A 226,430-nucleotide genomic window follows, 5' to 3' on the forward strand; every position below is an offset into this window, starting at 1 on the left:
GCCCAGTTCCTCCGGCGGCCGCTGCACCGGCGACGCGCTCGGCACCGGCCGTACGGTCGGCGTGGCGGGCGCGATCGGCTCCGGCCCGTCGGCGGGGCGCAGGGCCAGCGCCGTACCACCGGAGAGCATGACCACCGCCACCGCGGCGGCGCCGGCGGCCCGGCGGTTGCGCCGGACGCGGCGGGCCCGCTCCCAGCCGGCGGAGGCGGAATGCGCCGGCCGGACGTCCTCGGCGGCCCGGGTCAGCAGCCGGGTCAGCTCCTCTTCCCTCACGGTTTCACCTCCATCCCGCTCGGCAGGCCGTCGTCGCGGCCCAGCTCGGGTGCCACCTCGCGGAGCCGGCGCAGGGCCGCGTGGCACTGGCTCTTCACCGTGCCGACGGTGACGCCGAGCGCCTCGGCGGTGGCCGTCTCGGTCAGGTCCTCGAAGTAGCGCAGCACCAGCACCGCGCGCTGCCGGGGCGGCAGTTGACCGAGGGCGTCGTGCAGCGCGAGCCGCAGCTCCCCGTCCCGGTCCCGGGCCGCCTGCTCGGGCGGGTACGCCGCCAGCCACTCCCGCCGGCGCCGCCGCCACCAGGAGACCGCGTCCCGGTAGAGGATCGCCCGCACGTACGCGGCCGGGTCGCCGTCGCGCACCGCCGGCCAGCGCAGGGCGAGCTTGAGCAGCGCGTCCTGGAGCAGGTCCTCGGCCTGGTGCCGGTTGCCGCAGATCAGGTACGCGGCGCGCAGCAGCCGGTGCTGGTGCGCCTCGACGAAGCGGACGTAGCCGTCCCGTCCGTCGTCGGTCGTCGCCGGTGCCATCCACCCTCCCTCCGGCCGGCCGCCGCGTTCGGCGTCACCAGCCAGACGCACCGGAACCCGGAAAAGGTTGGGCGGTCAGGCGCCGGGTGTGCCCAGCAGGTAGCGCTGGACGGTCGGCGCGACCCAGGCGACCAGGTCGGCCCGGTCCATCTCGACCATGGGCGGCAGCCGCAGCACGTAGCGGGTGAGCGCCAGCCCGAGCATCTGGCTGGCGAACAGCCCGGCCCGCCGGGGCAGGTCCTCGGACGCGGCCCGGGCCACCGCCGGAGCGACCTGCTCGGCGAAGATCGCCCGGATCCGTTCGGCCGCGCCCGGGTTGGTGGCCGCCGTACGCAGCAGCGCGGCCATCGTCTCGTCGCTCTCCCAGCGGTCGAGGAAGTGCCGGACCAGCACCTCGCCGAGCTGGCTGGGCGGCACGTCGGCCAGGTCGGGCAGCCGCAGGTCGAACTCGGCGGCGGCGGCGAACAGCCCCTCCTTGCTGCCGTAGTAGCGCATCACCATCGACGGGTCGATCCGCGCGTCGGCAGCGATGGCCCGGATGGTGGCCCGGTCGTAGCCCTCCGCGGCGAAGCGCTCCCGGGCGGCACGGAGGATCGCGGCCCTCGTGGCGTCGGAGCGGCGGGGACGGGTCGCGGTCGGCTCGGTCATGCCTACGACCGTATGCCAACAACTGTTGACACTCCAGCGAGGGCGGGTCTAACGTTGCCAACAAGCGTTGGCCAACATTTGTTGGCATAGACGAGGAGGTGCGGTCATGCTGCCCACGAGCACGGACGTCCTGGTGGTGGGGGCCGGTCCGACCGGGCTGACCACCGCGCTCACGCTGGCCCGGCGCGGGGCCGAGGTGACCGTCGTCGACCGGCTGGAACGCCCGCCGGTCACCTCCCGGGCGGCCGTCGTGCACGCGTACACCCTGGAGGAGTTGGACCGGATCGGCGCCGCCGCTCCGCTGATCGCGCGCGGGCTGCGGTCGCCGGGGTTCACCGTGCGCGACCGCGACCGGGTGCTGCTCACCGTGCCGTTCCGCACCCTGCCGTCGCGGCACGCCTACGCGCTGATGGTCTCCCAGTCGGTCACCGAGGAGGTGCTCACCGGGCAACTCGCCGCGCTCGGCGTGCCGGTGCTGCGGCCCTACCAGGTAACCGGGCTGGCGGTCGACGCGGACGGCGCGACGGTCGCCTTCGCGGGCGGGCCGACCGTGCGGGCCCGGTACCTGGTCGGCGCGGACGGCATGCGCAGCCTCGTGCGGGAACAGGCCGGCATCGGCTTCTCCGGGCCGGACACCGGCGCGGAGTCGTTCGCCCTCGCCGACGTCCGGGTGACCAGCGCGCTGCCGCGCGACCAGGTGGCCCTCTTCCTCGCCAGCTCCGGCCCGCTGGTCTGGGCGCCGCTGCCCGACGGGGTGGTCCGGCTGGTCGCCGCGGTCGACGAGGCGCCCGCCGACCCGGACGCCGGGTACTTCCAGGCGCTGCTCGACGAGCGGGGGCCGGCCCGGCGCCCCGACCGGGTGACCGAGGTGCTCTGGAGTTCCCGGTTCCGGCTGCACCACCGGATCGCCGACACCTTCCGGGCCGGGCCGGTGCTGCTCGCCGGCGACGCCGGGCACGTGCACAGCCCGGCCGGTGGGCAGGGGATGAACCTCGGCATCGTGGACGCGGTCGACCTCGGCAGCACCCTCGCCGACGTGCTGGCGGGCGGACCCGAGACGCTGCTCGACGGGTACGCGGCCCGGCGCCGGCCGATGGCCGAGGAGGTCGTCGGCTTCGCCGACCGGCTGACCCGGCTGGCCACCCTGCCGCCGTCCCGCCGGCCGGCCCGGAACCTGCTGTTCCGGCTGATCTCCGTGCTGCCGCCGGCCCGGCACCGGGTCGCGCTGCGCCTCTCCGGGCTCGACCAGCGCCCGCGGGGTGCCCGGCCGGCGGCTCAGTCGTAGCTCCCGGCCGCCGGCGTGCCTGCCCGCGCCGGGCCGGCCTGCCGGTGCGCGGTCGGCTTGTCGGCGCCGGGCCGCGCGGCCTGCTTAGCAACCGTGGCCGGGACGTGGCACGATTTCCCAGGTGACCAGCAAGGCCGACCCGGAGCAGCACCTGCGCGACCTGGCGCGGCTGCGCCGCGTCCGCGACCGGATCGACCGGGAGTACGCGCAGCCGCTGGACGTCGAGGCGCTCGGCCGCGGGGTGAACATGTCCGCCGGGCACCTCAGCCGCCAGTTCCGGCTCGCCTACGGCGAGTCGCCGTACAGCTATCTGATGACCCGGCGCATCGAGCGCGCGATGGCGCTGCTGCGTCGCGGTGACCTCAGTGTCACCGAGGTCTGTTTCGCGGTCGGCTGCGCGTCGCTGGGCACCTTCAGCACCCGGTTCACCGAACTGGTCGGTGTGCCGCCCAGCGTCTACCGGCGGCGGGCGGCGCACGGGACCGCGGGCATGCCGGCGTGCGTGGCGAAACAGGTGACCAGACCGGTCAGGAATCGAGAAGCGCCGGCCAGCGAGCCGCAACTAGCGTGACCGGCATGGACATCAAAATTCACGCCAGCTTCCTTCCGCACACCGACCCGGACGCCTCCCTGACCTTCTACCGCGACGTCCTCGGCTTCGAGGTCCGCGGCGACGTCGGGCACGCGGGGATGCGGTGGATCACGGTCGGGCCGGCCGGCCAGCCCGACACGGCCATCGTCCTGCACCCGCCGACCGCGACCCCCGGCCTCACCGACGAGGAGCGCCGGACCATCCTCGAACTGATGGCCAAGGGCAGCTACTTCGGCGTCAACCTGGCCACCACCGACCTCGACGGCACCTTCGCCAAGCTGGAATCCACCGGCACCGAGGTGGTCCAGGAGCCGACCGAGCAGCCGTACGGCGTCCGCGACTGCGCGTTCCGCGACCCGGCCGGCAACATGATTCGCATCCAGGAGCTGCGCTGAGCCCGGGCCGGCTACGCCGGCGAACACCGCGAAGGCGGCCACCCCGCTACAGATGGAGACACGATGAGCAGGGCCACGAGGACGGAGACGCAGTCGACGGCGCGGCAGGTCGCCGACAGCCACGACCTGATCCGGGTGCAGGGCGCGCGGGAGAACAACCTCAAGGACGTCAGCATCGAGATCCCGAAGCGCCGGCTGACGGTGTTCACCGGCGTCTCCGGCTCGGGCAAGAGCTCGCTGGTGTTCGGCACGATCGCCGCGGAGTCGCAGCGGATGATCAACGAGACCTACAGCGCGTTCGTGCAGGGCTTCATGCCGTCGCTGTCGCGGCCCGAGGTCGACGTGCTCGACGGCCTGACCACCGCGATCATCGTGGACCAGGAGCGGATGGGCGCGAATCCCCGCTCCACCGTCGGCACCGCCACCGACGCCAACGCGATGCTGCGCATCCTGTTCAGCCGGCTCGGCCAGCCGCACATCGGCTCGCCCAACGCGTACTCGTTCAACGTCCCGTCGGTGAAGGCGAGCGGTGCCATCACCGTCGAGCGCGGCGCGGGCAGGACGAAGACCGAGAAGGCGACCTTCCACCGCCTCGGCGGCATGTGTCCGCGCTGCGAGGGCATGGGCTCGGTCAACGACTTCGACCTGTCGGCGCTGTACGACGAGACCAAGTCGCTCAGCGAGGGCGCGCTGAAGGTCCCCGGCTACAGCATGGACGGCTGGTACGGCCGCATCTTCAGCGGCAGCGGCTACTTCGACATGGACAAGCCGATCGGCAAGTACGGCAAGAAGGAGCTGCACGACCTGCTCTACCGGGAGCCCACCAAGATCAAGGTCGAGGGCATCAACCTGACCTACGAGGGCATCATCCCCAAGATCCAGAAGTCGATGCTCGCCAAGGACGTCGAGTCGATGCAGCCGCACATCCGCGCCTTCGTGGAGCGGGCGGTGACCTTCACGACCTGTCCCGAGTGCGACGGCACCCGGCTGAGCAAGGAGGCGCGGTCGTCGAAGATCAACGGGAAGAGCATCGCCGACGTCTGCGCGATGCAGATCAGCGACCTGGCCGACTGGATCCGCAAGCTCGACGAGCCCTCGGTGGCCCCGCTGCTCGGCCGGCTCCAGCACCTGCTCGACTCGTTCACCGAGATCGGGCTGGGCTACCTCTCGCTCGACCGGCCGGCCGGCACCCTCTCCGGCGGGGAGGCCCAGCGCACCAAGATGATCCGGCACCTCGGCTCGTCGCTCACCGACGTCACGTACGTCTTCGACGAGCCCACCATCGGCCTGCACCCGCACGACATCCAGCGGATGAACGAACTGCTGCTGCGGCTGCGCGACAAGGGCAACACCGTGCTGGTCGTCGAGCACAAGCCGGAGACGATCGCGATCGCCGACCACGTCGTCGACCTCGGCCCCGGGGCCGGCACGGGCGGCGGCACCATCTGCTTCGAGGGCACGGTGGAGGGGCTGCGGGCGAGCGACACCATCACCGGCCGCCACCTCGACGACCGGGCGAGCCTGAAGAAGTCGGTGCGTACGCCCGCCGGCGCGCTGGAGGTCCGCGGCGCGTCGACGCACAACCTGCGCAACGTCGACGTCGACATCCCGCTCGGCGTGCTCTGCGTGCTCACCGGCGTCGCCGGCTCCGGCAAGAGCTCGCTGATCCACGGCTCGGTCGCCGGCCGCGACGGCGTGGTGGTGGTCGACCAGGGCGCGATCCGCGGGTCGCGGCGCAGCAACCCGGCGACGTACACCGGGCTGCTCGACCCGATCCGCAAGGCGTTCGCGAAGGCCAACGGGGTGAAGCCGGCGCTGTTCAGCGCCAACTCCGAGGGCGCCTGCCCGGCCTGCAACGGCGCCGGGGTCATCTACACCGACCTGGGCGTCATGGCCACCGTCGAGTCCGTCTGCGAGGAGTGCGAGGGGAGGCGGTTCCAGGCGGCGGTGCTGGAGTACACGCTGGGCGGCCGCAACATCGCCGAGGTGCTCGCGATGTCAGTGACCGAGGCCGAGGAGTTCTTCGGCGCCGGCGAGGCTCGTACGCCCGCCGCGCACGCCATCCTCGACCGACTCGCCGACGTCGGGCTCGGCTACCTCAGCCTCGGCCAGCCGCTGACCACGCTGTCCGGCGGTGAGCGGCAGCGGCTCAAGCTGGCCACCCACATGGCCGAGAAGGGCGGCGTCTACATCCTCGACGAGCCGACCACCGGTCTGCACCTCGCCGACGTCGAGCAACTGCTCGGCCTGCTCGACCGGCTCGTCGACGGCGGCAAGTCGGTGATCGTCATCGAGCACCACCAGGCGGTCATGGCGCACGCCGACTGGATCATCGACCTCGGTCCCGGCGCCGGTCACGACGGCGGCCGGATCGTCTTCGAGGGCACCCCCGCCGACCTCGTCGCGGCCCGCTCCACCCTCACCGGCGAGCACCTGGCGGCCTACGTCGGCGCCTGACCCGCCTTCGACCTCGTCGCGGCCGGGCCGTCGGAGCGATCCGGCGGCCCGGCGGCGGCCGGTCGCAGCACCCGCCACGCCGTGAGGGTGACCAGCGCGAAGATCACCGCCGCCGCCGCCGCCACCGGCACGGTGCCGTACGCCGCCCCGACCAGCCCGGCCAGCGCCGCGCCGACCGGTGCGGTGAGCAGCCCGACCACCCGCTGCGCCGCGCCCACCCGGCCGAGCAGGTCGGCCGGCACGTGGCGCTGCCCGTACGACGCCCAGAGGCTGTTCCACACGGTGCTGCCGGCGGCGAAGACGGCCAGCGTGAGCCCGCCGGTCACCGGGTGCCGGGCCAGCGCGAACGCGGTCAGGGCGACGGTCTGCGCGGCGAGCACCACCCGCAGGGCGGCCGTGGTGCCGAGCCGGTCGGCCAGCCGGCCTGCACCCAGCGCGCCCGCCACGCCGCCGAGGACCGCCGCCGCGGCGAACCCGCCGTACCCGGCCGGCGGCACCCGCAGCACGTCCAGCGCGTAGAGCACCAGCACCGCCAGCAGCCCGCTGATCGCCAGGTTGCTCGCCGCGGTGAGCACGGTGATCCGCCACATGGTGTGATCGCCGCGGAGCCACCGCACCCCGTCCGCCGCCTCCCGCCACACCGACCGCCGCCCCCGCCCCCGTCCCTCTTCCGCGATCTTGCACTTGTGGCCCTCGTCCTGCGGCATTACGTCCGTTTTGCCGGGGCGGAAAGTGCAAGATCGCGGGGAGGGTGGGGCTGGGAGGGCGAGGACGAGGAGGGCGGCGGTGACGAAGGTGAGGGCGTCGAGGGCGAACGGGAGGGGTGCGGCGACGGCGAAGAGGACGCCGGCGGCGGGAGCACCGAGGAAGCCGCCGGCCACCGCCGTACCGGCCTGCAACCGGCCGTTCGCCCGGGGCAGGGCGGCCGCCGGCACCACCGCCGGGAGCAGCGCGAACGCGGCGGCGTCGAAGAGCGCGCCGAGCGTGGCGAGCAGGAACGCGACCAGCAGCAGCGCGGCCACCCCGGCCCGGTCGACGGCGATCGCGACGGCGAGCCCGCCCACCACGGCGGCGCGCAGCCCGTCCGCCACCGCCATCGTCCGGCGCCGGTCCCAGCGGTCCGCGTAGACGCCGCCGAGCAGGCCGAACAGCAGCGGCGGCAGCTGGGCGGCGACGGTCACCGCGGCGATCACCCGCGGGTCCCGGGTCAGCGTGGCGGCCAGCAGGGCCAGGGCCGGCGTACGCAGGGCGTCGCCGAACCGGGACGAGACGGCGGCGGACCAGAGCAGGTGGTAGTCGCGGCCGAGCCGGGGTGCGGTCATGCCGGCGACCCTGCGGGCTCGACCGGGTCGAGGGTCAAGCCACCCGTGACCGAACCGACGGGTAACCGAGCCTCCACGTGGTGCGGCGCGCGGTCTACGCTTGCCCGGTGACGGTGGAGCAGCAGGCACGGGGCACGAACGGGGCCGCGGGGTCGGGTCGGCGCCGGTCCCGCCGGGACGAGATCCTGGAGATCGCGGTCGGTCTCTTCGCCGCGCGCGGCTACCACGGCGTCTCGATGGACGACATCGGCGCGGCCGCCGGGGTCACCGGCCCGGCGCTCTACCACCACTTCGCCGGCAAGGAGGCGATGCTGGTCGCCGCGCTGATCCCGGTCAGCGAGGGGCTGCTCGCCGGCGGTCGGGAGCGCTCCGCCGGCCACCCGGACGACCCGCGCGCCGCGCTCGAGTCGCTGATCGACTTCCACGTCGACTTCGCCCTGGCGAATCCGGCGGTGATCGCCCTGCACCTGCACGAGCTGGACCGCCTCCCGGACGAGCCGCGCCGCCGGATCCGCCGGCTCCAGCGGCTCTACGTCGAGGAGTGGGTGACCGTGCTGACCGCGCTGCACCCGGGCATGCCCGACGGCGAGGCGCGGGTGCTGGCCCACGCCGCGTTCGGCCTGATGAACTCCACTCCGTTCCTCGGCGGCGAGGTGGACCGCCGCCGCCGCGCCGAACTCCTCCGCGGCGCCACCCTGGCCGCCCTCCTCGCCCCCACCCCTCCCGCCTAACCACCCCCACCCCCCCCGGGGCCTCCCTCTGGTGATCAAGGGATTTGCGTCAGGGAACGGGCGTTCTTCTGACGGGAATCCCTTGATCAACGGACGGAACGTCGGGCTGGACGGTGGGTGGGGTGGGTGGGTGGGGTGGGGTTCGTGGGTGGTGGGGGCGGCGTGGTTCGCTGTCAGCGTCCCAATCCTTGGACGCTGGGAGGAAGAATGATCGAGTCGCTGTTGGTCGCCAACCGGGGCGAGATCGCCCGCCGGATCATCCGTACCGCCAGGCGGCTCGGCGTCCGCGCGATCGCTGTGCACTCGGAGGCCGACGCCGGCCTGCCGTTCGTGGCCGAGGCCGACGAGGCGGTCTGCGTGGGCCCGGCCAACCCGGCCCAGAGCTACCGCAACGTCGAGGCGATTCTCGCCGCCGCCAAGTCGACCGGCGCGCAGGCGATTCACCCCGGCTACGGCTTCCTGTCGGAGAACGCCGACTTCGCCCGTACCGTCGAGGCGAGCGGGCTGATCTGGGTCGGGCCCGGCGCGGACGCGATCGCCGCGATGGGCGACAAGATCAACGCCCGGAACCTGATGGCGGCGGCCGGTGTGCCGGTGGCACCCGGCACCACCGACCCGGCGGCCGACCTGGGCGCGGCGGTCGCGGCGGCGGCGGAGATCGGCTACCCGGTGATGGTCAAGGCCGCGGCCGGCGGGGGCGGGATGGGCATGGGGGTGGCGGACGACGAGGCCGCGCTGCGCACCGAGTACGACAAGGTGCGTTCGTTCGCCGAGCGGATGTTCGGCGACGGCTCGGTGCTGATCGAGCGGTACTTCCCCCGGGTGCGCCACGTCGAGGTGCAGATCCTCGGCCTGGCCGACGGCCGGGTGGTGGCGCTGGGCGAGCGGGAGTGCTCGGTGCAGCGGCGCAACCAGAAACTGGTCGAGGAGTCGCCGTCGCCGGCGGTCTCGCCGGAGCTGCGCGAGCGTTTCCTGGCGGCGGCCGTGCGGGCCGGCGAGGCGGTCGGCTACCGCAACGCGGGCACCGTGGAGTGCCTGCTCGACCCGGCCACGCAGGAGTTCTTCTTCCTGGAGATGAACACCCGGCTCCAGGTCGAGCACCCGGTCACCGAGCTGGTCTACGGCGTCGACCTGGTCGAGGAGCAACTGCGGGTCGCCGCCGGGCTGGCCCCGACCTTCGACCCGGACGCGCTCGCGCCGCGCGGGCACGCCATCGAGCTGCGGATCAACGCCGAGGACCCGAAGCGCTTCCTGCCCGGCCCAGGTGTTATCAGCACCTGGAACGAGCCGGCCGGGGAGGGCGTGCGGGTCGACTCCGGCTACGTCGCCGGCAACACGGTCACCCCGTTCTACGACAGCCTGATGGCGAAGCTGATCGTCAGCGGGGCCACCCGCGAGGAGGCGGTGCGGCGGGCCCGGGCCGCGGTTGCCCAGTTCGAGATCGCCGGCCCGAAGTGCAACCTCCCCTTCTTCGCCGAGCTGCTGGAGAACGACGAGTTCCTCTCCGGCGACTACGACACGGGCATCGTCTCCCGCATGCGCTGACCCCCACCCCCCCCACCCCGACCCCCACCCCGCCCGGCCTCGCTGATCATGAAGTTGTTGCCCGTCGCATCGGCGTGTCGCCGCAACAACTTCATGATCGACCCGACCCGGGGCGGGTGGGTGCGGGTTGGGGTGTCGGGGTGGGAGGGTGGAGGGTGAGGTACCAAGCACCCAGCATTGCGTCACAGTGAGGTGACCCCTTATGACGAGCCTGCCGAACTCCGTGTCGATCCGCGAGGTCGGGCCGCGCGACGGACTGCAGAACGAGGAGCCGATCCCGACCGACGCCAAGGTGCGGCTGCTCGACGCCCTCTCGGGCACCGGCGTGCGGCGGATCGAGGCGGTGTCGTTCGTGCACCCGAAGGCGATCCCGCAGATGGCAGACGCCGACGAGGTGTGGCAGCGGGCCACGAAGGCCGACGGGGTGCGCTACTCGGCGCTGGTGCCGAACACCCGGGGCGCGCAGCGCGCCCTGGCCGCCGGGTTCACCGAGATCGAGGTCGTGGTCTCGGCCAGCGACACGCACAACCGGCGGAACGTGAACCGGTCCACCGAGGAGTCGCTGGACGACATCGCCGAGCTGATCGACCTGTTGCACGGCGCCGGCGCGCAGGCCGAGGTGATCATCGCGACCAGCTTCGGCTGCCCGTACGAGGGGGACACCGATCCGGCCCGGGTGGCCGCCATCGTGGACCGGGTGGTCCGCGACGGCGCGGACCGGGTGGCGTTCGGCGACACCACCGGCATGGGCACTCCGCGCCGGGTCCGTGACCTGCTGACCGCGGTACGCGACCGCAACGCGCACATCCCCGTGCTGCTGCACTTCCACAACACCCGGGGCACCGCGCTGGCCAACCTGCTGACCGCGCTGAAGCTGGGGGTGACCGAGTTCGACGCCAGCGTCGGCGGCCTCGGCGGCTGCCCGTACGCGCCGGGGGCCAGCGGCAACCTGGCCACCGAGGAGGCGGTGCACATGCTGCACGACATGGGCATCGACACCGGCATCGACCTGGACGCCCTGATCGAGGTGGCGGAGCTGGCTGAGCGCCTGGTCGGCCGGCAGCTTCCCTCCGGTGTGCTGCGGGCCGGCCCGCGTACCCGAACAGTCGCCGTCTGAGCCCGTTCGAAGCGGAGGCGGGCCCCGTCCCGGTGATCGGGCCCGCCCTGCAAAATCAGCCGCGAACTGAGCGGTCAATAAGGGTGTTCTGCCGCAGACAGTCGAATATGCCGTATAAGGCCTGTTTAGGACGAGATGGCAGACCGGCGACTTCGAGGAGCACAACCAGGCAATGGGCGGCAGGCGGCTGGGGGACGGGGGCGAAGGCTCACGGCTGCTTCAGCGACCCGCCTTCCGCAACTGGCTACGCGCCTTGACCCTCGCCGGGGCCGCCGGAGCGGCCTGGTTGATCGGGTCGTCCGCCGCCAGTGCCGACGAGGGGGTCGGTTCGGTCGCCGGCGGACCGTTGGTGCCCGCAGCCGGAACCGAGCACGTCGGCGACCCCGGCCTGTCCGCGTCGCCGGTGCCGGGGATCGCCGACACCGCCGTGGTGGACCTCGGGTCGGACGCCGCCATCGAACCGGTCACCGCCGTGGTCACCGAACTCCCGGCCGTGGTGACCGCCGCCGTCTCGATCGACGTGTCGGCGGGTGTCGAGCTGGAACTTCCCGGCGTCCTCTCGATCGGAGTGTCAGCCTGGGTCGCGGACGAGGCCGTCGCAGACCTGCTCCCGCCGGTCCGGGATCCGGCGGACTCGCTGCCACCCGTGCCCGGCTCGGGGCCGGCGGCGGGTGAGCAGTCGATCAGCCCGGATCCACCGGTGGCGCGCGGCGTCGACCAGGCGGACCGGCCGCAGGTCGGCCCGTGCGGCGAGATGTGGCGCAGCACGGCCGGCCACGCCGGTGAGCAGGAGTTCGTACCGGCGGTGCCGCTGCCCGTGCCGGCCGCGCCGCCGGTGACTCCCGGGCCGGGCCTGAGTAACGGAACCGCGTGCGGCTCGCAGGTTTCGTCATCGGGAAACGGAGTCGTCGGGAACCTTTCCACCGACCCGTCCCACAGCATGCCGCCGTTGAGCGTGCTGCTGACTACGGCATCCGACGTCGCGGTGGGCATTCCCGCGGCCGAGCCGGCGGTGTCGCCCGACTGATCTGAGGACGCCGCCCGGCACGCTGCCGGCTGGCCGAACGTCGGTGCGACCGCACCGCCTGTCATCAGATCCTCTTCTCCGGCATTTCCCAGGGCAGTGGCCCTGTCCGGACAACATCGTTCAGTCATTTCAGAAAGGCGCGTAACCATGAAGTCTTTTTTCCGTATGGCCGTTGGTGCCCTGGTTCTCGGCGGCGGTCTTTTTCTCATGGCATCCCCGGCCCAGGCGGCGCCCGCCTCCGGCCTCGGCAGCGGTAACAGCGTGAGTGTTCCGATCTCGGTGGCGGCGAACTTCTGCGGCAACGGGATCGGGCTGCTGGGCTCGGGTGTCGGCATCTCGAAGGAGTGCGAGGCCGAGATCGTCAACAAGTCCGAGCAGAAGCACTTCTTCAAGGGTCACGGGCTGGGGCGGTAAACCCCGGCCTCCTCAGAAGATCCATCAGGCTGAGGGCCCCCGCGTCGGCGGGGGTCCTCGGTCTGTCTGGCGACTGGCTCCCGCGGCCGGTGACCGGCTAACCTAACGATCGTTTAGTCTTGCTCTGTGGCCGGAAACGGCGATGAGACGGGAGACACCAGGTGACGCTCGACGGTGAGGCTCTGGAGCAGCTGCGCAAGCGGGCCCGGGCCGGCGGTGCGGACAAGTACCACGCGGCGAACGCCGCCAAGGGCAAGCTCTTCGCGCGGGAGCGGGTGGCGCTTCTGGTCGACGAGGGCAGCTTCGTCGAGGACGGCCTCTACGCCAACGCGATGGCCGACGGGCTGCCCGCCGACGGCGTGGTCACCGGCACCGCGACCATCGACGGCCGCCCGGTCTGCCTGATGGCCAACGACTCCACGGTCAAGGCCGGCAGCTGGGGCGCGCGTACCGTCGAGAAGATCATCCGGATCATCGAGCGCGCCTACTCGACCGGCGTGCCGATGGTCTACCTGGTCGACTCGGCCGGCGCCCGGATCACCGACCAGGTCGAGCTCTTCCCGGGCCGCCGCGGCGCCGGCAAGATCTTCTGGAACCAGGTACGCGCCTCCGGCTCGATTCCGCAGGTCTGCGCCCTGTTCGGGCCGAGCGCGGCCGGCGGCGCGTACATCCCGGCGTTCTGCGACGTGGTGGCCATGGTCGACGGCAACGCAAGCATGTACCTCGGCTCCGACCGGATGGTCGAGATGGTCACCGGCGAGAAGACCACGCTGGAGGCGATGGGCGGGGCCAAGGTGCACTGCGCCGAGTCCGGCGTCGGGCACTTCCTCTGCAAGACCGAGGCCGACGCGCTCGACGTGGTCAAGCGCTACCTGTCGTACCTGCCGGCGAACTGGACGCAGGCCCCGCCGGCCGCCGAGGCCGTGCCCGCGCCGGAGAAGGCCGACCTGGCCGCGCTGGTGCCGGCGAGCGAGCGGCAGGCGTTCGACATGCGGCGGTACGTCAAGGGCCTGCTCGACGAGGGCAGCTTCTTCGAGATCCAGGCGCTCTGGGCCAAGGAGCTGACCATCGGCTTCGGCCGGTTGGACGGCGAGGTCGTCGGCGTGGTCGGCAACAACTCGATGTTCAAGGGCGGCGTGCTCTTCGTCGACTCGGCCGACAAGGCGACCCGGTTCGTGCAGCTCTGCGACGCGTTCAACGTGCCGCTGCTCTTCCTGAGCGACGTGCCCGGCTTCATGGTCGGCAGTGCGGTGGAGAAGCAGGGCATCATCCGGCACGGCGCCAAGATGATCACCGCGATCTCCGAGGCCACCGTGCCGAAGATCTGCGTGGTGGTCCGCAAGGCGTACGGCGCCGGCCTCTATGCGATGGCCGGCCCCGGCTTCGAGCCGGACGCCACGATCGCGCTGCCCACCGCCAAGATCGCGGTGATGGGCGCCGAGGCGGCGGTGAACGCGGTCTACGCCAACAAGATCGCGGCGATCGAGGACGAGGCCGAGCGGGCCGCCTTCGTCACCGCCAAGCGCGAGGAGTACGAGCGCGACATCGACATCGTCCGGCTCGCCAGCGAACTGGTGGTGGACGCCATCGTCGAGCCGCACGAGCTGCGCGCCGAGCTGGTCCGCCGGTTCGCCGCGGCACGACACAAGGAACGGCACTTCTCCCGGCGCCGGCACGGCGTCACCCCGGTCTGACCCCGTCACCGGCCCCACCCGGCCGGCTCGGGCCCGCCCGCACCAGCGACCCGCCCCCCGGCGTCACGAGCGCCCGGTGGCCCGTCACACAGGAGGATTCCATGGACTTCCGGCTCACCGACGAGCAAGAGGCGCTGCGGGAGAGCGTGCGGGAATTCGCCCGCGAGGTGGTCGCCCCGGTCATCGCCGAGCACTACGAGAAGCACACCTTCCCGTACGAGGTGATCCGGCAGATGGGCAAGATGGGGCTCTTCGGGCTCCCCTTCCCCGAGGAGCGCGGTGGGATGGGCGGCGACTACTTCGCCCTCTGCCTGGCGCTGGAGGAGTTGGCCCGGGTCGACTCCAGCGTGGCGATCACGCTGGAGGCGGCGGTCTCGCTGGGCGCGATGCCGATCTACCGGTTCGGCACCGACGAACAGCAGGCGCGGTGGCTGCCGAAGCTGCTCAGCGGCGAGGCGCTGGCCGGCTTCGGGCTGACCGAGCCGGGCTTCGGGTCGGACGCGGGCGGCACCCAGACCCGGGCCGTGCTGGACGAGTCGACCGACGAGTGGGTGATCAACGGCTCGAAGGCCTTCATCACCAACTCGGGCACCGACATCACCGCCCTGGTCACGGTCACCGCGGTCACCGGCACCCGGCCGGACGGCAGCAAGGAACTCTCCACCATCATCGTCCCCTCCGGCACGCCGGGCTTCACCGTCGCGCCGGGCTACTCCAAGGTCGGCTGGACCGCCTCGGACACCCACGAGCTGACCTTCGACGACTGCCGGGTGCCGGCGGCCAACCTGCTCGGTGAGCGGGGCCGGGGCTTCGCCCAGTTCCTGCGCATCCTCGACGAGGGGCGGATCGCGATCGCCGCGCTCGCCGTCGGCCTCGCCCAGGGCTGTGTCGACGAGTCGATCAAGTACGCGAAGGAGCGGCACGCCTTCGGCCAGCCGATCGGGAACTACCAGGCGATCCAGTTCAAGATCGCCGACATGGAGATGAAGGCGCACACGGCCCGGCTGGCGTACTACGACGCCGCCGCCCGGATGCTTGCCGGTGAGCCGTTCAAGCGGCAGGCGGCCATCGCCAAGCTGCACGCCAGCACGGTCGCGGTGGACAACGCGCGGGAGGCCACCCAGATCCACGGCGGCTACGGCTTCATGAACGAGTACCCGGTGGCCCGGTTCTGGCGCGACTCGAAGATCCTGGAGATCGGCGAGGGCACCTCCGAGGTGCAGCGCATGGTCATCTCCCGCGACCTCGGTCTCTGACCCGGTCGGGAGAGCCAGGCCGGCCGGGACTCCCCTCGCTCGCCGCAGGGCTTCCCGGGCAGTCGCCGACCGGGCCGGAAGGCGCCGCCGCCACGCTCCTGGCGGCAGCGGCGCGGACCGGCCCGGCACGCGGGCGCACCATGAGTCCGGGCTGTCGGATTTCGGCGCGGCTCCGTCGGCAGCCCGACGCTCCGCTGCCGACGGTCGCACCCCATCCGTACGCTTCCAGCCGATGAACGCGGACCGTGATCCTGCGCCGAGCTCCGGTCGCCCCACCCTGGCGGAACTGCTGCGCCGGCACCGGCTCGCCGCCGGCCTCACCCAGGCCGAGCTGGCGTCCCGGGCCGGCGTCGGCGTGCGTACCGTCCGCGACCTGGAGCGGGGCCGTTCGGCGCGGCCGCAGCGGACCACCGTGGAGCTGCTCGCCGGCGCGCTGGCCCTGGCCGGGCCGGCCCGCTCGGCGTTCCTCGCCGCCGCCCGGCCGGCGGCGCCGGCCAACCCGGCGTGGGCGGCCGGTGGCGCCGAGCCCGCCGACGCCGACGCCGGCCCGAACGCCCTGCCGCCACCGGCCGAGCTGATCGGGCGGGACCGCGACCTGGCCGAACTGGCCGGACTGCTCACCGACGAGCGGGGCCCCCGGCTGGTGAGCCTGGTCGGGCTGGCCGGCGTCGGCAAGACCGCGCTGGCCCTGGCGGCCGCCCACGCCGTCGCCGGCAACCATCCCGCCGGGGTCGCCGGGGTGCTGATCGGTGAGGGATCGGACGCGGCCGACGTGCTCGCCGCGTCGGTGGCGGTCTTCGGCGTCGCCCGGCTGCCCGAACTCGCCATCCGGCTCGACGGCCGGCCCGCCCTGCTGCTGATGGACGCGGTCGAGCGCGCCCCGGACGCGGTGGCCGAGGTGCTGCACCGGCTCGCCGCCACGGTTCCGTCGCTGCGGGTGCTGGTCACCGGCCGGCATCCGGTGGGCATCTCGGGCGAGCGGGTGCGCCCGGTGGCGCCGCTCGACGTACCCCCGCCGGGCAGTGAGCGGGCCGGGCCCGCCGCGCTCGCCGGTTACCCGGCGGTCGTGCTCTTCACCGCCCGACTGGCCCAGGTACGCCGGGAGCCGCCCGGCCCGATCGAGCTGCCGGCGCTGGCCGCGCTGGTACGGCGGCTCGGCGGGCTGCCGCTGGCGATCGAGCTGATGGCTGCCCGCGGCCGGATCCTCGACCTCAACGAGCTGCTCGACCGGTACGGCGACCGGGTCCTCGACCTGGCCACCGGTCCGGCCGGGCGATCGGGCTGGGAGGCGGAACCGGGCCGGCCGGAGGGCACCCGGGCGGCGGTGGCGACGACCCTGCGGGACGCGGTGGCCACCAGCTACCGCCTGCTCGCCGCGGACGAGCGGGCGGCGCTGCGCCGACTCGCCGTGTTCGGCAACCGGTGGTCGGTCGAGCTGGCCGAGGAGATGCTCGCCGACGACGCGGACCGGGACGGCACCGTCGTCGTCGACCCGGTGCCGCTGCTCGACCGGCTGGTCGAGATCGGGCTGCTGAGCGTACGGGGCACCGGCCCGTTCCGGTTCCGGCTGCTCGACGCGGTCCGGGACTTCGCCATCGAGCAGGCCACCGGCGCCGGCGAGCTGACCGCGATCCGGCGCCGGCACGCTCAGGTGATCGCCCGGCTGGTGGCGCGCACCGCCACCGACCTGGTCGGGGCGAACCTGCCCGCCGCCGTGCACCGCCTGGACGAGGTGAGCGGCGACATCAGCTCAGCGCTGGCGCACGCCGCCGTCGACGACCCGCTGACCGCGCTGCGCCTGGCCGCCGGGCTGACCCGCTGGTGGCGGTTCCGGGGGCGGGACGTCGCCGGGCGGCAGTGGCTGTGCCGGCTGCTCGCCGACCCGCGTACCGCCGACGCCGACCCGGTGCTGCGGGCGTGGGCGTTGCTCGGCGTGGCCCGGCTCGCCGCCGAGCACGGCGGTGGCGCCGAGGAGTTGCCGGCGGCCCGGGCCGCGCTGGCCGCGTTCCGCGAGGCCGGCGACGTGACCGGGGAGCTGGAGGCGCGGACCGTGCTCTGCGCGCTGCTGATCGCCACCGGCGGGCACGACGAGGGCCGGGCGCAGACCGAGGCGGTGCTGGAGCTGGCCGCGCGGAACGGGCGCACCCGGGACATGGCGGTCGCCCAGAACAACCTCGCCTGGCACGAGATCCGGGTGGGTGACCTGCCCGCGGCCCGGCGCCGGCTGGCCGCCGTCGACCGGCTCGCCGCGCAGGCCGGGGAGCAGCGGCTGCGGGTGCTCGCCCGGGCCAACCTGGCCGAGGTGGCCCGCCTCGCCGGCCGGTACGCGGACGCGGTCGACCAGGGCCGCCAGGTGGTGGCGGGGCTGACCGGGCTCGGTGACCCGGGACACCGGCGCCGGGTGCTCGGCACGGTGGGCCTGGCGCTCGCCCGGGACGGCCGGTCGGCGGAGGCGGGCGAGGTGCTCGCCGAGCTGCGCTCCGCTCCGGGGGCCGGTGGTGGCCCGGGGCCGCGGCCGGAGGATGGCATCTGCGCGTTGATCGAGGGGAACCTGGCCCTGCACCGGGGTGACCGGGAGCTGGCCGCGGAGTGGTTCGCCGCCGCGGCGGAGGCCGGCGTGGACGGGCAGGACCGGCGGGACGTGGTGGAGGCGCTGGTCGGGCTGGCCGCCAGCACGGCCGACCACGGCGTGCTCGACCGGCTCGACCGGGTCTGCCGGGAGAGCGGCATCCGACTGCTGCCGCAGGAGGAGAGGCTGCTGTACCCGCTGACCGAGGCACGCGGCGGGACGGCCGGGCCGGGCGACCTCGGGCCGGGGGCCGGGGACGAGCCCGGGGCTCGGGTGCCATGGCAACGCGGGACCGGGGTGGCGCGGGCGAGGAAGCCCCCTGTTACCCCTCGCTCTTCGCCCGCGCCGTCACCCCCCGGTGGGTCCCCGTGGCAGGAAGATTAGCCACCGGGCGAGGGGACGCCCGTCCGGTTTGATCGACTATCTCCCGCTGCCGGCGGCAGTTCTGCCGGTCTTTCTGCCGGTGTCCGGTTCGGGGTTGGTGCGGCGGTGCCGGTCCGGGCGGTGACGGCGTTCGGCGAGGGTGCGCCGCTCAGCAGCCCGTCGGGGCCGCCGCAGACTCCACGGGCACCGTGGTGCTGCCCGCGGTGGCGCCGGGGTGGACGGCGTCGCGCACCCGGCGCAGGCCGTCGAGCAGGGCGTGCAGCGCGTCCGGGTCGAGTTGGCCGGTGAACCACTGCTCGATGATGCGCAGGTGGCCGGGAAGCGTCTCGTCGAGCCGTTGCAGGCCGGCGGCGGTGACCACCGCGTACGAGCTGCGCCGGTCGGAGGGGCAGGCGCGCCGGGTCAACAGGCCGTCGCGCTCCATCCGGTCCACCACCCGGGTGACCCCGCTGGTGGAGAGGGAGGTCTGTGCGGCCAGGTCGGTCATCCGCAGCTGGTTGCCGGGTGAGCGGGCGAGCCGGGTCAGCACCTCGAACTCGACCGAGGACAGGCCGTGTTCCTCGAACTGTGCGGAGAACCGGGCCGACAGCCCGGCGTGCGCCTCGAAGAGCAGGCCGACGGCGGTGATCCGAGGGTCGTCGAACACGTTCTGGTTCACCCGTACATCCTAACAGTCCTTGACACGAGGAATATTGCTGCCGCTATAGTTGCTGAGGCAGTCGTTGGGCTACTAAACGATATCTCTCGGAGGGCAGTTTCCATGACCAGCAGCGTCGAAGCGGTTACCCGCGACTGGGAGGGCCTCACCATCCCGACCGCCGGCACCTACGTGCTGGACGCGGCGCACAAGCGCGTCGGGTTCGTCGCCCGGCACATGATGGTGAGCAAGGTGCGCGGTGAGTTCGCCGACGCCGCCGCCACCATCACCGTCGCCGAGGACCCGATGCAGTCCTCGGTCACCGCCACCATCCAGGCGGCCAGCATCGACACCAAGCAGGCCGACCGGGACGCCCACCTGCGCAGCGCCGAGTTCCTCGAGGTGGAGAAGTTCCCCACCCTCGAGTTCCGGAGCACCGCCGTGAAGTCCCGCGACGGCAACGAGTTCGTCCTCGTCGGCGACCTGACCATCAAGGACGTCACCCGCCAGGTCGAGCTGGAGGTCGAGTTCGAGGGCGTCGGCCGCAGCCCGTTCGGCCAGGACATCTTCGGCTTCTCCGCGAGCACCGAGATCGACCGCGAGGAGTTCGGCCTGACCTGGAACGTCGCCCTGGAGACCGGCGGCGTGCTGGTCGGCAAGAAGGTCAAGATCGAGATCGAGGGCGAGGCCGTCCGCCAGGCCTGATCCCCGAGGATCTGACGTACGTCGGGCCCGTGCCGCACCGCCGGCACGGGCCCGACGCCGTCCCGCCCCGCCGCCGGCGGCTCGTTCACCGCCGGCGCTCCCGGCCGGTCGACGCCGGTCCCCGGACTCGGCCGCCCACCAGCGGGGCTCCGGCGGCCCGGCCCGCGGTGGGGTGCGATTTGTCACGGCTCGTTCCCCCGGCGGTGCGGTGGCCGGCGGCCCGGGCTGGGTAGAGATGCCGGCGGGAGCGCGTACGGACCGGTCGCGGTCGTCCCGGCCGGTGGGCCACGGGCCCGGCCTCTGGTCCGCTGCGATCAACGCTCTTAACGTGGATGGTTCACAATGCGTTCCGGGACGGTACGGTCCCGAGTGCGCCTCGCGCCGGGAGGACGACATGGGCAGGGACGTCGCGCAGGGCGCCTTCTCCCGGGAGGACCGGGTCCGCTACCGGCAGAAGGTCCGGCGCTGTCTGGACGTTTTCGCGCTGATGCTCGACGACTTCGGGTTCGACGCCGACCGCCCGATGACCGGTCTGGAGATCGAACTCAACCTGGTCGACTCGGCGGCCGAGCCGGCGATGCGCAACGAGGAGATCCTCGCCGACATCGCGGACCCGCTCTTCCAGACCGAGCTGGGGCAGTTCAACCTGGAACTCAACGCGCTGCCCCGGCTGATCGAGGGCGCCGGCTTCGCCGACTACGAGAACGAGCTGCGCGGCAGTCTCACCCGGGCCGACGAGCGGGCGGCCAAGTCGGACGCGAAGATCGTCCTGGTCGGCATCCTGCCCACGCTCACCGAGCGGCACCTGGTCGCGGACAACCTCTCCACCAACGAGCGCTACCGGGTGCTCAACGACCAGATCGTCGGCGCGCGAGGGGAGGACATCGAACTCGACATCCGGGGCGTCGAGCGGCTCCAGACGCACACCGACTCGATCGCTCCCGAGGCCGCCTGCACCAGTCTCCAGTTCCACCTCCAGGTCGCGCCGGACAGCTTCGCCGACTACTGGAACGCGTCCCAGGCGATCGCCGCCGCGCAGGTCGCCGTCGGCGCCAACTCGCCCTACCTCTACGGCCGGCAGCTCTGGGCGGAGACCCGGATCGCCCTGTTCCAGCAGGCCACCGACACCCGCCCGGACGAGCTGAAGGCGCAGGGCGTACGCCCCCGGGTCTGGTTCGGTGAACGGTGGATCACCTCGATCTTCGACCTGTTCGAGGAGAACGTCCGCTACTTCCCGCCGCTGCTGCCCATCTGCGAGGACGAGGACCCGGTCGAGGTGCTGCACGGCGGCGGCGTGCCGCAACTGGGTGAGCTGCGGCTGCACAACGGCACCGTCTACCGCTGGAACCGGCCGGTCTACGACATCATGGACGGCCGTCCGCACCTGCGGGTGGAGAACCGGGTGCTCCCGGCCGGGCCGACCGTGGTGGACATGCTGGCCAACGCCGCCTTCTACTTCGGACTGGCCCGGGGGCTGGCCGAGGCGGACCGTCCGATCTGGAGCCAGCTCACCTTCAGCTCGGCCGAGGAGAACTTCCACGCCGCCGCGCGGCGCGGGATGGACGCCGTGCTGCACTGGCCGCGGCTCGGCGAGGTGCCGGTGACCAAGCTGGTCCTCGACGTGCTGCTGCCCCGGGCCGCGGCCGGGCTGGACCGGTTCGGGGTCGTCCCGGCGGAACGGGACCGGCTGCTCGGCATCATCGAGCAGCGCTGCCGTACCGGCCGCAACGGCGCGGTCTGGCAGACCGAGGCGGTCTGGGCCGCCGAGCGGCACCGGGGGATGGACCGGAACGCCGCACTGCACCACATGGTCCAGCGCTACGCCGAACTGCAGCGCAGCAACGAGCCGGTGCACACCTGGCCGGTGGAGTGACGGACGCTGCCGGCGGCCGCCCGGCCGCCACCAGCAGGTGTGGTCAGCGGGAGCGCCGGGTCGACCGGAGGCGTCGACCGGCCGGACCCTCGTCGCCGGCAGGGTCGGCGGCGTCCCCAGATCCACCCGCCGGCGTCGCCGCGTCCGCCCCGGCAGTTCCCGCGCCACCGGGCTTCGAGGTGCCTCCACCCGCCGGCTTCGAGGTGCCGGCCTGCTTTGCGCCGCCGGTCGGCGCCCCGGCCGTGCCGCCGACGGTGGCCGGTTCGCTGCTGGTGGCCGATTCGCTGGCGGTGGCGGGCGGGCGGGAGGACTTGCCGGCGCGCTGCCGAGGCACCCGCGTCGTCCCGGAGCCGACCGCATCCGCCGACCCGGGGTCCGCCGGTGTGGCCGGTGCCGGCTCGACGGCGGTCGGGTCGACCCCGACCCCGGCGGTGGTCGCCGAGCGGCGGGCGGCGCGCTGGGCGAGCGCGGCGACCAGCGCCGAGCCGCCGACACCGACGATCACCGCGTACGGGGCGATCAGGTGGGCCGACACCTGCTCCGGGCTGATCGCGGTCACCCGGGGCACCGCCAGGAAGTACGCGACCGCGACGAGCAGCGGCCCGGCCGCGCCGGAGGCCACCGCGCCGACCCGGTGCTCGGGGTGCCGGGCGGCGCCCCGGGCGGCGAGCGCGCCGATGACCAGCGCGGAGCCGAGCGAGAGCAGCGCGCCGGGCCAGTAGAGGTAGTCCCGGATCCAGTACCGGCCGTCGTCGGCGCTGAGCTGCCAGATGCCGAGTTGCGCGCTGGTCAACCCGCGGCCGGCGAGCACGCCGTCGACCACGGCGACCACCGCGAGCAGCCAGAGCCAGGCGATGGTGGCGATGACGTTGGCGGCGGCGGCCCGGGACCGCAGCGCCCAGCCGGCGGCGAGTACGCCCACCAGCACCCCGACCGCCGCGTAGCCGGCGGCGACCTCCCGGGGCGAGGGGGTGTCGGCCACCTCCGCCATCCGGGCCGGTACGGCGACCAGTAGCACCGTGATCAGGGCGCCGAAGCCGGCGGCGAGCGCCAGGAGAAGGAGCCGGAGCGGGCCGACCTGCTCCGGTCCGGCGTCGGCGTCCGGCCGGTCGGCGACCTCGCCGTCGACGGTCGCCGGTGCGGCCTCAGCGGACGCCTCGCCGGGCGGCGGATAACCCGCCGGGCGGTTCGGCGCGCCCCGGTCGCGCAGCCGCTGCGCGCAGACCGCACCGAAGACGGTCGAGGTGGCGGCGATCCAGGTGGCCCAGACCAGACTGGCGACCCAGGCCGCCGGTCCGGCGCCGGGGTCGGCCGGCGCCCAGTTGATGATGCCCAGCCCGTAGCCGAAACCCAGTTGGGCGGCACCCGCGCCGGCAGCGACGCCGATCGCGGTGGCGATCGGTACTCCCCAGCCCCGTCTGGCCATGCGGGGCAGCGTAACGTCCCGGAGTCGGCGCGGCGAGTGGTGCCGGGACGACAGGTATCTCGACCCGGCAGAACGTACCGGCGGGTGGCCGCCCGGTGACGGGCGGCGACCACGGCTCGGCGCGGCGACCGCGCGGAGCGGGCTTGGCGGCGCCGGGTACGGTCGCCGGGGATGAGGCGGTGGGCGGTATGACGGACGGGAACACGGACCCGCGGACGGGCGGCGCGAGCGGCGACGCCGGGCCGGACCGGCTGACCCTGGCGCTCGGTGGCGGGCTGGCCGTCGCGCTGCTCGCCGCGATCGGCGCCACCGGTGGCTGGCTGCTCGCCGGGGAGGACGACGGGCCCACCGGCCGGCCCGTCGCGGGCGCCACCACCGGCGTGCCGACCGGCACCCCGAGCGCCGCTCCGACCCGGGCCGGCGTGACCCCGACGGCACCCCGGTCGACGTCGCCGACCCGGTCCACCGGGCTGACCGTGCCGCCGCTGATCGGCACCGATTTCGCCGAGGCCCGCGACGAACTGCGGGAGCGGCGGCTGGGCTGGCGGCTGATCTTCGGCACCGGCACCGGGCGCACCGTGACCCGTACCTCGCCGGCGGTCGGCGCGGAGGTGCGGCCCGGCACCACGGTGCACCTCTACGTGGATGGTCCGGCGCCGGCCAGCTCGGTGCCCGACGTGGTCGGCGAGGAGTGCGACGACGCGGCCGACGAACTCGTCGACGAGGGCTTCTACCCGCGGTACCGGTCGGGCCGGCGCGGCGTGGTCACCCGCCAGGAGCCGGCCGGCGACACCGCGGGCAACTGGAACGACCCGGTCGCCATCTGGTGCGGCGCGGCGGCTCCCGGCTCCCCCACCGCGTCCCCGGTGCCGTGACGGGCGGGTCGGCACGCTGATCCCGGCCGATGGGCGCCCGGACCGCTAGGTTGACGGTCGAGGGCCACGACGCCCGTCCCGGTCCGGGAAAGGACGTGCCATGAGCGAGCGGCAGCGAGCGAATCATCGGCACAGCGCGTGGGTGCCTCATGTCGGCACGCAGCGAAGCGGAGTGCCGGCATGAGCGACGAGCGGCAGGAGCCGCCCGTCGGGGACGACCAGACCCGACCGTTGCCGCCGTCGGACGACCGGGCCAGCGGGCCGGAGCCCGTCGACCGGACGCAGCGGCTGCCCGGCCCGGCGGACCGGACGGCGGCGCAGCCGCCCGAACCGGCCGCGCCGGACCAGACCGCTCCGCTGCCGCCGACCGGGCGTCCCGGCCCGGCGGCGTGGTCCGGGCGGGCCGAGGTGCCGCCGCCCAGACCGGCCGACTACCAGCCGGGCGGCGGCGAGTGGTACGCCGAGGACACCGGCCGGCGCTGGTGGCTGCCGATCCTCTGGGGCGTGGTCGTGCTGCTGCTGCTCGCCGTTCTGGGCGCCGGGCTGTGGCTGGCCCTCCAGTCGGCCGACGACGGGACGGAGCCGGGCCCGACCCCGTCGGTGTCGCCGACCCGTACCGCCCCGACCACGCCCGCGCCGGCCACCGCCGAGCCCACCACCCGGTCGCCCTCCGCGCCGCCGACCAGCGAACCGGTCGAGGTGCCGGTGCCGCCGCTGGTCGGTCTGCAGCAGGAGGCGGCGGAGGCGATCCTGGACCGGCTCGGGTTGGATCACCGGGTCGAGTACCGGGCGTCGGACCGGCCGGCCGGCACGGTGATCGACACGGAGCCGGCCGCGGGCGAAGCGGTGCCGGCCGGCGAGGAGGTCACGTTGACCGTGTCCCGGGCCCGGCCGACGCCGACCGCAAGCCCGAGCGAGCCGACCACCGAGCCGACCCCGGCGGACTGACCCGCGGCTGGCCCGCCCCAGACGGACTGGCCCGGTCCCGACCGAGGAGGCCAGCGGGCCGCGGTGGTCCGGCCGGCGGTCCGGTCACCACATTCGGCGTCTCGTGCCCACCAACCCCAGGCCGGCGAGCGAGATGGCCAGCCCGAGGACGCCCGACCAGAACAGCGAGCGGCGGATGTCCTCCGGCGTGTGCCCGCCGGCCGCCGCCGGTTCGGCGCCCGACGGCGGGGCGGCGACCGGCCCGCCGGAGTCGGGCGCCGGGTCGGTGGCCGGCGGGTCGGGCTGGTCGAACGCGAACGGGTCGTACTCGTCGTGCGGTTCGGCCGACGGGTCTTCGCCGATCACGGTGATCTCCGGTGCCGGGACCGGATCGGTCAGTCGGGTGGACGACAGGGCGGGGTCGCGGACCACGACCACGAGCGTGGTCGCGGCGCCGAACAGCGCCAGGATTCCGAAGGCGTAGGCGATACGGGAGCGGTGGGGCCGCCGCGCGGCGGACTGATTGACCATGACCATCCCAGGTTCGGGGTCCTGGACGCGCGGGGTGGAAACCTGCCGGGGTGGGCGTACCGATTCTATGGCGGCGGCACGCCCCCCGGCGGCCGTTCGGGGAGGTCAGCCCACCCGGACCGGGGTCCGGACGACCGGCCTGCGGGCGGCCGTACGCACGGTGTGCGGGCGGGGTTCCGGGGCGGCCCGCAGCTGGCGCAGCCCCTGCCGCTGTACGAAGATCGACCGCCGGTTGACCGCGTCCCCCGCCGCGTTCAACTCGTAGCCGTCGAGCCAGAGCCAACCGTCGTAGGTCGGCCAGTCGAGCACCCGGATCACCCGGAACATGATGGGCCTGAGGAACTGGACACTCGCCGCGCGAGTCACGTGCAGTACGTCACCGGAGCGGGGAAGCACATGGACTCCTGGGGAGGGTTGGCCGGCGGACGGGCCGGCGGAGCTGGTCGGGGGAAGGTTTCCGGCCGGGCGACGGGGTCGTGCCTGGTGGGCCGGCGGGTGCGGGTGGTGGTGGTCGGGCGGTGCCCGCTGGTGGCGTGCCGCCACCCGACCAACACCCGATCGCTCCCGGGCACCGCACCCGCCGCCGCAGCCTGCTGGCGTGCAGCGGCGGGGTCATCAGCCCGGGGCAGATCCTGTTGTCGCAGGTCGGGCACGATCACCGTCCGGTTTCCGGGCGCTGGTGGGGTCACCGCTCCGGACGAGCGATCTTGACGGTGAGTGACCCGTGCCATACGGACAGAGTGCATCACACACGTGCGACATGCAAGTTGCACGTCGACTTTTGCCGATACGCGAGCGGCTCGCGCGTCACGACGCTTGAAGCCGTCGGCGTCCAAACGGCACACTGAGGGCCGGTTTCGCCCGTCGCGGCCGGCCGACGACCGGCACCACCCCCTGCCGCGAACGCCTCGCCCGCTGCCCAGGGTCGCGCCCCGGCGGGCGGGCGACAGCGGCGCGTCCACGCGGAGGTGTACCGGTGAGGGGCAGCGAGCGGTCCGGAACGGCAGCCGAGGGTGCGATCCTGAGCGCGAGCGGTGCCCCGCTCCGGCGAACCCTGTGGCGAACCGAGGTGCGGTCGTGAGCGAGCGGCGCAGTCCGACCATCCGGCGCCGCCGGCTCGGTGCGGAGCTGCGCCGGCAACGGGAGTCGGCCGGGATCACCATCGAGGCCGTCGCCGAGCAGCTGGAGTGCTCGGCGTCGAAGATCTCCCGGATCGAGACCGGCCACACCACGGCGACCCCGCGGGACGTGCGGGACATGCTCCGGATCTACGGCGTGGTCGGCGCCGAGAGCGACGAGCTGGTGCAGATCGCCCGGGAGGCCCGGCAGAAGGGCTGGTGGCACCCGTACAGCACGGTGCTGGTCGGGGCGTACGTCGGGCTGGAGGCGGCGGCCAGCTCGATCCGGGCGTACGAGCAGCAGGTGGTCCCCGGTCTGTTGGAGACCGAGGAGTACGCGAGTGCCATGATCCGCGCCGCCCGGCCGGACTTCAGCGCCGACCAGGTCGCACAACGTGTCCGTGTCCGCCTGGGCCGCCAGTCGTTGCTGACTCAGGATGATCCGGTCGATCTGTGGGTGGTGCTCGATGAGGCGGTGGTGAGCCGGCCGGTGGGCGGGGACGAAGTGATGCGTGGCCAGCTGAAACGGCTGGTCGAGGTGGCCGAGTTGCCGAACGTGACGTTGCAGATCCTGCCGTTCGAGGTGGGGGCGCACGCCGGCATGGACGGCACCTTCACGATCCTCAGCTTCCCCGAGCCCGGTGATCCGGATGTCGTGTACGCGGAGAACGCCACGGGTGGGCTCTTCCTGGAGAAGAGTGACGAACTGCAGAAGTACAGCTTCATCTTCGATCACATCCGCGCGGCGGCCATCCGTCCGGAGGAGTCCATCGCACACATCGCGAAACTGGCAGAGGAGCCGTTGTGGAAATGGCGACCAAAGGGTTCCCCGTGGACCTGATGCAGGCAACCTGGTTCAAGAGCTCGAAGAGCGGGCCGAACTGTGACAACTGCGTCGAGGTGGCGTACGTGACCGGGGCGGTCGGGGTCCGGGACTCGAAGGACAAGACGGGTCCCGCCCTGGTCTTCGCCCCGGGCGACTGGCACGCCTTCGTCGACAGCGCCAAGCGCGGCGGCTTCGGCCGGGACTGACCACCGGCGTGACACCGACGGCGGGTTCCCGTCCGGTCCGCCGGACGGGGATCCGACCGTGCCCGGACCGGCGCGGGACGGCCGCGGCGTGCGGGCCGCCGAGGCCCATCGGCGCACCGAAGCGCCGGGTGGGTCGCCTCACCGTGCCGGCGGGCGCGGTGCCGCCCCGCCGCTCGGACGTGACCCCGCCTCCGGGATTCCCGTCGCCACATCGGTCCCGTCTCGTTGTACCCCTCGGTACGGCGCTGGTCGACAACCCGCCGCGGATCGACAACCGAGCTAGGCAGGCGAGACGGATGACGACGATCGGTTCAGAGAACCTCAGCAACGGTCCGGGCAAGCCGGAGCGGTTCGGTGGCAAGTACCGGGGAGCGCGCCGGGACACCGTGCTGACCGAGGTGGTGTCGACCGACACCGAGAACGCCGGCCGGGACGCCACGCCCGCCGCCCCCGAGCAGGCCGGCCCGCCGCTCTCCCTGCCGTCGCTGGATCCGAACCCGCTCACCGAGCCCTCGTTTCCGCCCGGCGGCTGGTCGATGGAGCCGAACGAGTCGCTGGCCGACCACCCGCTGCTGCGCGGCCTGCTGATGGAGTTGCCGCCGAAGGGCAGCGTGCCCCCGCCCGGCTGGCTGGACCGCTGGTTCGAGGCGACCCGGGCGATCCTGGAACTGCTATACGTGCAGGGGGCCGGCCGCTCCCGCTGACGACGGCTCCGCCGGCTCGGCGAGCGTCATCCGCTCGACCGGCACCGCCCAGCCCGCCGGCGCCAACGGTTCCGCCGGCAACGCCCGCTCGGCCAGGCGGTTGTGCCGCAGCGCGTGCCGCACCCCGAGCACGGCGACGCAGAGCGCGCCGACGGTGATCGCCGGACCGGTCACGCCCGGTTCCACGAGCAGGTCCGCGCCACCCGCGGTGAGCAGTGCCGGCACCGTGGCCAGGCCGGTGACGTGCAACGGCAGCCCGATCATCGGATGCGCCGCGGCGGCCCGCAGGCCGTGCGGGGCGGGCGTGTCCGGCGCGGCGGCGAAGGCGCCCGCGCCGGCCCACAACCGGCGCAGCCGGCGTACGGCGAAGAGCGCGACCAGCGCGGCCGGTCCGGCGGCGAGAGCGAGGTTGCCGGCGGCCCGGTCCGCCATGGTGGCCCCGCCGCTGGACAGCCCGGCGGTCAGCACCGCCGCGGTCAGCCCCAGCCCGGTCAGAGTGAGGACGAGCGACCAGCCGGCCCGCCGGCGCAGGGCGTGGGCGCGGTCGATCCGGGGCAGCCCGTCCGCGACGTACCCGGCGGCCAGCCAGACGGCGGCGACCGGCAGCAGCACGGCGAGATGGCTCTCCATGTCTGACAGCCTTGCCCGTTCGGGGGCCGGGCGAATCCGGGCCGGCCCCCCGTTCGGCCCGTAGTCGCATCCCGTAGGGGATCCATCCCTCCGATGTTATTGACGATTCGACATGTTTATCTGTCTCTCCGCGCCGATCTACCCTCAGACCGATTGGCATCCATCGATCAACCCGCCACGAACGGGTGGACGGTCGGTGCTGGTCGGAGGAGGGAGGTAGGAAGATGGCTCTTCCACACAGGTCCGTACTCGTCGGGGTGGCCGCGCTGGCGATGGTGGCGGCCGCCACGCCCGCGATGGCCGCCGAACCGGTCGGGGTGATCCGCAGTGCCGGCGGGGACACCGCCGTCGCGGACAGCTACATCGTGGTGTTCAAGGACAGCGCGGTCGGGCGGAGCGCCGTGGGCGACAACGCCCAGCGGCTCGTCGGCCGGCACGGCGGCACCGTGGCGCGCACCTACGGCGCGGCGCTGCGTGGCTTCGAGGTCCGGGTCGGCGCGAAGGCCGCCGCGCGGATCGCGGCCGACCCCGCGGTGGCGTACGTCGAGCAGAACCACACCGTGACGCTCTCCGGCACCCAGACCAACCCCCCGTCCTGGGGTCTGGACCGGATCGACCAGCGCAACCTGCCGCTGGACAACTCGTACACCTACCCGAACACGGCGTCCAACGTGCGCGCCTACGTCATCGACACCGGCGTGCTGTACGGGCACAACGACTTCGGGGGCCGGGCGGTCTCCGGCTTCGACGCGGTGGACGGCGGCTCCGCCGACGACTGCAACGGCCACGGCACGCATGTCGCGGGGACCGTCGGCGGCTCGTCGTACGGGGTGGCCAAGGGCGTCCAGATCGTCGGCGTACGGGTGCTGAACTGCCAGGGCTCGGGCACCATTGCCCAGGTCGTGGGCGGCATCGACTGGGTCACCGCGAACGCGGTCAAGCCGGCCGTGGCGAACATGAGCCTCGGCGGCGGGGCCAACAGCTCCATCGACACCGCGGTGACCAACTCCATCAACTCCGGCATCACGTACGCCGTCGCGGCCGGCAACGGCGACATCTTCGGCAACCGGCAGAACGCCTGCAACTACTCGCCGGCCCGGGTCGCCTCGGCGATCACCGTCGGCGCCACCCAGAACAACGACGCCGCGGCCAGCTTCTCCAACTACGGCACCTGCGTCGACATCCTGGCGCCGGGCGTCAACATCACGTCCGCCTGGTACACCGGCAACAGCGCCACGAACACGATCAGCGGCACCTCGATGGCGTCCCCGCACGTCGCCGGCGCCGCGGCGCTGGTGCTCTCGGCGAACCCGTCGTGGAGCCCGCAGCAGGTGCGCGACAGCCTGGTCAACAACGCCACCCCGAACGTGGTGACCAACCCGGGCACCGGCACCCCCAACCGGCTGCTCTACGTGGTGAACGACGGCACCCCGCCGGTGAACGACTTCTCCGTCTCGGTCTCGCCGACCTCCGGTTCCACCGCGCCCGGCGGCTCGGTGACCACCACGGTCAGCACCGCCACCACCAACGGCTCGGCCCAGTCGGTCAGCCTCTCCGCCAGCGGCCTGCCGTCCGGCGCGACCGCCTCGTTCAACCCGGCCACGGTGACCTCGGGTGGTTCGTCGACGCTGACCATCAGCACCTCGGCGAGCACGCCGCCCGGCACCTACCCGGTGACCGTCACCGGCAGCGCGGCCTCGGGCACCCGGACCGCGACGTACACGCTGACGGTGACCGGCTCCGGTGGCGGCGGCTGTTCCGGCAGCAACGGCACCGACGTGGCGATCCCGGACACCGGCGCCACGGTCTCCAGCCCGATCACCATCTCCGGCTGCGCCCGCAACGCCTCGTCCAGCTCGACGGTGGCGGTGAACATCGTGCACACCTGGCGCGGTGACCTGGTGATCGACCTGGTCGCCCCGGACGGCTCGTCCTACCGGCTGAAGAACAGCAGCTTCTGGGACAGCGCGGACAACGTCAACACCACCTACACGGTGAACCTGTCCAGCGAGGCGGCGAACGGTACCTGGCAGCTGCGGGTGCGGGACGTCTACGGCGGTGACACCGGCTACATCAACACCTGGACGCTGACCCTCTGACCAGCGGCCGTGCGGGGCCCCTCCCTACCGGGGAGGGGCCCTCGCGCGTACGTCGGCGGCGGCGTCAGACCGCGAAGCCGGCCGGACGCTCGGTGGCCGGCGGCGGCGGGGTGGCCTTCCACAGCCCGGTCTTCTGACCGAACAACCGGCTCAGGTAGGCCGGGTTGAGCACCAGGTAGCGGTGCCAGAGCCGCCTGGGCTCCAGGCCGAGCCGCCAGAACCACTCCAGGCCGGCCCGCTGCATCCACGGCGGTGGCTTGCGCAGCAGCCCGGCGTGGTAGTCGAAGGCCGCGCCGACCGCCATCAGTGGCATGTCCAGCAGCGGCCGCATGGCGTACGCGAAGACCTCCTGGCGCGGGCAGCCGAGCCCGACCAGGACGAGCCGGGCGCCGCTGGCCTTGATCCGGTCGGCGATCTCGACGTCCTCGCCGGGCCGCACGGCGCGGAACTTGGACGGCTCCACCCCGGCGATCTTGAGGGCCGGGAACATCCGCTCCAGCGCGGGGATCAGCCGGGACAGGGTCTCCTCGGTGGAGCCGTAGAGGTAGACCGGCAGGCCCTCGTCGGCGAACCGGGAGAGCACGTGCAGGGTCAGCGTCGGGCCGTAGACCCGGTCGGTGAGGCCGGCGCCGTGCAGCAGGTTGAGCGCCCAGCGCACCGGCTGGCCGTCCGGGGTGACCACGTCGAAGGAGTTCAGCCGCGCGTTGTGCGCCCGGTCGAGCACCCCGGTCATCACCCCGTGCACGGCGAGCGCGGTCAGCGCCAGCGGCCGGCGTTCCTGAGCCGCGGCCACCACCTGCTCGGTGGCGGCGGCGTAGTCGGTGGCATCGACCAGGACGCCGAGGACGTTCCGCTTGCGGCTCGCGGTCATGCTCCGGGCACCCACTTGTCCACGTTGGCCTCGTAGATCTCCTGCATGATCATGGGTACGTCGTAGACCTGCTTCCACTCCGGGTAGTCGGCCTGGAAGGCCTCGTTGGAGCCGATCCACCACTTGTGGTCGCCGATCCGGTTCGCCTCGACGTACTCGGAGATCATCTCGTGGCCGGTGATCTCCTGGGCCAGCGTGAAGGCCTCGCGCATCGAGGTGTTGGAGTGCCGGCCGCCGCCGAGGTTGTAGACCGCCGCCGAGCGCGGGTTGCGGAAGAACGCCTCGAACGCCGAGACCACGTCCGAGCTGTGGATCGCGTCCCGCACCTGCTTGCCCTGGTAGCCGAAGATCTTGTACGTCCGGCGCTCCATGTTGGCCCGCATCACGTAGCCGAGGAAGCCGTGCAGTTCGGTGGCCGAGTGGGCCGGGCCGGTCAGCGTGCCGCCGCGGAAGCAGGCGGTGCGCATGTCGAAGTAGCGGCCGTACTCCTGCACCATCACGTCCGCGGCCACCTTGGAGGCGCCGAAGATCGAGTGCAGGCAGGAGTCGATCGACATGTCCTCGCGGATGCCCTGCTCGTACGGGTGCCCGGGCTCGATCTCCCAGCGGGTCTCCAGCTCCACCAGCGGCAGGCTGTTCGGCCGGTCGCCGTAGACCTTGTTGGTGGAGCAGTGGATGACCGGCGCCTCGATGCAGTGCTCGCGGACGTTCTGCAGCACGTTGAGGGTGCCGCCGGCGTTCACGTCGAAGTCGGTGAACGGGTCGCGCACCGCCCAGTCGTGCGAGGGCTGCGCGGCGGTGTGCACCACCACGGCGATGTCGGTGCCGTACCGGCGGAAGAGCTTCGCCAGCGCGTCCCGGTCGCGGATGTCGATGCTGTGGTGCGAGTACGCGCTCCCCAGCTCGTCGGTGAGCCGCCGGACGTTCCAGGCGGTCGACGCCTCCTCGCCGAAGAACTCCTGCCGCATGTCGTTGTCAATGCCGACGACGTCGAGACCGAGGCCGGCGAAGTGCCGGACCGCCTCGGAGCCGATCAGCCCGCCCGACCCGGTCACGAACGCGACACTCACACGCCACTCCTGGTCCATCGGAGGCAGAAACCATCGGAGCATAGCGTGACGTACGGCACGCCCCGATACGGAGCGAGGGCTCCGCATCGCTGCGGAGCCCTCGTCGTCATCTGGTGGGGAAGGGGGGAGTTGAACCCCCACGCCCTTTCGGGCACACGGACCTGAACCGTGCGCGTCTGCCATTCCGCCACTTCCCCGTGGCTCGACCTCGAACACTGTAGTCTGTGCCGGTCCTGCTGTCTCCAGCGGGGCCCGGCCAGGTTACCCGGCTCCGGTCGTCTGCCGCGACCGGTTACCGTTCGTCGAGCGGTTACCGTTCGTGGCGGACGAAAGAGTAGCACGACAACATCGGCCCGTCCGAACGGGCGGGCGCCAGCCGGCCGAGCGGCGTGTGAGCTGCGCGCGCCCCGGCCGGATACCATCATGTCCTCGGGACCCGAGGAGGAGCCGGTGAGCGTGCTGCAACGCTTCGAGAAGCGTCTGGAAGGCCTGGTCGAAGGGGCCTTCGCCAAGGTCTTCAAAGGGGTGGTCCACCCCGTGGAGATCCTCAACGCCATGCAGCGGGAGGCCGAGGCGCACAAGGCCATCCTGGCTGGTGGGCGCACGTTGGTGCCCAACCGCTACGTGATCGATCTCTCGCCGTACGACCACAGTCGGCTGGCGCCGTACGCCGCCGCGCTGGCCCAGGAACTGGCCCAGTCGCAGGCGGAGTTCATCGGCGAGCAGGCCTGGACGGTCTACGGCGACGTGATCGTCGAGGTCGAGCGCGGCGAGGGGCTGGACACCGGCATGTTCCGGGTCACCGCCGAGGTCTACACCGGCGGCGAGGTCGCCCCGGTCTCCGCGCCCGGCTACGACGCCGGCCCGCCCGCGTACCCCGCCTACGACCAGGGCGGCGGCTACGGCCCCCCGCCGGGGCACGGCGGCGGCCACAACGTCCGGCTGGTCTCCGGCGACGGGCGCACCTACCCGCTCCAGATGGGCTCGACCGTGATCGGCCGCGGCGACCAGGCCAACCTGCGCCTGCCGGACGTCGGCATCTCGCGGCGACACGCCCGGCTGGACTTCGACGGCGGCCAGGTCGTGCTGACCGACCTCGGGTCGACCAACGGCACGATGGTCAACGGCCAGCGGGTCTCCGCCGTCGCGCTCAACCCCGGGGACATGATCCAGCTGGGCACCACGACGCTGACCTTCCGCGTGGACGGCTGACCCGCCTTGCCGGAACTCGTCATCACCGTCGCCCGGTTCGGGTTCCTCATCCTGCTGTGGATCTTCGTGTTCACGGTGGTCGGCGTCATCCGCCGCGATCTCTTCGCGGGCGCCCGGTCGGGCCGGCTGGTGGCCGCGCCCCGGGCGGTCGGGGCGTCGACCGGGCAGGCGGCGAAGCCGGCGAAGGTGAAGCGGGGCAGGGCGGCGCACCAGCTGGTGGTCACCGCCGGTCAGCTGGCCGGCACCCGGATCACTCTCGGTGAAGCGCAGATCACCATCGGTCGGGCTGAGGACTCCACCCTCGTCATCACCGACGACTACGCCTCCGCGCGACACGCCCGGCTGGTGCCGCGCGACGGGCAGTGGTTCGTCGAGGATCTCGGCTCGACTAACGGGACGTACCTGGATCGCGCTAAGGTCACCGGACCAACCCCCGTCCCCCTCGGCGTGCCGATCCGGATCGGCCGCACTTCCCTCGAATTACGGCCATGACTCTGACCCTGCGCTATGCGGCCCACAGCGACCGCGGTCTGATCCGAGACGGTAACCAGGATTCCGTCTACGCCGGGCCGCGGCTACTCGCCGTCGCCGACGGCATGGGCGGCATGGCCGCCGGTGACGTCGCCAGCAACATCGTCATCGGCGCCATGGCGCCACTGGATGAGGACGTCCCCGGGGACGCCCTCGTGGACGCGCTGCGGTCGGCGGTGGGCACCGCCAACCAGCAGCTCCGCGACACCGTGGACGCCAACCCGCAGCTGGAGGGGATGGGCACCACGCTCACCGCCACCCTCTTCTCCGGCAGCAAGCTGGGCATGGTCCACATCGGTGACTCGCGTGCCTATCTGCTGCGCAACGGCGAGTTCGCGCAGATCACCAAGGACGACACCTACGTCCAGATGCTGGTCGACGAGGGTCGGATCAGCGCCGAGGAGGCGAGCAGCCACCCCCAGCGCTCGCTGCTGACCCGGGCGCTCGACGGCCGCGACATCGACCCGGAATACTCCGTCCGCCAGGTGCTGCCCGGCGACCGCTACCTGATCTGCAGCGACGGGCTCTCCGGCGTGGTCAGCGCGGACACCATCGCGGAGACCATGCGCGAGTACGCCGACCCGCAGCAGTGCGTGGAGCGGCTGGTGCAGCTCGCGCTCCGCGGCGGCGGTCCGGACAACATCACCGTGATCATCGCCGACGCCACCGACCAGGACATCGTCGAGGCCACCCCGATCGTCGGCGGCGCCGCCGCCCGCGACCGCGGCATGGCCACCTCCGCCGATGTCTCCACCCCGGCGGCCCGGGCCTCGGCGCTGTCCGCTCCCCGGCCCGCCGCTCCCGAGGAGCCGGCGGCGGCCGCCGAGGACGAGCCGGAGCGCCGCCGGCACCGGCCGGTACGCGCCGCAGCGATGACGCTCGCGTTGCTGGTGATCGTCGGTGGTGGCCTGTTCGGCGGGTGGAGCTACACCCAGCGGCAGTACTACGTCGGAGCGACGGAGGACGGCCAGGTGGCGGTGTTCCGGGGCATCCAGGGCCAGATCGCCGGGATGGACCTCTCCACCGTGCACTCCACCAGCCCGGCCGAGCTGGACGATCTCACCCTGGCCGCGCAGGAGCAGGTCAAGCAGGGCATCCCGGCCAAGAGCGAGCCGGACGCCGAGCGCCGCCTGGCCGAGCTGACCAGCGACAGCCCGACGAACCCGAACCTGAAGCCGATCTGCCCGCCGAGCCCGACGGTGACGGCGGCGGCCACCGGCGCGACGCCGACCCCGGGCGCGTCGTCGCCGGGCGCGACGCCCGGTCCCGCCACCGGCAGCCCGACGCCCACCGGCGCGCCGAGCGGTAGCGCCGCGCCGGCCAGCACGCCCGACGCACCGCCCTCCGACACCATCGCGCCGGCACTGGATCCGGCCGCCTGCCGGTCGCCCGAATAGGCGCCGGCTCGAACCCGAGGACGATCGTGACCGCACCGGCCACTCCGGCATCCTCGCCCGCCACCACGGGCGAGCAGCCCGGCGTACGCCTGGCCCGGTCCCGGCGCAACGCCGAGCTGTCGCTGCTGCTGCTGGCGATGGGTCTGGTGGCCGCGTACGGGGCGATGGTCGAGGCGAAGGTGCTCGACACGGTCACCCCCGACTTCTGGATCCCGGCCGCCGCGCTCACCGCTGTCTTCCTCGGCCTGCACCTGGTGATCCGGTTCCTCGCGCCGTTCGCCGACCCGGCCCTGCTGCCGGCGGTCGCCCTGCTCAACGGCATCGGGGTGGGCTTCCTGCGCCGGCTCGACCTCGGGGAGGCGCTTCCCGCCGACCGGGAGAACCTGGCCATCTTCGCCGGCACGGGTGGCCGGCAACTGGCCTGGACGCTGCTCTCGGTCATCCTGGCCGCCGGGCTGCTCGCCCTGATGCGCGACCACCGGTCGGTCTCCCGGTACGCGTACACCCTGGGGCTGGCCGGCATCGTGCTGGTGATGATCCCGGCGGTGCTGCCCAGCCGATACTCGGAGATCAACGGCGCCAAGCTGTGGATCAAGTTCGGCGAGACGTTCTCGATCCAGCCCGGCGAGTTCGCCAAGCTGGCGCTGCTGGCCTTCTTCGCCTACTACCTGGTGCGCAAGCGCGAGGTGCTGTCGCTGGCCAGCCGCCGGTTCCTCGGCATCGACTTCCCCCGCGGGCGCGACCTCGGCCCGGTCGTGGTGGTCTGGCTGATCAGCCTCCTGGTCCTCATCTTCGAAAAGGACCTGGGTACCTCGCTGCTCTACTTCGGCATGTTCGTGGTGACGCTCTACATCGCCACCGAACGGGTCAGCTGGCTACTCATCGGCCTGGTGCTCTTCTTCGGCGGCGCCTACCTGGCGTACGTGCTGGGCGACCTCGTCGGCGGCCCCTTCGCCAACTTCTACCTGCGGGCGCAGATCTGGCTGGACCCGTTCGCCGACCCCCACGACGACGGCTACCAGCTGGTGCAGGGGCTGCTCGCGCTGGGCACCGGCGGGCTGTTCGGCGCCGGGCCGGGCGGCGGCCAGCCGGGCCTGCTGCCCGAGGTGCAGAACGACTTCATCTTCGCCGGCATCGGCGAGGAGATCGGCCTGTTCGGTCTCTCCGCGCTGCTCGTGGTCTACCTGCTGATCGTCGAGCGGGGGCTGCGCGCCGCGCTGGCGGTACGGGACTCGTTCGGCAAGCTGCTCGCCGGCGGCCTGGCCTTCACCCTCGGCCTGCAGGTCTTCGTGATCGTCGGCGGGATCAGCAAGCTCATCCCGCTGACCGGCCAGACCACCCCGTTCCTCTCCGCCGGTGGCTCGTCGCTGATGGCGAACTGGCTGCTGATCGCGGTGCTGCTGCGGGTCTCCGACGCGGCCCGCCGCCCGGTCACCGGCGGCGGCGGGCCGGTCCGACCCTCCGGCGGCCGGCCGGAGCAACTGCACGGTGCTCCCACGGAGGTGATCAGGCCGTGAACGCACCCCTGCGCCGGGTCGGCGTCGTCGTGATGATCCTCTTCGGGCTGCTCTTCGCGAACCTGAACTGGATCCAGGCCTACAAGGCGGACGAATACCGCACCAGCGACTACAACGGTCGGGTCCAGGTCGCCGAGTACGAGCGCAAGCGCGGCAACATCGAGGCCGGCGGCACCGCGTTCGCGGTCAGCAAGGAGACCGACGGCGAGCTGAAGTACCAGCGCACCTACCCGGGCGGCGCCAAGTACGCGCACGTGCTCGGCTACAAGCCGGTCAACCTCGCGGACACCGGCATCGAGCGGAGTGAGAACGACTTCCTCGCCGGCACCAGCGACCAGCTCTTCATCGACCGGTTCAAGGACATGTTCACCGGCGACCAGACCGCCGGCGGCAACGTGCTGCTGACCATCTCCAAGCGTGCCCAGGACGTCGCGTACGACCAGCTGCGCAACAACAAGGAGGGGGTCAGCAAGGGGGCGGCGATCGCCATCGACCCGCGTACCGGGGCGGTGCAGGCGCTCGTCTCCATGCCGAGCTTCGACCCGAACCCGCTGACCAGCCACGACACCAAGGCGGCGACCGCGGCGTACAACAAGCTGGAGCAGGACGCGGACCGCCCGCTGAGCAACCGGGCGCTCGGCGAGGTGCTGCCGCCCGGCTCCACCTTCAAGATCGTGGTAGCGGCCGCGGCGCTGGAGAACGGCGTCGGCAAGAACACCCAGATCCCGGCCGGCGCCAGCTTCACCCCGCCGACCTCCGGCACCCCGATCCGGAACGCCGACCCGTCGATCTGCCCGGAGGCGCAGGTCACCCTCCTCGAAGCGGTCACCGAGTCGTGCAACACCGGTTTCGCCCAGCTCGGCATCCGCCTCGGCGCCGACGCCATCAAGGAGAAGGCCCGCCAGTTCGGCTTCGAGCAGGACGACCTCACCGTCGGCCAGCTCGGCGAGGGCGGGCACCCGGTGGCGGCCAGCCGTACCGGCGACATGCAGAACGCCGACGGCGGGGACGACCCGGCGGCGCTCGCCCAGTCCTCCATCGGCCAGCGCGACGTCCGGATGACCCCGCTGGAAGGGGCGATGATTGCCGCGTCGGTCGCCAACGGCGGCAGCCAGATGCGGCCCTACCTGGTCCGCCAGCTGCTCGGCCCGGACCGCACCACCAGCTACTACACCGCCAACCCGCGGGAGCTGCGCCAGCCGGTCAGCGGCCAGGTCGCCGCCGACCTGCGGGAGATGATGGTCAGCGTGGTCGAGAAGGGCACCGGCCGCAACGCGCGGATCAACGGCTACACCGTCGGCGGCAAGACCGGCACCGCCCAGTCCGGCCCGCAGACCCGCGACCACGGCTGGTTCATCGGCTTCGCGCTCGACAAGAACGGCACCCCGGTCTCCGCGGTCTGCGTCCTGCTGGAGGAGGCGGGTGGCAGCGCCGAGGCCGCCCGGATCGGTGGCCAGATCATGCGAGCGGCGATCACCGACCCGGGGGGCCGCTGACATGCTCAGCCCCGGCGTGCTGCTCGGCAACCGATACCGCCTCGACGAGCGGATCGCCAGCGGCGGCATGGGCGACGTCTGGCGCGGCACCGACCAGGTGCTCGGTCGGACGGTCGCGGTGAAGAGCCTGCTCCCCGCGCTGCTGGACGAGCCCGGCTTCGCGGAGCGGTTCCGCGGCGAGGCCCGCACCATGGCCACCATCAACCACCCGGGCGTGGTCGACGTCTACGACTTCGGCAACGACCAGCAGATCGCCTTCCTGGTGATGGAGTACGTCGAGGGCGACGCGCTGTCGGCCACCCTGAACCGGGTCGGCCGGCTCACCCCGGCCCGGACGATGGCCCTGATGGCCCAGGCGGCCGACGCGCTGCACGCCGCGCACGAGAAGGGCATCGTGCACCGGGACGTCAAGCCCGGCAACCTGCTGGTCCGGCCGAACGGCACGCTGGTGCTGACCGACTTCGGCATCGCCCGCTCCGACCTGGTCGGGCAGCTCACCGCGGCCGGCTCGGTGCTCGGCACCGCCTCGTACATCTCACCGGAGCAGGCCACCGGCGGGGTCGCCACCCCCGCCTCGGACGTCTACGCCCTCGGCGTGGTCGCCTACCAGTGCCTCGCCGGACGGCGGCCGTTCGAGGGCGACAACCCCCTCGAGATCGCCATGCGGCACGTCCGGGAGGCCCCCCGGCCGCTGCCCGCCGACATCCCGCCGCAGGTCCGAGCCGTGGTCGAGCGGGCCCTGGCCAAGGACCCGGCCGCCCGCTGGCCCAGCGCCGCCGCGCTGGCCGGGGTGGCCCGGCAGCTGAAGGTCGCGCTCTCCCAGCAGGCCCGGGCCGCCGGCCAGGCCAGCCCGGTCTCCGCCGCCCCGTCCTCGCCGGCCGCCCCGGCCGCCCGCGCCCAGGTACGCCCGCCGACGGCGGTGGCCCGGCCGCCGGCCGCCGCGCCGCAGCAGCCCCGCCCGCCGGTCACGCCGCGCACGACGGCCGCGCCGCAGCGCCCCACCGCGGTCGCGCCGGCCGCGCCGCCCCGCGCGCCGGTGGCCCAGGCCGGCTACCCGCGCGGCGCCGCCCCGGTGCCCCCACCCGCCGCGGCACGCCCGATGGCGTACGCCCCGCAGCCGGCCCCCCGCCGGTCCCGACCCGGCATGGTGTTCGTCGCCATCCTCCTGGCCGTACTGGTACTGATCTGTTCCGGCGTGATTTCCTACAGTCTGCGGAAGGGCACGCAGTCGGGCGCGCTCGCCCCGCAGACGGTGACGTCCGGCGCGCTACGGTTCGACGGGCGCGACGATCCGGCCGAATGGTCGTACCGTCGACAGGTACGGCCCGGGCCGGGCAGCGGCGAGACGACGACGAGCGAAGGACGACAGACGCGATGACAGCGCAGGCCCGCCTGCTCGGTGGCAGGTACCAGGTCGGCGAGCTGCTCGGCTACGGCGGCATGGCCGAGGTGCACCGCGGTCGCGACCTCCGGCTCGGGCGGGATGTCGCGATCAAGATGCTTCGGGCGGATCTGGCCCGGGACGCCACCTTCCAGATGCGGTTCCGCCGCGAGGCGCAGAACGCCGCGTCGCTCAACCACCCGGCGATCGTGGCCGTCTACGACACCGGCGAGGAGACCGCGCCGACCGGCGAGACGCTGCCGTTCATCGTGATGGAGTTCGTCAACGGGCGGACCCTCAAGGAGGTACTCGGCGCCGAGGGGCGGCTCCAGCCGCGCCGGGCACTGGAGATCTGCGCCGACATGTGCGCGGCGCTGGAGTTCAGCCACCGGCACGGCATCATCCACCGGGACATCAAGCCCGGCAACGTGATGTTGACCCAGACCGGCCAGGTCAAGGTCATGGACTTCGGCATCGCCCGGGCGCTGGCCAGCGGCGCCACCACCATGACGCAGACCAGCGCGGTGATCGGCACGGCGCAGTACCTCTCCCCGGAGCAGGCTCGGGGCGAGGCGGTGGACGCCCGCTCGGACGTCTACGCCGCCGGCTGCGTGCTCTTCGAACTGCTCTGCGGCCACCCGCCGTTCGTCGGGGACAGCCCGGTCAGCGTCGCCTACCAGCACGTGCGGGAGGCGCCGCCGACGCCGAGCGACATCAACCCGGACGTCAACCCGGCGGTCGACGCGATCGTGCTCAAGGCGCTGTCGAAGAACCCACTCAACCGCTACCAGAGCGCCGGCGAGATGCGCGCCGACCTGCTCCGCGCGGCCGCCGGCCGGCCGGTGCTGGCCACCCCGGTGATGCGCGAGGACGAGACCATGCCGATGGCGCCGGCCGCCGGCGCGGCGGGCTACCCGCCGGCCCCTGGCGCGCCGCAGACCCGGCAGATCCCGGCCCGGGTCGGCGACCCGCGCCAGCGAAAGGCGTCGTCCTGGCTGATCGCCACCTTCTCCGCGGTCGGCGTGCTCGCGGTGATCGCCCTGGTCGCCGCGCTGCTCTGGAGCCAGCAGGCGGAGAAGCAGGTCACCGTGCCCACGGTGACCGGTCTGACCCAGGCCCAGGCGTTCGCCGAGATCCAGCAGGCCGGCCTGGTCCCCCAGGCCGGCGACCAGATCTTCAACGCCACCTGCCAGAAGGGCACGGTCGCCCAGCAGAACCCGCTTCCGAACGCCCGGATCGAGGCGAACCAGGTGGTCACGGTCCAGGTCTGCGGCGGCCCGGCGACGAAGGCCGTCCCGTCCGGGCTCGAGGGCGCGACGTACGAGAACGCGAAGGAGCGGCTGGAGAAGGAGGGCTTCGTGGTCGACCGGAAGGAGGCGGACAGCCCGGAGCGGAAGGAGACCGTGCTCAAGGTGTCGCCGACCGAGGGCACGGCGGTCGCGGAGGGCGCGACGGTCACGCTCACCGTCTCCAAGGGCAACGTCGTCCAGGTGCCGAACGTCCTCAACGCCACCGAGGAGGACGCCCGGGACGAGCTGGAGGACGCCGGCTACCGCGTGAACGTGGAGCAGGGCGACGAGGTACCGGCGGACCGCGCGGGTCGGGTGCAGTCGCAGAATCCGAAGGCCGGTGAACCCCTGGCGAAGGGCAAGACGGTGACCATCGTGGTCAGCGTGCCGGAGGTGGTCGACCCGACGCCGACCGGCACGGCGACCCCCACGCCGACGAACACGCCCGACGGCAGTGGTGGCGGCTTCCCGCTCTTCCCGACGAGCCCGCCGGCCCGCCTCTCCGACGACTGATGCGGCGTCCACCTCGGCGGGACAGGGCGGACCGGTGAGGTTTCGCCGGCTCAGCGGAAGCAGTCGGTGAGAGCCGTAGCCGGCCTGACGGGCTGGGCGGGCCGATGGCGGCGGCACCTGGTACGCGGGGTCGCGCTGGGCCTAACCGCGCTGCTGCTGACCAGCCTTCCGTGGCTGTGGACGACGATCGGCGCGTACGGGCACGTGTACGACGAGGCGGAGGCGCCCGTTGCCGACGTGGTGATCGTCCTGGGCACCGCGGTGGCGGCGGACGGGCGGCAACCGGGGGACCGGCTCGCCGGCCGCCTGGAGACGGCTGCCGAGCTGGTGCACAGCCAGCGCGCCCGGGTGGTGTTGGTCTCGGGCGACGGGGGCGGGACGTCCGGTGACGAGCCGGCGGCGATGACCTCGTACCTGACCGAGCGGCTCGGTGTCGATCCGGGCCGCGTCGTGGCCGACCCGTTCGGCCTGGACACGTACGACAGCTGTGCGCGAGCGCGGGAGGTGTACGGCGTCGAGCGGGCCCTGATCGTGACCCAGTCCTACCACCTGTCACGAGCGGTGACGCTGTGCCGACACCTCGGCCTCGATGTCGACGGAGTGGCCGCCCGCTGCTCCGGCTGCGGGTCCGCCGTGCTCGTCGGGAAAGCGGTCCGGGACTACTTCGCCAGTGGCAAGGCGGCGTGGGACGCGTTCCGACGCAGGCCGCCGGCGGTCCACTCGCCCGCGAACCCGGGCGTCCAGGACGCGCTGAAGGGCTGACCGCCCGACCGGTCAGGCGGTGGCGAAGGCGGCGCGGCGGCGGGCGTCCACCTCGGCGGCGAGTTCCGGGGCGCGCTCCAGCGCCTCCGGGTGACCGCAGCCGGCCAGCCAGTTCGCCAGCATCAGGTGGCCGCCCTCGGTGAGCACCGACTCCGGGTGGAACTGGACGCCCTCGATCGGCAGCGTGCGGTGGCGCATCGCCATCACCACGCCGGAGCCGGTCCAGCCGGTGACCTCCAGCTCGCTCGGCAGCGTCTCGGGCAGCACGGCCAGCGAGTGGTAGCGGGTCGCGGTGAACGGGTCGGGCAGGCCGGCGAGCACCCCGACCCCGTCGTGCCGCACCTCGGAGGTCTTGCCGTGCAGCAGCTCGGGGGCGCGGGCCACGGTGGCGCCGAACGCCTCGCCGATCGCCTGGTGGCCGAGGCAGACCCCGAAGATCGGCAGCTCGCCGGCGTAGGCGCGGATGACGTCGAGGCAGATGCCGGCCCGGTCGGGGCTGCCCGGCCCGGGCGAGAGCAGGACGCCGGCCGCGCCGACCCGCCCCACCTCGGCCACGTCGATCTCGTCGTTGCGGCGTACCTCGCATTGCACGCCGAGCTGGCCCAGGTACTGCACCAGGTTGAAGACGAACGAGTCGTAGTTGTCGATCACCAGGACGCGCATCGACTCACCTGTCCGGAGAGGGGGGCGGGGTGTTGTTCCGCTCGGTGTCGTACGGCAGGTCGTGCTCGTCGCCCGAGGGCGCGTCCCCCGGCACCACGTCGCCACCGGGGTCACCGGGTACGCCGGAGTCCTGGGTGACCTGCACGTCGTCGAAGGGCAGCAGGGGCTCGGCCCAGGGGAATACCACGTACCAGAGCAGGGCCACCATCGCGGCGGCGATCAGGACGCTGCCGGCGAGCTTGCCGGGCAGCCCGAACGGGAGCTTCCGCCAGATCCAGGCGTACACGGTCAGCCTCCCAGCTCCGCCGGGCGACCCGCCGACTTCGGCTGGGACCGGTCCAGCTCGGCGTGGATGATCAGCCGCTGGTAGTTGTCGAACTTCGGGTTGCAGGTGGTCAGCGTGAGCATCCGCTTGGTCGGCCTGTCGCCCGGCTTGCCCGGCACCGGCGCCACCACCTCGACCTGGGTCGGCTTCACGATGTGGTTGCGGGTCACCTTGTAGACGTACCAGGTGGTCCTGTCCTCGACCACGATGGTGTCGCCGTCGTGCAGTTCGTCCAGCCGCCAGAAGGTGGCCCGGTTGCGGTGCCCGGCCACCGAGAAGTTGCCCACCTGGCCGGGCATGGCGCTGGTCGGGTAGTGGCCCGGGGCGTACCGGATGTCCTTCTGGGTGACGCCCTCGACGACCACCCAGTTCTTGTCCAGCTTCGGGATGTAGAGGCCGGCGATCGGCTTGCCCTGCACCGGCGGCTTGGGCTTGGCGGTCGGGCTGGCGCTGGCCGACGGCGCCACGGTGGGGTCGCCGTCCGGCCCCCACGCCTGCGCCAACTGCTGGCTGAGGTCGTTCTGGTGGGCGTCCACGATCGCCGACTTGCCCCACACCTCGTAGCCGGCGAAGAGGAGCACCACCAGCCCGAACGTGATCAGCACCTCGCCGGTGACCCGGATGCCGGTGCGCAGCCGGGAGGCGAGCGACGGGCGGGTCAGCTCCGAGTACACGCTCCGGTAGCCCTCGCCGGTCTGCTCCGGCCGGAGCTGGACCACCCGCTCACCACGGCGCGGGCGGGCCGGCTCGTCGACGTTCTCCGAGTCGTCGCCCGACTCGGTGCGCGGCGGGCGCGGGACGGCGCCCATCAGCGCGGTCGAGTCGAGGGCGGGCGGGCCGCCCGGCGTACGCCCGGTGACGGCCGGGATCAGCGCGGTGGCCGCGGGGTCGGCGGTGCGGTCCGGGCTGGCCGGGGAGACCGGGGCGGCCGGTCCGGCGGGGCGGGCGACCTGCGGAAGGAACGCGGTCGGCGCGTCCGTGCCGGGCGTGGGTCGCCCGGCCGGGGTCTCGGCGCGGTCGGCGAGCGGGTTCGTGGTCGGGCCGGACCGGGCGGGCGAGACCGGCCGGTCGGTGTCGAGCGGCGCGCCGGGGAGGTCCGGTGCCGCCGGGCCGCGTGGCGTGAGCGGGGCCGCCGGCCGGAGCGTGCCCTTGCCGGGCCACGGCGGCGGCGCACCGGCGTGACCCGGCCCCGTGGCGGCCTGGGGGCCGGCGTGACTCGGCCCCACGGGCCGCGCGGCATCGCCCGACCACGCCGGACCGGTGGAGTCGGCCGGGTCGGTGACCGGTTCCGGGCCGGCCGGATCGGCGAACCAGCCCGCCCCCGCGGCGGGGGTCGGGTCGGCGGGCCGAGCCCGTTCCGTGGACGGCCCGGGCCGGACGCCCTCGGCGGGCCGGGCCGGATCGGTGCCGCGCCGTGCCGCAGCGGGACGGGACTCCCCGACGGGCCCGGCGGCCTGGGCGGGCCAGGCCGGATCGCTGGTGCGTGCCGTGGCAGCGGGATGGTTCGACCCGGCGGACTCGGCGGGCCAGGCCGGCTGGTTGGCGCGGCTGGGCTCGGCGGGACGCGGCAGGTCGACGGGGTCGCGCTCGGGGGCCTGGCGGCCGCCCGACCGCTCGGCCGCCACGCCGCGCGGCGGGACCGGATCCGGCCAGCCGCCCGTCGGGCGGGGCGTCGGAGCGGGCCGGTCGGTCTTGGGGATGAACGCGGTCGGCTCGTCGGCCGGATTGCGGTGCCGCCCGTCCCGGCCCTCCCACCAGTCCTCCGGCGCGCGACTCACCGCGGCACCGTCGCCGAACGCAGGGCGGTCGAGTCCTCGAACGCCGGGACGGTCACCGTGGAGACGGTCTCCTTGTAGCCGAGCTGGTAGTGGTCGACCGCGTCCTTGAACAACCGGACTCCCTCAGAGCCGGCGAGGGCCTGCTGGAGGGCAGCGGGATCGCCGATTGCTACGATCTTGAATGGTGGGGAGTACACCCGACCGTGCAGCAGCAGGGTGTTACCCACGCAGCGTACCGCGCTGGTGGCGAGCACGCGGACGTTCATGATTGACATGGCCTCCGCGCCGCCGGCCCAGAGCGCGTTCACCACCGCCTGGACGTCGCCCTGGTGGACGACCAGGTAGTCGTTGCTGACCCCTTCGGGCAGGTTCTGCTCGCTGCGCCGGGGCGCGTCGTTGAGTTCCACGGTGACGCCGGGCCCGGTGAGGGCGGTGAAGCCGGCGGCCTCCCGGGTGGCGGCGGCCCGCTGCTGCTGCTCCTTGATCGGCCCGTCGGTGTCGGCCAGCGCGTTGGTCTGCTGCTCCACCTCGTCGCGGAGCGTCGCGGCCCGGCGCTCGCTCGCCGCCACCTGCTCGCGGCGGTCCTCGATCAGCTGGTTGAGCTGGGGTCGCCGGTCCTCGCGCAGCGCGGTGCCGCCGGCCGTGGTGGCGGTGGTGGTGAAGAGCAGTCCGGCCGCGGCGGCGATCAGCGGCACGCCGATCGACCAGCCCGGTCGTCGCTGCCGGGGTCGCCGGGGCAGCAGCCCGGCGACGGCCCGCCGGAGCACCTTCTGCCAGGAGGCCGCGCCGGATGTGTACTCCACCGAGCGTTCCTTCCGCGTCGTCTGGTTTCCGCCCGGCACCGCGCGAGCTGGTGCGGTGACCGATCCGCCGCACATTTTTCGGTCACCCGGTGCACCGGCCTGACCCCATTCGTGGCCCGGACGGGTCTTCGGGACTACGCTAGCTGTCGAACATTATTGGCCATGGACCGTCGCCCCCGCGCCCGGTTGTCAGGCCGGACGAGGTCAGTCATCCCCTCTGGAGAGCGTCGTGCCCAAGTCTCAGGTCCGCAAGAAGAAGGTGTACACCCCGCCGACGGACGTGCGTCCGACGGCGACGGCGGCGACGCGTAAGCCTAGCCCGGTGTGGTTGCCGATCACCGCGGTCGCGCTCATCGTCGCCGGTATCGGTTGGCTGGTGGTCTACTACCTGTCCGAGCAGGAGTACCCGGTCATGTCGTGGGGTTACTGGAACCTCGCGGTCGGCTTCGGCGCGATGGTCGCCTCGCTCCTGCTGCTCTCCCGCTGGCGCTGACGCCCGACGGCCGCGCGGACCGCGCGCAGCGGCACCCAGGGGCAGCGTGGACCGCGCGCCGCAGCGCAGGGCCGCCGTGGCCCGGGCGACCGCACCCGAGCCGTCCGGCCTCCCTGTGCGGCAATCCACATCACTCGACGCGGCCCCTGCCCGGCGGTTCCGGGCGGGGGACCCTATGGTGTGCGCAGGGCGGCGTGGCCGGGTGCGAGGAGACTCACGTTACCGCTGGGTAACCTTGCGCGTAGGCTGCACTGCATGACCGAGCGGAGCGAGGTCATCGACCGGTCCGGTCGAGGGTGCGGCAGCGGCGACCCGCCGATCGCGCCCTGACCCGGCCCCCGGTCGCCGAGCCGCTCGCCAGGCAGCAGACCGGGAGGCCAATCTCGATGGGCAGCGTCCAGATCGTCACCACGATCCTCGCGTTCGCCATCACCGCCGTGGCGGTGGGGCTGGCGGTACGCGCGGTCATGAAGATGACGGCCGTCATCCGGCTGGGTCAGCCCGACCCGGAGCGGTTCGGGAACAAGGGCACCCGCACGAAGACCATGCTGGTCGAGACCGCCGGCCACACCCGGATGCTCCGGTGGAGCATGGTCGGCGCGGCGCACTGGTTCGTGATGATCGCGTTCATCGTGCTCTCGCTGCTGGTGCTCGAGGCGTACTTCGAGGTGGTCAGCACCACCGGCGAGCTGCCGGTGATCGGGCACTGGACGATCTTCGGCCTGGCCACCGAGGTCATCGGGGTGCTCGGCCTGGTCGGCATCGGAGTGCTGATGGCGATCCGGCTGCGCAACCGGCCCACCCGGCCGGGCGGCCGCTCCCGGTTCACCGGCTCCACCATGTGGCAGGGCTACTTCGTCGAGTGGGTCGTGCTGCTGGTCCTGATCTTCGGCTTCCTGATCCGGGGCTTCAAGGTCGCCACCGACCACTTCGTGTACCCGACCTGGGCCACCCCGGTCAGCCACGCCCTCGGCGCCGCCCTGCCGAACTGGGAGGCGGGCGTCAGCCTCGCCGCGCTCATCAAGATCGTCATTTCGATGACCTGGCTCATCGTCATCTCGCTGAACGTCACCATGGGCGTGGCCTGGCACCGCTTCCTGGCGTTCCCGAACATCTTCTTCAAGCGCAACCCGGACCGGGCCGGCTCCGGGCTCGGCGCGCTGCGGCCGATGATGAGCGCCGGCAAGCCGCTCGACTTCGAGGAGGCCGACCCGGAGAAGGACCAGTTCGGCGTCGCCCAGGTGGAGCAGTTCACCTGGAAGGGCCTGCTGGACTTCAGCACCTGCACCGAGTGCGGCCGCTGCCAGTCGCAGTGCCCGGCGTGGAACACCGGCAAGCCGCTGTCGCCGAAGCTGCTGGTGCTGAGCCTGCGCGACCACGCGTACGCCAAGGCGCCCTACCTGCTGGCCGGCGGCGGCAAGGACCTGACCGGCGAGGAGAAGGCCACCCAGGCCCAGCTCGCCCACGTCGACGTGCTCGCCCTCGCCGAGGCGGACAAGCCGCTGATCGGCACGGCCGAGGAGGGCGGCGTCATCGACCCGGACGTGCTCTGGTCCTGCACCACCTGCGGCGCCTGCGTCGAGCAGTGCCCGGTGGACATCGAGCACGTCGACCACATCGTCGACATGCGCCGCTACCAGGTGTTGATCGAGTCGAGCTTCCCGTCCGAGGCCGGCGTCATGCTGCGCAACCTGGAGAACAAGGGCAACCCGTGGGGCGCACCGCAGAACACCCGGGAGGACTGGACCAAGGGTCTGGACTTCGAGGTGCCGCGGGTCGGCGAGGTCGAGGACTTCGAGTACCTGTTCTGGGTCGGCTGCGCCGGCGCGTTCGAGGACCGGGCCAAGAAGACCACCCGGGCGGTCGCCACGCTGCTGAACGAGGCGGGCGTGAAGTTCGCGATCCTCGGCGAGGGCGAGACCTGCTCGGGCGACCCGGCCCGCCGGATCGGCAACGAGTTCGTCTTCCAGATGCTCGCCCAGCAGAACGTCGAGACGCTCAACGAGGCGTTCGAGGGCCGGGAGAAGAGCAAGCGCAAGATCGTCGCGACCTGCCCGCACTGCTTCAACACCCTGGGCAACGAGTACGGCCAGCTCGGCGGTGAGTTCGAGGTGGTGCACCACACCCAGCTGCTGGCCCACCTGGTCGCCACCGGCAAGCTCACCCCGGTGCAGCCGGTCGACGGCGGGGTCACCTACCACGACCCCTGCTACCTGGGCCGGCACAACCGGGTGTTCGCCCCGCCGCGCGAGGTGCTCGGCACCGCCATCTCCGGCGAGCTCACCGAGATGCCGCGGAACAGCGAGCGCTCCTTCTGCTGCGGCGCCGGCGGCGCCCGGATGTGGATGGAGGAGAAGATCGGCAAGCGGATCAACGTGGAGCGGGTCGAGGAGGCCATGTCCACCGGGGCGAAGACGGTCGCCGTCGGCTGCCCGTTCTGCTCGACGATGCTCAACGACGGCGTGAACGGCAAGGGCGCCGGCGAGCAGGTCGAGGTGGTCGACGTGGCCAGCGTGCTGCTCCGCTCGGTCAAGCCGGAGCAGGCGCAGGGCGACAAGGAGACCGCGCCGGTCGCCGGCTGAGGCGTACCACCGCGGGCGCGGTGCCACCGGGAGGTGGTGCCGCGCCCGCGCCGGTTCAGGAGGTGGCGGCGGTCATCGTCGCGGCGGTCGTGGCCGAGGTGATCACCATGAGCACGGCGGCCTCGGTCTCCTGGATGGCCTTGCGGGTCGCGGCGGACGCCCAGTCGCCCGCCGCGATCTCGGCCAGCCGGCGCTTCACCCGATCGCGGGGCAGGCCCTGGAAGAGGTGCCGGTCCAACCGGACCGCCCGGGCCAGGCCGATCAGCGCGGCGGTCCGCGGCTCCACCGGGCCGTCGGCGGCCACCGCGGCGGTCATCCGCTGCCGGGCCCGAGTCTCCGCCGCCGGCTCCGCCCCGGTCTCGGACGGATAGCGGGTACGCGGGAAGACCCACAGCACCCGGTCCGACTCCCGGCGCAGCACGCCGGCGGTGACCAGCCCGTCCAACACCTGCTCGGGCAGGTCCTTGGCGAGCCGGCCGACCCAGTCCTTAAGCCGGCGGCGTTTCCCGTCGGCGCCGATCCGGGCCAGTGCGTCGTCGAGTTGCCGCTGACCGAGCGGGGTCGGGTCGGCCACCACCAGCCGGTCGTCGACCACCTCGACCCGGCCGGCGAGCGCCAGTTCCAGCAGTAGCGCCCCGGCCAGCCCGTGGTCGAGGGCGGGCCGGTTGAGCTGGAGCTTCCCCTTGTCGTCGTAGGCCAGCAGGGCCAGTTCGTGCGCGAGGGTGAGTTCGGCCATGGCCTCGACGGTAACCCGGTCGGCCCGGCTCCACCCGCGACGCGCGGGTCAGCCCGCGACGACCTGCCCGTGCGAGAATCGCGCCGAGGTGAGGCGACCATCGACGGCCTGCTCCTGACCACGCTGCTACCCCTGGTCGGCTTCCTGCTGCTGACCGGCGGCAACGCGTTCTTCGTCGCGGCCGAGTTCGCCCTGGTCACCGTGGACCGCGCCGAGATCGACCGGCGGGCCGCCGGCGGTGACGGCCCGGCCGCGACCGTACGGCGGGCGCTGCGGGAGCTCTCCTTCCAGCTCTCCGGCGCGCAGCTCGGCATCACCATCACCGCGCTGCTCACCGGTTACCTCGCCGAACCCGCGCTGGCCCGGCTCTTCGCGCCGCTGCTGGACCCGCTCGCCGGGCCGGCCACCGACCGGATCACCCCGTTCCTGGCGCTCGCCCTGGCCACCCTGATCTCCATGCTCTTCGGCGAGCTGGTGCCGAAGAACCTCGCGCTGGCCCGGCCGATGCCCGCCGCGCTGGCCACCGCGGCGCCGATGCGGGCCTTCTCGCGCACCTTCGGCTGGCTGATCCGGGGCCTGAACGGCTCGGCCAACAGCCTGGTCCGCACGCTCGGCATCGAGCCGCAGGAGGAGCTGGCCAGCGCCCGGTCACCGGAGGAGCTGGGCCTGCTGGCGGCCATCTCGGCCCGGGCCGGGGCGCTGCCGCCGGACACCGCGATGCTGCTGCGCCGCACCATCCGCTTCGGTGAGAAGCGGGCGGCCGAGGCGATGACGCCCCGGGTGGACGTGGTCGCGCTGCGCGCCACGGCCACCGTGGCCGAGTTGCTCGATCTCGCCCGGCACACCGGCCGGACCCGGTTCCCGGTCTACGAGGAGACGCTCGACCTGGTCACCGGCGTCGCCGGGGTGCCGGACGCGCTCGGCGTGCCGCCGGACCGGCGCGCCTCGACCACCGTCGGCGCGGTGGCCCGCGAGCCGGTCTACGTGCCGGAGAGCCTCGACCTCGACGGGGTGCTCGCCGCGCTCCGGGCTGCCGACGCCGACCTCGCCATCGTGGTCGACGAGTACGGCGGCACGGACGGCGTGGTGACCGTCGAGGACCTGGTGGAGGAGCTGGTCGGCGAGATCGCCGACGAGTTCGACCCGGCCGCCGTGCCCGACGTCGGGCCGGTCGAGCTGACCGTGCCCGGCGGGGAACGCACCGTGCTGGTCGACGGCGTGCTGCGCTCGGACGAGCTGGTCGAGCAGACCGGGTTCCGCCTGCCCGAGGGCCCGTACGAGACGCTCGCCGGGTTTCTGATGGCCCGGCTGGGGCACATCCCGGTCGCCGGCGAGACGGTCGAGGAGTCCGGGTACGAGTTCACCGTCGTGGAGGTGGACCGGCACCGGATCGAGCAGGTCCGGGTGCTCCGTCCCGAGGACCCGGACGACGATGGCTGAGCTGCTGGTCACGGTGCTGCTGCTGCTCGGCAACGCGTTCTTCGTGGGCAGCGAGTTCGCCCTGATCGCCTCCCGGCGCACGGTGGTGGAACCGCTCGCGGCGACCTCCAAGCGGGCCCGCTGGGCGCTCTCCGCGATGAACCAGATCCCGCTGATGATCGCCGGCGCCCAGTTGGGCATCACCATCTGCTCGCTGGGTCTCGGCGCGATCGCCGAGCCGGCCCTGGCCCACCTGCTGGAGCCGGCGTTCCACGTGCTTGGGCTGCCCGCGCCGGCGGTGCATCCGATCGCCTTCGTGCTCGCCCTCGGGATCGTGGTCTTCCTGCACACGGTGGTCGGCGAGATGGTGCCGAAGAACATCACGCTGGCCGGGCCGGAGCCGTCCGCACTCTGGCTGGGCCCGGCCATGCTGGCGTTCTGCCTGGCGACCAAGCCGCTGCTGCTGGCCATGAAGGGGGCCTCCCGGCGGGTGCTGCGGCTGTGGCGGATCGAGGCCACCGAGGCGGTCAAGACGGTGTTCACCGCCGAGGAACTGGCCGCGCTGGTGTCGCAGGCGCGTACCGAGGGGCTGCTCGACGCGGAGGAGCACGCGCGGATCACCGGCGCCCTCGCCCTGCACGCCCGGACCGCGGCTGACGCCCTACGGCCCTGGTCGGCGGTGACCACCGTCGCCGAGGACGTCTCGCCCGCCTCGCTGGAGGTGCTGGCCACCCGGACCGGCCGGTCCCGGTTTCCGGTGGTGCAGCGCTCCACCCGGCGGGTGCTCGGCTTCGTGCACGTCAAGGACGTGCTCGGCTATGCCGGGGTGAGCCGGCGGGCGCCGGTGCCGGCGGAGGTGTACCGGCCGCTGGCGGTGGTGCCGCCGGAGCGTACGCTCGCCGACCTGCTGCTGGCGATGCGCCGCGAGCGGCGGCACATGGTGCTGGTGAGCGACGGCCGCCGGCCGCTCGGTGTGGTGACGCTCGACGATGTATTGATGGCGATCGTTGGCTGACGGGCGCGCACCCTTGGTACACAAGCGGTTGCGCAGGCGTGATGTGGACGTTGGTCGCCTTGATTCCGCTGCGACCCTTCCCTAATGTGGGGCACCGGCCGCTGTGGGTCGTCTGCCTCGCCCCTTCCCCTCTGCGAGGCGCCCGGCGGTCGGACGCTAAGGAGTCGGTGCCGGTGGCAATCCTGCCCCCCCATCGTCACGCACCGGGACGGTCTGCTCGTCCGGGTGGCCTGCGCCGGGCCGCCCACCGTCTGCTCACCCTGGTCGCCGCCGCGGCCGTCGGTGCCGGCCTGCTCGCCGCACCGGCGTACGCCGCGCCCTCGGTCGACGAGATCGAGGCGCAGATCGACAAGCAGTGGGAGCAGTTGGAGCCCACCATCGAGCAGTACAACAAGGTGCGGGCGCAGCTGAAGAAGAACCGCAGCAAGGCGGCGGACCTGGAGAAGAAGATCCAGCCACTGGCGCTGGAGAGCGAGTTGGCGATGGACCGGGTGGGCGACCTCGCCTCCCGCTACTACATCACCGGCCCGTCCCAGGACGTCGCGGCCCTGCTGGTCAGTGCCAAGCCGAGCACGCTCACCGAGCAGCTCACCCTCCTCGACCGGCTGGCCGCGCAGGAGCGCAAGCAGATCGAGGGTGTGCTCGCGGTCCGCAAGAAGTACGACGACCAGAAGCAGCAGCTCGACACGCTGATCGCGGACCAGGTCAAACAGCAGAACGAACTGGCGGCGAAGAAGAAGCACATCGAGGCCGAGGTCAAGCGGCTCGAGAAGATGCTGCCGGTGACCACCGTCAAGACCGAGAAGTGCCCGACCATCAACGGGGTGGTCAGCGAGAAGGCCCGGATCGCGATCAAAACCGCCTGCGCCCAGGTCGGCGACCCGTACGTCTGGGGCGCCACCGGCCCGAACTCGTTCGACTGCTCCGGCCTGACCCAGTACGCCTACAAGGCGGCCGGGGTCTACCTGACCCACTTCACCGGGGCGCAGTGGAACGAGGGCAAGGCCATCTCGCGCTCCGACGCCCGCCCGGGTGACCTGGTCTTCTTCTTCAGCGACCTGCACCACGTCGGGCTCTACCTCGGCAACGACAAGATGGTGCACGCGGCGCGGGCCGGCAAGCCGGTCAACGTCTCCAGCATCAACACCATGCCGGTCGCCGGGTTCCGCCGACCCGGCTGATCCGTTCGCCGTACCGCACGAGGGCCCCCGGTCGACCGACCGGGGGCCCTCGGTGTTTCAGGGCTCGGCGACGAACCCCGTCTCAGGCCGGGCGGCTCACTGCGGAGCGCCGACCGGGGACGGCAGGATCAGCACGTCGTCCAGGTTCACGTAGCCGATCCGGTGACCGAACTGGACCTGCACGTAGCGCAGGTCGCCGCGGATCACGGTCCAGTCGCCCGGGGACGACCCGTCGAAGGTGACGGCCCGGTAGTACTCGCTCGGCAGGACACCGCCCACCGCGTACCGCTGGCCGGCGGCGAGCGTGTACTGCAGCGGCGTGATCGCCTGGTAGGGCACCCCGGTCGGGTAGGCGTCCCGCTCGGGGTAGCCCCGCCCGTAGACCGGGATGGTGGCCCTGCCGGGCTTCGGCGTCACCACGAAGCCGGTCGCCCACTTCGCGGTACGCGCCGACGCCGGGTTGTGGAACCAGGCCTTCTGGCCGAGGTACCAGATCGCCGTCCAGTCACCGCGCACCTCGGCCACGGCGTACGTCTGGCCGGCCGACGCCCGGGCGCTGTGGTCCGGGACGTACATGGTGCCCGGCGATCCGTCCGGGTGCTCGCCGAGGTCCACGGCGAGCGGCGCGTCGTGGCTCGGCGCGCTGCGCAGCAGCACCGCTGACGAGCCGCGCAGCGGGCAGGGGTCGGTGACCGGCGGCGGCGGGTTCGGCACCCCCGGGGGCTGCCGCGAGCAGCCGGTGAACGCCGGCTGGTTGTCGGCGAACTCCGGGTCGATGGTCACCAGCCCGGTGTGGGCCGTGCCGGTGGTCCGGAACGGCGCCTTGAGCAGGTCGAAGTAGTGCGACCAGTCCCAGTACGGCCCCGGGTCCCAGTGCATCCCGGCGACGGTCGACGGCACGGTGCCCGGGACGTTGTCGTGCCCGATGATGTGGTGCCGGTCGAGCGGGATGTTGAACCGCAGTGCCAGGTGCCGGACCAGCTTGGCCGAGGTGCGGTACATCGCCTCGGTGTACCAGGTGCCGTGGCCGGCGAAGCCCTCGTGCTCCAGGCCGATGGACTTGGCGTTGACGTACCAGTTGCCGGCGTGCCAGCCGACGTCCTTGGCCTTGATGTGCTGGGCGATGTGGCCGTCCACCGAGCGCAGCGTGTAGTGCCAGCCCACGTAGTTGGCCCGCTGCACGAGGCCGACGCTGGGCCAGAAGTAGCCCTCGGTGTCGTGGATGACGATGTACTCGATCTTCTGCTGGGCGGGCCGGTTGCCCAGGTCGTGGTTGCCGTAGTCGCCGGCGCCCGGGCCGTACTTCTCGTACGGGGCCGGGATCCACTCGCAGCCGAGGCCGACCGGGCACTCCAGCCCGTCGGGCCGCTCGCCGCGCCGCAGGCCGAGCTGGTGCAGCGTCGAGGTGTCCGGGTTGACCTGGCGGGCCGGCAGGGTCACCCGGTGCCCGTCGTCGGTCGTCCGGCTCGCGCCCTCGCGGAGCTGCCCGTACACCTCGTCGGCGAAGGCGGCCGCGGTGTCCTCGGCGCCGGCGCCGGAGTAGCGGGCCACCGCGCCGTACCAGGCCGCCGGGTCGCTGGCCGCGCCGACCGGGCCACCCAGTTCCCGCTGGTACGCTGCGAGCAGCGCCGCCCCGCCGCGGATGTTCGCGGTCGGGTCGGACCGGAGTGCCTCCTCGCTGGCGCCGGTGAGCGCGGCGGCCGCCTGGAGGGTCTGCAGCGCTGCGTCGCCGAGAGCGGCCGGTGCCGACGGGGCGGCGGTGGGCGCGGCGACGGTCAGCGACCGCGCCTCGTCACCGCGCGGGTCCTCGCCCTCGTCGATGTGGCCACCGGCGGGTTGCGCGGTGACGTGGGCGGCGTCGGTGAGGTGCATCGGACCGTAGCCGCCACTGGTGCTCGGGTTGCCGGGATGGGTGTCCCAGCGCGATTCGAGGTAGGACACGGCGAGCAGGACGCTCTCCGGCACGCCGAACTCGGCGGCCGCGGCGGCGTACTGCTGTTGCCGGTCGAGGGGCTCGGCGGCGGCCGGACCGGCGGTGAACGGGGTGACCGCCAGGGCGAGCGCCGCGGCGGCGGCGAGCAGGGTGCGCCTGCTCCTCGATCTCGTGGATCTCGTGGACCTTGTGGACAACTGCATCGGACCCCCTGGTCAGACGGGTGGACGATGCGGCCACCTTCACCCCGGGCCCGGCCTGTCGTCAATACCTTTCCATATATCAACCCATGAGGAAGAAAACCTTCGACGCGTCCCGCCGAGGGCCGTCGATCCCGCACGGCGTACGGAGTGTCACGGCGACACGGGTTGCGGATTGATAACGACCGTCTCTACTCTGGTCATTCGTCGGCCCGGCAACAGGTCCGTCCAACCCGGGCGGTAACGGTCCGACACCGCCGAATCGCTCGCGAGCGAACCGGGGAACCAGGTAACCCGGGGTGAATCCGCAGCCACTGCGGTAGGGCGTCCCCTTCCCGCCCGAACCCGTCAGCTAACCCGGTAGGCGGTCTGGGAAGAAGGAGTACGGAGCCCGGTGGCACACCATGCCCCGCGGCCACCGTCGGCACGGTCGGCGTACGCCGGCCCGGCGACGGCTGCGCCGCGTTCACGCTGGTCCCGCTTCACCACCGCACTCGCCGCCCTGGCCGGCTTCGCCGTCATCCTGACCGGCGGCGCCACGGCGGCCCACGCCGAACCCACCGTCGCCGAGATCGAGCGCCAGATCGACGAGGACTGGAACAAGCTCGAACCGATCATCGAACGGCACAACGCCACCCGCCAGGACCTGGCCGCCAAGCGGAAGCAGGCCGACGCCCTGGCCGCCCAGATCAAACCCCTCCAAGCCCAGGTCGACGCGGCGATGGAGAAGGTCAGCGCGCTGGCCGTCCGCGCCTACAAGGGCGAGAACGTGCTCACCATCAACGCCCTGCTGGGCAGCCGCTCGCCGGGCGAGGTGGTCGGGCAGCTCGAGATGCTCGACCGGTTCGCCGACCGCCAACAGCAGGACGTGCGGCAGGTCGCCGACCTGCGCGACCAACTGGCCGCCAAGAAGGCGCCACTGGACGAGATGGTCGCCCAGCTCGCCCAGGCCGAGGCGCAGCTGGCGGCCAAGAAGAAGCAGATCAACGCCGAGATCGACCGGCTGCAGAAGCTGCGGATCAAGGTGTACGGCAACGGCGGCGGCGGGCCGCTGCGTCCCGCCCCCTGCCCGGCCAGCTACCCGGGCGGCGCGGCCGGGGTGGCGGTCAAGTTCGCCTGCGCCCAGATCGGCAAGCCGTACGTCTGGGGCGCCGAGGGCCCGAACTCGTACGACTGCTCCGGGCTGATGCTGGCCGCCTGGGCCAAGGCCGGGGTCTCGCTGCCGCACAACGCCGCGCAGCAGCGCGGGGTCACCAGGACGGTCAGCCGGGGCGAGCTGCGCCCGGGTGACCTGGTCTTCTACTACTCCGATCTGCACCACGTCGGCATGTACGTCGGCGGCGGCTGGGTGGTGCACGCCTCCCGCGCCGGGGTGCCGGTCAAGATGAAGAAGGTCGACGACGGCCCGATCCACAGCTACGGCCGGCCGGGCTGACCGGGTACCACGGAAAGGCCCGCTCCGGCGTCGGAGCGGGCCTTTCTCCTGCCCGCGTCAGCGGGTCGGCCAGGTGCGCCACTGCTGCCAGGAGCGGCTCGGCGTCGGGCCGCGCTGCCCCTGGTAGCGGGAGCCGTAGACGGCCGAGCCGTACGGATGCTCGGCCGGCGACGAGAGCCGGAAGATGCAGAGCTGACCGATCTTCATGCCCGGCCAGAGGGTGATCGGCAGGTTCGCCACGTTGGAGAGCTCCAGCGTCACGTGGCCGGAGAAGCCGGGGTCGATGAAGCCGGCGGTGGAGTGGGTCAGCAGGCCGAGCCGACCGAGGCTCGACTTGCCCTCCAGCCGCCCGGCGAGCTGGTCGCCGAGCGAGATCACCTCGAGCGTCGAGGCGAGCACGAACTCGCCCGGGTGCAGCACGAACGGCTCGCCGTCGGGCACCTCGACCACCGAGGTCAACTCGTCCTGCTGCTGCGCCGGGTCGATGTGCGTGTAGAGGTGGTTGTTGAAGACCCGGAACAGCTTGTCCAGGCGTACGTCGATGCTGGACGGCTGCACCAGGGTGGGCTCGAACGGCTCCAGCGCCAGGGCGCCCGCCTTGATCTCGGAGACCAGGTCGCGGTCGGAGAGCAGCATCGGAACACCATAGCGAAGCGGCCCGGGTGGCCTGCGTGTCGGACTAGGTCTTCGTACACCTGTTCGATAGACTGTCCACATGGCTTCCTGGTCCGAATTCGCCGCTGACGAGCCCCGACTCGCCGACGGGATCCGCCTTCTCATGCAGCAGTACGGGCCGGGCTTCGGCTACCTGGCCACGGTCCGCGCCGACGGCGGGCCCCGGGTGCACCCGGTCTCCCCGGTAATCACCGACGAGGGGCTGTTCTGCTTCGTGGTCGACTCGCCGAAACGGCGCGACCTGGAACGCGACGGGCGCTACGCGCTGCACTCCTTCCCGCCGGAGGAGAGCGACGACGAGGCCTACGTCGCCGGGCACGCCCGCCCGGTCACCGATCCGGTCCGGGTCGCCCGGCTGGCCCGCAGCCACCGGGCCGCCCCACACGTCGACTGGCGGCTGTTCGAGTTCACCGTCGACGTGGCGATGCTGACCCGCCGCGACGCGGGCGCCGCGGGTGGCCCCGGCAACGGCCACGGCCGGCCCGCCGTTCAGGTCTGGCTCGATCCGGGCTCGGCCGCCGACTCCCCGACCGCCGAGCCCGCGTCGCGGCTGCGCCACCACGACGCCCGTCGCGAGGCCGCCTGAGGTCGCGCAGACATCGGTGCCGGCTCCGTTGTGCGGAGCCGGCACCGATGGGCGTACGTCAGATCAGGCCGCGCGGTACGCGTTCCACGCGGTCAGCATGCGGCTGGCCTGGCCGGCGGTGAACTGGTACATGCACGAGTCGTAGGTGTAGTCCATGAAGTTGGTGATCGGGTCCACGCCCGGGGCGGTGCAGGTGTCCCGCCCGGTCGGGCACTGGAAGGCCGGCGAGGCCTCGGCCGGGGTGTCGCTGACGCCGTCACCCTGACCCGAGCAGCCGCCCTGGAAGGTGTGGTAGAGGTTCAGCCAGTGGCCGACCTCGTGCGTGCCGGTGTCGCCCTGGTTGTAGTTGGCGGCGGTGCCGCCCGGCAGCGACTCGCTCAGCACGACCACGCCGTCCATGCTGCTCAGCTTCCGCTGCGGGAAGGTCGCCCAGCCGAGCAGGTTGTCGCTCAGCTCCCCGAGGTAGACGTTGAGGGTGTTCTTGCCGCCCTCCCGCAGCGAGGACTTCATCGACCGCTCCGCCGACGAGCCCTGCACGATCGGGTACCACGCCGGGTTGGTCACCCGGTTGATCTTCTGTAGCTGGAAGCTGAACGCGGTGGCCGCGCCGCCGGTCGCGCCGCTGTAGGACTGGTTCAGCACGTTGATCTGCGAGGTGATCATCGAGTCCGGGATGTTGCCGCCGGCCCGGGTGCTGTTCTCCTGGATCACGTGCACCACGACCGGGATCGTCACGGTGGCGGCGAGGGTGCTCGCCCCGGCGCCGGCGCGGAAGCGCGCCCGCTCGCGCAGCGCGGCGGCCAGGTCGGCCTCCCGCTCGCGGGTCTCCGCGAGAGTCAGCTCGTTGGGTTCGTGCCTGGCCGCGCCGCCCGCCTTGATCCGGGCGTCGGCGTGGACGTCGGCCGGCTCGACGCACGCCTCACCGGGTGCGGCGGAGAAGGCCGAAGCGGCCGGTACGACACCCACCGCGGCGGTGCTGAGCAGCAGCGCGAGGGTCGTCGACGCGACACCGGCGGCGCGCCGGGTCAGCAGGTCGGGACGAAGTCCCATGGGCCCACCTCTTTCTGGCGGCGCGACAGGGGGTATGTCACGCCGTGGCTGAGAACGTGGGCCAGACGTTACAACCGATCGACAGATTTGAGAACGCCCATATGTTGCCGGACTGAAACTCTTTCCTGGCAGTGGCTGGCCCCTCGGCCGGCGGGTCGTGCTTGGCAAGATCCGCGCGACATCCCGGAGGTAGTGGCTTCGCGCGGTGTGGGAGGCCACTACTTCCCGGATGCTGTGTGGATCTTCCCGGCCGGGCCGGTACGGGCCGGAGCGGGCCCGGCGGAGGGGGTACCTGGATGCACCGGCGTGGTGACTCAGGTACAGTGGTGCCGCTTGCGGGTGTAGTTCAATGGCAGAACATCAGCTTCCCAAGCTGACAGTGCGGGTTCGATTCCCGTCACCCGCTCCAACGTGAGGCCCCAGCACAGGGCAGGTTTCCTGGCTGGGGCCTCGTTCGTTGCTACCGCTCTTAAGCTGGCCGTGCCCGGTACGTGCCCGATCCCTGCTCTGTTTGATCTGCGAGCTGGGCGCGTCAGCGATGTGCCCGGCACGCTCCCGGGCGTTGTGCTGGTAGGTCATCGCGGCCCGGGGCCAAGGCGGCCCACATCGGGCCGCACGTGCTCCAGGGTGTTTCGAGCACCGCCGGCGAGTCACCGCTCCGTGGGTGGTTGCGGTAGGCCATCCCGCCTGCTATGCCGCGCCCATCTGCCGTTGCCTCCTGCACCTCCACCTCCCTTGCAATCTCCGGTATGAACACACCGCAGCGACCCCCTCGGTTACACCCACTGTCGGACCCAGTTGATCTGCCGCGCGGAGCATGAATACCGGGACCCCGCACAGTCTGTGTCACCAGCGTGCGGCTCCAATACGTGGTTCGCGGTAATCATTGGGCCGGAGGTGACACAAGCCAGGGTGGGAGTTCGTCAACCAGGCGGGAGTTTTGGGTGGGTCCACCGGGAAAACGCGACGAAGATTGGTTCACCAGGGTCTACACGGTCGATTACGGACACGTCCTGAAGTACGGCCAGCGCCGGCTTGCCGATCTGGACGCGGCGGCTGAACTCGCTCAGGAGGTGTTCGTCATCGCCTGGCGGCGCCGCCGCGAGGTCCCGAATCGCAGCCTGCCCTGGCTGTACGGGGTGGCTCGGCGCCTGCTCGCGAACGAATGGCGATCTCGGAGAGCTGCGCCGGATGTGCTACCGATTACCGACGCTGGCCTTCTGCAGAAGCCGGGCTCGTCCGGCGCCGACGCGACCGTCGGCGTCGCCGATCTCCAGGCCGCCCTGGCCACCCTCGCCGACCTTGATCAGGAAATCCTCCGGCTGGTCGGTTGGGAGGAGCTGACGGTTTCCGAGGCCGCTCAGGTCCTCGGCTGTACCCGGACCACCGCCGCAGTGCGCTTGCACCGCGCCCGTAGGCGCCTCAACGACGCGATGTCCCACCGATCTGGATCATCGGCGCAGCAGCCGGTGCTGGCTAGTCCTCGAAAGGTCATGTGATGTTCGGAGAACAGCGAACGCGCGCCCTCCTCAAGCCGATTGACCCGGCTCGGCACCACACCATCGCACCGCCCCGGCTGTCGGCACACGACCTGATCGTCCGCGCGGAGGCTGTCGCCGAGCCGGTCGGCCCTCGCCGTCAGGCACGCCCAACCCGCAGGCTGGTTCTGACTGCCGGGACGCTGGCCGTAGCGGTTGGTGCCGTAGCAATCGCCCAAACCATTGACCTGTCCAGCCCGGACACCTCGCAGATCGCCAGTCCGCCCGGGGCGGATCCGGGGGTGGTGCTCGTGCCGGTGGCGTACGGCTCGGACGCCCGTGACGCGGGAAGCCAGCTGCGCGCGTTGGCGAGCAGGCTCGTCGACGCGGAGTACGACAACCGCACCGGCCGCTACATGTACCACCACACGAAGACGTGGGGCGACCCGGTGATGACCTCCGCCGACGGTCGCTACCACGTCGCTTTCGCGGACGAAATCAAGGTCTGGCAGCCGGCCGACGGGACCGGTCAGCAGATCACGACCCAGCTTGAGCCGCAGTATCCGGACCAGGAGTCCCGAGACTACTGGCAGCGGAACCTCACGCCGAAGGCTGCCGCCTCCGCCACCCCCGCGCCTGACGTCATTCCCCTACCGCCGTCGGACCTCGCGCCGCTACCGTCAGATCGAGCACAGCTGACCGACCTGCTCAAGGCCAGGCTGGGCGGCGGCGCGGTCAGCAAGGAAGTCAGCATGGTGTACAGGCGGTATGTCGTTCCGCGTCAGACGCGAGCTGAGATCTTGCGGGTCCTCGCCGATGTGCCTGGGTTCCTGTGGCGGGGCCAGGTGACCGATCGGGTCGGCCGGAAGGGTGTAGCCATCACCTTCGACGACCGCGAGCACAACACGCAGTCCCTGCTGATCTTCGACCCGAACACGGGCGAACTGCTCGCTTACGAGCGGCTAACCCTCTCGCCGGTAAGGATCAGCGCGTACCAGGTGATCCTCGGCACTGCCTGGACCGATCGACTCAACTGAGTTGCCGGTGCCGGGGCTGCCTCTACGGGGTGGCCCCGGTTCGCGTTTCACCTTGACGGGTGGGGCAGGCTGGGCCATCCACGGGCCATAAGCCGGTGTCGACGGAGGGCATTCAAGGCTGACAGTGCGGGTTCGATTCCCGTTACCCGCTCCACGCGAATGGCCCTGGCCAGGACGACAGTCCCGCCAGGGCCTTCGATGTTGCTGGGTTCGGCGGCTCCGAACGGGCGGTTGGTGATCTCCCACCACCTTCGGGCATCACGACCCCTTGAGCAAGCTTTCCGAACTGGGGCTCGCAGGACAACGGTGCCGGGAAGCGCTGCCTGTCCTCTCGGCCATGGGAGCGATCAAGCCGTGGCACGTGAGTGGTTCCATCGCCCGATCATGACCACGACGGCACCCGTCGACCACCCGGCTCAGCGGACCCGGCAGGCCAGCCGATCTTGTCTGATCCCCAAGCTGACAGTGGCCGTCCGCGACCCGCAGGCTCGGAACTGCCGGCGATGATCTCAGTAGGATTTTCCCCATGTCCCGGCCCGTGATCTTCGACCTCTTCCACACCCTGGTTCACGGTGCCGACGACGAGCGCGACCGGGTGGTCGGTGAGATGGCGCTCATGGTCGGGGTGGATCCGGCCGCGCTGGTCGCCGCGTACCACGCCACCTGGCGTGACCGGCTCGTCCGGTGGGACGTGGCGGAGACCGTACGCATCCTCGCCGGACGGCTCGGCGGCACCCCGACCGACGAGCAGGTGACGCGCGCCGCCGCCCATCGACGATCCCTCGCGCGCCGGGTGCTGGGTTCGGTCTCGACCGCCACCCTGGACGTGCTCGACGCGCTGCGCGACGACGGTCACCCGCTGGCACTCGTCAGCAACGCGACCTCGGAGACCGCCGAGGCGTGGCCGCAGAGCCCACTCGCCCGCCGCTTCGACGTCGCGGTCTTCTCCTGCGAGGTCGGGCTGGCCAAACCGGACCCGGCGATCTACCGGACGGCCGCCGAGTTGCTGGGGGTCGCGCCGGCAGCGTGCGTCTTCGTCGGCGACGGCGCGGACGGTGAACTGGCCGGTGCGGCAGCGGTCGGTATGACCGTGCTCCGGACCACGGAGCACAACGACACCGACCCGAGCTGGGTAGGGCCGGCGTTCGCCACTCTTCGTGACCTGCCCACCCTGCTGCAGCAGCCGCCCGGCGCCTCAAGAGGTCGTCCCGGGCGCACGTCTGGCACAACCCACCGATGACCCGAGCCGATGCGGGACGTGACCAGCCTGCCGGGCAGATGGGGTGCTGTGGGTAGGGTGCTCGCCATGGTCGAGGACGCCGCATGCCATTGACGAATCCGTGGCTGTCCGGGCCGGTGCCGACCAAGCGGCTCGACCGCGAGCGGCTGGAAGAACGCATTCTCAACCTGCTGTCGTCGCAGAACATGTGTGTGCTCGCGACCACGGGCCCGGACGGCCCCCTGGCCACCCCGGTGCGCTACTACCCGCTCGGCTTCGCGGTGCTCTTCACCGCGGCGCCGCGTTCGCCGAAGATGCGCAACATCGCCGCCGACCCGCGCGTCTCGGTCGGCATCTTCGCGCCGCTGGTCGGGCTGGCCAGCAGCCGCGGCGCCCAACTGTTCGGGACCGCCAGGGTGTTGGAACCGCGGCATCCGGACCGCGCGCACTACTGGACGGCGTTCCGCTGGGAGAACGAGCACGCGGAGCGCGGGCGACCACTGTCCGAGCCGCCCGAGGACACACTCGTGGTCATCGAAGCGGAGCGGATCGTCTACACCGAGCACTGGCTGCGACGGGAGGGGTTCGCACCACGCCAGTTCTGGCGTCGCTGACGATGCCTCGTAGCGGATGGAGAGCCCTCGACCTCCGGTCAGGGCAGGTGGTCCGTTGCCGAACTGGCGGGCCTCTCCGCTGGCATGACGTACGCACCGGCCCGCGCGGCGGTTGCGGCGGCCTCGGCGGCGCGGTCCGCGGCGGTCTCGTCGAGTGGGTCGCCGCTGAGCAGCAGGCGATGGTAGAGCGGAGCGGACACGGCGCGGATCACCTCGCGGGCGTCGGTGCCAGCGGGCACCTCGCCGCGATCGAGGGCCCGCTGCACGCAGGGCGTCCACTCCCGTAGGCGCGTGTCATAGAACCGGCGGAGGGCCTCCGCGGTCCGCTCGTCGCAGCCGGCGGCCGCGATCACCGCCTTGAAGAGCGGTCCCTGACGTGGGTCGGTCAGGGTGCGTTGCACGAGTCGGGCGTTCGCCCGCAGGTCGCCGACGAGCGACCCGGTGTCGGTTCGGGGCAGTGATTCCTCGGCCATCTCCACCAGCAGCTCGGCCACCAGTCCGGCGGCCGAGCCCCAGCGGCGGTAGACGGTCGTCTTGCCGACGCCGGCACGTTCGGCGACCTCGGCCAGGTCGAGGTGACTGAAGCCCTTCTCCGCGAGTACGTCTCCGGTGGCCCGTAGCACCGCTTGCCGTACCCGCGCGGTCCGTCCGCCGGGCCGCAGTGTCCCGGCCGGCGCCTCGTCAGCACCCATAACGGGCCTCCAGTTTCGTTAAGGGTGGGTCGCTGCTATCGTAGCCAAGCATCTAACGGAACCATAGTTTCGTTAGACGCTGCTGCTGCGAATCCTGGGAAGGACCGGTCATGGAATTTCGACGCTTGGGAGCGTCCGGCCTCAAGGTGCCCGTGTTGAGCTTCGGCGCCGGCACCTTCGGCGGTCGGGGGCCGTTGTTCGGAGCCTGGGGCACCACGGACGTGCCGGAGGCCCGGCGGCTCGTGGACATCTGCCTGGATGCCGGCGTCACGATGTTCGACACCGCCGACGTCTACTCCGACGGAGCCTCCGAGGAGGTGCTGGGCGCGGCGATCAAGGGGCGCCGGGACGGCCTCATCCTCTCGACGAAGAGCGGCCTCCCGATGGGCGACGGACCCAACGACACCGGTTCCTCGCGGCTGCGGCTGATCAGAGCGTGTGAGGACGCACTGCGTCGCCTCGGCACCGACTACATCGATCTCTTTCAGCTGCACGCCTTCGACGCCGGCACCCGATCGAGGAGGTGCTCTCGACGCTCGACGACCTCGTGCGGGCCGGGAAGATCCGGTATGTCGGCGTCTCCAATTTCGCCGGCTGGCAGTTGATGAAGTCCCTCGCCGTCGCCGAACGCTACGGCTACCCCCGCCACGTCGCCCACCAGGTCTACTACTCCCTCGTCGGGCGCGACTACGAATGGGAACTGCTACCCCTCGGGCTCGACCAGGGGGTTGGCGCCGTGGTCTGGAGCCCGCTCGGCTGGGGCCGGCTCACCGGCAAGGTACGCCGGGGCGCGCCGCTGCCGGCGCAGAGTCGCCTGCACCAGACCGCCGACTACGGCCCGCCGGTCCCCGACGAGCTGCTCTACCGGGTGGTCGATGTCCTCGACGAGATCGCGGCGGAGACCGGCAGGGCCATCCCGCAGATCGCCCTCAACTGGTTGCTGCGACGCCCGACCGTGTCGTCCGTCGTCGTCGGCGCCCGGAACGAGGCCCAGCTTCGCCAGAATCTCGGCGCCATTGGTTGGTCGCTCAGCGACGAGCAGGTGGCACGGCTCGACGCGGCGAGCGCGACGACGCCGCCCTACCCGTCCTTCCCCTACCACCGACAGGAGGGGTTCGCCCTCCTCAACCCGCCGGTGGTTCCGGCCGCGGTCCAGCCCGGACGGGGTTGATCCAGAAACGACGACAGCCCTCGGCTCGGCGGGCGTGCTGCGCCGGGTGTCGCCCTGGCGCCGGCTGCCGGACTCCCGACACGGCATATGCAACCGAAGGTTGCGCATCGCGAGGTGGGCTGTGTAGGTTTGACGCAACCAAAGGTTGCGAAAGGTTGGCGGACATGGAGTACGGATCCATCGAGCGCGACATCCAGGTCGACGCGTCACCCGAAGTGGTCTTCGAGGTGATCAGTCGGCCCGAGCACATGCGGGAGTGGTGGCCCGACGACGCGCGGTTCGAGCCGGTGGCGGGCGCGCCCGGCGAGCTGGTGTGGCGCAACGCGGACAGCGGCGAGACGACGACCGTCGCCCTCGCCGTCGTCGAGGTTGACCCGCCGAAGCGATTCTCCTTCCGGTGGTGCTACTCAGAGCCGGACCGGGCCGGGAACTCGCTGTTCGTCACCTTCGACCTGGTCCCCACCGGCAGCGGCACCCGGGTTCGGATGACGGAGACCGGGTTCCGCGAGATGGGCTGGGAGATCGCCCGCCTCGAGGAGCAGTACCGCGACCACGAGAGCGGTTGGGACCACTACGTCCCGGCGCTCGGCGCGTACGTGTCGCGGCTGGTCGCCACCGCATGAGCACGGCGATCGACGACGACCTGTGGTCGGCGGTCGGCGATCCCATCCGACGTACGATGATCGACCTTCTGCTCGCCGGAGGGCCGGGCACGGCCACGTCACTGAGCGAGCGACTGCCCGTCACCCGCCAGGCCGTCTCGAAGCACCTGGCCGTCCTGGACCGGGTCGGCCTGGTGCACGGCACGCCGGCCGGTCGGGAGCGTCGATACCAGGTCGACGAGGCGCAGCTCGCCCGAGCTGTCGCCCAGTTGTCGGCGGTCGGCGCCACCTGGGACGCCCGACTCCGCCGGATCAAGCGGATCGCCGAGGCGGTCGAACGCAGTCGCGACAACAACCAAGGAGACTGAAATGATCGACATCCTGCACCGGGTCGGCGTCGTCGCACCGCTCGACGACGTCTACCGGGCGGTGGCAACTCCGGAGGGCATCGCCGGTTGGTGGACGACGGACACCACGGGCAAGAGCGAGGTCGGCGGGCAGCTGGCGTTCCGGTTCGGCGACCTCGGCGGCTTCGACATGGAGGTACTGGAGCTCGATCCCGCCGGCCACGTACGGTGGCGGGTCACCGACGGCCCCGCGGAATGGGTCGACACCGAGATCGACTGGCGGCTCGACCGGCGCGGCGAGTACACCATCGTCCAGTTCAGACACGAGGGCTGGCGCGAGCCGGTCGAATTCATGCACCACTGCAGCACCAAATGGGCGACGTTCCTGCTCAGTCTCAAGGAACTCGTGGAGACCGGGCGCGGCCGGCCGGCGCCGGACGACGTCCGGATCAGCGACTGGCACTGATTCCCGCCGGCCGGTTCCCGGGCGTCGGGCGAATCCAGCACGGTGGCGGTCAGCGTCAGTCGAGGCCGATCTCCCGTACGACTGTCCACACCCAGGTATCGGCGTGCGTCAAGCACGAGAGCCCCGGCCGGCGGTCCGCCCGGCCGGCCGGGGACTCCGCGGCTCAGGCGCGTCCGCTCAGCCGCTCGGCGGCGTCGACGGCGTTGCGGAAGAGCATCGCCACCGTGGTCGGGCCGACCCCGCCGACCCGGGGCGTGATCGCGCTGGCCACCTCGGCGCACGACTCGTCGACGTCCGGCAGCAGCCGGCGGCCCTCGTAGCGGACGCCGGCCCCGATCACCACCGCGCCCGGCTTGACGTGCTCCGGCTGAATGATCCCGGGTACGCCGGCGGCGGCGACCAGGATGTCGGCGCGCCGGGTGTAGCGGTCCCAGTCCGGCACGCCCGTGTGCACGACGGTGACCGCCGCGTTGGCGGTGGGCCGCTTCTGCGCCAGCATGATCGACAGTGGCCGGCCCAGCGTCGCGCCCCGGCCGAGGATGACCACCTCGCGCCCGGCGACCGGGATCTCGTAGTGGGCCAGCAGCGCCTCGATGCCGGCCGGCGTGCAGGGCAGCGGCCCGGGCAGCCCGAGCGCCAGCCGCCCGATGTTGAGCGGGTGCATCCCGTCGACGTCCTTGTCCGGGTCGACGCTCTGCAACGCCCGGTCGTAGTCGAGGTGGGCCGGGACCGGATACTGCACGAGCAGCCCGTGCACCCCCGGGTCGGCGTTGTAGCCGGCGATCACCCGGTGCAGGTCCTCCTGCGTGGCGTCCGCCGGCAGGTGCGTGTGCGGCGACTCGAAGTCCAGCTCCGCCGCCTGGCGCTGCTTGATCCGGATGTAGCCGGCGCTGGCGTCGTCGTCACCGGCCAGCACGGTGGCGAGCGCGGGCACGACGCCCGCCCGGCGCAGCCGGGACACCCGGTCGGCCACCTCGGCGAAGACCTTGTCGGCGAGCGGCTTGCCGGACAGCAGCCGGGCGGTGTGCGGGGTCACGACGGTATCGTCGGCGATGGGCATGGCTCCCCCAACGTGGGTGCCCAGGCGGTCGACTCCCACGGCGAGCTCCCCGATGGTTGGTGCCATCCCCGTGCCGCCAGTCGCGTTCCCACCCAGCTTGCCCCATCCGGCAACGGCGGCGCCAGGCGACCCCCGGGCGCCGTCGGCGGAAAATTCTTGGCCCGGGTGGTCCGGAACCGGTCCACTCGTTCGTCACCCTGGTTGAGACCGCTGACCAGGGAGTGCGAGATGAAGTACATGATGTTCGTCTGCAGCGACACCGAGCCGGACACCGACCAGGAGAACTGGCCCGACATAGAGGCGTGGGTGGCCGAGAACGACGCCCGTGGCCGCCGGCTGACCGGCGACGTGCTGGCCGAGACGTCGGCGGCCACCACCGTCCGGGTGCGTAACGGCGAACTGCTGGTGTCCGACGGTCCGTTCGCCGAGACCAAGGAGGTCATCGTGGGCTTCGACCTGCTGGAGTGCGCCGACCTGGACGAGGCGATCGAGGTGGCCCGTAGCCACCCGATGGCCCGGGCGGGTCGGATCGAGTTGCGACCCTTCGCCGACCTGGCCGACCAGCCGGGTGACTGACACACCGGCGGCCGCGACGGCGGAGGCCGTCGCGGCCGCCTGCGCCGATTCGTACGCCCGGATCGTCGCCGCGCTGATCCGGGTGACCGGGGACTGGACGCTGGCCGAGGACTGCGCCCAAGAGGCGCTGGCGCTCGCCCTCGAACGCTGGCCCGGCGACGGCGTGCCGGCCAACCCGGGCGGCTGGCTGATGACGGTGGCCCGCAACCGCGCGCTGGACGTGCTGCGCCGGGCCTCCGTCGAACGCCGCAAGCTGCACGAGTTGGCGCTGCTCACGCTGGCCGGCCCGGAATCCAGGGCGGTCGGCCCGGAGCCCGCGACCGGGGACGAGATCGTGGACGACCGGCTGCGGCTCGTCTTCACCTGCTGCCATCCGGCGCTGTCGCTGGACGCCCGGGTGGCGCTGACGCTGCGCGTGGTCTGCGGCGTACCGACCGCCGACATCGCGCGCGCCCTGCTGGTCAGCGAGTCGACGATGACCCGGCGGCTGACCCGGGCGAAGACCCGGATCGCCACCGCCGGCATCCCCTACCGGGTGCCGACCGGCCTGATGCTCGCCGAGCGGCTGCCCGGCGTCCTCGCGGTGCTCTACCTGCTCTTCACCCGGGGCTACGACGCCGACGGTGAGCCCGCGTTCGCCGACGAGGCGATCCGGCTGGCCCGCCTGCTCGTCCGGCTCATGCCGGACCAGCCCGAGGTCGCCGCGCTGCTCGCGCTCTTCCTGTTGCAGCATTCCCGCCGGGACGCCCGGCGCGACGCCGACGGCAACCTGCTCACCCTCGACCGGCAGGACCGGGCCCGCTGGGACCACGCGGCGATCGCCGAGGCCGTCGACATCCTGGCCCGGGTGCGCCCGGCCGGCCCGTACGCCCTCCAGGCCCGGATCGCCGCGTGCCACGCCACCGCCGCCTCCGCCGCGGCCACCGACTGGCCGGCCATCGCCCGGGCGTACGACGAACTCGCCCGGATCCAGCCGTCACCGGTGATCGGGCTGAACCGGGCGGTGGCGCACGGTTTCACGCACGGGCCGACGGCCGGGTTGACGCTGCTGGCCGAGGCGCGCGCCGGCGGGGCGCTGGACGGCTATCCGCCGGCCGTGGCGGCCGAGGCCGAGCTGACCGCCCGCCGGGGGGACCGCGAGCGGGCGGCGGCGCTGTTCCGGCGGGCCGCCGCGATGTGCCGGGCGGAGCCCGAGCGGCGCGCCCTGCTGGACCGCGCCGCCGACCTGTCGGCCTGACCCGCCGGCGACCGGATCAGGTGCGCACCGTCAGTGCCGGTGCGCGGCCATCCAGGCGGTGGCGTGATCGACCAGGGCGGGCTGCGGCATCAGCCGGGCGGTCGCCCCGCCGACCCGGCCGGTCGTCACCTGCCCGGTGGCGTCGAAGTCGGCGCCCAGGCGGTCGAAGTCGCTCTCGTCGGTCACGACGTCGACCCAGGTGGTCCACCGGCTGGTCCCGTCCGGCTGCCGCAGGGACGACCCGGTCGCCGCGCGCGGCGGCGCGGCCTGGCGGTATTCGGCGAGGTGCAGTGAGGTGTTCGAGTCGTACCCGCAGCCGAGCAGCAGCACCTTGCCGGCCAACCGGTACACCGCGCCGAGCGGCGAGCGCTCGCCCAGCGCGTCGTCGAGCGGGTGCCCGGACACCACCTCCGCCGCGTGCCGGCCGAGGGCGGCGAAGGAGACCTGCGGGTGGTCGCTGCGCAGCGCCCCCGGCCAGGTGCGGACCGTCTCGGCCAGGACCCCCATGTACCGGCTGGGCGTGCGGGCCGGGTCGAAGCCGGGCGTCCGCTCCCGGATCACCGGCCACCACGCCGCCGGTACGGGCGGGTGCCGCCAGCCGGCCGGGTCGGTGTTGTCCGGCGTGTGGGTCGGCACGACCAGGGTGCCGTCGGGGCCGGTCGCGGCCAGCAGCGCCTGCACGACCGCCTGGGTGCCACCGGCGACGAACCCGAGACTCCGGTACGACGAGTGCACCAGCACCACGTCACCGGCGGCGAAGCCGAGGGCGCGCAGGTCCGACGCGAGGCTGTCCACGGTGTGCGGCATCGACTGGTCCACGCGGCGCAGCGTACGAGGCGGGAGTGCCGCCGCCCACCGGGTTTCCGCCGGCGGTCAGCTCGCCGCGGCGGTGGGCAGCGGGTCGGCGGCGCGGCGCGGCAGGGCGGCCAGCGCCAGCCCGAGCAGCGCGCAGATCGCGCCGGCCACGAAGAACAGCGCGAGCGCGGGCTGCCCGAGCCACTCCCACAGCGGGTGCCAGGTCGGGTGCGGCTCGTCGAGGTGATGGCCGAGCAGGTGCGGGACGGCCAGCAGGACGGGTGACCACCACAGGAACATGCTCACCGCGAACAGGACGGTGACCGCGCCGCGGGCCGGGTGCGCGGCCTCGGTACGCCGGCTCGCCCACCCGAAGAGCAGCCAGCCGAGACCGGCGCCGAGCAGGCCACCGACCAGGCCGGCGGGCAGCACCGCCGGTGGGGCGGCCCGGTTCATGGTGACCACCAGATAGCTGCTCACGCCCTGCGGCGGCGAGGTGATCGTCACCCGCAGTACGGTGTCGCCGCGCCGGGCCAGGACGGTGGTCTCGGTGAACCGCACGACCGAGGCGCACCATTTGTCGGTGCAGCCGGAATCCCCGCTGACCGTCGGCTCGTACAGCTGCCAGCCGGCTTCGCCGAGCCGCCGCCGCGTGTCGGCGAGCGTCTGCTCGGTGGGCACGGGCGGTGCGCCGGCCGCGGTGAACACCGTCTCGCCCTGCTGGTACTCGCCCCCGTCCGGGAAGAGCACCTGGTCGAGGTTACGTAGCCGCAGCGGCTGGCTGTAGAAGGTGAACAGGGCCGCCGCGGGGTCGACGTCGCCGAGCCGGTGACCGGGGAACACCTCGGCGAAGAGCGCGGCGGCCTCGGCGCGGTCGGGCTGCGGGTGGGAGGTCTCCCAGGCGACCCGGGTGGCGGCGGCCGCGGTGAACAGCCCGCAGATGACGGCCGCGAGCATCGCCCAGACGCCCACGGTACGGCTGGCCGGGCGGCCGAGCCGGCAGCGCAGCCCGTGCCGGAGCAGGTCGACCGCCTCCCGCACGGTCGGCCGGGTGCGGCCGGGCGGCGCGGCGTCCAGCAGCATGCCGACCATCTCCTCGCCGCGGGCGCGGCGGTAGGCGCGCGGATGGCAGCAGAGCAGCCGCCGGTAGCGGCGGGCGAGCGGATCGCCGGTCGGCGGCATGGCCGTCCCTTCGAGATGTGGTGCGGGTCAGGCGGTGCGCGGGCGGAGCGGGCGCAGCCGGGTCTCGGCGGCGGTGTGACCCATATTTAGATCATCGATACATCGTCAAGGTCAAGAGCGCGACCCGGCCGGGTTGTCGGTGCCCGTGGTTAGGCTGCTGATCATGCGGATTGGCATCGTGATCCTTCCCGACCAGCGTTGGTCCGAGTCGCAGCGCCGCTGGCGGCAGGCGGACGAGTGGGGCTTCGACCACGCCTGGACGTACGACCACCTGGGCTGGCGGGACCTGGTCGACGGGCCGTGGTTCGACTCGGTGCCCACGCTGACCGCCGCCGCGACGGTGACCTCCCGGATCCGCCTCGGCACGCTGGTCGCCTCGCCGAACTTCCGGCATCCGGCCGCGTTCGCCCGGCAGGTGACCGCGCTCGACGACATCTCCGGCGGCCGGCTGCTGCTCGGCCTCGGCGCGGGAGGCATCGGCTTCGACGCCGCCGTGCTCGGCGGCGAGACGCTGCCGCCGCGGCAGCGGGTTGACCGGTTCGGCGAGTTCACCGAGCTGCTGGACCTGGTGCTGCGCGAGGACGGGACGACCTGGCGGGGCGACTGGTTCGCCGCGGTGGACGCCCGGAACAACCCCGGCTGCGTCCAGCAGCCCCGGGTGCCGTTCGTGGTGGCGGCGAACGGGCCCCGCTCGATGAAGCTGGTGGCCCGGTTCGGCCAGGGCTGGGTCACCACCGGCCCCGGCGGCGACGACCTGGACAGCTGGTGGGACGGGGTCGGCGAGCTGTGCGCCCGGCTGGACGAGACGCTGGCCGCCGCCGGGCGCGACCCGGCCACCCTGGACCGCTACCTCTCGCTCGACTCGGCGCCGGTCTTCTCACTGCGCACCGCCCAGTTCTTCGCCGACCAGGTCGAGCGTGCCGCCGCGCTCGGCTTCACCGACGTGGTGACCCACTGGCCCCGGGCCGGCAGTTGGTACGCCGGCGACGAGGAGGTGCTGGTGGACGTGGCCACCCGGCTGCTGCCCGAGCTGCGCCGCGGCTGACCGCTCCGGCCCGCCGGTCACCGGCGGCTACGGGCCGAGGTCTCCGGTGGCCAGGCCGCCCTCGCCGCCGGAGACCAGCCGGAAGCGGATGCAGACGATGTCGGTGTCGTCGGTCACCGGGGTGCCGACCCGGGCCCAGTAGGCCGCGTGCCCGGCCCGCCACTCCTCGATCGACCGGTCGCCCTCCCCCTCCGAGCGGGCGAAGTCCCAGGACACCTCGGCGAACGGGACCACCTCGGCGCCGGTCACCTCGACGACGCCGGCCAGCGCGTCCGTGTCGTCGACGAGAACCAGCCGCTCGCCGACGTGCTCCAGTTCCTCGCCCTCCTCGGCGTACTCGGTGAGCAGGCCGGCGGTCGCGGTCTTCACCCCGGCCAGCACCAGCGTGTTCAGCCGCGTCCGCAGCTCGCCGGGAGTGCCGAGGGCGAGCGTGCGCAGTCCACCGATCCGAGGCCACATCCTGCCGAGGCTACGCCCGGGACGGTCGGGGGTCGCGACATTTGCGGCCCATGGACCGACCGTCCGGCGATACGGTGGGCGGATCGACGATCAGGAGGCGGCCATGGCGGACCGGCGCGCGGTGCTCATCCCCGGCCGAGGCTACGACACCCGGTTCCCGCTCTTCCTCTACCTCGGCGAGGCGCTGCGCCGCGCCGGCTTCGCCCTGCACGCCATCTCCTGGCAGGTGCCCGAGCGGCTCGGGTCGGACCGGGACGGGGCGGACGCGGCCGCCGACTGGGTGACCGGGCAGGTCGCCCCGACCCTCACCGGGCGGATGGAACTGCTGGTCGGCAAGTCCCTCGGTACGCTGGCCGCGCCGCTCGCCGCCGACCGGGGGCTGCCCGCCGTCTGGCTCACCCCGCTGCTGCACATGCCGCCGGTGGTCGACGCGCTGGATCGCGCCACCGCACCGTTCCTGCTGGTCGGGGGCACCGCCGACCCGTCCTGGGACGGCGCGGTCGCCCGCCGGCTCACCCCGCACGTGGTGGAACTCGACCAGGCCGACCACGCGTTGATGGTGCCGGGTCCGCTGGCCCGCTCGGCCGAGGCGCTCGGCCGGGTCTGCACCGCGGTGGAGGAGTTCGTCCGCTGAGCCGGCCGGCCGCCCCGGTGCCGCGCCCACTCGCCGCGGCTGCGGGCAGCGACGCGGCCCCGCCGGGCCGGTCAGGGGTGCAGGGCGTCGGCCGTCACCAGGCCCCGGATCCGTAGCTCGCTGGCGACCTCCGGGGCGCAGTCGAGGACCACGGCGGCGGTGCCGACCGGTTCGGCCCCCCGAGCGGCGCAGATCTCGTAGATCGCGCGCACCTGCGCCGCGGTGGCCACCCAGTCGTCCACCACCAGCACCCGGTCGGTCCGGTCGAGGGCGTGGTCCCGCACGGCCAGGTCCACCCGCCGGCCGCGGAAGTCCGGCGGGCTCTGCGCCCAGGTCAGCGGTCCGGCCGGCAGGCGGCCGTCGCCCGGCTTGTGTGCCGGCACGAAACCCACCCCGAGCGCGGTGGCGGCGAGCGGTCCGAGCAGGAAGCCGGTGACCGCCGGGGAGACGACCACGGTGGGCCGGGCCGCCCGGAACGGCTCCACCAGGGCCGGACCCAGCCGGGCCAGCACGTCCGGATCCCGCCACCAGCCGGAGACGTCGCTGACCAGGTGGCTGGCGCCGGGGCCGGGATCGAACCAGCGGAACAACTCGGCCAGACGTTCGCTCAGCTCAGCGGGCATGTCACCCATCCTGCGGGATCGGCGCGGGCCCGGTCGGGGCGGGCGGTCACCGGGCCGCGCGGCCCACCTCGGGTCGGATGATCGGCTACACGTATCACCGCAATTTCGGGCATACCATCATGATCACGTTGACTTCGGAAGTGCTTCTCTCGTTACGGTCCGAGCCGGTTTGTTCAGATCGCGAAAGGACCGGTTCCGGTGGCTGGTAGGCACCACGTCCGTACCCGCAGGTTCTCCTCGCCGGCCGGGATCGCGGCCGCCGCGGCGCTCGGCGTCGCGCTCGCCGTCGGCGGCACCGTGGGGGCCGTGCAGCTCACCGCCGGCTCGGAGCCGGCGCGGCCGGTCGCCGTCGACCTGTCGCCGGCCACGCCCACCAGCGCCGCACCCGCCTCGCCGAGCGCGAGCCCGTCGCCGAGCGTGACCGCGAGCCCCGCGGCCACCCGGTCGCCGCAGGCGCCGTCCCGGGGCAAGCCCCGCACCACCAGCCCGAAGCCGACCGCGACGGTGAAGAAGACCGCCACCACCACGGTGGTGGAGAGCGGCTCGTGCGGTGCCTCCTTCTACTCCGACGGCCAGTTGACCGCCAACGGCGAGAACTTCAACCCGGACGCGCTGACCGCCGCGCACAAGACGCTGCCGTTCAACACCCGGGTCCGGGTGACCAACCCGGACAACGGCAAGTCGGTGACCGTACGGATCAACGACCGGGGCCCGTTCATCGAGGGCCGCTGCATCGACCTGTCCCGGGCCGCCTTCGCCGAGATCGCGTCGCTGGACCTCGGGCACGTGGACGTGCGCTACGAGGTGCTCGGCTGAGCCCGTGCCGGACGGCGATCGGCCCGCCGACGGGGTCCGCGCGGCCAGAACCTCCTCGGTCGACGGGCCAGGTTCATTCAACCGTTCACGTCCATCAGGCATGCTGTCCCTCGTACGCACGCATCCCTTCCAGTCGGGCCGCGGCCCGCTGAGCCCCGGATCCCGCGCCGGCCTCGGCGCGGCCCTCGTCCTGCTCGCGATCGTCTCCGCAGTGGAGTTGGCGGACGGCCGGGCGGCGAACTACATCGCGCTCATGGTGGCCGCCCCGTTCCTGGCCGCGGCGCTGGCGTCCTGGCGGGTGGTGCTCGGCGCGGGCGCCGCCGCGACGGTGCTCGGGGCCGGCTTCGCCCTGGCCGAGCAGGCCGCCTCGCTGGCCACCACGGTCGCGGTGGTGGGCATCGCGCTGGGCACCGGCATCGCGGCCGCCGTCGCGGCGGTGCGGCAGCGGCAGGCCGAGCAGATCGCCGAGCTGTCCAAGCTGGCGGCGGTGGCCCAGCAGGCGGTGCTGCGCCCGCTCGGCCCGCAGGTCGGCACGCTCTCGGTCGCCGGTCGGTACATCTCGTCCACGGCCACCGCCGAGATCGGCGGCGACCTGTACGAGGCGATCGACACTCCGTACGGGGTCCGTATGATCATCGGCGACGTACGGGGCAAGGGGCTGGAGGCGGTCCGGCTGGCCAGCATCGTGCTGGGTTCCTACCGGCACGTCGCGTACGAGCGGGCCGACCTGCGCGCCGTCGTGGCCGACCTGGATCGGGCGGTGGCCCGCAGCGTCGGCGACGAGGACTTCGTCACCGCGGCGCTGGTCGAGGAGCGGGGCGGGACGCTCACCATCGTCAACTGCGGCCACCCGTCGCCGCTGCTGCTGCGCCGGGGTGCGGTGATCCCGCTGGAACCGCCGGCGCCCGCCCCACCGCTGGGCTTCATGCCGGTGGTCCGGCCCCGGGTGGAGCGGCTGGAGCCGGGCGACCGCCTGCTGCTCTTCACCGACGGGCTCGGCGAGGCCCGGCGGGAGGGCGAGTTCTTCCCCACCGCCGACCGGGCCTGGCGGCTGCTCGGCCACGGCACCGTCGCCGACGGGCTGGCGTCGCTGGAGACGGCGCTGGTGGAGTGGGTGCACGGCCGGCTCGACGACGACATCGCGCTGGTGCTGATGGAGTACACCGGATCCCGGGGCGGCTCGGACACGCCCGTCCCCAGCTGGGAGGTCGGCGCCGCCGAGAGCTGAGCGCGGCCGCCGCCGGCGCGGCGTACCGCGCCTGGCCGACAGCTGAACCGAAAGTGTGTAATCGCTGTCACTTCCGGAACCGGGTTGTCGGTACCTACCCGCGAGTAATACAGTCTGGGTTACTGATCGGTAACACCTGTCCGGAAGCGGGGCCAGCGAGCATGACCCACTACAAGAGCAACCTTCGGGACCTCGAGTTCAACCTCTTCGAGGTCTTCGGGGCGGACCGGGCGTTCGGCCAGGAGCCGTACTCGGATCTCGACGTCGACACCGCGCGCAGCATCCTCGCCGAGGTCGACCGCCTCGCCCGCGAGGACCTGGCCGCCAGCTACTCGGACAGCGACCGCAACCCGCCGGTCTTCGACCCGGCCACGCACACCGCGCCGCTGCCGGAGTCGTTCAAGAAGTCGTACCGGGCCTTCATGGAATCCGAGTTCTGGCGCCTCGACCTGCCGCCGGAGCTGGACGGCACCAACGCCCCGCGGGCCCTCTGGTGGGCGCTCGCCGAGCTGGTCCTCGGCTCGAACGCCCCGGTCTGGATGTACGCCTCCGGCCCGTCCTTCGCGCACGTGCTGCACGTCGAGGGCACCGAGCGGCAGAAGAAGTGGGCGAAGCTCTTCATCGACAAGCAGTGGGGCTCCACCATGGTGCTCACCGAGCCGGACGCCGGCTCGGACGTGGGTGCCGGCCGCACCCGCGCCATCCCGCAGCCGGACGGCTCGTGGCACATCGAGGGCGTCAAGCGCTTCATCACCTCGGGCGAGCACGACCTGAGCGACAACATCGTCCACTACGTGCTGGCCCGGCCGGTCGGCGTGGCGGGCGTCGGCGGCCCGGGCACCAAGGGCCTGTCCCTGTTCGTCGTGCCGAAGTACCACTTCGACGAGGAGACCGGCGAGCTGGGCGAGCGCAACGGCGTCTTCGCCACCAACGTCGAGCACAAGATGGGCATCAAGGTCTCGAACACCTGCGAGATGACCTTCGGTGAGCACGGCGTGCCGGCCAAGGGCTGGCTGCTGGGCGACAAGCACGACGGCATCCGGCAGATGTTCATGATCATCGAGTACGCCCGGATGATGGTCGGCACCAAGGCGATCGCCACCCTCTCCACCGGCTACCTGAACGCCCTGGAGTACGCGAAGAACCGCGTGCAGGGCGCCGACCTGGTCCAGCAGGCCGACAAGACCGCGCCGCGGGTGACCATCACCCACCACCCGGACGTGCGTCGCTCGCTGCTGCTGCAGAAGTCGTACGCCGAGGGTCTGCGCGCGCTGGTCCTCTACACCGCGTCCTGGCAGGACAAGGTCGCCATCGCCGAGGCGGCCGGCGACGAGAAGGCGACCAAGCTGGCCAAGCGGGTCAACGACCTGCTGCTGCCGCTGGTCAAGGGCGTCGGCTCGGAGCGGGCGTACGAGCTGCTCGGCCACGAGGCGCTGCAGACCTTCGGCGGTTCCGGCTTCCTGCAGGACTACCCGCTGGAGCAGTACGTCCGGGACGCCAAGATCGACACCCTGTACGAGGGCACCACGGCGATCCAGAGCCTCGACCTGATCTTCCGGAAGATCGTCCGGGACAACGGCAAGGCCCTGATGGCGGTGGCCGCCGAGATCCAGGAGTTCATCACCACCGAGGGCGGCAACGGCCAGCTCAAGGAGGAGCGGCAGGCGCTCGGCAAGGCGCTCGCCGAGGTGCAGAACATCCTCGGCGTGATGACCGGCTGGCTGGGCGAGGCGCAGGGCGGTGACACCCGGGCCCTCTACAAGGTCGGTCTGAGCAGCCGCCGGTTCCTGCTGGCGATCGGCGACCTGGTGGTCGGCTGGCTGCTCCAGCGGCAGGCCGACGTGGCATTGGCCGCCCTGAACGGCGAGGTGTCCGCCGCCGACAAGGCGTTCTACACCGGCAAGGTGGCCGCCGCCCGGTTCTTCGCCCGCGAGGTGCTGCCCCGCATCGGTGCCGACCGGCGGATCATCGAGGGCACCGACCTGGACGTCATGGACCTCCCGGAGGAGGCCTTCTGAGGCACGCCGTACCGCGCCCCGGCGCGGCGGCGCAGCCGGGGCGACCCGGCACCGGCCCGGCACCGACGGCCGGCGGGCAGCAGCCCGCCGGCCGTCGGCGTGTCTCCGGGCCGGGTGCCGTCCCGGTCGCGGTCGGCTACGCACCAGGCGCCCCCGAAACCGCCTGTGCTCTGCCCTCAACCCATGCATTACCTACCGCCCGGTACCTGCGCGTCGGTGGGGAGGCAGAGCACAGGTGCCGGGCCCGGTCCCTGCCGTCCGGATCGCCCCGGGGTCGCCCATACCGGGTGCGACCGCGCTCAGGTGGGAAGTCGCGGGATTTGCCGGTGCCGGCCGGGTAGCCCGTCGGTGTGGCGGGTAACCCTCGCGCGACGAACGTCAGAGCACGCCCAGAGCCACCGCACGGGGGAGTGCAGCGCACATGGGCATTGGTAGCGGGATCTTTCTCATCGCCATCGGCGCCATCCTGACCTTCGCCATCCGGGCCAACGTCTGGTGGGTCGACCTGCGCGCGGTCGGCTGGGTCTTCATCCTGGCCGGGCTGGCCGTACTGCTCACCACGCTCTGGTTCTGGCAGGACCGGCGCAAGCGGGCGCGGACGCTGATCGTGGAGGAGAACCGGCTGTCGCACCCGACCGCGATGATGCCGCCCCCACCGGATCCGCCGCCGCCGACCGCGCCGCCCTCCTGAGCCGGCCGACGGCCTGCGGACCGCCTGCTGAGCGCCGCGCCACCAGCGGCACCGAGCCACCCGCCGAGCACCGGGCGGGTGGCTCGTCGACGCCCACCCGCGGGTGCCGGCGCGGTCAGCCGCGGGCGGTGTGCCGGTCGGTGATCACGGCCCGCCCCCGGCCGAGTTCCGCCCAGGTCACCCCGGTGCGGTGCACCACCATGTCGCTGGTGCGCAGGCCGTCCTGGTCCGCCCGCTCCGGGTCGAGCAGCGCGGAGAAGAGCGAGATGCCCGGGTTGTGGGCGACCAGCAGCACCGTCCGGGCGGCCGGGTCGACCCGCCGGACCAGCGCCAGCAGGTCCTCCGGCTGCGCCTCGTAGGCGTCGGCCTCGTACCGCACCGTCGGCGCGGGGCCGGCCGGGCCGCCCTCCGGCGGCGTACCGGTCATGCCCAACGCCACCCGGTGCCAGGTCTGCCGGGTGCGCCGGGAGGCCGAGCAGATCACCACGTCGGGCAGCAGGCAGTGCCGGGCCAGCCAGGCGCCGGCGGCGGCGGCGTCGGCCTCCCCGCGTACGGACAGGCCCCGATCCACGTCCGGCCCGTCGTCCGGGGGCTCGGCCTTGGCGTGCCGGAGCAACACCAGCGTCCGTTCCTCGGCGTACGCGTCCGTCATGTCCCCAGCTTGCCCGATTGGCGATCACAGCGCCGGGGTAAGTCGATGGATGCCGCAACCTCACCGATGGCCGCGGCGGAGGGAAACGCCAGCTGACAGCCGAGGAGGCGCCGAGATGGGCATTGGTGGCAGTATCTTCCTGATCGCGCTGGGTGCGATTTTCGCGTTCGCCGTGCAGGCGGATCTGGGCTGGCTCGACCTGAGCGTCGTCGGTTGGGTGCTGATGCTCGCCGGGGTCGCCGGCCTGCTCGTCACGCTCTACTTCTGGAACTCCCGGCGGCGCACCGTGGTCGCCGCCCCCGCCCCGGACGACCGGGTGGTCGCCGAGCGCGTCGTGCCGGTGCAGGACGACCGGGTGGTGCAGGAGTACCGGGAGGTGCGCCGGCCGGGCCGTACCGTCTGACGCCGACCGCTTCCGCCGGGGGCTCCGCGACGTCGCGGAGCCCCCGGCGCGCGTCCGTCAGGAGAAGAGCGCGAAGTAGATGGCGATGTGGTGGCAGATCGCGGCGACCAGCGTGCAGGCATGGAAGAACTCGTGGTGGCCGAAGACGGTGGGCCACGGATTGGGCCGGCGGAGCGCGTAGAAGATGGCGCCGACGCTGTAGATGGCACCGCCGACGATCAACAGCACCAGCGCGGCCACCCCGCCCTGGCGCAGGATGTCCGGCAGCATCGCCACCGACACCCAGCCGAGGGCCAGGTAGAGCGGCGCGGAGACCCAGCGGGGCGCGTGCGGCCAGACCAGCTTGAGCGCCACCCCGGCCAGTGCGCCGCCCCAGACCAGCGACAGCATGACCACCGCCGGCCGGAAGTCCAGCAGCAGGACGCAGAACGGCGTGTAGGTGCCGGCGATGAACACGAAGATCATCGAATGGTCCAGCCGGCGCATGATCTGGTAGCCGCGCTCCGACCACACCCGACGGTGGTAGAGGGCGCTGGTGCCGAAGAGCCCGCAGACCGTCAGGCTGTAGACGACGCAGCTGACCAGCGGAGCCCAGCCGGGCCGGGTCGCGGCGATCGAGCAGAGCACGATCCCGCAGACGAGTGCGACGAAGAACGCGTACGTGTGCAGCCAGCCGCGCATCCGGGGTTTACCGATGTCGACCGGCTTGAGCCGAAGCGGAGCGGAGGTGGTCACGCAGATAGGTTACGGCACCGTAGGTTACTTGTTGGTAGTGCAACCGGTCACTCCTGCCGCGGGACCTCCGACCCTCCCGCCACCCAGCCGGATCGGCGAGGATGGCCGGATGCGGATCCGACCCGTCGGGGCGCACGCCCTGCTGCTCGACTGCGCCGAACCGGAGGCACACACCGCGCCCGCACCGGACGTCGCGGAACTGGTCGAGGCGTGGCGGGTCGAGCTGTGGCGCCGCCGGGACGCCGGTGAGCTGGACGCCGCCGAGATCGTGCCGGCGGCCACCACCGTCCTGCTCGACGGCGTGCCGGACCCGGCGGCCACCGCCGCCCGGATCGCCGGCTGGACCCCGCGGCCGCCCGCCACCACGGCCGCCGCCGCGACGGTCGAGATTCCGGTGACGTACGACGGGGCGGACCTGCCCGCCGTCGCCGGCCACTGGGGCGTGGACGTGCCGGCGGTGGTCCGGCGGCTGCGCCAGACCCGGTTCCGGGTGGCCTTCTGCGGCTTCGCGCCCGGGTTCGCGTACCTGACCGGGCTGCCGGCCGAGCTGGCCGTGCCCCGGCTGCCCAGTCCGCGACCCCGGGTGCCGGCCGGCTCGGTCGCCCTGGCCGGCCCGTACGCCGGCATCTACCCGAGCGCCTCACCGGGCGGCTGGCTGCTCGTCGGGCGCACCGGGGCGACCCTCTTCGACGTGCGGGCCGACCCGCCCGCCCGACTCACCCCCGGCACCGAGGTACGCCTGGTGGCCGCGTGACGCCGGCAACCGTCGAGGTGCTCCGGGCCGGTGCGCTCACCACCGTCCAGGACCTGGGCCGGCCCGGCTGGGCGCACCTCGGCGTACCCCGCTCCGGCGCGCTCGACCCGGCGGCGCTGCGGTTGGCCAACCGGCTGGTCGGCAACCCGGAGTCGGCCGCCGGCCTGGAGATCACCCTGACCGGCTGCGAGCTGCGGTTTTCCCGGGCCGCCACGGTAGCGGTGACCGGCGCCGGCACCACCGTCCGGGTCGACGGCCGCCCCGGCGACGTGGGCCGACCGCTGTCACTGCCGGCGGGCGCGGTGCTGCGGATCGGCCCACCCCCCGACGGGCTGCGCAACTGGCTCGCGGTCGGCGGCGGGATCGCCGTCGAGCCGGTGCTCGGCAGCCGGTCCACCGACACCCACTCCGGGCTCGGCCCGCCACCGCTGCGCGACGGCGACCGGCTGCCGCTGGGCACGCCGTCCGGGCCGCCCGCCCCGGTGGACCTGACCGTCGGCGCGCCGGCCCCGGCCGAGCTGCGGCTGGCCCTGCGGCTCGGCCCCCGGCACGACTGGTTCACCCCGGACGCGCTGCACCGGCTGCTCGGCACGGCGTACGCGGTGAGCCCGCTGAGCAACCGGGTCGGCGCGCGCCTCACCGGCGCGCCGCTACCCCGCGCGGTGGCCGGGGAACTGCCCAGCGAAGGGCTCGTGCTCGGCGCGGTGCAGGTGCCGGCGGACGGCCAGCCACTGGTCTTCCTCGCCGACCACCCGACCACCGGCGGCTACCCGGTCGTCGGGGTGGTGGCCGACGTGACCCCGCTCGCGCAGGCCCGGCCAGGCACTACGGTGAGGTTCCATGGACCTCAACGCTGACCTCGGCGAGGGTTTCGGCATCTGGCGGCTCGGTGACGACGACGCGCTGCTGAACCTGGTCACCTCCGCCAACGTCGCCTGCGGCTTCCACGGTGGCGACCCGCCCACCATGCGCCGGGTCTGCGCGGCCGCCGTCCAGCGGGGCGTCGCGATCGGCGCCCAGGTCGGCTACCGGGACCTCGCCGGGTTCGGCCGCCGGCACATCGCGTACGCCTTCGCGGAGCTGCGCGACGAGATCATCTACCAGCTCGGCGCGCTGGACGCGTTCTGCCGGGTGTTCCGCGGCCGGGTGCGCTACCTGAAGCCGCACGGCGCGCTCTACCACGCCGTGGCCCGCGACGAGTCCCAGGCCGCGGCGGTGGTCGCCGCCGTCGGCGAGTACGACCACGAGCTGCCGGTGCTCTGCGCGCCCGGCTCGATGCTCGCCCAGCTCGCGGTCGGCGCCGGCCTACGGGTGGTGGCCGAGGGCTTCGCCGACCGCGGCTACCTGCCCAACGGGCAGCTGGTGCCTCGCACCGCGTTCGGCGCGCTGGTCACCGACCCGGAGGAGGTGGCCGCCCGGGCCGTCCGGATGGCCACCGAGCGGACCGTGGTCGCGGTCGACGGCAGCGTGATCCCGTGCCAGGTGGAGTCGATCTGCCTGCACGGCGACAGCCCCGCCGCGGTGGCCGCCGCCGAACTGGTCCGCGCCGCCCTGATCGACGCCGGCGTGACGCCCACCCCGTTCGTCGGATAGCCGAGCGCGGCGCGGACCCGCCTCAGGCGTCCAGCCCGCGCAGCACCAGCGGCAGCCGGGCCGCGCCGCCGTCCACCACCCGCACCGGCACGCCCCAGTCCTGCCGGGTCAGGTGGCAGGCCGCGTGCTCGACGTCGGCGTCGCAGGTCGCCGCCTGCGCGGTCACCTGGAGCACGCCGCCGTCGACGGCACCGTTGACCACCAGCCGGCGGGACAGCTCGGTGCCGGTGCCCGCCCCCTCGACCAGCAGTTCCGGCGGGGACGCGGAGACCACCAGACGGGTGGACGGGCCGTACGTCTCGTCCAGCTTCTGCCCCGGCGCCGGGGTGAAGATGACGTCCAGCGTCAGCTCGCCGGCCGCGACGTCGGTCGGCCTCCGCTCGGCGCGGTGCCGGGGCCCGTCCACGGTGCTCGCCCCGGCGGCGGAGAGCGCACCCGGGGCCAGCCGGGTGAGCCGGTGCGCGGCGGACTCCACCACCAGCACCTCGCCGTCCGGGGTGAGCACCAGGTCGCTCGGCTCGGCCAGCCCGTCGGCGACCGTGGAGACCTGGTCGCTCGCCGGGTCGTAGCGGCGAACCGCGCCGTTGTAGGTGTCGGCGATCAGCACCGAGCCGTCCGGCAGCGCGCAGACCCCGAGCGGGTGCTGGAGCAGCGCCGACGCGGCCGGCCCGTCGACGTGGCCGAAGTCGAAGAGGCCCTGCCCGACGGAGGTGCCCATGACGCCGTCCTCGACGTACCGGATGGCGCTGGTCTCGCTGTCGGCCACCCAGAGCCGGGCGCCGTCGGCGGAGACCGACAGGCCGGACGGCTGGGCCATCCACGCGTCGGCCAGCGGCCCGTCGCGCAGCGCCTCGACCGTGGTGCCGGCGTACATGCCGGCGGTCCGCTTCACCGGGTCGAACCACCAGAGCTGGTGGATCCCGGCCATCGCGATGACCACCTTGTCGTCGTACCAGGCCAGGTCCCAGGGGGAGGAGAGGTCGACGGCGAGCGCGTCGTGCGCGTGGTCGTCGACCGTGGAGCGCCACTGCCGGCCGGTGCCGGCCACCGTGACCACCTCGCCGGTGGCCAGGCGTACGCCGCGCAGCAGGTGGTTGACGGTGTCCGCGACGACCAGGTCGTAGCCGGCCACCTCGGCGACGTGCGCGGGGAGCAGGCAGAGCCCCTGCGGCTCGGCGAAGCCGGCCGCCTCGGCCGGACCGTCGACCCGGCCCCGGTTGCCCGAGCCGATCCGGCGGACCAGCGTCTCGCCGTCCGGCGCCAGTTCGGCCAGCGAGTGCCGGGCCGAGTCCGACACCAGCAGGTTGCCGTTCTCCAGCAGCACGGCCTTGCCGGGGAAGCGCAGCGTGGTCTCCGGCTCGGCCGGCGGCACGTACGGGCCGTCACCGCGGTGCAGGGTGCCCTTGGCCTCGTGGGTGGCGATCAGCTCGTCGATCAGCCGGGCCAGCCCTTCGGCGTGCCCCTCGCCGGCCATGGTGGCCACCACGTAGCCCTCCGGGTCGATCACCGACAGGGTCGGCCAGGCCCGGGCCGCGTACTGCTGCCACATGTGCATCTCGGGGTCGTCGAGCACCGGGTGGTGCACCCCGTACCGCTCGACCGCCGCGGCGAGGGCGTCCGCGTCCTTCTCGTGCTCGAACTTCGGCGAGTGCACGCCGATCACCACGAGCACGTCGCCGTACTTCTCCTCCAGCGGGCGCAGCTCGTCGAGTACGTGCAGGCAGTTGATGCAGCAGAAGGTCCAGAAGTCGGCGATTACGATCTTGCCGCGCAGGTCGGCGAGCTTCAGCTCCCGACCGCCGGTGTTCAGCCAGCCCCGGCCGCGCAGCTCCGGTGCCCGTACTCGTGCGCTCATGCCGCCAGTCTGCCGGACGACACCCGCTGTTCCGGCCGGTACCCCGGCGCGGGTTCCGTCACATCCGACCCCGGGCACGTCGGGCCGCGTCCGGGCCGGAAACGGCGGCGGGGCCACGGTCACCCGTGGCCCCGCCGGTCGTCTCGTACGGCTACTGCCCGGCCGGCTTGAGGCAGAGCACCCGGCTGGCTCCGTCGCCGGCGAGCCGCACGTGCGGCTGCGCCGGGTCGGCGCACTTCTCCGGCGCGTCCACCTTGGAGACGATGGTGAAGGCGCCGGCCTCGCCGCAGTCCGCGGCGGCCGCGCCGTCGCCGGACTTCTTGACGCAGGTGCCGACCGCCGGGTCGAACGCGGGCGTGTCGGAGCCGCCGACCTTGCCGAGCAGCATCAGCAGACCCAGCGGCACGGCCAGGATCAGCACGGCGGCGACCAGCACGGCGGCGAGCACCCGGCCGTTGCGCACCTTGGGGGTGGGCGCCTCGGTCTTCGGCTCCGCCTCCGGCTTGAACGCGTCGAACCGGTTCTGCTCGGCCGGGGCCTGGTCCCAGGACGGGCCGGCCGGCTGCTGCGCCGGCGGCGGCGGCGGGAACGACGGCGGGAAGCCGCCGCCCGGGGCCGGGTCGGCCGTCGGGGCGGGACCGTAGCCGGGCACGGCAGCGCCCACCGGCGTACCGCCACCGGCGGCCGGGCCGCCGAACTGGTCGGCCGGGCCGCCGAACTGGTCGGCCGGACGGTCGCCGGCGTGCGGCCGGACCCCGTTCACCGGCCGGTTCTGCGGCGGCGCGTCGACGAAGGAGGGCACCCCGGGCGGGAACGCCGGCGGCGGCGCGGGCGAGGCCGGCGCGACCGGGGCGGCCCCGGCGAAGCCGTTCGGCCCGGCCGGCGACCGGTCGTCGAAGCGGGGCTCCGGCGTCGGCTCGAACCGCGGCGGCGGGGCGTGCTCGGGGCGGACCGCCTCCTGCTCAGCCGGCGCCGGCTCGTCCACCGGCTCCGGGCGGGCCGGGCGCCCGTAAACCCGGGGCTGCGGCGCGGGCGTGCCGGCCGGTCGCACCGCCTGGTCGGTGGGGGGCATCACCCGGCTGGCCAGCGGCACCGCGGCGCTCGCCGAGACGCTGCCGGCGGCGGGCTCGGCGGCCTCCGGGGAGGTACGCGGGGCGGGCACCACCGGACCGGCCGGGGACTGCGGCTCCTCGTGCCGCGATCCGGCCGGCCCCCAGCCCGGCTGCTCCCGCTCGTACGCCGGCGCGCCGCCCTCGCGGGCGGACTGCTCGGCGTAGGCGGGCTGTTCCGGCGCGAACTGGGTGGGCGGGGTGTAGTCGGCCGGCGGCGCGGCGGCCAGGCTGGCGCCCGGCACCCGCTGCTCCTGCGGAGGCAGCGGCACCGCGTTGGCCGGCGAGATGCCGGGCCCCGGGGCGGGCTGGTAGATCGGGGACTGCTCGGCCCGGTCGGCCTCCCGGTCGTTGCCGGGCCGAGCCGGCTCGGCGTCGGCACGGCCCCACGCCTCGGCGGCATCCCAGGGCTCGACGTCGGGCAGGCTGGGTGTCCGCGAGGGCAGGTCGTTGTCGAGGGCTGGCCGGTCGGCGCCGGTCCGCTGCGGCGGCTGCCCGGCGGCGACCGGCGACCAGACCGGCGGTCCGCCGTCGCCGGGCACGGACGCGGTGGCGCGGGCGGGTGGCGTGGCGGCCGGCTCCGCCGGCGTCCAGCCGTTCTCGTCAGGCCGGTCGACCGGCTGCGGCGCGGCGGCGGCACCCCAGGCGCCGGGCTCGTCGCGGGCCGGTGCCGGGTCGTCGGCCGATCCGCCCCAGGCGCCACCGGGGCGCTGCTCGGCGGGAGCCTCCCAGCCGCCCGGGGACCGGTCCTCCGACGCGGCCCAGCCCGGCTGCCGCGGCTGGTCGTCCTGACCGGTGCTGGCCCAGCCGCCGGAGCGGGCCGGGCCGTCCTGCTGCGGCGCGGCGGCCCAGTCGGGCTGCCGCGGCTGGTCGTCGTGCTGCCCGGCGGCCCAACCGCCGGACTGCTCCGGGCGCTCGTCGTGCCAGCCGGCCGAGGCGGCCGGCTCCTCCTGGCCGCCCCAGGCCGGCGCGGCCTGCGGCACCTGGGCGGCGCCCCGGGCGGCGGGCTGCTCGGCCGGCGCCCAGGCGGGCTGCTCGGCCGGCGCCCAGGCGGGCTGCTCGTCCTGCTGCGCGCCGGCCCAGCCGCCGGAGCGGGCCGGGTCGTCCTGCTGCGGGGCGGCCCAGTCGGGCTGGCGGGACTGGTCGTCCTGCTGGGCCGGGTCGTTGTGCCAGCCGCCGGACTGCGCCGGATCCTGGCCGCCGCCGTTCTGGGCGGGCCAGGCGTCGGGGCCGGCGGACGGCACCTGGGCGGCGCCCCGGGCGGCGGGCTGCTGCGCCCAGGCCGGGGCCGACTGCTCGCCCTGCGCCCAGCCGGGCTGCTCGGCGGACCCGCCGGCGGCCCATGGCTGCTGGCCGGGCTGCTCACCCTGGGCGAGCCAGGCGGGCTGCGCGTCGCCGGGCGGGTTCCAGGCGCCCGGCTCGCCCGGCTGCGGCGGCTGGGCGGAGCCCCGGGCGTGCGGCGGCTGGTCCGGGGACGCGGCCCAGGCCGGTGCGGGTGGGCCCGGCTGCGCGGGGGGCGGTGGGGCCCAGCCCAGATCGGGCGTGGTCACGCCGTAGCCGGTGTGCTGCTGCTGCGCCGGGCGGTCGCCGTACGGCGCCGGTCCGCCGGCGCCCGGCGACACCTCGTCCGGCTCCTGGCCGGGGTGGTGCGGGCCCTCGGACGTCATGCGTGCGCCTCCTCCATCACATGTCGGCCGCCGGTGCCGATCGGTCTGCTCGGCAGGGCTGCCGGCGTCGCCGGCGGTACCGGCCGTGCCGGCTCCCCGCACCGTATCCGGTGGCGGCCCGGGGGGCGCCCGGGGAGCACTCGTCGTCACTCCGCGTCGCCGGATGGTGTCGAGCAGCTTCTATCGGCCCGACCCCGGTCCGGGTCGGCGGGCGACGACCGAGCCCCACCGTACCGGGCGCTGCGGCGAGGTGGAATCCCGGTGCCGAGGGCTGTGAAACGCCGACGACCCGCCCGGGTGGACCGGGCGGGTCGTCGATCTGGAGGAGTGAGGAAAGTTGTGGAGCCTCAGCTCATGTGACGCTGGGCGATGGCGAGGATCTCGTCGCGGACCGCGGGCGAGTTGGCCGAGCGCAGCGCGTGCTCGATGGCACGGGCGCGGCGGTTGGCGTCGCGGCGGTTCCGGATTCGCTCGATCATGCTCATGGTGGTGTCTCCTCCTGGCTATTCGGTTGTCAGCCCGTCGATGTGTCTATTGAACCGCAGAACGCGACCAACTTCCATCGATTATTAGGTGAGCTGAGACACCTGCCGAATAATCAAAGGTAAGAGGGCCGTCTCGCCGACGTTTCTCGTCCTCCAACGGTAACGGCCGGTGTGCCGGGCGTTCACCCCTGGCACACCGGCCGTCGCCGGTTGTCGAGCCGTCAGGTCCAGGCGAGCAGCGCCGCCTCCGGGTCGCTGAGGAAGTCCCCGATGTCGCGCAGGAACTTCGAGCCCAACTCGCCGTCGATGATCCGGTGGTCGAAGGAGAGCCCCAGCGTGGTGACCTGGCGCGGGCGGACCTTGCCCTTGTGCACCCAGGGCATCTCGCGGACCGCGCCGAAGGCCAGGATCGCCGACTCGCCCGGCGGCAGGATCGGCGTGCCGGTGTCCACCCCGAACACACCGACGTTGGTGATGGTCAGGGTGCCGCCGGACATGTCGGCCGGTGAGGTGCGGCCGGCCTTCGCCGTCTGCACCAGGTCGGTCAGCGCGTCGGCCAGCTCCCGCAGCGACAGCCGGCCGGCGTCCTTGATGTTCGGCACGATCAGCCCGCGTTCGGTGGCCGCCGCGATGCCCAGGTTGACGTACTCCTTGACCACGATCTCGTCGCCGGACCAGGTGGAGTTCACCATCGGGTGCCGCTTGACCGCCAGCAGCACCGCCTTGGCCACCAGCAGCAGCGGGGAGACGCGCACGTCCCGCCACTCCCGCCGGTCGCGCAGCCGGTCCAGCGCCTTCATCGCCCGGGTCATGTCGACGGTCAGGAACTCGGTCACGTGCGGCGCGGTGAACGCCGACCGGACCATGTTCTCGGCGGTGAGCTTGCGTACCCCCTTGACCGGAATGCGCTGCTCGCGGTCCGCGCCGAAGCTCGGGGCCGCGCTGGCCGGCTGCGTCGCCGCGACCGGCTCGGCGCCCGCCGTGGCGCCGGCCGCCGCCCGCTGCACGTCCTCCCGGGTGATCGAGCCCAGCGGGCCCGAGCCGGTCAGCGTGGCGAGGTCGACGCCCAGGTCCTTGGCGAGCTTGCGCACCGGCGGCTTGGCCAGCACCAGCCCACCCGTGCCGGGGTGGCCGTTGCGGCCGGCGGCCGGGGCGGCCTCGACCGGCGGGACCGCGGCCGGCGCCGCGGCGGCCGCGGCCGGCCGGGCCTGCGCCGGGACGTCGCCCTTGCGCGGGCGGCGCTTCGCCGCGGTGGTACGCGGGCCGTAGCCGACCAGTACGGCGGTACGGCCACCCGGGGCGGGACCGCCGATCAGACCCGGTTCGACCATGCCCTCGGCGGGCGCCACCTCGACCGCGGCCAGCGAGGCCGCCGACGGGGTGGGCAGGTCGCCGCCGGCGGTGCCGGACGGCGTCTCCACCGGCCCGGCGCCCGGGTCGGTGTCGATCGCGATGATCGGGGTGCCGACCTCCACCGTGGTGCCCTCCGGGTGGAAGATCGCCTGCACCCGGCCGGCCCACTTCGCCGGGATCTCGACGGCCGCCTTCGCCGTCTCCACCTCGACGATCGGCTGGTTCAACTCGATGGTGTCGCCCTCCGCGACCAGCCAGCTGAGGATCTCGCCCTCGGTGAGACCCTCGCCCAGGTCGGGCAGGTTGAACTCCTTGATCCGCGACATGCCGATCACCAGCCGTAGGTGCGGTCGACGGCGTCGAGCACCCGGTCGAGGTCGGGCAGGTACTCCTCCTCCACCCGGGCGGCCGGGTAGGGGGTGTCGAAGCCGGTCACCCGCAGCACCGGGGACTCCAGGGAGTAGAAGCACTCCTCGGTGATCCGGGCCGCGAGTTCCGCGCCGAGCCCGACGTTGGACGGCGCCTCGTGCACCACCACGGCCCGGCCGGTGCGCTTCACCGACTCGTACACCACGCCGAGGTCCAGCGGGGAGAGCGTGCGCAGGTCGATGACCTCCAGCTCCCGGCCGTCCTCGGCGGCGGCGGTCGCCGCGTCCAGGCAGGTCCGCACCATCGGCCCGTACGCCAGCAGGGTTACGTCGGTGCCCGGCCGGGCGACCCGGGTGGCGTGCAGCGGGTACGCGTCGGCCAGCGGCGCGTCCACCTCCACCGGACCCTTCTCCCAGTAACGTCGCTTCGGCTCCAGGAAGATGATCGGGTCGTCCGAGGCGATGGCCTGCTGGATCATCACGTACGCGTCCTGCGGGTTGGCGCAGGAGACGACCTTCAGGCCGGCGGTGTGCGCGAAGTACGCCTCGGGCGACTCCGAGTGGTGCTCCACCGCGCCGATGCCGCCGCCGAACGGGATCCGGATCACCATCGGGATCTTGAGCTTGCCGCGCGAGCGGTAGTGCATCTTCGCCACCTGCGACACGATCTGGTCGTACGCCGGGTAGACGAAGCCGTCGAACTGGATCTCGCAGACCGGCCGGTAGCCGCGGATGGCGAGGCCGATCGCGGTGCCGATGATGCCGGACTCGGCGAGCGGGGTGTCGATCACCCGCTGGTCGCCGAAGTCCTTCTGCAGCCCGTCGGTGATCCGGAAGACGCCGCCGAGCTTGCCGACGTCCTCGCCCATGATGACGACCTTCGGGTCGTTCTCCAGGGCGCGGCGCAGGCCGACGTTGAGGGCCTTGCCGAGGGTGAGCGTCTCCGTGGCCATCAGTGCGCGCTCCCCTCGAACGACTCCAGGTACCTGCTGAACTGCTCACGCTGCTGGTCGACCAGCGGCGACCCGTTGGGGTAGACGTGGTCGAACAGGGTGGTCGGCTCCGGGTTGGGCATGGCCAGCACCCGCTCGCGCAGGTGCACCGACTCGCGGCGAGCCTGCTCGTCGACCTCGGCGAAGAAGTCCGCGTCGGCCAGCTGCTGCTTGGTCAGGAACGCCTTCATCCGGGCGATCGGGTCCTTGGCCTGCCAGGCCTCGACCTCGCTGGCGATCCGGTACCGGGTCGGGTCGTCGGAGGTGGTGTGCGCCCCCATCCGGTAGGTGTACGCCTCGATCAGGCTCGGGCCCTGCCCGTGCCGGGCGTTGTCCAGCGCGTGCCGGGTGACCGCGTACGTGGCCAGCACGTCGTTGCCGTCCACCCGGATGCCGGGGAAGCCGAAGCCGGCGGCCCGCTGGTAGAGCGGGATCCGGGTCTGCCGCTCCAGCGGCTCGGAGATCGCGTACTGGTTGTTCTGGCAGAAGAAGACCATCGGCGCGTTGAACACGCCGGCCCAGACGAACGCCTCGTTCACGTCGCCCTGGCTGGTGGCGCCGTCGCCGAAGTAGGCGATGACCGCCTCGCCGTCGTCGGTGCCGGTCTTGCCGTCCATGGCGATGCCCATGGCGTACCCGGTCGCGTGCAGGGTCTGCGCCCCGATCACGATCGTGTACATGTTGAACTTGAACTCGTTCGGGTCCCAGCCGCCCTGGTCGACGCCGCGGAACAGGCCGAGCGGCATGATCGGGTCGATGCCCCGGCAGTAGAGCACGCCGTGCTCGCGGTAGGTCGGGAAGGCCATGTCCTGCGTACGCAGCGCCCGGCCGGAGCCGACCTGGGCCGCCTCCTGACCCAGCAGGCTCGCCCAGATGCCCAGCTCACCCTGCCGCTGCAGGGCGGTGGCCTCGGCGTCCAGCTTGCGTACCAGCACCAGGTCCCGGTAGAGGCCGCGGTACTCCTCGTCGGTGAAGTCGACGCGGTACTCGGTGCCGTCCGGCCCGGTCACGCTCTCGATCCGCTCGCCCTCGGGGGTGAGCAGCTGCACCAGTTCCGGGTCGCCGGCCTTGCCGGCCCCGGCCTTCTTCGACCGGGGTGCGGCCCGCCGGCCGCGGGTGGTGACCCCGGGGTCGCCCTTTGCCATCCGTCTCTCCCTGTCATGTCTGCGTCGGCACCGGGGGGTCACCCGGCCGCGCAACTCTTGCGCCTGTCCGGCTGGTGCCGGACCGGTTCCTGGCGGCCGCGCCTAGCCCCGGTGGGGGTTGCCGCGCGGCGTGAGCCGGATTCAGGCCGAACCCGGTTCGGGGAGCGCCGGCGCCGCGCCGCGCCTGCCGCGAGGGTGCGCGGAGGTCGCGGCTGCGTTGCCGTCGTGGTCCATATTCGCATCAAGGGTGAGGCGGCCCACAGTACGCCCGCCCCGCACCCCGGTGGCCGCCCAGTTCGTTACACAGATCGCCCGGTGTCGCGTCGATCGCCGCCCGACCGATCCGGCGATGGTTCGTCACCGTTCGGCCAGATACGCGTGGCGACACGCGGTAACGGGTTGGCTGACGCACCGTCACTGGGCCACCCTGGTGCGGGCGGATCGCCACCGATCGAGTGGTTTGCCGCTTCCCGGTTGGGCGCGGCCCGTCCGATCGCTCCGGTGGACCGACGACGACGAGGAGTGTGCGGTGTCCGAGCCAGCTGAGGGACCGGGCGCTCCGCTGCTCGGCCGGAACCGCTCGGCCGGCGGCTACCGCCCGGTGGTCGGCGCGCACCGCGCGCCGGGCTCGGCGGCCCCCTCGCGGGGCTACCTGTTCACCGTCGCCCTGCTGGCCGGCACCGCGTCGATGCCGATCCTGGCGGCGATCAGCACCGGGTCGGCCACCGTCGGCAGCACCGCGCTGCCCGACACCAGCACCCCGTTCATCCCGACGCCGTCGGTGGGCCCGGTGGTGATCCCGCTGCCGGTGACCAGCCAGCCGGCGGTCACCCCGCCCGCCACGCCGTCCGCCGGCCCGGCGACCACCGCCCCGTGGCGGCCGGCCGGGCGCCGACCGCCCGGTCCGGCCGGGTTGGCGGCCGACCCGGCACCGGCCCGGACTCCGCCGCCCGGCCGCCCGCGACCCCCCGGCGGTACGACGGCCCCACCGCCCCGGCCGTCGCCCTCTCCGTCCCCGTCGCCCCCACCCATCGGACCGCCGGGCGGCGGCACCTCGCCATCGCCGTCCCCGTCGCCCTCGCCGCAGACCAGCACCAGCGGTACCGTGCCGCCGAGCCCGACCGGCAGCCCGCCCACGTCGCCGGACGACGCGACCCCGTCCCCCGACGGCAGCACCGGGGCGACGCCGACCCCCGAGGTGGTCACCCCGACCAGCGCCGGCGGGCCGACCCCGACGTCCACCGGTTCGCCGGCGCCGGCGCCGCGCCCGGCCGCCGGCCCGCGGGCCCCGGGCACGCGGCGCACGCCGGCACCGCGGACCGGCCCGCCGGTCACCGAGCCGTCCGAGCCGGCCGAGCCGTCCGAGCCGGCCGAGCCGTCCGAGCCGGCCGAGCCGTCCGAGCCGGCCGAGCCGTCCGAGCCGGCCGAGCCGTCCGAGCCGGCCGAGCCGGCCGCTCCGGTCCCCGCACCGCGGACGTCGCCGACCCCGGCGACGGGTACGGTGCCGGCCGCCGGCAGGTGAGTCGGGAACTCCCGCCGGCCGACGCCGCCCGGCCCGGCCCAGGGGCGCGGCTGGCCCGGATCGTCACCGAGGTGACCGCGCCGGCGGTGCTGGTCAGCGCGCTGACCATCGTCGTCGGCTGGCACAGCAGCCAGGGGGCCGTGCGCGGCCTGGCCTGGGGGCTGCTCGCCACGCTCTTCGTCAGCGGCATCCCGTTCGCGTACATCCTCGGCGGGGTGCGCCGGGGCCGGCTCACCGACCACCACGTGGGCGTCCGCGAGCAGCGCCGGGTTCCGCTGCTCTTCGGTCTCTGCTCGGTGGCCGCCGGGCTGGCCCTGCTCGCGGCGCTCGGCGCGCCCCGCCCGGTGCTGGCGTTGGCCGCCGCCGGAGTGCTCGGCCTGGTGGTCGCGGTGAGCGTGAGCCACTGGTGGAAGCTGTCCATCCACGCGGCGGTGGCCGCCGGCACGGTGGTGGTGCTGGTGCTGACGTTCGGCGCCCGGCTGCTGGTCACCGCGCCGCTGCTCGCTCTGGTCGGCTGGTCCCGGGTGCGGCTGGGCGACCACACGGTGGCCCAGGTGCTCGCCGGTGGCGGGCTCGGTGGGCTGATCGCGGGCGTCGTCTTCGCCACCCTCCGCTGACCCGCCTCCGGTCCGAGGGCTCGGCGCCCCCGCCGTCCGATCCGGACGGGCGCGCCGAGCACGGCCCGCGCCGGAAGCGCGCCCCGCTCAGGCCGGGCGCAGCATCGGCGGGTGCAGCAGGGCGGCGGCACCCCGCCGGAACAGCTGCGCCGGCCGGCCCCGTTCGCCCGCTGTGGAGCGTCCCACCGGCTCCACGAAGCCTGGGGTGCCGGTCACCTTGCGGTGGAAGTTGCGCGGATCCAGCCGGGTGCCCCAGACCGTTTCGTAGACCGCCCGCAGTTGCGCCACGGTGAACTCGGGCGGGCAGAACGCCGCGGCCAGCGGGGTGTACTCCAACTTGGCCCGGGCCCGCTCCACGCCGTCGGCGAGGATCCGGTCGTGGTCGAAGGCGAGCTGCCCGGGGGTCAGCCGGGCGACCGGCAGCCAGTCCGCCGAGGCGGCGTCGGTGCCGGCGACCGGGCTGCCGAGACCGGGAAGGAGTGCCAGCCAGGCCACCGTGACCACCCGTCCGCGCGGGTCCCGGTCCGGCCGGCCGTACGTGCCGAGCTGCTCCAGGTGCCCGGCGGGCTCGGCGAGGCCGGTCTCCTCGGTCAGCTCGCGGACGGCGGCGGCCGGTAGGTCCTCGTGGACGTGGACGAAGCCGCCGGGCAGCGCCCAGCGGCCCCGGTACGGCTCGATGCCGCGCCGGACCAGCAGCACGTTCAGCTCGTCGGCCCGGACGGTGAGCACCACCAGGTCGACGGTCACCGCGAAGGGCGGGTACTCGGCCATCTTTATCACCACCTTGACGAGAATCTAGCAGAACGTTTATCGTCGCAAAGACGAAAAAAGAGAGGTGGGGACGATGGCCGATGTGACGAGGCGGTTGCACCTGCGCCACCTGCGCGGGACGCCGACTAGCTGGGTGCGGTGGCAGGTGGCTGGGCGGGTGCGCCGGGAGGGCACCGGGCTCTCCTTCTGGTACCGGCCGCTGCGGGCGGTACTCAGCGAGGTGCCGGTGGACGACCGGGAGCTGCCGCTGCTCTTCCACGCCCGTACCGGCGACTTCGCCGACATCACCGTGCAGGCGACGGTGACCTACCGGGTGGCCGACCCGGCGCTCGCCGCGACCCGGCTCGACTTCTCGGTCGACCCGCGCACCGGCCGGGCCCGGTCCCGCCCGCTCGACCAGGTGGCCACCCTCCTCGCCGAGCTGGCCCAGCAGCCCGCGCTCGACCTGCTGGCCCGGGTGCCGCTGGCCGAGGCGCTCACCACCATCGCGCCGGTCCGGGAGGCGGTCTCGGCGGCCCTGGCGGCCGAGCCCCGGCTCGCCGACGTCGGCGTGGCGGTGGTCAGCGCCCGGGTGGTGGCCATCCGGCCCGAGCCGGAGCTGGAGCGCGCGTTGCAGACGCCCACCCGGGAGGCGGTGCAGGTCGAGGCCGACCGGGCCACCTACGCCCGGCGCGCCCAGGCGGTCGAGCAGGAACGCTCGATCGCCGAGAACGAGCTGCAGAACAAGATCGAGCTGGCCCGGCGGGAGCAGCAGCTGGTCGAGCAGCACGGCGCGAACTCCCGGCGCCGGGTCGAGCTGGACGCCGCCGCCGAACTCGCTGCCGCGCAGGGCAAGGCCGAGCGGGAGAAGGTCGCCAACGCGGCGGCCGCCGAACGGGCCCGGGTGCTGGCCGGCGCCGAGGCGGAGAAGGAGCGGACGCTGGCCGCCGCCCGGGCCGACGGGATGCGCGCGGTCGGGCACGCCGAGGCCGAGGCGGAGGCGGCGAAGCTGGCCGCGTACGCCGACCTGCCGCCGGAGGTGCTGCGGGCCCTGACGGTCCGGGAGCTGGCCGGGCAGCTGCCGCAGATCGGGCAGCTCACGGTCACCCCCGACCTGGTGTCCGACCTGCTGGCTCGGCTGGCCCCGGCCCGATGAGCGGCGGGACGAGCCGTCGCGCGGCGATCGGGCCCGGCCCGACGTGCCGGCCGGCCCGGGCGGCGGGCCGGCGGGGCGGGGCCGGGCCGGCCCCGGAGTGGCTCCGATGAGCGGCCGGGCGACCGCCGCCCGGGCGGGCGGCGGTGCCGGGGCCGGCACGCTCGCCCCCCGGGTGGTGGTGGTGAGCCGCCGCAGCGAGCTGGACGAGCTGCTGGCCCGGCACGGCACCCGGGCCGCGGCGGCCTGGTACCTGCGGGAACGTGGTCGGGACCTGGCCGAGGTGGTGGACCGGCACGAGGCGCTCCAGGCCGCGCTGACCACCGTCGGGGCGGCCGTGCCGGCGAACTGGCGGCGCGGCGCGGTGGACCGCGACGACCTGCCCCGGTTCCTCTTCGGACCGGAGGACGTGGTGGTCGCGGTCGGGCCGGACGGCCTGGTGGCCAACGTCGCCAAGTACCTGTCCGGGCAGCCGGTGATCGGAGTGGACCCCGAACCGGGGCGCAACGCCGGGGTGCTGGTCCGGCACCGGGCCGGGTCGCTCGCCGCCCTGCTGCCGGCGGTGGTGGCGGGCGTGGCCCCGACCGCGCCCCGGACCATGGTCCGGGCCACCCTCGACGACGGCCAGGAGCTGGTCGGCCTCAACGAGGTGTACGTCGGGCACGCCTCCCACCAGTCCGCCCGCTACCTGCTATCGGTCTGCGAGAGCGGGCGGACCCGGCGGGAGCGGCACTCCTCCTCCGGGGTGGTGGTCGGCAGCGGTACGGGGGCGACCGGCTGGTGTGCGTCCATCGCGCGGGACCGTCCGGGCGCGCCGCCGCCGCCCGCCCCGGAGGAGGCCGCGCTCGGCTGGTTCGTCCGGGAGGCGTGGCCGTCCCCGGTCACCGGGGTCGACCTCACCGCCGGCCGGCTCGCCGCCGGCGACCGGCTGGACCTGGTCGCCGAGTCCGACGGGTTGGTGGCCTTCGCCGACGGCCTGGAGACCGACCGCCTCACCCTCGACTGGGGCCAGCGCCTGACGGTCTCGATCGCCCCCACCCGCCTGACCCTGGTCTCCCCCTGACCGCCCCGCCTGGTCCGCGCCGCGGATCATGAGGTTTGCGGTCAGGCGCCGTCGTCGGCCAGGCGGTGGCGGTTGGCCTCGATCCAGGCGTCCAGGGCGGCCGGGTCGTCCGGGTCGACGCCGTCGGCCATCAGCTGGGCGACCGCGGCGGTGGCCGGGCTACGCCGCTCGCCGGTGCTGTAGAGCCGGGCGAACTCCGGCACCATTTCCTCGATCGCGGTGTCGGTCTGCGTCGCGGCCGGCTCGGGCAGCCCGCGCTGGCGGGCGGCGTACGCGGCCCAGGCGCGTAGCACCCGGGGCAGCATCGCGGCGTCGTCCATGTCCAGCACGGCCCGCCGGTGCACCCAGTCCAGCAGGAACAGCCCGGCCACCGCCGGACTCCAGCGCAGCGGGTCGGCGTCCGGGAAGCTCGCCGCGTGGTCCAGCAGCAGGCTCAGGCAGAAGTGCAGGGACGCCAGCTCCGGGCCGTCGACGCTGTCCAGGCCGAACCGGGCCGCCTCGGGCGAGGCGAGGAACCGCCGCACCAGCTCCGTACGCTCGGCCGCGGAGAGCGGCTCGACGGCGTCCGGGTCGGCGGGCGGGACCGCGCCGTGCGGCAGCAGCGCCAGCCGCGCGCCCACCAGCGCCCGGTCGGTGGCCAGCGAGCCCTCACCCGGCAGCTCGCCGAGGTCGTCGGTGATCGCCAGGTGCCGGCTCACCTCGCCGTGCATCCGGGCCGGGTCCTCCTCGCGGAACCAGGTCAACTCGTCGCCGGCGCACATCTGCCGGACCTGCTCCAGGATCCGCTCGGCCGGCCCGCCGACGAAGACGTCCTTGGTGATCCCGATGTTGTGGTCGACCAGGGCGACCAGCGCGTGCTCCGGGCCGCCGGCCGCGTCGTCGTAGGCGAACGTGGCGAGGTAGGAGGTCTGGTCGCCGTACACGTCGCCGTACGCCCAACTGCCGGTGAGGTGCACCTTGCCGAGTTGGCCGGACCAGGCCGGCGCGGTGGCGCCGGGGCGGACCCGGGCGGCGCCCTCGGCGTCGGGCACCAGGGCGGCGAAGACGGAGCGGATGGTGGTGGCGGCGGCCGTGCGGCGGCGGGAGGTGGCGGCCAGGAAGCCGGCCACGAAGTCCCGCACCGCGGCGCTGCGGTCGGTCTCGGCGACCGCGTAGACGCTGCCGAGCAGCGCGGCACCGAGCATCTCGGCGTCGAGGGCGGTGTCCAGCCTGGTCACGTCGCGTGCGGCCTGGAGCACCGCGTCGTAGGGGGTCTGGGGCGTGGCCATGTGTCGACCCTACGCCGCCGGGCCGTCCCGGTCAGCGGTAGCGAGCCGAGCGTTTCACCCGCGCGCCGGGCACCCGGCCACCCGCGCCGGGCCCCGGGCGACCACCCGCCGGGCTCCCCGGTGACCCCGCGCGCCCGGGCTTCGCGGTCCTCCGTGCGGCGCGCTGCGCGGTCACTCGCGGGCGGCCGACCGGAGTGCCTCGCGGGCCTTGGCGTACGAGCCGAGCACGACCCGCACCGGCGCTAGGACGTACGTCTCGCCGACCGTCGCCACCGCGGCGGTGAGCCGCTGCTCGGCCCGCCCCCGGGCACGCCGGGCGGCCAGCCGCACGACCGGCCGGGTCAGCGCGGCCACCAGCAGCCCGGCCAGCAGCCCGCCGAGCAGCAGCAGGGTCGGCAGCGGCACCACTCCGACGGTGGGGTTGTCCAGCGCGGGCAGGCCGAGCGCGCGCAGCGCGTAGCCCAGCGCCAGCCAACCCAGGCCGATCAGCGCGGTCAGGGTGAGCAGCCACTGCAGGCCGCCCACCAGCCGCCACCAGACCGGCCGCCGGTCCATGCCGAGGTCGGTGCCGGCCACCGCCCGGTCCAGCGCGTCCGGCAGGTCGCCGCGGCGGGACCGCGCGGCGGCGGTCACCGCGGTCTGCCAGACCGCCGGCAGGTCGGCCCCGGTGCCCTCGGCCACCGACCGGATGGCCAGCCCGAGCGCGGACCGCTGGGCCGCTGTCGGGTCGGGCACCGAGGTGGCGGCCACCAGGCTCTCCGCCGGATCGTCCCCGGCGGGGCCGGCCAGGTGCAGCCGGCGCAGCGGGTCGGGGCGCAGCCGCCGCCAGCCCCGCACCACCGGCCAGCCGGTCGCCGCGCCGGCCCGGTGGCGGTACGCCAGCTCGACCGCCTCGGCCACCGCCGGCACCCCGGCAGCGCCGGCCAGCGCCCGGTTCAGCTCGCGGACCACCGCGGCGTCCGGCCCGGCGGACGGCTGGTCGCGGCCGACCAGGTCGGCCAGCCCGGCGACCACCCCGTCCACGTCGCCGGCCAGCCGGCGCAGCGCGGCCTGCCGTTCGGTCACGGTGCGCTCCAGCGCCTCCCGCAGCCCGGCGATGCCGGCCTGCTCGGTGGCCGTGGTGGCCAGCAGCGGTACGCCGGTGAGCTGGTCGGCGTCGAGCAACCGGCGCAGGTCGGCCAGCACTCGGGGCAGTTCGGCCGGGGGCAGCCGGTCGGCCTGGTTGAGCACGACCAGGGTGACGTCCCGGTGCCGGTGGAACTCGCGCAGGTAGCTGCTGTGGATCACCCGGTCCGCGTACTTCTGCGGGTCGACCACCCAGACCACCAGGTCGACCAGGCCGAGCAGCCGGTCCACCTCCAGCCGGTGGGTGCGCTGCACGGAGTCGAAGTCGGGCAGGTCGAGCAGGATCAGCCCGTGCAGGGCCGACTCGTCGTCGCCGTCCAGCGCGCTCTCCCGGACGAACCGGTGCCGGGGCAGCACGCCGATCCAGTCGAGCAGCCGGCTGCCGCCGTGCAGCGGCCCCCACACGCAGGCGTGCGTGACCCCGGTGGTGGGGCGGCGTACCCCGACCGGCGACAGCTCCAGCCGGGCCAGCGCGTTGAACAGGCTGGACTTGCCGCTGCCGGTGGCACCGGCGAGGGCCACCACGGTGTGGTCGCGGGAGAGCGAGAGCCGGGTGCCGGCCCGCTCCACCAGGGTGTGCGCGGCGACCAGCTGCGCGTCCGGCAGGTGACCGTCGACCAGGCCGAGGAACCGGCGGATCGCCTCCAGCCGGGCGACCAGGTCGTCCGCGTCCACCCGCTGGTCACCGCGGAACGCCTCGCGCATCCGCCCCACGATGTTGTTCACCGGAGTCCCGCTCCGTTCGCGGTCGCCGGGCGGGCGGGCTCGATCCTCGCGCTCACGGGAGTCTCTCCTCCCCGGCCGGGAGGGGGGCTCCGGTGGCCTCGGCGAAGCCGCTCCGGTGCCGGGCGACCTCCACCCGGCTGGCGGCCCGGCGCAGCTCGGCGGCGGTGTCGGCGGCCGGCCGGGCCTGCTCGGTGCGGGTGAGGAAGCGGGCGGCCTCGTCGTCCAGCAGCGCCCGCACCCGGTCCAGCAGGTCGGCCCGGGCCTTGTTGGCGAGCGTACGCACGGCCTGGTCGCCGAAGATCGCCTGGAGCACGGCCTGCGCGGCGACGGTGGTGCCGGCGCCGGTGGCCACCTCCAGCCCGGTCGGAATGAACGCGGTCGAGGCGAACACCGCGATCATCACGGCCAGCCCGGTGGCGTTCACCGCGTAGGCCGCCGTGCGGGCCACGAACCGCTTGTCGCCGCCCTCCGCCCGGACCAGCTCCAGCACCCCGCGCTGCCAGTCGCGGACCATCCGCTCGGCGCGCTCGGGCAGGTCGGCGGCGGGGTGCGCGAGCGCCGGTTCGAGCAGCGCCGCTCCCGCCGGGTGTGCCCTCCACCCGGTGTACGCGTTCTCGGCGGCCTCGGCGGCGACCCCGCGCAGCAGGGTGACCAGCTGCGACTCGATCGCCGTCCGCAGCTCGGCGGCCGGGGCGGGCCGGCCGGTCACCGCGGCCACCACCCGGTCGCGCAGCCGGCCGATCCGCGCCTCCAGGGTGCGGAAGAACTCGCCGGTGCCGACGAACTCCTGCCAGCGGGCGAGCACCTCGCCGCGGAGCAGCCGACCGTCGCGCAGCCCCTGCTCGACCGTTCGGTGTGCCCCCCGGTACGCGGCCCGGACCCGCTCGTCGAGCGCGTCGGCGGCGGCCACCTGCTCCTCGGCGGCCTCGGCGAGCCCCTCGACGGTGGGGTGCAGCGAGGCGAGCGCCCCGTCCAGGGTCTGCCGGACCACGGCGGCCCGGGCGTCCGCGTCGGCGGCCAGCCGGGCGAACCAGCCGGCCAGCGGCGCGGTGACCCGGTCGGGCAGCAGCCCCTGGCCGTCGACCCAGGTCTCCGGCAGCACGAAGAGCGGCGCCGCGCCGAGATCCTGCGCGCCGAGCATCTCGGACAGGTGGGCGGCGACCTCGTCGGTCGCCTCGGGCGGCACCCGGTCGAGCACCATGGCGATCACCGCGCCCCGGGACCGGGCGCTGCGCAGCAGTTCCCAGGGGACCGCGTCGGCGTAGCGGGCGGCGGTGGTGACGAAGAGCCAGAGGTCGGCGGCGGCCAGCAACTGGCCGGCCAGGGCCCGGTTGGCGTCGACCACCGAGTCGATGTCGGGCGCGTCGAGGAAGGCCAGGCCGGCCGGGAGCGCGGGGGCGGTGACCAGGTGCAGGGTGCGCGGGTCCTCGCTCGGCTCGTTGGTGCGGGTGAGACCGGGCAGCAGCTCGCCCTGGCGGAACCAGGCGGCGTCGGCCGGGTTGCAGACCAGCACCGGGGAGCGGGTGGTCGGCCGGAGCACGCCGGCGGCGCTCACCCGGGCCTGCACCAGGCTGTTGACCAGGGTCGACTTGCCCGCGCCGGTGGATCCGCCGACCACCACGAGCAGCGGCGCGTCCAGCCGGGCGAGCCGGGGGATGAGGTAGTCGTCCAGTTGGTCGGTGAGGGCGGCGCCGGTACGCCGGGCGGGCGCGGCCGAGGGCAGGACGAGCGGGAACCGGGCCGCCCCGATCGCGGCCCGCAGGCCGGCGAGCGCCGCGGGCAGGCTGTCGTCACCGGTGGTGGCGGGCGGGTCCTCCCCGGCGTCCGTGGGGCCGGTGCGGGCGGCGACGGCGGGCGAGCCGGACTGGGTGGCGGGATCGCCGTGCGTCGTCACCGCTAAAGCGTGCCCGACCGATGCAAGGGAAGACAACTGACGAGTAGCTGTGTCGGACTTGCGTCAGCCAGACTCAACCTCGATTTGACGATCGCCGGCCGCGTGGCACTATTGAGTCAAGTTCACTCAACTTGTGGTGGGGTCCGGCAGCGGGCACCCGCCGGACAGTTCAGCGGGCGGTGCCCGTCACCTGCTCAACGTAACGAAGCGAGGAAGCGAAGATGGCACGTGCGGTCGGTATCGACCTCGGCACGACGAACTCCTGCGTCAGCGTCCTGGAGGGCGGTGAGCCCACCGTCATCGCCAACGCGGAGGGCTCGCGGACGACCCCGTCGATCGTCGCGTTCGCCCGCAACGGCGAGGTGCTCGTCGGTGAGGTCGCCAAGCGCCAGGCGGTGACCAACCCGGACCGGACGATCCGGTCGGTCAAGCGGGAGATCGGCACCAACTGGTCCGTCGACATCGACGGCAAGAAGTACACCCCGCAGGAGATCTCGGCTCGGACACTGATGAAGCTCAAGCGGGACGCGGAGGCGTACCTGGGCGAGCAGATCACCGACGCGGTGATCACCGTTCCGGCCTACTTCAACGACGGCCAGCGCCAGGCCACCAAGGAGGCCGGTGAGATCGCCGGCTTCAACGTGCTGCGGATCGTCAACGAGCCGACCGCGGCCGCCCTGGCGTACGGGCTGGACAAGGGCTCCAAGGAGCAGACCGTCCTGGTCTTCGACCTCGGTGGCGGCACCTTCGACGTGTCGCTGCTGGAGCTGGCCGAGGGCGTCATCGAGGTCAAGTCGACCAGCGGTGACAACCACCTCGGTGGCGACGACTGGGACCAGCGGATCATCGACCACCTGGTGAAGACCTTCCGCGGCGAGCACGGCATCGACCTGGCGCAGGACAAGATGGCCCTGCAGCGGCTCCGGGAAGCCGCCGAGAAGGCCAAGATCGAGCTGTCCGCCGCCACCACCACCAACATCAACCTGCCGTACATCACGGCCGGCGCCGCCGGCCCGCTGCACCTCGACGTGACGCTCAGCCGCGCCGAGTTCCAGCGCATGACGCAGGACCTGCTGGACCGCTGCAAGGGCCCGTTCGAGCAGGCCGTGAAGGACGCCGGGATCAAGATCTCGGACGTCGACCACGTCATCCTGGTCGGTGGTTCGACCCGGATGCCGGCCGTGACCGACCTGGTCAAGCAGCTCACCGGCAAGGAGCCCAACAAGGGCGTCAACCCGGACGAGGTCGTCGCCGTCGGCGCCGCACTGCAGGCCGGTGTGCTCAAGGGCGAGGTGAAGGACGTCCTGCTGCTGGACGTGACCCCGCTGAGCCTGGGCATCGAGACCAAGGGCGGCATCTTCACCAAGCTGATCGAGCGCAACACCACGATCCCGACCAAGCGCTCCGAGGTCTTCACCACGGCGGACGACAACCAGCCGTCGGTGCTGATCCAGGTCTTCCAGGGTGAGCGCGAGATCGCGGCCTACAACAAGAAGCTCGGCACCTTCGAGCTGACCGGCCTCCCGCCGGCGCCGCGCGGCGTGCCGCAGATCGAGGTCACCTTCGACATCGACGCCAACGGCATCGTCAACGTGCACGCCAAGGACCTTGGCACCGGCAAGGAGCAGAAGATGACGATCACCGGCGGCTCCTCGCTGCCGAAGGACGACATCGAGCGGATGCGCCGGGACGCCGAGGAGCACGCGGAGGAGGACAAGCGCCGCCGCGAGGAGGCCGAGACCCGCAACGTGGCCGAGGCGCTCCAGTGGCAGACCGAGAAGTTCCTGGCGGAGAACGGCGACAAGCTCCCCGCCGAGAACAAGGACCAGCTCAACGAGGCCCTCGGCGAGCTGCGCGGCGCGCTCGGCGGCAGCGACATCGAGAAGATCAAGTCGGCGCACGAGAAGCTGGCCCAGGTCTCCCAGCAGGCCGGTTCGCTGCTCTACGCCCAGCAGGCCGAGCAGCCGCAGCCGGGTGCCGAGGGTGCCGGAGCCGGTGCCGGCGCCGGGGCGACCGGCGGTGCGCAGGCCGGTGGCGCCGACGACGTGGTCGACGCGGAGATCGTGGACGAGGACAAGAAGTGACCTTGCCCCTCGCCAGTCGAACTCCACGCACAGGGATGAGGTAGCCGTATGACGGAGAAGCCACGAGCCGCCGACCCGGGCGCCACCGGGTCGGCGCCGGGTGGCTCCGCGCCCGCCGAGCAGGCCGCCGGCGAGAAGCCGCGGGTCGTCATCCGCAACAACCGCAAGATCAGCGAGACGGTCGAGCCGGACGCGGCCGCCGCCGACGCCGGGACGGACGTCCCGGCCGAGGGGCTGGTCGAGGAGGCCGAGGTCGTCGTCGACGAGATCGAGGTCGAGGCCACGCCCGCCGAGGGCTCGGCGCCGGGCGGTCCGCCGGTGGTGGACGCGCCGGCCGAGCCGGCGGAGGGCGGCGCCGGCACCGGTACGCCGCTCGCGGCCGAACTGGAGGCGCTCCGCGCCGAGCTGGACGAGCGGACCCGGGACCTGCAGCGGGTGTCGGCGGAGTACGCCAACTACCGCAAGCGGGTGGACCGCGACCGGGGCCTGGTCACCGAGCAGGCCACCGGGGCGGTGCTCGCCGCGCTGCTGCCGATCCTCGACGACCTGGACCGGGCCCGCGAGCACGGCGACCTGGTCGGGCCGTTCGGCTCGGTGGCCGAGCAGCTCACCACGGCGCTCGGCAAGTTCGGGCTGACCGCGTTCGGCGAGCAGGGCGACCCGTTCGACCCGACCCGGCACGAGGCGGTGGCGCACCAGACCTCGGCCGACGTCACCGAGCCGACCTGTGTGCAGATCATGCGACGCGGCTACCAGATCGGCGAGCGGCTGCTGCGGCCGGCGCTGGTCGGCGTCGCCGACCCGGAATAGATGCGAATGAGTGACCGGACCGCCCCGCCCGCCGACGTACGACGGGCGGGGCGTCCGGGCCAGGTGGGCCGGGAGGGGGTGGACCGGTGAGTTCCAAGGACTGGATCGAGAAGGACTACTACGCCGAACTGGGCGTGGCGAAGGCCGCCTCCGCAGACGAGATCAAGAAGGCGTACCGGAAGCTGGCCCGGGAGTCGCACCCGGACCACAACCCGGGTGACCCGAAGGCGGAGGAGCGGTTCAAGGCCGTCTCCGAGGCGTACGCGGTGCTCGGCGACGAGGCCAAGCGCCGGGAGTACGACGAGATGCGCTCGCTGTTCGGCTCGGGCGCGTTCCGGCGCGGCGCCCGCGGCGCCGGCCAGCCGGGCGGGATGCCGTTCGACGTCTCCGACCTGTTCGGCGGCGCGGCCGGCGGGGGTGACCGGCGCTTCGGCGGCGCCGGCTTCCAGGATCTGTTCAGTTCGATCTTCTCGGGTGGCGGCGGGGGCGGGGCGGCACCCCGCGGGCCGGCCCGGGGGCGGGACGTCGAGGCCGAGGTGGCGCTCGACTTCGGCGACGCCGTACGCGGGGTGACGCTGCCGCTGACGCTGCGCGCGCCCGGGGTCTGCGACACCTGCCACGGCAGCGGGGCCAAGCCCGGCACCCAGCCGCGCACCTGCCCGGTGTGCCACGGCGCCGGCGTGACCACCCGCAACCAGGGGTCGTTCAGCTTCTCCGAGCCGTGCCGCAACTGCCAGGGCGTGGGCACGATCGTGGAGGAGAAGTGCCCGGAGTGCCAGGGCACCGGCGGGGTCACCAAGACCCGCACGCTCAACGTCCGGTTCCCGGCGGGGGTGGCCGACGGCCAGCGGATCCGGCTGGCGGGGCGGGGTGAGCCCGGCGAGCGGGGTGGCCCGGCCGGCGACCTGTTCGTCCACGTGAAGGTCCGCCCGGACGAGCTGTTCGGGCGTACCGGCGACGACCTCACGCTGACCGTGCCGATCACGTTCGCCGAGGCGGTGCTCGGCACCGATCTGCGGGTACCCACGCTCGACGGCGCGGTGACCCTGCGGGTGCCGCCGGGCACGCCCAGCGGCCGGATCCTGCGGGCGCGGGGCAAGGGGGTGGTACGCCGCGACGGGCGGGCGGGTGACCTGCTGGTGACGCTCGACGTGGTGGTGCCCGCCGGAGTGTCCGACGAGGCGCGGGCGGCGCTGGAGTCCTTCGCCGCGCAGACCCCGCCGGCCGCCCGGGAACATCTCGACGCGCGGGTGCGTCGGTTCAGTTGACCGGTGGTGGAGTGCACGCGGAGGTGAGTGGCATGTCGGGCGAGTTCGTCGGCTCGGACGACCCTGCCTACGAGGCCAAGGTGCTGATGATCTCGGTGGCCGCGCGGATGGCGGGGATGCACCCGCAGACGCTGCGCCAGTACGACCGGTTGGGCCTGGTGCAGGCCGGCCGGGCGGCCGGCGGCGGGCGCCGGTACAGCGTCCGGGACGTGGTGCTGCTGCGCGAGGTGCAGCGGCTCAGCCAGGACGACGGCATCAACCTGGCCGGGGTCAAGCGGATCATCGGCCTGGAGCGGCTGCTGGAGCAGGCCCAGCAGCGGGCGGCCCAGCTGGAGGCGGAGCTCGACGCCGCGTACCGCCGGATCGCCGAGCTGGAGTCGCTGGCCCGCTTTCCGGGCCGAGACCTCGTGCCCACCAACCGCACCACCACCGCCCTGGTGGTCTGGCGACCCCGCCGGGGGCCCGACCGCTGACCACCGCCGACCCGGGGACCGCTCTGCCGGCCCGGTCCGCTCGCCGGAATCTCGGCGCGGGCCGGGCCGGCTTAGTTATGGTGCCAATAGGTCCTATCCGCTTAATCCGGACCTAACCTTCCGACCCGGTGAGGGGGAGCAGGTGGCGGAGCCAGCGAAGAAGGTGGCGGAGCAGGCGGAGCAGCGACTCGACAAGGTGGCCGAGACGGTCCGGGAGAAGTTCGACGAGATCCTCGACGGCCGGTTCGCCGACCAGGTCGACCACGGCGTCGACAAGGGGCGGTCCGACACCCGCCGCCGGGAACAGGGCGGGCCGGTTCGCTGACGACCGGTACGCCGACGTGCGGGCCGGGACCCACGGGGGGTCCCGGCCCGTTCGCCGTTCACGACCTGCGGGCCGGGACGCCGTGATCCCCGGGGCGGGGGTCCCGGCCCGTTCGCCGTTCACGACCTGCGGGCCGGGACGCCGTGATCCCCGGGGCGGGGGTCCTGGCCCGTTCGCCGTTCACGACCTGCGGGCCGGGACGCCGTGATCCCCGGGGCGGGGGTCCTGGCCCGTTCGCCGTCTGGCCTGGTTGAGATCAACTCGGTGTGCGGCGAACCGGGGTGTCGACCGCGCGGGTTGGCGCGACATCCCGCATCCGGAGTCGATCAGCGAGGGGCGGCGCCACCTCAGCCGATGCGGCGGTTCTCCCGGACCAGGCCGCCCTCGCACCAGTCGCGGTAGACGAATAGATCCGGCCGGGCCAGCAGCACCCGGCTGTTGTGCGCCCAGGTGCGCATCAGCTCGTCGCCGTCCCGCTCGGCCTGCTCGACCAGCTTGCGGAAGCGCCGCTTCGGGTGGGCCCGGAAGTTCGTCCGGATGCCGTCGGCGGCGTAGATGTAGAGGCAGTGCAGCGCGAACCGCCGCGCCGGGCAGGCCGGGTCCATGGCCAGGTCGAACAGGGTCATCACCAGCCGGTCGCCGGAGACCAGCAGATCCCAGTCGGGGGGCATGGAGGACAACGGCACGGAGTCGGGATGGTAGGCCCACGCCCGCAGCTCCGCCGGGGACGGGTCGACCGGGTTCGCGAACCCGTGGAACGTCGACTCCTGCACGCTCACCGGCCAACCTTCCGCTCTCGCCCGCGGGAGCACGCTCCCACGAACCCTGGCTGCTGGGGCGACACGGTAACGCGCCACCGGTGACCGGCGGTAGACCCTGGCGGCAGCAATTCGGCAACCGTTGGCCCGGCCGGGCCGACCGTACGGTCGACCCGGCCGTCCGGGGGCAATGCGCAGGTCAGTCCGGCACGGGTGCCGGCTGGGCCCGCTGCGCCGCGCCGCGCTGGCGCACCCAGCGCTTGAACCACGCGAAATCGGGCAGCCGGGCCAGCATCGGCCCGGTCACCACCGTGATCAGGACGTACGCCGTGGCGAGCGCCGCCAGCTTCGGCTCGACGCTGCCGGCGGCCACCGCGAGCCCGGCGATGACGATGGAGAACTCACCGCGCGGCACCAGGGCCAGGCCGGCCCGCCAACGACCGGGTTCGGCGATGCCGACCCGGCGCGCGGCCAGGTAGCCGGTGAGCGTCTTCGTCGCCATGGTGACGATGGCCAGCCCGAGCGCCGGCAGCAGCACCGGCGGGATGTCCCGCGGGTCGGTGACCAGCCCGAAGAAGACGAAGAACACCGCGGCGAAGAGGTCCCGCAGCGGGGTGAGCAGCTCGGTCGCGTGGTGCGCCACCGGCCCCGAGAGGGCGATGCCGACCAGGAACGCGCCGACCGCCGCGGAGACCTGGAGCTTGGCCGCCACACCGGCCACCAGCAGCGTCATGCCGAGCACGCCGAGCAGCAGCGCCTCCGGGTCCTTGGCCGACATGAAGGCGGAGATGGCGTTGCCGTAGCGGATGGCGAGCACCAGCACCAGCAGCACGGTGCCCACCGCGACGGCGAGCGTGATGCCGCCGCCGAGCAGGCCGGTGCCGGCCAGCACGGCGGTGACCAGTGGCAGGTAGAGCGCCATGGCCAGGTCCTCGATCACCAGGACCGACAGGATCACCGGGGTCTCCCGGTTACCGAGCCGGCCCAGGTCGCCGAGGACCTTCGCGATCACGCCGGACGAGGAGACCCAGGTGATGCCGGCGAGCACCAGCGCGGCCACCCAGTCCCAGCCGAGCAGCAGCGCGAACGCCGCGCCGGGCAACGCGTTGAGCACCCCGTCGATCAGGCCGGCCGGTGCCGCGGAACGCAGGTTGCCGACGAGTTCGTTCGCCGAGTATTCCAAGCCGAGCATCACCAGCAGCAGGATCACGCCGATCTCGGCGCCGACGGCGAAGAACTCCTCGCTGGCGGTCAGTGGCAGCAGGCCGCCGTGCCCGAAGGCGAGCCCGGCGAGCAGATACAGGGGGATTGGCGAGAGGCCGATCCGGCGGCTCAGCCGGCCGAGCAGGCCCAGCAGGAAGAGCAGCGCGCCGACCTCGACGAGCAGTGTTGTGGTCTCGTGCATCCGCGCCTCAGCCGTCCGGGTCACTGTCGGCGAGGATGGCGGTCACCCCGTCGAGACCCTTGCGGGTACCGACCACGACCACCACGTCGCCAGCGGCGAAGCGGAAGGACGGCTCCGGCGAGACGATGACCTCGCCGTGGCGCAGCACCGCCACGATCGAGGCACCGGTGCGGGTACGCGCCTGGGTGTCGGCCAGCTTCCGGTTCACGTACTTCGAACCGGCCGGAATGGCGACCTGCTCGGTGAGCAGCCCGGCGGCCTGCTCACGCAGCCCGGAGAGCTGGCCGAGCATCAGCGACGCACCGAGGATGTCGGCGAGCGCCTCCGCCTCGTCGTCGGTCAGCGGGATGTCATGCTGACATGAGTCGGGATCGTCCGGGTCGTAGAGGACGAGGTCACGACGGCCATTGCGGTGGGAGACCACACCGAGCCGGCGCCCGGACTCCGTCATCAGATCGTGACGGACCCCGATGCCCGGGAGGGCGGTCTGTTCGACACGTACACGCACATTGACAAGGCTACCGCTCGCTGTCAGTCGTAGATCTTGGTACGAAACGACCCCTCCAGGGGCATTTTGTCGCCAAGATTACGAGTGGTCCGGTGGGGAGGGGCGGGGCGTGACGTAGGTGCCCTTGCCCTGGTGGCCTTCGATCAGCCCTTCCGCCTGAAGGATCAGCAGGGCGGAGCGCACCGGCTCGGCCGAGACCCCGTATTGGGCGATCATCTCGCGCAGTGACGGCAACTTGTCGCCCGGCGCGTATTCGCCTGAGCCGATCTTGTCGCGGATGTCCTGGGCGATGCGCTGACGGTCGGATACTCGGGGCATGGGCGGCAACTCCTGGTAGGCCCCAAGATCTTCCCACGCCCGTCGCCCGACGGCCAACACTTGGCGTGCTAAGCATGGTCACTCATTGTCTTCGCATGCTTTGCATTGTATGTTGACTCCACGGACGCGGGCGGCGGAGGTCCTGGTAGGCAACCGGCTCCGAGCAGCGCGTTCGTCGTCCACTGGCACGGCTGGCCGCTCCCCCGGCGGCCGGCCGTGCCAGTGCCTGCGCGATCGAGCGCAGGTCAGCTCGGGATGCCGGGCATCCGCCCGCCACCACTCTCGTCGGGAGGACGACCAATGACTGATCGCGCGGACCCGCGATGAGTGGGCGGTGCGTGATTCATCTGCCGGTGACCGCGCCCGATCTGGCGCGGGCCAAGATGCTCGGCCGGACCGCTGGCCGCGCGCTGGCCTTCCTCACCCACGTCGAGCCCGGTGGCATCGCCGTCTCCGCCGAGGACAACCAGGGCGTACGCCACTGGGTGTTCTGTGACCGCCGGCTCGACGGGGGCCGCCGGTGCGTGCTGCGGGCCGACCACGAGACGCCCTGCACGCCACGGCTGCCGCGCTGACCGGCGCCGGACGCGACCGCGGCGTCCTTCGTGATGTCGTAGCGACTCAGCTGCACAGCGCGGCGGTGCCCGCCCCGGCGGGGAGCCGGGGCGGGCAAGGGATCATGAGCGGGTCAGGTCAGGCTGGCGAAGAAGGCGCGGATGTCGCCGACCAGCACGTCGGTCGCCTGGTGCGCGGCGTAGTGGCCGCCGACCTCGCCCCGCCCGTCGACGTCCGCCTCGTACGCCGTCCACCGCACGATGTTGGCGTGGTCGCGCTCGGCGAAGCGGCGGATCGACTGGAAGTCGCCGGGGAACGTGGCCAGCGCCGTCGGCACCGTGGTCGGCCCCTCGGGCTGCTCGCCGGCGTGCGCGTCCTCCCAGTAGAACCGCATGGCCGAGGCGGCGGTGCCGGTGAACCAGTAGAGCGCCACGTTGGCCACGACGAACTCGTCGTCCAGGCTCTCGTCGAACAGCTGCGCGTTCCAGGCGAGCAACCCGACCGGCGAGTCGGCCAGCGCGAACGCCAGGGTCTGCGGCTGCTGGCTGTGCACCTGGTTGAAGGAGAACTTGTTCTCGTAGAACCACTGGAGGTGCTTGAGCGCCGCCTGGTCGGCCGCGGAGAGGTCGGCGAACTCGGCCGGGTCGCCGGACGGGAACGAGAACAGCTGGGTGACGTGCACGCCGAGCACGTGCTCCGGGTCGATCCGGCCCAGCTCGGGAGAGATGAGCGAGCCGCCGTCGTTGCCGACCGCGCCGTAGCGCTCGTAACCCAGCCGGCTCATCAGCTCGGCCCAGGCGCGGGCGGTGCGGTAACGGTTCCAGCCGGCCTCGCCGGTCGGGCCGGACCACCCGAAGCCCGGAATCGACGGGATGACCAGGTGGAACGCCGGCGCCGCCGGGTCGGTGGGCTCGGTCAGCGGGGCGATCACGTCCAGGTACTCCAGCACCGAGCCGGGCCAGCCGTGGGTGAGCGCCAGCGGGGTGGCGTCCGGCCGGGACGACCGGACGTGCAGGAAGTGCACCCGCTGGCCGTCGATCTCGGTGACGAACTGCGGGTGGGCGTTCAACCGGGCCTCGACGGCCCGCCAGTCGAACGTCTCCAGCCAGTAGGTGGCCAGGCTGCGGACCCGGTCGGTGGTCATCCCGTACGCGCCGCCCACCCCGGGCAGCTCGCCGGGCCAGATGGTCCGGCGCAGCCGGTCGGCCAGGTCGTCCAGGGCGGCCTGGGGGATCTCGACGCGGAACGGGCGGATGGCGGTGCCGGTCATGGCTGCTCCTTCAGAACGGAATGCTTCGTTCCGTTACAACATAGCAGAGCGGAACGATCCGTTCCACTGCTAATCTCGATCCATGCCGAACCCGACCGGAAACGCCGTCACCCCGCCGCTGGCCGGCCGCCGCGCGCAGGCCGCTCGCAACGACGCGGTGATCCTGGAAGCGGCGAGGGCCGTCTTCCTCGACGACCCGAAGGCCCCGATCGCCGCCGTCGCCGAACGCGCCGGCGTCGGCATCAGCGCCCTCTATCGGCGGTACGCGGGCAAGGAGGACCTGCTCCGCCGGCTCTGCCACGACGGGCTGCGCCGGTACGTCGCCGAGGCCGAGGCGGCGCTCGCCGAGCCGGACGGCTGGCAGGGCTTCGCCGGCTTCCTGGAGCGCGTGGTCGACGCCGACGTGCACTCGCTCACCGTCCACCTGGCCGGCACCTTCACCCCGACCGAGGAGATGGGCCAGGACGCGCGGCGCGCCAACGACCTGACCGTGAGGCTGGTCGAACGGGCCCACGTCAGCGGCCGGCTGCGGCCTGACGTGGTGACCCAGGACGTCGGGCTGTTGCTGGAGGGGTGCGCCGCGCTGCGCGTACCCGATCAGGAGCGGACCCGGCAGTTGCGCCGCCGCCACCTGGCGGTGCTGCTGGCCGGCCTGGCCGTGACCGACCCCCCGCTGCCCGGCCCGCCACCGGCGGTCGGCGAGTTCGCCTGGCGTTGGCGACGCGGCGAGTGACTCAGCTCACACCGCCAGGGTTGAGCGGAATAGGCTCAACTCTGGTTGTGTCCTTTCCAGTGGACACGCCGATCCGGGGGAGCCCATGAACACGGAACGCCTCACCACCAAGAGCCGCGAGACCATCACCGGTGCCGTCGCGCTGGCGAACCAGCGCGGCCACGCCACCGTGGAACCCTGGCACCTGCTGCTGTCACTGCTGGACACCGAGGGGTCGACCGCCGCCGGCCTGCTGCGCGCCGTCGGGGCCGACCCGGCCGAGCTGCGCCGGGCCGCCCAGCGCGCGGTCGACGCGCTGCCCGCCGCGCGCGGCTCCAGCATCGCCGAGCCGACCCTGGCCCGCGAGTTCGTCAACGCCATCGGGGCCGCCGAGCAGATCGCCCGCCCGCTGGGCGACGAGTACACCTCGACCGAGCACCTGCTCGCCGGCCTGGCCCGGGTGGGTGGCGCGGTGTCCGGCGCGCTCAAGTCCGCCGGCGCCACCGAGGAGAACCTGGTCGCCGCCTTCCCGACCGTGCGCGGCGGGGACCGGCGGGTGACCACCGCCGACCCGGAGCAGACCTACCAGGCGCTGGCCAAGTACGGCGTCGACCTGACCGCCAGCGCCCGGGACGGCAAGATCGACCCGGTGATCGGCCGGGACTCGGAGATCCGCCGGGTGATCCAGGTGCTGTCTCGGCGTACCAAGAACAACCCGGTGCTGATCGGCGAGCCCGGCGTCGGCAAGACCGCCATCGTCGAGGGGCTGGCCCAGCGGATCGTGGCCGGCGACGTGCCGGAGTCGCTGCGGGACAAGAAGCTCGTCTCGCTCGACCTGGGCGCGATGGTCGCCGGCGCGCAGTACCGCGGCCAGTTCGAGGAGCGGCTGAAGTCCGTGCTGGAGGAGATCAAGAACTCCGACGGGCAGGTCATCACGTTCCTCGACGAGCTGCACACCGTGGTCGGCGCCGGCAAGGGCGAGGGCTCGATGGACGCCGGCAACATGCTCAAGCCGATGCTGGCCCGTGGCGAGTTGCGGATGGTCGGCGCGACCACGCTGGACGAGTACCGCGAGCACATCGAGAAGGACCCGGCGCTGGAGCGCCGCTTCCAGCCGGTGCTGGTCGGCGAGCCGACCATCGAGGACACCATCGGCATCCTGCGCGGCCTCAAGGAGCGCTACGAGGTGCACCACGGCGTACGGATCACCGACGCCGCGCTGGTCGCCGCCGCGTCCCTCTCCGACCGCTACATCACCGACCGGTTCCTGCCCGACAAGGCGATCGACCTGGTCGACGAGTCCGCGTCCCGGCTCCGGATGGAGATCGACTCCCGGCCGGTCGAGGTGGACGAGATCGAGCGTGCGGTGCGCCGGCTGGAGATCGAGGAGATGGCGCTGGCCAAGGAGCCGGACGCCGCCTCCGCCGAGCGGCTGGAACGGCTGCGCAAGGAGCTGGCCGACAAGCGTGAGCAGCTCACCGCGCTGTCGGAGCGCTGGCAGCTGGAGAAGAGCCACATCACCAAGCTCTCCACCGCCAAGGAGGAGCTGGAGCGGCTCGGCGGTGAGGCCGAGCGCGCCGAGCGCGACGGCGAGCTGGAGCGCGCCGCCGAGCTGCGCTACGGCCGGATCCCCGCGCTCAAGGCCGACCTGGCGAAGGCCGAGGAGGAGCTGGCCCGCCTGCAGGCCGGCGGCGCGATGCTCAAGGAGGAGGTCGGCGCGGACGACATCGCCGCCGTGGTCGCCTCCTGGACCGGCATCCCCGCCGGCCGGCTGCTGGAGGGCGAGACGGCCAAGCTGCTGCGGATGGAGGAGTCGCTGCGCGCCCGGGTGGTCGGCCAGGCCGAGGCGGTGGGCGCGGTCTCCGACGCGGTCCGCCGGGCCCGCGCCGGCGTCGCCGACCCGGACCGGCCGACCGGCAGCTTCCTCTTCCTCGGCCCGACCGGCGTCGGCAAGACCGAGCTGGCCAAGGCGCTCGCCGAGTTCCTCTTCGACGACGAGCGGGCGATGGTCCGCATCGACATGAGCGAGTACGGCGAGAAGCACTCCGTCGCCCGCCTGGTCGGCGCCCCGCCCGGCTACGTCGGCTACGAGGAGGGCGGCCAGCTCACCGAGGCGGTGCGCCGCCGGCCGTACTCGGTGATCCTGCTGGACGAGGTGGAAAAGGCCCACCCGGACGTCTTCGACATCCTGCTCCAGGTGCTCGACGACGGTCGGCTCACCGACGGGCAGGGCCGGACGGTGGACTTCCGCAACGCGATCCTGATCCTCACCTCCAACCTCGGGTCGTCGGTGATCAGCGACCTGACGCTGGCCGAGGAGCAGCGCCGGGAGGGCGTCCTCGCGGTGGTCCGGTCGCACTTCAAGCCGGAGTTCCTCAACCGGCTGGACGACATCGTGGTGTTCGCCGCCCTCCAGGGCGCCGACCTGCGGGCCATCGTGGACATCCAGCTCGACCGGATGCGGAAGCGGCTCGCCGACCGCCGGCTGGGTCTGGAGATCACCGACGCCGCCCGCGACTGGCTGGCCGAGCACGGGTACGACCCGATCTACGGCGCCCGTCCGCTGCGCCGCCTGGTCCAGTCGGCCATCGGCGACCAGCTCGCCAAGGCCCTCCTGGCCGGCCACATCCGCGACGGCGACACGGTGAAGGTCGACCTGGCCGACACCAAGGACGCCCTAACGGTAACCCCAGCCTGACCCCACCCCCGGGCCCGTCCTCCTCGGCCGGCACGCGGACCGTGATCAAGGGGTTTGCGTCGCGGAAGTCGACTTCCGCTGACGCAAACCCCTTGATCATCCGGGTGAGGCCGGGCCGGACGGGGAGAGGATGGGGGCATGTTCGGGCGTACGCGGCGACACTGCTGGCGCGCCTCGACCCGGCGGCCGGCCGGGCGGGCTGGTTGGCGCTGGCCGAGGACCCGGGCGAGTTCACCACGTTCAGCGGCTGCGTGATGGGCCGCGCCACGCTGCGCGAGTACGCCACGGAGCGGCTCGCCGAATGATGATCCATTCGCCGGCCCGAGGCTGCCCGATCGGGCCTGCCGGGACCGGCCCCGCATCCGTACGGTGCCGGCCATGAGCCCGCCCGCCGGCGCCCCGGCACGTCAGACCCGCCGACCCGCCGAGCGGGCCGGCGACCGCCGATCCGGGAGGCTGCGGGTAGTCGCGCGGGCACCGGTGCGACACCTGATCTGGCCAGGTGCGCGGGGTTGTTACCGTCTCCGCCGACGTACCTGGGGAGGTGCTCGGTGAACGGGTCGGTGGCGTACCTGGCGACGGCGGTGGGGTGCCTGGTCGGGGTGGCCGGAATCGTGGTCGCGGTGGTGGCGCTGCGCCGTGCCCGGTCCCGGCCGCGGGGCCGGCCGGCCCCGGGCGACCCGTTGCGCGACCGGGACGCCGACGCGCTGCGCGGCGACCCGCGCCGCCTGCAACCCGGCGACCTGGTGGAGATCCGGCAGGTGACCTACGCGGTGCGCGGCTCGATCCGGCTGGTCGAGGGCGGCTGGAGCTGGACCGAGCACCTGCTCGACGACGCCGCCGGCGTGCGCCGCTGGCTCTCCGTGGAGGAGGACCCGGAGCTGGAACTGGTGCTCTGGACCGCCGAGCCGGCCGCGACCATCACCCCGGGCGCCCCGACCATCGACTTCGCCGGCCGCCGCTACAGCTGGGACGAGTCCGGGCAGGCCCGCTACACCGCCACCGGCACCACCGGCCTCGACCCGAACGGCACCATGCGCTACCACGACTACCAGGCCCCCGGCGGCGCCCGGCTCTCCTTCGAGGCGTACGGCGAGGCGGGCTGGGAGGTGGCCCGGGGCGAGGTGCTCTACCGGGCCGAGGTGATGATCTACCCGCAGGGCGGGACCGACCGGTGATCGTCACCCTGCACGCCCCGTACGTCGACACCAGCGCCGCCGACCTCAGCCTCGCCCTCGACGACGTCGAGCGACCCGCGCTGCACGTGCTCGACCTCGACCTGCCCGGCGACGTCCGGCTGCGGCTGCGCCTGCTCGGCGCCTCGCACCAGGTGGTGCTGCGGGCGCCCGGCGCGGCGCTGACCGAGACCGTGGCCTGCCTGCCCGGCCGGCCCCCCGAACTGCCCGGCACGCTGCACGACGAGCGGGCCGGCTACCGGTTCACCGCCACCGTGCTGCGGCCCCCGGGCAGTGGCCTGCGGGACCGGGTGGCCGCCCTCCGGACCGACCTGGCCGACGACCCGTACGCGCTGGTCGGGGTGTTTCCCGGTGACGTCGACGCGGTCACCGCGCTGTCGGTGCGGCCCGACCCGCCGGACGGCACCCTCGGCTGGCGCACCTGGCACGCGTACCCCCAGACCAACGAGCTGGTCCTGACCGAAACGGTGGTGGCACTGCGATGACGTACCGACGCTGGTTCGTGGTGGGGGTGGTGTTCGCCGTCATCGGCGCGCTGGTCGCCGCGTTCGCCATCTTCTACGGCAACTTCTCGCCGCGCGGCTACGTGGAGGACCGGTACACGCGGGCGTCCAGCCGGGACATCGGTGCCGACGCGGTCGCGTACACGTCGCCCCGGTCGCCGAGCCAGGTCGCCAAGGAGGTCACCGACGCCTGGCAGCCGGCCGACCAGTACGTCGACGGCAGCGGCGTCTACCTGCGCTACGACGACGACTCGGTGGTCATCCTGCCGATCGCCACCGGCTCGGTGATCCTGCTCGAACGGCTGCGCACCGCCTACCCGCGCTACCACTCCACGGTCGGCAACCACTGGGGTTGGGGGCGTGGCAACACGGTCCGCGGCGGCGGCCCGGGCAGCGGCAAGTAACCCCGGCTTCTGCGTACCTGGCACGTCGATCCCCCTCACCCTGGAGAACCCTGTGCAGACCCTCGTCACCGATCTGCTGGTCACCCTCGCCTACGGGGTGGTCGGCGTCCTGCTGATGGGCATCGGCTACGTCCTGGTGGACGTCGCCACCCCCGGCAGGCTCAACGAGCTGATCTGGAACGAGCGCAACCGCAACGCCGCGCTGCTGCTCGCCTCGAACCTGGCCGGGGTGGGCATCATCGTGGTCGCCGCGATCGCCGCCAGCGAGGACGACTTCGCGCTCGGCCTGGTCGGCGCGGCCGCGTACGGCGTCCTCGGCCTGGTCATCATGGCGGCGGCGTTCCTGCTGCTCGACGCGGCCACCCCGGGCCGGCTGGGCGAGCTGCTGGTCGACCCGGAGCCGCACCCGGCGGTCTGGGTCTCGGCCGTGGTCCACCTCGCCACCGGCGCGATCATCGCCGCCGCCATCAGCTGATGGCCACCGCCAAGCCCGCCCCGGCCACGGGCCGGAAGACCTCCAAGGCGGCCGTCTGGGTCACCTGGCTGAGCGTGGCCGTGGTGATCGGCGGCTGCGTCGTCGCCGGGGTGCTCAACAACGACGGGGACACCGGCGTGCCGGCGCCGGTGGCGCAGGAGCGCGACGACACCGTCGCGGTCCTGGCACGCTCCTCGGCCAGCCAGGGCGTCTGCTACGGCTGGGAGTTGACGGACTACTTCGGCTACGGCGACCCGGTCAGCGTCGGCTCCAACCTCGGCGCCGGGGTGGCGGTCGAGGACAACCCGTCCTGCCCCCGCTGGCTGCAGGTGGGCGTCCGGGTCTACTACCCGTCGGAGAGCAGCGAGAGCGAGGACAACGCCTACGTCGACGTCACCGGCTCCGACGACTTCTCCGCGTCGCAACTGCTGCGCATCGAGAACGGGCTGGAGCGGCTCGGGATCACCAGGGAGGTCTTCGTCGACGACCCGGGCTGGGCCGTCACCCGGGCCGCCGTGATGTTGCCGCTGCTCGCCGTCGAGGCGGGGGTGGCCCAGCCGGCCGCCACCCCGACCCAGGGCGCGACGGCGCCGTCGCCGCTGCCCGACCCCGGCAGCGACCTGTGGCGGGACCGCTGGGGTTACCTGCTCGCCGCCGCCGGCCTGCTGCTGGTCACCGCGCTGCTGGTCACCGTCGGAGTCGTGCAGCGCCGCCGGCAGCGGGCGAAGCAGGCCACCGTGCCGGCGCAGCGCGCCGGGCGCAAGCCGGCCGCGTCGCGTACCTCGGAGAAGGCGTGACCGTCGACGCGCCGGCACGGCCGCGCTGGCGACTGGCCCGGGCGGCGGTGCTGCTCGCGGTCTTCGTCTGCGCGGCCTGCGGCCTGGTCTACGAGCTGGCCCTGGTCGCGCTCGGCAGCTACCTGATCGGCGACACGGTCGGCCAGGCGTCGATCGTGCTCGGCGTGATGGTCTTCGCGATGGGCGTCGGCGCGCTCGCCGCGAAGCCGTTGCAGTCCCGCGCGGCCGCCGCGTTCGCCGCCGTCGAGCTGGCCCTGGCGCTGCTCGGCGGCCTGTCGGTGCTCGGCCTCTACGCCGCCTTCGCCTGGCTCGACCTCTACGGGCCGGCGCTGGTCGGCACCGCCTTCGTGCTCGGGTTGCTGATCGGCGCGGAGATCCCGCTGCTGATGGTGTTGCTGCAACGGATCCGGGAGCAGGCGGCCGGCAGTGCGGTCGCCGACCTGTTCGCCGCCGACTACGTCGGCGCGCTGCTCGGCGGGCTGGCCTTCCCGTTCCTGCTCCTGCCGGCCTTCGGCCAGCTCAAGGGGGCGCTGGTGGTGGGCGCGGTGAACGCCGCCGCCGGGCTCGCGCTGGTCTGCACCGTCTTCCGCCGCGAGCTGAGCCGCCGGGCCCGGGTCGCGCTCGGCGCCGGCACCGTCGTGGTCGCCCTCTGCCTCGGGTACGCGTGGGTGACCGCGCACGACTTCGAGCTGACCGCCCGCCAGCAGCTCTACCGGGACCCGGTGGTGCACGCCGAGCGCAGCCGGTACCAGGAGATCGTGCTGACCCGCTCGGTCAGCGAACCCGGCCGCACCGGCACCGACCTGCGGCTCTACCTCAACGGCGACCTCCAGTTCAGCTCGGCCGACGAGTACCGCTACCACGAGGCGCTGGTGCACCCGGTGCTGAACGGGCCGCGCGGCGAGGTGCTGGTGCTCGGGGCCGGCGACGGGCTCGCGGTCCGTGAGCTGCTGCGCTACCCGGACGTCCGGCGGATCACCGTGGTCGACCTGGACCCGGCGGTGGTGGCGCTGGCCCGCCGCGAGCCGCAGCTGCGCCGGCTCAACGGCGGGGCGCTGGACGACCCCCGGGTGCGGGTGCTGCACGCCGACGCGTTCACCTGGCTGCGGACCGCCACGGACCGGTTCGACGCGGTGGTGGCGGACCTGCCCGACCCGGACGAGACGGCCACCGCCAAGCTCTACACGGTCGAGTTCTACGCGCTGGTCCGCGCGGTGCTCGCCGACGGCGGCCGGCTGGTGGTGCAGTCCGGGTCGCCGTACTTCGCGCCCCGGTCGTACTGGTCGATCGAGGCGTCGTTGCGTGCGGCGGGCTTCGCCACCACGCCGTACCACGTGGACGTGCCCTCCTTCGGTGACTGGGGTTTCCTGCTCGCCGCGCCCGGCGCCACCCCGCCCGCGTTGGCGCTGCCGGCCGACGCGCCGGCGCTGCGCTTCCTCGACGCGGCGACCCTGGCCGCGGCCGGGGCCTTCCCGGCCGACCGGCGCCGGCTGGACGTGCCGGCCTCCACCCTGCTGCACCCCAAGGTGCTGGAGTACGCCCGCACGGAGTGGCGCGGCTACTGACCGTCCCGGCGGGTCCGGCCGCCGTGGCATGCCTCGCTGGCCGGTTGTCGATACGGTGTGGGCGCGATCTAGGGAAGGAGAATCGTGGTCGACACCCAGAACCAGCCGGCCCGGTCACGGCCGGGCGTGGTGACGATATCCAGCTACCTGCTGATCCTGTTCGCTGTTCTCCAGGTGATCAGCCTCGTCATCACGCTCGCCACGATCGGCACCGTGCGCGACGTGTTGGACGAGGCGTACAGCGGCACCTCGGCCAACGGCATGCAGAACGTCGCGGACTTCGCGTTCGCGGCGGGCATCGCCTCCAGCATCCTGTTCCTGCTGCTGTCGATCGGCCTCGCGGTCCTGGCCCTGTTCAACAACCGGGGCAGCAACGGCTCGCGGATCGCCACCTGGATCCTCGGCGGCCTGATGGTCTGCTGCACCGGCGGCAACCTGATCGGCGGCGTGACCGGCAGCTTCGGCGGGACCACCGGCGGCACCGACGGGGACGTGCCCAGCGGCGAGGAGATCCAGCGGATGCTGGACGACCGGCTGCCCGCGTGGGTCACCCCGGTCACCGTGCTGCTCGGGGTGATCTCGCTGCTCGCGCTGCTCGCCGCGCTGATCCTGCTGGCGCTGCCGAAGGCCAACGAGTTCTTCCGCAAGCCGAAGCAGGTGTGGGAGCCGCCGGTGCCCGGCGCGTCCTACCCCGGCTACCCGCCGGCGCCCGGCCAGCCTGGCTACCCGCCGGCGCCCGGCCAGCCTGGCTACCCGCCGGCGCCCGGCCAGCCTGGCTACCCGCCGGCGCCCGGCCAGCCTGGCTACCCGCCGGCGCCGGGTCAGCCGGGCGGCGCGGCCGAGCCGCCGTACCCGAGCGGCCCGCAGCAGCCGGGTGGGCAGCCCGGCGGCCCGGAACAGCCGGGTGGGCAGCCCGGGTCGGACCGCCCCGGCCCGACCCCGCCACCGGTCAGCTGAGCCCCGGATAACGACGACGCCGACGGTCCCTCCGAGTAGGTTGCATCCGACGCCTACCGGAGGGACTCGTCGTGTCGTACCCCGATCAGGCCCCGGCCCGTCGCCCGGCAGTGGTCGTGCTGGCCGCCGCGGTGCTGGCCGTGATGGCGGTGGCCGCGGTCGGGTACGCCGTGGCCGGCCTGCTCGCCCTCGGCGGGGCCGTCGCGGAGTTCCGGGCGGCCGCCGCCGGCACCTCGGCCCGACCCGACGAGATCGACGGCATGGTCACCCTGCTCCGGGTGTCCACCGTGCTCACCGCGGTGGTGAGCCTGCTGGTCGGCCTGCTCCTCGCCGGCCTCGCCGTCGGCCTGCTCGCCGGCCGCTCCGGCGCGCGGACGGGCACCTGGGTGGTCAGCGGGCTGGGTCTGATCCTCGGCTGCTGCGGGCTGGCGGTGCTGGTCGGGCAGCGGGCCGCCCCGCTGCGGCTGGGCGCCGACGAGCGGGCCACCGCCGAGCTGCTGACCCTGCTCGGCGACGCCCAGCCGGGCTGGTGGCTGCCGGTCAACGCGGGGCTTTCCGTCGGCCAGGTGCTCGGCTACCTTGTGGTGGCCGCGCTGCTGGCCCTGCCGGCGGCGAACGCGTGGTTCCGCCGGCGCCCGCCGGTCGGGCCGACCGCTCGGCAGCAGCCGCCCGCGGCGCCCCTCGCGCCCCCGTATCCGCCCAGGTGAGGCCCGTGACCGTCGACCAGCCCGACACCGAGCGACGGGCACTGATCACCGGAGGCACGGCCGGCATCGGCGCGGCCTTCGCCCGCCGCCTCGCCGCCGACGGCTGGCACCTGGTGCTGGTGGCCCGGGACGCCGACCGCCTGGCCGAGATGACCGCGGAGCTGACCGGCCGGTACGGCCGGACGGTGGAGACCATCCCCGCCGACCTGTCCACCGACGACGGATGCGCCGCGGTGGAACGCCGGCTCGCCGCCGAGCCCCCGGTCGAGCTGTTGGTGAACAACGCCGGGATCAGCCTGAACACGCCGTTCCTGCGGTCGTCCGTCGAGGACGAGTCCCGGTTGCTCCGGCTCAACGTGCACGCGGTGATGCGACTGACCCTGGCCGCCCTTCGGCCGATGGCCGAACGCCGGCACGGGGCAGTGATAAATGTCTCTTCCGTCGCTGGGTTCGGGGCCGTGATGCCGGGGTCGACGTACTCGGCCAGCAAGGCGTGGGTGACCAATTTCAGCGAGTCGGTGGGCCAGTCCGCCCGGCCGTTCGGGGTGCGGGTGATGGCGCTCTGCCCCGGCTACACCCGCACCGAGTTCCACGACCGGGCCGGCATCAACATGTCGAAGACGCCGGAGTGGATGTGGCTGCGGGCCGACGACGTTGTCGACGAAGCCCTGCGTGACCTGCGGAAAGGCAAGCTGGTCAGCGTTCCGGCGTGGAAGTACAAGCTGGCCGTGGCCGGCCTGCGACACGCGCCGCGGCGGCTGCTCGAGGTGGTCTCCCGGGACACCCGGGGCCGGATCGGCCGCGAGAACGGCTGACCCGGCACGCCCCGGCCGGCCGAGCCGGCCGCTCGTCAGACGTCCGGCCGCGTAACGCCCGTGGTTGCTCAGCGTAGCCGGACATCGCCACCCATCTTTCGCCCGCAGGGTGGATCCAGGTGGACCCCGCACGCGGCCCACAGACTTCCGCAGTACCCTCTATCGCCATGGGGGCCCACGACGACCTGCGTAAATTCATTACCGACCTGGCTGTGGTCCACGGACGGGTGGTGCTCTCCTCCGGGCGTGAGGCCGACTGGTACGTCGATCTGCGGCGCGTCACGCTCCATCACCAGGCTGCGCCGTTGGTCGGCCGGGTGATGCGTGACCTCACCGCCGACTGGGCGTACGACGCGGTGGGTGGGCTGACCCTCGGCGCGGATCCGATCGCGCTGTCGATGCTGCACGCCGCGTCCGAAACTGATCGCCCGCTGGACGCCTTCGTGGTCCGCAAGGCGGGCAAGGCGCACGGGTTGCAGCGCCGGATCGAAGGTCCGGACGTGGCCGGGCGCCGGGTGTTGGCGGTGGAGGACACCTCCACCACCGGGGGGAGTGTGTTGACCGCCGTCGAGGCCCTTCGTGAGGTCGGGGCCGAGGTGGTGGGTGTGGCGGTTATTGTTGATCGAGGCGCCGGCGACGCGGTGCGAGCCGCCGGATTGCCGTATCGGGCGGCCTATACGTTGGCTGACCTCGGCCTTGTGGCGTAAAAGTCTGCCGATTCGGATCTGCTGATATGCAGGCGGATCGATGCTGCTGGTGGAAGGATGGAATACGTGGGAACTGCGTTGGCTGAAATGACTATGCCTCAGATCTCGCCGCTTGCCGGCGAGCCGATCGAACGTGCCGATGCCGAGCGTCTCGCCGGGGTCCTCAAGGCCCTCGCCGACCCCGCCCGGCTGCGGCTGCTCAGCCTGATCCAGTCGGCGCCCGAGGGCGAGGCGTGCGTGTGTGACCTGACCGCGCCGCTCGGCCTCTCGCAGCCGACGGTCAGCCACCACCTGCGGATCCTCACCGAGGCCGGCCTGCTGGAGCGGGAGAAGCGTGGTGTGTGGGCGTACTACCGGCTGGTCCCGACCGCGATCGCCACGATCGCCGATCTGCTGACCCCGCCGCGCAAGCGGGCCACCAAGAAGGCTCGCTGACCCGTACCGATCGTCCGGTGCCATCCCAGTCCGGGACGGCGCCGGACGGCCGGGCCGGTCAGTGCTTGCCGTAGTGCTCGCGGGTCTCCCGGATCGCCTCCTCGGCCGCCGCCCGCTCCTGCGGGGTGGTGCCGCGCTTGGCCGCCATGCGGGCCCGGAGCAGCTCGACCACGATCGGGACCACCGAGATGCCGACGATGGCGATCAGGATCAGCTCGATGTTCGCCTTGACGAACGGGATCTGGCCGAGGAAGTAGCCGAGCACCGTCACGCCGGTGCCCCACAGGATCCCGCCGATCACGTTGTAGGTCACGAAGGTGCGGTAGTTCATCCGGCTCACCCCGGCCACGATCGGGGTGAAGGTCCGCACGATCGGCACGAACCGGGCCAGCACGATCGAGCGGGCGCCGTACTTCTCGAAGAAGTCGTGTGCCTTGAGGACGTTCTCCTGCTTGAACAGCCGCGAGTTGGGCCGGCGGAACAGCGCCGGGCCGACCTTGCGGCCGAACGCGTAGCCGACCTGGTCGCCGGCGATCGCCGCGATGGTGATCAGCAGGCAGACCAGCCAGAGCGGCCAGGTGATGTACTTCCCGTCGGCGGTGAGCAGACCCGCGGTGAACAGCAGCGAGTCGCCCGGCAGGAAGAAGCCGATCAGCAGGCCCGACTCGGCGAAGACGATGACCAGGATGCCGAGCAGCCCGAACGTCGAGATCAACACCTCTGGATCGAGCCAGCTCGGCCCCAGGGCCAGGGTGGTGGTGGGCGTCGGCACGAGCTGACCTCCGAATGAATGCCGGGTCGGTGACGGAACGTCCGTAGTCTAGGTGGCCGTCCCACGCGGCGGTGCTCGACGTCACACCCGTGCCCCGGCCGCCCCCGCTGGTCGGCGACCATACCCGCCGGTACGCCCCGCCGGCCGGCCTACAGCCGCGGGTCGACCGGCTCCGACTCGCAGGCCAGGATCGCGAAGACCAGCTCGTGCCGGCGCCACAGCGGCGCACCGGCCACCAGGGCGTCCAGCGCCGCCAGCCCCAGCCCGTGCTCGCGCAGCGCCAGCCCGCGCTTGCGCCCCAGCGACCGGCCGCGCAGCGCGGCCAACTGCTCCGGCTCGGTGTAGCCGGGACCGTAGATGATCCGCAGGTACTCCCGGCCCCGGCACTTGATGCCCGGCTGGAGCAGCGAGCCCCGTTCGCCGCGCGCGGCGAGCCCGGCGTACGGCTTGACCACCATGCCCTCGCCGCCGGCCGCGGTGAGCGCCAGCCACCAGTCGGTGGCGGCGGCCACCGCGTCGGCGTCGGCGAGGTCCACCACCTGCCGCCGGGTCGGGGTGAAGAACTCCGGGTCGGCGGCGCAGAGTTGGTCGGCCAGCGCCAGGTGCCAGCCGTGGTCCCGGTCGGCGTGGCTGGTCTTCGCTCCGGCGAGCACCGCGAACGGGGCGAGGGTCACCCCGCGCAACCCGTCGGTCGGGCCCACGTACGCCCGGTAGGCGGCCGAGTAGGCCAGCACCTCGTCCTGGCGGCGGGCCACCCGGTCGCGCAGCTCACCGAGCGGCAGGCCCCGACCGGCGGCGGCGTCCAGGGCCGTCAGCGCCGCCGGCAGCGCGGCCCGGCCGGCGGCGCCGACCCCGGCGTACTGGTCGCGGATCAGCCCGCCCGCCTTGGCCGACCAGGGCAGCAGCTCGCAGTCGAGCAGCAGCCAGTCGGTGTCCAGCTCGGCCCAGAGGCCCGCCGCGGTCACCGCCGCGCGGACCCGGCTGAGCAGCTCGTCGTCCAGCGGCGCGCCGAAGAACGGCCGCCCGGTGCGGGTGTGCACCACCCCGCCGCCCGGTCCGAACGGGCCGACGTCCGGCTCCCGGCAGACCAGCACCACCGCCCGCGAGCCCATGTGCTTCTCCTCGCAGACCACCCGGTCCACGCCGGCCGCCCGGTAGTCGGCGAACGCCTCCGCCGGGTGCTCCAGGAAGCCGTCGCGCTGCGACGTCGAGCAGGGCGCCATCGTCGGCGGCAGCCAGGCCAGCCAGCGCGGGTCCACCGCGAACCGGCTCATCACCTCCAGCGCGGCGGCGGCGTTCTCCGCCGGCACGGTGAGCGACCCGTACGGGTGCTCGACGTGCCGCCGGCCGGTCACGTCGGTCAGCTCCAGCACCAGGTCGGGTCGGGCCGGGGCGGCGGTCAGCGGGCGGACCGGGGCGTACCACTCCCGCTCCGCCGGCACCGAGACCAGGTCCTTCTCCGGGTAGCGCAGCGCGGTGAGCCGGCCGCCGAAGACACAGCCGGTGTCGACGCAGATGGTGTTGTTCACCCACTCCGGCTCCGGGGTGGGCGTGTGCCCGTAGACCACCATGGCCGAGCCCCGGTAGTCGCGCGCCCACGGGTAGCGCACCGGCAGGCCGTACTCGTCGGTCTCGCCGGTGGTCTCGCCGAACAGCGCGAACGCCCGCACCCGCCCCGAGGCGCGGCCCTGGTACTCCTCCTTCAGCCCGGCGTGCGCCACCACCAGCCGACCGCCGTCGAGCACGAAGTGGCTGACCAGGCCGTCGACGAAGGCCGCCACGTCGGCCACGAACCCCGCGGGCTCCGTCGACAGCTGCTCCATCGTCTCGGCCAGGCCGTGGGTGAGCCGCACGTTGCGGCCGCGCAGCCGGCGCAGCAGCTTCTGCTCGTGATTGCCGGGCACGCAGATCGCGTGCCCGGCGGCGACCATGCCCATCACCAGGCGCAGCACGCCGGGCGAGTCCGGGCCGCGGTCCACCAGGTCACCGACGAAGACGGCGGTACGCCCCGACGGGTGCGTCGCGTCCACCGGCCGGCCGTGCTCGTCACGGTGCAGCTGCCAGCCCAGCCGGGTCAGCAGCGCCTCCAGCTCGGCCCGGCAACCGTGCACGTCGCCGACGATGTCGAACGGCCCGGTCAGCTCGCGCCGGTCGTTGAAGAGCTTCTCGTAGCGGATCTCGGCGGCGTCGATCTCGTCCACACCGCGCAGCACGTGCACCTTGCGGAAGCCCTCCCGGGCCAACTGCCCGTACGAGCGGCGCAGGTCGCGCTGCATCCGGGCGAGCACCTGCCGGCCGAAGGTGCGGTCGGCGCGGGCACCGGTGCGCTCCCAGGCCAGCGCCTCCGGCACGTCCAGCACGATCGCCACCGGCAGGACGTCGTGCTCGCGGGCCACCCGCACCAGGGCGGCCCGGGCGTGCGGCTGGAGGTTGGTCGCGTCCACCACGGTGAGCCGGCCGCGCCGCAGCCGGGTGGCGGCGACGTGGTGCAGAGCGTCGAACGCGTCGGCGGAGGCGGACTGGTCGTTCTCGTCGTCGGCGACCATCGCCCGGAAGGTGTCCGAGGAGAGCACCTGGCTGGGCGCGAAGTGCCGGCGGGCGAAGGTGGACTTGCCCGAACCGGAGATGCCGACCAGCGCCACCAGCGCCAGCTCGGGGATGTCGAGGGTGGTCATCGTCCCTCCTCCTTCCGGGTGAACACGGCCAGCTGGGTCGGGGCGCCGACCGCGGGGTCGTCGTCGCCGACCCCGCGGATCACGGCGGGGTACCCGTAGCTCCGCGCCACCCGGTCGACCCAGGCGGCGAACTCGGCGCGGGTCCACTCGAACCGGTGGTCCGGGTGCCGGAACCGGCCCGCCGGCAGGCCCTCGTAGCGGACGTTGTACTCGACGTTGGGCGTGGTCACCACGACCGTGCCGGGACGGGCGTGACCGAACACGGCGTCCTCCAGCGCCGGCAGCCGGGCCGGGTCGACGTGCTCGACCACCTCCATCAGCACCGCCGCGTCGTAGCCGCGCAGCCGGTCGTCCCGATAGGTCAGCGCGGACTGCCAGAGCCGGACCCGGTCGCGCTGCCGCTCGGGCAGCCGGTCGAGCCGCAGTCGCCGGGCGGCCAGGGTCAGCGCGTGGGTGGCCACGTCGGTGCCGACGACCTCGGTGAACCGGCGGTCGCCGACCAGCGCCGCGAGCAGCGCGCCACCGCCGCAGCCCAGGTCGAGCACCCGACTCGCGCCCGCCTCGGTGAGCGCGGCGAGGACCGCTTCCCGGCGGCGCGCGGCCAGCGACGGCTGGCGCACGCTGCCCTCGGCGGCGCTCTCATCCACCGCGTCCGGCTCGTCGGCGGCCGGCTCGTCGGCCAGCCGCTGCTCGGCGAGGCGGGCCAGGGCCAGCCCGGCCAGCGCCCGCCGGTGCGCCAGGTACCGGCGGGTGATCATGCCCCGTTCCGGGTGGTCGGCCAGCCAGCCGGCACCGGCCCGGAGCAGCTTGTCCACCTCGTCCGGGGCCACCCAGTAGTGCTTCGCGTCGTCCAGCACCGGCAGCAGGACGTAGAGGTGGTTGAGCGCGTCGGCGACCCGCACGGTGCCGGTCAGGGTCAGGTCGACGTACCGGCTGTCGCCCCACTCCGGGTGCTGCTCGTCGAGCGGGATGGCGGTGGCGGTGACCGCCCAGCCGAGCGGGGCGAAGAGCCGGGCCGCCACGTCGGCGCCGCCGCGGCAGCGCAGCACCGGGACGTTGACCTCCAGCGGGATCGGCGTACCGGCCAGCTCCGGCCGCTCCCGGGACTCGCCGCGCAGCGCCGAGCGGTACACCTTGGACAGCGCCGAGGAGAGCAGGCTCGACGCCGCGTACGGCCGGTCGTTGACGTACCGGCCGAGGGTGAAGCCGTCCGGGGCCGGCTGCCGGCCGCGACGGCGCCCGCCGGCCAGCCGCAGCGGGTCGACGTCCAGCAGCAGGGCGGCCGTGCAGCGCTGCTCGCCGGCCTCCGGATAGAACACGTGCGCGGTGCCCACCGGCACGTCGAAGGAGTGCGCCCGGTCGGGGTGCTTGACCAGCAGGTGACCGAGGTCGGTCGCCGGCCGGTGGGTCGTGGTCAGGGTGAGCAGCACGCGCCCAATGGTGTCAGCGCCTTCGATCTTGCGTCGTCCCGTTTTCGGGGCGTGGTCTTTGGGGCTTCGGGTGGTTGCGGTGGGGGGCTCCCCCGGAAACCCGTGGTGGTCCGGGGAAAAGGGGTGCCCCGCCGACGGGGGCGGCGGGGCACCGGTGTTGGTGGGGGTTGGATCAGGCGACGAAGCGGGTGCGGCGGCGCTTGGCCACCAGGTAGCCGCCGACGCCGGCGGCGAGCAGCAGAGCGCCGATGCCGGCGATCAGGCCGGTCGACTCACCGGTGATCGGCAGGGTGCCACCGTCACCGTCGCCGCCGCCGTTGCCACCGGTCGCGTTGACCACAATCTTGGCGGTGTCGTTTGCCGCGTTCAGGTCCTTGACCGCGGTCTCGTCCGGCCCGCCGTGGAACAGTTCGACCTGGCCGGTCAGGCTGCCGGCCTGATCGATGCGGAGAGAGAACGGGAACTCCACCTTCTTGCCGCTGCCCACCACCTCAGGCACGAAGCATGCGTAAGCCGCCGCGCCAGGCTTGCCGGAATCCGGGCCGAACTCGCCCTCAGCGTCGGCGCAGTTCCCCGGCGCCTCGACCGCCGTGGTGCCCTTGGGCAGGGTGACCAGCGCCATGGTGTAGATGCCGTGCTCGCCACCGGCGTTGACCGCCGCCGGCCCGTTGTTGGTGAAGCCGACCGTGACGGGGACGATCTCGCCGACCGCACCGTCCACGGCGGCGCCGTTGGCCGCCACATCCGCCTTCTGCTTGCCCTTGACCGCGAGCTGGATGCTGGTTTCGTTGTTGTACGGGTCCACGTCGCTCTGCGGCACCGACCGGGTCAGGGAGCGTGCGGCGACCGACGGCTCGAGCTTCAGAATGCCCTCGTCGCCCTTCACGCTCTTGCCGAAATCGGGCACCTGGGCCCGGAACGCCGCCCAGTCCGCCGGGGTGAGCCAGCTGGCGAAGCCGTAGTCGTTGTTCGGCGCCCACGAATCACTGGGGACAGCGAAGCCGAAGGAGTCGTCCAGCCGGGCACCGCCACCCGCCGCTACCGTGCCGTGGAGCGTGCACGCGTAGGACCAGGTGTCGAAGTTGTCGAAGTACTCGCAGTTCTCGTATCGCTTCGCGGGTGCGAGACCGTACGAGCCGAAGAAGAACAGCACCGCGCCGCGAGCATCCGCCGCGCCCTGGTTGCCCACTGACAGCGGGGAGTTCACCGTGCTGCCCGGGGTGCCGGTCAACTGGAGGAACGGCTCCGAGGTCAGGTCGACCCCCTCGCCGACTGTGATGGTGGAGCGGTAGCTGGCGGTACCGGCGTCCGGAGCGGTGACGGTGAACTCCAGCTCACCCTCCTGCCCGGCCTTGGCGGTGGCCCGCGGCAGGACCAGGAGGGAGAGCAGGTCGAGGTCCGGCTCAGCGTCGTTCTTGACCGTGCAGGTGATGACGGCGTCCGTTTCCGTGCAGGAGCCGGGGCCATCCGGGCGCTGCACCTCGGCGAAGCCGTCGACGGCGCTGCGGTCCACCTTCACCGTGTAGGTGGTGAACGGCTCGTCCACCAGTGAGTACAGCGAAATGCCCTTTTCCGGTCCGCCGGGAGCGACGATCACAGGGTTCGCGTACAGCGCGAAGCCCTCGGCCGCCTTCGCGTCGGTGAGCGTTGTCCCGGCGTCGCCGGTGGCGGACGCGGGGGTGGCGGAGGCGGCGACGAACGCGCCTGCGACGCCCAACCCGGCGAGCCAACGCCGGGTGGAGTTCTTGAGCATTGGGGGGTTCCTCCCGTGGGGGTGACAGGTGGAGCCCGTGGATCTTAAGGAGCCGTTAAGGCGCGCCGCTGACCGGAAGCGGCCCTACCAGCGAATATCGACCGAATGGTTGAGCAGAAGCACCGCAACGTCCGGACGGTGCCGTGGCGCGCTGTCGCCGCACCACGCTGGAACGTGACTTTCTTCGGACCAGCGAACGGCCTGGCGGGAGATCAGGCGACGAAGCGGGTGCGGCGTCGGGTCAGCAGGTAGCCGGAGCTGCCTGCGGCGAGCAGCAGGGCGCCGAGGCCGGCGATCGGGCCGGTGGAACCGCCGGTGATCGGCAGCGAACCGCCGTCCCCACCCGTGCCGCCGGCACGCGGCGTGACGGTGATGCGGGCCGTGTCGTTGGCGGCGTTCAGGTCGCCCGGCACGTCGACGGTCACCGCACGACGTCGCGGTCGCGCGCGCAGTCCCACCCGTTTTCGGTCAGCTCGAAGCCGCCCAACGCCGCCGCCTCGGACGCGTCGATCTCGATGGTCACCGGCACTTTCTCTGGTGCCGGGTAACCGTCGAACCGGACGTCGATCTGGCCGAGGGTGCTGTGCCCGGGCGCGACGAGCACGTCCCGGGACGCGATCCGCAACTGCCCGGCCGCGGCGGTCGCGGGGACGGCACCGACGGCGACGAATCCGGCCGCGATGGCGATCCCGGCGAGCCAGCGCCGGACGGAGTGCCGGAGCATGATGACGTCCTCCCGATTGACAGCGGAGCGTGGTCAGGCTCTCACGGAAATCGCTGTACCCGGGGACCGCCGTGCCCGGCCGGCGGGCCGATCGCAACCCGATCGCAACGTTCCGCCGACCCGCACCCGTCAACTGGGGCAGAGCCCGGGAGGTGCAGTGACGTACGAGGAATTCGCGGACTCGCGGCTGGCCGCGCTGCTGCGGTACGCGGTCATGCTGACTGGTGACCCGCACCAGGCACAGGACCTGGTACAGGACACGATGGTGCGGGTCCAGCTCAACTGGCGCCGGGTGGCGCGGGCGGACTCGCCCGAGCGCTACGTACGCCGGATGCTGACCAACCAGTACGTCGACTGGCGCCGCGGCTCCTGGATGCGGCGGGTGCTGCTGCGCGCGGAGCCCGACGACGCGCTGCCGGCGCCGGCCGACCACGCCCAGCACGCGGTGGACCGGGACCAGGTCTGGTCCTGGCTCGCCCGGCTGCCCCGCCGGCAACGGGCCACCCTGGTGCTCCGCTACTACGAGGACCTGCCCGACGCCGAGATCGCCGACATCCTGGGCTGCGCCGTCGGCACCGTCCGCTCGTCCATCTCCCGCGCCCTGGCCACGCTGCGCGCCGAATACGTGGAGGCCTGACCGTGATCGAAGACGACCTGCGTGCCGCCTTTGCCCGGCACGAGCCGCTGGCCCCGCCCGCCGGCCCGGTGCGGGCCACGATCGCGCGGCTCGTCGCCGTCCGGCGCCGCCGCCGACGGCGGTTGCGGGCCGGCACCGCCGCGCTCGCCCTGCTCGCGCTGCTGGGCGTCGGGATACCGCAGTTCACCCCCGACCGGGTCGCCGAGGACGCCACCCTGCTCACCGAGCCGGGCCGGCGCGCTCCCGCCGGGGCGCTGAACGTGCTGCTGCTCGGCATCGACTCGCGCGGGGGCCAGATACCCCCGCGGGCCGACTCGGTGCTGCTCGTGCACATTCCCGCCGACCGCAGCCGGCCGTACCTGGTCTCCCTTCCCCGGGACCTGGAGGTGGCCATCCCGGGCCACGGACGGGACAAGCTCAACACGGCCGCCGCGTACGGCGCACGGGTGGACGGGGGGCTCGACCTGGCGCGCGGCTACGAACTGACCCGGCGGACGGTGGCCGACCTGACCGGCGTACGCGTCGACGCCGGTGCGGTGCTCACCTTCTCGGTGCTGCGCGAGTTGACCGACCTGCTGGGCGGGGTGGAGGTCTGCCTGCCGCAGCGGGTCCGGTCGAGCCACACCGACCGGGTCTTCCCGGCCGGTTGCCAGCGCCTCGACGGCCGGGCCTCCCTCGACCTGCTCCGGCAGCGCCGGGACCTGCCCGACGGCGGGCTCGACCGGGACCGCAACGCCCAGCGCTTCGCGGCCGGCCTGATCCGGCGAACCGGTGAGCAGGGCGTGCTGCACGATCCGGTGCGGCTCTCCCGGCTCGTCGCCGAGATCGGACCGGAGCTGACCGTGGCCACCACCGGCGGATCGCCGCTGGACCTGCTGCAGGTGGTCCCCGAGCTGGCGTCGGTCGAACCGGTCGGCCTCAACCTCCCGGCCGTCGAATCGACGAAGGGCGACCGCTGGGCCCTGCGCCCGGACCCGAAGGCCGCCCCGGCCTTCCTCGCCGCGCTACGCGAGGACCGGCTGGCGCAGTGGGCCGCGCAGCAGCCGGAGCGGGTCACCAGGCTCCGCTGACCCGGTCAGCGGTAGTCGTCCTCGTCACCGGCGACCACCCGGGCCTGCTCCATCGCGTCCCAGTCGTCGACCTCCAGGCCCCGGTGCGGCTCGGTGTCGCCGTCGGCGGGGTCGATCGACGCGGCCTGCTCGACCGCGTCGGCCGGCTCCGCCTCCGGGTCGCGTTCCTCCGGGGTGAGGTGGTCGCTGGGGGCGAAGTCCTCGTCGGGCTGACCCATCAGTCCCTCCCTGGATCTCGGCGGACGGTCACCACACACCGTACGGGCTGCGCCGGTCGTCCGCTCGCAACGCGGGTGGAAGGCCGGCCCGCGGGGACACGCCCAGTCGGCGGAATCGCCCCACCGGCCGGTGGGCCCGGTGCCAGGATGGAACGGTGGGCTTCCTGATCCGGCTGGCGATCACCGCCGTCGCGCTGTGGATCACCACGCTGATCGTGCCCGGGGTGGAGGTGAGCGGCCGGTCCGGCGGCGACGACGCGCTCACGCTGGTGGTCGTGGCGCTGATCTTCGGTGTGGTCAACGCGGTGCTGAAGCCGTTGATCAAGGTGGTCGGCTGTGTCTTCTACCTGCTGACCCTCGGCCTGTTCGCACTGGTGGTGAACGCGCTGCTGTTCCTGCTCACCGACGCCATCGCCGGGGCGCTCGACCTACCGTTCCAGGTGGACGGTTTCTGGGCGGCGTTCTGGGGTGCCATCGTGATGGCCGTGGTGACCTGGCTGATCAGCGTGGTCCTGCCGGACCGGTGGGAGGCCCGGTGACGGCACCCGTCCGGCCCTGCGAATCCGCGGTGCGGGCGCGTACCGGGTCGGTTGTGCCGGCGCGGCGCTCCTACGGGATACTGCCGGCGGAGGACAGCGCGGTCCGGCGCACCCAATGGACAACAGCGGCCAGCACGGCCGACAGCGGTTAGTAAGGAGCGTTCGACATGCCCATCGCTTCCCCCGAGGCTTACGCGGAGATGCTGGACCGCGCCAAGGCCGGCCGGTACGCGTACCCCGCGATCAACGTGACGTCCTCGCAGACGCTGAACGCCGCGTTGAAGGGCTTCGCCGACGCGGAGAGTGACGGCATCATCCAGGTCTCCACCGGTGGCGCCGAGTACCTCTCCGGACCGTCGGTGAAGGACATGGTCACCGGCGCCGCCGCGTTCGCCGCGTACGCGCACGAGGTCGCCAAGAACTACCCGGTGAACATCGCGCTGCACACCGACCACTGCCCCAAGGAGAAGCTGGACAAGTTCGTCCGGCCGCTGATGAAGATCTCCCAGGAGCGGGTGCAGCGGGGCGAGGAGCCGCTGTTCCAGTCGCACATGTGGGACGGCTCGGCCGTGCCGGTGGCGGAGAACCTGGAGATCGCCGAGCAGTTGCTCACCGAGGCCGCCAAGGGCAAGATCGTCCTGGAGATCGAGGTCGGCGTGGTCGGCGGCGAGGAGGACGGCGTCGAGAACGCCATCAACGAGAAGCTCTACACCACCGTCGACGACGGCCTGGCCATGGTCGACGCGCTCGGCCTCGGCGAGAAGGGCCGCTACATGGCGGCGCTGACCTTCGGCAACGTGCACGGCGTCTACAAGCCGGGCAACGTCAAGCTCCGCCCGCAGGTGCTGCACGACATTCAGGTGGCGGTCGGCGCCAAGTATGGCAAGGACAAGCCGCTAAGCCTGGTCTTCCACGGCGGCTCCGGCTCGCTGCTCTCGGAGATCCGCGAGGCGCTGGACTACGGCGTGGTGAAGATGAACATCGACACCGACACCCAGTACTGCTTCACCCGGCCGGTCGCGGACCACATGTTCCGCAACTACGACGGCGTGCTCAAGGTCGACGGCGAGGTCGGCAACAAGAAGATGTACGACCCGCGGGTCTGGGGCAAGGCCGCCGAGGCCGGCATGGCCGCCCGGGTCGTGGAGGCCTGCGAGGCCCTGCGCTCGACCGGCACCAAGATGAAGTGACCGGCTGAGGCCCGCGACGGCCGGCCCCCGCCCGGGGAGCCGGCCGTCGGCGTTCCCGGCCCGGTCAGGCGCTCGCCGTGAGCACCCGGACGGCCTCGTGCACGTCGTCGGTGAGGTGCACGGTCGCCGACAGGTCGCCGAACGGGGAGGCGGCCAGCAGCGGCCGCAGCAGCGACTCCACCGGCAGCTCCCGGGTCCAGTAGGCACGGTCCAGGAAGACGTACGCCCCGCTCGCCCCGTCGGTGCCGTAGTAGGTCTTCGTGGCCGCCTGGAACACCTCCTGGAGAGTGCCGGCCCGGCCCGGGGCGAAGACGATCCCGCCCCGGGCCAGCCGCAGGATCGTGTCCTCCCGGATCGCGTTCGAGAAGTACTTGGCGATCCGGCCGGCGAACAGGTTCGCCGGCTCGTGCCCGTACAGCCAGGTGGGGATGGCCAGGCCGCCGGTGCGCGCCCAGTCCAGGTCCAGGCCGCGCTGCTGGGGCCCGGCCGGCGGCGCGTACCGGTCGCGGACCTGGAGCGCGACCGCCGTATAGCGGTCGTGGTCGGTGAAGTCGGGGGCCGTGGCGAGCAGGTCGATCGCGGCGGTCAGCTCCTCGGCGGGGCGGGGAGCGAGATAGGCGCCGAGGTTCGCCGCCTCCATCACGCCGGGCCCGCCGCCGGTCACCACCAGCCGGTCGGCCCGGGCCAGCTCCCAGCCCAGCACGGCGGCCATCCGGTACGGCACGCTGCCGCGCGGCACGGCGTGCCCGCCCATCACCCCGACCACCGACTGCGGCCCGTGCTCCGCCAGCCAGGCGCGGGTGGCGTCGGCCAGCGCGTTGTCCACGCCGTGGTCGTGCAGCCGTTGGCCGAGCGCCTCCTTCACCTCCGGCAGCGCCCCGCCGTGCGCGCGGAAGTGCTCGTAGACCCGGGTGTCGTACATCCCGGCGAACCCGGCCTCGGCGAAGCCGGCGGCGAGGTCCTCCGGGGTGTAGAGATGCGACGGCTGCGTCGGGTACGGCAGCCCGGAGAACGGCGGCACCACGTTCGCGCCGCGCCGGACCAGGTCGGCGCCGACCTCCCGGTTGGCGAACCGGCAGCCGACGAAGAGGGTGCCGGTGACCGTGACGGCGGTGAGGTCGGGCACCGGGTCCAGGTCGAGCCGGAGACCCTGCACGGTCAGGCCGGCGAGGCTGCCGGTGGCGAGCCGTTCGTCGAAGGCGGCGCGGGTCTCGATCTCGTCGGTGCAGATGTGCGGCTCGATGACGTCCGCGGGTGGTGGAGTCGGCACCGGATCATCGTGCCCAACGCCGTCCAGCCGGCAAAACCTGGGCCGGACGACAGGAGCCCGGCGGCTGCGGCCACCGGGCTCCTGCGTTACCGGGTCCTGGGGAGGCTCCGGACCAATAGTTGTAGTGGAAAATTCTTGACGGCGGCATAGGCCGCAGGCGTGACCAACTCCTCAGCCGTTCAGCCATCCCGGTTGCCCGACCCCCTCGCGTATCGGTGTGCGAAGCGGGTTGAATGGGACGATGCAGAACCTGTTGCCGGAGCCACCGGCCACCCTCCTCCCCGCGCACGACGAGGCCGACGCCGCCCTGTCCGCAGCCGAGCAGGCCGGCAGCGACCAGGCGTACGCCGAGGTGGCGGCGCGATTCCCGAGCTACAGCGCAGGCTGGGGCGCGCTGGCGGCCCGCGCCTTCGCCGAGGGCCAGGTGATCCCGGCGTACGCGTACGCGCGCACCGGCTACCACCGGGGCCTGGACCAGCTGCGCCGCAGCGGCTGGAAGGGGCACGGCCCGGTGCCGTGGTCGCACGAGCCGAACCGGGGCTTCCTGCGCTGCCTCTACGTGCTGTCCCGGGCGGCCGACGCGATCGGCGAGGCGGACGAGGCGGCCCGCTGCGCCCAGTTCCTGCGGGACTGCGACCCGGCCGCCGCGGACGCGCTGGCCAGCAACTGACCCGGTGCGACGGCCGGCCCTGGATTCCGGGCCGGCCGGCCGCTGGCGTCGGGCGGTGCCTACAGCCCCTCGGCGACCGCTGCGGCGATCTTGAGCCACGCGTCCCGGGTAGCCGCGGAGAGCGCGCCGTACCGGATCGGCTCGCCGGTGTCGATGAGCCGCTCGTACGGGGCGAGCAGCACCGCCCGGGTGCGAGCGGCGAAGTGCTCCTGGATCGCCGGCAGGTCGATCTCCTTGCGGGACGGGGGCATCGAGACCACGCTGACCGCCTGCCGGACCAGCCGCTGCCGTCCGCTCTGCTCCAGGTGGTCGAGCATCCGGGCGGCCGTCTCGGCAGAGTCGTTGCGGGCCGACATGGTGACCACCAGTTGGTCGGTGGCGTCCATCGCGGCCTGCCAGTTCTGCGCCCGGACGTTGTTCCCGGTGTCCACGAAGATCAGCTTGTAGAAGCGGCTGACCACCTCGCGGATCTCGGCGAACGCGGCGGCGGTGAGCATCTCGCCGCCGGTGGCCGACTCGTCCGAGGCGAGGACGTCGAACATCCCCTCGCCCTGCGACCGGACGTACTGCGACAGGTCGCCGATCCGCCCGTGCGCCCCCTGGAACTGGCCCAGGTCACGCAGCAGGTCCCGGACCGTACGGGCGTGGAAGTCCTGCTGGGCGCGCATGCCCAGGGTGCCCTGGGTCTCGTTGTTGTCCCAGGCCAGCACGTAGCCGCCGCGCTTCTGGCCGAACGTCATGGCCAGCAGCAGGATGGCCACCGTCTTGCCGGCGCCGCCCTTCGGGTTCACCACGGTCACCTGGCGCAGCCCGCCGAAGTTGCGCCGGACCATCTCGATGTCCCGCTTCAGGCCCAGCTCGTGTCGCCCTGGCGGCAGGCGCAACCCGACCTTGTTGAACACCGCCCGTACGCCCATGGTGGCCACCGGGTCGGCCGGGCGTACCTGCCGGCGCCGGGCGAAGTCCTCGGCGGTCGGCGGCGCGGTCGCCGCCGGACCCCAGCCCGGGTCCGGTTGCGCCGGCGACACCCGGATCACCCCGTACGCCGGCCGGTACGGCTGCTGCGGGGCGGGGCCGGCCTGCGGTGGGCTCTGCTGCCAGCCCGGCGGATACCAGCCCGGCTGCGGCGGGAACGGCCCCGGCGGCGGCGCGTCCTGCCGTGGGCCGGCCGGCGCGTCCGCCGGTAGGGCGGGCGGCGCGTCCTGCATGGGGTCGGCCGGCTCCGGGGTGGCTGGGTGCGGCAGCGCCGGCGGCTGCTCCCCGCCCACGGCCCCGCCCGGCGGGTACGCAACGCCACCGGTCTGCTGTGGCACGGTCCCGCCGTGCTGGCCGGTCGTTCCAACCGCTGAAGTCGGGGTGCTGGCCTGCTGCGGGGTCGCTTCGCCGGGCTGGCTGGCTGTTCCGCCCTCCCGACTGGGGGCGGTGGTCTGCTGCGGGACGGCGTGGCCGTGCCGGGTCGCCGTGCTGGCGCCGTGCACCGGGGCGGGTGCCGCGGCCGGCGACCCGAGGCCCGGCGACGTTTCGTGGCGCGAGCCGGCGACGCCGCCAGCCGGGCCGGGCGGGCCCGGGACCGGCCCCGGTGGAGGGCTCGCCGGCCCGCCCGCGCCGTTGGCCGGCTCGGCCGCCGTGCCGGACCGCTGCGGCGGCTGCGCCCAGGGCGACTCGGCGCCCCGAGCGGCGCCGGCGGCCGTGCCCGCGCCGGGGTTCGGGCCGGTGACGACCGAGCTCGGGCTGGTGACCGCGGGCGGGCCTGACACGGGGGCCGGGTCGCCGGCCGGGGGTGGGCCTGAGGTGAGGGCTGGGCCGGAGGTGGGGGTGGGGTCGTCGGCCGGGTTGGGGCTGACCGGCTGCCGGTCGGCGGAGGGGGCGCCCGGCTCGGCCGGGTCTGGTGTCGCGGGCGGCGGCTCGTCGCCGTGCGCACGGCGAAGTACCGCAGGTCGACCAGCGGGGTCGGGCTGGGCCGGTGCCGGTCCGGCCATCGCATCCTGGTCGAGGGTGAAGGGCAGGTTGAGATCGACCCTGGCCGGCTGGCCGGGCCGGGGTGTCGGAACCGGTCCGGCGGTTACTGCCTCGCCCCGGTCCGTAGCGGGGTCGGCCGGGGCGACGTTCGACCCGTCGGTCGTGCCGCGCGAGGTGCGGTCGCTAGCGGTGGCCGCTCCGGCGCCGTCCCGTCCGGGCGCTGCCGCCGGTCCGGTCGGAGTCGGCGGCATGGGCACCGGGGTCGGGGCAGCGGTCGGCGGGGTCGGGGCAGTTGTCGCAGGTGGGGTGTCCACCGGCGGAGGTGCCCAGTCCTGGCCGGCGGCGGAGGTGCCGGGCGGACCGGCGGTCCAACCCTCGGGCGGCGAGACTCCGCCGGTCAGCGAGGGGTAGTCGGCGGGCGAGGGCGGGGCGGCGCTGGACGAGGTCGCTGACCGGGCGGCCCAGGGTGGGGTGCCGGCATCCGTGGTGCCCTCGAGCTGTTCGGGCGGCCAGAGTGGTTCGATGTCCCGCTCCGGTACCGGCTGCTGGCCGGGCATGTGGACCCGGTCGGCGTTGTCGTCCACCACGGTTCCTCCCCATTCCTCCTGCCGAGGATAGGCCCACCGGCCGTGCCCGACCGGCGAGCGCGGAGGCGCCCGGGGTCAGACCGCCCAGACCGCCCAGGCGCCCGGCTCGGTCCACCAGGACCGCTTCCGGCTCAGCTCGCCCGCCACCCCGTCGTCGAGGTAGGGCAGCTTCTCGTCCCGGGGGAGCACCGAGGCGGCCCGGCCGCGGGCCCGGCGCACCTCCAGCCGCACCCGCTTCCGGCCCAGCGCGGAGCGCGTGACGACCGGCACGGCGACCGCCACCTCGACCTTGCCGTCGGTCGGGTCCGGCGTGCCGAGCAACGCCACGTCGGTCAGCCGGGCGTACCCGCCGGCGTTGCCGATCGCGCAGGCCAGCAGCGGCTCGTCGCCGTTGCTGAGCACCGTGTCGTCCACCTCGACCCGGCCCCGCCAGTGCAGCGGCCGGCCCTGGTCGTCGGCCGCGCCGAGCAGCGCGCCGTCCAGCGTCACCGAACCGCCGTCGTTGCGCAGCAGGTCGAGCCGCCGGGCCGTGCCGTCCAGCACCGCGGCGGCCACCGCCACCGGGTCGCGCGGCAGGTTGAGCTGCGCCGCCAGGTCGCGGTGCGCCGTGCTCCGGGCCGGATCGAGCGGGAGTACGCCCACCGGCGGCAGGTCCGGCACCGTACGGTTGCTGGCCAGGTCGTCGGGGCGGCGGCTGGGCGGTGGGGCGTACCGCCGGACCAGCCGGCGCAGGACGGCGCGCAACTGTGCGTCACTGGCCGTGGCGACCACCAGCCGGGTCTTGGAGTCGGGATCCGGCCAGGTGAGGCCGTCGGGGCGGGGCGGGCCGTCGAGCCGGGCCAGCACCTCGTCGATCTCCTTGTCGGAGCGGGCGGTCACTGTGTCGACCCGAGCGCCGCGCGCGGTGAGCGCGTCCGCGCAGGCCAGCACCGGCACCCGGGGCGTTTCGCAGCGCTCGCCACCGGCCTGCTCGGGGGAGCCGTCCGCGTCGCCGTCGTGAGCTGGGGAGCCACCGGTCGCGCCGCCGCAGCAGGCATCGCCACTGCCGCAGCCCCCGGAAGCGTCCCGCTCCGATCCGAGGGTGAGCAGCACCACGTCGTACACCGCTACGGCCTCCCGCCTCTCGCCGCGACCCGTGCCGGTCGCGCCGTCACTACTTGTTAACCTGACACCCCGGGCTCGCCAACCGGTCGCCACCTGGCACCCGAGCCTTCTGGAGGCGAAGAAGATGCCAGCGATCGTGCTCATCGGCGCTCAGTGGGGCGACGAGGGCAAGGGCAAGGTTACCGACCTGCTCGGCGAGCGGGTCGACTACGTGGTGCGCTACTCCGGCGGCAACAACGCCGGGCACACGGTGATCACGCCGGACGGGCAGAAGTACGCGCTGCACCTGATGCCCTCCGGGGCGCTGTCGCCGAACGCGAAGATCGTCATCGGCAACGGCGTGGTGGTCGACCCGAAGGTGCTGCTCACCGAGATCGACGGGCTCGCCGAGCGGGGCGTGGACGTCTCCCGGCTGCGGATCTCCGGCGACGCGCACCTGATCATGCCGCACCACCGGGCGCTGGACCGGGTGGTCGAGCGCTACCTCGGCTCGGCCCGGATCGGCACCACCGGTCGCGGCATCGGCCCCGCGTACGGCGACAAGGTCGCCCGGATGGGCATCCGGGTGCAGGACCTGCTCGACCCGGGGATCCTGCGCAAGAAGCTGGAACTCGCGCTGCGCGAGAAGAACCAGATCCTGTTCAAGGTCTACAACCGCAAGGCGATCGACGTCGACGCCACGGTCGAGGAGTACCTCCAGTACGCCGAGCGGCTCACCCCGTACATCGCGGAGACCCGGGGGATGCTCTGGGACGCGCTGGACCGCGGCGAGACGGTGCTGCTGGAGGGTGCCCAGGCCACCATGCTCGACATGGACCACGGCACGTACCCCTTCGTCACCTCGTCGAACCCGACGGCCGGCGGCGCGTGCGTGGGCGCGGGCATCCCGCCGACCGCGATCAACCGGGTGATCGCGGTGAGCAAGGCGTACACCACCCGGGTCGGCTCCGGCCCGTTCCCGACCGAGCTCTTCGACGACAACGCCCAGCACCTGCGCAAGATCGGCCACGAGTACGGCACCACCACCGGCCGGGAGCGCCGCTGCGGCTGGTTCGACGCCGTCGTCGCCCGCTACGCCTGCCGGCTGAACGGTGTCACGGATCTGGTCATCACCAAGCTGGACGTGCTCACCGGGCTGCCCAAGGTGCCGATCTGCGTCGGCTACGAGATCAACGGCAAGCGGGTCGACGACATGCCGATGACGCAGACCGACTTCCACCACGCGGTGCCGGTGTACGAAGAGCTCGACGGCTGGTGGGAGGACATCACCAAGGCCCGCACCGAGGACGAGCTCCCGGAGAACGCCCGCCGCTACATCGCCCGCATCGAGGAACTCTGCAACACCCGGGTCAGCGTCGTCGGCGTAGGCCCCGGCCGCGAAGAAAACGTCCTCCGCCACCCCCTCCTCCCCTAACCCCCACCCTCCCGGCCCTCCGAGGGTGAGACCCCGTTGATCAAGGGGTTTGCGTCAGGATCGGGGCGCGAACTTGACACAAACCTCTTGATCAACAGGGGAAGGCCTTGGGTTGTCCACAGGAGGGTGAGGGGTTGTCCACAGGGGCTGCGGGTGGGGTGGGTGGGGCGTCAGGGTCCGGGGGTGGACCTTGAACGCCTGCGCCGTCGTGGCCGCCCAGGATGGCATCGTCACCACCGATCAGGGCGCTGCGGCTTGGCCTGAGCCGCGATGAGATCCGCCAGCGATGGCGCTCCGGTCGTTGGCTGCGGTTGGCGCGCGGCTGTTATCTGCCCGACCCGGACGGCTCCGCGGTCGACCGGCGACGGGCCCGGATCCGGGCCGCGGTCCTCAGTCTCGGGCCGGGCGCCTTCGCCGCCCTCGACACAGCCGTCGAACTTCATGGTGTCGCCGGCCTGCGCCCACAGGCAGCGATTCACGTCTCGGTTCCCGTCGATCAGCCCCGGTCGCAACGGCGGGCCGATCCGGGCATCGTCGTGCACCAGCTCACGGTCCACGGCGGTGAGTTGGGTGCCGTCGGCGGAATCCCGGCCACCGCTCCCGTGCGAACCCTGGCCGACGTGCTCCTCCGGGTCGACCGCTATCCGGCCGTCTGTCTGTTGGATTCGGCGCTGAATCGGAGCCTGGTCACCCCTGACGACCTGCTGTCGATTCCCGCGCTGATTCGCGGACGGCGAGGGGCCGTCGCGGCTCGGGACTATCTGACGGAGGCCGACGGCCGGGCGCAGTCCCCTCTCGAAACCCGGGCAAGGCTGCGCTGCGTCGACGGCAAGGTGCCGCCGGACGCACTCCAACTGGAGGTGCGCGACCGTGACGGTTACCTGCTCGGCATCGGTGACCTGGGCTGGCGGGGCTCCCGGGTGATAGCCGAAGCCGACGGCCGGGGACCGCACAGCACCCCCGAGGCGGCGTACGCCGACCGCCGCCGCCAGAACCGCCTGGTCAACGCCGGCTGGACCATCCTCCGCTTCACCTGGCGCGACACCCTGGACCCCCACTACATCCCCTGGACCGTCCGCCGAGCCCTAACCGCCCACCCCGACCCCCATTCCGCGCGGTGATCAAGAGGTTTGCGTCATCCTGCGTGCCGATCCTGACGTAAACCTCTTGATCAACGAGGGCGACGAGGGGCGTGGGTAGGATGCGGGGTCGTGCGGGTACTTCTTGTGGGTGGTGGGGGGCGGGAGCACGCGCTCGCGCTCGGTCTGGCGGCCGATCCGGCGGTGGACAAGCTCTTCGCGGCGCCGGGCAATCCGGGCATCGGGCAGCTGGCCGAGCTGCGGCAGGTCACCCCGACCGACCCGGCGGCCGTCGCCGCGCTGGCCGTGGAGACCGGCGCCGACCTGGTGGTGATCGGTCCCGAGGCGCCGCTGGTCGCCGGGGTCGCCGACGCGGTCCGGGCGAAGGGGATCGCCGCGTTCGGCCCGTCCGCCGTCGCGGCCCGGCTGGAGGGTTCGAAGGCGTTCGCCAAGGACGTGATGACCGCCGCCGGCGTATCGACCGCGCGCGCGTACACCTGCGCCGACGAGACGTCCACCGCCGCCGCGCTGGACGAGTTCGGCGCGCCGTACGTGGTGAAGAACGACGGGCTCGCCGCCGGCAAGGGCGTCGTGGTCACCGACGACCGGGCCGCCGCACTCCGGCACGCCGCCGAGTGCGGCCAGGTCGTCGTCGAGGAGTACCTGGCCGGGCCCGAGGTGTCGCTGTTCGTGGTCACCGACGGCGAGGCCGCGCTGCCGCTGCTGCCGGCGCAGGACTTCAAGCGGGTCGGCGACGGCGACACCGGCCCGAACACCGGCGGCATGGGGGCGTACGCCCCGCTGCCCTGGGCGCCGCCCGGCCTGGTGGACGAGGTGATGCGCGACGTCGTGCACCCCACCCTGGCCGAGTTGCGCCGGCGCGGCACCCCGTTCGCCGGCCTGCTCTACGTCGGGCTGGCGATCACCGCCGACGGCCCGCGGGTGATCGAGTTCAACGCGCGCTTCGGCGACCCGGAGACCCAGGTGGTGCTGGCGCTGCTGGAGACGCCGCTGGGTGGGCTGCTGCACGCCGCCGCCACCGGTACGCTCGCCGACCACCCGCCGCTGCGCTGGCGGGACGGCGCCGCCGTGACGGTGGTGGTGGCCGCCGACGGCTACCCGGCCGCGCCCCGCACCGGTGACGTGATCAGCGGCGCCGAGGGCGCGGGCTTGATCCACGCCGGCACCCGCCGGGCCCCCGACGGCACGCTCTGCTCGGCGGGCGGCCGGGTGCTCTGCGCCACCGCCACCGGCGCCGACCTCACCGCCGCCCGGGACGCCGCGTACGCGCTGGTGTCCGGGGTCGGGCTGGCCGGCTCGCACTACCGGACGGACATCGCGGCCGCCGCCGTCGCGGGCCGGATCACGATTCCCGGCTGACCCTGGCAACCCTCACCGCTGCCGCCTCCGTTTGACCGGTGAGGCGAGGGGGTGGCGGGATTGCCGGCCGACATCGAGGGCTACCGCGAGTACGTAGCGGCGCGGCTTGAGCCGCTGCGCCGCACCGCGTACCTGCTCTGCGGTGACTGGCACACTGCCGACGACCTGGTGTCGACGGCGCTGGTCAAGCTGCTCCGGCACTGGCGCCGAGTATCCACGATGGACAATCCGGACGCGTACCTCCGGCGGACGCTGCTGCGGGCCTGGCTGGACGAGCGCCGCCGGCCGTGGCGGCGCGAGGCCGCCTGGGGCGAGGTCCCGGACGGCCCGGCGCGCTCCGCGACCGACGGCGCCGCGGACCGGCTGACCATCCTCGCCCTGCTCGCCGAGCTGCCGCCGCGCCGCCGCGCGGTCCTGGTGCTGCGCTACTTCTGCGACCTGTCGGTCGAGGAGACCGCCCGGGAACTCGGCTGCACCACCGGCACCGTGAAGAGCCAGTCGGCACGGGCGATCGAGACGCTGCGAGGCCGTCTCGTCGAGGTGCCGGCGCGAGTCGAGGGGACACGTACCGATGGATGACCTGTCGCAGCACCTGCGCGCGGCGGTGGCCACTCCGCCGCCGACCCGGATCGACCTGGACGCGCTGATCGCCACCGACCGGCGGCGCCGCCGGCACCGGACGTGGACGATGGCGGGCACCGGCGCCGCCCTCGCGGTCGCCGCGGTCGCGGTCACGCCGGCCCTGCTGGCCGGGCCCGGCCCGGACCCGGCCGGGGTCACGCTGCCCGGCGGCCTGGGTTCCCCGTCTCCCGGCCCGTCGCTCTGCGCGACGCCGACGCCGCCGGCCAGCGGCTCCCCGGCCCCCCTGCAGACGTACGACACGGTGCGCGTCCGCCCGACCGAGCGCCCGGACCGGGCCGCCGCACGGCTCACCGAGGTGCTCCGCCCGGCGCTGGACACCGTCCTGCCGGCCGGCATGACCGTCGACGGCACCCTGCCCGGGTGCGATCTGATCCAGTTCGAGTACGAGCGGAGCAACCGGTTCTACGGGGCGCGGGCCCGGCTGGGCCTGCGCGGCCAGGTGGACAACCTCGCGGTGACGGTGATCCCGACGGGCGTCGACGATCCCCGGGGTTGTGCCGCGGCGCCCGACCCCGCCGTCTGCACGAGCAGCCGGCTCCCGGACGGTGGCTCGCTCGCCGTCAGTACCGCGACCCCCGGGGACGACGGACACGAGCAGCGCTGGGTGCAGGTGCAGCGGGCGGACGGCAGCACGGTGACGGTGCGGACGGACAACGTGCACGTGGTCGTGGAGCGGGCCGACGGCGTCCCTAGGGTGAAGCTCGGCCCACCGCCGGTGCTCACCGCGGAGCAGTTGACCGCGATCGCCACCCTCCCCGGGCTGACACTGCACCCCTGATCGGGCGTGGTGCCGGCGGCGCGAGGGCCCGCCGAGCGGGCGGCCCTCGCCCCGGAACGCGCCGGGGCCGCCGGCCGGACCGGGTGCGCGCCGGGGCCGCCGGCCGGACCGGGTGCGCGCCGGGCCGCCGGCTGGACCGGGTGGGTGGCGGAGACGCCTGCCGCTCAGCCGTAGTAGCGGCGCAGCTCCCGGGTGAGCACCTTGCCGGTGGCGTTGCGCGGCAGGTACTTGACGAAGACGACGTCCCGGGGCACGGAGAACCGGGCCAGGTAGCGCCGGACGTACTCGCGGACCGCCTCGGGGTCGAGGGTCTCGCCGGGGTGCAGGGCGAGGAACGCGGCGAGTCGCTGGCCGTACTCCGGATCCGGCACCCCGATGACGGCGGCCTCGCGGACCTGCGGCAGCCGGGCGAGCAGATCCTCCACCTCGGACGGGAAGACGTTCTCGCCGCCGGAGACGATCATGTCGTCGGCCCGGCCGTCGACGAAGAGCAGCCCGTCGGCGTTGATCCGGCCCAGGTCGCCGGTGTCGAGCAGGCCGTCCCGGCTCTCCCGCCCCGCCCCGGAGGTGTAGCCCTCGAAGAGCATCTCGTTGCCGACGAAGATCCGGCCGACCCGGCCGGTCGGCACCGGCTGGCCCACCTCGTCGAGGATCCGCAGCTTGGTGCCGTGCGGCGGCCGGCCGGCGGTGGTGGGCGCCGCACGCAGGTCGGCCGGGCCGGCGATGGAGGCCCAGGAGACCTCGGTGGAGCCGTAGAGGTTGTAGAGCACGTCGCCGTAGACGTCCATGAACCGGTGGGCGAGATTGCCGGGCAGCGCGGACCCGCTGATCGCGACCACCTTCAGTGACGGTCGCGGATCGGGCGCCGGCACCTCCAGCAGCCGCTGCACCATCACCGGTACGGCGAAGAGCGCGTCGCAGCGGTGCGTGACGAGCGCGGCCAGCGTGGCGGCCGGGTCGAAGCGCCGGTGCAGCACGATGGTGGCGCGGAGCGCGAAGCAGACCTGGAGGGCGGCGAACCCCCAGGTGTGGAAGATCGGCGCGGCGATCATGACCCGGTCCCGGGTGTGCAGCGGGATCCGGTCGATGATGGACACCAGTGGGCCGAAGCCGTTCGGGGTGGGCCGCCGGGCGCCCTTCGGCGTGCCGGTGGTGCCGGAGGTGAGCACGATGATCCGCCCGTCGCGCTCCGGCGGGCGCAGCTCGCCGGGCAGGGCGCCGGCGATCAGTTCCTCGCGGGCCCGCTCGTCGACCCGGTGCAGCTCGGCGGGGAGGCCGAGGCTCCGCTCGGTGAACTCGCCGTCGTGCACGAGCACCCGCAGCGCCTGCTCGTCGGCCACGGTGGCCAGCTGGGCGGCGGAGAGACCGGTGTTCACCAGCACCGCGTCCACGCCGAGCAGGGTCGCCGCGACGATGGTCTCGATCAGGCCGTGGTGGTTGCGGCAGAGCACGCCGATCCGGTCGCCGGTCTGCACGCCGAACCCGGCGCGCAGCGCCCGGGCCAGCCGCTCGGCCCGGTCCAGCAGCTCCTGGTAGGTCAGCTCGGCGCCCCGCTCGTCGATGATCGCGGTGCGGTCCGGGTCCCGGGCGGCCGCCTGGCGCAGTTCGCCGGCGAGGCTCCAGCCCCACCTGCGCAGCGCGCCGAGCTGGGAGGCGACCCGGATCGGGCGGCCGGGGGTGAGCAGTCCGCGGCGGGTCAGCGTGGCGACGATGAACGGCAGGTCCATGCCACGGGCCTCCTTCGGGCGGTGCGCGGAGGGCCCCCGACCTGGGGGCCCTCCGTGAACGGACTTCTCGATCATGCACCGGACGCCGGGCCGGGCCCACCCGGCGGTGATCCGGACCACCTGCCGGCCGCCGGCCGGGCGTCGACCGTCAGCGGATCTGCATCCCGGAGATCGCCCGGGAGATGACCAGGCGCTGGATCTCCGAGGTGCCCTCGAAGATGGTGTAGATCTTCGCGTCCCGGTACCAGCGCTCGACCGGGTGGTCGCGCAGGAACCCGGCGCCGCCGAGCAACTGCACCGCCTTCTCGGTCACCGCGACGGCCACCTCGCCGGCCTTGAGCTTGGACATCGAGCCCTCGCCCGCGGTGAACGGCCGGTTGTTGCGCCCCATCCAGGAGGCACGCCAGACCAGCAGCCGGGCCGCGTCGATCTCCATCTTCATGTCGGCCAGCGCGAACGCGACCGCCTGGTTCTCGATGATCGGCCGTCCGAACTGGACCCGGTCCTTGGCGTAGTCCAGCGCGTACTCGTACGCGGCGCGGGCCACGCCGAGCGCCTGGGCGCCGACGGTCGGCCGGGACAGCTCGAAGGTGCGCATCGCGGCCTGCGCCGAGGCGCGCTTTCCGGAGCGCGCCCGGTCCAGCCGTTCCAGCAGCGCCTCCCGGCCGCCGAGCAGGCAGCGCCCGGGCACCCGTACGTCGTCGAGGAAGACGTCGGCGGTGTGCGACGCGCGCAGCCCGAGCTTGCGCAGCTTGCGGGTCGCGGACAACCCCGCGGTGCCCGGCGGTACGACGAACGCGGCCTGCCCGCGCGAGCCGAGTTCCGGCTCGACCGAGGCGGTGACCACGTGCACCCCGGCGATCCCGCCGTTGGTGGCGTACGCCTTCTGGCCGCGCAGCACCCACTCGTCGGTGGCCTCGTCGTAGACCGCCCGGGTCCGCATCGCGCCGACGTCGGAGCCGGCCTCCGGCTCGCTGGTGCAGAACGCGGCCACGGCCGGCTCGTCGACCGACCCGAAGCACTGCGGCACCCATTCGACCAGCTGGTCGGGCGTGCCGGCACCATAGATGGCGGCGACCGCGAGCGAGGTGCCGAAGATGCTCAGCCCGATGCCGGCGTCACCCCAGAAGAGTTCCTCGCTGGCGATCGGGAGGGAGAGGCCGGTGGGGTCGGCCCAGCAGGTGGCGAGGAACTCGAAGCCGTAGAGGCCGACCTTCGCCGCCTCCTGGATGATCGGCCAGGGCGTCTCCTCCCGGGCGTCCCACTCGGCCGCGGCCGGGCGCACGACCTCGGCGGCGAAGCCGTGCACCCAGTCCCGCAGATCCCGCTGTTCCTCGTTCAGGTCGAGCGAGAACTCGGCCATGTCAGGCCTTGGGGATGTCGAACAGGTTGGCGATGTTGGCGGCCAGGCCCAGGTCGCCCTTGGCCTTCAGCTTGCCGGTCATGAACATCATCACCGGGTTGGCGCCACCGGAGACGATCTTCAGGAACTCGACCGGGCCCATGGTCAGGCTCAGCTTCGGGTCGTGCTGCGGGGTCTCGTTGACGGTGCAGGCGCCGTCGGCGATGACCACCTCGTAGGTGTCGGTGCCGCCGTCGGGGCGCCCGGTGATGTTCCAGTGGATGACCGCGTTGGTGGAACCCGCCCGGTCGGCGCGGAACAGCGACGGCATCCGGCCGAAGACCTCGCCGAGGATCTTGCCGCGCAGGTCGCCGGACATCACCTCGGCGATCTTGTCGTCGGGGGTGGACTTGACCAGCTGGGCGAACTCCTTGGGGCCGACGTTGGCGAAGTTGGCCGGGTCGAAGTCAGTCATGAGGCGCACCTTCCGGGTATTGGCTACTCGTGCGTAACCTTACGGGTGAGTAGGTATGCTCGCAAGGTGTCCGGCACACCCACCTTCAAGCGCCTGCCCCGGGCCGTACGCGAGCAGCAGATGCTCGACGCCGCGGTCAAGGTCTTCTCCCGACGCGGCTACCACGCGTCCAGCATGGACGAGATCGCCGAGGACGCCGGCATCTCCAAGCCGATGGTCTACGCCTACCTGGGCACCAAGGAGGAGCTCTTCGTCGCCTGCCTGCACCGCGAGGGCACCCGGATGATGCAGGCCATCGCCGGGGCGGCGGCCCCCGACCTGCCGGCCGACGAACGGCTCTGGCGCGGGCTGCGGGCGTTCTTCGGCTTCGTCGGGGCGCACCGGGACGGCTGGGCGGTGCTCTACCGGCAGGCCCGGGGCGAGCAGCCATTCGCCGGCGAACTCGCCGCCATGCGGGCCCGGCTGGTCGAGGTGGTCGCCGGCATGCTCGACCACGCGCTGCGCGCCGAGGGGCGCGAGGTGGGCGAGACCGACCTGGAGGTGGTGGCGTACGCCCTGGTGGGGGCGACCGAGTCGCTGGCCGACTGGCTCGCCGACCACCCGGACGCCGACCCGGAGAAGACCGCGACCCGGATGATGAACGTCGCCTGGCTCGGCGCCGGCCAGTTGCTGCGCGGCGCCACCTGGCGGCCTCCGACGCGCTGACCGGTCACCGGAGCAGCCCGGCGTACTCCGGCCCGGCAGCGGCGGCGCGCGCCCGATGCCGGCCCCGCGCCCAGCGGGCCACCTCGACCACCAGGGTCACGGTGAGCGCCAGGCCGAGCCCGAGCAGCAGGCCGCGCAGCGGGTCCTGCTCGAAGGCGAGCCCGCCCAGGTAGCCGACCAGCGCCGAGTAGACGCCCCAGGAGACCGCGGCGAGCGTGTCGAAGGCCAGGAACCGCAGCCGGGGGAAGCCGATCGCGCCCATGGTCAGGGTGACCGCCGTCCGGCCGCCCGGGATGTACCGGGCGACGGTGAGGATCAACCCGCCGCGCCTGCCGATGCCCCGCCGGGCCCGGTCGAGCGCCGCGCGCCGCCGGCCGCCGGCCGGCATCCGGGCCAGCAGCCGCCCGCCGCCACCCCGGCCGATGGCGTACGACACGTGGTCGCCGACCAGCGCGCCGGCCGCCGCGACCGCGATCACGGCCGGCAGGTCCGGCTGGCCGGTCGCGGCGAACACGCCGGCGGTGATGACCGCCGTCTCGCTCGGCACGACCGGGAAGAACCCGTCCACCACCGCGATCGCGAAGAGTGCCAGGTAGACCCAGGGCGAGGACATCGTCTGGTGGAGCAGGTCGAGTACGGAATCCATGGACCCGATGCTGCTGCCGGCGCGACCCGCCGCCATCGGCCGTGGGTCAGCCGGCGTCCACTACTTAAGTAGTGTCCGTCCCCGAGCGGTCTCAGGGCCGCGGGGCCGGACCGCTCGGGGTACGCCGTCGGCACGCGGGCCGGCGGCCGGGAGCGCCTACCCTCGGAGCGTGACCTGCAGCCTCGCCGGGCTCCGGCGGACCGTCGAGCGGTACCGCCTGCTCGGGCTCGCCGTGCTGGTCGGCGGCGGGGTCTGGTACTCGGCGTCCGGGGCGCTCGGCGTCCGTTCGCCGCTGCCAGGGGTGGTGGTCCTGGCCGTCGCCGTGGCCGCCGGCTGGGCCGCCGCGGTGATCCGGGTCCTGGTCGCCGACGACGAGCAGCTGGTCCGCTCCGGAGACGCCGACCTGCCCTGACACCCGGGCGGAGCGGGGCTGTCGGGTGGGTGAGGTCGCCGGTGCGGGCGGGGGGACAGCAGGTCGGCCGGTGGGCGCGGTGGTCAGGGCGGGGCGGCCGGGCGGCGGCGGTGGTGCAGCCGCCGGGCCGCCTCCAGCAGCAGGGTGATGACCACGGAGAGGCCCACCCCGACCAGGACCCCCCGGACCGGGTCGCGCTCGAAGGCCAGCCCGCCGAAGTAGCCGAGCAGCGTGCAGTAAACCGCCCAGGTGAACGCGCCGATGGCGTCGAAGAGCAGGAACGACCGGCGGGAGTAGCGCACCGCGCCCATGGTCAGGGTGACCGCGGTCCGCCCGCCGGGGACGTACCGGGAGGTGGTCAGGATCAGACCGCCGCGCCGCTCGACCGCGCGCCGGGCCCACTCCGAGCCGGGCCGCCGCCGGCCGTTCCGGCGGAGCCGGGCCAGCGGCCGGGCGCCCCGGCCGATGGCGTACGAGACGTGGTCACCGGTGAGCGCGCCGAGGAAGGCCGCCACGATCACCCACGCCAGGTCGGGGTGCCCGCCGGCGGAGAGGACGGCGGCCGTGATCACCGCCGCCTCACCCGGTACCGCCGGGAAGAACGCGTCGACAGCGGTGACCCCGAAGAGCACCAGGTACACCCACGGCGAGGCGACCGTCTCCCGGAGCAGGTCGAGCACGGCTTCCATGCCCCCATGCTGGCCGGGTGCCGGCCGCCCGGGGGCCGAGTCAGCGGATCGTGCCGATCAGATGGGGCCGGCCGGTACGCGCGTCGTGCAGGGCGAACTCCCAGGCCGGGGCGGCGCTGAAGGCGACCGTGCCGGGCAGCGGCACGGGCAGCTTGAACGCCACGTCGACGGTGAACGCGTCCGGCAGCCGACTCTCCAGCGCGGCCAGGCAGCGGGCCTTGCTCCACATCCCGTGCGCGATCGGGCGGGGGAAGCCGAGCAGCCGGGCACCCAGCCGGGAGGTGTGGATCGGGTTGTGGTCGCCGGAGACCCGCGCGTAGTCCGTACCCACCCGCGGCTCGACCCGCCAGTGCGCGGCGGCGGGCGGCGGCGCCGGCCGCTCGCCCCGGTCGCGCCGCTCGCCGCCGCCGGTACCGCGCTCCTTGCCGAGGTACGTCGAGACGCCCCGCCACACCTCCGCCCCGCCGACCGAGGCGACGAGGACCACGTCCAGCTGACGGCCCCGGTCGTGCGGGCGCAGATTCTCGGCGTACGTGGTGAAGTCCAGCGTCTCGTCGGCGTCGATCGGCCGGTGCACGGTGATCCGGTTGGCCACGTGCACCACGCCGGTCAACGGGATCGGGAAGTCGGGCGCGGTCATCAGCCGCAGCGCCAGCGGAAAGCCGAGCACGTGCGGGTACGTCGGCGGCAGCCGGTCGGCCAGCCGGAACCCGCAGACCCGGTCGTAGTCGGCCAGGTGGGTCCGGTCGACGGTGGCCCCGGTGACGGCCAGTTCGACCGCGGGCACGGTGTCGCCGCGCCGGCCGCCCGCTCCCGGCAGCGCGCCGAGCAGGGCGCGCCGGTAGAGCGCGCCGGCCGCGGGCATCGCCGGCAGCTCGGCCCGGGCGGCGGCGGGACGGTCCTCGGTGGTCGCCATCTCAGGCCCCCAGCAGGCTCTGGCCGCAGACCCGGACCACGTTGCCGCTGACCGCGCCGGAGGCCGGCCAGGCCAGCCAGCCGATGGTCTCCGCCACGTCGACCGGCAGGCCGCCCTGGGACATGCTGTTCATCCGTCGGCCCGCCTCGCGCAGCATCAGCGGGATCCGGGCGGTAAGCCGGGTCTCGATGAACCCGGGGGCGACCGCGTTGACGCTGATCTGCCGGTCGCGCAGCGCCGGGGCGAGCGAGTCGACCAGCCCGATCACCCCGGCCTTGCTGGTGGCGTAGTTGGTCTGGCCGCGGTTGCCGGCGATGCCGGCGATCGACGAGACAGAGACGAGCCGGCCGCCGGCCGGGATCAGCTCCCGCTCCAGCAGCACGTCGTTGATCCGTTCCTGGCTGGAGAGGTTGACGTCGATGACCGAGTCCCAGCGGTCGGCGTCCATCCGGCCGAGGGTCTTGTCCCGGGTGATGCCGGCGTTGTGCACCACCACGTCGACCCGGCCGCGCCGGGCGGCCAGGTGGTCGGCTAGCCGGGTCGGGGCGTCCGGGGCGGTCAGGTCGAGCTGCACGGCGCTGCCGCCGATCTCGTTCGCCACCGCGGCCAGCTCGTCCCCGGCGGCCGGGATGTCCAGCGCCACCACCTGGGCGCCGTCCCGGGCCAGCACCCGGGCCAGCGCCGCCCCGATGCCCCGGGCCGCGCCGGTGACCAGCACGACCTGCCCGTCCAACGGGCGGTCCCAGTCGGCCGGCGGCTCGGCCCGCCCGGCGCCGATCCGGACGACCTGCCCCGAGACGTACGCGGACCGGCCGGAGAGCAGGAACCGGAGCGTCGCTTCCAGGCTGGTCAGGGTGCCCGCATCGGTGCCGGCGGTGACGGATACCAGTTGAGCGGTGACGCCCCGGCCGAACTCCTTGCCGATGCTGCGGGTCAGCCCCTCCAGGGCCCGCTGTGCGGTGGCCTCCCGGGGCGTGCCGCATTCGGCGGGCGGGGTGCCGAGCACGATCACCCGGCCGCTGGGCAGCACCGAGCGGGCCCGCGGGTGGAAGAAGTCGTAGAGCTGCCGCAGCCCGGTGGAGTCGGTGATTCCGGTGGCGTCGTACACCAGGGCGCCGAAGCGGGCGGCGGCGTCGGTGTCGGCGGCGGGGTCGCGCACCTCGACCCCGGCGGCGGTGAGGATCTTGCCGATCGGCTCGGCGAGGCGGCCGCCGGTGGCCGCCTCGCCGAGCAGGGCCGGCCCGGGCAGGAGGGGGTCGCCGGGGGTGTACCGGCGCAGTCGCGGCGGGTCGGGCAGCCCGAGGCGCTTGACCAGCGCGCGGCCGGCCCCCGATTGGACGAAGCTCGCGTACCTGTCGGTCATAGGCGTAGCCTACTGACGAGTAGGGTTCGGGCAAGACTTTCCAGGAGGCGGATCGTGCAGAACATCCGACGGGTAGCGGTCATCGGTGGCAACCGCATCCCCTTCGCCCGCTCCAACTCCCGCTACGCGAGCGCGTCCAACGCGGACCTGCTCGGCGCGGCGCTCGACGGGCTGGTCGCCCGCTACGGGCTGGCCGGCGAGCGGGTCGGCGAGGTGGTTGCCGGGGCGGTGCTGAAGCACTCCCGGGACTTCAACCTCACCCGCGAGGTGGTGCTCGGTTCCCGGCTCGACCCGCACACCCCCGCCTACGACATCCAGCAGGCCTGCGGCACCGGGCTGGAGGCGGCCATCCTGGTCGCCAACAAGATCGCCCTCGGGCAGATCGACGTCGGCATCGCCGGCGGGGTCGACACCACCTCGGACGCGCCGCTGGCGGTCAACGAGGAGCTGCGCCGCACGCTGATCAAGCTGAACAGCGCCCGCACCCTGGGCGAGCGGCTGCGGCTCACCGCGAAGCTGCGCCCGTCGCAGCCGTTCAAGCCGGAGATCCCGCGCAACGCCGAACCGCGCACCGGGCTGTCCATGGGCGAGCACGCGGCCCGCACCGCGCTGCGCTGGAACATCGACCGGCAGGCCCAGGACGAGCTGGCGCTCCGCTCACACCAGCGGCTCGCCGCCGCGTACGACCGGGGTTTCTTCGACGACCTGATGACGCCCTACCTCGGGTTGACCCGGGACCAGAACCTGCGTCCCGACACCAGCCTGGACAAGCTCGGCTCGCTGAAGCCGGTCTTCGGCGCCAAGGGGCCGGACGCCGAGCGGGCCACCATGACCGCCGGCAACTCCTCCCCGCTGACCGACGGGGCGTCCACCGTGCTGCTCGCCTCCGAGGAGTGGGCCCGCGCGCACAGCCTGCCGGTGCTGGCCTGGTTCAGCTGGTCGGAGGCGGCGGCGGTGGACTTCGTGCACGGTGACGAGGGGCTGCTGATGGCCCCCGCGTACGCGGTGCCGCGGATGCTGGCCCGGGCCGGGCTCACCCTGCAGGACTTCGACTACTACGAGATCCACGAGGCGTTCGCCTCGCAGGTGCTGGCCACCCTGGCGGCCTGGGAGTCGGCGGAGTTCTGCAAGGACCGGCTCGGCCTGGACGCCCCGCTCGGCGCGATCGACCGGGATCGGCTCAACGTCAACGGCTCGTCGCTGGCGGCCGGGCACCCGTTCGCGGCTACCGGCGGCCGGATCGTGGCCACCCTGGCCAAGCTCCTCGCCGAGAAGGGCAGCGGCCGGGGCCTGATCTCCATCTGCGCGGCCGGCGGCCAGGGCGTGACTGCCATCCTGGAACGCTGACCGGTACGGCTGCCCCGGCGATCGACCAGCCGGGGCAGCCGTACCGGTCAGTTGATCGCCGGGGAACCGGTCAGGGACCAGACGAAGTCGCCCTTGCCATCGTTGTTGATGTTGTAGATGACCTTGCCGTCGGCGGTCCAGCCGCCGGATCCGCTGACGAAGCTGCCCCGGCCGCAGAAGTCGTCACCCTTGTACAGCGGCACCGCCGGAGAACCAGGCGATCCCGCCCGACGGTGACCCGCCGAATCGGCCGTCCTGTACAGAGGGACAGTTATCGTCGGCACAAAGTCATTTACCGGTTGTGACATCCGTGACTCCGATCTGGACCGCCGCCTCGGCGCGGGTCCGGGCCCGGTGGCCTAGCCTGGGACGGCTTCCCAGTCGACCGAAGGACAGTCCCGTGTCAGCCACCCCGACGTCCGCGTCCGATCCCCGAGCCAACCCCGCGCCACCGATGCCGGCCCCGGCGCCTCGCACGCCGACCGGGGGCGTCGGGATCGGCCGTGGTGCCCAGGTGATCACCGGCCTGGTGCTGCTGGTGCCGGCGGCCGTCGCCCTGCTCTGGTCGTACGTGCTCCCGTCGGTCAGCACGCTGGCGGAGAGCTTCCGGCGGGGGCGGATCCCGGGCGGCCCGAGCGAGCCGGCCGGCGGCGACAACTACGCGCAGGTGATCGAGCGCGGGTTCCTCGGCGACCTGGGCCACGCGCTGCTGCTCGCACTCGTGCCGCTGCTGCTCGCGCTGCTCGTCGCCCCGCTGCTCGCGTTCGCCGCGGCGCGGGCCGGCCGGGTGCCGCGCCTGGTGACCCGGGCGCTGCTGGCCCTGCCGCTGGCCGCCTACGCCCCGCTCGCCGTCGGGCTGGCATGGACCATGGACCGGTTCGAGACCGACCGGGACGCCTGGACGCAGGCGCCCACGCTGACCGCCGTACGCACCGGGGCACTGCTGGTGGCCGGGCTGGTGGTCGCGGTCGGTGCGACCGCCTTCCTGGCAGCGCTGCGCCGCCGCCCCGGCGGTGGCCGGTCCGTTCCGGCGGCCCTCGCCGTCGGCGGCGTGCTCGGGATGACCGTCGTCGCGGTGGCCGTGCAGTCCTGGTCCCTGCAGTGGCCCGTCCTCGGCGGTGGCCGCGACGAGCGGACCGGCCCGATGGTGCGGATCGTGCGGGAGAGCATGAGCCGCCTCGACTTCGGCGTCGGCGCCGCCGGCAGCGTGCTGCTGCTGGCGCTGCTGGCGGTGCTCGGCGTCCTCGCCGTCGGCCTGCTCCTGGTGACCCGCACCCGGATCACCCTTACCGGTTGGCGCGACCGTCCGGCGGGCGCGGCGCCCGCCGAGCGGAACCCGGTCGTGCTCGGTGCGCTGGCCGTGGGGCTGGTGGCCATCCTCGGCGCGCTCGGGTACGTGCTGGCGCCGTGGCTGCGGCTGCTCACCGCCGACGCGCCGCCACTGCCGTCCGGCGTCTCCACCGGCCGGATCCTGGTCAACACCTGGCTTCCGCCGCTGATCCCGGCGGTGGTCGGGGTGGGCCTCGCCGCGCTCGCCGGCTTCGCCATCGGCGGCCTGCGCCCGCTCGGCCGGGCCAGCGAGCTGCTCCTGCTGCCCTTCGCGCCCTGGCTCTTCGTCGGCGACGGCCCGCTGGCCATCGCCCACTTCATCCGGGCCCAGGAGGCCGACCAGCTCGACACCTTCGTCGGGCTGATCCCGCCGGGCTGGCTCTCGATCCCCGCGCTCGTGGTGTTCACCCTGTTCTTCCGGGGCCAGCGGGACCGCTGGGCGGCCGGCGGCCGGTTCGCCTCGACGATGCTGCTGCCCGCCCTGCCGATGCTGGCCGGGGCCGGGCTGCTGAGCTGGCTGGTCGACGCGCAGAGCTGGCTGTGGCCACAGCTCGTCGTGCGGGACGTCCAGCACGCGCCGGCGGCGAACCTGGTCCTCCTGCGGCTCGCGCAGTCGTTCGGCGACCCGGAAACGATGCGGGGCTTCGTCGCCCAGGTGCTGCCGTTGCCGATGCTGCTGCTCTTCCTGGCCGCGTTCCTGGCGTTGCAGCTGGGCTACCTGGACCGCCTCGTCGTCTCCGGCGGGTCGAAGCGCGGTTGATCGACCGGCTGCGGCAGGTGGCGGTGTCCGCCGGTGCGGATACCGCCACCCGCGCGGTCGGGAGGGCGCGACCGCGGCGCGTGCCGGTCCGGTCCGGGTCAGACGGTGGCGCCACCGTCGATGGCGATCGACGCGCCGGTGATGTGCCGTCCGCCCTCGCCCACCAGGTGGCTGACCGTCGCCGCCACGTCGGCCGGCGTCCCGTACCGGCCGAGCGCGATGTGCAACCGCTGGGCGTCGGCGCCGGCGCTGTCCGCCGGGTTCATGTCGGTGTCGGTGGAGCCGGGAAGGACCAGGTTCACGGTGATCCCGCGCGGGCCGAGCTCGCGGGCGAGCGCCCGGGTCAGGCCGTTGATCGCGCTCTTGGTCATGGCGTAGGCGCTCACCCCGGGAGCCGGGACGCGGCTGGCGAAGCTGCTGCCGATGTTGACGATCCGACCGCCGTCACCGAGGTGGCGCACCGCCGCCTGGGTCACCAGGAACACCCCCCGTACGTGGACGGCGATGGCCCGGTCCAGGTAGTCGAGGCTGACCTCCTCGAACGGTCCGGACGAGAAGACGCCGGCGTTGTTGACCAGGATGTCCAGCCGTCCCAACTCGGCGACGGCGCGCTGGACCGCGCCGGTCAGCGCGCTCGCGTCGGCGCTGTCCGCGCGGATCGCCAGGCCGGTGCGGCCGTGCGACTCGACGTCGGCGACGACCGCCTTGGCGCTCTGCTCCGCCTCGCGATACGTGAACGCCACGTCGGCGCCGTCCTGCGCCAATCGGCGTACGACCGAGGCACCGATACCGCGACTGCCGCCCGTGACCAGGGCGACCCTACCGGCAAGGCTGGCCACGCCTCCCCCATTCCGTCGGTCTACTCAGGAGGCTGATCATGGTAGCCGGCCCCGCCGGCGGCGGTTCGGCGCGGCCGGTTCGGGCCGATGGGGGGAGGGCGGCGTATTGCCCGCCGTCACTACCGTGGACGCAGCCCGCCCGACCGAACGGCGGCGGCACTCGCGAGGGAGCTGTCATGCGCCGGCAAACCCTGCTCCGTACCCCCGTCGTCGTGCTGGCCGCCGCGCTGGCGGTCACCGGCTGCTCGTCCGGCGGCACGAACGACACGAAGGCCACCGCCACCACCACGGTCACCGAGGCACCGGCGGACGCGACGGCGTCCCCGCCCGACGCGGCGGCGACCGCAACGCCCGCCGCCCGGGACACGACCGACGCCGGGTCGACGGGTGGCGGCAGCACTGGGCGGCCCGGCAGCGGGTCGACGACGGGTGCCGCGCGCTCCGCCGGCCCGACCATCGACTATTTCCGGGTCGCCCGGAAACCGTCCTGCCCGGCCGGGACCAGCGCCAACCCGATCCCGGGCACCCCGGTGACCGTGGAGTGGAAGGCCAGCGACGTCGACTCCGTCGCGCTCTCGGTCGACGGCCCGGGCGTGTACGCCGACAACCTCCCGCCCACCGGCAGCGAGACGCTGAACTTCCCCTGCTCCGGCTCCGAGGGTGACGTCCAGCGGCACACCTACCTGTTGACGGTCCGCAACTCCAGCGGCAAGCAGACGAAGACCCTCGTGGTGAGCGCGACGGTGCACGACATCCCGGAGGTGTGACCTCGGCCCGTCCGGGCCATGCCGGTGCGGCGGTGACCGGCCGGTACGGGAGAATGAGGGCCGTGACGACGATCCCGAACGTGCTCGCCAACCGGTACGCATCGCCCGAACTGGTCGCCCTCTGGTCGCCGGAGGAGAAGGTCCGGATGGAGCGGCGGCTCTGGCTCGCCGTGCTCCGGGCGCAGCGCGACCTCGGGGTGCCGGTGCCGGGCGGGGTGGTCGAGGCGTACGAGCGGGTGCTCGACCAGGTCGACCTGGCCGCGATCGCCGAGCGCGAGCGGGTCACCCGGCACGACGTGAAGGCCCGGATCGAGGAGTTCAGCGCGCTCGCCGGGCATGAGCACGTGCACAAGGGGATGACCTCCCGGGATCTCACCGAGAACGTCGAGCAGCTCCAGGTGCGCCGCTCGCTGGAGCTGATCCGGGACCGGGTGGTGGCCACCCTGGCCCGGCTGGCCCGGCTCGCCGTCGAGCACTCCGACCTGGTGCTGACCGGCCGGTCGCACAACGTCGCGGCGCAGGCCACCACGCTGGGCAAGCGCTTCGCGTCGGCCGCCGAGGAGCTGCTGATCGCGTACGAGCGGCTGGCCGACCTGATCGACTGGTACCCGCTGCGCGGCATCAAGGGCCCGGTGGGCACCGCCGCCGACCAGCTCGACCTCTTCGACGGCGACGCCGACAAGGTGGCCGAGCTGGAGCGCCGGGTGGCCGGGCACCTCGGCTTCACCCGGGTGCTGGACAGCGTCGGCCAGGTCTACCCGCGCTCGATCGACCTGGCGGTGCTCTCCGCGCTGGCCCAGGTCGCCGCCGCGCCGTCGTCGCTGGCCACCACGATCCGGCTGATGGTCGGCCAGGAGCTGGCGACCGAGGGCTTCAAGCCGGGTCAGGTGGGCTCCAGCGCGATGCCGCACAAGATGAACACCCGATCGAGCGAGCGGGTGAACGGCTTCGCGGTGATCATCCGGGGCTACCTGTCGATGGTCGGCGAGCTGGCCGGCGACCAGTGGAACGAGGGGGACGTCTCCTGCTCGGTGGTCCGCCGGGTGGCCCTGCCGGACGCGTTCTTCGCCGCCGACGGGCTGTTCCAGACCTTCCTCACCGTGCTGGACGAGTTCGGGGCGTACCCGGCGGTGATCAACCGGGAGCTGGAGCGGTTCCTGCCGTTCCTGGCCACCACCAAGATCCTGGTGGCGGCGGTCCGGCGCGGCGTCGGGCGCGAGGCGGCGCACGAGTCGATCAAGGAGCACGCCGTCGCCGTGGCGCTGAACATGCGGGAGAAGGGGGCCGCCGAGAACGACCTCTTCGACCGCCTCGCCGCCGACGACCGGCTCGGGCTGTCCCGCGCCGAGATCGACGCCCTGGTCGCCGACCGCACGGCCTTCGTCGGCGCCGCCCCCGCCCAGGTCGAGTCCGTCGCCCGCCGGGTGGCCGCCGTGCTCGACGCCCACCCCACCGCCGCCACCTACACCCCACCCCCCATCCTCTGAGTCCCCGCCCCTGACGGTGTCGACCATGAAGGTGATGCCACGACACGCCGAGGCGGGTGGCAACAACTTCATGATCAACCCGAGCTGGGCGGAGTGGGTGGGTCAGGTGTCGCGGGTGGGGGTTTCGGCGGCGGTGCGGAGGTTGGGGGCGCTGGCCGGCTCGGCGATGCCGCCGGGGGCCTCCGCGATCTCGCCCTCGTGCGCGGTCTCCGCGGCGACCAGCGGCTGGTCGGGCGGCATGACGTCAGGCACCTTGGGTACCACGATCACCGCCGTGCCGTACGCGCAGATCTCCATCCACATCTCGCCGCAGTCGCGGCTGTCGAACCGCATGCCCACCACGGCGTTCGCGCCGAGCCGGCGGGCCTCCTCGCCGAGCCGGGCCACCGAGTCGGTACGCCACCGGGTGAGGTTGTCCGGCGCCATCGGGTCGTACGCGCCACCGCGCAGGTTCTTGACCCCCTCGCGGTACGGGTTCCGCGTCCTGGCCATCGATGACACCACTTCGCCGAGAATCTGGCGGATCTCGTACCCGGGTAGTTGCTCCGTCGTCACGACCAGCACGTTTCCGATGCTGTCAGGGGACCCCGCACCTCATCGTGAGGGTTGTTCACCTGATCGGATGCTGCAAAACGGCGCGGCGCGGACGGCCCGGCACGTCGCCGACCATCCGCGCCGCCCGGGCGCTAACCGTCAGACACCGGCCACCGAGGTGATCCAGGCCCGGTTGTAGGCGACACTGCCGTAGTTCTGGATGCTGTAGCCGTCGGCGGTCGAGGCGACGCCGACCTGGCGGCCGTTGTAGAACTGCGGGCCGCCCGAGTCGCCCCGCCACGCGTTGCCGTTGATCCGGGTGCTCCGGATCGCCTGGCCGCCGTACGCGTCGGTGGCGCTGTTGCTGGTCACCCGGACGCTCGCGGTCTTCAGCTGGCTGGACGCGGAGCAGCCGCTGTAGCAGGTCATGCCCCAGCCGTAGATCGAGTTGGTCGAGCCGATCGGCGGGTTGCTGCTGGCCAGGGTGACGTACGAGGTGCTCACCGAGCTGGACAGCCGCATCAGGGCCAGGTCGTAGCGGCTGTAGGTGGCGCTGACGGTGCGGGTGACGCCGCCGGAGGAGCGGTAGACGCTGCCCACCCGGACCGACATCGAGCCGCCGAGGCAGTGCCGGGCGGTGAGCACCCACTGCGGGGCGATGATCGTGCCGGAGCAGGTGAACGAGCCGTTGCTGAACACCGCGGCCGCCCACGGGGCGGACGAGACGGTGCCGCCGCCGATGATCGGGTCCGGGCCGGCCGGCGCGGCGACGGCGCCGGAGCTGGCACCGAGCAGGGTGGCCGCGGTGGTGGCGAGGATCGCGACCAGGGATCGGATGCGCATTGCGGGGGCTCCTTCTGCGGGGATGGACCCGGGTTCGCCGGGTCCGGCCTGCCGGTCGGCGGGCGGGGGTGGCCCGGCGGCCGGGGACAATCATCGACGTCCGACGATGTACCGTAGGGCCTTGAGATGTCGTTCACAAGAGTTTCATCGAAATTCGCCGATGTCCTGGCGGGGATGGTCCGGTTCGGATCGCTGGACCGGTCGAACCGGGCGAAACGGCGCGCGCGGCAACGAACACGCATCGGGATCGCAACGACTCGGCATCGGTCCCACCGGCCCGCCGCCGATTACGTCGATCACTGCCTGACCCGCGTCCGGCCGGTGCGGCCGGGGCGGGATCTGCCAGGTAGGCTGGCTGCGCTCGCCCGTTGTGGGTCGGCACCCAACTGCGTACACAGTCAGGAGTGCCCAGTGCCTCGCGTCGTCGTCGACGTCATGCTCAAGCCCGAGATCCTCGATCCGCAGGGCCAGGCCGTCGCAAACGCGCTGCCCCGGCTCGGCGTCAACGACGTCGCCTCGGTCCGGATCGGCAGGCGGATCGAGATCGAGTTCACCGGTGAACCGGACCTGGACCGGGCCCGGGAGATCGCCGACAAGCTGCTCGCCAACCCGGTCATCGAGGACTTCACGGTCCGCCTGGTCGAGGCCGACGAGACCGCGGACGCCCGCTCGTGACCGCGCGGGTCGGTGTGGTGACGTTCCCCGGCTCGCTCGACGACGGGGACGCGGCCCGGGCCGTCCGGATCGCCGGCGCCGAGCCGGTCCGCCTCTGGCACGGCGACCCGGCGCTGCACGGGGTGGACGCGGTCGTGCTGCCCGGCGGCTTCTCCTACGGTGACTACCTGCGCTGCGGCGCCATCGCCCGGTTCGCCCCGGTGATGGAGACGATCGTGGACGCGGCCCGGGGCGGCCTGCCGGTGCTCGGCATCTGCAACGGCTTCCAGATCCTCTGCGAGGCCCACCTGCTGCCCGGCGCGCTGACCCGCAACCAGCACCTGCACTTCCGCAACCGCGACCAGTTCCTCCGCATCGAGTCGGTCGGCACCGCCTGGACCAACACCTTCCAGCCCGGCCAGGAGGTGCTGATCCCGGTCAAGAACGGCGAGGGCTGCTACGTCGCCGACCCCGCGACCCTGGACCAGCTCGAGGCCGAGGGCCGGGTGGTCGCCCGGTACATCGGCGGCAACCCGAACGGGTCGCAGCGCGACATCGCGGCGATCACCAACTCCGCCGGCAACGTCGTCGGCATCATGCCGCATCCCGAGCACGCGGTGGAGGAGCTGACCGGCCCCTCCCTGGACGGTCTCGGCTTCTTCACCTCGGTCCTCAAGCACCTGGTGGGGGCGCCGGCGTGACCGGTCGCGGCGGGATCATCGGTCGGCTCACCCGCCCGCAGGGCGGCCACGAGCGCAGCGAGGAGAGGTCATGACCACCCACCCGGACCCGGTACGGGAGACCCCGGAGGTCGCCCCGGTTGAGCCGCGGGCGGCCGCCGACGTGCCGCCGGCCGCGCCGGCCGCCGGTTCGGCGCCCGCCGACTGGGCCGACGGCGTGGACACCGTGCCGCGCGCCGGTGGCACCCCGGGCGAGCTCCAGCCGTACGCCGAGCTCGGGCTCCGCGACGACGAGTACGAGCGGATCCGGCACATCCTCGGCCGCCGGCCCACCCAGGCCGAGCTGGCCATGTACTCGATCATGTGGAGCGAGCACTGCTCCTACAAGTCCAGCAAGGTGCACCTGCGCCAGTTCGGTGAGAAGGCCCCGCCGAGCGACCGGCTGCTCGCCGGCATCGGCGAGAACGCCGGCGTGGTGCGGGTCTCCGACGAGCTGGCGGTGACCTTCAAGGTCGAGTCGCACAACCACCCGAGCTTCGTCGAGCCCTACCAGGGCGCGGCCACCGGCGTCGGCGGCATCGTCCGGGACATCCTCGCCATGGGCGCCCGCCCGGTGGCGGTGATGGACCCGCTGCGCTTCGGCGCCGCCGACCACCCGGACACCGCCCGGGTGCTTCCCGGCGTGGTGGCCGGCATCGGCGGCTACGGCAACTGCCTGGGCCTGCCGAACATCGGCGGCGAGGTCGTCTTCGACCCGTGCTACCAGGGCAACCCGCTGGTCAACGCGCTCTGCCTGGGCGTGCTGCCGGTCAACCGGCTGCAGAACAAGGCCGCCGCCGGGCCGGGCAACATCGTGGTGCTGATGGGCGCCAAGACCGGCCGGGACGGCATCGGCGGCGTCTCCGTGCTCGCCAGCGCCACCTTCGACGAGGGCAGCGAGGAGCGGCGCCCGTCCGTCCAGGTCGGCGACCCGTTCATGGAGAAGCTGCTCATCGAGGCGTGCCTGGAGCTGTACGACGCCGAGCTGGTCGTCGGCATCCAGGACCTCGGCGGCGCCGGCCTGACCTGCGCGCTCACCGAGACCGCCGCCGCGGCCGGGACCGGCATGCGGGTCTGGCTGGAGCGGGTGCCGCTGCGCGAGCCCTCGATGGAGCCGCACGAGATCCTGGCCAGCGAGTCGCAGGAGCGGATGCTGCTGGTCGTCGAGCCGGAGAAGCTCGACGCGGTGCTCAAGACCGCCGAGAAGTGGGGCGTCTGGGCCACCGCCATCGGCGAGGTCACCCCGCCGGCGCCGGACGGCCAGCCGGGCCGGCTGGTGATCACCTGGCGGGACCACCTGGTGGTCGACGTCCCGCCGGGTTCGCTGGTCGACGACGGTCCGGTCTACGCCCGCCCGATGCGCGAGCCGGCCGACCTGATCCTGCTCCAGGCCGACCGGGCCGAGACGCTGCCCCGGCCGGCCGACCCGGAGGCGCTGCGCGAGACCGTGCTGCGCATGGTCGCGTCGCCCAACCTGGCCGACAAGACCTGGGTCACCGAGCAGTACGACCGGTACGTGCTGGGCAACACCGTGCTGGCCCAGCCGGAGGACTCCGGCGTGATCCGGATCGACGAACGGACCGGGCTCGGCGTCGCGCTGTCGGTGGACGGCAACGGCCGGTACGCCCGGCTCGACCCGTACCACGGCACCAAGCTGGCGCTCGCCGAGGCGTACCGCAACGTGGTGGTCACCGGAGCGAAGCCGATCGCGGTCACCAACTGCCTGAACTTCGGCTCGCCGGAGGACCCGGGCGTGATGTGGCAGTTCGCCGAGGCCGTCCGCGGCCTGGCCGACGGCTGCGCCGAGCTGGGCATCCCGGTCACCGGCGGCAACGTCAGCTTCTACAACCAGACCGGCGCCGCGGCCATCCACCCGACTCCGGTGGTCGGCGTGCTGGGCGTCCTCGACGACGTGGCCAACCGGGTGCCGATGGGCTTCGTGCCCCGGCCAAACGGCGACCACGACCAGCTCTTCCTGCTCGGCGAGACGCACGTGGAGCTCTCCGGCTCGGAGTGGGCCTGGGTCACCCACGAGCACCTCGGCGGCGTACCGCCGCAGGTCGACCTGGCGCACGAGCGGGCGCTGGGCGAGCTGCTCGCGGAGGCCGCCCGGGTCGGGCACCTCAGCTCGGCGCACGACCTCTCCGACGGCGGTCTGGCGCAGAGCCTGGTCGAGTCCTGCCTGCGGCGCGGCGTCGGCGCCCGGGTCGCGGTGCCGGAGCGGTTCGCCGGCGGCTCGATGCCGTTCGTCTACCTGTTCAGCGAGTCCGCCGGGCGGGTGCTGGTCTCGGTGCCGCGCGGCCACGAGAAGGCGTTCACCGCCCTCTGCGCCGAGCGCGGGGTGCCGTTCGAGCTGATCGGCGTCACCGACCCGGCCGGCGGTGCGCTGGAGGTGCACGGGCAGTTCCGGATCGGCCTGGACGAGCTGCGCGCCGCGCACACCGCGACCCTGCCGCGCCTCTTCTCCGGTGCCGAGGTCGCCGAGGTGCCGGCGCCGGCGACCGGCGTGGCCGGTGCCGCCGAGGCGGTGCCGCTGCCGGTCACCGAGCCGGCCGCCGAGGTGGCGCCGGTGGACCCGGCGAGCGTCGAGTCCGAGCCGATCGCGTCGGCCGGACCGACCCCGCGGACCGGTGCGGCGGAGCCCGTCGCCCCGGCCGCCGACGAGGCCCCCGAGGCTGCGGCGGATCCCGCCCAGGCCGCCGCCGACGAGCCGGCCGAGGCTGCTGACCGCGGCGAGCCGGCCGAGGCTGCCGCCGAGGCGACCGACGCCGGTGACGGCGAGCAGCCCGCCGCGCCCGATCAGCGCTGAGGCGTTGGCCGCGGCGGTCTACGCGCAACCCGGTTCGGGCGCCCGGTTCGACTGGGGGCTGAGCGGGGCGGCCGAGCTCGGCCGGGTCTGCGCGGCGCTGGTGGTGGTGGACGTGCTCTCGTTCACCACCGCCGTCGAGGTGGCGGTCGGCCGCGGCATGCGGGTGCACCCGTTCCCGTGGGGCGAGCAGGCCGCCGAGTACGCCCGCCGGGTCGGTGCGGTCGCCGCGGTGGGCCGCCGGAGGACCACCCCCGAGCATCCGTGGTCGCTCTCGCCGGCGGCGCTGAGCACCGCCCCGGTCGTCGCCGACCTGGTGCTGCCCTCGCCGAACGGTTCGGCGATCAGCGCCGCGGCCAGCGCCACCGGCCTGCCGGTGGTCGCGGCCTGCCTGCGCAACGCCCGCGCCGTCGGCCGCTGGCTCCAGCGACAGGGGTACGGCTCGACGGACGCGCCGGTCGGCGTGATCGCCGCCGGCGAGCGCTGGCCGGACGGGTCACTGCGACCCTCGGTGGAGGACCAGCTCGGGGCGGCCTGCGTGCTGGATGCGGTGTCGAACGTGCCGGGCGGGCTCTCCGTGGAGGCGGCCATGGCGCTCGCCGCGCTGGCCAGCACCCCGGACGTGCCGGCCGCCGTCCGGGGCTGCGTCTCGGGCCGGGAGCTGATCGAGGGCGGCTTCGCCCAGGACGTCGAGATCGCGGCACAAGTCGGCGTCTCGGATGTTGTTCCGGTGCTCCGCTCCGGCGTCTTCTCCGCCGCCTGACCCCACCGCGCGGCGATCGCTCGGCGAACCGTGCCGTCCGTGCTGCCCCGACGGCCCGCCCCGGCCAGCGGGTGCCGCGCCCATCCGCATCGGCGCAGCTTCGGTGCGATCCGCTTCCCGCGTGCTGCCCGACGTGTGGCGCGCCCATCCGCGCCAGCGGGGCGTCCGCACGGTGCTTCGGGCGTGTCGCCTCGGCCAGGGGCGACGCCACACCAGCGGGGCATTCCCCGGCGACGGCGGCGAACGGAAAAGGCCGCCCGGTCGACCGGGCGGCCTTTTCGGTGTTCGTGCGGGCCGGAGGGCCCTGGTGGTCAGTCGTCCAGCCAGTCCAGCCGGCGGCCGCCCCGGTCCTGCGGCGGCGGGCCGTCCGGCCGGCCACGCCCGCCCTGCGGCTGGTCGCCGTAGTAACCGCCGCCCTGGTCGTAACCGCCGTCGTAGCCGCCGCGCTGGGTCGGCGGCTCCTGGCCGTAGCCGCCCTGCTGGCCGTAGCCGCCCTGGTCGTAGCCGCCGTCGTAGCCGCCGCGCTGGGTCGGCGGCTCCTGGCGGTAGCCGCCCTGCTGGCCGTAGCCGCCCTTGTCGTACCCGCCGGCCGGCTCGCCGCCCCGGCCGTAGGGGGCCGGGTCCGGCTGGCCGTAGCCGCCCTGGTCGTAGCCACCGTTGGGCTCACCGCCGCGACCGTAGGGGGCCGGGTCCGGCTGGCCGTACCCGCCCGGGTCGGGCTGGTAGGCGCCGGTCGCGTACGGGTCGGCGGGGGCCGGGTACTGGGTGGCGTCGCCGGTGTACCGGCCGGTCGGCTCGTCGTACCGGTCGCCGTAGCCGCCGCCGTTGGGCGGGTAGCCGGCGGCGCCACCGGCCGGGGCGCCGTAGTCCCGGCTACCGTAGCCGCCGCCGGAGGAGGGCGCGTTGCCGTAGCCGCCACCGGACGAGGGCGCGTTGCCGTAGCCGCCGCCCGAGGACGGGGCGTTGCCGTAGCCGCCACCGGAGGACGGGGCGTTGCCGTAGCCGCCACCGGAGGACGGGGCGTTGCCGTAACCGCCGCCGTAGCCACCCGGGCCAGCCGGCTCGTCGCCGTAGCCGGCACCTGCCCAGCCCGACTGCGGGCTCGCGGCGCCGTACGGCTGCGGCGGGGCGCCGTACGGGTCCGGCGGCACGTCGTCGACCACTGGCCGGTGCATCATCGTCGGCGCGTCGGCGAGCGACCCGCCGCCGGCAACCATGGTCCGGTCCGGTCCAGCGCCGACCCCGTTCACCACCCGGGTCTGGTCGTCCGCGCCCCGGTACGCGCCCCGGGCGGCCGGGACCGCGCCGGCACCGGCGGCGGCACCCACCGGGGCGTCCCCGTCGGCGTCGTCGGTGTTCTCCCGGCGCTTCATCCAGAGCAGCACGATGGTGCCGACACCCGCCGCGACCAGCAGGCCGCCGAGCAGGATGATCAGGTAGGAGCCCATGCCGCCGCCGTCGGAGCTGCTGGCGTTGTTCGCCGCGCCCGCCGTCGCCTCCGGCGTCTCCTCGGTCGTCTCGTCGGTGGCCTCGTCGGTCGGCAGCGGCTCCTCGGACGCCGACGGGGTCGCGCTCGGCGTCACCTCGACCTTGATCGCCAGCGCGACGCGGATGCCGGTGACACTCTGCCCGGCATTGGCGGTGAAGCTCTTGGTGGCGAGGATGTTGTCGAAGCTCGCGCCGACGGCGAGCCGGCCCGGGGCGATCGGCTTGTCGCTGGTGCCGGTGAAGCGGAAGTTGCCGCTGTCGTCGCTGACCGCCTCGAACCGCTTGTTGTTGGCGTCCTGGAGAATCACCACGGCGTTCGGCACGGAGCTGCCGTCGGCCTGCTTGACCACCTTCCCGGAGACCGACCGGACGGTCTGCGGTGCTGCCGGCTTCCCGACGAGGGTGACGTTGGTGAACCCTTCCCGCGACTGCTTCAGGGGGCCGCTGGAGTCGGTGGCCTTGACAGTGATCCGGGCGGTTCCGTCGGCCGCGTCGTCAGCGAGCCGGAAGGTGGCGTCGAAGGTGCCGCTGGAGTTGACCCGGCCGCGATCGCATCCGTCGACGCAGGTCAGCTTCGAGTTGTTCGAGCTGACGCTGACGTCGGCCGGTTCTGCACCATCATCGAAGGTGAGCGTGTAGCTGATCTTCGTGGTCTTGCCAGCTTCCACAGTGCCGGGCGAGGCTGACACGTTTGTGACGTTGGGCGCGGCCTGGGCTGGTGTGGCGGGGACGGCGAGCAGGGCGCCGACGACCAGCGCCACGACCACACCGGCCCGCTGCTTCCAGGCTCGTCGGTGTGTTGACACGTCCACCGCCTTCCGGGCTGACTTCCCTGGACCGGCGGGCGCCGGCCGGGGATCATCACGGTACGAATACGCCGTCGGCAACTATGCCTTGTCTGACCGGATCAGCGCGACCCAGGGCCAGCGTCGGGCCGGCTCCGGCTGAGTCGTATCGTCCCGTGGTGTCCTCTCCGCACATTAAGTCCGCCGCGGTGACGGCGGCGTTGTCGGCGCTCGACGAGGGGCGTACCCCCGAACGACCGGTGCTCCGAGAGGCGGTCCGTGCCCTGTTGACCGCCCTCGCGGATCGCGCCCCCGGCCGATCGGTGGAGGTGCGTGTCCCACCTTACGGTGCAGTTCAGTGCATTCCCGGTCCCCGACACACCCGTGGCACGCCGCCGAACGTGGTGGAGACGGATCCGCGTACCTGGCTGGAGCTGGCGACCGGGCGGATCGACTGGGAACGGGCGGTTACGCAGGGTCGCGTATCGGTGAGTGGGATCCGGGCGGATCTTGCCGAATACCTGCCGCTCCATGCGGACGGGGAAGCGATCTAGGTAACGCATCGGAGCGGTTTCGTGACTTTCTGTATCGACACCGATTCGCGTACACTGTCAGGCGACGACAGAGGTCCCGGCCGAGACGTGTGGGTCGCCCCCGTGATCCGCCAGGCCAGTCCAGATCAGCATGAGGGAGCGGCAGGTGCCCCGAGGCGACGGCCGGCTGAGCCACGACCTTGACCCCCAACGACCCGGCCCACAGGACGCGTGTGGCGTCTTCGGCGTCTGGGCGCCCGGGGAGGAGGTCGCCAACCTCACCTACTTCGGGCTCTACGCGCTGCAGCACCGGGGTCAGGAGGCGGCCGGCATCGCGGTGAGCGACGGCTCCGGCGTGGTGGTCTACAAGGATCTCGGCCTGGTCGCCCAGGTCTTCGACGAGCCGACCCTGGCCAGCCTGCGTGGCCACGTCGCGATCGGGCACGCCCGCTACTCCACCACCGGCGGGTCGACCTGGGAGAACGCCCAGCCGACCATCCGGTCGACGAGTTCCGGCACGACCATCGCGCTGGCCCACAACGGCAACCTGGTCAACACCGCCGAGCTACAGCGCGAGGTCGCCGAGCGGGGCCTCGTCGCGGACGGCTCGACCAACGACACCTCGCTGGTGACCATGTTGCTGGCCAGCCGGCCCGACCTCTCCGTCGAGGCGGCCGCGCTGGAGGTGCTGCCGCAGCTGCGCGGCGCGTTCAGCTTCGTCTTCATGGACGAGTCGACGCTCTACGCGGCCCGCGACGCGCACGGCGTACGCCCGCTGGTGCTCGGCCGGCTGGAGCGCGGCTGGGTGGTGGCGAGCGAAACCGCGGCGTTGGACATCGTCGGCGCGAGCGTGGTGCGCGAGGTGGAGCCCGGCGAGCTGATCGCCATCGACGAGGACGGGCTGCGCTCCACCCGGTTCGCCGTCCCGGAGCCCAAGGGCTGCCTCTTCGAGTACGTCTACATCGCCCGCCCGGACGCCACCATCGCCGGCCGGAACGTGCACGCGGCCCGCGTGCAGATCGGCCGCCAGCTGGCCAAGGAGCACCCGGTCGAGGCCGACCTGGTGATCCCGGTGCCGGAGTCGGGCACTCCGGCGGCGATCGGCTACGCCGAGGAATCCGGCATCACCTACGGCGCCGGCCTGATGAAGAACCCGTACGTCGGGCGGACCTTCATCCAGCCCTCGCAGACCCTGCGCCAGCTCGGCATCCGGCTCAAGCTCAACCCGCTGCGGCAGAACGTGCGCGGCAAGCGGCTGGTCGTGGTCGACGACTCGATCGTGCGCGGCAACACCCAGCGGGCGATCGTCCGGATGCTGCGCGAGGCCGGCGCGCTGGAGGTGCACGTACGCATCTCCTCGCCGCCGGTGAAGTGGCCGTGCTTCTACGGCATCGACTTCGCCACCCGCGCCGAGCTGCTGGCCAACGGCCTGGACACCGAGGGCGTCCGCCGCTCGATCGGCGCCGACACGCTCGGCTACGTGTCCCTGCCCGGGCTGATCGCCGCCACCGAGCAGCCGAAGACCCGGCTGTGCCGCGCCTGCTTCGACGGGGAGTACCCGATCGAGCTGCCGGCCGGCAACCTGATCGGCAAGCACGTGCTCGAAGGGGTGGGTCGCCGGGTCGCGAACACCCCGGACGCCCTGGAACGCACCACCCCGCCACTCGTCGCCACTCCGGGCGGCGCGACCGCACACCGCCCGTAGCACCACTGGCGCCCCGGCCACCGCCACGGCGCCGAGAACCACAAAGGGGAGAACCGTGACGCACGTGTCCGAGCGCAGCGGCGCAGGAAGCAGCCCGACCGGCGCCGGCGGCGAGCGCCAGCCCTGGACGGCCGGCACCGGCCGCCAGGCGCGCAAACGCTCGGTCTCGTACGCGGACGCCGGCGTGTCGATCGAGGCGGGCGACCGCGCGGTCGAGCTGCTGAAGTCCAAGGTGCGCCAGACCCGGCGGCCCGAGGTGCTGGGCGACCTGGGTGGCTTCGCCGGCCTGTTCCGGCTGGACACCAAGAAGTACAAGAACCCGATCCTGGCCTCGTCCACCGACGGCGTGGGCACCAAGCTGGTGATCGCCCAGCAGATGGACATCCACGACACGGTCGGCATCGACCTGGTCGCGATGGTCGTCGACGACCTGGTCGCCTGCGGCGCGGAGCCGCTCTTCCTGCTCGACTACATCGCCACCGGCGAGGTCGTGCCGGACAAGGTCGCCGAGATCGGGGCGGGCATCGCCGACGGCTGCCGGTACGCCGGCTGTGCGCTGCTGGGCGGCGAGACCGCCGAGCACCCAGGCGTGCTGCGGCCGGACGAGTACGACATCTCCGCCACCGGCGTCGGCGTGGTGGAGGAGAGCGAGATCCTCAGCCCGGAGCGGGTCGAGGTGGGCGACGTGGTCATCGCGATGCGCTCCTCCGGCCTGCACTCCAACGGCTACTCCCTGGTGCGGCACGTGCTGCTCGGCGCCGGCCGGATGCGGCTGGACGTGGTGATCGAGGACTTCGGCCGGCAGCGGACGCTCGGCGAGGAACTGCTCACTCCGACCAAGATCTACGCGCAGGACTGCCTCAAGCTGATCGCCGAGGCCGAGGTGCGGGCGCTGGCCCACGTCACCGGCGGCGGCATCCCGGGCAACCTGGTCCGGGTGCTGCCGGAGCACGTGGACGCCGTGGTCAACCGCTCCACCTGGAAGCCGCAGCCGATCTTCGACCTGATCCAGGCCAAGGGCCGGATCGAGGATCCGGAGATGGAGGCGACCTTCAACATGGGCGTGGGCATGTTCGCCATCGTGTCGGCGGAGGACGCCGACCGCGCGCTGGCCACGCTGACCGGGCGGGGCGTCGACGCGTGGCAGGCCGGCGAGATCATCGAGGGCTCCGGCAACGTGCAGATGATCGGTCACCACACCCGCGGATGATCACGCTCTGGTGATCGTACGGGCACCTGATCAGGGCTTCACCCGAGTGGCCATCGCCGCCTAGCCTGAAGGGCACCCTCAGGCACAGCGGAGGAGGGCGATGGCTGCTCGGGGACAGTCGTTCAGCGGAATGCGCGGCCTGGCCGCCGTTCCGTCGTACGTCGTGATGCAGCCCACCACCCTCTGCAACCTGGACTGCGCGTACTGCTATCTGCCCTTCCGGTCGGCGGACCGGCGGATGCCGGTGCCGGTGGCCGAGGCGGTCGCGGCGTCGGTCAACCCGTGGGCGGCGGACGGCCGGTTCTCGGTGGTGTGGCACGGCGGTGAGCCGCTGGCCGTCGGCCGGGAGCACCTGGCCGCGCTGTTCGCGCCGTTCGGGCCGGAGGTCGAGCACCACGTCCAGACCAACGCCACGCTGATCGACGACGCCTGGTGCGCGTTCTTCGCCGAGCACCGGGTGCGGGTGAGCGTGAGCGTGGACGGGCCGCGGGAACGCAACGGCGACCGGGTGACCCGGGCCGGCCGGCCGGCGTACGACCGGATCCTGCGCGGGGTGGCCGCGCTGCGTCGCCACGGCCTGCCGTTCTCGGCGCTGGCGGTGGTGAGCCGCCCGGAGCCGGGCCGGGCCGCCGAGCTGTACGACTACTTCCTCGGGCTCGGCTGCGACGTGCTCGGCATCAACATCGAGGAGACCGAGGGGGTCAACACCCGCGGCAACTCGCACGACGCCGGGGTGGTGACCGCCTTCTGGGCGGAGTTGGTGGCGGCCTGGCGCCGGGACCCGCGGATCCACCTGCGGGAGGTCGAGTGGTCGCTGCGGTACGCCGCGGCGGTGCTGGACGGCACCGCCGACGACCTGTTGCCGCGTCGGCTGGACCCGATCCCCACGGTCGGCCACGACGGCTCGGTGACCGTGCTCTCGCCGGAGCTGGCCGGCTTCACCGACGCCCGGTACGGCGACTTCAGCAGTGGCAACGTGCTGGCCACGCCGCTGGCCGAGATCCTGGCCGGTGCGGCGGGTACGCCCTGGGTGGGCGAGTTCCTGACCGGCGTGGAGGCGTGCCGCTCGTCCTGCCCCTACTTCGGCTTCTGTGGCGGAGGTCACGCGGCCAACCGCTACTTCGAGCTGGGGCGTTTTGACGGTACGGAGACCGAGCACTGCCGCAACAGCAAGATCCGCCTACTGGAGGGAGTGTTGGAGCATGCCCGAGACCACCAGTCACCGGCCTGAGCGCGTGGCGGGTGCCGCCCCCGAGGGGGTCGCCGAGCGGGTGCGGGAAGCCGCCCCGGGGCTCACCACCCTGCTGCACGAGGCCGAGGCCGCGCGACGGTTGCGGGCGGAGGTGGCGGGCGGCGACGGTGCCAGCGCGGTCTGCGCCTGGAACCACTTCGAGAACATCCCGACGTTCTACAACTGGAACAACCGGCCGCGCTGAGGCGTATGGCACCGGGATCAGGGACCTGCCGCGGCGGCCGGAACGGTGTCCGGCTGGCAGGCCCCTGATCGTCGGTGTGTCGCTACGCCGCTCCCGGTGGGCACATGCGTGAGCACGCGGAGCTCAACCGCGTGCTCAGATGTGACCAGGGGTCAGCGGGACGGACGTACCCAGGGATCCGGGTCGTCGTCGGCGTGGTCCTCGTCATCGTCGTCGACATACTCTTTGTAGTCGTCGTCGAAGTCGCGGTCCGACTTACCGCTGCCGCCGAGTTCTCGCTGCAAGGCGGCGAGGTCGGTGTTCGGGGAGTGGTACTTCAACTCCCGGGCCACCTTTGTCTGCTTGGCCTTAGCACGGCCGCGCCCCATGGCTCGACCCCCTCGCACAGAATGCGGGGCAGCCCGAAGGCGGGCCCCGATGACGTCAGGCATCTCTCGTGGCTCTTACGGTACATGGGGATGCCACCGTTCGGCACCTCGGGTTACCGTCGACCGGCCCTGCGCGTCGCGGTTATCCGGTCGTCACACAGTGTACCCGGTAAGGAGTGGTGCCGCGAGCACCCATGACACCGGACGAATCCCCACGAACCGACCCGATCCCCAGCTTAACGGGGTGCCCCGGCCCGGGGGCGGAACCGGCACGGCCCGCCCCCGGTGGGCTGTCAGCGCAGATGGATCGTGCGCAGCCGGCCGACGTCGGCCATCCGCCGCTCGGCCAGCCGGTCGGCGGCGACCGCCGGCGGCACGCCCTCGGCGTCGGCGAGCTGGAGGATCTCCCGGGTGGTGTCGTAGATCCGGGTGGCCCGCAGCTTGGCCCGCTCGAAGTTGAAGCCCTCGATTTCGTCGGCGACCTGGATCACACCGCCGGCGTTCACCACGTAGTCGGGGGCGTAGAGGATGCCCCGGTCGGCCAGCAGCTTCTCGATGCCCGGGTGGGCGAGCTGGTTGTTGGCCGCCCCGGCGACCACCTTCGCGCGCAGCGCCGGCACCGTGTCGTCGTTGAGCGCGCCGCCCAGCGCGCACGGGGCGTACACGTCGATGTCGGCGGCGACCAGCGTCGCGGCGTCGTCGACCAGGGTGACCTGCGGGTGGGTGGTGCGCGCCCACTCCAGCGCCTTCGGGTTGACGTCGGTGGCCACCACCTCGGCGCCGTCGTCGAGCAGGTGGCCGACCAGGTACTTGCCGACCTTGCCCAGGCCGGCCACGCCGACCCGCTTGCCGTGCAGCGTCGGGACGCCCCAGACGTGCTCGGCGGCCGCCCGCATGCCCTGGAACACGCCCCAGGCGGTGAGGATCGACGAGTCGCCGGCGCCGCCGTGCTCGACGCTGCGCCCGGTCACGTAGCTCGTCTCGCGGGCGATCACGTCCATGTCGGCGACGTAGGTGCCGACGTCGCAGGCGGTGTAGTAGCGCCCGGCCAGCGACTCCACGAAGCGGCCGTACGCGCGCAGCAGCGCCTCAGTCTTGATCTGTTCGGGGTCACCCCAGATGACCGCCTTGCCGCCGCCCAGGTCCAGCCCGGCGAGGGCGTTCTTGTAGGCCATCCCGCGGGACAGGTCGAGCACGTCGGCGAGGGCCGCCTCCTCGCTGTCGTACGGGTAGAACCGGGTGCCGCCGAGCGCGGGCCCGAGCGCGGTGGAGTAGATGCCGATGATCGCCTTCAGGCCGGTCTGCTTGTCCTGGCAGAAGACCACCTGTTCGTGACCGGTCGATCCCGGGTCGTCGGTGCTGGCGAATACGCCCATGGCTTGCTCCTGTTTCGGTGTGCGTCCTTGTGGGGCGCGGACCTGGTGGGACGCCGGCGGGATGCTGCCGGTGCCGCTGAGCCTAGTATCGGCCGACGCCGTCCGGTCGCCCCAGGCACGTGGGGGGCGGCGCGACGGCGCTCGGGTCCCGATTCGTGGGAGGATCGCGCCGTGCCGTCGCTCTTCGCTTCATACCTGCGCGTGTACGAGCCGCTGACCGCCTTCGACCGGGACCGCCAGTCGTACTGGCGGCGCTACGTCGAACAGGGCCGGGCGGTCGCCCCGGTCGAGGGGCCGGGCCGGCAACGGACGTCGGTGATCGAGGCGCTCGGCGCCGGGTGGACCCGGCTGCCCGATCCACCGGACGAGGCGTACGTCCTGGAGACGGACGACACGCTGTTGGTCTGCCCATGGAACCTGCGCATCCGGGTGGCCGAGGCGGCGCTGAGCGCCCGCGACGGGGTGCCCCCGGTGCTCGCCGACGCGTTCGTGCCGCCGGTGCTCGCCGGCCAGGCCAAGGCGGTGGTGGAGGACTGGCGCAGCGGCGCCCGGGTGCTGGAGCACGGCGTGCCCCGGGTGCACGAGCGGGTGGCCACCTGGGGCGTGCCGCTGCGCTGGTTCGTGCTCTTCGAGCCGGCCGAGCGGGACCTGGTCACCCGGCCCGGTCGGCGGGCGCTGCGCTACCGGACGGAGATCTCCAACGCCCGGCGCCGGTCGTCCCGGGCGCTGTCCGTGCTACGCAAGTCGGTCGGCGAGGCGCCGATCACCGAGGCGGTCGAGGAGGCCGCCCGCTGGCTGGAGGAGTTCCACCCGCGCTCGGTGGTCGAACTGGACTACGGCGGCCTGGTCGAGCTGCTCTCCGACGACACGCTGGCCGCCGACGACTCGCCCGAACTGGTCGCGGCGGGTCTGGCCGGGTTGTCCCGGGGCGAGGCCGAGGAGGCGTCCGCGGCGTACGACAAGCTGGTGGTCCGGTGGCGTGCGGTGCAGTTGCTGGAAAGGTGCAACTGATCACCAAAGGGTCAGGGAGCGCGCCCAAGGTGAGCAAGACTCGTAGCTAGCGCATCACGAACCGTGATCATGAGTCCGAATAAGGTACTTTCTGCCGTGTAAAAGTCGCATAAATCGGGCATGGTTCATCCGTCCGTCTAGGGACGTTCGGCCGTTCGGCCCATGTCGGACATCGGGGACTAGCCGGACCATGGGAGACGCGTCGGCCGGCGGGACCCCGGCCGATGTCTATACATGTGGAGGAGTGACCGATGGCATCGCGAACGCACGAACCAGAGCCGCTACTCACGCCGGCCGAGGTGGCGTCGATGTTCCGTGTCGACCCGAAGACGGTGACCCGGTGGGCGAAGGCTGGCAAGCTCAGCGCCATCCGGACCCTCGGTGGCCACCGCCGTTACCGCGAGTCGGAGGTCAGGGCCCTGCTGCAGGGGCAGATCCCCCAGCAGCGCCAGGGGGACTGACGGCCGGGAGCCAGCAGACGAACTGCCCGAGGGGGCGGTGGAGCCATTCCACCGCCCCCTCGTCGCGTCCGGGGAACCGCTCAGCCGGCCAGGTTGACCCGGACGCCGACGGTCCCGCCCTCGCCCCGGCGCAACCGGCTGCCGAGCAACGAGAGCCGGCCGAGCAGCCGGTACTTCTGCTTGATGAGGCCGCGTATCCGGCGGGTGCCGGCCGGGTCGCAGAGGGTGGCGTGGCCCGGCACCGCCTCGCCGTGCGGCCGGCCGCGCACGTCGCACGGGGCCACGGTCACCTCGCCGCTGCGCCGGATCCGCTTCACCTTGCCGGAGTTCGCCGCCGTCCACACCGCCAGCGCGTCGCCGTCGCGGACCGCCCAGACCGGGGTCGCCACCGCCCGGCCGTCCTTGCGGAAGGTCGTGAGCAGCAGGTACTTCTCCGCCGCCAGGCGGTCCAAGGTGGTCACGCCGCCAGGATACGACCGCGCGGTGGACTGACCGGCCGGATAGCGTGAAGCCCGTGACGGGTGAGCCACGGATCGGTGACGTCTTCGGTGAACTGCTGCGCGACGCGTACGCGGTGGCCACCGGGGTCGGTCCGCGGCCACTGGCCGGCGGGCGGCTGCCCCGGCCGGTCATCGAGATCATCGAACGGGACGACGGGTTGGTCAACGGCGCCCCCGCCGCGCACTACCTGGACGGTCCCGCCGACTGGCAGCCGTACGACCGGCGCGCGGTGGACCGGGTGCGGGGCGCCACCCTGGACGTCGGCGTCGGCGCCGGCCGGATCGCGCTCGAGTTGCAGCACCGGGGCGTGCCGGTGACCGGGTTGGACACCTCGGCCGGTGCGCTGGACGTGTGCCGGCGCCGGGGCGTACGCGACCTGGTGCACGGCACCGTGGACGAGCACGTCGCCGACGGCCGGCGGTACGACACGTTCTTGCTGCTGGGCAACAATCTCGGTCTGATCGAGGGGCGGGAGCGCGCCCCGGCGTTCCTCGCCGCGCTCGCCGCGCTGTCCCGTCCGGGCGCGCAGGTCATCGCGCACGGCACCGACCCGTACGGCACCCGCGACCCGGTGCACACCGGGTACCACGAGGGCAACCGCCGGCGGGGCCGGCTCGGCGGGCAGCTCCGGCTGCGGCTGCGCTACCGCGAGCTGGGCACCCCGTGGTTCGACTACCTGGTCTGCTCGCCCGACGAACTGGGCACGCTGGTCCGGGGCACTGCCTGGCGACTGGCCGACGTGGACGACCGGGACGCCCCGTACTACCTGGCCACGCTCCGGCTGGCCGACTGACGCGGACGGGCCCCGCCGCGCGGCGGGAGCCCGGTGCGGGTCGGTCAGACCTGGACGGTCGGCGGCAGCTGCTCGGGCGGCAGCCCGCCGTCGCCGTCGATCACCTCGTCCGGGGTGCCGTCCTCGTCGCGATCGACCATGGTGACGTCGACCTTCCCGTCGTGGTCCGTGTCGAACTGGAACAGGTCGGCCCTGCCGTCGCCGTCGGTGTCCACCACCCACACGTCGGTCCGGCCGTCGTTGTTGGTGTCGGCGCGCATCAGCTCCACCCGCTCGTCCCCGCGGGTCTGCACGGTCTCGGTGGTCTCCGCGCCCGCGACGCCCTCCGGTGCCTGGCTCATCTCCACTGGTCCTTCCCTCGGTTGACCGCCGTCTGTACCCGATCCGCCGCGCCCCCACGCGTGCCGGCGTACCCGGGGCTCATAGGGTCGCACCATGAGCGAGTGGAGCGGACCGTCGGGCGCGGGTGACCCTCGCGTCGCCGCCGGGCGCAGCGAGGAGGCGTGATGGGCGATCGGTTCGTCGTGGTGGGTGCCGGCACGATGGGGCTCGGCATCGCGTACGTGGCGGCGGGCGCCGGGCACGCCGTGGAGCTGGTGGAGGTCGACCCCGACCGGGGCGCGGCAGCCATGACGCGGCTCGGCGAGCTGTGGGACCGGGCGGTGCGGCGCGGCAAGCTGACCGCCGACCGGGCGGCGGACGACCGGGCGCGGGTCACGCTGCGCGGTGCCCTGGCCGAGGTGACCGAGGGCCCGGACGTAGTGGTGGAGGCGGTGCCGGAGCGGCTCGACCTCAAGCGGTCGGTGCTGCGGGACGCCGAGGCGCTGCGCCCGGCGCTGCTGGGCAGCAACACGTCCAGCATCCCGATCGCCGAGCTGGCCACCGGCCTGGCCCGGCCGGAACGCTTCCTCGGGCTGCACTTCTTCAACCCGGTCTGGGCGATGGCGCTGCTGGAGGTCGTGGTCGGCCCGGCCACCGCCGACGAGACCACCGCCGCGGCCGTCGCGCTCGCCGGGCGGCTGGGCAAGGACCCCGTCGTGGTACGCGACATGCCGGGCTTCGCCACCTCCCGGCTCGGCGTCACCCTCGGCCTGGAGGCGATCCGGATGGTGGCCGACGGGGTGGCCGCTCCGGCCGACATCGACAAGGCGATGGTGCTCGGCTACCGCCATCCGGTCGGTCCGCTGGAACTCACCGACCTGGTCGGACTGGACGTGCGGCTGGACATCGCGCGCACCCTCCAGGCCGCGTACGGGGACCGGTTCGCGCCGCCGCCGCTGCTGGTGGAGATGGTCGCCGACGGGCGGCTGGGCAAGAAGTCCGGGCAGGGCTTCTACCGCTGGGAGAACGGGGTGAAGCAGTGAGCGCGAAGAGTGGATCCGCGAGCCCCGCGGTCAACGGGAGGCGGGCCGGGTGAGCGGGCTGCGGATCGAGGAGCACCCGGACCGGCTGGTGGTCACGCTGGACCGGCCGGAGAAGCGCAACGCGATCGACGCCGACCTGATCGCCGAGCTGCACGCGGTCTGCGCCGAGCTGGAGGCGCGGCCCCGGCTGTTGCTGCTCACCGGCGGGACGGACGGCATCTTCGCCGGCGGGGCGGACATCGGGCAGCTGCGCGAACGCGGCCGGCTGGAGGCGCTCGCCGCGATCAACTCCGCCGCCTTCGCCCGGATCCGGGCGCTGCCGATGCCGACCGTGGCGGCGGTGGACGGCCCGGCGCTGGGCGGCGGCGCCGAGCTGGCGTACGCCTGCGATCTGCGGGTCTGCACGGAGCGCGCGGTCTTCGGCCAGCCCGAGGTGCGGCTGGGCATCCTGGCCGGCGCCGGCGCGACCCACCGCCTGCCGGCGCTGGTCGGCGAGGCTCGGGCCAAGGAACTGCTCTTCACCGGGCGCCGGGTGGATGCCGCGGAGGCCTTGCGGATCGGGCTGGTCAACCGGGTGGTGGCCGAGCCCGCCGAGCTGCTGCCCATCGCGCACGGACTGATCGACGAGATGGCCAAGGGTTCCGCGCTGGCGCTGCGGCTGACGAAACTGGCCGTCGACGCGCCGGCCGCCGCTCACCCCCAGCTCGACCTGGTCAGCCAGGCGGTGCTCTTCGAGGACGAGGAGAAGCACCGGCGGATGACCGAGTTCCTCGACCGGCGCCGCCCGCGCTGACCCCGGAACGACGGACGGCCGCACCGGTCAACCGGTGCGGCCGTCCCGCGTCTGTCGGCGGTCAGTGCCGGATCTGCACCCCGGCGTCCGCCAGCGCGCGGATCACCTGCGCCGACTCGGCGAACCCTATGATCAGCACGGCCTCGGCGCCGAAGTCCTTGATCTCCTTGGCCCCGGCGGTGAAGTCGACCGGCGCGGCCTTGGCGTCCTCCGGCGGGTCGTAGGTGAGCAGCTTGACCCGGTCGGGGCCGAAGCCGGCCCGCTCCAACTCCTCGCGGACGTTGCCCTGCAGGCCCTCGCCGTAGGAGTCCTTCCGAGCGACCAGTGCGATCTTGCGCGGACCGTCGCGCAGTATCACGTCGGCGAGCGCGCGGCCCTGGAGGCTGTCCGGCGGCGCGGTACGGAAGTAGAGGCCGTTGTCGTCCACCTCGGTCAGGCTGGCGTCGGTGTTCGACGGCGAGATCATCACCTTGCCGGCCTTCACCACGTCCGGGAGCACGGCCCGGGAGATGCCCGAACCGCCGGCGCCGATGATGACGTGCACGCCCGCCTCGACGTGGCTGGCCACGGTGGCCTTGGCGACCTCCGGGTTGGTGCCGTCGTCACCGTCGATCCAGGTCACCGGCTCGCCGAGCACGCCGCCGGCGGCGTTGATCTCCTTGAGGGCCAGCGCCGCGCCGGCCGCGATCGGCGGGTTGGCCAGGGCCAGGTCGCCGGTCTTCGGCAGCAGGCCGCCGAGCACCAGCGGGGCGTCCTCGGCCTTGCCGCGCTGCTTCTTCGGCTTCGGCGGAGCCTTGCTGCTGGCCGCCGACTCGTCACCGGCACCGACGAACTCGGTCTTGCCGTCGTTGAGCTGCTGCCCGTCGAAGTGCAGGGTGGCGTAGCTGGCGGTGGCCGGCTCACCGGCGTCGGTGAACCCGGCCCGGGTGAGCGAGACGCTGCGGTACTCGATGTCCTGCCCGTCGCGGGCCAGCGCGAGGCAGCTCGCCGGGTCCTCGCAGCGCTGCCCGCCGTTGGTGACGCCGACGATCTGCTTGGCGATGGCGGCCGGGTCGGTGGTGCCGGCCAGTTGAGCGGCCAGCGCGCTGATCACGACCGCGTCGTACGCCTCGGCGGAGTAGAGGAAGTCGCCCAGCTTCGGGTCCACGGTGCGTAGCCGGTTCTTGAAGTCCTCCGGCAGCGGCGTGAGCGGCGTGGTGCCCTTCATACCGTCGACCAGATTGGCCCGCTCCTTCAACTCGGCGGGGTACGAGTTGAGCATGTTGCCGTCGGTCCCGTAGAGGCGCACCTGGTGGGTGGTCGCCTCCTCGGGCTGGTCGGTCCCGCATGCGCTGGTAGCGAGCAGGAACGTCGCGCAGGCGGCCAGGGTGGCTGCCCGCGAGGCGCGTGACATGAGCATGGTCGTCCTTCCTCCGGCGAAGGTCCGTTGCGCACATTAGCGTGCCGGCCCGCAGCGTGGGACCGTGGAGCCCCGTCAATCCGCAGGTAGACCGCGTTGCCTACGCAGAGTGACGAGGGGCCGGAGGTGGCGGCTTGACCCGTCCCTCTACTGTGCGGTGCGTGACGAACTCACCACAGCAGATCCGCGACGACGCGGCCGCCGTGCTCCACTCCGCGCTGGCCGGCGACGGCGACGCGGTGGTGGGCACGTTCGACGCGGTGGTCGACCGGTCCGGCCTGGCCGGCGCGTACGGAGTGGCGTGGTGTCTGGCCGCCGCGATGGTGGGTGACGACGTGCCGCAGGGGGGCTGCGCGCTGGACTTCCCCGGCATCGACCAGGCCGGCTACGACACCCGCTGGGTGGCCCGCTTCGTCAGCGCGTACGCCAACGCCGACGTGGACACCGGCGAGGCCCTGTTCGGCGCGGCCGCCGCCGACGGTCTGCTCTCGGACTGCCTGCTCACCCTCGCCGGCTCGACGGTCGCCACGCTGCGCCACCGAGCCGGCTGAGCCCACTCCCGCGCGGTCGAGCCCGCCCGCGGCGGTTGGCTGAGCCTCGCTGCGCGGTGGCCGCGGTGGGGCGCGAGCGCCGTGGCGCGGCGATCGGTGGGTCGGTCCGCCGTGATAGGTCTGTGGGCATGTCCCAGGCCATGCTGAGCAAGGTGCGCAAGCTGCTGGCGCAGGCCGAGGACTCGGCCTGCACGCCGGCCGAGGCGGCCGCGTTCACCGCCAAGGCGACCGAGTTGATCGCCCGCTACGGCGTGGACCGGGCGCTGCTCGCCGCCCGTGACCCGGCCACCGACCCGGTCGGCGACCGGGTGGTCGAGGTGGTCGCCCCGTACGCCCGGGACAAGGCCGGCCTGCTCGCCGCGGTCGCCGAGCCGCTGCGCTGCCGCTGCGTACGCCGCCGCCAGGGCAGCGGGTTCGCCATGCACCTGTTCGGGTTCGCCAGTGACCTGGAGCGGGTGGACCTGCTCTTCACCTCGCTGCTGGTGCAGGCGGCACACGGGCTGGCCGCTGCGGTCGTGCCGGCGGGCGAACATCCGGCCGCGTACCGGCGTTCCTGGCTGGCCGGCTTCGCGCGGGTGGTCGGCGGCCGGCTGCGCGCCGCCGAGGAGGGCGCGGCCACCGAGGCGGGCGGCGGCTCGGTCGCGTTGGTGCTCGCCGACCGGTCCGACCGGGTACAGCGGCGACTCGCCGAGGTCTACCCGCGGCTGCGTACCGCACCGCCGCGCCGGTTGGCCGGCTCCGGTTTCGGCTCCGGCGCGGCCGCCGGTCGCCGCGCCGACCTGGGTGGCCGGGTGGTCCCCGCCGCCGGCGGCCGACCCGGTCTGGGCCGCTGAGCCGCCCTCAGCTGATGTCGGGGTGCCGGCCGACCGAGGCGGCGTAGCGGGAGAGCAGCTCGTGCCAGCCGGCGGTGAGCGCCTGCCGGTAGCCTTCGGCGGCGTCGCCGTGCCGGTCGAAGTGCCGGTGCACGACCTCGACCCGGGTCTGCCCGGGCCCCTCCGGGTGGAAGAGCACCTCCACCTCGCTGGCCCGTGCCGGGTCCGGCACCGGCACCCGGTCGGCGCCGATCTGCCAGGTGAAGACCAGCCGCCGGGGCGGGTCCCAGGTCAGCACCCGGCCCCAGTCGTTGCGGAAGCCGTACGGGCCGATCTCGTAGAGCATGCCGCCGGCCCGCGGCTCGATCCCCAGCTCAGCCAGGTGCGTTGGCCCGGACCAGGTGTACTCGGTCACCCACCAGTCGGTCAGCGCCCCGGTGAACACCGCGAACGCCTGCGCGGTGGGAGCGGGGACGAGGAGGCTGCTGCGTAACGAGAACCGTTCGGAATCCTGCCGGATCTTCGCCGGATCGGCCGTCTCCTGTCCCATAGGCCCGGACCATACCGGCTGATGCCCCGGTGTGCAGCTTGCAGCGGTGCCCGGTTCCGGACAGCCGGAGGGGGCAGGGATGGCCGCCCGGCGAACGGGTAAGCGCGCCCGACCACGGCCGGGCTCTCCCGGCCGTGGTCGTCAGCGGGGGAGCGGCGGAGATGAGTGAAACCGGGTCGGGCCAGCAGGGCCAGCGGCAGGATCAGCCGGGCGGGCAGCCACCGGGCCCGCAGGGCGAGCAGCCCGCCGAACGCGGCCGGCACGCGCAGTACGGCGACGAGCCGCGCGGGCCGGGCCGGCAGGGCGAACCGGACGTGCTGCTGGACGTGCCCAACCTCCGGGTGGAGTCGATCCGGCTGGCGGTGGACGGGCTGCGCGCCGACCTCTCCCTCAAGGCCCGGCTGGCGAACCTGGTGCAGCTGGACGCCGGCGTGCGGGTCGACCTGCACGGCGTCGAGCTGGACATCACCGACGTACGCGCCGAGGCGCTGCTGAAGGTACGGCTGGCGGAGGTGAGCCGGATCCTGGACCGGGCGCTGACCACCATCGAGCGGAACCCGCAGATCCTCGAGACGCTGACCGGAAACGTGGGCAGCGTGGTCGACGACGTGCACCGGAGCGCCCAGCAGGTCACCGGCAGCACCGAACACCTCGACACGGTGGTGGACCGGCTCGGCAGGCAGCTCGGCTCGATCAGCGCACACGCCAGGTACCAGGGGCCGGAAGCGGTCGCCCAGCAGGCCGCCAAGGGCGGCCAGGAGCAGCGTGGCGGTGGCCAGCAGCAGGGTGGCGGTGCTCAGCAGCAGGGTGGCGGTGGCCCGGCGCCCGGGGGTGGCCAGGCCGAGCAGGCGCGGCCGGGCGGTGGGCAGGGCCGGCCGGGCGGCGGCCAAGGGCAGCAGCCAGGTGGCGGCGGTGGGCGCCAGCCGGGCGGTGCCGGGCCAGGTCGGCCGGAACAGGGCGCGCAGGGCGCCGGTCAGGGCCAGCCGGGTGCCGGCGAGGCAGCTCCCAGCCCGGCGGACCTGGCCGCGCAGGCCAGCGAGGCGCTCCGGCAGGCCGGGCGCAGCGTCTGGGAGGCGATCCAGAGCGGGGTGAGCCAGCACCGGCCTCGTTGACCAAGCGGTGGTGGGCCCGCCGGCTGCCCATCACCCGGCGCTCAGCACGGTCGCAGCCCGGGCAGGACGTCATCCGTCACGGGTGCAGGTGCTCGATCGTGACGCGGTGCTGCTCGGCCAGCCGCTGGGCGATCAGCGAGCGGTGGCAGGCCTCAGGGTCGCGCTCGACACAGAGCAGCGCTGCGGTCCCGCCGTTCGGCAGGGCCGACACGATCGGCGTGAGGTCGACGCGGTCGAGGATCTCGGTGCGGTAGCGGCGGGTGTACTCGACGGCGAGCGCCCGGCGCGAGCGCTTGCCGGTCCCGTGGCGGTCGTCCTCGGCGTACTGGAGCTGGCGTAGCTCCGTGGTCGGAGCGAGCTCGGGGTGGTGCGCGTAGGCGATCCGGGCCTGGGCGAGGGCCGCCTGCAGGCGGAGTGAGTTCGCCCAGGCGTACTCGGGGCCGCGGACGCCGCGGCGCTGGCGTACGTCGAGCAGCAGGCGGACGTCCGCGTGCCGCAGTCGGCGCAGGAAGGACTCGACGTCGAAGCCGTAGATGCCGATCGTCGCCATTCTGAGCACCGGAATCACCCGCCTGCCTGCTACTCGTGCCGCCCCCGGCAGCCCTGCCGGGGGCGGCGAGGTCGGATCACGCGACGGCGGTCCCCTCGAGCTCGACCATCAGGTCGGGGATCGCCAGCCGGGTCACCCCGAGCATCGTGGTGGTCGGCGCCACCCCGGCCGCGCCCAACCGCGACGCCAGCACACCGTAGTGCCGGAAGAGCAGATCGACGTCGGTGGTGTAGACGTTGAGCCGGACGAGGTTCTCCAGGGACATGCCGGCCTCGCCGAGCACAGCCTCCAGGTTGTCGAGGCTCAGCGCCAGCTGTGCCGCCAGGTCACCGGGATGCTCGGGTTTGCCCTCGTCGTTCATCGCGGTCTGCCCGGAGCAGTACAGGGTCCGGGTGTGCCCGGAGACGATCTCACCCTGGTTGAATCCCATCGCCACCGACCACGTCGTCGGGTTGACCGCCGTTCGCTGCATCGCACATGACTCCATTCGCTTCATCGACAGTACGGACGTCCACCGGCTCGGTAGCCGTCTGACGCCGTGTGATGAGCCTGCCAACGAATGACGACATCCTGTGTCGTGTATTTCTGGCATGATCTTCCGGGTGCGGGCCGACCGGTTGGTCTCGCTGGTGCTGCTGCTGCGCCAGCGCGGTCGGCTGTCCGCGGCCACGCTGGCCCGGGAGCTGGAGGTGTCCACCCGCACGGTGCTGCGGGACATCGAGGCGCTGTCCGCGGCCGGCGTCCCGGTCTACGCCGAACGCGGCCGGCGCGGCGGGTTCGCGATGTTGCCCGGTTTCCGGGCCGAACTCACCGGACTGAACCACGACGAAGCGCTCGCCCTGCTGGTCGCCGGATCGCGGCGCGGCGCGCAGGCATTCGGCCTCGGCTCGGCGCTCGCTTCGGCGATGCTCAAGGTGGTTGACGCGTTGCCCGACAGCTATCGGGACACCGCGGCCGGCGCGGTCGAGCGATTGCTCATCGACCCGGAGACCGACCTTCTCGCGCGCCGGCAGGCCGCCGAGGAGGTGCCCGACGCAATCGTGGCCGAGGTCCGGCGCGCGGTGTTCGCCGGGCACAAGCTGCGCATCCGCTATGCGGCCGTGGGCCGGACCCCGCAGTGGCGCACGGTGGACCCGATCGGCCTGGTCACGGTACGGGACCAGGGCTATCTGCTGGCCACGAGGTCTGGCGAGGACCGCACCTACCGGCTGTCCCGGATCCTGGCCGCCGAGGAACTCGCCGAGCCCGCACAGCGACCAGAGCGGGTGGATCTGGACCGGGCCTGGCAGGAGCGCAGCACGCGGTTCCGGACCGGCGGCGACCAGGTCACCGTGCTGGTACGGGTGAACCCGGCGCGGCGGGAGGGCCTGGTGGGCACCGCGCTGGCCGTCCTCGCCGAAGAGACCGACGCGGACGGCTGGCTGCGGCTGGAGGTGACCTTCCAGGACTCGAGGCACGCCGAGTGGGCGCTGTGGCAACTCGCCACCCACGCGGAAGCCCTGGCCCCGCAGTGGTTGCGCACCTCTCTGCGCAACCGCGCAGCCGCGATCGCCACCCGCTACGGAGCGCCGTCCTGAGTTGTCACGGCGGCGCTGACCCGCTCCACGACCTGGCAGCCGTTGTTGCTTGACGAGGCGGTGCGACGATGGTCAAAGGTCGGTCGCTGACTGCCGCAAAGACGCATCCAGTCCCCGTAACAGCTCTCCCGGACGGCCGAGACCACTCGGGGCTCAGGGTAACGCGTCAGGACGTTCATCACGACGACGCCCGCCAGGTCTCTTGCCTTCTGGATGTAGTGGTTGCCGACGTCACGGTTGTCACCAGCATCGAGCTCGAAGGCTCGCGCTGCGTGGGCCGCCGGTCCGAGGATGTGCAGAACCTGAGTCGCTTTCGCCAGGGGATGCAGGAACGCAGCACCGGCCGCGGCAACGGCCGCGCAGGCAGCCTCGATCGCAGCAGCCTGCCCTGCATCGCGTGTCTCTTGATACGCGCGCTGTGCCGCCCACGCGCTGTCACGGATTGCCTTGGTCCGCTTGCCTCCCCCGGCGAACGCCTGCGCAGCCCTGTCCACATAGCGATCATGGAGTTCCCTGCCGTCGGTGCGGACGGGACGGCAGCAGGAACGGCGGGGGCGCACTGCTGCTCTACTCGTCTACTCGGTTCGTCGGGCAGTCAGCCGCGTTGTCAGTGCTTGAACAGCGGCCGGCGGCACCACCGCCACCAGGAACGCCAGGACGAAACCGGTTACGACGGGTTTTTCCTGGATGTAGCCAGCGGCGGCAGCCAAGAGGTAGATGATCCCGGCGGCCACGAGGTTCGCGACGACGTTCACAAGGACGTCACGGCCGAAGGATGACTGGGAGGGACGTGCGGGCGCGGGGTGAGTCACAGCCTCAGGATGGCCCCCTTTCGCCAGAGATTGAATCCGTCCGTCATGCAGCGAACGTGCAACTTGTGGCGGTGATCACCGGCCAAGAGCGGTCAACCACGGGCAACGGCGATCAATGCGGCGAGGGCGCCTTCAGCAAGATCCCACCGGCCCGTTTCCGCTGGTCCGGATCGCTGTAGCCCGGCGAAAGGCTATGTGGCCAGGGGCGGGTCGAACCGCCGACCTTCCGATCTTCAGGCACCCACATTTCCGCTGGTCAGGAAGCCGTCAGAGGAGGCCGTGCGATCCGTCATGCGATTAGCTCCGCATCGTGATGTGCCGGGGCAGCCGTGCGACATCACCATGCGCGGCGAGTTCCGACAGGGCCTTGGCGATCTCACGGTCACGCCCGTCGACGGCGTGCAGGTACCGACGAGCTGCCGCACGGACGAGTGCCCGAGGCGCTTCATCAGGTCCGCCAGGGTTGCGCCGGTCTGCGCGGCGAGGGTCTGGCCGGTGTGCCGCAGGTCGTGGAAGGTCAGATCGTACAAGACCGACCTTCTTCCGCGCCCGGACGAACGCCTGATACAGGGTGTTGCCGCGCAGCGGCGTTCCATCCCGGCTCACGAACAGCCGATCCGCGCCCGCGTACTGCTCCAAGTGCAGCCGGACGAACGCCGCACCCGTGGCGGTGGGAGGTGCGGAAGGACTCCGGCGGGTGGCGAGTGTGGTCGGTGGACTTGCCGCCCTGGTGCGGGGTGCACGTTCGCGTCGAGCTGTGCCACTGACGACTAGGGTGATCGGCCATGACCTTGGAGTGGCGACGTCGACTCGTGCCAGGTGCCGGGCTGCTGGTACTGGCCAGCAGCTTCCTGCCCTGGTGGGTCGTGCAGGTTCGGCGCGGGACCGCAGATCAGACCACCTACGAGACGTCCTTCGGCTCCGCCTGGGGCATGTCGTCACGGTGGAGCGCAGCGGTGCTGCTCACCCTGGGCGCGGTCGTGGTTGCGATGATCTGGCGTCATGTCCGAGGTCGCGTGCCGTTGCTGGCGCATGTCGCCACGTTGGCGGCGGTGGCATTGTCGGTGTTGCTGGTTGTCCAGCAGTGGCGTGACGTCGAAGCCTGGCCCGCAGCGGGTTCGGTGAGCCGGTCGAGGGTTGAGCCTGCTGCTTCTTCCTGGTTCGCCGAGCCGCGTAGGGACATGGCCGCAGAGATCGCCGCGGGTTTCATGGAGCGCGATAACCTCCGGTCCTACCATGCCTCCGGTCTTACTGCCGATGTCGGCTGGGGCATGTGGGCCGGACTGTGCGCAATCGTGCTCGCCGGAGCCGCACTGATCGTCGCTGACTCCCGCAGCAGGCCCTCTGCTTAGCCACCCCTGCGGGAGTCAGCCTCACCCTGAGGGCCGAGGTTGGCCGCCTGCTCGCGCCACTGGCCGGCGTCGGCGTGCATGAGGCGCTTCACCATCTGCCGGGCTTCGTCCTCGGTGTCGACATGCCAGCGGAGCACCTTGCCTGTCTTGGAGTCTCCTGCCCTGGCAACGACGTGCCGGCGGACCTCGCGGGCGAGCCACACGTCACGCCGGGTCAGCCGTCCCCCGTGGGGTCGGGCCGAAGCGCGGTGCCGGGCTTTCGTCCGGTCCGTTTCTTCGGCCCGCCCTCCCGAACCGGACGTGCAGCTCTCACTGCATCCGGCTCTCCACGGACTCACGTCGGCTGGGTCAGGCGACGCGTGGGGGTGTCCAGGGGTTGGGGATCACGCTGCGGCGTCGGTACCGGGATACGGTGACCGAGGCCGGGTTGAACAGGGTGAGCTGTCGATCGTCCATCCGCCGGCCATGAAGCGCCGTCGGAGTTGCTTCCACGTCAGGCCCTTGTGTCGTTTGCGGATCCAGGTAGCTGTCCGGCGCCAGGTGAAGGCGCCGAGGTAGCTAAAGGTCCGTTTCGATACGCCGTGCTTGAAGTAGTTGCTCCACCCTCGTAGGACGCCGTTGACGCGTTCCAGCAGGGCGGTCAGGTCGGCTTGTGCTGAGCTGTGGGTGAGCGTGCGGACCTTGTCCTTGATCGCGGTGACCGCTTTCTTGGACGGATACGTGTATACGCAGCGCCGACCCGTGCCTCGTTTCCGGTGCCGCTGGATGCGGAACCCGAGGAAGTCGAAGCCCTCGTCGATGTGGACCACATGGTCTTCGGCGCAGACAGGCGCAGGCCCATCCCGGCGAGGACCACGGCCACCTCGTCGCGTAGCTGTTCGGCGTCACGCCGTTCGCCGTGCACGAGGATGACGAAGTCGTCTGCGTAGCGGACGAGCCGCCAGTTCGGCTGGCCGTGCCGGCGACGCTTCGCTCGTGCGATAGCCGGCGGCGATCAGGGGACAAGGGCGGCCGACCACGGCCAGCGACGATCACGGCGGCAGGGGCCCATACAGAACGATCCCCACCGGCGTTTCCGCTGGTGGGGACCGCCGTAGCCCGGCGAAAGGCTATGTGGCCAGGGGCGGGGTCGAACCGCCGACCTTCCGATTTTCAGTCGGACGCTCGTACCAACTGAGCTACCTGGCCGTGCTCCCGGCTCATGCTACCCGCAGGGCGGGGATTCCGCCGCGAGGGTCGCACGCTCCGATACGCAGAACGCCGCGCGGGTTGGGCGCGGCGTCAGCGCTGGCGGTCCTGACGGGACTTGAACCCGCGACCTCCGCCTTGACAGGGCGGCGAGCACTCCGACTGCTCCACAGGACCTAGCTTTGTTGCTCCGGCTTGCGCCGGTCGTGCCCCCAACGGGATTCGAACCCGTGCTACCGCCTTGAAAGGGCGGCGTCCTGGGCCGCTAGACGATGAGGGCGGCCCCGCCATCATTGCACACTCGCAACTTCAAGCGGACTTGCTCCCATCCGGCCCCGCCGGAGGCTTGGAAAGCATACGTGATGCCCGGCCGGTCGACCAAACCGGTATGGCGGTAGCCACAACGACCCACGAAACCGCAGGTCAACCGGGCTCAGTGAAGCTTGGTGACGCCGTAGCGGCGCTTCAGGTCGCCGATCAGGGCGGGGCAGGCGGCCAGGGTCGCGCGCCGGTCGCCGCCCCCGTCGTGCAGCAGCACGACCGCGCCGGGCCGGGCGGCGATGTGCACCCGCTTGGCGATCGTGGCCGCCGGCGGCTTCCCCCAGTCCTGCGGGTCCACGGTCCAGTGCAGGGACTTCATGCCGAGCTGCTTGGCGGTGGCCACCACCTCGGCCGTCCACCGCCCGCCGGGCTGCCGGTAGAACGGCACCCGCGCCCCGGGAGCGGCCGCCTGGATGGCCTTGTTCGTCCGGACCAGGTCGGCCCGGATCTCCGCCACCGGCCGCCGGCCGAGGTCCAGGTCGTGGTTCCAGCTGTGGTTGCAGAGCTGGTGGCCCTCCCGGACGATCCGCTCGATCAGCTGGGGGTGCCGGCGGACGTTCCGCCCCACCACGCAGAAGGTGGCGGTGACCCGGGCCGCCCGGAGCCGGTCGAGGACCTTCGGCGTCCAGACCGGGTCGGGCCCGTCGTCGAAGGTGAGCGCCACCTGGCGGACCCCGGTGCCCCGCTGCAACCCGGCCGGCAGGGTCTTCGGCAGCGGCCGCAGCCGGGGACGGGACGGCGTGCTCCGGGTCGGGCGGGGCGTCGGGGTGGCGTCGGGCGTGGGGGTGGCCGTACCGGCGACGGTCGGTGGGGGCGACGGCCGTACCTTCGCGGTGCTGCTCTCGCCGGCGAGGACGATCACCAGGACCAGGGCGTACGCCAGCAGGGCGCGGTGACGCATCGTTCGCTCCCGGAGGGGGTCGGGGTTCGCGGACCCCACGACGGTAGTGGACGCCCGCCGTGACCCGGGAGTCCGGTCAGCTCGCCGCCGGCCGGTCCAGCGCGTCCCGCACCGCCACTGCCAGCGACAACGCCTCGGAGAGATCGACCGGCCGCACCACCCCCGTGGGCAGCGTGTCGGCCCGCCAGCCCGGCCCCGCCGCCAGCACCAGCAGCGGCCGGCGGTGCGCCGCCAGCAGGGCGGCGAGCTGGTCCGGATCGGCCGTGGTCCGGATGTGCGACCAGACCACCACGGCGGCCGGCCCGGTCCGGTTGACCGCCTCCAGCAGGGCCGGCACCGGCACCCGGGCGCCCAGCATCCGGTAGCCGGCTCCGACCTCGGCGAGCGCGGCGGCCAACGCCTCCAGCGGCAGGCTGTGCTGCTCCTCGTCGGCGCAGGCGAGCAGGATGCGCGGCGGCCCGGCCGGTGCCGCGGCCCGGGCGGCCGCGGCGAGGGCCTCGGAGACGCACCGGGACATCAGGTGCTCCACCTCGACCAGGCCGCCGGTGGCGTCGTGCCGCTCGCCGATGCCGACCAGTACCGGCCGCAGCAACCGGTCCCAGGTGGCGACCACCCCGTCGGTCGCGATCGCGCGGGCGATCGTCTCGCTGATCACCACGGAGTCAAGCCGCATCGCGGCCCGGGCCAGGCCCCGGGCCGCCGGCCCGGCCCGGCCCACCGGGATGGTCGGTCCGCCGTCGCGGCCGACCGCGGTACGTGCCCGCCCGCCGGCGCCGGGGGGAACCAGGTCCGGGCCCTGGCGGGCCCAGCGGGCCGCCTCGGCCGGGGCCACCCCCTCGGCGGTGAGCCGGCGCATCACCTCCAGCCGGGCGAGGTCGGCCGGCGTGTAGCGCCGGTGGTGCCCCGGGACGTGCTCGCTCGGCCCCAGCCCGTAGCGCTGGTGCCAGGTGCGCAGCGTGGTCACCGCGACCCCGAGCCGCCGGGCGACCGCCCCCGCGCTCAGTGCCTCATCGGCCACCCGGCCGCTCCGGCGCGTCGTCGGCCGGCAACCCGGCCGGCAGTCCGGACGGGATCACGGCCGGGTCGGCCGGTCGGCCGTCCGGGTTCAGCAGGCGGTTCACCACCCCGCCGAGCCAGGGCGCGTACGCCCGGGGGTCGGTGTCGAGGTCGGCCGCCAGCTCGGCCGGGTCGACCCAGCGCAGCTCGGCCACCTCGTCGGGGTGCGGACGCAGCGGGCTGTCCGGCCGGAAGTCGCCGCGCAGGACGTGGTCGTACTCGAACTCGACCCGCCCGGTGACCGGATCCTCGGCGTAGTAGACGTACACCCCCAGCTCGGTGAGTTCGACCGGGCCGGCGCCCAGCTCCTCGCGGAGCCGGCGGTTCGCGGCGTCGACCGGCGACTGGCCGGGCGTGGGGTGGCCGCAGCAGGAGTTGGCCCAGCGCAGCGGGAACCGCGTCTTGGCCGCGGCCCGCCGTTGCAGCAGCACCCGGCCGTCCGGGTCGACCAGCACCACCGAGAAGGCGCGGTGCAGCTGGCCCGGCGGCTGGTGCGCGGCCGACACGGTGGTCTCGCCGACCGCCCGACCGGCGTCGTCGACCAGTTCGACCAGGTGGCTTTCCCGGGAGGTCACCGCTTCCTGCCCTTCCGATCCGAGGGGACGGCTCACCGGCCACCGCCGGTGATCCGGCCGGCGGCGAGCTTGCCGGAGATCAGCACCATCGGCACGCCGACGCCGGGCTGGGTGCCGGAGCCCACGAAGACCACGTTCGGCAGCGTGCGGTGCAGGTTGACCGGGCGGAACGGGCCGGTCTGGAACAGGCTGTGCGCGGCGGCGAACGGCGTGCCGGCCGCCATGCCCTGCTCGGCCCAGTCGGCCGGGGTGATCGTCCGGAGCACCTCGACGCCCGCCCCGAAGCCGACGTAGCCGCGCTCCTCCAGCGTGCCGACGAGCTGGTCGGCGTAGCGGCGGTCGAGGTCGCCCCGCCACTCGAACGGCGCCCGGTCGAGGTTGGGCACCGGGGCGAGCACGTAGTAGGTGTGCCGCCCGGCCGGCGCCACCGACGGATCGGTCCGGCTCGGGTTGGTGACCAGCAGCGACGGGTCGGTCATCAGCTTGCCGCGCCGGATGACCTCGTCGAAGGTGCCCCGCCAGGCGCGCCCGAAGTGGATGTTGTGGTGGGCGATCTTCGAGTAGCCCTGGGTCGAGCCGACGTGCAGCACCACGCAGGACGGCGAGTAGCGCAGCCGCCGCTGCCGGGCCGGCGGCAGCAGGTCGCGGTAGGCCACCGGCAGGTCGGGGTTGAGCACCACCACGTCCGCCGGGATCCGCTCGCCGTCGGCGGTCAGCACCCCGGTCGCCCGCCCGCCCGCGGTCTCCACCCGGCTGACCGTGGTGCCGTAGCGGATCTGCACGCCGTGCTTCTCGGCCGCACCGGCCATCGCCCGGGAGACCGCGTGGATGCCGCCGCGCGGGAAGTAGACCCCGGCCACCGAGTCGAGGTACGCGATGACCGCGTAGATGGCCAGCGCGTCGTGCGGGGCGAGCCCGGCGTACATCGCCTGGAAGGAGAAGATCCGCCGGGTGCGCGGGTCCTGGAAGAACTGGTCGATCTTGGTCTGGAGCCGGCGGAACGCGCCGCCCGCGAGTAGCTTCAGCAGGTTGCCGGTGAGCAGGTCGGTCGGTGCGTCCAGGTTGCGCTCGATGAAGTCGGCCCGCTCGAGCTGCCACAGCCGCCGGGCGTAGTCGACGAAGCGCAGGTAGCCGTCGGCCTCCCGGGGCCCGCAGACCCGGGCGATCTCGGCCGCCATCCGGGTGGTGTCGGTGATGACGTCGAGCGTCGAGCCGTCCGGGTAGTACGCCCGGTAGGCCGGGTCGAGCGGGGTGAGGTCGAGCCAGTCGGCCAGCTCCTCGCCGACCGCGCCGAGCGCCTCGGCGATCAGGTCGGGCATGGTGAGCACGGTCGGGCCGGTGTCGAACTCGTAGCCGTCGACGCCGAGCCGCCCGGCCCGCCCGCCCGGCACCGGCTCGCGTTCCAGCACGGTCACCTGCCGGCCGGTGCCGGCCAGGTGCAGTGCGCAGGCCAGCCCGCCGAGGCCGGCACCGACCACCACCACCCGGTCGGTGGGTCCGCTCACGGTCCGCACGCGATCACCTCCTTCACGAAGTTGCCCATCAGGCCCGCCGGTCGGTGGCGGTGCCGGCGAGACCGGTGAGCGCGATGCGCGCGGTCTCGTCGATCGACGCGTCGTCGAGCGCGGCGAGCGCCTCCGCCACCCGGTCGGTGATCATCCGCTCGACCCGGTCGACGGCCCCGGTGTCGGCGACCAGCTCGGCCAGCCCGGCGATCTCCCGGTCGCCGCCGCCCGCGCCGGCCCGGTCCAGCGCCCGGCGCTGGGTCGGCGTGGCGAGCTGCCGGGCCAGCATGAGCAGCACGGTGGGCTTGCCGGTCCGCAGGTCGTCGCCGGCCGGCTTGCCGGTGGTGGCCGGATCGCCGTAGACGCCGAGCAGATCGTCGCGGAGCTGGAACGCCTCGCCGACCTTCCGGCCGTAGCGGGTGTAGGCGGCGACCAGCGCCTCGTCGGCTCCGGCGCCGGCCAGGTGGGCGCCGAAGAGCAGCGGCCGCTGCACCGTGTAGCTGGCGGTCTTGTAGCGGGCGACCCGCAGCGCCCGGTCGACCGACCAGCGGGCCGCGTCGCTCTCGCCGAGCACGTCGAGGTACTGCCCGGCCACGGTCTCCACCCGCATCTGGTCGTAGCAGCGGCGGACGTCCAGCAGCCGGGCCGGTGGTACGGCCGCGCGGGCGAGCAGCTGGTCGGCCCAGACCATGCAGAGATCGCCGACCAGCACCGCGACCGCCTCGCCGAACCGGCGCGGGTCGCCCCGACGGCCGGCGGCGACGTGCTGGGCGGCCAGCGCCACGTGTGCGGTCGGCCGGCCGCGCCGGGTGGTCGAGGCGTCCATCACGTCGTCGTGCACGAGCGCGAAGGTGTGCAGCAGCTCCAGGGCGGCGAGCGCCGGCAGCACCGGCGGCAGCGGCTCGGTGGCGCCCACCGCCCCGCGCCAGCCCCAGTAGGCGAACGTCGGGCGGACCCGCTTGCCGCCGGCGAGCACGTGGTCCCGCGCGGTCGCGGCGAACCCGCCCATCGCCGGGTCGATCTCGGTCAGCGCGTCGACCTCGGCGGCCAGGAAGGCGGCGAGGGTGTCGTCCACCGCCGTGACCAACTCCCGGGTGTACGCGGCCAGCACCGCGCGGACCGGATCGTCCCGGCCGGACGGGTTTGTCGGCGCGTCGCGAAGCGTATTACCCGCTGATGCCTCGTTGGCCATGCGGCTGAGCGTACCCTAGGGTTGTGAGTTGCGTCGATTGGTGCGTCGATCTGTGAGGGAGGGCCGGTGGACACTGATCTCACCGCTGCCTACGACCGCTGCCGTGAGCTGCACCGACGCCACGGTCGCACCTACTATCTCGCCACCCGGCTGCTGCCCGGGTGGAAACGGCGGCACGTTCACGCCCTCTACGGCTTCACCCGGTACGCGGACGAGATCGTCGACCGCACCGACTACCTTCCCCCGGCCGAGCGCGCCGTCCGGCTCGACGACTGGGGCGGCCGCTTCATGGCCGGCCTGCACGGCCAGCCGATCGACGACCCGCTGCTGCCCGCCGTGCTGCACACCATCGCCGTCTTCGACCTGGACCGCGACGACTTCGCCGCGTTCCTCAAGAGCATGGCGATGGACCTGACCGTCGACTCGTACCGGACCTACGACCAGCTGCTCGACTACATGGAGGGCTCGGCGGCGGTCATCGGCACGATGATGCTGCCGATCCTGGGCAGCAGCGACCCGGCCGCGGCCCGGGAACCGGCCCGGCAGCTCGGCTTCGCCTTCCAGCTCACCAACTTCATCCGGGACGTGGCCGAGGATCTGGACCGCGGGCGGACGTACCTGCCGGAGGAGGACCTGGCCCGGTTCGGTGTCACCCGGCAGGACCTGGTCGAGGCCCGTGCGCGGCGGCGAGCCACCGGGGCCATCCGGGAACTGATCGCGTACGAGGTGGCCCGGGCCCAGGCGCACTACGCCGCGGCGGCGCCCGGGATCACCCTGCTCGCACCCACCTCGCAGGCCTGCCTGCGGACCGCGTACGCGCTCTACGGCGGAATCCTCGACGAGGTGGCCGCGCAGGACTACGACGTCTTCACCCGCCGGGCCGTGGTCGGCCAGCGGCGCCGGCTGGCCGTGGCGGCGCAGGCCCTGCTCACCCCGACCGGCACGCCGGTGGTCACCGTCCCCGGGCCGCCGATGCCCTGCCTGGCGGTGGAGAGTGGTGTCGCCGCCCGGATAGCGTGATCGCCGGCGGGCGGCGGCTCAGAGGCAGCTGTGCAGCGCGTCGACCAGGGCCTCCACCCGATCGAAGTCGGCGAGCCGGGCGGTCGCGTAGCCGAAGGTGTAGCCGCGGACCGGGTCGGCCCAGGCACAGCTACCGCCGATCCCGCCCATGCCCCAGCTGCCGTCCTCCTCCCACTGCATGCCCAACGTCCACCGGGTCCGCCGGTCGAGCAGCAGATCCGGGCCGTCGTACTGGACCCGGGTCGCCTCGGCCACCAGGTCCGGGCTGAACAGCCGTACGCCGTCGAGCGTGCCGCCGGCGAGCAGGCCCGCGTACAGGCGGGCGAGAGCCCCCGCGGTCGAGTGCAGGTTGACGGCGGGCACCTCGGCGCCGCGCCAGAGCGGGCTGTTCACCACCGACAGGTTCCGGCCGCCGGGCGGGTTGTCCAGGGCGCGCGCCCGCAGCGAACCCGGCGCACCGGCCACCCGGTCCGGCCAATCCGGGTCGCCGTACGACAGGTCGGCGCAGCGGCGCTGGTCCGCCGCGTCCAGCCCGAAGCCCAGGTCCAGCCGCCACGGGCCGGCGATCTCCTCGGCGAGGAACCGTCCCACCGACCGGCCGTCCACCCGCCGGACCAGTTCGCCCACCAGGTGCCCGTACGTCCAGGCGTGCTCGCCCGCGACACTGCCCGGCTCCCACTCCGGCTCGGCGGCGGCCAGATCCTCGGCGAGCAGGTCCCAGTCGGCGATCGCCTCGGCCGGCCGGGGCACCGGGAAGACCGGCAGCCCGGCGGTGTGGTCGAGCACCTGCCGGACGGTGGCCGGGGTGCGAAAACCGGGCCAGTGCGCGGCGACCGGGTCGTCCAGCCCGATCCGGCCCCGGTCCACCAGCAGCAGCAGGCAGAGCGCGGCCACCGGCTTGCCGACCGAGTAGACGTTGACCAGCGTGTCGGCCTGCCACGGCCGGCCCGGTGACCGTTCGCCGCCGACGATGTCCACCACCGGCGCGCCGTCGTACCAGATGGCCAGGCCGGCCCCGGCTTCCCGGCCGCTGGCGAGCAGGTCGCGGAAGCAGTCGTGGACGGCGGCGAAGCGGGTCTCGGGCATCCGGCCACGGTAGGCGATCCGGGGCGTCATCCGCGCCGCCATTCCACGGCCCGGCGCGGCCCTCGCTCCACTGCCCGCGACCCCGCTCCACGGCCCGCGACCCCGCTCCACGGCCCGGCGCGACTTTCGCTGCTCGGCCCGGCACGTCCCCCCGCGGCGGCGAGCGCCCCGGGGCGCCACCTCTACCCGTGGCTGGCTGGCCTGTCGGCGCTCGCTGGGGGATGCTGTCCGGGTGGTGGAGCCGGAGCAGGTGGACGTGGTCGTGGTCGGGCTTGGCGTCGGGGGCGAGGAGGTGGCCGGGCGGCTCGCCGAGGCCGGGCTGAGCGTCGTCGGCATCGAGCGGGACCTGGTCGGCGGGGAGTGCCCGTACTGGGGGTGCGTCCCGAGCAAGATGATGATCAGGGCGGCGAACGCGCTCGCCGAGGCGCGCCGGGTCGACGGTCTCGCCGGCACCGCCGAGGTGCGGCCGGACTGGGGGCCGGTGGCCCGGCGGATCCGCGAGGAGGCCACCGACCACTGGGACGACCGGGTCGCGGTGGACCGTTTCATCGGGCGGGGCGGCCGGTTCGTCCGAGGCAGCGGGCGACTGACCGGGCCCGGCCGGGTCCAGGTGGGCGACCAGGTGTTCCAGGCCCGGTACGGCGTCGTGCTGGGCACCGGCACCCGGCCGACGGTGCCGCCGATCGCCGGGCTGGCCGACACCCCGTACTGGACCAACCACCAGGCGGTCGAGGTCGCGGAGCTGCCGGAGTCCCTGCTGGTGCTGGGCGGCGGCGCGATCGGGCTGGAACTGTCGCAGGTCTTCGCCCGGTTCGGGGTCCGGGTCACCGTGGTGGAGGCGCTGGACCGGGTGCTCGCGGTCGAGGAGCCGGAGGCGTCCGAGGTGGTCGCCGGGGCGCTGCGCGCCGACGGGGTGGAGATCCACACCGGGGTGCGGGCGGAGCGGGTCGGCCACGACGGGCAGCGGTTCACCGTGTCCGCCGCCGACGGCGCCGAGTTCACCGCCGAGCGGCTGCTGGTGGTGACCGGCCGCCGGGCGCATCTGGAGGAGCTGGGGCTGGACTCCGTCGGGGTGGACGCCGGCCAGCGCTACCTGCCGGTCGACGACCGGATGCGGGTCGCCGACGACCTCTGGGCGGTCGGTGACGTGACCGGGGAGGGCGCCTTCACCCACATCGCGATGTACCAGGCGGCGATCGTGATCGCCGACGTCCTGGACCGCGCCCGGCACGCGCGGGCCGGGGCGGATCCGAGCGGCACCGCCAGCGTGGTGGGGGGCGCCATGGGCGCGGCCGGCAGCCTCGCTGCCAGCGGTTCGAGCGGCTCGGCCGGCACCGTGCCGCGCGCCGACTACCGGGCGCTGCCCCGGGTCACCTTCACCGACCCGGAGGTGGGCGCGGTCGGGCTGACCGAACAGCAGGCCCGGGCCCGCGGGATCAACGTGCAGGTCGGCTTCACCAAGCTGGGCAGCTCGACCCGGGGCTGGATCCACCGGGTCGGCGACGAGGGCTTCATCAAGCTGGTCGCCGACGCCGACCAGGGGGTGCTGATCGGGGCCACCTCGGCCGGGCCGGCCGGCGGCGAGGTGCTCTCCGGGCTGGTGGTCGCGGTGCACGCGGCGGTGCCGCTCAGCCTGCTCCGGCACATGATCTACGCGTACCCGACCTTCCACCGGGCGATCGAGGACGCGCTGCGCGACCTGTCCTGACCAGCCGGCTGACGGCGTGGCGGCAGCACCCGGCATGAGGCGGCACCCGCTCGGCAGTCGGCTGTTCATTTCTTTCATTCCAATGACGTACGATTGCGGCCGTGACGAAGCGGTTGACCGAAGTTGCCAAGAAGGCCGGCGTCAGCGAGGCCACCGTCAGCCGGGTGCTCAACGGCCGGGACGGGGTCTCCGAGGCGACCCGGACGGCGGTGCTGACCGCGCTGGACGTGCTCGGCTACGAGCGGCCGACCAAGCTGCGCGGTGAGCGCGCCCGGTTGGTCGGGCTGGTCCTGCCCGAGTTGCAGAACCCGATCTTCCCGGCGCTCGCCGAGGTGGTCACCGGGTCCCTCGCCCAGCGGGGGTTCACCCCGGCGCTCTGCGCCCGCACCATCGGCGGCGTCTCCGAGATGGACTACGTGGAGATGCTCCTCGACCACCAGGTCTCCGGGGTGATCTTCGCCGGTGGCTCGTACGCGCTCGCCGACGCCCGGCACGACCACTACCGCCGGCTGACCGACCGGGGGCTGCCGGTGGTGCTGGTCAACGCGGGGGTGGACGAGTTGGGCTTCCCCCGGGTCTCCACCGACGACGCGGTGGCGGTGGAGCAGGCGTACGGGCACCTGCGCTCGCTCGGGCACGAGCGGATCGGGATGGTGCTCGGTCCGGAGGGGCACGTGCCGTCCCGGCGGAAGTTGACCGCGATGATCCAGGCCGCCGGCTGGACCGACGACGGGTTCGTCGAGCGCTCCAGCTTCTCCATGGAGGGGGCGCGGGTCGCCGCGACCAAACTGGTCGAGCGGGGCGTGACCGGCATCATCTGCGCCAGCGACGTGCTGGCGCTGGGCGCCATCCGGGCCGCCCGGCGGCTCGGTCGGTCGGTGCCGGCCGACGTGTCGGTGGTGGGCTTCGACGACTCCGCGTTCATGACCTGCACCGACCCGCCGCTGACCACCGTCCGGCAGCCGATCGAGACGATGGGGCAGGCCGCGGTGGACCTGCTGGTCACCCAGATCGAGGGGGTCGGCGTGCTGCACGACGAGCTGCTGTTCGAGCCCGAACTGGTGGTACGGGGCTCCACCGCGCCCGCCCCCGGCCGCTGACCCGGGCCTGCCTCCCGCCCGCTGACCCGCGACCGCTCCGGCCGTCGACCGCTGCCCGCGGTCGGCGGCCGTTTTCGTCCTGGCCGGTGATCGGACCGGCCCTGCCCGGCGCCCCGGCTCAGGGCCCCGTCGCCGTGGGCAAAAGGGAGATGAAGTGTGGTATTCCGGGTGTCGCCGGAGGTATTGCCGGGATCTCTCGTCGTCATGTCGTGTCCTTTCATAGCTATGTCGAAACCTTGCCGACATCAGTTCGTCTCGTTACAGTGACTCCACTCACACCGGGCCCCGGAGCGGTTACCGCGGGTCAGGTCGCATGACGGATGCATCACGTAGCAGGGCATCGGCCGCGGTGACGATCACCGCAGTTCCGCGTAGGTCATGGAGACACCCGTTCGGCGAAGGGATGGACAGATGTCCGTACCGCAGTACCGGAAGGCTGCGGCGTTAGCGCTCGTGGCCGGCCTGGGGCTCAGCCTCACCGCCTGCTCCACGAAGGGCGACGACGCCTCGGACGAGGCAGGTGGCAAGGTCACCATCACCGTCGACTGCCAGCCGGTCGGCTCCCAGAAAGAGCTGTTGCAGAACTGGAACGACGACGTCGCCGAGTTCCAGCGACAGAACCCTGACATCGTCATCAAGAGCGTGAGCGTCGGCGAGCAGTGCAACAACCCGCCGGACTTCACCGCCCGCCTGGCCGGCGGCACCGTGACCGACGTCTTCTACGGGTACATGACCGACCTGGCGCAGGTGCTCGACTCCGGTCAGGCGATGGACATCACCGGGTACGCCACCAGGGACACCATCCCGACCTGGGACAGCGTCGACCCGGCGCTCAAGGAGGTCTTCAGCGACGGCGGCAAGCTCTACGGCGTCCCGGTGAAGAACTACTCGATGGGCCTGGTCTACAACAAGGTCCTGTTCCAGCAGGCGGGGCTCGACGTGAACAACCCGCCGAAGACCTGGCCCGAGGTCCGGGCGGCGGCCAAGAAGATCGCCGCGCTCGGCAACGGCATCGCCGGCTACGCCGAGTACAGCGCCGGCAACACCGGCGGCTGGCACTTCACCTCCCTGCTCTACTCCCAGGGCGGCCAGGTGCTGACCCCGGACGGCAAGAAGGCCGACTTCAACAACGCGATGGGCAGGCAGGTCCTGCAGAACCTCAAGGACATGCGGTACGGCGACAACAGCATGGGCAGCCGCCAGTTGCTGCAGTGGGGCGACCTGCTGACCAACGCCGCGGCGGGCAAGGTGGGCATGTTCATCGGCGCGCCGGACACCACCCAGGCGATCGTCAGCCAGTTCCAGGGCAAGTTCCAGGACTGGGCGATGGGCCCGCTGCCCGGCCAGGACGGCCCGGCCAAGGCGACGCTCGGCGGCGGCGAGGGCTACTTCTTCAAGAAGGGCCTCTCCCCGGAGCAGGTCAGGGCCGGTCTGAAGTGGATCGCGTACCAGAAGCTGACGCCGGGCAAGGGCCAGTTCGACTACGTCCGGGCCAAGCCGCAGAACTACCCGGTCGGCCTGCCCCAGCCGCTGCTCTTCGCGGCCGGCAGCGAGGCACAGAAGCAGGAACTCGAACTGCGCAAAGCGAACGCGAACGTCGACACCGCCAACTTCGCGGCCTTCGAGGCGAACCCCGTTCCGATCAAGGGCGAACCGCGCAACGCGCAGGCGATCTACGCGGTGCTCGACGCGGCGATGTCCGGGGTGCTGACCAACCCGAACGCGAACATCGACGCGCTGCTCAAGACCGCTGAGGACAAGGTCAACCAACTCCTCGCGGCGGAGAGCTGATCGATGGTGCGGGGGTCGGCGCGCCGACCCCCGCACACCGTCCGGGTCCAGACCGTCCGGTCACCGACTTCCGCGCAGGAGTTGCCTTGACCATCACCACCCTTCCCGGCACCACCAGGAAACCGGGCCGCCCGCCGGTCCCGGCCGGGCGACGGCCTACCGGCCTCGGTCGCAAGGTGCGGGACAACCTCACCGGGCACGCGTTCCTGATCGGCGCGCTGCTCTGCTTCGTCGTCTTCTCCTGGTACCCGATGATCCGCGGCGTCGTGATGAGCTTCCAGCGCACCCGGCGCGGCGAGACCACCTGGGTGGGCTGGGACAACTACGCCCGCATCATCGACGACCCGAGCTTCTGGACGGCCTGGAAGAACACCTTCTACTTCACCGTCCTCGCGCTCGTCCTCGGCTACGCGGTGCCGTTCTTCGTGGCGATCCTGCTCAACGAGTTCCGCCACGCCAGGGGCTACCTGCGGATCCTGGTCTACCTGCCGGTGATGCTCCCGCCCGCCTCGGCGCTCTTCCTGTTCAAGTTCTACGCGTACGACCCCAGCGACGCGGGGCTGTTCAACGCGATCCTCAAGGCACTGCACCTGCCGACGTCGCAGTGGATGCAGTCCCCGGAGATGACCATGCCGGCGATGGTGATCGCGTCGACCTGGATGAACATGGGCAGCGCGGTGCTGATCTACCTGGCCGCGCTGCAGAACATCCCCGGCGAACTCTACGAGGCGGCCGAGCTGGACGGCGCCGGGATCTGGCGGCGGATCCGGCACGTGACCATCCCGCAGACCCGGCTGATCCTCGCGCTGCTGGCGATGCTCCAGATCGTCGCCACCATGCAGCTCTTCATCGAGCCGCTGATCCTCGCCAACGGCGCCGGCGCCCAGGACTCGGCGACCTCGGTCGCGTACCTCATCTACCAGCACGGTTTCTTCCAGAACGACCTCAACGGGGCCGCCGCGCTCGGCGTGATCATGCTCGTGGTGCTGGCCGGCTTCTCCGCCGTGTACGCGCGGCTGACCGCGAAACAGGACTAGGACGGACGAGGAAATGGCACAGGACTCCGGGACCCGGACCCTCATCTCCCACGCCCAGCTGCGGCGCGGACGCGGCAAGGCGGTCTACTGGACTCTGCTCGCCGTCGTGGTCGTGGTGTTCACGCTCGTCTTCCTCGGGCCGCTCTACTGGATGGTCACCGGCGCGCTCAAGTCCGGCCAGGAGATCGCGCAGACCCCGCCGACGCTGTTCCCGAAGGATCCGCAGCCGCAGAACTACGTGGACGCCTGGCACAACCTGGACCTTGCCAAGCTGCTGTTCAACACGTTTTACTACGCGGCCGGCGCGGTGCTGTTTCAACTCGTCTTCGACACCGCCGCGGCGTACTCCCTGTCGAAGCTCCGACCGATCCTGGGCAACGTGATCCTCGGCCTGATGCTGACCACGCTGATGATCCCGGCGATGGTCCTCATCGTTCCGCAGTACGTGGCGGTGATCGACCTGCCGATCCTGCACCTCAACCTGCTCGACTCGCCGTTCGCGATCTGGCTGCCCCTGGTCGCGAACGCGTTCAACATCTTCCTGCTGAAGCGGTTCTTCGACTCGATCCCGGAGGACCTGATGGCGGCGGCGCTGATGGACGGGGCGACACCACTGCGCACGCTCTGGTCGATCATCCTGCCGATGTCGCGCCCCATCCTCGGCGTGGTCTCGATCTTCGCGGTGACCGCCGTCTGGAAGGACTTCCTCTGGCCGAAGCTGGTCATGCCGCACCCGGAGACCCGGACGGTCAGCGTCGGCATCTACGCCTTCTCGGGCGGCACACCCATGAACGTCGTGGTCGCCGCGTCGGTCATCGCCGCCATCCCGACCGTCATCGTCTTCCTGATCTTCCAGCGGAACATCATGTCCGGCCTGACCACCGGCAGCCTCAAGGGCTGACCCACCGCCGGCGCAACCACCCGCGGCGGACGACGACGTCCGCCCGGCACATCCGCCTCCGGCGGACCCGCCGACGTACCGACGCAGAAAGCAGGTGCTCGTGTCCACAGCAGACGACGGTCCGTGGTGGCGTTCAGCGGTGATCTACCAGGTGTACCCGCGCAGCTTCGCCGACGGCGACGGCGACGGGATCGGCGACATCGCGGGCATCCGGTCCCGGCTGGACCACCTCGCCGCGCTCGGCGTCGACGCGATCTGGTTCAACCCCTGGTACCCCTCCCCGATGGCCGACGCCGGCTACGACGTGGCCGACTACCGCGACATCGACCCGGTCTTCGGCACCCTGGCCGAGGTGGAGGCGCTGATCGCCGAGGCGCATGCGCTCGGCATCCGGACCATCGTCGACGTGGTGCCCAACCACTGCTCCGACGCGCACCCCTGGTTCCAGGCGGCGCTCGCCGACCCGGACGCGCCGGAACGGGAGCTGTTCTGGTTCCGCCCCGGCCGGGGCCCGGACGGGGCGCGCAAGCCCACCGACTGGGTCTCGCCGTTCGCCGGCGACACCTGGACCCGCACGACCAACCCGGACGGCACGCCGGGCGACTGGTATCTGCACCTCTTCGCCCCGGAGCAGCCGGACTTCAACTGGGACCACCCCCGGGTGCGGGCCGAGTTCGAGGACATCCTGCGGTTCTGGCTCGAACGGGGCGTGGACGGCATCCGGATCGACTCCGCGGCGATGCTGGCCAAGGACCCGACGCTGCCGGAGGCGACACCGGACGGCCCGAGCCCGTTCGTCGACGTGGACGCGGTGCACGACATCTACCGCAGCTGGCGGCGGATCACCGACGGCTACCCCGGCGACCGGGCGCTGATCGGCGAGGTGTGGCTCCCCGACCACGAGCGGTTCGCCAACTACCTGCGCCCGGACGAACTGCACGCCGCGTTCAACTTCGACTTCCTCGGCTGCGCCTGGGACGCGGCCGCGCTGGGCGCCTGCATCGACACCACGCTCACCGCGCACGCCCCGGTCGGCGCCCCGGCCACCTGGGTGCTCTCCAACCACGACGTCACCCGGCACGTCACCCGGTACGGCCGGCAGGACACCACGTTCAGCTTCGCCGCGAAACGCGAGGGGATCCCCACCGACCTGGAGCTGGGCACCCGACGGGCCCGCGCGGCGGCCCTGCTCTCCCTGTCGCTGCCCGGCGCCGCGTACGTCTATCAGGGCGAGGAACTGGGCCTGTGGGAGGTCGAGGACATCCCGCGCGAGCTGCGCCAGGACCCGATGTACCACCGCTCCGGCGGAGTCGACCCCGGCCGGGACGGCTGTCGGGTGCCGATCCCGTGGACCGGTGACGAGCCGCCGTTCGGGTTCAGCCCCGACGGCGCCGCCGCACCCTGGCTGCCGCAGCCGGCCGACTGGAAGGACCGGACGGTCCGTGCGCAGACCGGCGACACCACCTCGATGCTCGAGCTGTACCGGGCGGCGATCCGGATCCGGCGAGCCCACCCGGCGCTCGGCGACGGGACGATGAGCTGGCTGCCCGCACCGGACGGGGTGCTCGCCTTCCACCGCCCGCCCGGCTTCACCTGCCTGGTCAACCTCTCCGCCGCGGCGGTGCCGCTGCCGCCGCACACCGGGCGGCTGCTCGCCAGCGGGCCGCTCGACGACGACCTGCTCCCGCCGGACACCGCCGTCTGGCTGCGTACCCCGGAAACCCCGGCCGGACCCGAACCGGCCTGACCGACCGCGGTGCCGGCGGCCCCGTCCCGGCCGCCGGCACCGCGCCCACCCCGCCGGCCCCCACCGGCCCGAGCCCGAGAAGGAGGCACCGCACCCAGCACCACCGCAACGCACGGGGGAGAAGGACCATCACGAAAGGGAGAGCCCAGCTCATGCCCGACCACGCCACCGCCACCCCGCCCCGAAGCAGCCGGACCCGCGCTGGCATCGCCGCCCGCACCTCGACCTCGCGTACCACCGTCACGCACCGGGTCGTCGCGGCGCTCGCCGTGCTCGGCCTCGCCGTCACCGCGGCGCCCGCGCCGCCGGCCGTCGCGGCCGGCGGACCCAACCTCGCTGCCGGCCGCAACGCCGCGGCCAGCAGCGTCAACGGCCCGTACGTCGCGGCCAACCTCACCGACGGCAACCCGGCGACCTACTGGGAGAGCAGCGGCGCCCTCCCGCAGTGGGCCCAGGTCGACCTGGGCTCCGCGCGCTCCGTCGATCAGGTGAAGCTGAAGCTGCCGGCCGGCTGGGAGGCGCGCACCCAGACGCTGTCGGTGCAGGGCAGTGCGGACGGCACCGGCTTCAGCACCGTCGTCGCCTCGGCCGGCCGGGCGTTCGGCCCGGCCAACGGCAACACCGTCACCCTCGACTTCCCGGCCACCACCACCCGGTACGTCCGAATCGCGATCACCGCCAACACCGGCTGGGGCGCGGCACAGCTCGCCGAGCTGGAGGTCTACGGCGCGGCCAGCTCCTCGGCGAACCTGGCGGCCGGCCGGAGCATGACCGCGAGTACCCACGCGGACGTCTACGTCGCCGGCAACGCCAACGACGGCAACCAGGCCAGCTACTGGGAGAGCGCGAACAACGCCTTCCCGCAGTGGCTCCAGGTCGACCTCGCGGCCACGGTGAGCGTCAACCGGCTGGTGCTCAAGCTGCCCGCTGGCTGGGACGCGCGGACCCAGACGATCACCGTGCAGGGTGGCCCCAACGGCTCCACCTTCGGCACCCTCGTCGCCTCGGCCGGGTACGCGTTCACCCCCGGCGCGAACAGCAACACCGTGACCATCACGTTCACCGCGGCCAGCACCCGCTACCTGCGGCTGCTCTTCACCGGGAACACCGGCTGGCCCGCCGGGCAGCTCTCCGAGCTGGAGGTCTACGGCCCGGCCACCGGTGACACCCAGCCGCCGTCCGCGCCCGGCAACCTCGCCTACACCGAGCCGGCGACCGGGCAGATCCGGCTGACCTGGAACGCCTCGACCGACAACGTCGGAGTCACCGGCTACGACGTCTACGCCAACGGCACCCTGCGCACCACCGTCAGCGGCAGCACGCTCAGCTACACCGACAACCAGCCGGCCGGGGCCACCGTCAGCTACGTCGTCCGGGCCCGCGACGCGGCGGGCAACGTGTCGGCGGACAGCAACACGGTGACCCGGACCGGCGGTACGCCGGGCGGCAGCAACCTCGCGGTCGGCAAGCCGATCACCGCCTCGTCGACGGTGCACGTCTTCGCCGCGGCCAACGCCAACGACGACGACGTCACCACCTACTGGGAGGGCGCGCCCGGGGCGTACCCGAGCACGCTGACCGTCGCGCTGGGCGCCAACGCGAGCATCAGCGCGCTGGTGGTGAAGGTGAACCCGGACCCGGTCTGGGGCCCGCGCACCCAGACCTTCCAGGTGCTCGGCCGGGAGCAGTCGGCGTCCGGCTTCAGCACGCTGGTCGGCTCGACGACGTACTCGTTCAGCCCGGCGAGCAGCAACACGGTGACCATCCCGGTGTCGGCGACGGCCGCCGACGTCCGGCTCCAGTTCACCGCCAACTCCGGTTCGTCCAACGGCCAGGTCGCCGAACTCCAGGTGATCGGCGTCCCGGCGCCGAACCCGGACCTCACCGTCACCGGGATCTCCGTCTCGCCCGCCGCGCCGGTGGAGACCGACCCGATCACCCTGTCGGCCACCGTGCGCAACGCCGGCACGGCGGCCTCCGCCGCCACCACCGTCGACTTCCGCCTGGGTACGACGGAGGTCGGCACGGCCACCGTCGGGGCGCTGGCGGCCGGCGCGTCGACCACCGTCTCGGCGAACATCGGCCCGCGCGACGCCGGCAGCTACCAGGTCGGCGCCACGGTCGACCCGGCGAACACGGTCATCGAGCAGAACGAGACGAACAACGGCCACACCTACCCCACCGCGCTCACGGTCAGCGCGGTGGCCAGCTCCGACCTGGTCGCCTCGGCGGTGACCTGGTCGCCCGGCACGCCGAGCGCGGGTGCCACGGTCCGCTTCGCGGTGACCATCCGCAACCAGGGCACGGTCGCCTCGGCGGGCGGGGCGCACGGCATCACGCTGACCGTGCGAGATGACACCGGCGCCGTGGTCCGCACGCTGACCGGCTCGTACAGCGGCACCATCGCCGCCGGAGCCAGCGCCGGCCCGGTCGACCTGGGCACCTGGACGGCGGCCAACGGCCGGTACACGGTCCGGGTGGTGCTCGTCGACGACGCCAACGAACTGCCGGTGAAGCGGGAGAACAACACCAGCGAGCGGTCGCTCTTCGTGGGCCGCGGCGCCAACCTGCCGTACGACATGTACGAGGCCGAGGAGGGTTCGGTCGGCGGCGGGGCGCAGGTGGTCGGGCCGAACCGGACCATCGGCGACCTGGCCGGCGAGGCGTCCGGCCGGCGGGCGGTGACGTTGAACAGCACCGGCGCGTACGTCGAGTGGACCACCCGGGCCCCGGCCAACGCCCTGGTCACCCGCTTCTCCATCCCGGACGCGCCGGGCGGGGGCGGGATCACCTCGACGTTGAACATCTACGTCAACGGCGTGCTGCACAAGCCGATCAGCCTCACCTCGAAGCACATCTGGCTGTACGGCGCGGAGGCCGGCCCGAGCGACTCGCCGAGCGCCGGACCGCCCCGGCACCTCTACGACGAGGCGAACGTCCTGCTGGACTCGACCATCCCGGCGGGCAGTCGGATCCGGTTGCAGAAGGATCCGGCCAACGGCACCACGTACGCCATCGACTTCGTGAACCTGGAGCAGGTTGCGCCGCGAGCCAACCCGGACCCGGCGAGGTACAAGGTGCCGAACGGGTTCAGCCATCAGGACGTGCAGAACGCCCTGGACGCGGTCCGCATGGACAGCACCGGCAACCTGGTCGGCGTCTACCTGCCCGCCGGCACGTACGAGACCGCGCAGAAGTTCCAGGTCTACGGCAAGGCGGTCAAGGTGGTCGGCGCGGGCATGTGGTTCACCCGCTTCCAGACGCCGGTGTCCCAGCAGAACACCGACGCCGGCTTCCGGGTGGAGCCCTCGGCCGGCGGGTCGTCCTTCGAGCACGTGGCCTTCTTCGGCAACTACACCAACCGGATCGACGGGCCGGGGAAGGTCTGGGGTGAGCTGCGGGACGTCGACAACCTGACGCTGGACAACGTCTGGGTCGAGCACACGGTGTGCGCGTACTGGGGGGTGAGCGTCAGCGGCCTGAAGATCACCAACAGCCGGTTCCGGAACACCTTCGCCGACGCGGTCAACATGACCAACGGCAGCACCAACAACCTGGTGAGCAACTCCGAGGGCCGGTCCAACGGCGACGACGCGTTCGCGCTCTTCTCGGCCGTCGACCAGGGCGGCTCCACGGCCAACCACGGCAACGTCTTCGAGAACCTGACCGCCACGCTCACCTGGCGGGCGGCCGGGATCGCGGTGTACGGCGGCTACGACAACATCTTCCGCAACCTCTACATCGCGGACCAGTTGACGTACTCCGGCATCACGATCAGCTCGCTGGACTTCGGTTATCCGTTCATCGGGTTCGGCGCCAGCCCGCCGACCCGGTTCGAGAACATCTCGCTGATCCGGTCCGGCGGGCACTTCTGGGGCGCGCAGACCTTCCCGGCCATCTGGGTCTTCTCGGCGTCGAAGGAGTTCCGCGGCATCCGCGTCTCGGACGTGGACATCGTCGACCCCACGTACTCCGGGATCATGTTCCAGACCAAGTACAACGGGAGCCAGCCGGAGAACCCGATCACCGACACGGTCTTCACCAACGTGTCGATCTCCGGGGCGCGGCGCAGCGGTGACGCGTTCGACGCCAAGTCGGGCTTCGGCATCTGGGTCAACGAGCTGCCGGAGCAGGGCCAGGGCCCGGCCGTCGGCTCGGCCACCTTCGTGAACCTGCGGCTGACCGACAACTGGCAGGACATCCGCAACACCACGTCCACCTTCACCATCAACCGCGGCTGAGGCCGGCCGGCAGCGAACTGGGCGCCGCCGGGAGGACCACCCTCCCGGCGGCGCCCGCCGGCGTCAGTCGTCGGCCGGGGCGCCGTGCCGTCCGGCGCCGGCCGCGAACCGGGCCGCCCCGGCCGCCGCGTCGGCGGCCAGCGAGTCCATCCCGTACGCCAGCTCGGTGGCGAGTGCCGCCGGCTCCGGCAGGCCCGCGCCGGCCAGCGCCGAGGCCCGGTCGTTGCGCAGGCAGGTCTGCGGATGCCGGGCGATCTCGGCGGCCAGCCGCTCGGCCGCCGCCCGCGCCTCACCCGGCGCGACCAGCCGGTTCACCAACCCGATGGCGTACGCCTCCGCGGCCGGCACCGGCCGGCCGGTGAGGATCAGGTCCATCGCCCGGCTCTCGCCGATCAGCCGGGGCAGCCGGACCGTCCCGCCGTCGATCAGCGGCACCCCCCACCGCCGGCAGAACACCCCGAGCACCGCGTCGGACTCGGCGACCCGCAGGTCGCACCAGAGCGCCAGCTCCAGCCCACCGGCCACCGCGTACCCGGAGACGGCGGCGATCACCGGCTTGGTCAGGATCATCCGGGTCGGGCCCATCGGGCCGTCGCCCTCCGCCTCGACCCGGTTGCCGCTCGGCGTGCCGATCGCCTTCAGGTCGGCCCCGGAGCAGAACGTGCCGCCGGCGCCCCAGAGCACGGCCACCGCCGCGTCCGGGTCGGCGTCGAAGGCGCGGAACGCGTCGGCCAGTGCCCGGGCGGTCGGCCCGTCGACGGCGTTGCGCGCCGCCGGCCGATCCAGAATCACCGTGGTCACCGGCCCGTCGCGTTCGACCCGTACGCCCATCGGCACAGCATGCCCCCGGCGGCGCCGGCCCGCCAGCGGCGGACCGCGCCCGGACACCGCCGCATGGCTCTGGGCCGCCCGGTGGTGATCGGCGGTAGCGCCGACCCGGCCGGCGATGCCCGACTGCGACGCCGGCGCCCTGTCGTCACGTACGGCCGCGGATCCGTCACCGCCGACCGGTTTGCGACCGCGAACGCCGGGAAGTCGGTACGGGTGCGAGCACTCTTGACGAAGATCGAGCAGAACACCCGGCTGGACCGGGTGGGTGACCGGCTGCAGCGCGCGGTGCAGGCGACGCTGCGGCCGCAGCGGGTCCGCGACCTGCTGCACGGGGTGTGGCTGGGCCATCCGCTGCACCCGGCGATGGTGCAGGTGCCGGTGGGCGCGTGGATCAGCGCGGCGGTCCTGGACGTGCTGCCCGGGCAGCAGCGGGCGGCCACCACGCTCACCACGCTGGGCACGGTGAGCGCCCTGCCGGCGGCGGTCGCCGGCCTCAACGACTGGGCCGCACTCGCCCCCGACCAGCGCCGGGTCGGCCTGGTGCACGCCGCGTCCAACACCGTCGCCCTGGCCTTCTACGCCAGCTCGGTGAGCGCGCGCCTGCGCGGCCGGCACGGACTCGGCCGCGCCCTCGGCATGATGGGGCTCGGTGCGGCGAGCATGGGCGCCTACATCGGCGGGCACCTGGCGTACAAGCAGGGCGCGCAGGTCAACCAGAGCATCTCCGAGCTGCACCGGATGAGCGGCGGCTGGCACCCGCTGGGTGACCTGGCGGCACTGCCGCAGCGCCAGCTGGTCACCCGGGAGATCGACGACGTGTCGGTGATCCTCTACCGGCACGGCGACGACGTCACGGTGATGCTGGAGCGCTGCCCGCACCAGAGCGGCCCGCTCGGCGAGGGCGAGGTGCAGATGGTCGACGGGCACGAGTGCGTGGTCTGCCCGTGGCACGGCAGCACGTTCCGGCTCAACGGCGGCGAGGTCGTGCACGGCCCGTCCGGCAACGACCAGCAGATCCTGCCCACCCGGATCCGTGCGGGAGTGCTGGAGGCGCGGCTCCCCTGACCCGCGGCTCGCCGTGGCTCGCCGTGGTCGCCGTGGCTTTCCGTGGCTCGCGGTGAGTGCGGTGGGCCTGGCGAGAGCCGCGCGCTTGGCGGGCGATCACCACCGCCGGACCTGCGCCTTTGCAGGCGCGACGCACGACGCCGCGCCGACTCCCGGTCCTGCCCGGCAGCGGTCGCGCGCCACCTGGCGGTCGCGGCTGGTCGCGGTGGCATTGCGGTCCCGATCCGGAACCACGCGACTGTGCCCGGCGTGTCGCGCCGCCCTTCGGCGTGTCGTGGGCAGCACGGAAGGTGCTCGCAGAGCTTGATGACTCTCCGGTATATATATGCCGGAGAGTCATCAGGCTCATGAGATGTGCCGCCGGGTCGGCGTGACCGTCGGTGACGATCCCCGGCCTGTCCGGCCCACTCGACTGCTGGTTACGGCGGCGCGGTTGGTGCCCGGTGGTGTCGGTCGGACCGGTCCGCTGCGGTCGTCATGATGGTTTCGCCTGGTCGGCTGGGTCGTTGGTGGGTCGCGGTGGTGCCGGTCGCCGGACCGGTGCGGGGCGCGTCGGCAGACGCTGCCCGGTTGGCTCGTCGGGGTTCTTGCCGCGGTGTCGGTCGCCGGGCTGGTGCCGGGGCGGTTGTCGGGGCTGTGGCGGCTGTTCGGCTCGGCTGGGGCTAGTCGCGGCGGTGCCGGCCCACCGGGAGTTCTCCGGCCGCGCTCGATCTCGCACCACGCACCGCGCCGCCTTCCCGTCGGGCGGTGCCGCCCAGCCCGCTGGAGCCGGCGCGCACGGTAGCCGGGCGGCGGCGCAGGCCGAGGACCGCGCCGATCTGGGCGCCGACGATGCTGGCCACGGCCAGCACGGCGGCGACGGCCAGCGGCCGGTTCATCCGGTCCGCCTCGCCCGACCTTGCCGCCCCGACCGTCACCGGGGCGCCGCCGGGTGCCTGCGTTTCCGGCGGAGCCGCTCCCGGCCGTCCCCGCGTTGGCTCGGCCGAACCTTGAGCGGCCTGGCCGGAGCCGGCCTTCCCCTGGGTCACCCGACCCGGTGTGGTCTGGCCCGGGGTCTGCTGGCCCGCGGCGGCCTGGCCCGGGGCGGGCTGTTCCGGTGCGGTCCGGCCAGGGACCGGGTGACCAGGGGGCGCGGGCCGGGCGGGGCGGGCGACCAGCCGGCCGGTGGCGTGCGGGCGGGCGCCCCGGTCGCTGGCCTGCGCGGGCAGCTTCAGCACCTGGCCGGCGCGGATCCGGTCCGGGTCGTCCAGCCGGTTGAGCCGGGCCAGCTCCCGGTAGTCGGCGAACTCGCCCAGGTAGCGCTCGGCGACGGCACCGAGGTAGTCGCCCTTCGCCACCCGGTAGACGGGCACGGCGGTCGACGGCGGAACCGCGGCCGGGGCGGCGGCAGCCGGGCCGGCCGGCTGGGCGTACGGCTGCATGGTGGCCGTGGCGGCGCTCGCCGCCGGGGCGGCAACGACGATCAGCGCGACCGACCCGACCAGCGCGGCCGCCGCGCGCTGCTGGCGGCTCATCCCGAGCAGCCGGGGTGCCGGCCGGCGCAGCGCCTGCGCCCCCAGTTCGACCAGCACGGAGAGGGCGAAGGTGGCCCAGCCGAACCAGCCGGCCAGCGCCAGCGCCCGCAGGAACAGCCGGCCGTCGTCGCGGCTGGTCAGCGTGGCGCCGATCTCGGCGACGGTGGGCACGTGGTCCGGCAACGGGTTGCCGGCGAGGGCGAGCAGCGCCACCGGCCCGCCGACCAGCACCGTGCAGAGCACGACGAGCGCGGCGAACCCGGTCAGGACCCGTCCGGTCCGCCGTGCCACGGAGCGACCCGATGCGGCCATGGCTGCCTTCCTTCCCTATGGCGCCCCGGTGAGCGCCCGCGCGGTGGCCTCCCCGGAGACGGTGACGGTGTCGTCGAAGCCGAAGAGGCCGAGCATGGACCTGCGGTAGGTGACGGTGACCTCGACCCGGACGAGGGTCTCGCCGTCGACGGTCGGGAAGCTCACCGAGTACCGGGTCGCGCCGGCCGCGGCGAGGTAGTCGGCTATCGCCCGACGCGCCTGGGGTTGGTTGATCCGCTTCGGCCCGCCCTCGATGGCGGTGGCCCGGTCGATGGCCTGGCCGCCCGTCCGGGCCGCCTCGGCGGCGAGGTTGTCGGCCCGCTGGAGGGTGCGGAGCTGCCCCGCGCCGTCGAAGGCGAGACCGATGATCGCCAGTACGCCGACCATCGTCACGGCGAGGAAGACGCTCACCCGGCCGGCGTCGTACGCGCGGCGGGCGTTCATCCCCTGGTCAGAAGTGTCATGGGTTACTTCCCCGCCGGGTTGTCTTGAGCTGCCGAAAGCCCTGGTCATCGGGGCATCCCGAGCGTTGATGAGAGTTTCGACGAAACGTCGGGATTCCTGACTCGCTCATCGCCACCGAGACGGAGTGATCCTGCTCTCCAAGCAGCGCCCGCCACGACAGACAACTCGCTGGACGCAACGACAGGGCTGCCCATATCGTGTCCGCCGTGCAGATCACCAGCCTTGATCCGCAGCCCTGGTCCTACGCCCAGGGCGCCTTGGTCACCGGCGCCGACCGAACCCTGTTCATCAGCGGCCAGGTCCCCGAAGCACCTGACGGCACCGTGCCGGACGACTTCGACACCCAATGCCGGCAGGCGTGGCGCAACGTGCTGACCGTGTTGAAGGACGCGGACATGACCGTGCGCAACCTTGTCAAGGTCACCATCTTCCTGTCCGACCGGCAATACCGAGAAGCTAACGCCCGGGTCCGCCACGAATTCCTCGGCGACCACAGCCCCGCGCTCACGATCATCATCACCGGCATCTACGACGAGGCGTGGCTGCTGGAGATCGAGGCCATCGCCGCCGCCTGAAGCTAGCCAACGCCAGCATCCCGCCGTGCCTTCACCGCTCATCACGCACCACGCATACTCGGGTTCGCAGCGGAAGGCGCTTCAGTCATCCCGAGCCCGAGAACTCTGCTCCGGTAGCGGTCCAGCGGCGAGGTGAAGCTCGCCGCCACCCGGTTCCCAACGGGCATCCCGGGCAGCGCCGCGAGCTGGATGTCCTGAAAGGAGACCGTGCAGGCCACCTGGACGGTGACCGTCGCTTCCTGCCCGGCCGGGCTGCGGAACGCCGCGTCGAAGGTGGCCGGGTTGCCGCGTACCGAACCGCTGAAGGTCACCTCCGGGCTGCCCGCGCAGTCCAGGCCACGCCAGTCCAGTTGCCGGCGGGCCGCGTCCCGCGCCGCGCGCCGTGCGGTCGCCGGGTCGCGGGAGATCGACGCGGCCCGCGCGGCGTCGTGCGCGGCGGCGTCGATCGCCTCGGCTGCCACCGCGGTACGCCCGGCCACCCCGGCCAGCACGATGAGCGCGATGAAGGCCGGCGCCAGCACCGCCACCTCGATGGAGACCGAGCCCCGCTCGGCGGTACGGCTCACGGCTCGGTCCACCGTCCCGTGCGCGGTCTGCCGCACCGGGAAGTCCACGCCGGGGATCACCGACAGGGAGCGCCCGCGCACAGTGCAGGTCACCTCGGTGGCGCTGGTGACGCAGCTCGGCCCCGGGTCGTCCCAGCCGACGAGCCAGTCGCCGGCGGCCAGCAGGAAACGGGTGGCCCGCGCCTCCCCGGCCCCGGGCGGCGCCTGGTGCGATCGCTGCGCGTTGACCGCGCTCTGCGCCGCGTTCAGCGCGGTGGACCGGGCCACGAACCAGACCGCCACCTGGATGGCGGCGAAGAGCAGCACCAGGATCAGCGGCAGCAGCACGGCCAGCTCCACCGGGTTCGCCCCCCGGTCCGCGGGCAGGCGCGGGCGCCGGGCGGTGGCGGCGGCCGCCCGGCACCCGCTGGAGAGAGCCGCGGGACGCATCGGGCGCTACTGGGGGTTCTTGTGGCCCGGGATGGCGTTCATCCAGTCGTTGGCCTTGGCCAGCGCCACCCCGGTGACCACCGTGGCCACGAAGACCAGGCCGAAGATGATCACCGCGGTGGGCACCGGGCTGTCGCCGCGCTCGCCGTCGCGGCGCAGCTCGGCCAGGCGCGTCGTCAGCGCGACGTGCAGGTGGGTGACGAGGGACATGACGTACTCCTTCTCTTGCCGGGTCAGACCCGGGCGATGAACGGATAGACGGCGAAGCCGAGCAGGACGAAGACGAGCAGCGCGCCGGGGATGTCCAGCCGGCTGGTGACCCCCTCCGCGCGGGCCAGGTTGTCCGTACGGATCTGGTCCCGCAGCGAGTCGGCCCGGCTGCGCAGCGTCTCGTGCACCTGGGCGCCCTCGCTGCCGGAGGAGCGCATGATCGCGCCCACGTCGCCCAGTTCCGGGATGCCGATCCGGTCGGCGAGGTCGCGCAGCTCGTCCCAGGGCGAGTGCATCTGCAACTGGGCCAGCCGCAGCGCCTCCCGGAGCCGGTCGAAGACCCAGCCGTCGCAGACCGCGGCGGCCCGCTCCAGCGACTGCACCGGCCCGTGGGCGGCGCTCAGCTGCAACGCGACCAGATCCAGGTAGGTGCAGACCGCCTGGCGGAACTCGTCCCGCGCGGCCTCCGCCCGGGTGAGCACCGCGCGGTGGGCGAGCAACGCGCCGAGCAGCGCCATGCCGAGGCTGCCCAGCACCGGTACGACCACCGGCACCCCGATACCGAGCACGAACAGTGCCACCCCGAGCACGCTCGGCATGGTGAGCCCGACCAGCGCGGAGAGCAGCAGCGACAGCGCGTACTGCTCGGCGGTGCGGTCGATCAGCGCGAGCTGCCGGTGCGGTGGGCGCAGCCAGCGGGACAGGCCGGTGAGCCACTCCAGCCGGCGGCCGGTGCCGGCCCGCCCCGGGCCGGCGGCCGGCTGGTGCAGCCGGCGCAGCGCGGGGCCGAGCGCCGGAGTCGCCGGTACCAGCTCCCGGACCACCAGGAACAGCCCGAGCCCGACCGCGGCTCCGCCGCAGACCGCGATCGCGAGCTGCCAGTTGCCGATCACCCTCGTCCTCCGTTCCGCCCCGCCGGGCCCGGACGCGCGCTCACGCGATCGCCTCCTGCGGGTCGGGGGCGGGTAGGAAGCGGGCCGGCCGCCGCGGCTGGCTCATCGAGCGCACCCAGGCCAGCAGCCCGACGAAGGCCGCGCCCAGGGCGGCCATCACCAACTGCCCGGCCGGCGTGCCGTACGGGCGGATGTACTCGGTGTTCACCAGCCCGTACGCCAGCGTGGCCAGGGTCATCCCGGTGAGAAAGCGGACCGCGAACCGGGGCTGGGTGCGCTTGGCCTCGATCTCCCGGCGGGTGGCCACCTCGGCGGCCGCCGCCGACGCGATCGAGCCGAGCACGTCGCCGAGCCGCTCGCCCCGGTCGGACAGGTGCAGGATCAGCGCCGCCACCACCTGGTCGCCGACCGGGTCGCCGATCTCCTCGGCGAAGGCGAGCAGGGCCGAGCGGGCCAGCCAGCCGGCCTGGAGCCGGGCGGCGAGCAGCCGTACCTCCTCCTGGATCTCCTCCGGCGCGGTGGCGACGGTGCCGATCACCGCCTGCTGGAGCCCCTGGCCGGTGGCGGAGACGTCCTTGAGTCGGCGGGTCCACTCGCCGACCGCCTCGATCCGGGCGATCGCCCGCTGCTCGGCCCGGCCGACCGAGAAGAGCCACGGTGTGCCCGGCACGGCCACCGCCACCAGCAGGCCGACCACCGGCAGCCCGGTGACCAGGAAGGCCAGCGCGCCGGCGACCAGCGCGCCGACCAGCAGGGCCTGGTATGCCCGCTGCTCGCGGGGCGTCGCGCCGGAGCCGCGCCAGAGCCGGCCGAGTCCCCGTCCCGCGCCGGGTGCCGGGCCGGGTGGCCGGCGGGTGCCGACCAGCGCCACCACGGCCAGCAGCAGCCCGGCGACGCAGGCGGCGCCGGAGAGCACCGCGATCAGTTCGACGTGGGCCAGCACGGGTCACCGCCGGCCGAGTCGGGTCTGCAGGGGCCGCCGCCAGGCGCCGGCGCCGGCCTCGATCCAGCGGGTCAGCAGCCGGGCGTCGTAGCCGACCCGGAGCAGTTGGGCGCGGATCCGCTCGGGCAGGTGCCGGGGCACCGCCCGGCCGTCCGGACCGGGGCCGAAGACGGCGGTGGTGACGATCCGGTTGCCCTCGCCGACGCCGATCACCTCCTCGACGTGCGAGACGAAGCGGTACTTGCGCCCGCCGATCGCGGTTTCGTCCTCGACGGTGACGTAGACGATCAGGTCGAGCGCGTTGCCGGCCATCCGGCGGGCCTGGTCGACGGTCATCTCCCGGCCGTGGGTCAGCGCCAGCTCGATGATCCGTTCGCCCACCCCGGCCGGCGTCCGGGCGTGGATGGTGCACATCGAGCCACGGCTGGTGGTCATCGCCTGGAGCATCGGGACGATCTCCCGGGACCGGACCTCGCCGACGATGATCCGCAGCACGCCCATCCGCAGCGAGACCGGGATCAGGTCGGCGATGCTCACCTCGCCGGCCGGGCGGCCGTCCAGCCCCCGTTCGCCGTGCCCCTCCCGGGCCTCGAAGCTCATCACCGCCCGGTGCCGCGGCCGGCGGCGAGCCGGCAGCAGCTCGCGGCTCTCCTCCAGCAGCACGTACGGCTCGTCGGCCGGGATCTCGTTCATCAGCGCCCGGATGACCGTGGTCTTCCCCGCCCCCGCCAGGCCGGCGACCATGATGTTCAACCCGGCCCGCAGGGACGCGCGGAGGAAGTCGCGCAGCAGCGGGTCGATCATCTCGTCCAGGTCGCCCCGGCCACCGGCGATGTCGTCCAGGCTCACCTCCAGCGTGTTGTGCTTGCGGATCACCGCGTACGGGCGGTGGCTGACCAGGAACACGGCGGCGAGCCGGCTGCCGTCGGGCAGTTGCAGGTCGAGGGTGGGCTTCGAGGTGGACAGTGACCGCTCGGTGGCGCCGGCCCGGCGGGCGGCCGCCTGGAGGATCTCCACCAGTTCGTCGTCGCTGTCGGCGATCGGCCCGGCCCAGTCGACCCCGCCACCGTGCCGGGTGATGCGCACCTGGTCGCAGCCGAGGATGTGCACCTCCTCGATGGTGTCGTCGACCAGCAGCGTCTGCAGCCGGCCGAGCCCGGCCAGCTCGGCGGTGACCTGGTCGAGCAGCAGCCGCTCCTCGCCGGCCGCCATCGGGGTGCCGGCCCGGCGTACCGAGTCGGCGTACTCGGCGACCACCGCCACGGCCAGCCGGGCCCGCTCGGTGTCCTCGGCGTCGGCGTCGAACTCCCGGCCGCGCTGCCAGCGGGTGAGCCGCTCGCTGAGTTCCCGGCGCAGCTCGCGGACCACCTGGAAGTCCACCCGCGGCCGGAGTGGCGGCTCCGGCGGCGCGCCGGCCGGGGCCGGTGCCGGATGGTGGTGCCGGCCGGTCGGCGTGACCCGGTTCGCCGGCGTCCCGGGTCCCGTGCCGGGCGGGGCCGCGCCGTTCGCCCCGGTCGGCACGGCACCGGTCGGCGCGGGCAGCGGCGGCGCGGTGGAGGTGGCCCCGGGCGGCGGGCGGCGCGGGTCGGACGAGACCGGCTCAAAGCGCATCCGGCACCCCCTGCGACACCGGCCAGGCCAGCCGGGCCCGCCGCCGCTCCAGCAGCGCCCCGACCGGCACCTCCAGCGCGCAGGCCGCGCGCATCAGCGGCCGTCCGGCGCGCACGGTGCCGCCCAGCCCGAGCACCTCGGCGGTACGCGGGTCGTGCGGCAGCCGCGCGATCACCGGCAGCCGCAGCGCCTTGCTGATCTCGCCGCGCCCGTGCCCGTCGCCGACCAGCAGCAGCCGCAGCGTGCCGGGGGAGACGCGGTGTTCGGTGAAGTCCCGCTCGATCGCCCGGACCATCGCCCGGGTGCCGGAGAGGTCGGGCAGCAGGGCCCGGCTGACCAGCAGCACCACCGAGGCGGCCCGCAGGATCGGCCAGGGCGGGCCGGCGACCTGCAACCGGCCACAGTCGACCAGCACGTCGTAGCCGGGCTCGCCCCGCTCCAGGGCGGTGAAGAAGTCGGCGAACCGCTGCCAGAGCGGGGTGACGCTGCCGGCCTGCGCGGGGTCCACCACGCCGGGCAGCAGCAGCCGTTCCCGCTTGGGCGCGTCGAGGTCGACCAGTTGCGACCAGAAGGCGTTCTCCAGGTTGCCGTCCCGGAGTTCGCCGACGGCCAGCTCACCGATGCCGCGAGGCCCGTCGAGCGCGCCGCCGAGATAACCGGCGAGGATCGACCCGCCGGCCGGGTCGGCCTCGACCAGCACCAGCCGGCGGTGCCAGCTCAGCGCGCAGGCCAGGGCGGTGGTGGTGACGCCGGGCGATCCCTTCGCCGACACCAGCGCGATGATCGCCATGCTCAGGCCGCCTCGGTGAGCACGACGGCGATCCGCTCCTGGGCCGAGAGCGCCACCACGGCCGGCACGTCCCGCACCGCGAGCGCCAGGTAGAGCACGATCTCGGTGTCGTTCTGGCCGGTCGCCGTGTCGATCACGGTGGCCTCGAACCGGGTGGCGATGGCCGCCGGGCCGGTGTCGTCGTCGGCCGGGGTGCTCACCAGCAGGACCTTGTCGCCGGGGTGCAGCTCGCGGGCCGGGACCTCGGCCGGGCCGAGGCCCAGCGCGAGCTGTTGCTGGCCGGGGGCGAGCAGCGGATCGTCGGTGAGCTGGGCCATGGTGAGCAGGGTTCCCGGGGTGAGTGACACCGCGGCCCGCTTGCCGACCACGTCGTCGAGCCGGCCGGCCGGCACCGGTCTCAGGCCCTGACCGCCGGCCACCTGCACCGGCACCAGGTCGTCCGCGCTGAGCTGCCGGCCGACCTCGACCGGGCGGGCCACCGCCAGGTAGCTGCCGGTGGCCCGGACCGAGGTGACCGCGAACGCGGCGCCGAGACCGCCGAGGGCGATCAGCAGTACGGCCAGGCCGAGCAGTCCGGGCCGGGTCCGGCGCTGCCGGACCACCTTGGGCGGGGCGACCGGCGCCTCAACCGGTCCGGTTCCGTTGCGTGTCGCCAGGCTCATCGGGTCACCACCTGGAGTTCGTTGATCTGGATCGGGACGGTGCCGCTGGTCCGGGTCTGCGGGATCTCGCCGCTCTGGCCGCCACCGCGCCAGGTCACCGTCCAGTACGTGGTGGCGCTGACCTGGTACGTGCCGGCCTTCGGGTAGCCGGTGTGGTAGCCGCAGTCGGGGGAGGTCCGGCCGGCGCGTGGCCCGGTGGCGGAGTACGCGGTGCCCGGCCCGGTGCAGGTGACCTTCCGGCCGTTGCCCATGCTCCACACGATCCGGTCGACCTTCGCCTCGATCGAGACGGTCAGGCCGCGGTCGGAGGCGGCGGCGTGCAGCGGGCCGAAGTAGTTCGCGCCCCGGCTGGCCCACATCCACACCGGCAGTCCGACCAGCCCCGGGCCCTTGCTCCTGCGCGGCGCCACGGCCACCCGGGGCGGGAGCAGCCGGATCGAGGCCAGCGCCCGGCGGGCCAGCTCCTCCGGGTCGGGTGGCGCGCCGAACCCGGGCGGCGGGCTGTCCCGCAGCACCGTGGTCTGGTCGCCCAGGTCGCCGCCGTTGCAGGTGCGCACGTACCACTGCTGGCCGGGCGGGGTGTTGGCCGGCTGCGGCTGGGCGAGCTTGTAGTAGCAGCCGTCGCCGTTGTTGAACCAGCCGAGCAGGTCGTCGTAGCAGGGGATGGTGCGGCCGTTCCACTGGCACCTGCCGCCGCCGCCACCCCCGGAGTTCCCGCCCCCGCCGGTGTCGCCGCCGCCCGGGCCACCGGGCGTGCCCGGGTCGTCGTCCCAGACACTGCAGTCGGGCTGCCCGGGCGGGCACTCGACGCCCGGGTCGGCCCGCCCGGCGGCGACCGCCGGCACGGTGGCCGTGGCGACCAGCAGCAGCGCCAGGCAGCCGCCGGCGAGCGCGCGGCGGGCCACCCCGACCCGGGTGGTGCGGCCCGGGGCGGCCCTCCCGCCCCAGGTCAGCACGGCTGGTCCTGGTGGCCTGCGCCGGCGCTGATCAACCAGCGGCCGTCGGGATAGCGGGTGGCGGTGGCGGTGGCCAGGTGACGGGTTCCGCCGGTGCCGGGGACCACCCGGTTGGTCCGGGCGTAGACCAGCCGGTAGCCGGTGGCGTCCAGGCAGTCCTGGATCTTCACGGTGGGCGGGTCGGCGTCCAGGTCGACCGAGGTCACGGTGGGGTCGGAGCGCAACGTCCCGGTACGCATCGCGCCGTGCTCCTTCGCGTCGCGGATGGCCACCCGTACCCGGGTCAACAGCGGGTCGGCGAGGAATCTGGACAGTTCCGGATGATGCGGGTCGCTCTTCCGGCTGGCCGTACGGGATGCGTCGAGATAACCCGAATACGCGGCCAGCGCCGCTCTCCCGGCCGCCTGTTCCTCCGCTCTCCGCTGCTCGGGGGCGGGTGCCCGCCGGTCGTCACCGGGCCGGCCGATCGCCTCCCGCTCGGCTCCGCAGGCGGTCGTCGGACCGACCGCCGTGAGCGTGAGCAGGCAGGCCAGCCAGCGGTTGAGCTGCCGTCCTCGCACCGTCGTGCCTCCTCGGTGGTGACCCGGGGCCGCCGTCGCGGTGACCTCCGGGCATGCGGCAGCGCGGCCGGATGACCACGTCCGGGCCCGTGAATTGCGCAGCCACATTTACCGCTGTGAATTAATTACGAATGCACGTTCCAGCGAACATCCTGTCGTTCGGACGTGTGTTGCGTCACACCCAAGGGGCGAGCATAGGCTGACGTCCGCCGATGCAACAGAGGCAATTCACGTGAATACCGAGAGTGATGACGGGTGGTGGCGACGGGTGAATGGCACGAGAAGGCGGAGGCGGCCGAGCCGGAGCGGGGTGATCGTTCCGCACTGTCCACGGCATGGATTTCCCATCCGAGGTCGGGTCCCCGTCGCCGGCGGAACGGAGTTGACTCGACGCGGCATCTGGCCCGATCCGTCCCCCGGCCGCTCCGGCCCAATCGGGCGCCATTCGCGCCTCATGGGAATCCCGTCAATGCACAAGCCGACCCTTCCGCTCGATCCGAACTGTGTCGCCGGATCGGCCGTAGGCGCGGCCCGTCGACACACCAGTCGAACGCCAGCACTACCGTCCGTGGCGACTGCCGGGCAAGCGCTGAGCACCCGGGACCGAGCCGCGAGTCCCCGCGCGGCCCACGCGGTGGGTGCGGCATGGCGCTGACGGGACGCCCGGGATCCGCCGTGCCGCGGGCCGGCACCGGCCGCTGGTCGAGATGTTTGGCCGCGGTGGCGCTCACTCCGCTGCTGCGGCTGGCCGCGATCCGGTACGCCGTACCGCCGGCCCGGCCGGAGCGGACCGGCTGCGACGGCTGCGCCGCCCCGGTCGGGCTGGACCGGCCCTGGCCGGCGCTCGGCCCGGCCGCCCGGTGCGGCGGCTGCGGCGCGCGGATCGGGCCGCCACCCGGCGCCGTCGAGCTGGCCGTGCTGGCGGTGCTGGCGGTGCTGGTGCTGACCGGTCCGCCGCCGGTCGAACTGGCCGCCACGGCCTGGTGGCTGGGCTGGGCGGTGCCACTGGTCTTCGTGGACCTGGCGGTGCACCGGCTGGCGGACCGGCTCACCTGGCCGGCGGCGGCCGGGACCTGGCTGCTGCTCGGGCTGGCCGCGCTGGCCGGAGCCGGTCCGGCGCCCTGGCTGCGGGCCACCGGCGCCGGGCTGGGGCTGGCCGCCTTCTTCGCGACCAGCACGCTGCTGCTCGGCCAGCGCGGCTTCGGCCTCGGCGACGCGAAACTGGCGCTGGGCGCCGGTGCCCTGCTCGGCTGGTATGGCTGGGGGCTGCCGGTGGTCGGGCTGTTGCTCGCGGTCACCGCCTCCGGACTGGTCGCGTCGGGCCTGCTGGTGGCGCGCCGGGTGCGCTGGTCGAGCCACCTCCCGTTCGGCCCCTACCTGGTGCTCGGCACCGCCGGCGCCCTGCTCCTGGCCCGGTTGTAGCTCGACCCGCTTCCGTCCGGGCAGGTACGCGGATGGTGCGGATGAGCGGCTCGGGGGTCCAGACGTGCCGGCCCCCGGCCCCAGGTTGTTGGATGTGACCCAGGTCACACGGGGTGAACTTTCATTCGCCCGTCACGTCCGGTGCACCTGGATACCTCTCGCTCATCCAGGGAGAACGATGCGTTCAATTCGGAAGTTATCGGCGCTGACACTGCTGGTGCTCGGCGTCTCGGTGGTGGCTCCGGGTGGTTCGCCGGCATCGGCGCAGCCCGGGGCCGCGCAGCCGGCGGCCACACCCCCGGTCGCGGCCAAGCCCCGGACGGTCACTCTGCTCACCGGCGACACCGTCCACCTCAGCACCGTGAACGGCCAGACGGCTGTCGACGTCGTGCCCGGCAAGGGGCGGGAGAAGATCCCGTTCCTCACCCATCGGGCCGGCGAGGACGTGCGGGTCATCCCCGCCGACGCCGTCGGCCTGCTCAACCGGGGCAGGCTCGACGAGCGGCTCTTCGACCTCTCGACGTTGGTCGACTTCGGCTACGACGACACCCGGGCCACCCTGCCGCTCATCGTCCAGCACCGCGCCGGCGCCACCGCCGGCCTTGCCGGCGCCCGGACCACCCGGGAGCTTCCCGGGCTGAGCGCTGTCGCGGAGAGCCGCGCGGACGCGGTTTCCTTCTGGAACACCGTCACGTCCACCGCGAGCGGCACCGAGCGGCAACTGCGGGCCGGGTTCGACAAGATCTGGCTCGACGGGCTGCGCCACCCCACCCTCGACGTCAGCGTCCCGCTGACCGGCGCGCCCGAAGCCTGGCAGGCCGGCTGGACGGCAACGGGGGTGAAGGTCGGCGTGATCGACACGGGCGTCGACCAGACCCACCCCGACCTGGCCGGCAACGTCGCCGCCGCGGAGAACTTCACCGCCGAGCCGGACGCCCTCGACCGGGTCGGCCACGGCACCCACGTCGCCTCCACCATCGTCGGTAGCGGGGCTGCGTCGCAGGGCCGCTACAAGGGCATGGCGCCCGGCGCGA

General features: G+C 73.4%; 218 protein-coding genes, 5 tRNA genes, 4 pseudogenes and 2 riboswitches (2 of these 229 cut by a window edge). Of the genes and pseudogenes, 126 read left to right on the top strand and 101 right to left on the bottom strand.

Annotated elements, in window-relative coordinates; translation table 11 throughout:
- The 3 genes from FHX32_RS09670 to FHX32_RS09680 all read right to left on the bottom strand — a co-directional run.
- Positions 1–273: the beginning of a hypothetical protein gene (locus tag FHX32_RS09670; RefSeq protein ID WP_167180394.1), read on the bottom strand. It extends 909 nt beyond the left edge of the window; only the first 273 of its 1,182 coding nucleotides appear in the window; its start codon is at positions 271–273; the stop codon falls past the left edge of the window.
- Positions 270–800 carry a SigE family RNA polymerase sigma factor gene (locus FHX32_RS09675; RefSeq protein ID WP_167180395.1) on the bottom strand — a complete coding sequence of 177 codons (531 nt, stop codon included), beginning with the start codon at positions 798–800 and terminating at the stop codon, positions 270–272. The genes FHX32_RS09670 and FHX32_RS09675 overlap by 4 nt, the downstream gene beginning before the upstream one ends.
- Before the next feature lie 75 nt (positions 801–875).
- On the bottom strand, positions 876–1,448 hold the full coding sequence (locus FHX32_RS09680; RefSeq protein WP_167180396.1) for a TetR/AcrR family transcriptional regulator: 573 nt from the start codon (positions 1,446–1,448) through the stop codon (positions 876–878).
- A 106-nt stretch (positions 1,449–1,554) separates the two neighbouring features.
- Between FHX32_RS09680 and FHX32_RS09685 the strand changes: the two genes are divergently transcribed.
- The 4 genes from FHX32_RS09685 to FHX32_RS09700 all read left to right on the top strand — a co-directional run bounded on the left by FHX32_RS09685 (position 1,555) and on the right by FHX32_RS09700 (position 6,177).
- Positions 1,555–2,733, top strand: a complete 1,179-nt coding sequence (locus FHX32_RS09685) for an FAD-dependent oxidoreductase (protein WP_167180397.1) — start codon at positions 1,555–1,557, stop codon at positions 2,731–2,733.
- A 121-nt stretch (positions 2,734–2,854) separates the two neighbouring features.
- Positions 2,855–3,304, top strand: a complete 450-nt coding sequence (locus tag FHX32_RS09690) for a helix-turn-helix transcriptional regulator (protein ID WP_167180398.1) — start codon at positions 2,855–2,857, stop codon at positions 3,302–3,304.
- Between the two features lie 5 nt (positions 3,305–3,309).
- The gene (locus FHX32_RS09695; RefSeq protein ID WP_167180399.1) at positions 3,310–3,720 is read left to right on the top strand and encodes a VOC family protein; all 411 of its coding nucleotides are present in this window, start codon (positions 3,310–3,312) and stop codon (positions 3,718–3,720) included.
- Between the two features lie 63 nt (positions 3,721–3,783).
- The gene (locus FHX32_RS09700) at positions 3,784–6,177 is read left to right on the top strand and encodes an excinuclease ABC subunit UvrA (protein ID WP_167180400.1); all 2,394 of its coding nucleotides are present in this window, start codon (positions 3,784–3,786) and stop codon (positions 6,175–6,177) included.
- Here the strand turns inward: FHX32_RS09700 and FHX32_RS09705 are convergent.
- The gene (locus FHX32_RS09705; RefSeq protein WP_167180401.1) at positions 6,162–7,499 is read right to left on the bottom strand and encodes an MFS transporter; all 1,338 of its coding nucleotides are present in this window, start codon (positions 7,497–7,499) and stop codon (positions 6,162–6,164) included. The two genes, FHX32_RS09700 and FHX32_RS09705, sit on opposite strands and share 16 nt — an antisense overlap.
- Before the next feature lie 107 nt (positions 7,500–7,606).
- Here FHX32_RS09705 and FHX32_RS09710 point away from each other — a divergent pair, with 107 nt between their 5' ends.
- From FHX32_RS09710 to FHX32_RS09745, 8 genes are all read left to right on the top strand, one after another.
- Positions 7,607–8,230, top strand: a complete 624-nt coding sequence (locus FHX32_RS09710) for a TetR/AcrR family transcriptional regulator (protein ID WP_167180402.1) — start codon at positions 7,607–7,609, stop codon at positions 8,228–8,230.
- A 207-nt stretch (positions 8,231–8,437) separates the two neighbouring features.
- Positions 8,438–9,775: an ATP-binding protein gene (locus FHX32_RS09715; RefSeq protein WP_167180403.1), complete on the top strand. Its 1,338-nt coding sequence runs from the start codon at positions 8,438–8,440 to the stop codon at positions 9,773–9,775.
- Positions 9,776–9,977: 202 nt separating this feature from the next.
- Positions 9,978–10,892, top strand: coding sequence for a hydroxymethylglutaryl-CoA lyase (locus tag FHX32_RS09720; RefSeq protein WP_167180404.1), 915 nt, complete (start codon positions 9,978–9,980; stop codon positions 10,890–10,892).
- A gap of 349 nt (positions 10,893–11,241) precedes the next feature.
- The gene (locus tag FHX32_RS09725) at positions 11,242–11,919 is read left to right on the top strand and encodes a hypothetical protein (protein ID WP_167180405.1); all 678 of its coding nucleotides are present in this window, start codon (positions 11,242–11,244) and stop codon (positions 11,917–11,919) included.
- A gap of 147 nt (positions 11,920–12,066) precedes the next feature.
- The gene (locus tag FHX32_RS09730) at positions 12,067–12,333 is read left to right on the top strand and encodes a chaplin (protein WP_167180406.1); all 267 of its coding nucleotides are present in this window, start codon (positions 12,067–12,069) and stop codon (positions 12,331–12,333) included.
- Positions 12,334–12,494: 161 nt separating this feature from the next.
- A complete protein-coding gene (locus FHX32_RS09735; protein ID WP_167180407.1) occupies positions 12,495–14,027 on the top strand; it encodes an acyl-CoA carboxylase subunit beta in 1,533 nt (510 codons plus the stop codon).
- A 101-nt stretch (positions 14,028–14,128) separates the two neighbouring features.
- Positions 14,129–15,283: an acyl-CoA dehydrogenase family protein gene (locus tag FHX32_RS09740; protein ID WP_167180408.1), complete on the top strand. Its 1,155-nt coding sequence runs from the start codon at positions 14,129–14,131 to the stop codon at positions 15,281–15,283.
- Between the two features lie 232 nt (positions 15,284–15,515).
- Positions 15,516–18,236, top strand: coding sequence for a helix-turn-helix domain-containing protein (locus FHX32_RS09745; RefSeq protein ID WP_167180409.1), 2,721 nt, complete (start codon positions 15,516–15,518; stop codon positions 18,234–18,236).
- A 148-nt stretch (positions 18,237–18,384) separates the two neighbouring features.
- Here FHX32_RS09745 and FHX32_RS09750 read toward each other — a convergent pair whose 3' ends face one another.
- Positions 18,385–18,894, bottom strand: a complete 510-nt coding sequence (locus FHX32_RS09750; protein ID WP_088996746.1) for a MarR family winged helix-turn-helix transcriptional regulator — start codon at positions 18,892–18,894, stop codon at positions 18,385–18,387.
- A gap of 102 nt (positions 18,895–18,996) precedes the next feature.
- Between FHX32_RS09750 and FHX32_RS09755 the strand changes: the two genes are divergently transcribed.
- Positions 18,997–19,578: a YceI family protein gene (locus FHX32_RS09755; RefSeq protein ID WP_167180410.1), complete on the top strand. Its 582-nt coding sequence runs from the start codon at positions 18,997–18,999 to the stop codon at positions 19,576–19,578.
- Positions 19,579–19,972: 394 nt separating this feature from the next.
- Positions 19,973–21,451: a glutamate-cysteine ligase family protein gene (locus tag FHX32_RS09760; protein ID WP_167180411.1), complete on the top strand. Its 1,479-nt coding sequence runs from the start codon at positions 19,973–19,975 to the stop codon at positions 21,449–21,451.
- A gap of 43 nt (positions 21,452–21,494) precedes the next feature.
- Here FHX32_RS09760 and FHX32_RS34955 read toward each other — a convergent pair whose 3' ends face one another.
- The gene (locus FHX32_RS34955; RefSeq protein WP_486480983.1) at positions 21,495–22,877 is read right to left on the bottom strand and encodes a hypothetical protein; all 1,383 of its coding nucleotides are present in this window, start codon (positions 22,875–22,877) and stop codon (positions 21,495–21,497) included.
- 188 nt (positions 22,878–23,065) lie between these two features.
- On the opposite strand from FHX32_RS34955, the gene FHX32_RS09770 reads away from it, so the two are divergent.
- Together FHX32_RS09770 and FHX32_RS09775 are read left to right on the top strand one after the other, a co-directional pair.
- Positions 23,066–23,752, top strand: coding sequence for a PASTA domain-containing protein (locus FHX32_RS09770; protein WP_167180412.1), 687 nt, complete (start codon positions 23,066–23,068; stop codon positions 23,750–23,752).
- Between the two features lie 180 nt (positions 23,753–23,932).
- Complete coding sequence (locus FHX32_RS09775) at positions 23,933–24,700, top strand: PASTA domain-containing protein (protein WP_167180413.1); 768 nt, start codon at positions 23,933–23,935, stop codon at positions 24,698–24,700.
- A gap of 84 nt (positions 24,701–24,784) precedes the next feature.
- Here FHX32_RS09775 and FHX32_RS09780 read toward each other — a convergent pair whose 3' ends face one another.
- Both FHX32_RS09780 and FHX32_RS09785 read right to left on the bottom strand, forming a co-directional pair.
- Positions 24,785–25,216 (bottom strand): hypothetical protein, encoded by a 432-nt coding sequence (locus FHX32_RS09780; RefSeq protein WP_208418025.1) that lies wholly within the window; start codon positions 25,214–25,216, stop codon positions 24,785–24,787.
- A 99-nt stretch (positions 25,217–25,315) separates the two neighbouring features.
- A complete protein-coding gene (locus FHX32_RS09785; RefSeq protein ID WP_167180415.1) occupies positions 25,316–25,606 on the bottom strand; it encodes a hypothetical protein in 291 nt (96 codons plus the stop codon).
- Between the two features lie 681 nt (positions 25,607–26,287).
- Here FHX32_RS09785 and FHX32_RS09790 point away from each other — a divergent pair.
- From FHX32_RS09790 to FHX32_RS09800, 3 genes are all read left to right on the top strand, one after another.
- Entirely contained in the window at positions 26,288–27,169 is an 882-nt protein-coding gene (locus FHX32_RS09790; protein WP_167180416.1) for a Scr1 family TA system antitoxin-like transcriptional regulator, read from the top strand.
- Entirely contained in the window at positions 27,139–27,360 is a 222-nt protein-coding gene (locus tag FHX32_RS09795) for a DUF397 domain-containing protein (RefSeq protein WP_167180417.1), read from the top strand. The genes FHX32_RS09790 and FHX32_RS09795 overlap by 31 nt, the downstream gene beginning before the upstream one ends.
- 296 nt (positions 27,361–27,656) lie before the next feature.
- Positions 27,657–28,064 (top strand): hypothetical protein, encoded by a 408-nt coding sequence (locus FHX32_RS09800; protein WP_167180418.1) that lies wholly within the window; start codon positions 27,657–27,659, stop codon positions 28,062–28,064.
- Here FHX32_RS09800 and FHX32_RS09805 read toward each other — a convergent pair.
- The gene (locus tag FHX32_RS09805; RefSeq protein ID WP_486480984.1) at positions 28,032–28,694 is read right to left on the bottom strand and encodes a hypothetical protein; all 663 of its coding nucleotides are present in this window, start codon (positions 28,692–28,694) and stop codon (positions 28,032–28,034) included. The two genes, FHX32_RS09800 and FHX32_RS09805, sit on opposite strands and share 33 nt — an antisense overlap.
- A gap of 224 nt (positions 28,695–28,918) precedes the next feature.
- On the opposite strand from FHX32_RS09805, the gene FHX32_RS09810 reads away from it, so the two are divergent.
- On the top strand, positions 28,919–30,793 hold the full coding sequence (locus FHX32_RS09810) for a S8 family serine peptidase (RefSeq protein WP_167180419.1): 1,875 nt from the start codon (positions 28,919–28,921) through the stop codon (positions 30,791–30,793).
- Positions 30,794–30,857: 64 nt separating this feature from the next.
- Here the strand turns inward: FHX32_RS09810 and FHX32_RS09815 are convergent, their stop codons facing one another.
- From FHX32_RS09815 to FHX32_RS09825, 3 genes are all read right to left on the bottom strand, one after another.
- A complete protein-coding gene (locus tag FHX32_RS09815; protein WP_167180420.1) occupies positions 30,858–31,664 on the bottom strand; it encodes a WecB/TagA/CpsF family glycosyltransferase in 807 nt (268 codons plus the stop codon).
- On the bottom strand, positions 31,661–32,776 hold the full coding sequence (locus FHX32_RS09820) for an NAD-dependent epimerase/dehydratase family protein (RefSeq protein ID WP_208418026.1): 1,116 nt from the start codon (positions 32,774–32,776) through the stop codon (positions 31,661–31,663). The genes FHX32_RS09815 and FHX32_RS09820 overlap by 4 nt, the downstream gene beginning before the upstream one ends.
- A gap of 69 nt (positions 32,777–32,845) precedes the next feature.
- Positions 32,846–32,931 (bottom strand) — tRNA-Leu (locus tag FHX32_RS09825).
- 226 nt (positions 32,932–33,157) lie between these two features.
- On the opposite strand from FHX32_RS09825, the gene FHX32_RS09830 reads away from it, so the two are divergent.
- The 8 genes from FHX32_RS09830 to FHX32_RS09865 all read left to right on the top strand — a co-directional run bounded on the left by FHX32_RS09830 (position 33,158) and on the right by FHX32_RS09865 (position 42,832).
- Complete coding sequence (locus FHX32_RS09830) at positions 33,158–33,946, top strand: DUF3662 and FHA domain-containing protein (RefSeq protein ID WP_167180422.1); 789 nt, start codon at positions 33,158–33,160, stop codon at positions 33,944–33,946.
- A 6-nt stretch (positions 33,947–33,952) separates the two neighbouring features.
- Entirely contained in the window at positions 33,953–34,438 is a 486-nt protein-coding gene (locus FHX32_RS09835) for an FHA domain-containing protein FhaB/FipA (protein WP_074315675.1), read from the top strand.
- On the top strand, positions 34,435–35,874 hold the full coding sequence (locus tag FHX32_RS09840) for a protein phosphatase 2C domain-containing protein (protein ID WP_167180423.1): 1,440 nt from the start codon (positions 34,435–34,437) through the stop codon (positions 35,872–35,874). Before FHX32_RS09835 ends, FHX32_RS09840 begins: the two co-directional genes overlap by 4 nt.
- Positions 35,875–35,900: 26 nt before the next feature.
- Positions 35,901–37,391 carry an FtsW/RodA/SpoVE family cell cycle protein gene (locus FHX32_RS09845; protein WP_167180424.1) on the top strand — a complete coding sequence of 497 codons (1,491 nt, stop codon included), beginning with the start codon at positions 35,901–35,903 and terminating at the stop codon, positions 37,389–37,391.
- A complete protein-coding gene (locus tag FHX32_RS09850; RefSeq protein WP_167180425.1) occupies positions 37,388–38,887 on the top strand; it encodes a peptidoglycan D,D-transpeptidase FtsI family protein in 1,500 nt (499 codons plus the stop codon). Before FHX32_RS09845 ends, FHX32_RS09850 begins: the two co-directional genes overlap by 4 nt.
- A gap of 1 nt (position 38,888) precedes the next feature.
- Positions 38,889–40,265 (top strand): serine/threonine-protein kinase, encoded by a 1,377-nt coding sequence (locus tag FHX32_RS09855; RefSeq protein WP_167180426.1) that lies wholly within the window; start codon positions 38,889–38,891, stop codon positions 40,263–40,265.
- Positions 40,262–42,070, top strand: a complete 1,809-nt coding sequence (gene pknB, locus FHX32_RS09860) for a Stk1 family PASTA domain-containing Ser/Thr kinase (RefSeq protein ID WP_167180427.1) — start codon at positions 40,262–40,264, stop codon at positions 42,068–42,070. The genes FHX32_RS09855 and pknB overlap by 4 nt, the downstream gene beginning before the upstream one ends.
- Before the next feature lie 66 nt (positions 42,071–42,136).
- Positions 42,137–42,832 carry an ElyC/SanA/YdcF family protein gene (locus tag FHX32_RS09865; RefSeq protein WP_167180428.1) on the top strand — a complete coding sequence of 232 codons (696 nt, stop codon included), beginning with the start codon at positions 42,137–42,139 and terminating at the stop codon, positions 42,830–42,832.
- A 12-nt stretch (positions 42,833–42,844) separates the two neighbouring features.
- Here the strand turns inward: FHX32_RS09865 and FHX32_RS09870 are convergent, their stop codons facing one another.
- From FHX32_RS09870 to FHX32_RS09885, 4 genes are read right to left on the bottom strand one after another with little or no spacing between them, the layout of a single operon-like run.
- Entirely contained in the window at positions 42,845–43,495 is a 651-nt protein-coding gene (locus FHX32_RS09870) for an aminodeoxychorismate/anthranilate synthase component II (RefSeq protein ID WP_167180429.1), read from the bottom strand.
- Between the two features lie 4 nt (positions 43,496–43,499).
- Positions 43,500–43,781, bottom strand: coding sequence for a hypothetical protein (locus FHX32_RS09875; RefSeq protein ID WP_167180430.1), 282 nt, complete (start codon positions 43,779–43,781; stop codon positions 43,500–43,502).
- Positions 43,782–43,783: 2 nt separating this feature from the next.
- Positions 43,784–45,598, bottom strand: coding sequence for a class E sortase (locus FHX32_RS09880; RefSeq protein WP_486480985.1), 1,815 nt, complete (start codon positions 45,596–45,598; stop codon positions 43,784–43,786).
- Positions 45,595–46,401 (bottom strand): DUF881 domain-containing protein, encoded by an 807-nt coding sequence (locus FHX32_RS09885; protein ID WP_167180431.1) that lies wholly within the window; start codon positions 46,399–46,401, stop codon positions 45,595–45,597. The genes FHX32_RS09880 and FHX32_RS09885 overlap by 4 nt, the downstream gene beginning before the upstream one ends.
- A 229-nt stretch (positions 46,402–46,630) precedes the next feature.
- On the opposite strand from FHX32_RS09885, the gene FHX32_RS09890 reads away from it, so the two are divergent.
- Together FHX32_RS09890 and FHX32_RS09895 are read left to right on the top strand one after the other, a co-directional pair.
- Complete coding sequence (locus FHX32_RS09890; RefSeq protein ID WP_167180432.1) at positions 46,631–46,894, top strand: cell division protein CrgA; 264 nt, start codon at positions 46,631–46,633, stop codon at positions 46,892–46,894.
- Positions 46,895–47,280: 386 nt separating this feature from the next.
- The gene (locus FHX32_RS09895; RefSeq protein ID WP_167180433.1) at positions 47,281–49,476 is read left to right on the top strand and encodes a (Fe-S)-binding protein; all 2,196 of its coding nucleotides are present in this window, start codon (positions 47,281–47,283) and stop codon (positions 49,474–49,476) included.
- A gap of 55 nt (positions 49,477–49,531) precedes the next feature.
- On the opposite strand, the gene FHX32_RS09900 is transcribed toward FHX32_RS09895, so the two are convergent.
- Positions 49,532–50,212, bottom strand: coding sequence for a GOLPH3/VPS74 family protein (locus tag FHX32_RS09900; RefSeq protein WP_167180434.1), 681 nt, complete (start codon positions 50,210–50,212; stop codon positions 49,532–49,534).
- Positions 50,213–50,281: 69 nt separating this feature from the next.
- Between FHX32_RS09900 and FHX32_RS09905 the strand changes: the two genes are divergently transcribed.
- The 3 genes from FHX32_RS09905 (at position 50,282) to FHX32_RS09915 (ending at position 53,827) form a co-directional block, all read left to right on the top strand.
- Positions 50,282–51,652 (top strand): hemolysin family protein, encoded by a 1,371-nt coding sequence (locus tag FHX32_RS09905; protein WP_486480986.1) that lies wholly within the window; start codon positions 50,282–50,284, stop codon positions 51,650–51,652.
- Complete coding sequence (locus FHX32_RS09910; protein ID WP_167180435.1) at positions 51,645–52,646, top strand: hemolysin family protein; 1,002 nt, start codon at positions 51,645–51,647, stop codon at positions 52,644–52,646. The genes FHX32_RS09905 and FHX32_RS09910 overlap by 8 nt, the downstream gene beginning before the upstream one ends.
- A 167-nt stretch (positions 52,647–52,813) precedes the next feature.
- A complete protein-coding gene (locus tag FHX32_RS09915; protein ID WP_486480987.1) occupies positions 52,814–53,827 on the top strand; it encodes a C40 family peptidase in 1,014 nt (337 codons plus the stop codon).
- A gap of 96 nt (positions 53,828–53,923) precedes the next feature.
- Here the strand turns inward: FHX32_RS09915 and FHX32_RS09920 are convergent, their stop codons facing one another.
- Positions 53,924–55,963 (bottom strand): peptidoglycan recognition protein family protein, encoded by a 2,040-nt coding sequence (locus FHX32_RS09920; protein ID WP_167180437.1) that lies wholly within the window; start codon positions 55,961–55,963, stop codon positions 53,924–53,926.
- Between the two features lie 242 nt (positions 55,964–56,205).
- A riboswitch (cyclic di-AMP (ydaO/yuaA leader) is annotated at positions 56,206–56,342 on the top strand.
- A 12-nt stretch (positions 56,343–56,354) separates the two neighbouring features.
- On the opposite strand from FHX32_RS09920, the gene FHX32_RS09925 reads away from it, so the two are divergent.
- A complete protein-coding gene (locus FHX32_RS09925) occupies positions 56,355–57,395 on the top strand; it encodes a C40 family peptidase (RefSeq protein ID WP_167180438.1) in 1,041 nt (346 codons plus the stop codon).
- 57 nt (positions 57,396–57,452) lie between these two features.
- Here FHX32_RS09925 and dcd read toward each other — a convergent pair whose 3' ends face one another.
- Positions 57,453–58,031 (bottom strand): dCTP deaminase, encoded by a 579-nt coding sequence (gene dcd / locus FHX32_RS09930; protein WP_088996777.1) that lies wholly within the window; start codon positions 58,029–58,031, stop codon positions 57,453–57,455.
- 79 nt (positions 58,032–58,110) lie between these two features.
- Here dcd and FHX32_RS09935 point away from each other — a divergent pair, with 79 nt between their 5' ends.
- A complete protein-coding gene (locus FHX32_RS09935; RefSeq protein ID WP_167180439.1) occupies positions 58,111–58,656 on the top strand; it encodes a pyridoxamine 5'-phosphate oxidase family protein in 546 nt (181 codons plus the stop codon).
- A 63-nt stretch (positions 58,657–58,719) separates the two neighbouring features.
- On the opposite strand, the gene FHX32_RS09940 is transcribed toward FHX32_RS09935, so the two are convergent.
- Positions 58,720–59,706: a zinc metalloprotease gene (locus FHX32_RS09940; RefSeq protein WP_167180440.1), complete on the bottom strand. Its 987-nt coding sequence runs from the start codon at positions 59,704–59,706 to the stop codon at positions 58,720–58,722.
- A gap of 335 nt (positions 59,707–60,041) precedes the next feature.
- On the opposite strand from FHX32_RS09940, the gene FHX32_RS09945 reads away from it, so the two are divergent.
- The 5 genes from FHX32_RS09945 to FHX32_RS09965 all read left to right on the top strand — a co-directional run bounded on the left by FHX32_RS09945 (position 60,042) and on the right by FHX32_RS09965 (position 64,054).
- A tRNA-Gly gene (locus FHX32_RS09945) sits at positions 60,042–60,115 on the top strand.
- 535 nt (positions 60,116–60,650) lie between these two features.
- Positions 60,651–61,205, top strand: a complete 555-nt coding sequence (locus tag FHX32_RS09950) for a sigma-70 family RNA polymerase sigma factor (protein WP_167180441.1) — start codon at positions 60,651–60,653, stop codon at positions 61,203–61,205.
- Complete coding sequence (locus FHX32_RS09955; RefSeq protein WP_167180442.1) at positions 61,205–62,221, top strand: CU044_5270 family protein; 1,017 nt, start codon at positions 61,205–61,207, stop codon at positions 62,219–62,221. Before FHX32_RS09950 ends, FHX32_RS09955 begins: the two co-directional genes overlap by 1 nt.
- Before the next feature lie 526 nt (positions 62,222–62,747).
- On the top strand, positions 62,748–63,461 hold the full coding sequence (locus tag FHX32_RS09960; protein WP_167180443.1) for an HAD family hydrolase: 714 nt from the start codon (positions 62,748–62,750) through the stop codon (positions 63,459–63,461).
- Between the two features lie 83 nt (positions 63,462–63,544).
- Positions 63,545–64,054 (top strand): pyridoxamine 5'-phosphate oxidase family protein, encoded by a 510-nt coding sequence (locus FHX32_RS09965; protein ID WP_167180444.1) that lies wholly within the window; start codon positions 63,545–63,547, stop codon positions 64,052–64,054.
- 38 nt (positions 64,055–64,092) lie between these two features.
- Here the strand turns inward: FHX32_RS09965 and FHX32_RS09970 are convergent, their stop codons facing one another.
- Entirely contained in the window at positions 64,093–64,746 is a 654-nt protein-coding gene (locus FHX32_RS09970) for a TetR/AcrR family transcriptional regulator (RefSeq protein WP_167180446.1), read from the bottom strand.
- 110 nt (positions 64,747–64,856) lie between these two features.
- Between FHX32_RS09970 and FHX32_RS09975 the strand changes: the two are divergent.
- From FHX32_RS09975 to FHX32_RS09990, 4 genes and pseudogenes are all read left to right on the top strand, one after another.
- Positions 64,857–65,917 (top strand): annotated as a pseudogene (locus FHX32_RS09975) (aldo/keto reductase).
- 164 nt (positions 65,918–66,081) lie between these two features.
- Complete coding sequence (locus FHX32_RS09980) at positions 66,082–66,540, top strand: SRPBCC family protein (RefSeq protein ID WP_167180448.1); 459 nt, start codon at positions 66,082–66,084, stop codon at positions 66,538–66,540.
- Positions 66,537–66,887 (top strand): metalloregulator ArsR/SmtB family transcription factor, encoded by a 351-nt coding sequence (locus tag FHX32_RS09985; protein WP_167180449.1) that lies wholly within the window; start codon positions 66,537–66,539, stop codon positions 66,885–66,887. Before FHX32_RS09980 ends, FHX32_RS09985 begins: the two co-directional genes overlap by 4 nt.
- Before the next feature lies 1 nt (position 66,888).
- Positions 66,889–67,332, top strand: a complete 444-nt coding sequence (locus FHX32_RS09990) for an SRPBCC family protein (RefSeq protein ID WP_167180450.1) — start codon at positions 66,889–66,891, stop codon at positions 67,330–67,332.
- A gap of 163 nt (positions 67,333–67,495) precedes the next feature.
- On the opposite strand, the gene FHX32_RS09995 is transcribed toward FHX32_RS09990, so the two are convergent.
- Positions 67,496–68,368, bottom strand: coding sequence for a bifunctional 5,10-methylenetetrahydrofolate dehydrogenase/5,10-methenyltetrahydrofolate cyclohydrolase (locus tag FHX32_RS09995; RefSeq protein WP_486480988.1), 873 nt, complete (start codon positions 68,366–68,368; stop codon positions 67,496–67,498).
- A gap of 35 nt (positions 68,369–68,403) precedes the next feature.
- A riboswitch (ZMP/ZTP riboswitch) is annotated at positions 68,404–68,486 on the bottom strand.
- Positions 68,487–68,620: 134 nt separating this feature from the next.
- Here FHX32_RS09995 and FHX32_RS10000 point away from each other — a divergent pair.
- A complete protein-coding gene (locus FHX32_RS10000) occupies positions 68,621–68,968 on the top strand; it encodes a YciI family protein (RefSeq protein ID WP_167180452.1) in 348 nt (115 codons plus the stop codon).
- Positions 68,961–70,205 (top strand): sigma-70 family RNA polymerase sigma factor, encoded by a 1,245-nt coding sequence (locus tag FHX32_RS10005; RefSeq protein WP_167180453.1) that lies wholly within the window; start codon positions 68,961–68,963, stop codon positions 70,203–70,205. The genes FHX32_RS10000 and FHX32_RS10005 overlap by 8 nt, the downstream gene beginning before the upstream one ends.
- A gap of 30 nt (positions 70,206–70,235) precedes the next feature.
- Here the strand turns inward: FHX32_RS10005 and FHX32_RS10010 are convergent, their stop codons facing one another.
- Both FHX32_RS10010 and FHX32_RS10015 read right to left on the bottom strand, forming a co-directional pair.
- On the bottom strand, positions 70,236–71,024 hold the full coding sequence (locus FHX32_RS10010) for an AAC(3) family N-acetyltransferase (RefSeq protein WP_167180454.1): 789 nt from the start codon (positions 71,022–71,024) through the stop codon (positions 70,236–70,238).
- Between the two features lie 54 nt (positions 71,025–71,078).
- Entirely contained in the window at positions 71,079–72,182 is a 1,104-nt protein-coding gene (locus FHX32_RS10015) for a hypothetical protein (protein ID WP_167180455.1), read from the bottom strand.
- Positions 72,183–72,339: 157 nt separating this feature from the next.
- Between FHX32_RS10015 and FHX32_RS10020 the strand changes: the two genes are divergently transcribed.
- Positions 72,340–73,227, top strand: coding sequence for an LLM class flavin-dependent oxidoreductase (locus FHX32_RS10020; protein ID WP_208418557.1), 888 nt, complete (start codon positions 72,340–72,342; stop codon positions 73,225–73,227).
- Between the two features lie 27 nt (positions 73,228–73,254).
- Here the strand turns inward: FHX32_RS10020 and FHX32_RS10025 are convergent, their stop codons facing one another.
- Complete coding sequence (locus tag FHX32_RS10025) at positions 73,255–73,686, bottom strand: ASCH domain-containing protein (protein WP_167180459.1); 432 nt, start codon at positions 73,684–73,686, stop codon at positions 73,255–73,257.
- Positions 73,687–73,789: 103 nt separating this feature from the next.
- On the opposite strand from FHX32_RS10025, the gene FHX32_RS10030 reads away from it, so the two are divergent.
- Positions 73,790–74,320, top strand: coding sequence for an alpha/beta hydrolase (locus FHX32_RS10030; protein WP_167180461.1), 531 nt, complete (start codon positions 73,790–73,792; stop codon positions 74,318–74,320).
- Positions 74,321–74,391: 71 nt separating this feature from the next.
- Here the strand turns inward: FHX32_RS10030 and FHX32_RS10035 are convergent, their stop codons facing one another.
- Positions 74,392–74,943: a type I phosphoribosyltransferase gene (locus tag FHX32_RS10035; RefSeq protein ID WP_167180463.1), complete on the bottom strand. Its 552-nt coding sequence runs from the start codon at positions 74,941–74,943 to the stop codon at positions 74,392–74,394.
- Between the two features lie 198 nt (positions 74,944–75,141).
- On the opposite strand from FHX32_RS10035, the gene FHX32_RS10040 reads away from it, so the two are divergent.
- The 4 genes from FHX32_RS10040 to FHX32_RS10055 all read left to right on the top strand — a co-directional run bounded on the left by FHX32_RS10040 (position 75,142) and on the right by FHX32_RS10055 (position 79,696).
- The gene (locus FHX32_RS10040) at positions 75,142–75,759 is read left to right on the top strand and encodes a septal ring lytic transglycosylase RlpA family protein (RefSeq protein WP_167180465.1); all 618 of its coding nucleotides are present in this window, start codon (positions 75,142–75,144) and stop codon (positions 75,757–75,759) included.
- 100 nt (positions 75,760–75,859) lie between these two features.
- Complete coding sequence (locus FHX32_RS10045) at positions 75,860–76,987, top strand: PP2C family protein-serine/threonine phosphatase (protein ID WP_167180467.1); 1,128 nt, start codon at positions 75,860–75,862, stop codon at positions 76,985–76,987.
- A gap of 161 nt (positions 76,988–77,148) precedes the next feature.
- The gene (locus tag FHX32_RS10050; RefSeq protein ID WP_167180469.1) at positions 77,149–79,005 is read left to right on the top strand and encodes an acyl-CoA dehydrogenase; all 1,857 of its coding nucleotides are present in this window, start codon (positions 77,149–77,151) and stop codon (positions 79,003–79,005) included.
- A 421-nt stretch (positions 79,006–79,426) separates the two neighbouring features.
- Positions 79,427–79,696, top strand: coding sequence for a DUF6458 family protein (locus FHX32_RS10055; protein ID WP_043961115.1), 270 nt, complete (start codon positions 79,427–79,429; stop codon positions 79,694–79,696).
- Between the two features lie 115 nt (positions 79,697–79,811).
- Here the strand turns inward: FHX32_RS10055 and FHX32_RS10060 are convergent, their stop codons facing one another.
- A complete protein-coding gene (locus FHX32_RS10060; RefSeq protein ID WP_167180471.1) occupies positions 79,812–80,348 on the bottom strand; it encodes a histidine phosphatase family protein in 537 nt (178 codons plus the stop codon).
- A 115-nt stretch (positions 80,349–80,463) separates the two neighbouring features.
- On the opposite strand from FHX32_RS10060, the gene FHX32_RS10065 reads away from it, so the two are divergent.
- A complete protein-coding gene (locus FHX32_RS10065; RefSeq protein ID WP_167180473.1) occupies positions 80,464–80,751 on the top strand; it encodes a DUF6458 family protein in 288 nt (95 codons plus the stop codon).
- 57 nt (positions 80,752–80,808) lie between these two features.
- Here FHX32_RS10065 and trhA read toward each other — a convergent pair whose 3' ends face one another.
- Entirely contained in the window at positions 80,809–81,486 is a 678-nt protein-coding gene (gene trhA, locus FHX32_RS10070) for a PAQR family membrane homeostasis protein TrhA (RefSeq protein WP_167180475.1), read from the bottom strand.
- A 109-nt stretch (positions 81,487–81,595) separates the two neighbouring features.
- On the opposite strand from trhA, the gene FHX32_RS10075 reads away from it, so the two are divergent.
- Genes FHX32_RS10075 through FHX32_RS10085 form a run of 3 tightly spaced genes read left to right on the top strand, consistent with a single transcriptional unit; the run spans position 81,596 to position 83,833 of the window.
- The gene (locus FHX32_RS10075; RefSeq protein ID WP_167180476.1) at positions 81,596–82,240 is read left to right on the top strand and encodes a 5-oxoprolinase subunit B family protein; all 645 of its coding nucleotides are present in this window, start codon (positions 81,596–81,598) and stop codon (positions 82,238–82,240) included.
- On the top strand, positions 82,237–83,097 hold the full coding sequence (locus FHX32_RS10080; protein ID WP_167180478.1) for a 5-oxoprolinase subunit C family protein: 861 nt from the start codon (positions 82,237–82,239) through the stop codon (positions 83,095–83,097). The genes FHX32_RS10075 and FHX32_RS10080 overlap by 4 nt, the downstream gene beginning before the upstream one ends.
- The gene (locus FHX32_RS10085) at positions 83,081–83,833 is read left to right on the top strand and encodes a 5-oxoprolinase subunit PxpA (protein ID WP_167180480.1); all 753 of its coding nucleotides are present in this window, start codon (positions 83,081–83,083) and stop codon (positions 83,831–83,833) included. Before FHX32_RS10080 ends, FHX32_RS10085 begins: the two co-directional genes overlap by 17 nt.
- A 22-nt stretch (positions 83,834–83,855) precedes the next feature.
- Here FHX32_RS10085 and FHX32_RS10090 read toward each other — a convergent pair whose 3' ends face one another.
- The 7 genes from FHX32_RS10090 to FHX32_RS10120 form a co-directional block, all read right to left on the bottom strand.
- The gene (locus tag FHX32_RS10090) at positions 83,856–85,688 is read right to left on the bottom strand and encodes an NHL domain-containing thioredoxin family protein (protein WP_167180482.1); all 1,833 of its coding nucleotides are present in this window, start codon (positions 85,686–85,688) and stop codon (positions 83,856–83,858) included.
- A gap of 151 nt (positions 85,689–85,839) precedes the next feature.
- Positions 85,840–88,464, bottom strand: coding sequence for an LppU/SCO3897 family protein (locus FHX32_RS10095; protein WP_167180484.1), 2,625 nt, complete (start codon positions 88,462–88,464; stop codon positions 85,840–85,842).
- 347 nt (positions 88,465–88,811) lie between these two features.
- Positions 88,812–88,949 (bottom strand): hypothetical protein, encoded by a 138-nt coding sequence (locus FHX32_RS10100; RefSeq protein WP_167180486.1) that lies wholly within the window; start codon positions 88,947–88,949, stop codon positions 88,812–88,814.
- A gap of 221 nt (positions 88,950–89,170) precedes the next feature.
- Entirely contained in the window at positions 89,171–90,628 is a 1,458-nt protein-coding gene (locus tag FHX32_RS10105) for a dihydrolipoamide acetyltransferase family protein (RefSeq protein ID WP_167180488.1), read from the bottom strand.
- 5 nt (positions 90,629–90,633) lie between these two features.
- Entirely contained in the window at positions 90,634–91,623 is a 990-nt protein-coding gene (locus FHX32_RS10110; RefSeq protein ID WP_167180490.1) for an alpha-ketoacid dehydrogenase subunit beta, read from the bottom strand.
- Positions 91,623–92,807, bottom strand: a complete 1,185-nt coding sequence (gene pdhA / locus FHX32_RS10115) for a pyruvate dehydrogenase (acetyl-transferring) E1 component subunit alpha (RefSeq protein ID WP_088996814.1) — start codon at positions 92,805–92,807, stop codon at positions 91,623–91,625. The genes FHX32_RS10110 and pdhA overlap by 1 nt, the downstream gene beginning before the upstream one ends.
- A gap of 648 nt (positions 92,808–93,455) precedes the next feature.
- Entirely contained in the window at positions 93,456–94,112 is a 657-nt protein-coding gene (locus FHX32_RS10120; protein WP_167178320.1) for a hypothetical protein, read from the bottom strand.
- Between the two features lie 213 nt (positions 94,113–94,325).
- Between FHX32_RS10120 and FHX32_RS10125 the strand changes: the two genes are divergently transcribed.
- On the top strand, positions 94,326–94,946 hold the full coding sequence (locus tag FHX32_RS10125) for a phosphoesterase PA-phosphatase (protein ID WP_486480989.1): 621 nt from the start codon (positions 94,326–94,328) through the stop codon (positions 94,944–94,946).
- Between the two features lie 87 nt (positions 94,947–95,033).
- Here FHX32_RS10125 and FHX32_RS10130 read toward each other — a convergent pair whose 3' ends face one another.
- Complete coding sequence (locus FHX32_RS10130; RefSeq protein ID WP_167180492.1) at positions 95,034–95,717, bottom strand: NUDIX hydrolase; 684 nt, start codon at positions 95,715–95,717, stop codon at positions 95,034–95,036.
- Positions 95,718–95,790: 73 nt separating this feature from the next.
- Here FHX32_RS10130 and FHX32_RS10135 point away from each other — a divergent pair, with 73 nt between their 5' ends.
- Positions 95,791–96,852 (top strand): SPFH domain-containing protein, encoded by a 1,062-nt coding sequence (locus FHX32_RS10135; protein WP_167180494.1) that lies wholly within the window; start codon positions 95,791–95,793, stop codon positions 96,850–96,852.
- 106 nt (positions 96,853–96,958) lie between these two features.
- Positions 96,959–97,912, top strand: a complete 954-nt coding sequence (locus tag FHX32_RS10140; RefSeq protein WP_167180495.1) for a hypothetical protein — start codon at positions 96,959–96,961, stop codon at positions 97,910–97,912.
- A 41-nt stretch (positions 97,913–97,953) separates the two neighbouring features.
- Here FHX32_RS10140 and FHX32_RS10145 read toward each other — a convergent pair whose 3' ends face one another.
- From FHX32_RS10145 to FHX32_RS10155, 3 genes are all read right to left on the bottom strand, one after another.
- Complete coding sequence (locus tag FHX32_RS10145) at positions 97,954–99,180, bottom strand: hypothetical protein (protein WP_167180498.1); 1,227 nt, start codon at positions 99,178–99,180, stop codon at positions 97,954–97,956.
- Between the two features lie 171 nt (positions 99,181–99,351).
- A complete protein-coding gene (locus FHX32_RS10150; RefSeq protein WP_167182513.1) occupies positions 99,352–101,010 on the bottom strand; it encodes a GTPase in 1,659 nt (552 codons plus the stop codon).
- 73 nt (positions 101,011–101,083) lie between these two features.
- Complete coding sequence (locus FHX32_RS10155) at positions 101,084–102,925, bottom strand: ABC transporter (RefSeq protein WP_167180500.1); 1,842 nt, start codon at positions 102,923–102,925, stop codon at positions 101,084–101,086.
- Positions 102,926–103,146: 221 nt separating this feature from the next.
- On the opposite strand from FHX32_RS10155, the gene dnaK reads away from it, so the two are divergent.
- The 5 genes from dnaK (at position 103,147) to FHX32_RS10180 (ending at position 107,885) form a co-directional block, all read left to right on the top strand.
- Positions 103,147–105,009, top strand: coding sequence for a molecular chaperone DnaK (gene dnaK / locus FHX32_RS10160; RefSeq protein WP_167180502.1), 1,863 nt, complete (start codon positions 103,147–103,149; stop codon positions 105,007–105,009).
- Positions 105,010–105,057: 48 nt separating this feature from the next.
- Entirely contained in the window at positions 105,058–105,819 is a 762-nt protein-coding gene (grpE, locus tag FHX32_RS10165) for a nucleotide exchange factor GrpE (protein WP_167180504.1), read from the top strand.
- An 86-nt stretch (positions 105,820–105,905) separates the two neighbouring features.
- Positions 105,906–107,087 carry a molecular chaperone DnaJ gene (gene dnaJ / locus FHX32_RS10170; RefSeq protein ID WP_167180506.1) on the top strand — a complete coding sequence of 394 codons (1,182 nt, stop codon included), beginning with the start codon at positions 105,906–105,908 and terminating at the stop codon, positions 107,085–107,087.
- 32 nt (positions 107,088–107,119) lie between these two features.
- The gene (locus FHX32_RS10175; protein WP_167180508.1) at positions 107,120–107,560 is read left to right on the top strand and encodes a heat shock protein transcriptional repressor HspR; all 441 of its coding nucleotides are present in this window, start codon (positions 107,120–107,122) and stop codon (positions 107,558–107,560) included.
- A gap of 142 nt (positions 107,561–107,702) precedes the next feature.
- Positions 107,703–107,885 carry a hypothetical protein gene (locus FHX32_RS10180; protein WP_167180510.1) on the top strand — a complete coding sequence of 61 codons (183 nt, stop codon included), beginning with the start codon at positions 107,703–107,705 and terminating at the stop codon, positions 107,883–107,885.
- A 347-nt stretch (positions 107,886–108,232) separates the two neighbouring features.
- Here FHX32_RS10180 and FHX32_RS10185 read toward each other — a convergent pair whose 3' ends face one another.
- From FHX32_RS10185 to FHX32_RS10200, 4 genes are all read right to left on the bottom strand, one after another.
- On the bottom strand, positions 108,233–108,664 hold the full coding sequence (locus FHX32_RS10185; RefSeq protein WP_088996825.1) for a hypothetical protein: 432 nt from the start codon (positions 108,662–108,664) through the stop codon (positions 108,233–108,235).
- A 178-nt stretch (positions 108,665–108,842) separates the two neighbouring features.
- Complete coding sequence (locus FHX32_RS10190; protein WP_167182516.1) at positions 108,843–110,048, bottom strand: cation:proton antiporter; 1,206 nt, start codon at positions 110,046–110,048, stop codon at positions 108,843–108,845.
- A gap of 7 nt (positions 110,049–110,055) precedes the next feature.
- Entirely contained in the window at positions 110,056–110,556 is a 501-nt protein-coding gene (locus tag FHX32_RS10195) for a cation:proton antiporter regulatory subunit (RefSeq protein ID WP_167180512.1), read from the bottom strand.
- 78 nt (positions 110,557–110,634) lie between these two features.
- Positions 110,635–110,874 carry a winged helix-turn-helix domain-containing protein gene (locus FHX32_RS10200; RefSeq protein WP_167180513.1) on the bottom strand — a complete coding sequence of 80 codons (240 nt, stop codon included), beginning with the start codon at positions 110,872–110,874 and terminating at the stop codon, positions 110,635–110,637.
- A 323-nt stretch (positions 110,875–111,197) separates the two neighbouring features.
- Here FHX32_RS10200 and FHX32_RS10205 point away from each other — a divergent pair, with 323 nt between their 5' ends.
- Positions 111,198–111,449, top strand: coding sequence for a hypothetical protein (locus FHX32_RS10205; RefSeq protein ID WP_167180515.1), 252 nt, complete (start codon positions 111,198–111,200; stop codon positions 111,447–111,449).
- A 113-nt stretch (positions 111,450–111,562) separates the two neighbouring features.
- On the opposite strand, the gene FHX32_RS10210 is transcribed toward FHX32_RS10205, so the two are convergent.
- Entirely contained in the window at positions 111,563–112,699 is a 1,137-nt protein-coding gene (locus FHX32_RS10210) for an epoxide hydrolase family protein (protein ID WP_167180517.1), read from the bottom strand.
- Between the two features lie 82 nt (positions 112,700–112,781).
- Here FHX32_RS10210 and FHX32_RS10215 point away from each other — a divergent pair, with 82 nt between their 5' ends.
- From FHX32_RS10215 to FHX32_RS10280, 14 genes are all read left to right on the top strand, one after another.
- Positions 112,782–113,432: a TetR/AcrR family transcriptional regulator gene (locus tag FHX32_RS10215; RefSeq protein ID WP_167180519.1), complete on the top strand. Its 651-nt coding sequence runs from the start codon at positions 112,782–112,784 to the stop codon at positions 113,430–113,432.
- A gap of 85 nt (positions 113,433–113,517) precedes the next feature.
- On the top strand, positions 113,518–116,109 hold the full coding sequence (gene clpB, locus FHX32_RS10220) for an ATP-dependent chaperone ClpB (RefSeq protein ID WP_167180520.1): 2,592 nt from the start codon (positions 113,518–113,520) through the stop codon (positions 116,107–116,109).
- A 92-nt stretch (positions 116,110–116,201) separates the two neighbouring features.
- Positions 116,202–116,414, top strand: a complete 213-nt coding sequence (locus tag FHX32_RS10225; protein ID WP_208418803.1) for a hypothetical protein — start codon at positions 116,202–116,204, stop codon at positions 116,412–116,414.
- A gap of 246 nt (positions 116,415–116,660) precedes the next feature.
- Entirely contained in the window at positions 116,661–117,287 is a 627-nt protein-coding gene (locus FHX32_RS10230; protein ID WP_167180521.1) for a DUF4178 domain-containing protein, read from the top strand.
- The gene (locus FHX32_RS10235) at positions 117,284–117,790 is read left to right on the top strand and encodes a DUF2617 family protein (RefSeq protein ID WP_167180522.1); all 507 of its coding nucleotides are present in this window, start codon (positions 117,284–117,286) and stop codon (positions 117,788–117,790) included. The genes FHX32_RS10230 and FHX32_RS10235 overlap by 4 nt, the downstream gene beginning before the upstream one ends.
- Positions 117,787–118,212 (top strand): DUF4247 domain-containing protein, encoded by a 426-nt coding sequence (locus tag FHX32_RS10240; RefSeq protein WP_167180523.1) that lies wholly within the window; start codon positions 117,787–117,789, stop codon positions 118,210–118,212. Before FHX32_RS10235 ends, FHX32_RS10240 begins: the two co-directional genes overlap by 4 nt.
- Before the next feature lie 52 nt (positions 118,213–118,264).
- Positions 118,265–118,687: a DUF350 domain-containing protein gene (locus FHX32_RS10245; RefSeq protein ID WP_167180524.1), complete on the top strand. Its 423-nt coding sequence runs from the start codon at positions 118,265–118,267 to the stop codon at positions 118,685–118,687.
- Positions 118,687–119,484: a hypothetical protein gene (locus tag FHX32_RS34960; protein ID WP_167180525.1), complete on the top strand. Its 798-nt coding sequence runs from the start codon at positions 118,687–118,689 to the stop codon at positions 119,482–119,484. The genes FHX32_RS10245 and FHX32_RS34960 overlap by 1 nt, the downstream gene beginning before the upstream one ends.
- On the top strand, positions 119,481–121,049 hold the full coding sequence (locus tag FHX32_RS10255; RefSeq protein WP_167180526.1) for a polyamine aminopropyltransferase: 1,569 nt from the start codon (positions 119,481–119,483) through the stop codon (positions 121,047–121,049). Before FHX32_RS34960 ends, FHX32_RS10255 begins: the two co-directional genes overlap by 4 nt.
- An 84-nt stretch (positions 121,050–121,133) precedes the next feature.
- A complete protein-coding gene (locus FHX32_RS10260) occupies positions 121,134–122,006 on the top strand; it encodes a hypothetical protein (RefSeq protein WP_167180528.1) in 873 nt (290 codons plus the stop codon).
- 71 nt (positions 122,007–122,077) lie between these two features.
- On the top strand, positions 122,078–122,713 hold the full coding sequence (locus FHX32_RS10265) for a hypothetical protein (protein WP_167180530.1): 636 nt from the start codon (positions 122,078–122,080) through the stop codon (positions 122,711–122,713).
- A 5-nt stretch (positions 122,714–122,718) separates the two neighbouring features.
- Positions 122,719–123,528, top strand: a complete 810-nt coding sequence (locus tag FHX32_RS10270; RefSeq protein WP_167180532.1) for an SDR family NAD(P)-dependent oxidoreductase — start codon at positions 122,719–122,721, stop codon at positions 123,526–123,528.
- A gap of 167 nt (positions 123,529–123,695) precedes the next feature.
- The gene (pyrE, locus tag FHX32_RS10275; RefSeq protein ID WP_088996840.1) at positions 123,696–124,235 is read left to right on the top strand and encodes an orotate phosphoribosyltransferase; all 540 of its coding nucleotides are present in this window, start codon (positions 123,696–123,698) and stop codon (positions 124,233–124,235) included.
- Between the two features lie 57 nt (positions 124,236–124,292).
- Positions 124,293–124,670 carry an ArsR/SmtB family transcription factor gene (locus FHX32_RS10280; protein ID WP_007073957.1) on the top strand — a complete coding sequence of 126 codons (378 nt, stop codon included), beginning with the start codon at positions 124,293–124,295 and terminating at the stop codon, positions 124,668–124,670.
- Positions 124,671–124,728: 58 nt separating this feature from the next.
- Here the strand turns inward: FHX32_RS10280 and FHX32_RS10285 are convergent, their stop codons facing one another.
- From FHX32_RS10285 to FHX32_RS10310, 6 genes are all read right to left on the bottom strand, one after another.
- Complete coding sequence (locus FHX32_RS10285) at positions 124,729–125,442, bottom strand: VTT domain-containing protein (RefSeq protein WP_167180534.1); 714 nt, start codon at positions 125,440–125,442, stop codon at positions 124,729–124,731.
- Positions 125,443–125,591: 149 nt separating this feature from the next.
- Entirely contained in the window at positions 125,592–128,117 is a 2,526-nt protein-coding gene (locus FHX32_RS10290; RefSeq protein WP_167180536.1) for a polynucleotide kinase-phosphatase, read from the bottom strand.
- The gene (locus FHX32_RS10295) at positions 128,114–129,547 is read right to left on the bottom strand and encodes a 3' terminal RNA ribose 2'-O-methyltransferase Hen1 (protein WP_167180538.1); all 1,434 of its coding nucleotides are present in this window, start codon (positions 129,545–129,547) and stop codon (positions 128,114–128,116) included. The genes FHX32_RS10290 and FHX32_RS10295 overlap by 4 nt, the downstream gene beginning before the upstream one ends.
- A gap of 172 nt (positions 129,548–129,719) precedes the next feature.
- Positions 129,720–131,300, bottom strand: coding sequence for an LPXTG cell wall anchor domain-containing protein (locus FHX32_RS10300; protein ID WP_167180540.1), 1,581 nt, complete (start codon positions 131,298–131,300; stop codon positions 129,720–129,722).
- A 212-nt stretch (positions 131,301–131,512) separates the two neighbouring features.
- Complete coding sequence (locus tag FHX32_RS10305) at positions 131,513–131,725, bottom strand: LPXTG cell wall anchor domain-containing protein (RefSeq protein WP_208418031.1); 213 nt, start codon at positions 131,723–131,725, stop codon at positions 131,513–131,515.
- A complete protein-coding gene (locus tag FHX32_RS10310; RefSeq protein ID WP_167180542.1) occupies positions 131,722–132,024 on the bottom strand; it encodes a hypothetical protein in 303 nt (100 codons plus the stop codon). Before FHX32_RS10310 ends, FHX32_RS10305 begins: the two co-directional genes overlap by 4 nt.
- Positions 132,025–132,181: 157 nt before the next feature.
- Between FHX32_RS10310 and FHX32_RS10315 the strand changes: the two genes are divergently transcribed.
- Positions 132,182–132,661: a SigE family RNA polymerase sigma factor gene (locus tag FHX32_RS10315; RefSeq protein WP_088996847.1), complete on the top strand. Its 480-nt coding sequence runs from the start codon at positions 132,182–132,184 to the stop codon at positions 132,659–132,661.
- A 2-nt stretch (positions 132,662–132,663) separates the two neighbouring features.
- Complete coding sequence (locus tag FHX32_RS10320) at positions 132,664–133,731, top strand: LCP family glycopolymer transferase (protein WP_167180544.1); 1,068 nt, start codon at positions 132,664–132,666, stop codon at positions 133,729–133,731.
- A 5-nt stretch (positions 133,732–133,736) separates the two neighbouring features.
- Here FHX32_RS10320 and FHX32_RS10325 read toward each other — a convergent pair whose 3' ends face one another.
- Positions 133,737–133,949, bottom strand: coding sequence for a hypothetical protein (locus FHX32_RS10325; protein ID WP_167180546.1), 213 nt, complete (start codon positions 133,947–133,949; stop codon positions 133,737–133,739).
- A gap of 155 nt (positions 133,950–134,104) precedes the next feature.
- Here FHX32_RS10325 and FHX32_RS10330 point away from each other — a divergent pair, with 155 nt between their 5' ends.
- On the top strand, positions 134,105–134,488 hold the full coding sequence (locus FHX32_RS10330) for a phage holin family protein (protein WP_109900954.1): 384 nt from the start codon (positions 134,105–134,107) through the stop codon (positions 134,486–134,488).
- 167 nt (positions 134,489–134,655) lie between these two features.
- Complete coding sequence (gene fbaA, locus FHX32_RS10335) at positions 134,656–135,678, top strand: class II fructose-bisphosphate aldolase (protein ID WP_167180548.1); 1,023 nt, start codon at positions 134,656–134,658, stop codon at positions 135,676–135,678.
- Between the two features lie 64 nt (positions 135,679–135,742).
- Here fbaA and FHX32_RS10340 read toward each other — a convergent pair whose 3' ends face one another.
- On the bottom strand, positions 135,743–136,948 hold the full coding sequence (locus FHX32_RS10340; RefSeq protein ID WP_167180550.1) for an SLOG cluster 4 domain-containing protein: 1,206 nt from the start codon (positions 136,946–136,948) through the stop codon (positions 135,743–135,745).
- A gap of 241 nt (positions 136,949–137,189) precedes the next feature.
- On the opposite strand from FHX32_RS10340, the gene FHX32_RS10345 reads away from it, so the two are divergent.
- Positions 137,190–137,618 (top strand): DUF3151 domain-containing protein, encoded by a 429-nt coding sequence (locus tag FHX32_RS10345; RefSeq protein ID WP_088996853.1) that lies wholly within the window; start codon positions 137,190–137,192, stop codon positions 137,616–137,618.
- A gap of 59 nt (positions 137,619–137,677) precedes the next feature.
- Here the strand turns inward: FHX32_RS10345 and FHX32_RS34965 are convergent, their stop codons facing one another.
- Together FHX32_RS34965 and FHX32_RS10355 are read right to left on the bottom strand one after the other, a co-directional pair.
- Entirely contained in the window at positions 137,678–138,931 is a 1,254-nt protein-coding gene (locus FHX32_RS34965) for a MinD/ParA family ATP-binding protein (RefSeq protein ID WP_486480990.1), read from the bottom strand.
- 1,308 nt (positions 138,932–140,239) lie between these two features.
- Positions 140,240–141,268, bottom strand: coding sequence for a diacylglycerol kinase catalytic domain-containing protein (locus FHX32_RS10355; protein WP_167182523.1), 1,029 nt, complete (start codon positions 141,266–141,268; stop codon positions 140,240–140,242).
- A 124-nt stretch (positions 141,269–141,392) separates the two neighbouring features.
- Here FHX32_RS10355 and FHX32_RS10360 point away from each other — a divergent pair, with 124 nt between their 5' ends.
- Positions 141,393–142,682 (top strand): adenylosuccinate synthase, encoded by a 1,290-nt coding sequence (locus tag FHX32_RS10360; protein ID WP_167180552.1) that lies wholly within the window; start codon positions 141,393–141,395, stop codon positions 142,680–142,682.
- Between the two features lie 230 nt (positions 142,683–142,912).
- On the opposite strand, the gene FHX32_RS34970 is transcribed toward FHX32_RS10360, so the two are convergent.
- Positions 142,913–143,239, bottom strand: coding sequence for a hypothetical protein (locus FHX32_RS34970; protein ID WP_486480991.1), 327 nt, complete (start codon positions 143,237–143,239; stop codon positions 142,913–142,915).
- 63 nt (positions 143,240–143,302) lie between these two features.
- Between FHX32_RS34970 and FHX32_RS34975 the strand changes: the two genes are divergently transcribed.
- The 4 genes from FHX32_RS34975 to FHX32_RS10380 all read left to right on the top strand — a co-directional run bounded on the left by FHX32_RS34975 (position 143,303) and on the right by FHX32_RS10380 (position 146,561).
- Positions 143,303–143,803, top strand: a complete 501-nt coding sequence (locus FHX32_RS34975; RefSeq protein ID WP_486480992.1) for a hypothetical protein — start codon at positions 143,303–143,305, stop codon at positions 143,801–143,803.
- A gap of 90 nt (positions 143,804–143,893) precedes the next feature.
- Positions 143,894–145,141 carry a phosphoribosylamine--glycine ligase gene (gene purD / locus FHX32_RS10370; protein ID WP_167180554.1) on the top strand — a complete coding sequence of 416 codons (1,248 nt, stop codon included), beginning with the start codon at positions 143,894–143,896 and terminating at the stop codon, positions 145,139–145,141.
- A gap of 60 nt (positions 145,142–145,201) precedes the next feature.
- On the top strand, positions 145,202–145,720 hold the full coding sequence (locus tag FHX32_RS10375; protein ID WP_167182526.1) for a SigE family RNA polymerase sigma factor: 519 nt from the start codon (positions 145,202–145,204) through the stop codon (positions 145,718–145,720).
- Positions 145,713–146,561, top strand: a complete 849-nt coding sequence (locus tag FHX32_RS10380) for a hypothetical protein (protein ID WP_167180556.1) — start codon at positions 145,713–145,715, stop codon at positions 146,559–146,561. Before FHX32_RS10375 ends, FHX32_RS10380 begins: the two co-directional genes overlap by 8 nt.
- Before the next feature lie 164 nt (positions 146,562–146,725).
- On the opposite strand, the gene FHX32_RS10385 is transcribed toward FHX32_RS10380, so the two are convergent.
- From FHX32_RS10385 to FHX32_RS10395, 3 genes are all read right to left on the bottom strand, one after another.
- Entirely contained in the window at positions 146,726–148,288 is a 1,563-nt protein-coding gene (locus FHX32_RS10385) for an AMP-binding protein (RefSeq protein ID WP_167180558.1), read from the bottom strand.
- A gap of 148 nt (positions 148,289–148,436) precedes the next feature.
- Positions 148,437–149,651: an acyl-CoA dehydrogenase family protein gene (locus FHX32_RS10390; protein WP_167180560.1), complete on the bottom strand. Its 1,215-nt coding sequence runs from the start codon at positions 149,649–149,651 to the stop codon at positions 148,437–148,439.
- Position 149,652: 1 nt separating this feature from the next.
- The gene (locus FHX32_RS10395) at positions 149,653–150,105 is read right to left on the bottom strand and encodes an SCP2 sterol-binding domain-containing protein (protein ID WP_167180562.1); all 453 of its coding nucleotides are present in this window, start codon (positions 150,103–150,105) and stop codon (positions 149,653–149,655) included.
- Positions 150,106–150,171: 66 nt separating this feature from the next.
- Here FHX32_RS10395 and FHX32_RS10400 point away from each other — a divergent pair, with 66 nt between their 5' ends.
- A complete protein-coding gene (locus FHX32_RS10400) occupies positions 150,172–150,810 on the top strand; it encodes a TetR/AcrR family transcriptional regulator (RefSeq protein WP_167180564.1) in 639 nt (212 codons plus the stop codon).
- A gap of 4 nt (positions 150,811–150,814) precedes the next feature.
- Here FHX32_RS10400 and FHX32_RS10405 read toward each other — a convergent pair whose 3' ends face one another.
- Positions 150,815–151,456: a VTT domain-containing protein gene (locus FHX32_RS10405; protein WP_167180566.1), complete on the bottom strand. Its 642-nt coding sequence runs from the start codon at positions 151,454–151,456 to the stop codon at positions 150,815–150,817.
- 169 nt (positions 151,457–151,625) lie between these two features.
- Between FHX32_RS10405 and FHX32_RS10410 the strand changes: the two genes are divergently transcribed.
- Positions 151,626–151,868, top strand: a complete 243-nt coding sequence (locus tag FHX32_RS10410; RefSeq protein WP_167180568.1) for a hypothetical protein — start codon at positions 151,626–151,628, stop codon at positions 151,866–151,868.
- 83 nt (positions 151,869–151,951) lie between these two features.
- Here the strand turns inward: FHX32_RS10410 and FHX32_RS10415 are convergent, their stop codons facing one another.
- The 3 genes from FHX32_RS10415 to FHX32_RS10425 are packed head-to-tail and all read right to left on the bottom strand — an operon-like array spanning position 151,952 to position 154,836.
- Entirely contained in the window at positions 151,952–152,557 is a 606-nt protein-coding gene (locus FHX32_RS10415) for a DedA family protein (protein WP_167180569.1), read from the bottom strand.
- Positions 152,558–152,597: 40 nt separating this feature from the next.
- Positions 152,598–153,473, bottom strand: coding sequence for a MaoC/PaaZ C-terminal domain-containing protein (locus FHX32_RS10420; RefSeq protein WP_167180570.1), 876 nt, complete (start codon positions 153,471–153,473; stop codon positions 152,598–152,600).
- 1 nt (position 153,474) lies between these two features.
- Positions 153,475–154,836: a 3-oxoacyl-ACP reductase gene (locus tag FHX32_RS10425; protein WP_167180571.1), complete on the bottom strand. Its 1,362-nt coding sequence runs from the start codon at positions 154,834–154,836 to the stop codon at positions 153,475–153,477.
- A gap of 54 nt (positions 154,837–154,890) precedes the next feature.
- On the opposite strand from FHX32_RS10425, the gene FHX32_RS10430 reads away from it, so the two are divergent.
- Positions 154,891–156,183, top strand: a complete 1,293-nt coding sequence (locus tag FHX32_RS10430) for an acetyl-CoA C-acetyltransferase (protein WP_167180572.1) — start codon at positions 154,891–154,893, stop codon at positions 156,181–156,183.
- Positions 156,184–156,230: 47 nt separating this feature from the next.
- Here FHX32_RS10430 and FHX32_RS10435 read toward each other — a convergent pair whose 3' ends face one another.
- Positions 156,231–156,386, bottom strand: coding sequence for a hypothetical protein (locus tag FHX32_RS10435; RefSeq protein WP_167180573.1), 156 nt, complete (start codon positions 156,384–156,386; stop codon positions 156,231–156,233).
- A 311-nt stretch (positions 156,387–156,697) separates the two neighbouring features.
- Between FHX32_RS10435 and FHX32_RS10440 the strand changes: the two genes are divergently transcribed.
- A complete protein-coding gene (locus tag FHX32_RS10440) occupies positions 156,698–158,272 on the top strand; it encodes a sugar ABC transporter permease (protein ID WP_167180574.1) in 1,575 nt (524 codons plus the stop codon).
- Positions 158,273–158,370: 98 nt separating this feature from the next.
- On the opposite strand, the gene FHX32_RS10445 is transcribed toward FHX32_RS10440, so the two are convergent.
- Positions 158,371–159,111: an SDR family oxidoreductase gene (locus FHX32_RS10445; protein ID WP_167180575.1), complete on the bottom strand. Its 741-nt coding sequence runs from the start codon at positions 159,109–159,111 to the stop codon at positions 158,371–158,373.
- 176 nt (positions 159,112–159,287) lie between these two features.
- On the opposite strand from FHX32_RS10445, the gene FHX32_RS10450 reads away from it, so the two are divergent.
- Together FHX32_RS10450 and purB are read left to right on the top strand one after the other, a co-directional pair.
- Positions 159,288–159,878, top strand: coding sequence for a hypothetical protein (locus tag FHX32_RS10450; RefSeq protein WP_167180577.1), 591 nt, complete (start codon positions 159,288–159,290; stop codon positions 159,876–159,878).
- Positions 159,879–159,940: 62 nt separating this feature from the next.
- On the top strand, positions 159,941–161,365 hold the full coding sequence (gene purB / locus FHX32_RS10455; RefSeq protein ID WP_167180580.1) for an adenylosuccinate lyase: 1,425 nt from the start codon (positions 159,941–159,943) through the stop codon (positions 161,363–161,365).
- Positions 161,366–161,467: 102 nt separating this feature from the next.
- Here purB and FHX32_RS10460 read toward each other — a convergent pair.
- Positions 161,468–162,035, bottom strand: a pseudogene (locus FHX32_RS10460) (YbjQ family protein).
- Positions 162,036–162,058: 23 nt separating this feature from the next.
- Entirely contained in the window at positions 162,059–162,742 is a 684-nt protein-coding gene (locus tag FHX32_RS10465) for a trypsin-like serine protease (protein ID WP_167180582.1), read from the bottom strand.
- 411 nt (positions 162,743–163,153) lie between these two features.
- Here FHX32_RS10465 and purS point away from each other — a divergent pair, with 411 nt between their 5' ends.
- The 4 genes from purS to FHX32_RS10485 all read left to right on the top strand — a co-directional run bounded on the left by purS (position 163,154) and on the right by FHX32_RS10485 (position 167,684).
- Positions 163,154–163,417, top strand: a complete 264-nt coding sequence (gene purS, locus FHX32_RS10470) for a phosphoribosylformylglycinamidine synthase subunit PurS (protein WP_167180584.1) — start codon at positions 163,154–163,156, stop codon at positions 163,415–163,417.
- On the top strand, positions 163,414–164,097 hold the full coding sequence (purQ, locus tag FHX32_RS10475) for a phosphoribosylformylglycinamidine synthase subunit PurQ (RefSeq protein WP_088996877.1): 684 nt from the start codon (positions 163,414–163,416) through the stop codon (positions 164,095–164,097). Before purS ends, purQ begins: the two co-directional genes overlap by 4 nt.
- A gap of 70 nt (positions 164,098–164,167) precedes the next feature.
- Positions 164,168–166,924 carry a phosphoribosylformylglycinamidine synthase subunit PurL gene (gene purL / locus FHX32_RS10480; RefSeq protein ID WP_167180586.1) on the top strand — a complete coding sequence of 919 codons (2,757 nt, stop codon included), beginning with the start codon at positions 164,168–164,170 and terminating at the stop codon, positions 166,922–166,924.
- A gap of 4 nt (positions 166,925–166,928) precedes the next feature.
- Positions 166,929–167,684, top strand: a complete 756-nt coding sequence (locus tag FHX32_RS10485; protein ID WP_167182532.1) for a 2-phosphosulfolactate phosphatase — start codon at positions 166,929–166,931, stop codon at positions 167,682–167,684.
- A 311-nt stretch (positions 167,685–167,995) separates the two neighbouring features.
- Here the strand turns inward: FHX32_RS10485 and FHX32_RS10490 are convergent.
- A pseudogene (locus FHX32_RS10490) lies at positions 167,996–170,034 on the bottom strand (carboxypeptidase-like regulatory domain-containing protein).
- Positions 170,035–170,166: 132 nt separating this feature from the next.
- Here FHX32_RS10490 and FHX32_RS10495 point away from each other — a divergent pair.
- The 5 genes from FHX32_RS10495 (at position 170,167) to amcA (ending at position 174,841) form a co-directional block, all read left to right on the top strand.
- The gene (locus FHX32_RS10495; RefSeq protein WP_486481092.1) at positions 170,167–170,511 is read left to right on the top strand and encodes a sterol carrier family protein; all 345 of its coding nucleotides are present in this window, start codon (positions 170,167–170,169) and stop codon (positions 170,509–170,511) included.
- A 145-nt stretch (positions 170,512–170,656) separates the two neighbouring features.
- On the top strand, positions 170,657–172,195 hold the full coding sequence (purF, locus tag FHX32_RS10500; protein ID WP_167180592.1) for an amidophosphoribosyltransferase: 1,539 nt from the start codon (positions 170,657–170,659) through the stop codon (positions 172,193–172,195).
- A gap of 55 nt (positions 172,196–172,250) precedes the next feature.
- Positions 172,251–173,405 carry a phosphoribosylformylglycinamidine cyclo-ligase gene (gene purM / locus FHX32_RS10505; protein WP_167180594.1) on the top strand — a complete coding sequence of 385 codons (1,155 nt, stop codon included), beginning with the start codon at positions 172,251–172,253 and terminating at the stop codon, positions 173,403–173,405.
- A gap of 130 nt (positions 173,406–173,535) precedes the next feature.
- Complete coding sequence (gene amcB / locus FHX32_RS10510; RefSeq protein WP_486481093.1) at positions 173,536–174,636, top strand: cyclophane-forming radical SAM peptide maturase AmcB; 1,101 nt, start codon at positions 173,536–173,538, stop codon at positions 174,634–174,636.
- Positions 174,608–174,841, top strand: coding sequence for a multiple cyclophane-containing RiPP AmcA (gene amcA, locus FHX32_RS10515; RefSeq protein WP_167180597.1), 234 nt, complete (start codon positions 174,608–174,610; stop codon positions 174,839–174,841). The genes amcB and amcA overlap by 29 nt, the downstream gene beginning before the upstream one ends.
- 152 nt (positions 174,842–174,993) lie before the next feature.
- Here the strand turns inward: amcA and FHX32_RS10520 are convergent, their stop codons facing one another.
- A complete protein-coding gene (locus FHX32_RS10520) occupies positions 174,994–175,209 on the bottom strand; it encodes a DUF3073 domain-containing protein (protein ID WP_167180598.1) in 216 nt (71 codons plus the stop codon).
- 293 nt (positions 175,210–175,502) lie between these two features.
- Complete coding sequence (locus FHX32_RS10525; RefSeq protein WP_167180599.1) at positions 175,503–176,585, bottom strand: Glu/Leu/Phe/Val dehydrogenase dimerization domain-containing protein; 1,083 nt, start codon at positions 176,583–176,585, stop codon at positions 175,503–175,505.
- Between the two features lie 171 nt (positions 176,586–176,756).
- Here FHX32_RS10525 and FHX32_RS10530 point away from each other — a divergent pair, with 171 nt between their 5' ends.
- Together FHX32_RS10530 and FHX32_RS10535 are read left to right on the top strand one after the other, a co-directional pair.
- Entirely contained in the window at positions 176,757–177,596 is an 840-nt protein-coding gene (locus tag FHX32_RS10530; RefSeq protein ID WP_167180600.1) for a DUF8083 family protein, read from the top strand.
- Between the two features lie 251 nt (positions 177,597–177,847).
- On the top strand, positions 177,848–178,057 hold the full coding sequence (locus tag FHX32_RS10535) for a BldC family transcriptional regulator (protein ID WP_007073996.1): 210 nt from the start codon (positions 177,848–177,850) through the stop codon (positions 178,055–178,057).
- An 80-nt stretch (positions 178,058–178,137) separates the two neighbouring features.
- Here FHX32_RS10535 and FHX32_RS10540 read toward each other — a convergent pair whose 3' ends face one another.
- Positions 178,138–178,518, bottom strand: coding sequence for a PPOX class F420-dependent oxidoreductase (locus tag FHX32_RS10540; protein WP_167180601.1), 381 nt, complete (start codon positions 178,516–178,518; stop codon positions 178,138–178,140).
- Between the two features lie 53 nt (positions 178,519–178,571).
- Here FHX32_RS10540 and FHX32_RS10545 point away from each other — a divergent pair, with 53 nt between their 5' ends.
- Positions 178,572–179,351 (top strand): class I SAM-dependent methyltransferase, encoded by a 780-nt coding sequence (locus tag FHX32_RS10545; protein ID WP_167180602.1) that lies wholly within the window; start codon positions 178,572–178,574, stop codon positions 179,349–179,351.
- A gap of 44 nt (positions 179,352–179,395) precedes the next feature.
- Here FHX32_RS10545 and FHX32_RS10550 read toward each other — a convergent pair whose 3' ends face one another.
- Positions 179,396–179,692, bottom strand: coding sequence for a hypothetical protein (locus tag FHX32_RS10550; RefSeq protein ID WP_167180603.1), 297 nt, complete (start codon positions 179,690–179,692; stop codon positions 179,396–179,398).
- 165 nt (positions 179,693–179,857) lie between these two features.
- Here FHX32_RS10550 and FHX32_RS10555 point away from each other — a divergent pair, with 165 nt between their 5' ends.
- Together FHX32_RS10555 and FHX32_RS10560 are read left to right on the top strand one after the other, a co-directional pair.
- Positions 179,858–180,715, top strand: coding sequence for a 3-hydroxyacyl-CoA dehydrogenase family protein (locus tag FHX32_RS10555; protein WP_167180604.1), 858 nt, complete (start codon positions 179,858–179,860; stop codon positions 180,713–180,715).
- Between the two features lie 49 nt (positions 180,716–180,764).
- Positions 180,765–181,508: an enoyl-CoA hydratase/isomerase family protein gene (locus FHX32_RS10560; RefSeq protein WP_167180605.1), complete on the top strand. Its 744-nt coding sequence runs from the start codon at positions 180,765–180,767 to the stop codon at positions 181,506–181,508.
- A gap of 61 nt (positions 181,509–181,569) precedes the next feature.
- On the opposite strand, the gene FHX32_RS10565 is transcribed toward FHX32_RS10560, so the two are convergent.
- Positions 181,570–182,907, bottom strand: a complete 1,338-nt coding sequence (locus tag FHX32_RS10565) for an ABC transporter substrate-binding protein (RefSeq protein ID WP_167180606.1) — start codon at positions 182,905–182,907, stop codon at positions 181,570–181,572.
- 161 nt (positions 182,908–183,068) lie between these two features.
- On the opposite strand from FHX32_RS10565, the gene FHX32_RS10570 reads away from it, so the two are divergent.
- Together FHX32_RS10570 and FHX32_RS10575 are read left to right on the top strand one after the other, a co-directional pair.
- Positions 183,069–183,458, top strand: a complete 390-nt coding sequence (locus FHX32_RS10570; RefSeq protein ID WP_167180608.1) for a hypothetical protein — start codon at positions 183,069–183,071, stop codon at positions 183,456–183,458.
- Between the two features lie 128 nt (positions 183,459–183,586).
- Entirely contained in the window at positions 183,587–184,291 is a 705-nt protein-coding gene (locus FHX32_RS10575; protein WP_167180610.1) for a DUF2786 domain-containing protein, read from the top strand.
- 7 nt (positions 184,292–184,298) lie between these two features.
- Here FHX32_RS10575 and FHX32_RS10580 read toward each other — a convergent pair whose 3' ends face one another.
- Entirely contained in the window at positions 184,299–184,820 is a 522-nt protein-coding gene (locus FHX32_RS10580; RefSeq protein WP_167180611.1) for an SRPBCC family protein, read from the bottom strand.
- Between the two features lie 161 nt (positions 184,821–184,981).
- Here FHX32_RS10580 and FHX32_RS34460 point away from each other — a divergent pair, with 161 nt between their 5' ends.
- Positions 184,982–185,932: a hypothetical protein gene (locus FHX32_RS34460; RefSeq protein ID WP_208418036.1), complete on the top strand. Its 951-nt coding sequence runs from the start codon at positions 184,982–184,984 to the stop codon at positions 185,930–185,932.
- Between the two features lie 76 nt (positions 185,933–186,008).
- Here FHX32_RS34460 and FHX32_RS10590 read toward each other — a convergent pair whose 3' ends face one another.
- Together FHX32_RS10590 and FHX32_RS10595 are read right to left on the bottom strand one after the other, a co-directional pair.
- Entirely contained in the window at positions 186,009–186,482 is a 474-nt protein-coding gene (locus tag FHX32_RS10590) for a DUF488 domain-containing protein (protein ID WP_208418037.1), read from the bottom strand.
- A gap of 76 nt (positions 186,483–186,558) precedes the next feature.
- Positions 186,559–186,954, bottom strand: a complete 396-nt coding sequence (locus FHX32_RS10595) for a RidA family protein (RefSeq protein WP_167180615.1) — start codon at positions 186,952–186,954, stop codon at positions 186,559–186,561.
- 118 nt (positions 186,955–187,072) lie between these two features.
- Here FHX32_RS10595 and FHX32_RS10600 point away from each other — a divergent pair, with 118 nt between their 5' ends.
- Positions 187,073–188,059 (top strand): HTH domain-containing protein, encoded by a 987-nt coding sequence (locus tag FHX32_RS10600; protein WP_208418038.1) that lies wholly within the window; start codon positions 187,073–187,075, stop codon positions 188,057–188,059.
- Here the strand turns inward: FHX32_RS10600 and FHX32_RS10605 are convergent.
- The 3 genes from FHX32_RS10605 to FHX32_RS10615 all read right to left on the bottom strand — a co-directional run bounded on the left by FHX32_RS10605 (position 188,041) and on the right by FHX32_RS10615 (position 189,401).
- Complete coding sequence (locus FHX32_RS10605) at positions 188,041–188,553, bottom strand: hypothetical protein (RefSeq protein ID WP_208418039.1); 513 nt, start codon at positions 188,551–188,553, stop codon at positions 188,041–188,043. The two genes, FHX32_RS10600 and FHX32_RS10605, sit on opposite strands and share 19 nt — an antisense overlap.
- Before the next feature lie 81 nt (positions 188,554–188,634).
- Positions 188,635–188,814, bottom strand: a complete 180-nt coding sequence (locus tag FHX32_RS10610; RefSeq protein WP_167180617.1) for a hypothetical protein — start codon at positions 188,812–188,814, stop codon at positions 188,635–188,637.
- A gap of 290 nt (positions 188,815–189,104) precedes the next feature.
- On the bottom strand, positions 189,105–189,401 hold the full coding sequence (locus FHX32_RS10615; protein ID WP_486480993.1) for a hypothetical protein: 297 nt from the start codon (positions 189,399–189,401) through the stop codon (positions 189,105–189,107).
- Positions 189,402–189,656: 255 nt separating this feature from the next.
- On the opposite strand from FHX32_RS10615, the gene FHX32_RS10620 reads away from it, so the two are divergent.
- Positions 189,657–190,223, top strand: coding sequence for a hypothetical protein (locus FHX32_RS10620; protein ID WP_167180618.1), 567 nt, complete (start codon positions 189,657–189,659; stop codon positions 190,221–190,223).
- A gap of 383 nt (positions 190,224–190,606) precedes the next feature.
- Here FHX32_RS10620 and FHX32_RS10625 read toward each other — a convergent pair whose 3' ends face one another.
- The 9 genes from FHX32_RS10625 to FHX32_RS10665 form a co-directional block, all read right to left on the bottom strand.
- The gene (locus FHX32_RS10625; RefSeq protein WP_208418040.1) at positions 190,607–191,032 is read right to left on the bottom strand and encodes a group II intron maturase-specific domain-containing protein; all 426 of its coding nucleotides are present in this window, start codon (positions 191,030–191,032) and stop codon (positions 190,607–190,609) included.
- A 305-nt stretch (positions 191,033–191,337) separates the two neighbouring features.
- Positions 191,338–191,411, bottom strand: a tRNA-Phe gene (locus tag FHX32_RS10630).
- 100 nt (positions 191,412–191,511) lie between these two features.
- Positions 191,512–191,588 (bottom strand) — tRNA-Asp (locus FHX32_RS10635).
- 30 nt (positions 191,589–191,618) lie between these two features.
- Positions 191,619–191,691: transfer RNA gene (locus FHX32_RS10640), tRNA-Glu, on the bottom strand.
- A gap of 153 nt (positions 191,692–191,844) precedes the next feature.
- On the bottom strand, positions 191,845–192,633 hold the full coding sequence (locus FHX32_RS10645) for a polysaccharide deacetylase family protein (protein ID WP_167180620.1): 789 nt from the start codon (positions 192,631–192,633) through the stop codon (positions 191,845–191,847).
- 76 nt (positions 192,634–192,709) lie between these two features.
- Entirely contained in the window at positions 192,710–193,651 is a 942-nt protein-coding gene (locus tag FHX32_RS10650; RefSeq protein ID WP_167180622.1) for a MerR family transcriptional regulator, read from the bottom strand.
- On the bottom strand, positions 193,641–194,264 hold the full coding sequence (gene idi / locus FHX32_RS10655) for an isopentenyl-diphosphate Delta-isomerase (protein ID WP_167180624.1): 624 nt from the start codon (positions 194,262–194,264) through the stop codon (positions 193,641–193,643). The genes FHX32_RS10650 and idi overlap by 11 nt, the downstream gene beginning before the upstream one ends.
- 32 nt (positions 194,265–194,296) lie before the next feature.
- Positions 194,297–195,778 (bottom strand): phytoene desaturase family protein, encoded by a 1,482-nt coding sequence (gene crtI, locus FHX32_RS10660; RefSeq protein WP_167180626.1) that lies wholly within the window; start codon positions 195,776–195,778, stop codon positions 194,297–194,299.
- 28 nt (positions 195,779–195,806) lie between these two features.
- Entirely contained in the window at positions 195,807–196,961 is a 1,155-nt protein-coding gene (locus tag FHX32_RS10665; RefSeq protein WP_167180628.1) for a polyprenyl synthetase family protein, read from the bottom strand.
- A 66-nt stretch (positions 196,962–197,027) separates the two neighbouring features.
- Between FHX32_RS10665 and FHX32_RS10670 the strand changes: the two genes are divergently transcribed.
- Positions 197,028–197,981, top strand: coding sequence for a phytoene/squalene synthase family protein (locus tag FHX32_RS10670; RefSeq protein WP_167180630.1), 954 nt, complete (start codon positions 197,028–197,030; stop codon positions 197,979–197,981).
- An 18-nt stretch (positions 197,982–197,999) separates the two neighbouring features.
- On the opposite strand, the gene FHX32_RS10675 is transcribed toward FHX32_RS10670, so the two are convergent.
- On the bottom strand, positions 198,000–199,067 hold the full coding sequence (locus FHX32_RS10675) for a serine hydrolase domain-containing protein (protein WP_167180632.1): 1,068 nt from the start codon (positions 199,065–199,067) through the stop codon (positions 198,000–198,002).
- A 235-nt stretch (positions 199,068–199,302) separates the two neighbouring features.
- Here FHX32_RS10675 and FHX32_RS10680 point away from each other — a divergent pair, with 235 nt between their 5' ends.
- From FHX32_RS10680 to FHX32_RS10710, 7 genes are all read left to right on the top strand, one after another.
- Positions 199,303–200,775: a dihydrolipoyl dehydrogenase family protein gene (locus FHX32_RS10680; protein WP_167182539.1), complete on the top strand. Its 1,473-nt coding sequence runs from the start codon at positions 199,303–199,305 to the stop codon at positions 200,773–200,775.
- A gap of 101 nt (positions 200,776–200,876) precedes the next feature.
- Positions 200,877–201,875 (top strand): LacI family DNA-binding transcriptional regulator, encoded by a 999-nt coding sequence (locus FHX32_RS10685; RefSeq protein ID WP_167180634.1) that lies wholly within the window; start codon positions 200,877–200,879, stop codon positions 201,873–201,875.
- A gap of 411 nt (positions 201,876–202,286) precedes the next feature.
- Positions 202,287–203,666, top strand: coding sequence for an extracellular solute-binding protein (locus FHX32_RS10690; protein WP_167180636.1), 1,380 nt, complete (start codon positions 202,287–202,289; stop codon positions 203,664–203,666).
- An 86-nt stretch (positions 203,667–203,752) separates the two neighbouring features.
- A complete protein-coding gene (locus FHX32_RS10695) occupies positions 203,753–204,703 on the top strand; it encodes a carbohydrate ABC transporter permease (protein WP_167180638.1) in 951 nt (316 codons plus the stop codon).
- A 13-nt stretch (positions 204,704–204,716) separates the two neighbouring features.
- A complete protein-coding gene (locus tag FHX32_RS10700; protein ID WP_167180640.1) occupies positions 204,717–205,604 on the top strand; it encodes a carbohydrate ABC transporter permease in 888 nt (295 codons plus the stop codon).
- 100 nt (positions 205,605–205,704) lie between these two features.
- Positions 205,705–207,351 (top strand): glycoside hydrolase family 13 protein, encoded by a 1,647-nt coding sequence (locus FHX32_RS10705; RefSeq protein ID WP_486480994.1) that lies wholly within the window; start codon positions 205,705–205,707, stop codon positions 207,349–207,351.
- A 152-nt stretch (positions 207,352–207,503) separates the two neighbouring features.
- Positions 207,504–211,592 carry a discoidin domain-containing protein gene (locus FHX32_RS10710; protein ID WP_167180644.1) on the top strand — a complete coding sequence of 1,363 codons (4,089 nt, stop codon included), beginning with the start codon at positions 207,504–207,506 and terminating at the stop codon, positions 211,590–211,592.
- Between the two features lie 63 nt (positions 211,593–211,655).
- Here FHX32_RS10710 and FHX32_RS10715 read toward each other — a convergent pair whose 3' ends face one another.
- Positions 211,656–212,423, bottom strand: a complete 768-nt coding sequence (locus FHX32_RS10715) for a crotonase/enoyl-CoA hydratase family protein (RefSeq protein ID WP_167180646.1) — start codon at positions 212,421–212,423, stop codon at positions 211,656–211,658.
- Between the two features lie 213 nt (positions 212,424–212,636).
- Between FHX32_RS10715 and FHX32_RS10720 the strand changes: the two genes are divergently transcribed.
- The gene (locus tag FHX32_RS10720) at positions 212,637–213,488 is read left to right on the top strand and encodes a Rieske (2Fe-2S) protein (RefSeq protein WP_167180648.1); all 852 of its coding nucleotides are present in this window, start codon (positions 212,637–212,639) and stop codon (positions 213,486–213,488) included.
- Between the two features lie 662 nt (positions 213,489–214,150).
- Here FHX32_RS10720 and FHX32_RS10725 read toward each other — a convergent pair.
- A complete protein-coding gene (locus FHX32_RS10725; RefSeq protein WP_167180650.1) occupies positions 214,151–215,314 on the bottom strand; it encodes a LysM peptidoglycan-binding domain-containing protein in 1,164 nt (387 codons plus the stop codon).
- 15 nt (positions 215,315–215,329) lie between these two features.
- Complete coding sequence (locus FHX32_RS10730) at positions 215,330–215,758, bottom strand: hypothetical protein (protein WP_167180652.1); 429 nt, start codon at positions 215,756–215,758, stop codon at positions 215,330–215,332.
- A 227-nt stretch (positions 215,759–215,985) separates the two neighbouring features.
- On the opposite strand from FHX32_RS10730, the gene FHX32_RS10735 reads away from it, so the two are divergent.
- Positions 215,986–216,354 (top strand): RidA family protein, encoded by a 369-nt coding sequence (locus tag FHX32_RS10735; protein ID WP_486480995.1) that lies wholly within the window; start codon positions 215,986–215,988, stop codon positions 216,352–216,354.
- A gap of 41 nt (positions 216,355–216,395) precedes the next feature.
- On the opposite strand, the gene FHX32_RS34465 is transcribed toward FHX32_RS10735, so the two are convergent.
- The 10 genes and pseudogenes from FHX32_RS34465 to FHX32_RS10780 all read right to left on the bottom strand — a co-directional run bounded on the left by FHX32_RS34465 (position 216,396) and on the right by FHX32_RS10780 (position 223,974).
- Positions 216,396–216,932, bottom strand: coding sequence for a TadE/TadG family type IV pilus assembly protein (locus tag FHX32_RS34465; RefSeq protein ID WP_486481094.1), 537 nt, complete (start codon positions 216,930–216,932; stop codon positions 216,396–216,398).
- A pseudogene (locus tag FHX32_RS34980) lies at positions 216,924–217,349 on the bottom strand (TadE/TadG family type IV pilus assembly protein); the annotation flags it as partial. The pseudogene FHX32_RS34980 and the gene FHX32_RS34465, both read right to left, overlap by 9 nt.
- A 6-nt stretch (positions 217,350–217,355) precedes the next feature.
- Entirely contained in the window at positions 217,356–217,559 is a 204-nt protein-coding gene (locus FHX32_RS10745; protein WP_167180656.1) for a hypothetical protein, read from the bottom strand.
- Between the two features lie 23 nt (positions 217,560–217,582).
- Positions 217,583–218,449 carry a type II secretion system F family protein gene (locus FHX32_RS10750; RefSeq protein WP_167182544.1) on the bottom strand — a complete coding sequence of 289 codons (867 nt, stop codon included), beginning with the start codon at positions 218,447–218,449 and terminating at the stop codon, positions 217,583–217,585.
- A gap of 43 nt (positions 218,450–218,492) precedes the next feature.
- Positions 218,493–219,392: a type II secretion system F family protein gene (locus FHX32_RS10755; RefSeq protein ID WP_167182547.1), complete on the bottom strand. Its 900-nt coding sequence runs from the start codon at positions 219,390–219,392 to the stop codon at positions 218,493–218,495.
- A 6-nt stretch (positions 219,393–219,398) separates the two neighbouring features.
- The gene (locus FHX32_RS10760; RefSeq protein ID WP_167180658.1) at positions 219,399–221,006 is read right to left on the bottom strand and encodes an ATPase, T2SS/T4P/T4SS family; all 1,608 of its coding nucleotides are present in this window, start codon (positions 221,004–221,006) and stop codon (positions 219,399–219,401) included.
- Positions 220,996–221,796 (bottom strand): P-loop NTPase family protein, encoded by an 801-nt coding sequence (locus tag FHX32_RS10765; RefSeq protein WP_167180660.1) that lies wholly within the window; start codon positions 221,794–221,796, stop codon positions 220,996–220,998. Before FHX32_RS10765 ends, FHX32_RS10760 begins: the two co-directional genes overlap by 11 nt.
- A gap of 2 nt (positions 221,797–221,798) precedes the next feature.
- Positions 221,799–222,458: an SAF domain-containing protein gene (locus FHX32_RS10770; protein ID WP_167180662.1), complete on the bottom strand. Its 660-nt coding sequence runs from the start codon at positions 222,456–222,458 to the stop codon at positions 221,799–221,801.
- A complete protein-coding gene (locus tag FHX32_RS10775; RefSeq protein ID WP_486480996.1) occupies positions 222,455–223,414 on the bottom strand; it encodes a hypothetical protein in 960 nt (319 codons plus the stop codon). Before FHX32_RS10775 ends, FHX32_RS10770 begins: the two co-directional genes overlap by 4 nt.
- A complete protein-coding gene (locus FHX32_RS10780; RefSeq protein WP_167180664.1) occupies positions 223,408–223,974 on the bottom strand; it encodes a hypothetical protein in 567 nt (188 codons plus the stop codon). The genes FHX32_RS10775 and FHX32_RS10780 overlap by 7 nt, the downstream gene beginning before the upstream one ends.
- Positions 223,975–224,619: 645 nt before the next feature.
- On the opposite strand from FHX32_RS10780, the gene FHX32_RS10785 reads away from it, so the two are divergent.
- On the top strand, positions 224,620–225,396 hold the full coding sequence (locus tag FHX32_RS10785; protein WP_167180666.1) for a prepilin peptidase: 777 nt from the start codon (positions 224,620–224,622) through the stop codon (positions 225,394–225,396).
- Positions 225,397–225,574: 178 nt separating this feature from the next.
- Positions 225,575–226,430, top strand: the beginning of a protein-coding gene (locus FHX32_RS10790; protein WP_167180668.1) for a S8 family serine peptidase. It continues 2,480 nt past the right edge of the window; the window shows 856 of its 3,336 coding nt (coding positions 1–856); it begins with the start codon at positions 225,575–225,577; the stop codon falls past the right edge of the window.

The sequence above is a fragment of the Micromonospora sp. CNZ280 genome (assembly GCF_011759515.1).

Bases quoted from the DNA above. Each gene is read 5' to 3' on its own strand.
- FHX32_RS09675 (WP_167180395.1), bottom strand. From the start codon at position 800: ATGGCACCGGCGACGACCGACGACGGACGGGACGGCTACGTCCGCTTC.
- FHX32_RS09680 (WP_167180396.1), bottom strand. From the start codon at position 1,448: ATGACCGAGCCGACCGCGACCCGTCCCCGCCGCTCCGACGCCACGAGG.
- FHX32_RS09685 (WP_167180397.1), top strand. From the start codon at position 1,555: ATGCTGCCCACGAGCACGGACGTCCTGGTGGTGGGGGCCGGTCCGACC.
- FHX32_RS09695 (WP_167180399.1), top strand. From the start codon at position 3,310: ATGGACATCAAAATTCACGCCAGCTTCCTTCCGCACACCGACCCGGAC.
- FHX32_RS09700 (WP_167180400.1), top strand. From the start codon at position 3,784: ATGAGCAGGGCCACGAGGACGGAGACGCAGTCGACGGCGCGGCAGGTC.
- FHX32_RS09705 (WP_167180401.1), bottom strand. From the start codon at position 7,499: ATGACCGCACCCCGGCTCGGCCGCGACTACCACCTGCTCTGGTCCGCC.
- FHX32_RS09715 (WP_167180403.1), top strand. From the start codon at position 8,438: ATGATCGAGTCGCTGTTGGTCGCCAACCGGGGCGAGATCGCCCGCCGG.
- FHX32_RS09720 (WP_167180404.1), top strand. From the start codon at position 9,978: ATGACGAGCCTGCCGAACTCCGTGTCGATCCGCGAGGTCGGGCCGCGC.
- FHX32_RS09730 (WP_167180406.1), top strand. From the start codon at position 12,067: ATGAAGTCTTTTTTCCGTATGGCCGTTGGTGCCCTGGTTCTCGGCGGC.
- FHX32_RS09740 (WP_167180408.1), top strand. From the start codon at position 14,129: ATGGACTTCCGGCTCACCGACGAGCAAGAGGCGCTGCGGGAGAGCGTG.
- FHX32_RS09745 (WP_167180409.1), top strand. From the start codon at position 15,516: ATGAACGCGGACCGTGATCCTGCGCCGAGCTCCGGTCGCCCCACCCTG.
- FHX32_RS09755 (WP_167180410.1), top strand. From the start codon at position 18,997: ATGACCAGCAGCGTCGAAGCGGTTACCCGCGACTGGGAGGGCCTCACC.
- FHX32_RS09760 (WP_167180411.1), top strand. From the start codon at position 19,973: ATGGGCAGGGACGTCGCGCAGGGCGCCTTCTCCCGGGAGGACCGGGTC.
- FHX32_RS34955 (WP_486480983.1), bottom strand. From the start codon at position 22,877: ATGGCCAGACGGGGCTGGGGAGTACCGATCGCCACCGCGATCGGCGTC.
- FHX32_RS09770 (WP_167180412.1), top strand. From the start codon at position 23,066: ATGACGGACGGGAACACGGACCCGCGGACGGGCGGCGCGAGCGGCGAC.
- FHX32_RS09775 (WP_167180413.1), top strand. From the start codon at position 23,933: ATGAGCGACGAGCGGCAGGAGCCGCCCGTCGGGGACGACCAGACCCGA.
- FHX32_RS09780 (WP_208418025.1), bottom strand. From the start codon at position 25,216: ATGGTCATGGTCAATCAGTCCGCCGCGCGGCGGCCCCACCGCTCCCGT.
- FHX32_RS09795 (WP_167180417.1), top strand. From the start codon at position 27,139: ATGGCGACCAAAGGGTTCCCCGTGGACCTGATGCAGGCAACCTGGTTC.
- FHX32_RS09800 (WP_167180418.1), top strand. From the start codon at position 27,657: ATGACGACGATCGGTTCAGAGAACCTCAGCAACGGTCCGGGCAAGCCG.
- FHX32_RS09805 (WP_486480984.1), bottom strand. From the start codon at position 28,694: ATGGAGAGCCATCTCGCCGTGCTGCTGCCGGTCGCCGCCGTCTGGCTG.
- FHX32_RS09810 (WP_167180419.1), top strand. From the start codon at position 28,919: ATGGCTCTTCCACACAGGTCCGTACTCGTCGGGGTGGCCGCGCTGGCG.
- FHX32_RS09815 (WP_167180420.1), bottom strand. From the start codon at position 31,664: ATGACCGCGAGCCGCAAGCGGAACGTCCTCGGCGTCCTGGTCGATGCC.
- FHX32_RS09820 (WP_208418026.1), bottom strand. From the start codon at position 32,776: ATGCTCCGATGGTTTCTGCCTCCGATGGACCAGGAGTGGCGTGTGAGT.
- FHX32_RS09830 (WP_167180422.1), top strand. From the start codon at position 33,158: ATGTCCTCGGGACCCGAGGAGGAGCCGGTGAGCGTGCTGCAACGCTTC.
- FHX32_RS09840 (WP_167180423.1), top strand. From the start codon at position 34,435: ATGACTCTGACCCTGCGCTATGCGGCCCACAGCGACCGCGGTCTGATC.
- FHX32_RS09855 (WP_167180426.1), top strand. From the start codon at position 38,889: ATGCTCAGCCCCGGCGTGCTGCTCGGCAACCGATACCGCCTCGACGAG.
- pknB (WP_167180427.1), top strand. From the start codon at position 40,262: ATGACAGCGCAGGCCCGCCTGCTCGGTGGCAGGTACCAGGTCGGCGAG.
- FHX32_RS09870 (WP_167180429.1), bottom strand. From the start codon at position 43,495: ATGCGCGTCCTGGTGATCGACAACTACGACTCGTTCGTCTTCAACCTG.
- FHX32_RS09895 (WP_167180433.1), top strand. From the start codon at position 47,281: ATGGGCAGCGTCCAGATCGTCACCACGATCCTCGCGTTCGCCATCACC.
- FHX32_RS09900 (WP_167180434.1), bottom strand. From the start codon at position 50,212: ATGGCCGAACTCACCCTCGCGCACGAACTGGCCCTGCTGGCCTACGAC.
- FHX32_RS09910 (WP_167180435.1), top strand. From the start codon at position 51,645: ATGGCTGAGCTGCTGGTCACGGTGCTGCTGCTGCTCGGCAACGCGTTC.
- FHX32_RS09920 (WP_167180437.1), bottom strand. From the start codon at position 55,963: ATGCAGTTGTCCACAAGGTCCACGAGATCCACGAGATCGAGGAGCAGG.
- dcd (WP_088996777.1), bottom strand. From the start codon at position 58,031: ATGCTGCTCTCCGACCGCGACCTGGTCTCCGAGATCAAGGCGGGCGCC.
- FHX32_RS09935 (WP_167180439.1), top strand. From the start codon at position 58,111: ATGGCTTCCTGGTCCGAATTCGCCGCTGACGAGCCCCGACTCGCCGAC.
- FHX32_RS09940 (WP_167180440.1), bottom strand. From the start codon at position 59,706: ATGGGACTTCGTCCCGACCTGCTGACCCGGCGCGCCGCCGGTGTCGCG.
- FHX32_RS09955 (WP_167180442.1), top strand. From the start codon at position 61,205: ATGTTCGGAGAACAGCGAACGCGCGCCCTCCTCAAGCCGATTGACCCG.
- FHX32_RS09960 (WP_167180443.1), top strand. From the start codon at position 62,748: ATGTCCCGGCCCGTGATCTTCGACCTCTTCCACACCCTGGTTCACGGT.
- FHX32_RS09965 (WP_167180444.1), top strand. From the start codon at position 63,545: ATGCCATTGACGAATCCGTGGCTGTCCGGGCCGGTGCCGACCAAGCGG.
- FHX32_RS09970 (WP_167180446.1), bottom strand. From the start codon at position 64,746: ATGGGTGCTGACGAGGCGCCGGCCGGGACACTGCGGCCCGGCGGACGG.
- FHX32_RS09980 (WP_167180448.1), top strand. From the start codon at position 66,082: ATGGAGTACGGATCCATCGAGCGCGACATCCAGGTCGACGCGTCACCC.
- FHX32_RS09985 (WP_167180449.1), top strand. From the start codon at position 66,537: ATGAGCACGGCGATCGACGACGACCTGTGGTCGGCGGTCGGCGATCCC.
- FHX32_RS09990 (WP_167180450.1), top strand. From the start codon at position 66,889: ATGATCGACATCCTGCACCGGGTCGGCGTCGTCGCACCGCTCGACGAC.
- FHX32_RS10000 (WP_167180452.1), top strand. From the start codon at position 68,621: ATGAAGTACATGATGTTCGTCTGCAGCGACACCGAGCCGGACACCGAC.
- FHX32_RS10015 (WP_167180455.1), bottom strand. From the start codon at position 72,182: ATGCCGCCGACCGGCGATCCGCTCGCCCGCCGCTACCGGCGGCTGCTC.
- FHX32_RS10025 (WP_167180459.1), bottom strand. From the start codon at position 73,686: ATGTGGCCTCGGATCGGTGGACTGCGCACGCTCGCCCTCGGCACTCCC.
- FHX32_RS10030 (WP_167180461.1), top strand. From the start codon at position 73,790: ATGGCGGACCGGCGCGCGGTGCTCATCCCCGGCCGAGGCTACGACACC.
- FHX32_RS10035 (WP_167180463.1), bottom strand. From the start codon at position 74,943: ATGCCCGCTGAGCTGAGCGAACGTCTGGCCGAGTTGTTCCGCTGGTTC.
- FHX32_RS10045 (WP_167180467.1), top strand. From the start codon at position 75,860: ATGCTGTCCCTCGTACGCACGCATCCCTTCCAGTCGGGCCGCGGCCCG.
- FHX32_RS10050 (WP_167180469.1), top strand. From the start codon at position 77,149: ATGACCCACTACAAGAGCAACCTTCGGGACCTCGAGTTCAACCTCTTC.
- FHX32_RS10055 (WP_043961115.1), top strand. From the start codon at position 79,427: ATGGGCATTGGTAGCGGGATCTTTCTCATCGCCATCGGCGCCATCCTG.
- FHX32_RS10060 (WP_167180471.1), bottom strand. From the start codon at position 80,348: ATGACGGACGCGTACGCCGAGGAACGGACGCTGGTGTTGCTCCGGCAC.
- FHX32_RS10065 (WP_167180473.1), top strand. From the start codon at position 80,464: ATGGGCATTGGTGGCAGTATCTTCCTGATCGCGCTGGGTGCGATTTTC.
- FHX32_RS10075 (WP_167180476.1), top strand. From the start codon at position 81,596: ATGCGGATCCGACCCGTCGGGGCGCACGCCCTGCTGCTCGACTGCGCC.
- FHX32_RS10085 (WP_167180480.1), top strand. From the start codon at position 83,081: ATGGACCTCAACGCTGACCTCGGCGAGGGTTTCGGCATCTGGCGGCTC.
- FHX32_RS10090 (WP_167180482.1), bottom strand. From the start codon at position 85,688: ATGAGCGCACGAGTACGGGCACCGGAGCTGCGCGGCCGGGGCTGGCTG.
- FHX32_RS10095 (WP_167180484.1), bottom strand. From the start codon at position 88,464: ATGACGTCCGAGGGCCCGCACCACCCCGGCCAGGAGCCGGACGAGGTG.
- FHX32_RS10100 (WP_167180486.1), bottom strand. From the start codon at position 88,949: ATGAGCATGATCGAGCGAATCCGGAACCGCCGCGACGCCAACCGCCGC.
- FHX32_RS10105 (WP_167180488.1), bottom strand. From the start codon at position 90,628: ATGTCGCGGATCAAGGAGTTCAACCTGCCCGACCTGGGCGAGGGTCTC.
- FHX32_RS10110 (WP_167180490.1), bottom strand. From the start codon at position 91,623: ATGGCCACGGAGACGCTCACCCTCGGCAAGGCCCTCAACGTCGGCCTG.
- pdhA (WP_088996814.1), bottom strand. From the start codon at position 92,807: ATGGCAAAGGGCGACCCCGGGGTCACCACCCGCGGCCGGCGGGCCGCA.
- FHX32_RS10130 (WP_167180492.1), bottom strand. From the start codon at position 95,717: ATGGCCGAGTACCCGCCCTTCGCGGTGACCGTCGACCTGGTGGTGCTC.
- FHX32_RS10135 (WP_167180494.1), top strand. From the start codon at position 95,791: ATGGCCGATGTGACGAGGCGGTTGCACCTGCGCCACCTGCGCGGGACG.
- FHX32_RS10140 (WP_167180495.1), top strand. From the start codon at position 96,959: ATGAGCGGCCGGGCGACCGCCGCCCGGGCGGGCGGCGGTGCCGGGGCC.
- FHX32_RS10145 (WP_167180498.1), bottom strand. From the start codon at position 99,180: ATGGCCACGCCCCAGACCCCCTACGACGCGGTGCTCCAGGCCGCACGC.
- FHX32_RS10150 (WP_167182513.1), bottom strand. From the start codon at position 101,010: ATGCGCGAGGCGTTCCGCGGTGACCAGCGGGTGGACGCGGACGACCTG.
- dnaK (WP_167180502.1), top strand. From the start codon at position 103,147: ATGGCACGTGCGGTCGGTATCGACCTCGGCACGACGAACTCCTGCGTC.
- grpE (WP_167180504.1), top strand. From the start codon at position 105,058: ATGACGGAGAAGCCACGAGCCGCCGACCCGGGCGCCACCGGGTCGGCG.
- FHX32_RS10175 (WP_167180508.1), top strand. From the start codon at position 107,120: ATGTCGGGCGAGTTCGTCGGCTCGGACGACCCTGCCTACGAGGCCAAG.
- FHX32_RS10190 (WP_167182516.1), bottom strand. From the start codon at position 110,048: ATGCACGAGACCACAACACTGCTCGTCGAGGTCGGCGCGCTGCTCTTC.
- FHX32_RS10200 (WP_167180513.1), bottom strand. From the start codon at position 110,874: ATGCCCCGAGTATCCGACCGTCAGCGCATCGCCCAGGACATCCGCGAC.
- FHX32_RS10205 (WP_167180515.1), top strand. From the start codon at position 111,198: ATGAGTGGGCGGTGCGTGATTCATCTGCCGGTGACCGCGCCCGATCTG.
- FHX32_RS10210 (WP_167180517.1), bottom strand. From the start codon at position 112,699: ATGACCGGCACCGCCATCCGCCCGTTCCGCGTCGAGATCCCCCAGGCC.
- FHX32_RS10215 (WP_167180519.1), top strand. From the start codon at position 112,782: ATGCCGAACCCGACCGGAAACGCCGTCACCCCGCCGCTGGCCGGCCGC.
- clpB (WP_167180520.1), top strand. From the start codon at position 113,518: ATGAACACGGAACGCCTCACCACCAAGAGCCGCGAGACCATCACCGGT.
- FHX32_RS10240 (WP_167180523.1), top strand. From the start codon at position 117,787: ATGACGTACCGACGCTGGTTCGTGGTGGGGGTGGTGTTCGCCGTCATC.
- FHX32_RS34960 (WP_167180525.1), top strand. From the start codon at position 118,687: ATGGCCACCGCCAAGCCCGCCCCGGCCACGGGCCGGAAGACCTCCAAG.
- pyrE (WP_088996840.1), top strand. From the start codon at position 123,696: ATGGGGGCCCACGACGACCTGCGTAAATTCATTACCGACCTGGCTGTG.
- FHX32_RS10280 (WP_007073957.1), top strand. From the start codon at position 124,293: ATGGAATACGTGGGAACTGCGTTGGCTGAAATGACTATGCCTCAGATC.
- FHX32_RS10290 (WP_167180536.1), bottom strand. From the start codon at position 128,117: ATGACCACCCTCGACATCCCCGAGCTGGCGCTGGTGGCGCTGGTCGGC.
- FHX32_RS10300 (WP_167180540.1), bottom strand. From the start codon at position 131,300: ATGCTCAAGAACTCCACCCGGCGTTGGCTCGCCGGGTTGGGCGTCGCA.
- FHX32_RS10310 (WP_167180542.1), bottom strand. From the start codon at position 132,024: ATGCTCCGGCACTCCGTCCGGCGCTGGCTCGCCGGGATCGCCATCGCG.
- FHX32_RS10325 (WP_167180546.1), bottom strand. From the start codon at position 133,949: ATGGGTCAGCCCGACGAGGACTTCGCCCCCAGCGACCACCTCACCCCG.
- fbaA (WP_167180548.1), top strand. From the start codon at position 134,656: ATGCCCATCGCTTCCCCCGAGGCTTACGCGGAGATGCTGGACCGCGCC.
- FHX32_RS10345 (WP_088996853.1), top strand. From the start codon at position 137,190: ATGCAGAACCTGTTGCCGGAGCCACCGGCCACCCTCCTCCCCGCGCAC.
- FHX32_RS10360 (WP_167180552.1), top strand. From the start codon at position 141,393: ATGCCAGCGATCGTGCTCATCGGCGCTCAGTGGGGCGACGAGGGCAAG.
- FHX32_RS10380 (WP_167180556.1), top strand. From the start codon at position 145,713: ATGGATGACCTGTCGCAGCACCTGCGCGCGGCGGTGGCCACTCCGCCG.
- FHX32_RS10385 (WP_167180558.1), bottom strand. From the start codon at position 148,288: ATGGACCTGCCGTTCATCGTCGCCACGCTGACCCGCCGCGGACTGCTC.
- FHX32_RS10390 (WP_167180560.1), bottom strand. From the start codon at position 149,651: ATGGCCGAGTTCTCGCTCGACCTGAACGAGGAACAGCGGGATCTGCGG.
- FHX32_RS10395 (WP_167180562.1), bottom strand. From the start codon at position 150,105: ATGACTGACTTCGACCCGGCCAACTTCGCCAACGTCGGCCCCAAGGAG.
- FHX32_RS10405 (WP_167180566.1), bottom strand. From the start codon at position 151,456: ATGGATTCCGTACTCGACCTGCTCCACCAGACGATGTCCTCGCCCTGG.
- FHX32_RS10415 (WP_167180569.1), bottom strand. From the start codon at position 152,557: ATGGAAGCCGTGCTCGACCTGCTCCGGGAGACGGTCGCCTCGCCGTGG.
- FHX32_RS10420 (WP_167180570.1), bottom strand. From the start codon at position 153,473: ATGGCGACCACCGAGGACCGTCCCGCCGCCGCCCGGGCCGAGCTGCCG.
- FHX32_RS10425 (WP_167180571.1), bottom strand. From the start codon at position 154,836: ATGACCGACAGGTACGCGAGCTTCGTCCAATCGGGGGCCGGCCGCGCG.
- FHX32_RS10450 (WP_167180577.1), top strand. From the start codon at position 159,288: ATGCGCCGGCAAACCCTGCTCCGTACCCCCGTCGTCGTGCTGGCCGCC.
- FHX32_RS10465 (WP_167180582.1), bottom strand. From the start codon at position 162,742: ATGCGCATCCGATCCCTGGTCGCGATCCTCGCCACCACCGCGGCCACC.
- purL (WP_167180586.1), top strand. From the start codon at position 164,168: ATGACCACCCACCCGGACCCGGTACGGGAGACCCCGGAGGTCGCCCCG.
- amcB (WP_486481093.1), top strand. From the start codon at position 173,536: ATGCGCGGCCTGGCCGCCGTTCCGTCGTACGTCGTGATGCAGCCCACC.
- amcA (WP_167180597.1), top strand. From the start codon at position 174,608: ATGCCCGAGACCACCAGTCACCGGCCTGAGCGCGTGGCGGGTGCCGCC.
- FHX32_RS10520 (WP_167180598.1), bottom strand. From the start codon at position 175,209: ATGGGGCGCGGCCGTGCTAAGGCCAAGCAGACAAAGGTGGCCCGGGAG.
- FHX32_RS10525 (WP_167180599.1), bottom strand. From the start codon at position 176,585: ATGGGCGTATTCGCCAGCACCGACGACCCGGGATCGACCGGTCACGAA.
- FHX32_RS10535 (WP_007073996.1), top strand. From the start codon at position 177,848: ATGGCATCGCGAACGCACGAACCAGAGCCGCTACTCACGCCGGCCGAG.
- FHX32_RS10550 (WP_167180603.1), bottom strand. From the start codon at position 179,692: ATGAGCCAGGCACCGGAGGGCGTCGCGGGCGCGGAGACCACCGAGACC.
- FHX32_RS10555 (WP_167180604.1), top strand. From the start codon at position 179,858: ATGGGCGATCGGTTCGTCGTGGTGGGTGCCGGCACGATGGGGCTCGGC.
- FHX32_RS10565 (WP_167180606.1), bottom strand. From the start codon at position 182,907: ATGCTCATGTCACGCGCCTCGCGGGCAGCCACCCTGGCCGCCTGCGCG.
- FHX32_RS10575 (WP_167180610.1), top strand. From the start codon at position 183,587: ATGTCCCAGGCCATGCTGAGCAAGGTGCGCAAGCTGCTGGCGCAGGCC.
- FHX32_RS10580 (WP_167180611.1), bottom strand. From the start codon at position 184,820: ATGGGACAGGAGACGGCCGATCCGGCGAAGATCCGGCAGGATTCCGAA.
- FHX32_RS34460 (WP_208418036.1), top strand. From the start codon at position 184,982: ATGAGTGAAACCGGGTCGGGCCAGCAGGGCCAGCGGCAGGATCAGCCG.
- FHX32_RS10590 (WP_208418037.1), bottom strand. From the start codon at position 186,482: ATGGCGACGATCGGCATCTACGGCTTCGACGTCGAGTCCTTCCTGCGC.
- FHX32_RS10595 (WP_167180615.1), bottom strand. From the start codon at position 186,954: ATGCAGCGAACGGCGGTCAACCCGACGACGTGGTCGGTGGCGATGGGA.
- FHX32_RS10600 (WP_208418038.1), top strand. From the start codon at position 187,073: ATGATCTTCCGGGTGCGGGCCGACCGGTTGGTCTCGCTGGTGCTGCTG.
- FHX32_RS10620 (WP_167180618.1), top strand. From the start codon at position 189,657: ATGACCTTGGAGTGGCGACGTCGACTCGTGCCAGGTGCCGGGCTGCTG.
- FHX32_RS10645 (WP_167180620.1), bottom strand. From the start codon at position 192,633: ATGCGTCACCGCGCCCTGCTGGCGTACGCCCTGGTCCTGGTGATCGTC.
- FHX32_RS10665 (WP_167180628.1), bottom strand. From the start codon at position 196,961: ATGGCCAACGAGGCATCAGCGGGTAATACGCTTCGCGACGCGCCGACA.
- FHX32_RS10675 (WP_167180632.1), bottom strand. From the start codon at position 199,067: ATGCCCGAGACCCGCTTCGCCGCCGTCCACGACTGCTTCCGCGACCTG.
- FHX32_RS10690 (WP_167180636.1), top strand. From the start codon at position 202,287: ATGTCCGTACCGCAGTACCGGAAGGCTGCGGCGTTAGCGCTCGTGGCC.
- FHX32_RS10700 (WP_167180640.1), top strand. From the start codon at position 204,717: ATGGCACAGGACTCCGGGACCCGGACCCTCATCTCCCACGCCCAGCTG.
- FHX32_RS10710 (WP_167180644.1), top strand. From the start codon at position 207,504: ATGCCCGACCACGCCACCGCCACCCCGCCCCGAAGCAGCCGGACCCGC.
- FHX32_RS10715 (WP_167180646.1), bottom strand. From the start codon at position 212,423: ATGGGCGTACGGGTCGAACGCGACGGGCCGGTGACCACGGTGATTCTG.
- FHX32_RS10725 (WP_167180650.1), bottom strand. From the start codon at position 215,314: ATGGCCGCATCGGGTCGCTCCGTGGCACGGCGGACCGGACGGGTCCTG.
- FHX32_RS10730 (WP_167180652.1), bottom strand. From the start codon at position 215,758: ATGAACGCCCGCCGCGCGTACGACGCCGGCCGGGTGAGCGTCTTCCTC.
- FHX32_RS10745 (WP_167180656.1), bottom strand. From the start codon at position 217,559: ATGTCCCTCGTCACCCACCTGCACGTCGCGCTGACGACGCGCCTGGCC.
- FHX32_RS10760 (WP_167180658.1), bottom strand. From the start codon at position 221,006: ATGCGCTTTGAGCCGGTCTCGTCCGACCCGCGCCGCCCGCCGCCCGGG.
- FHX32_RS10765 (WP_167180660.1), bottom strand. From the start codon at position 221,796: ATGGCGATCATCGCGCTGGTGTCGGCGAAGGGATCGCCCGGCGTCACC.
- FHX32_RS10770 (WP_167180662.1), bottom strand. From the start codon at position 222,458: ATGAGCCTGGCGACACGCAACGGAACCGGACCGGTTGAGGCGCCGGTC.
- FHX32_RS10785 (WP_167180666.1), top strand. From the start codon at position 224,620: ATGGCGCTGACGGGACGCCCGGGATCCGCCGTGCCGCGGGCCGGCACC.